This window comes from Microbacterium sp. ZW T6_19 (genome assembly GCF_044987465.1).
In the GTDB taxonomy this organism is placed as follows: domain Bacteria; phylum Actinomycetota; class Actinomycetes; order Actinomycetales; family Microbacteriaceae; genus Microbacterium; species Microbacterium natoriense_A.
On record NZ_JBJDRH010000004.1, the window covers coordinates 115,344 to 340,476 of the forward strand.

A 225,133-nucleotide genomic window follows, 5' to 3' on the forward strand; every position below is an offset into this window, starting at 1 on the left:
CCAGTACACCTGGGTCATCACCGCGAGCCTGCTGGCGACCGCCGTCTCCACCCCGATCTGGGGCAAGCTCGCCGACCTCGTCGACCGCAAGATCCTCGTGCAGCTCTCGCTCGTCATCTTCACCGTCGGCACGGTGATAGCCGGCTTCTCGACCGACACCAACATGCTGATCGCCGTCCGTGTGATCCAGGGCATCGGCGTCGGTGGACTCATGTCGCTCGTCATGATCGCGGTCGCCCTCATCATCTCGCCCCGCGAGCGCGGCAAGTACATGGGCGTCGTCGGCGGCATCATGGCCCTCGGCACGATCGGCGGCCCGCTGCTCGGCGGACTCCTCACCGACGTCTGGGGCTGGCGCTCCAACTTCTTCGTCGGCGTGCCCTTCGCGATCCTCGCCCTCGTGCTGCTGCAGTTCACCCTGCACCTGCCCAAGCCACAGCGCGACACCAAGGTGTCGATCGACTACTTCGGCATCGTGCTGCTCGCGGTCGGCGTCTCGACCCTGCTCATCTGGGTGTCGATGGGCGGCAGCCAGTTCGACTGGGACTCCTCGACGAGCATCATGCTCGCCGTCACCGCGGGCGTCGCGATCGCCGCCTTCATCACCGTCGAGTTCTTCGTCAAGGAACCGATCGTGCCGATGTCGCTGTTCCGCAACCGCACCTTCACCCTGTCGGTCATCGCCTCGATCGCCATCGGCGTCTCGATGTTCGCGACCTCGGTGTTCCTCGCGCAGTACTTCCAGCTGGCCCGTGGCGCCACGCCCACCGAGTCCGGCCTCATGACCATTCCGATGATCATCGGGCAGATGGGTGCGTCGATCATCATCGGCCAGCTCGTCAGCCGCTTCGGCAAGTGGAAGGGATGGATGCTCACAGGCTCCGTGCTGACCACCGTCGGCGTCTCTCTGATGGCGACGCTGCGCTACGACACCCCGTTCCCGCTTGTCGCCACGTTCATGTTCATCCTCGGAGCCGGCCTCGGCATGGTGATGCAGAACCTCACGCTCATCGTGCAGAACGACACCGCTCCGCAGCAGCTGGGTGCCGCCTCGTCGAACGTCAACTTCTTCCGCACGATCGCCGGCACCATCGGCGTGACCGTCATGGGGGCGACCCTCTCGACGAGCGTGGCGAACTACATCACCGACGCGCTCGCCGGCTTCACGCCGACGACACCCGAAGAGATCGGCGCTCTGAAGCATCTCGCCTCGGGCGACGTGCCGAAGGTCGGCGAGCTGCCGCACACGATCCGCGCGATCGTCGAGGGGGCGTACGGCCACGGCATCGCCGACGCGTTCATCATCGCGATCCCGCTCGCGCTGATCGCGATCATCGCGATCGCGTTCATCAAGAACAAGCCGTTGTCGACCAAGAACGCCGCCGAGCAGCTGCTGGAGCAGGCGGAGGAGTCGGCGATCGAGGTCGCGGAGGCCGAGATGGGAGCCTCGACCGGCACCATCGGCGTCATCGGCGCCGGGTCCTCGCGGCGCTGACATGTCCACTTCGGAACTCGCGATGCCGTCGGACGTCGATGCGGCCCTGGCGGATTTCCAGGGCCAGCTGAACCTGATCTTCGCGAAGGCCCGGCTGCTGTGGAAGGACTCCGCCGCCCGAGTCGACCCCGAGCTGCAGGTGGCCGGCTACAAGCTGCTGACCTTCCTCGACGGTGCAGGGGCGTCGAGCGCGCACGAGCTGGCCGAGCGTTTCGAGATGGACAAGTCGGTCATCAGTCGTCAGGTGCGGATGCTGGAGTGCCACGGCCTTCTGGAGTCGCGCCCGGATGATCGCGACGGCCGCCTGCGGGTGCTCACGGTGACGCCGAAGGCGCGAGCCGTGCTCGCGCAGGTGCGGGGCGAATACGCCCTGCGCCTGCGCGCCGTGATCGGCGAGCTGACCGCCGACGAGATCAGGACGGCGTCGAAGGTGTTCCGCCTTCTGGCCGAGGCCTGAGGCGACGCGCTCTACACTGGCGAGCATGACCGAAGAACCGTCCGATCTCGATCTCGCCGTCGCCAGGGTCGAGCACGAGCTCGCCGGACTCTTCGCGCGTATCCGTGTGAGCTGGCGTGAAGCCGCAGTCACCGTGCATCCCGACCTGCAGCCGCTCGGCTACCAGGTTCTGACGTCGATCGCGACCGGCAAGGCCACCTCTGCGGGGGCGATCATCGAGCGCCTGCAGACCGACAAGTCGGCGGTGAGCCGCCAGGTGCGCCAGCTCGAGGAGCTGGGGCTGGTCGAGAGCGTCCGTGACCCCGACGACCGCCGTGCGCGGGTTCTCGTGGCGACCGACCTCGCTCAGGAGCGGGTCGCCGCCGCGCGGGCGCGCTACGAGGAGCGACTCGGCGAGCGTCTGCGCGTGTGGTCAGCCGACGACCTCGATCATTTCGCCGATCTCCTCGCCGCGTTGGGCGGCTGAGCGGCTACTTCTTCTTCTTCTTCTTCTTGGACTTCTTGGAAGGCTTGTCGGCCTTCGCTGACGCCTTCTCGGGATTCGGCAGTCGCGTCAGAAGACGACGGGCGTCGACGGCTTTGCGGCGGCCCGGGCGCTTGCCGGCGGGCTTGCCGCCGACGTACAGCCAGCCGAGCAGCTCCTCATCCTTGCCGAGGCCGTGCGCCTTGGCGACGGCTTTCGAGCGCGTGTAGTGCCCTGTGCGCCACAGCACGCCCCAGCCGGCCTCGTCGAGCAGCAGGCTCAGCGTGTGCGCGACACCGGAGGCCACGGCCTCCTGCTCCCACCGCGGAACCTTCTCGCTCTTGCGGTAGCTCGCGACCACGGCGATGAGGAGCGGGGCGCGCAGCGGCTTCGATGACGGAGACGAGTCGCCCTCGGCCTTCGCGATCGCAGCGCCCAGCACTTCGCGATCCGCACCGCGGAGCTCGATCAGGCGCCAGGGCCGCAACGAGGAGTGGTCAGCGACCCGGCCGGCGGCTGCAACGAGCTGCAGGAGCTCCTCTCGGCCCGGTGCGAGCTCGGTGACCTTCGACCAGGACTGGCGAGAGCGGACCGCCTCGAGCGCGCTCACTCGGCGTCCGGCGTGAAGTTCAGGGCGATCGAGTTCATGCAGTAGCGGTCGCCGGTGGGCGTGCCGAAGCCGTCGGGGAAGACGTGGCCCAGGTGCGAACCGCAGTTCCTGCAGCGCACCTCCGTGCGCGACATGCCCAGGCTCGTGTCCTCGATGAGCTCGACCGCCTCGGGGCGGATCGACTCGTAGAAGCTCGGCCAGCCGCACCCCGAGTCGAACTTCGTACCGCTCTTGAAGAGCTCGGCACCGCACGCGCCGCAGGTGTAGAGCCCGGCGCGCTTCTCGTCGAGCAGCTCACCGGTCCATGCACGCTCGGTCGCGGCCTGGCGCAGCACTGCGTACTGATCGGCGCCGAGTTCTTCGCGCCACTGTTCTTCGGTCTTGTCCACGCTGTACGACATGGACCCATTCTCTCGCGTCTGCCTGTGGCCGGGCGCAGTGCGACGAGAATGGAGGGATGACGGATGCCGTGCAGCGCCGATACGCGCGTTTCGCCGAGGAGGAGGCGCCAGGGCGCAGCGAACTGTACGCCGAGTGGGCGCGCGGCGTCGCCGCCGACGGTGCGGTCAGTCGGGTTATCGAACGGATACCCGAGAACAGGCGACAGCCGCCGCTGGTGTTCGCCGTGACCCGGATGCTCGGGGCAGGCCTGGACGGCTTCGGCGCGTGGCGCGACTTCGTGCTCGCACACGCGGACGACATCGTCGCCGAGTGCACGGCGAGGCGGCTGCAGACCAACGAGCCGCTGCGGCTCTCCCCGCTGCTCCCGGTCCTCAGCGAGATCGACGGGCCGATCGCGCTGCTGGAGATCGGGGCGTCGGCAGGGCTGTGCCTGTACCCCGACCGCTACTCGTACCGGTTCATCGATGCGGCCGGCGCTGTGCGGCGGACGCTCGATCCGGAATCGGGCCCGTCGCCGGTGGTGCTGGAGAGCGTCGTCACGGGAGCCCTGCCGCCCATGCGCCTGCCGCGAGTCGTGTGGCGCGCCGGCATCGACCTCACGCCTCTGGATGCGGCTGACGACCGCGACCGGCGCTGGCTGCAGGGACTCGTGTGGCCGGGGGAGGAGGGGCGCGAGCAGCGCGTCACCGCGGCACTCGACATCGCGGCATCCGATCCGCCCCTGCTGATCGCGGGCGACGCGCTCGCCGAAGTCGACGCGCTCGCGCGCTCGGCACCCGCCGAGGCGACTCTCGTGATCACGACGCCGGGTGTGCTCGTGCACATCCCGCGCGAGCCGAGGACGGCGCTCGTCGAGCGCATCCGCGGGCTGCCCGCGCGATGGATCACGATCGATCCACCAGGGCTCCTGGATGTATGGGACCCCGCAGTCGACGCCGAGACCTGGCCGGGATTCGTCGTCGCCCTCGACGGTGCGGTGCGCGCGGCATCCGACCCGCTCGGGCGCCGATGGGAGTGGCGCGCAGGCATCCACGCCGCGGCGATCTAGTCTGTTCCCATGCTGGGTGAGATGACGGAGCGCGACCGCGCCATCCTCGCGCTCGAGACCCTGTGGCCTCGGCACAGCGGCGCGAAGGAGGAGGCGATCCGCGCCCAGCTCGGAATGAGCGCGGCACGCTACTACCAGCTGCTGGGCCGCCTCATCGACTCGGAAGAGGCGCTGAGATACGACCCGATGCTGGTCGCCCGACTCCGTCGCATCCGCGACGCCCGGGCGTTCCAGCGCTCCACACGGTCTCCAGGATTCGTCGGCTAGCATCGAGGGGTGTCCAAGCCCACTCGAGACCGATTCGATGACGTCCCCCGTTCGACTGGACGAGTAGGGGCGCACCGTGCCGAGGCTCCGGGCATGAACGGCTGGGTCGTTCTGCTGTGGTCGTTCGTGGCCGCTCTCGTGCTCATCATCGGCGGCATCTTCGGCTCTCTCGTGGTCATGGGGCGCATCAGCCTGTTCCCCGAGGCGGTGCCGAGCTCCACTCCCACGCCGATCGAGACCGGCGTGGTCGACACGAGCTATTCGGTCGTGATCCTGAACGCGACGACCGACGAGGGGCTCGACACGCAGATGCGCGACACCTTGATCAACAGCGGCTGGCCGGCGGGCATCGTGTTCGCCAGCGACAGCACGAGCCAGGATTTCTCCACGACGACGGTGTACTACGTCGACGCTGCTGACGAGCTGGCCGCGATCGGACTCGCCAACCTCCTCGGCGGGGCAGAGGTCGAGCAGAGCGACTTCTACGCCGATCAGAACACCACCGACCAGAAGCAGATGACCGTCGTCATCGGCCTCGACCGCGTAAGTTCTGCTCCGGCCGCCCCTGAGGACACGCCGGCGCCCTGAGGCGGTGCCCGTCTCCCTCTCCGGCGGCTTGCACTCGAAGGTGTCGAGTGCCAGAATGGCGTTAGCACTCTCTCACTCTGAGTGCTAAACCCAACGTCTACGTCCAGGAGGGACGACAAAACTCATGGCAAAGATCATCGCTTTCGATGAGGAGGCCCGCCGCGGCCTCGAGCGCGGCCTCAACATCCTCGCCGACGCCGTCAAGGTGACGCTCGGCCCGCGCGGTCGCAACGTCGTGCTCGAGAAGAAGTGGGGCGCTCCCACGATCACGAACGACGGTGTGTCCATCGCCAAGGAGATCGAGCTGGACGACCCGTACGAGAAGATCGGCGCGGAGCTCGTCAAGGAGGTCGCCAAGAAGACCGACGACGTCGCAGGTGACGGAACCACCACCGCCACCGTCCTCGCTCAGGCACTCGTCCGCGAGGGCCTGCGAAACGTCGCGGCCGGCGCCGACCCCATCTCGCTCAAGCGCGGCATCGAGAAGGCCGTCGCCGCGATCACCGAGGAGCTGCTGTCCAGCGCCAAGGAAATCGACTCGAAGGAGCAGATCGCCGCGACCGCATCGATCTCGGCTGCTGACCCCGCCATCGGCGAGCTCATCGCCGAGGCGATCGACAAGGTCGGCAAGGAAGGCGTGGTCACCGTCGAGGAGTCCCAGACCTTCGGCACCGAGCTCGAGCTCACCGAGGGCATGCGCTTCGACAAGGGCTACCTGAACCCGTACTTCGTGACGGACCCCGAGCGTCAGGAGGCGGTCTTCGAGGACGCCTACATCCTGATCGCGAACCAGAAGATCTCGAACATCAAGGACCTTCTGCCCATCGTCGACAAGGTGATCCAGGACGGCAAGGAGCTCGTCATCATCGCCGAGGACGTCGAGGGCGAGGCTCTCGCGACCCTCGTGCTGAACAAGCTCAAGGGCATCTTCAAGTCGGTCGCCGTCAAGGCTCCCGGCTTCGGCGACCGCCGCAAGGCGCAGCTGCAGGACATCGCGATCCTCACCGGTGGTCAGGTCATCACCGAAGAGGTCGGCCTCAAGCTCGAGAACGCCACGCTCGACCTCCTGGGTCGTGCACGCAAGGTCATCGTCACCAAGGACGAGACCACGATCGTCGAGGGCGCCGGTGAGGCAGACCAGATCGAGGGTCGTGTCACGCAGATCCGTCGTGAGATCGAGAACACCGACAGCGACTACGACCGCGAGAAGCTGCAGGAGCGTCTCGCCAAGCTCGCCGGCGGCGTCGCCGTCATCAAGGCGGGTGCGGCGACCGAGGTCGAGCTCAAGGAGCGCAAGCACCGCATCGAGGACGCCGTCCGCAACGCGAAGGCAGCCGTCGAGGAGGGCATCGTCCCCGGTGGTGGCGTCGCGCTGATCCAGTCGGGCACCAAGGCCCTCGACGCTCTCTCGCTCACGGGCGACGAGGCGACCGGCGCGAACATCGTCCGCGTCGCGATCGAGGCTCCGCTGAAGCAGATCGCTCTCAACGCCGGTCTCGAGCCGGGTGTCGTCGCGAACAAGGTCGCCGGCCTGGAGTCGGGACACGGCCTGAACGCCGCGACCGGCGAGTACGTCGACATGTTCGCCGCGGGCATCATCGACCCGGCCAAGGTGACGCGTTCGGCTCTGCAGAACGCCGCTTCGATCGCCGGCCTCTTCCTCACCACCGAGGTCGTCGTCGCCGACAAGCCCGAGAAGGCTTCGGCTCCGATGGGTGACCCGTCGGGCGGCATGGACTTCTGATCCTTCGATCCCCACGCCCCACTCCAGACAGCGCCAGCGCGCTGCCCGGAGCCTCCGGGCGCGGGGCCCCGGCTCAGGAACCCAGAGTTCACTAGACAGAAACGCCCCGGCTCAGGCCGGGGCGTTTCTGCTTTTCGGGGGTCAGCGGAACAGGCTCGCAGAGTACTGATCGGCGTCGGCGTACTGCGTCGCCGCTCCGCCGAGGGCGGTGCCGATCGACTCGAGGACCTGCTCGACGTGCAGCTGCGCACCGCGCCACTGCTGCGCGCAGTTCTGGAACGCGACCGACGCGGCACCCGACCACGACGACTCGAGCTGCGTGAGCTGAGCCATCAGGGTCGCGGACTCGCTCTGCAGCCGCTCCATGGTGGCGCGGGTCGAGCCCTGCGCGGTGGCGACGGCTTCTGTGTCGACGGTGAAGACGGACATGGGAACTCCTTTGATCTGCGGGGTTTTCGATCTGTGGGTTCCGACGCTAGAGAAGGGCGGAGGCCGGCATCGGCTCTCTCCGCTCCGATCGCCACGAGGTGTGCACAATCGGCGAAGTGCCGCCGATGTGCAGGGGAGGTCTCAGAGCTCGAGCGGTTCGAGGGGCTGGGTGTCTTCGAGAAGGTGCTCGGGAGTCGCGCGCGAGGGGGCGAGCGGGAACGTCACCGTGAACGTCGCACCTCCGCCGGGGCTCTCGTTCACCGTGACGTTGCCGTGCAGGGCCTTCACGATCGAGGCGACGATCGCGAGTCCGAGGCCCGATCCGCCGGTCTCGCGTGCTCGCGAGGTGTCCGCTCGCCAGAAGCGCTCGAAGATCTGATCGCGGATCTGCGGTGGTATTCCCTCGCCGTGGTCGACGATCGCGATGCTCCCGGTGCCGCGGACGCGGTCGGCGTCGACGACGATCTCGATCGGGCTCTCGTCTGGTGAGAATCGGCGTGCGTTGCCGAGCAGGTTCGCGACGACCTGTCGCACCTTGTTCTCCTCGCCCAGCACGATCGGCGGTGTGCGCACCGGCACGTCCTCGACCTCGCTGAAGTCGATCGCCGGCATCTCAGGAGCGCTGTTGCGCGCACGGCGGCGCAGCCGCGCCAGTGATGCCCGGGAGAGGCCGCGCGCAGTGGACGAGGGTGCGGCGGGCGACGGCAGCACGGGGCGTGTGATGGGAGCGGTGAGAGGCGCTTCGAGCGTCTTGTCGACGACGGTCACGGTGCGCCCCGGAGCAGCCGCCTGCACATCGAGGGCAGCGTCGCGGGCGACAGGGCGCAGGTCGATCGACGTGATCTCGGGTTCGCGCTCCTCGTCGAGTCGGGCGAGGGCGAGGAGGTCCTCGACGAGCACGCCCATCCGGATCGCCTCCTTCTCGATGCGCTCCATGGCGCGCGCCGTGTCTTCTTCGCCCTTGATCGCCCCCATGCGATACAGCTCGGCGTAGCCCCGGACGCTGACGAGAGGCGTGCGCAGCTCGTGGCTGGCGTCGCCGATGAAACGGCGCATGTGGCGCACGGTGCGGTCGCGCTGGGCGAGCGAATGGTCGGCGCGGTCGAGCATCGCGTTGATCGCCGCATTGAGCCGGCCGACCTCCGTCGTGGGCTCGAGGTCGGTCAGCCGCTGGCTGAAGTTGCCCGCCGCGATCGACATGGCGGTGGACTCGACCTGGCCGAGCCGACGGAAGGTCAGGGTGACGAGCCCGCGGATGAGGAGGGCCGCGATCACGATCGTGACGAGCGCCACCGTGACGTAGATGCCGAAGTACTGACTGATGATGCGGTCCGCTGCGGAGAGCGGCATGGCGACCAGCTGGATGCGCACCGCTCCGCCGCCGGAGCCCTGCGCGTTCGCGACGGCCGCGTGGAAGCTCGTGCCCTTCGTCCCCTCGAGCGGGATGATCACGTCTTGATTCGCCACGGCCTCCTGAAGCGAATAGCTGGCGGGGAAGAGCGGGGTGTCGCCGCCGTTCGCGCTCCCGGCGGTGGCCTGGAGGACCCCGGTGACAGGGTCGTATATCGCGAACGAGAAGTCCCGAGGCGTGTCGGTCTGCGTGTAGACGGTCTCGTCGCCCGAGGCGGTCACGTCGAAGTAGCGCGAGACGAGGTCCGTCGAAGCCAGCGATGTCAACTGCGCGTTGATGTTGTCGATCAGCGAGTTGCGCAGGAAGGGCGCGGTCCCGAGGCCTGCCACCAGCAGGCCCAGGGCGAGCACGCCGACGGTGACGCCCGTGACCTTGGCGCGCAGGCTGATGCCCCGCCACCAGCGGGTGACCGCGTCAGGCTTGTGCGCCATGCGGTCCTCCCATGGTCGACGTCTGTGAGGGGCGGTGGCTACTTGCCGACCTTGAGCATGTATCCGAAGCCGCGCTTGGTCTGGATGACCGATTCCTCGGTGTGCGGGTCGATCTTGCGACGGAGGTACGAGATGTAGCTCTCCACGATGCCGGCGTCGCCGTTGAAGTCGTACTCCCAGACGTGGTCGAGGATCTGCGCCTTCGACAGCACCCGGTTCGGGTTCAGCATGAGGTAGCGCAGCAGCTTGAACTCGGTCGGGCTGAGCTCGATCGACTCCTTGCCGACCTGGACGTCGTGCGTGTCCTGGTCCATCGACAGCTCGCCTGCCCGGATGATCGATTCCTCGTCGGCCTGCATCGTGCGGCGCAGGATCGCCTGAGCGCGGGCGACGATCTCGTCGAGGCTGAACGGTTTGGTGACATAGTCGTCACCGCCGGCGTTGAGCCCCTCGATCTTGTCCTCCGTGCCGTCCTTGGCCGTCAGGAAGAGGATCGGGGCCGTGAAGCCGGCGCCGCGCAGGCGCTTGGTGACGCTGAAGCCGTTCATGTCCGGCAGCATCACGTCGAGGATGATGAGGTCGGGCTCCTCTTCGAGGACGGCGGAGATGGTGGCGGCGCCGTTGGCCACCGTCTTCACCTGGAATCCGGCGAAGCTGAGACCCGTGGAGAGCAGGTCGCGGATGTTCGGTTCGTCATCGACGACCAGGATGCGGGCAGCTGTCATGTCCCCATTATGGTGACTTCGCACATGCAGATGCTGATTATCTGCCGGAGCGGCGAGGTCGGGGGTGTCAGGCGGCGATCGCGTCGGCGTCCATGATCGTGTAGCTGTACCCCTGTTCGGCGAGGAATCGCTGTCGATTCTGTGCGTAGTCCTGGTCGATCGTGTCGCGCGCCACGAGCGTGTAGAAGCTGGCGGTGTGACCCGACTGCTTGGGCCGCAGCAGCCGCCCGAGCCGCTGGGCTTCCTCCTGCCGCGAGCCGAACGAACCCGACACCTGGATCGCGACCGAGGCCTCAGGGAGGTCGATCGAGAAGTTCGCGACTTTCGAGACGACGAGAAGCTGGATTTCGCCGACGCGGAACTGCCGGTAGAGCTCCTCGCGCTCGTCGACCGGCGTCGCACCCGTGATCTGCGGCGCGTCCAGCGCCTCCGAGAGGGTGTCGAGCTGGTCGAGGTACTGGCCGATCACGAGGATCCGCTCGTCCGGATGCTTCGCGATGAGCTCCTTGACCGCGTCGATCTTCGCTGGGGCCGATGCCGCCAGGCGGTACCGCTCGTCGTCGGTCGCCGCCGCGTACTCGAGCCGATCGCTCGGCGGTAGGTCGACGCGCACCTCGTAGCAGGCGGCGGGGGAGATGAAGCCCTGCGCCTCGATCTGCTTCCATGGGGCGTCGAAGCGCTTGGGCCCGATGAGGCTGAAGACGTCGCCCTCGCGCCCGTCCTCGCGCACCAGCGTGGCTGTCAGGCCGATGCGTCGACGGGCCTGCAGGTCGGCCGTGAGCTTGAACACGGGGGCGGGGAGCAGATGCACCTCGTCGTAGACGATGAGTCCCCAGTCGAGGGCGTCGAGCAGTGCGAGGTGCGCGTACTCGCCCTTCCGCTTCGCGGTGAGGATCTGATAGGTGGCGATCGTGACCGGCCGGACCTCCTTGGCCTGGCCCGAGTACTCGCCGATCTCCTCCGGAGTGAGCGAGGTGCGTTTGAGCAGCTCGTCTCGCCACTGCCTCGCCGACACGGTGTTGGTCACGAGGATCAGGGTGGTGGTCTTTGTCGCCGCCATCGCACCTGCTCCGACGATCGTCTTTCCCGCGCCGCAGGGAAGCACCACGACGCCGGAGCCGTCCTTCGAGAACGCGTCGACGGCATCCTGCTGGTACGGCCGGATCTGCCAGCCGTCCTCGTCGAGGTCGATCTCGTGCGGGGTGCCCGGGGTGTACCCGGCGAGGTCTTCGGCGGGCCAGCCGATCTTCAGCAGCTCCTGCTTGATCTGGCCGCGCGCCCAGGCGTCGACCGCGTAGACGTCGGGGGCCGGGTGTCCGATCAGCAGCGGCTGGATGCGCTTGTTGTTCGCGACCTGCGTGAGCACGGCCGGGTCGCTGGAGCGCAGGATCAGGGTGCCCTCGTCGTCGCGCTCGATCACGAGGCGCCCGTAGCGGTTCACCGTCTCGCGCAGGTCGACGGACACCGAGGGCGGCACCGGGAACCTCGACCAGCGCTCGAGGGTATCCAGCATGTCCTCAGCGGTGTGTCCCGCGGCTCGGGCGTTCCACAGGCCGAGGCGGGTGATCCGATAGGTGTGGATGTGCTCGGGGGCGCGTTCGAGTTCGGCGAAGATCGCGAGCTCGTGGCGGGCGCTCTCGGCATCCGCGTGGGCGACCTCGAGCAGGACTGTGCGATCGCTCTGGACGATCAGAGGGCCATCAGACATAGCTGTCCAGTTTACTGCGCGACGATGGTGGCGGATCGGATGCTGGACACGGGAAGCGTCCGCTCCACGTCGGCGGCCCGGTCCCTGCCGCGCAGACGTCCTCCGCCGAGTCCTGTGGCCTCCATGATCAGCTCTCTGGTCGATCCGTCCGGCATCCCGACGACGACCTTGAGTACGGCGTGCGCTCGTACGGCCGCATCGAGTTCTCTGTCGAGCCATGCGGCATCCGCGTCTGGGCCCTGATGCGCTCGTAGGGCCCCGATCAGCGCCGAGTAGTCGGGGAACGGTGTGGCCGAGGGGGCCAGCGGATGCCGGTCGCTTGCGATGGCTTGTCCGTTCTCGTCGACCAGCGTCGCCGGGTAGCGTGCATCGGTGAGCGCCCAGTAGACCGTGTCGCGCCCCACGCGCGAGGTGATCGACCCGACGTGCTTCGTGAGCCCCAGGGGCCGTAGCGCCTGATCGACGGCGATCGCCTCGATGAGGTTTTGATCGACGCTGTCGATGCGCGTCCGGCCCGTCTCCAGATCCGTCGACACCCGTACCAGTCCGTGACGTTGCGCGGTCTGGGCGACCAGATAGTGCAACGGCTGAGGGATGCCTGTCAGAGTGATCCCGCTGAGGAAGTCGAGGATCGATTTCTCCGTCTCGCCGGCGACGACGCCGCGGGCGATCGACTCGCCGGTGAACCGGTAGGACGAAGCCTGAGCTGCGGATTCGCGATCGGCGATCGTGCGCAGTCGCACGTCGAGAGCGGGGGCGAGGGGCCCGGGGGAGATCGCCGTGAGGTCGTTCTGGAGGAAGATCCGGTCGACCTCCGCAGGCAGAAGCGCGGTGAGTTCGCGGGCGTCGGGCTCGGCCCCCGCTCGCATCGGCGCCGACCAGGCGGGCTCTGATCCGTCGTCCGCGATGACGGCGAGCAGCCGGGCGCGTTCGCGCAACGCGGCGCTGCGCTCGGGCCAGGCCGGGTCCCAGGGATAGGCCGAGGGCCACGCGGATGGTGCGGTCCAGCCGCCGGAGGGCGAGCGGATGCCGCGCGGCATCGAGTCGTGGAAGCCTCCGACGAGCGCGCTCCAGCGTTCCGCCACCGAGAAACGCAGCCACTGCTCTGCGGCGGCGGTCGTGCCCATGCGCTTTCCGTCGGCGGCGGCGAGGCCTGCGTCGACCGCCAGTTGGACGAGGGAGTCGACGGACTCCGCCGGGATGCCGTTCTCGGCCAGCTGCTTCTTCTCTCCGGCGCTCACGGTGCCCCCGGAGAGAAGTGTCAACGGCTTGTCGCGCGCGTGCAGCAGCAGGTCGGCGACGGCAGCCACCGTGGTGAGGGCGCGCTCGGCGGCGTGCGCCGCGGCGTCCTCCGTCGAGGCGCGGGGGATGCTGTCCTGCGGTGGTTGCGGAACCGGGCGGTCGCGCACTGCGGCCGTCACGGGCGGAAAGGGCGCTCCGTCGGTCTGCAGCAGACCGAGCGCGATGAGCGCGGTTCGCTGCCGTCCGGCATCCGCTCCGGAGGCGGCCGCGAAGAGCGCCGAGGCCTCTGCGGATGTGAGCGTCGGCAGTACGCGGTTCAGGGCCGAGGGCTCCAGAAGCGCTTCTGCAGCGTCGAAGAAGTCCTGCCAGCCGACGTCCGGGCGAATCCCGCGGGCTCGGAGGAGGGCGATCAGCTCGTCATCGCTCGCCGCGGCCAGCCATTCGGCCAGCGGTCGGGCGTGCGTGCTCATGTGTGATTCCTCAGGATCGCGATGCCGCGCGACCCTTCCGTACGAAGCTCATGATGAGCAGCGTGACGATCAGCACGAAGGCGAGCGGAGGACCCCAGTACAGGATGCTCGCGATGAACGGCCAGGCGCCTTCCGCGAAGGCGGCTTCGTCCATGCCGTTCGCGGTGCCGATCATGATCGAGACGAATCCGAGGATCGAGGCGGCGATGAGGCCGAGCGCAGTGAACGCGAGGATGCGGTCCACCCTGCGGATCTCGGGCTCTGAAGTCGGCGTGCTCATCCTTCTCAGCCTAGTGCGTCGGCGACCGCTAGGCTTGAGGAGGGCGCTCCGTTCGAGCGCGCCATATCTCCACACCGACTCAGCGAGGTTTCTCCCATGCCCACCGGCAAGGTCAGGTTCTACGACGAAGACAAGGGTTTCGGCTTCATCGCCACCGATGACGGTCAGGACGTCTTCCTGCACGCATCAGCCATGCCTGCGGGTACGGCGGTGAAGGCGGGCGCTCGCGTGGAGTTCGGTGTGGCAGACGGCAAGCGGGGCCTGCAGGCGCTGTCGGTGCGGGTCCTCGAGGCCCCGCCGAGTCTCGCCAAGGCGAAGCGCAAGCCGGCCGACGACATGGCGATCATCGTCGAGGATCTCGTGAAGCTGCTAGACGGAATGGGCGCAGATCTGCGCCGCGGCCGGTACCCCTCCTCCAGCCACAGCCGCAAGATCGCGGCCGTCCTGCGCAAGGTCGCCGATGACCTCGACGCCTGACGCCGACCAGCGTCTCCTCGATGCTCATGATCTCGCGCTGAATGCGCTGCGTGAGATCACGCCGGCCTCGTCCATCGGCCCTGCCGCGGGCTACCTGCTCGAAGACGACGGCTCGGTGTCGCTGCGCTTCGCGAACCGCCTGCCCGGGTACCCGGGGTGGTACTGGACCGTCACGGTCGCCCGCGTCGACGACGAGGAGCCGACCGTGCTCGAGGTCGAACTGCTCCCGGGTGACGGGGCGCTGCTGGCGCCCGAGTGGGTGCCATGGGCCGAGCGGCTCGCCGAGTACCGCGCCCATCAGGTGGAGCTTGCCGAGCAGGCCGCAGCTGCCGCCGCCGACGAGCTCGACGATCTCGTCGCGGCTGAGGCGGAGGGTCTCGACGACGATGACCTCGACGACGACGACGATGATGATGACATCGACGACGACCTGCTCGACGGTGACGAGCCGCGCGCTCTGCACGCGGGTGATCTCGACGGCGTGGACATCGATGAGCTCGACGATTCGGCCGTAATGGACGATGACGAGTCGGATGACGATGAAGGCTTCGACGACGACGAGTCTGATGATGACGAGTCTGATGACGACGATGACGATTCCGACGATGACGACGAGTCGGACGATGACGAGTCGGACGCTGCCGCGAGGGACTCCGACGACGAGGAGTGACCTCCCGTCAGCCACCTGACAGCAGGCAGCCGCGCCCGCGGGTGCGGGAGGGGCGCGCCTCGGAGCACCCGCTCTCCGGATGCGGGCTCCGGTGCGTGAATCAGCCGCGCTGATCGTTCGGCACGCGAAGAAGCGCTGACAGCGTGCCGTGGGGAACTCCACGGCACGCTCGCGTGTCAGGCGCCGGTGTTCTCCAGGACGTAGTCGAGAGAGCGGGTGAGCTGACGCACGTCGTCAGGTTCGATGGAGACGAACGTCGCCACCCGCAGCTGGTTGCGGCCGAGCTTTCGGTACGGTTCGGTGTCGACGATGCCGTTGGCGCGCAGAGTCTTCGCGACAGCAGCGGCATCCACGGTCTCATCGAAGTCGATCGTGACTACCACGGGGGAGCGGTGCGCGGCATCCGCCACGAACGGCGTCGCGACCGGGTTGGCCTCCGCCCAGTCGTACAGCACGCCGGAGGATTCCGCTGTGCGGGCCGCAGCCCACCCCAGCCCGCCGCCTGCGAGGATCCAGCGGAGCTGGCTGTCGAGCAGGTGCAGCGTCGTGAGGGCCGGGGTGTTCAGCGTCTGGTTCAGGCGGGAGTTGTCGACCGCGTTCTTCAGACTGAGGAACTCGGGGATGTAGCGGTCGGATGCCGCGATCCGCTCGATCCGCTCGATCGCCGCGGGGGACACAGCGGCGAACCACAGGCCGCCGTCGGATCCGAGGTTCTTCTGCGGTGCGAAGTAGTAGACGTCCGCCTGCGCGGCATCGAAGTCGATGCCGCCCGCCGCGCTCGTCGCGTCGATGACGGTGAGCGCACCTGCCGCCGCGATGCGCTCGATCGGGGCGGACACGCCGGTTGAGGTCTCGTTGTGCGGCCATGCGTACACGTCGACGCCGTCGACGATCTCGGCCGCGACGCGCGATCCGGGCTCGGCCTTGCGGACGTCGGGGGCCTGCAGCCAGGGCGCCGCGGCAGCCGACGCGAACTTGCCGCCGAACTCGCCGAAGACGAGGTTCTGGCTGCGCTTCTCGATGAGGCCGAAGGCCGCAGCATCCCAGAACGCCGTGGAGCCGCCATTGCCCGTGATGATCTCGTAGCCGTCGGGAAGGCGGAAGAGGGTCGCGAGCTGCTCGCGAACGCTCCCGACCAGGTTCTTCACCGGCGCCTGGCGATGCGAGGTGCCGAGCACGCTCGCGCCCGCGGCGAGGAGCGCATCGAGCTGCTCCGGCCGCACCTTCGAGGGGCCGCATCCGAAGCGGCCGTCTGCGGGCAGGAGGTCACGGGGAATCTCGATCGCCATGGGTCGATTCTAGGGTGCGCGGCCGGCGGGGTTTCGCCGCGTGACGCGCCGATGTCCCTGCAGGAATGTAGGCTTGCCTAAGAAGACCCGGAGGGCCAGATGACCGACTTGATCGACACCACGGAGATGTACCTCCGCACCATCCTCGAACTCGAGGAGGAGAACATCGTGCCGCTGCGGGCGCGCATCTCCGAGCGTCTCGGGCACTCGGGTCCGACGGTGTCCCAGACCGTGGGCCGCATGGAGCGCGACGGACTCGTCGTCGTGTCCGAAGACCGCACGCTGGAGCTCACCGACGCAGGGCGGCGCAAGGCCGTCGACGTCATGCGCAAGCATCGTCTCGCCGAGCGCCTGCTCTCCGACGTGATCGGGCTCGACTGGGCATACGTCCACGAAGAGGCCTGCCGCTGGGAGCACGTGATGAGCGAGCAGGTCGAGCGGCGGCTGGTGGAACTCCTCGGTCATCCGACCGAGTCGCCCTATGGCAACCCCATCCCCGGTCTCGACCAGCTCGGGGACCTGCCCGCACGCACGTTCGACGAGGGCGTCATCGGTCTCGTGCAGAAGCTGACTGCGGCGGGCGAACCCATCGAGGGCACAGTGCGCCGTCTCGCCGAGCCTGCGCAGGTCGATCCGGAACTGCTCGAGCAGCTGCGCGATGCGGGCGTCATGCCCGGAGCGAAGGGCGACTACCGCTTCAACGAGGGGTACGTCCTCATCCAGATGGAAGGCAAGGAAGAAGGGCTCGAGCTTCCCGTCGAACTGGCCTCGCACATCTTCCTCGTCGGAGAACCCGCCTGACCTTCGACCCCTCCGCGAACCTGCTCCCCGGCGATTAACAGCTTTGCAGGGTGACACGATCGTTATCTTCCGGTAACCTCGGACAGGTCGCCAGCGAAGAAGCCCGCTGGCGGTTACCCGCGATGGTCGCCTTTCAGGCTCGTCGTCTTCGCGGTGAAAACGCACAAAGTACCCCGAGCTACATTCGTGCCACGAGAAGCAGAGTGCCGACGAGCCAGCGCTACCCGAGCGTGCAGGCCCTGGAGGACATGATTTTGGCCGCAGACATCGAATCGCCCGCGAACACAACCGAAGACCGCTCAGTCGCCCGTCGTACGGGCGCTCGCACACCGGCCCGCAGCGTCATGAAGCCGCTCCGTTCCGTCGCGATCTTCGGCGCAGTGGGCGCTCTCGTCGCCGCCATCGCCCTTCCCGCGTACGCCCAGTCGAAGCCGGCCGAAGAGGCGACGACCCTTCAGCAACTCGCCGCCGTCGACGCCCAGTCCCTCATCGTGGCGTCCGAGGCGACGGCCGCCCCCCTCGTGCACGGGGCCTTCACGGCCACGACGCCTGAAGAGATCGAGAAGAAGAAGGCGGAAGAGGCCGCCGCAGCGCGCGCGGCTGCCGCGGCGTCCACCGCGTCCGCGTCCACTGGTTTCGACGTCAGCAAATACGCCCTGGTGTCGCCCGGCTCCGGCGAGGTGCGCTACCCGCTGCCGCAGGGATCGTACAACGTGAGCCGCACCCTCGGCAGCGGTCACAACGGCGCCGACATGGTGTGCCCCGCTCTCACCCCGATCTACGCCGCCGCCGCCGGTGTGGTCCGCGTCTCCTCCGAGAGCTATTACGGATACGGTGTGGGCGTCGTGATCGACAGCGTGGTGGGTGGACAGCGCGTCTCGACCACCTACGGCCACATGACCTATGGCACGCGTCAGGTCGAGGTCGGCCAGACCGTCGAGGCGGGCCAGCTCATCGGGCTCGTCGGCAGCACGGGCCACTCGACCGCTAACCACCTCCACTTCGAGGTCAAGATCAACGGCACGCTGGTCGAGCCGATCGGCTGGCTCGCCGCCAACGCCGGCTGATCCCCGGCATCCGTCGCGGACACGCCTCAGAGCGTTCACCCGGAGTTTCGCCCAGTCCACAGGGGAATGGGTTAGCCTGTTCCCGTTGTCGCACTGACGGGAGAGGCTGATGGAACAGATACCGAGCATCCGCACCATGGATGCCCTCGGTCGTCACGTCCTTCAGCATCGGCCGCAGGGACGCCACGGTGCTGCCGTGCGCGCAAGGCGCTGTCTCTAAGACGGCGCCTTTTTTCGTCCCTGCGATCGCTCTGCCGATTGCGCGGCCTCGTGTGAGTCGAGAGTGCCGGGAAGCCGTCCCGGCGGATCGAGAGGATGACGAATGCGCACACTGGTCCTGAACGCCGGATACGAACCGCTTGCGATCGTGTCTTTCAAGAGAGCCTTGGTCCTGGTCATGAACGACAAGGCCACGGTGATCGAGCGGGTCGATGACGATCCTGTCTGGGGGAGTCACGGCGTCTATGACAGGCCGGCGGTGATCATCCTCTCGCGGTACGTCCGGGTGCCGCTCAGCAGGCGGGTGCCGGTCACTCGACGCGGGGTGCTGCGTCGCGACAACCACCGGTGCGGCTACTGCGGCAAGGCGGCGTCGACGATCGATCACGTTCTGCCGCGGTCGCGCGGAGGGGCAGACTCCTGGGAGAACCTCGTCGCCTGCTGCCTGCGCTGCAACAACGTCAAGAGCAACCGCACTCCCCAGGAGATGCACTGGGAGCTGCGGTTCACGCCGCGTCCCCCGCACGGGACGTCGTGGACGGTGCGGGGGAGCGAGCGCAGCGATCCCCGGTGGGAGCCGTATCTCGCTCTCGCGGCGTGATCCAGTCGCTCAGCGCAGCGCGATGTCGAGGACCAGCTTCAGGACGATGCCGAGTGCACCGAGGACGATGCCGCCGATGGCCATGCCCGTGTAAGCGCCGTTGAACCCGCTGCCCGAGTTCTTCGCCGCAGCGTTCATGCGGATCGCCGTCACGCCCGTGCCGATGCCGACGATGCCGGCGATGTACGGCAGCAGGAAGATCGAGACGGCCCCGGCCACGAGCGAGATGATGCTCGAGGCCTTGGCCGAGTTCTTGGCTGCGGGCGGCGAGGACTGCGGGCCGGCGCCAGGGGCGCCGGGGTAGGCCGCTCCGGGATGCTGCGGTGGCTGGGCGGCGGGATACGAAGGCGTTTGCGCTGCCGGGTACTGCGGCGGCTGAGCCGCCGGCGGCTGGTACGCGGGCGGGGGCCCTTCCTGAGGCGCCGCTGCCGGTGGCACGACGGGCTCGCCGGCGGGCGGCGGAGCGTAGGGGTTGTGGTCTTCTGGCCTCGACGGATCTGTCATCGTCGTCCTCCTGGTCGTCGTCGAACGGCGGATGCCGCCGACGAACCCGAAGATACCGGATGCCGCCGCAGCAGCGGCCGCCGCCGCGGAACGTCGCCGGGATTCCTCTAAGCTTGTTGCAGGCCCTCGTAGCTCAGCAGGATAGAGCAGCCCTCTCCTAAAGGGCAGGTCGCAGGTTCGAATCCTGTCGAGGGCACGACGTCCGAAAGGGGTCGCCGGAGGCGGCCCCTTTCGGATGTCTAGTCTCCCTCGACAGAGGGGCCCCGTCGGCCGGAGGCTCGACGCGCCGCCCTCCCTCTCCACGTTCCCCGCCTACAGAACCCGCGGCGCGTCGAGTGGCCGATGGGGACGCGAGGGCACGACGTCCGTGCCCTCCACCGGACCCAGCCCCCAGCGGGGCACGACGTCCCATACGCCGCCGTGCGACCCCGGCTCCCCTCACGCCACCCCGACTCCCGCGACATGAGCCCCCGCCCGCATCACGGCCGCGAAGCTCGCCTCTAGCACCGATCGCGCACGGCCCGCGGCCCACCCGACCGCCGCCGCGCTGCGGTACTCCACCAGAGTGAGCGCGTCGCTTCCGGCACCGGAGCCGACGCTCGTCTGATGCAGGGAGAGCACCTCGAGGGCGATTCCGGCGGCTGCGAGAGCGGACACGAGGCTCTCGACGGGGCCGAGGTCGTCGGTCCGATGCGAGTGCTCGGCGTCGTCCACGCGCACGGTGACCTCCGTCTGCTCGTCGTCGATGCGGTAGTGCACGAGCTCCGGCCCTCGTGCCCCGAGCAGGTAGCTGCTCTCGAACAGCGCCCACAGCTCTGCGGCCGACAGCTCATCGCCGACGGCATCCGCGTGTTCCTGCACCCGGCGCGCGAAGTCGATCTGCAACCGCCGGGGCAACTCGACCCCGTACTCCGTCTCAAGCAGATAGGCGATGCCGCCCTTGCCCGATTGCGAGTTCACGCGGATGACCGCCTCGTAGCCGCGGCCGAGGTCTGCGGGATCGATCGGCAGGTACGGCACCCGCCAGGCCAGGTCGCGATCATCTGCGCCCTCGGCGGTCGCACGCGCCCGGTGCTCCGCGAACCCCTTGCGGATCGCGTCCTGGTGGGTGCCGCTGAAGGCCGTGTGCACGAGATCGCCGACGTACGGATGCCGCGGATGCACTTCGATGCCGTTGCAGTACTCGACGGTCCGCCGGATCTCGTCGATGTCGGAGAAGTCGATCTTGGGATCGACGCCCTGGGCGTGCAGGTTGAGCGCGAGAGTCGCGATGTCGACGTTGCCTGTGCGCTCGCCGTTGCCGAAGATGCAGCCCTCGACGCGCTGCGCTCCTGCCAGCACGGCCAACTCGGCGCACGCGATGCCGGTGCCGCGGTCGTTGTGCGGATGCACCGAGAGGATCACGCCGTCGCGTCGGGCGAGGTTGCGGTGCATGTACTCGATCTGGTCGGCGTAGACGTTGGGCGTGGCGATCTCGACGGTGGCGGGGAGGTTCAGGATGACGGGTCGTTCGGGTGTCGCATCCCACAGCGCGGTCATGGCGTCGCACAGGCCGAGGACGTAGTCGGGCTCCGTGAGGTTGAACACCTCGGGCGAGAACTCGAAGCGCACGTTCGGCCGGTCTCCGGCGAGCGCGAGCACGTCTTCTCCCGCCGCGAGGATCAGCTGCCTCAGCTCGTCTCTCGAGCGGCCGAGCACGACATCGCGCCACGTCGGCGCTGTCGCGGTGTAAACGTGGATGACCACGGGATTGCGGATGCCGTCGATCGAGGCGACCGTGCGTTCGATCAGATCGCGCCGCGCCGCGGTGAACACGACGATCGTGACGTCGTCGGGAGCGATGTCGCTCTCGGCGAGGAGCCGGACGAAGTCGAAGTCGGTCTGCGATGCGGAGGGATATCCGACCTCGATCTCCTTGTACCCCATGGCGACCATGAGTTCGAAGAAGCGCCTCTTCCTGGCGGGATCCATGGGCTCGGCGAGAGCCTGGTTGCCGTCGCGGAGATCCACGGGCACCCACAGCGGCGCCTGGGTGAGCCGGCGTGTCGGCCAGATCCGGTCTGTCAGCGGAAGCGGGACCCGGTCGTGGGCGGAGAGGTAGCGGTGCGAGGGCATCTGGGAGCCGCGCTGGCGGTTCCAGCTCGGGGCGTCGGAGGGCACGGGGCCGCTTGGCGTCGACAGGGTAGGGAAGGGGCGGGAGCTCATGGGTGAAGACGGTATCAACTCCTCAGACAAGTTGACAAGTTATACTCGAGGACATGCCACAGATCCACCGCACTCCGCTCGCCGATCAGGCCGCCGATCTGCTTCTCGGTCGCATTCGCGCCGGCGAATGGCAGCTCGGCCAGAAGCTGCCGGGAGAGACGACCCTCGCTCCGCAGCTCGGAGTCGGCCGGTCGACGGTGCGCGAGGCGATCCGGCAGCTCGCCGGCCGTGGGGTGCTCGCCAGTCGCCAGGGCGCCGGTGTCTTCGTGACTGCTCTCGATGCGCCCGAGGACTGGGACGCGGTGCTCCGCCGCGCCGACATCGTCAGCGTGATCGAGGCCCGGATCGCGATCGAGTCCGAGGCGGCCGCTCTCGCCGCGACCCGCCGTACCGCCGCCGACGTCCGAGCGATCCGTCGTGCGCTGGAGCACCGCGCCGCCGCCGTCGCCTCGATCGAGGAGCACGTCGACGCCGACACCGCGTTCCATCGGGCGATCATCGCGGCAGCGCACAATCCGATCCTGCTCGACCTCTTCGATGGCCTGACACCTCGGTTGAGGCAGACCATGATCGAGATGCTCCGGATCCGCGTGGACTTCGGGGGCGCGGAGGACCATCACCGGCACGTGCGGCTCGCCGACACGGTGATCGCGCGCGACGCGGATGCTGCGCGAGCGGAGAGCCGTGACCATCTGCTCGAGCTCAAGGACGCACTGGCATGAGCGACGACGTGCTGCGGCTCGACGGTGTCTCGTTCCGTCGAAACGGCAGAGAGATCCTCCACGGCATCGATCTGCAGGTCGGGGCGGGAGAGCACTGGGCGCTTCTCGGCCCGAACGGCGCAGGCAAGAGCACCATCCTGGGCTTCTGCGGCGCGCAGAGTCATCCCACCTCCGGCACGGTCGACGTGCTGGGCAGGAGACTGGGGCGCGTCGACCTCCAGGAGCTGCGCCGGCACATCGGGCATGTGAACCCCAGGCATCCGATCCGCTCCGATCTCACGGCCTTCGACGTCGTCCTCACCGGGTTCACCGGCACGATCGAGCGGATGATGCGCTGGGAGCCTACGGATCCCCAGCGCCGTCGTGCCGCGGAACTCGTGGCTCTGGTCGGCCTCGGCGACCGCGGCGATGCGCACTGGCCCACCATGTCGCAGGGCGAGCGCGGTCGCTCGCTCATCGCGCGTGCGCTCGCCGCCTCTCCGGCCCTCCTCCTGCTCGACGAGCCCACGACCGGCCTGGACGTCGCCGCGCGCGAGCAGCTGCTCGAGACGATCGACGACCTCTCCCGGAGCGAACCAGAGGTCGCCTCGGTGCTCGTGACGCATCACCTCGAAGAACTCCCCGAGAGCACGACCCACGCGATGGTGATCTCAGACGGACGCGTGCTCGCTGCGGGCGCCGTCGCGGACGTCGTGACCTCGGAGACCATCAGCGCGGCGTTCCGGCATCCGATCGACGTCGCGCACGACGGCGGACGCTGGAGCGCGCGAGCACGACGGAGGCTCGCCGTCTGAGTTCACTCGTCGCCTGAGCGCCACAGCCTCGACGGCCACCAGATGCGCCGGCCGATGTCGTGGGCGAGTGCCGGCACGAGGAGCGAGCGGACGACGAAGGTGTCGAGCAGCACGCCGAATGCCACGATGAACGCGAGCTGCACCAGGAACAGGATCGGGATCACCGACAACGCCGCGAAGGTCGCCGCCAGGACGAGACCGGCCGAGGTGATCACGCCGCCCGTGATCGAGAGGCCGCGCAGGATGCCGTCGCGGGTGCCGTGCCGCTGCGACTCCTCGCGGACTCTCGTCATCAGGAAGATGTTGTAGTCGATCCCGAGCGCCACGAGGAACACGAATCCATAGAGCGGTACCGCGGGGTCCGCGCCGGGGAAGCGGAAGACGCCGTCGAAGACGAGCGCCGAGACCCCGAGCGCGGTGCCGAACGACAGCACCGTGGTGAGGATGAGCAGGACCGGCGCGAGCAGTGAGCGCAGCAGCAGCATCAGGATCACCATGATCACGCCCAGGATCACCGGGATGATCAGGTTGCGGTCGTGGATCGAGGCGTCGTTCGTGTCGATCGACGTCGCCGTCACGCCGCCGACGAGGGCGCCGAGCGGGCCGAGTTCGGATCGGAGCTCGCGGACGGCGGATGCCGCGGCATCCGAATCGGCGGCGTCCGTCAGCGTCGCCTGCAGCAGGACGTCTCCGCGGACGACAGTGGGCTCCGGCGAGGGCGCGCCCGGTGCGCCTGCGGCGCCGATGCCGTCCGCGCTGACGGGCGCCGAGCCGCTCGGCGAATCGGCCGCCGCGACAGTCACTCCGTCCACATGGTCGGAGGCGAGCAGGACTTCGGCGGCATCCTGAAGACGGGCCTCGTCGATGACGACGTACACCGGGCTGCCCGAGCCGCCCGGAAAATGCTCCCCGAGGGCGGATTGGCCGTCGCGCGCCTCGGATGAACCGAGGACGAGGTCCGATTGGGGCACACCCGTGGCGCTCAGCTGGGTGAGGCCCGCGGCGCCGATCAGGAGCAGTGCGGTCGTGCCTATCCAGATCGCGCGAGGACGCCGAGCGATCAGGCCGGAGAGCCGGGCCCAGATCCCCGTGGCGGGCCTGCCGTCCTCCGCCGCGACGGCATCGGGGTCGAAAGCAGGTCGACGTGGCCAGAACACGGCACGGCCGAACAGCATCAGCAGTGCGGGGAGCAGCGTGAGGGCAGCGAGCATGGCGAACAGGATGCCGATCGCGGCGACGGGGCCGAGGGTGCTGTTCGACTTGAGGTCGCTCAGCAGCAGGCAGAGAAGGCCGGCGATCACGGTGCCGCCGGACGCGACGATGGGCTCGAATGCGCCCTTCCAAGCGGCAGCGAGGGCCGCGCCCTTGTCCTGTGTCGAGCGCAGCTCTTCGCGGAAGCGCGAGACGAGCAGCAGCGCGTAGTCGGTCGCAGCCCCGATCACGAGGATGAACAGGATGCCCTGAGTCTGGCCGCTGAGCAGCAGTATCCCGGCCTTCGCGAGCCACCAGACGGCGAGGAGAGCGACGCAGAGCGCGAACAGGCTCGTCGAGAGCACGACCACCGGCAGCAGCAGCGAGCGATAGACGAGTACCAGGATCACGAGCACCGCGAGCAGCGCGACGCCGAGCAGGAGACCGTCGATGCCGGCGAAGCCGGCGACGAGATCTGCGGAGAACCCCGCGGGGCCTGTGATGTACACGGCGACGCCGTCGGGAGCGGCGGAGCGGAGGTGGGCGGCCAGCGCCTCCACGGTGCCTGCGAGATCCGCATCGCTGCGAATCGGGATGAACGCCTGGGCCGCCTGGGAGTCGTCGCTCACGATCGCGGGAGAGACGTCGTCGTCGACCCCCTCGACGTTCGTGGCACTCGCCACCGCTTCGCTCAGCGCCTTCGTGTCGGCCTCGGACAGCTTCTCGTCGGTGACGAAGACGGCGACCGCCGGTATCGAGTCGCTGTCTGTGAACTCACCCAGGAGCTTCTGCACCTGCGTCGCATCTGCTGACTCGGGCAGATAGGCGGTGCGGTCGTTCGACGAGACCTCGTCGACCTTTCCGAACAGCGGTCCGCCGAGGCCGGCTCCTGCCAACCAGGCCAGGATCAGCGCAGCCGGAAGGAGAGCCCGCGTCCACGAGCGCCGTCGCGACGTGCGGTCTCGCCTGGTTCCGGTGGACTGGATCATACGAATCTCCCGCCGTATCAATTAGCTAGCCTGGCAAGTAAAGAACCTAGCATGAAACCAATCGAGGTCTATCATCGATTCATGCACTCCGATGAACCTCGCGACCGAGTCGCCTCGATGGGGGCGGCGGTCTACGACGTCGACGCGAGCGACCCGCGCGGCGAGCTGGTCGACCGGTCGGACATGCGTCCGGACGATGTCGCGCAGGTGAGTGCGCTCATGCGCGCGCTCGGCAGGCTGCGAGACGCCGAGGACAAGCTCTCGGAGGCGTCTCTGCGCTACATGCAGCTGAACAGGACGGACATGCGCGCCCTGCATTTCCTGATCGTGTGCGAGAACCAGGGAACCGTCGCAACCCCGGGCGCGATCGCCGCGCATCTGGGCATCTCGACGGCGTCCACCACGAAGCTCCTCGATCGGCTGGCTCGCGGCGCCCATATCGTCCGGTCAGCGCATCCCTCGGATCGACGGGCGCTCGCGATCACGATCACGCCCGAGTCGCGCCGCGCGGCCATGGAGACGGTGGGGCGCCAGCATGCCAAGCGGTTCCATGCAGCGGCGCGCCTCTCTCCGGAGGAGCGCGACGTCGTCATCCGCTTCCTCGATGACATGGCGGGCGAGATCGCGCTCACCGACGAACCCTGGGCGGGGGCCGGCGAGCGCGACCGTTGAGTCAGTGCGCCGCGTTGTAGGCGTCGACGACGGGAGCGGGGATGCGCCCGCGCTCCGAGAGCGTGTATCCGTTGTCGTTCGCCCAGGCGCGGATCGCCGCCACCTCGGGATTGCGCGCCGCCCGCTTGCGCGGTGCCGCAGTGCGGGCGACGGAAGGGGTAGACCCCGCGCGTCGTCCGGCGGAGATGTAGGGCTCGAATGCGGCACGCAATTCTGCAGCGTGCTCGTCATTCAGATCGATCTCGTATGAAGCGCCGTTCAGCGAGAATCGAACGGTCTCGCCTTCACCTGCTTCGAGAACGCTGCCATCGATGTCGTCGACCAACTGGTGCACAATTCTTCTTGCCATGAATCCGACATTAGTCGGAATTCACTATTGCGCCAAGAATTCTATTTGTGTCCGGGGTCGATCAGCTTGAGCCCGACGATGCAGCCGACCAATCCCATCAGCAGAAGAATGCGCAGCCAGGAGATCTCACTGTCGCCCGTGATCATCGCCCAGACGATAGTGAGGGCTGCGCCGATTCCGACCCAGACGGCGTACGCGGTGCCGGTTGCGATATCGCGCATGGCGAATGCGAGGCCGAACATCGACGCGGCGAGGCCGACGAAGAAGATAACGCTCGGCCAGAGCTTGGTCAGGCCGTCGGATTTTCCGAGAGCCGTCGCCCAGACGGCCTCGAGGATTCCGGAGACGACGAGAACGATCCACGACATGATGGTCCTTTCGGACCAGTCTTTGCGCTCACCGGGTACTGGTCTGCCTCGTCCGGGGCCGGGGTTCGCCGACCGATGCCCATGGTAGCAATCGGCGCTGGGCAGGGACTGGGCGGATCAGGGCAGCAGACCGGCGCGCCGAGCCTTCGCCACGGCTGAATGGCGGGTCGACGCGTCGAGCTTCGACATCGCGGTACCGAGGTACGCCTTCACCGTTCCCTCTCGGAGCCCGAGCTGAGCCGCGATCTCGGCATTGGTCGCTCCGAGCGCCGCGCACGCGAGAACGTCGGTCTCGCGGGGAGAGAGATGAACGGTCGGGATGGGGCCTGTCGCGGTCGGATGCGCGTCACCGGCGAGCGCGACCAGACGCGCCTCCACTCCGGCGATGCGCGCACGCAGATCGGTGTCGTCGACCGCCGCCGCGATGCTGCGCAGTTCTGCGAAACTCTCCCGCAGCTCCTCGCGTTGCGGTGGGGCCACGGCATCAGCGGGTGGAGTGGTGGTGCGCAGTCGACGATCGACCTCGTCGCGGATACGGAGTTCGTCGGCCACGGCCTGAGCGATCTGCATCGCGGGAGCCGTCGTCACCCCGCCGACCGGGGTCTGTTCCCACGCGCCTGCGTACAGAACTCCGCGGGGTCGCCCTCCTACGACGATCGGCAGCGCCAGCAGCGTCCGCAGGCCTTCACCGAGCACGAAGCCGTCGTAGTCGTGCGTGATCTGCCGGGAGGAGCCGTAGTCGCTCGTCATCCGCGGGCGCTGCTCCATCATCGCCCGCCCACCGAGACCGCGCTCGGGCCGGACCCTGAGCCCGTCGAGGGCGCGCGTGCGGTTGCCGAAGATGCTCGTGACGCTCACGACACCGTCGTCGACAAGACCGCCGAAGGCCACCGGGAAGCGGGTGCGCTGAGCGAGCTCGCGCACCGCGCGGGCGACGAGTTCCGCCTCGGATTCCATCCCCTGCGGGCTGCTCACGACTACCTACTTCCGGGGGTGACGACATCGTGCCCCCATTTCGTAGCGTCGACCCTACCACTCGCGAGGTCGCTCGCGAGAGACGGAAGCACATGTGGCAAGGAGGCCCCATGAACGAACAGAATCCCTCAACGGACGCGGGATCGATCGACTACATCGCGGTCGAGGAATCCCCGCGTTTCCGCACTCTCAAACGCACACAACGATCATTCATCTTCCCGCTCGCGGCGTTCTTCCTCGTCTGGTATTTCGTATATGTGCTGCTCGCAGCATTCGCGCGCGACTTCATGGCGCAACGAGTGTGGGGAGATATCACCGTCGGGCTGCTCTTCGGACTGGGACAGTTCGTCACGACATTCGCCATCACCATGTGGTACGTGTCATTCGCGAACAGAAGACTGGATCCGATCGCCACCGAGATCCGTGAAGAACTCGAGAAGGCGCAGGCGCAATCATGATCGTCGTGCATGCCGCCGCACCGGTCGACCTCGAGATCAACCCGATCCTCAACATCTCGATCTTCGTCGCCTTCGTCGCGGTGACGCTGTTCATCGTGATCAGAGCCAGCCGCAACAACAAGACGGCCGCCGACTACTACGCCGCAGGCCGCTCTTTCACAGGTCCCCAGAACGGCTTCGCAATCGCGGGCGACTATCTGTCGGCCGCGTCCTTCCTCGGCATCTGCGGAGCCATCGCGATCAACGGGTACGACGGCTTCCTGTACTCGATCGGATTCCTCGTGGCCTGGCTGGTCGCGCTGCTGCTCGTGGCCGAATTGATGCGCAACACGGGCAAGTTCACCATGGCCGATGTGCTGTCGTTCCGGCTCAAGCAGCGCCCCGTGCGCATGGCGGCGGCGATCACGACTCTCGCGGTGTGCTTCTTCTATCTGCTGGCGCAGATGGCAGGAGCCGGCGGCCTCGTCTCGCTGCTGCTCGGCATCGACTGGCGGGTGGGGCAGTCGATCGTGATCGCGGTGGTCGGCATCCTCATGATCGTGTACGTGTTGATCGGCGGGATGAAGGGCACCACGTGGGTGCAGATCGTGAAAGCGATCCTGTTGATCGCGGGCGCCCTCGCGATGACGCTGTGGGTGCTGGCGATCAACGGCTTCAGCCTGAACGGCCTGCTCGAGTCCGCCGTCGCGAACTCCCCGAAGGGCGATGCGATCCTCGGACCGGGTCTGCAGTACGGCGCGAACCCGCTCGACTTCCTGTCACTGGGCATGGCGCTCGTCCTCGGCACGGCGGGCCTGCCGCACGTGCTGATGCGCTTCTACACGGTGCCGACTGCGAAGGAGGCGCGTCGATCGGTGGTCTGGGCGATCTGGCTCATCGGCGGCTTCTACCTGCTCACGCTCGTGCTCGGGTACGGGGCCGGTGCTCTGGTCGGAGCAGACGTCATCGCCGCCGCACCGGGCGGGCCGAACTCTGCCGCTCCGCTGCTGGCCCTGAAGCTCGGCGGGCCGATCCTGCTGGGCTTCATCTCGGCCGTCGCGTTCGCGACGATCCTCGCGGTGGTCGCAGGGCTGACGATCACGGCCGCCGCCTCGTTCGCGCACGACATCTACGCGAACGTGATCCAGAAGGGCCGCAGAGACGTGGAGGGCAACCCGGTGGCGGCTGATCCGAACGGCGAGGTGCGCGTCGCACGACGCACGGTGATCGTGATCGGCATCCTGGCGATCTTCGGCGGAATCGGGGCGCAAGGGCAGAACATCGCCTTCCTGGTGGCGCTGGCTTTCGCGGTCGCAGCCTCCGCCAACCTTCCCACGATCCTGTACTCGCTGTTCTGGCGCCGTTTCAACACCCGCGGTGCGGTATGGAGCATGTACGGCGGTCTCGGAGCCGCGATCATCCTCATCGTGCTGTCTCCGGTCTTCTCCGGATCGCCGACGGCGATGATCCCGGGCATCGACATCGCGGTCTGGCCGCTGAACAACCCGGGCATCGTGTCGATCCCTCTGGGCTTCCTGCTCGGCTGGCTGGGCACCATCACGAGTTCGGTTCAGGAATCCAGGCAGCTCGCGGCGGAGATGGAGGTTCGCTCGCTGACCGGATTCGGCGCCGAGAAGGCGGTGGAGCACTAAGGCGGACACGCGGAGCACGCGGACCCCGGCGGCCTACACGCCGGGGTCCGCGTCGTCTATCGGCGCTGCGCTTCGAGATCGAGCAGATACCTCTTGCGCTCCGGATGCGCGCCGTAGTGCCCCGGTGTGCCATCGGAGCGGATGACGCGGTGCACAGGAACGATGATCGAGAAGGGCGTGAGCCGGCAGGCCGTGCCCACCGCGCGCGCGGCTCCGGGGTGTCCGGTGAGCACGGCGACCTCGCCGTAGCTGAGGGTCTCGCCCCATTCGATCGTGCAGATCGATTGCAGCGCGGCCAACGCGAACCCGTCTGCCAGGCGCCAGTCGAGCCGGAGGTGCTCGTCGAACCGCACGCGCTCGCCATCGAAGTACGCGTCGAGCAGGTGGGCGAGTTCGTCTGCGGCGCCGGGGTCGGGCTCGGGCATCGCGCGCAGGCGCGAGGAGATGCCCTCGAGCAGCCATGGCACCGACGGGTCGGCGGTCTCTGACAGGTCGAAGCTCACGATCCCCTCGTCGGAGAAGACCGCGAGGGCGTCGCCGAACGGTGTCGGCGCGAAGTCGTAGCGGTAGGTCATGCCCCTATCCTGACGCGCGCCTCCTGCCCCTGGGGGCCGGCGCCCGAGATCGGGGGAAGACTCTTCCGGACAAGACATCCGTGCAGGACGAGTCGTTCGGACCGGCAGATGTCCCGCTCAGCACGGGGATTCCCGTGAAACCCGCCGGGGATACCGTCGCCCGCGGCGTGTCGCGCGTAGGGTGAGAGGGTGTGGCGACGTGATGGCAAGGCTGCGGAAGAAGCGGCGACGGACGCCTCAGTGACCCTCGGCGAGCTGAACGGGTCCGCTACCGGGATCGATGTCGCGCATGCGGCGGAGGCCGAGCGCACGCGGTTGAGAGCGGAGGCCGCGGATCTCGGCGGACCCTCGCCGCTCGTCGCCTTCCGCGACACCGCCTCCTCGGGGATCGACATCTCGAAGGCGCACCCCGGAAGCCTCCCGCAGTTCATCACCGGCAAGTCCACGCTGTTGTCGAACCTGTTCCGCGACGAAGTGGGGCTGCGCACCGCGCGTCTCGCAGCCGAGCGCATCACGGCGAAGAACACCGAGCTGCGCACCGTGCGGGGGATCGAAGCCGTGCACCTCGCCGTCGGCGTGGCCGGCTGGAAGATCGGCGGGGCGGACTTCGCCGCTCCTGTGCTGCTGCGACCGCTCGCGATCCGACGGCACCACTCGGACTTCGAGCTCAAACTCCAGGGTGCCTTCGAGGTGAACCCGGAGCTCGTGCGCATCGCGCGCGAGCATTTCGGAATCACGATCGATGCGGCAGCGCTCGCGGCTCTCGCTTATGACGGGGGCATCTTCAAGCCTCAGCCTGTGATCGACAGCCTGCGCGCGACCGCGCGCTCGATCGAGACCTTCTCCGTGCAGCCGCGACTGGTCGTATCGGTGTTCGCCGATGTCGGGGGAGCGATGTCGCGAGACACCCGCAACCTCGACAACGTCATGCTCAATGCGCTCGCGGGCCACGTCGGCGACCGCGAGCAGGTCACGGCTGCTCGCCCTGCGCCCCGCTACACCGGCCCGGACGATCGAGCCCCGGCATCCGACAACCTGCTGCTCGATGCGGATGCCGAACAGGAGGCCGTGCTGGCCCGGATCGCCGCCGGCCACTCGCTGACGGTGGCGACGCTTCCGGGCACAGGCGGCACGCAGACCGTCATCAACGCGCTCGGCGAGCTGGTGCGCGCCGGCCGGCGCGTGCTCGTGGTCTCGGCCAGGAGATCGACCCTCGACGGCGTCCGCCATCGTCTCTCCGGCATCGGCCTCGACAGCCTCGCCGTCTCGACCGCCGGCGTCCGCCGTGACCTGGTCCGCGCGATCGGACGCAACGAGAAGGCCACGGCTCCCAAGGTCAGCGACGTCGATGATGCGCTGGTGAGACTGCGCACCGTGCTCCGCGACTACCGCAAGGCGCTCACGAGCGACGTGCAGGGAACCGGTGCATCCGTGCTCGACGCGACGCGTCACCTCACCCGGCTGGCTTCGCTGCCGCAGCCCCCGTCGACCACCGCCCGGCTCAGCACCGACACGCTGCGCCGGCTCTCCGGCGACCGCTCAGCGGCATCCGAAGCCCTCGCGCACGCCGCACGGCTCGGCGAGTTCCGCTTCGGACCCGACGACTCCCCGTGGTACGGCGTCACCTTCAGCAGCACGGAGGCCGCCCGTTCGGCGCACGAGCTGGCGGGCCGCCTGCACTCCACGAGCGTTCCCGCCCTGCTCGAGCGGGGATATGCGCTGATCGCGCAGACGCATATGCGTCCGTTCGCGACGATCGATGAACTGGGCGAGTATCTGCGACTGCTGCAGGGCATCCGCGACTCGCTCGACCGGTTCAGCCCCACCGTGTTCGAGCGACCGCTCGGCGAGCTCATCCAGGCCCACGGCTCGCGCCGCGACGCACCGGGCATGTCGGGCGCGAACCGTCGCCGTCTGCGCAAGCTCGCGAAGGAGTACGTGCGCCCCGGCGTGCACGTGACCGAGATGCATGAGGCACTGCTGCGCATCCAGACCCAGCGCACCCAGTGGCAGCGCTGCGTCGACGCGGGTGTCGCGCCGGAGGTTCCGCTCGGGCTCGCCGAGGTGTACGCCTCATGGCAGCGCGTGCATGCGGAACTCGCCGAGCTCGATGCGGCGCTCGGCCGCCGCGAACCTCTCTCCTCCCTTCCCGTCGCGCGGCTCGTGCGCACGCTCGCCGGGCTCGCGGCGAAGTCAGACGTGTTCGACAATCTGGTCGAGCGCGCGCAGTTGCGCGACCGGCTCGAGGAACTCGGAATCGGCCCGCTTCTCGCCGAGCTCTCGGTGCGTCACGTGTCCGAGGCCCGCGTGGGCGACGAGCTCGAATTCGCGTGGTGGCAGTCGCTGCTCGAGCGCGCGCTGCAGGACGACCGCGCGCTGCTGGGCGCGAACACCGCGGTCGTCGACCGCCTGGAGCGCGACTTCCGCCTCGTCGATGAGGCGCACGCCGCGGCGGCGGGGCCCCTGCTGGCATGGCAGCTGGCGAACCAGTGGAAGATCGCGATCGTCGACGAGCCCCACGAGTCTCAGAACCTGCGCCGCGCCCTGAAGCAGGCGGGCACCACCACGGCGGAGATCGTCAGCGCGGCCCCCACTCTCGTGAATGCGCTCGCACCCGTGTGGATATCCTCGCCGTACCTGGTCCCCGAGATCCCCGATTCGGTCGAGTTCGATACCGTGCTGCTGGTCGATGCCGCGGCCATCAACCTTGCGGAGGCGACGCCGGCGATCCGTCGTGCTCGCCAGGTCGTCGCGTTCGGCGATCCGGTCACGCAGAAGCCCAAACCCTTCCACGTCGCCGTCGACCCCGGTCCGTCCTGGGAGGCCGAGGTGCCGTTCGACGAGGTATCCGTGTTCGAGCGCCTCTCCGAGCTCCTGCCTGTCATGACCCTCACGCGCAGCTATCGCGCCGGGGGAGAGGACCTCGTCGAGCTCATCAACGACGCCTTCTACGGCGGCGAGATCGTCTCGCTGCCCTGGGCGGGCTCCTATCTCGGACGCGGCAGCCTCACGGTGGACTACGTCGAGGGCGGCACGGGCGCACCCGACCCCGTCTCGGGCGCGGTGGAGAGCCCGGATGCCGAGGTCGCACGGGTGGTGACGCTGGTCGTCGAGCACGCCGTTCATCGACCGGACGAGTCGCTCATGGTCGTCACCGCGAGCGCCCGCCACGCCGAGCGCGTGCGCGCCGCCGTGACCTCCGCGTTCGCCGGGCGGTCCGACGTCGCCGACTTCGTGGGGCGCGACACCGCCGAGCCTTTCGCGGTGCTCACGCTCGAGGAGTCCGTGGCGGAGAGCCGTGATCGCGTCATCTTCTCGCTGGGCTTCGGCCTGACCAAGCACGGCCGCGTGCTCAGCGACTTCGGCGATCTGTCCACGCCGGACGGCGAGCGGCTGCTCACTGTAGGGATGACCCGGGCCCGCCGCTCGATGGTGATCGTCTCGTCGATCCGCCCGTCTGCGTTCGACGACGGGCGTCTGGAGTTCGGTGCGGCCACGCTGATGTCGATCCTCGGCGGCCTCGCGACACGCAGCCGGGAGGCGCGTCTCGAGGATCTCGCCGATCCGCTCACCCTGGCCCTCGCCCGGGAGCTGCGGCGACTGGGCGCCTCGGTCGACGTCGACTACCGCGGACTCCTGCCGCTCGTGGCTCAGCACAGGGGCAAGGCGGTGGTGATCGAGTCCGATCCCGAGTCCCGTGGCGAGTCGCTCCGCGAGACGCTGCGGCTCCGTCCGCACGTGTTGCGCCGGCTCGGCTGGCACTACGTGCGCGTGCACGCCTTCGATCTGTACAGCGATCCTGCGACTGCGGCCACCCGGATCGCCGAGGTGCTGGGGATCTCGGCGTCCGCCCCTCGTGCCGAGAACGACACCCAGCCGATCGACCCCATCGACGGCTGAGATGACCGAGAACGGCGAGCAGCGCATCGTGCGCGTCGCGGGCTCGCGCAGAGCCCGTCTGACGCCCGTGCCCGGTACCGACCCGGAACCTGAAACGGGTGAGAAGCCGGAGCGTCCCGCTCCGGCATCCGGAGGAAAAGGCCCCAACGACGACCGCTTGCGCCAGGACGTCCCGCCCCATTACTGACGCAGAACGCCCGCCGTCTCGATGAGAGGGCGGGCGTCCGGGAGTGCGGATCAGGCGCTGCGCTGCTGCTTCAGCAGATCGCGGATCTCGGCGAGGAGCTCGCCCTCGGTGGCCTCTGCGGCTTCCTCGGCGATCGGGTTCTTGGCGGCCTTGCGCGCCTTGTAGGCGTTCATGGGCATCACGAAGGCGAGGTAGACGACGACCGCGACGGCGAGGAAGCTGATGATCGCCGTGATGAGGTCGCCGAGCGGGAACGTCACCTTCTGGCCGTAGATGCCGGTGATGGTCGGGCCGAACTTGCCCGCGGCGTCGGCCTCGAAGAACAGGGCGACCAGCGGGTTGATGATGCTGGCGACCACCGCGTTGACGATCGCGGTGAACGCACCGCCGATGACCACGGCGACGGCGAGGTCGATGACGTTGCCTTTGAGAATGAACTCTTTGAATCCCTGGATCACAGAAACTCCCCCAAACAGATCGAGGACCTCAGGACGAGGCCGGAGCCGAGGCGGGCGCCTTTTTGGCTCCTGTCGACGATTCCGTCTTCGATGATGCCGAAGCATCCGTCGATCCGCCAGTCTTCGCCCGCGAGTCGGTCCGATAGAAGCCGGAGCCGTTGAAGGTCACACCGATCGATCCGTACTGCTTCCGCAGCGCTCCTCCGCACTCGGGGCAGACGGTGAGGGCGTCGTCGGCGAAGCTCTGGACAGCGTCGAACTGGTGGCCGCACGACGTGCAGGCATAGGCGTAGGTGGGCATAGGAGTCCTCGGGGGGTCAGTGTCGCGCAGGCGACAGGATCAGGGTCTGCGTCGGGGTCACGACGCCGGTCACCGGCTGGTCGTGCACCTCGCTGGGCAGAGAGTCGAGTACCTCGGAATCATAGATCACCGCGTAGACGGGAGGGCACTTCTCCATGGATCCGATGGTCTTGTCGAAGTAGCCGCGGCCCCACCCCATGCGCATTCCCGTGCGATCGACGGCCGCAGCGGGGATGATCATGAGGTCGACGTCGTTCACGGCCATCGGGCTGAGCACATCACCCGTAGGCTCGGGCAGTCCGTGCAAGCCCTCGGCGATCTCGCCGTCGTCGGTCGCGACGGCCCAGTCGAGGAGGCCGTCCGCCCGGGTGACGGGAAGCAGGACGCGGATGCCGCGTCGCACCGCACGGGTCACGAAGTCGCGTGTGCCCGGTTCGGTCGTCGTCGACAGGAAGCACGAGATCGATCGGGCGCCGAGAGAATCGACCAGGTCGTCCAGACGTGCGCCGATGGCGGCCGCGGCGGTCTCGCGTTGAGCGTCGCTCAGCAGCTGCCGGCGTTCGCGCAGCTCGGCGCGCAGCGCCCGTTTCGCGTGCTCGACGTCGTTCGACATGGTTCCGAGTCTACGGGGGAGCCGCGCACTAGGCTGAGTTCATGGGTGTGCACCGTATCAAGGCCGTGATTCCCGCCGCAGGTCTCGGCACGAGGTTTCTTCCTGCCACGAAGGCGATGCCCAAGGAGATGCTCCCTGTCGTCGACAAGCCCGCCATCCAGTACGTGGTCGAAGAGGCGGTGGATGCCGGCATCCACGACATCCTGGTGATCCTCGGCCGCAACAAGAACGCGATCTCGAACCACTTCGACGCGGTGCCCGAGCTCGAGGTGAAGCTCATGGAGAAGGGCGACACCGGTCGGCTCGAGCGGGTCGTCAAATCAAGTGATCTCGCCGACATCCACTTCGTCCGCCAGGGCGAGCCCAAGGGACTCGGCCACGCCGTGCTGCGGGCGAAGGCGCACGTCGGCGACGGCTCCTTCGCGGTGCTGCTCGGCGACGACCTGATCGACGAGCGCGATCCGCTGCTCACCGAGATGATCGAGGTGCACGAGCAGACCGGCGCTGCGGTGATCGCCCTCATGGAGGTCGATCCCTCCAGCATCCAGATGTACGGCGCCGCGGCCGTGCAGCCGATCGACGGATCGGACGCCGTGCGCGTGACCGGTCTTGTCGAAAAGCCCGCACCCGAAGACGCGCCATCCAACCTCGCCATCATCGGCCGATACCTGCTGCCGTCGGCGATCTTCGACGTGCTCGAGCAGACCGGCCCCGGCAAGGGCGGCGAGATCCAGTTGACCGACGCCCTGCAGGTGCTGGCCGCAGACGAGAACGGCCCCGGCGTGGTCGGCGTGATCTTCCGCGGGCGCCGCTACGACACCGGCGACCGCGTCGACTACATCAAGGCGATCGTGCAGCTGGCGGCCGACCGCGACGATCTCGGCCCTGAGCTGCGCCCCTGGCTGAAGGAGTTCGCGGAACGCCTCTAGGCGGACGCGGGCGTCGGAGTCGCGGCGATGGATCAGACGGGAATGAGACACGGGCCGATCGAGCTGCGGCTCGTGCGCACACGCGATGCGCGCGCCCTCCAGCACGAGCTTCTCGCGAATCGCTCCTGGTTGCAGCCGTGGGAGGCCACGGTTCCGTACGGCACGGTCTCGTTCGACATGAGGCTCAGCATCCGTCGCCTCCTGCAGCAGTACCGTGACGGCGTCGGCTACCCCTTCGTGATGGAGTACGACGGCGAGGTGGCCGGTCAGCTCAATGTGTGGGGCGTGGCGCGCGGATCCCTGTGCTCGGCGACGATCGGGTACTGGGTCAGTGAACGTTTCGCCGGCAAGGGGATCACCCCGACCGCCGTAGCCCTCGCGACCGACGCCTGCTTCGTGGAGTACGGCCTGCACCGCATGGAGATCTGCATCCGGCCCGAGAACGCGGCGAGTCTGCGCATCGTGCAGAAGCTCGGGTTCCGATACGAGGGTCTGCGGCGACGGTACATCCACATCGACGGCGACTGGCGCGATCACTACGCCTTCGCGCTGACCAAGGAGGAAGTCCCTCAGGGCGTGCTGGCGCGTTGGCTCGCGGGGCAGGTTCCGCCTGATGCGGCGACCGTGCCTCCGGCGGACCGGCTCGCGATCTAGACGCCGGGGATCAGGGCGTGGGCGATCGAGAAGATCGTCAGACCTGCCAGAGCTCCCACGATCGTGCCGTTCAGGCGGATGTACTGCAGGTCGCGTCCGACCATGAGCTCGATCTTCTCAGTGGTCTCGGCCGGGTCCCAGCGCTCCACCGTGTCGGTGATGATCGACGCGATGTCGTGGCGGTAGCGGTCGACCACGAAGACCGCGGCATCAGACACCCACGTGTCGACGCGATGCTGCAGTGCGGAATCCGTCGTGAGCCGCTCGCCGACCTCCTGCAGAGCCTGGGCGATGCGCCTGCGCAGACCGCTGTCGCGGTCGGCGAGAGCGGCGAGCAGTCCGTTCTTCGCCGTGTTCCACGCTTCGGCGGCGAGGGCGCCGACACGAGGGCTGTCGAACAGCGTGGACTTGGCATTCTCGAGCTTCGCCCGTGTGGCTGGGTCGTGCTGCAGATTGTCGGCCAGGCGTGCGAGGTAGCCGTCGATCGCAAGGCGTGCAGGGTGCTGCGGGTCGCCCTGCACAGCGTGGATGAAGCGCACGGCCTCGTTGTAGGCGGTGTCGTCGACGAATCGGTGGGCGAGCTTGGGCACCCATGACGGCAGGCGACGGGAGATGAGGCCGTTGAACGCCACGGCGTTGGCATCCAACCAGGTCGCGATGCTGTCGACGGCGAGATCGACGGCGCCGTGGTGGGCGTCGGCCTGCACGATCCGCTCGAGCCAGACACCCGCAGGAGTGCCCCACTCGGGGTCGACGAGGTGCTCGCGTGCGAGGTCGGTGATGAGGTCGCGCACATCGTCGTCGCTCAGAGCGTTGAGAATCGCGGTCGCGATCGCGGCTCCTTCGTTTCCGACTCGCTCGGCATGAACGGGCTGCGCCAGCCACTCGCCGGCACGCTGGGCGATCGGCGTGCTCGAGAGCTTCGTGCGCACGACCGACGCCTCGAGGAAGTTGGTCTCCACGAACTCGCCGAGCGTGCGGCCGATCTCGTCCTTGCGCGTCGGAATGATCGCGGTGTGCGGGATCGGGATGCCGAGCGGATGCCGGAACAGCGCCGTGACCGCGAACCAGTCGGCCAGAGCGCCGACCATGCCGCCCTCGGCCGCAGCGCGGACGTAGGCCAGCCATTCGACGCGCTGCTGCAGGGCGAACGCGATCACGAAGGCGAGGGCCATGAAGATCAGTGCGCCGAGGGCCACGGCCTTCATGCGCTGCAGGGCGCGTCGGCGCTCCTGATCGGCGGGGGAGAGCAGCGTCGTCGGCGTTCGCGGCATGGGGACATCCTTTCATGCGCAGGACTACGCTCGATCTCGTGATCGAAGACATCAAGAAGCGCGCCCTGCACCGCACCAGCATCCTCGAAGGTCAGATGCGCGGTGTCGCGCGGATGATCGAGAACGAGGAGTACTGCATGGACATCATCACGCAGTCCCGCGCGATCCAGCGTTCGCTGGAGTCACTGAACCGCCTGCTGCTCGAGAATCACCTGCGCACGCATGTCACGCACATGTTCGAAGAGGGCGGCGACGAGCGCGACAAGGCCGTCGTCGAACTGCTCAAGGCATTCGACTTCGACTCGAAGTAGCCGCGCTCCCCGCCCCGCCTACTTCGTGCCGTCGAAGACCTCGTCCTCCATCGCGTCGTAGCCCTCGACCTGCGGATCTCCGTGCGTGCCACCGGAGAGCGCGTACTCCTCTTCCGGAGAGAGCACCAGACGGTGCCGGAAGAACAGCCCGAACCCGACCAGGATCACCGCGTAGACGATCGCGATCGCGATGATCGCCGGGCCGAACGTCGGATTCAGCAGGAAGCCGAGGAAGATGAGGGCGGCGATCACCAGCGCGACGGCCGCGCCGGGGATGCCCCACGGGCTGCGGTAGGGACGGTCGGCGTTCGGGTACTTCCGGCGCAGGATCATGAACGAGACCAGCTGGAGGGCGTACGCGACCACGGCGCCCCACACCGCGATGTTCAGCACGATCGCTCCGGCGACGGATCCCGCGCCCTCAGCGTCGAGCGCTGCCAGCACGTCGAGCACGATCAGGGCGATGAACCCGATCGCAGCCCCGACCACGAGCGCGACCCACGGGGTCTGCCTCTTGCCGGTCAGCGAGAGGAAGCGCGGGTAGTACCCGGCGCGGGAGAGCGAGTACATGTTGCGGCCGTAGGCGAACATGATGCCCTGCAGGGAGGCGAGCAGGCCGATCAGTGCGAACAGTGCGAGCACGGCGGCGAGCTGGTCGCCGACGATCGCGCGGAATCCGTCGAGCAGGGGCTCGCCCGCGACGCCCGTGGCCTCCGCGCCCAGGATGCCGGTGTTGAGGAACAGCACGAGCAGTCCGGTGACGATCAGCGTGGCGCGAGCCCAGAGCCCGGCGCGCGGGATGTCGCGGACAGGATCGTGCGACTCCTCGGCGGCCAGCGGCAGCTCTTCGATGCCGAGGAAGAACCACATCGCGAACGGCAGTGCGAACAGGATCGGCAGCACACCGTGCGGCAGGAAGGCGGACTGACCCTCATCGGGGACGATGTCCCACAGCGCGTCCCAGCTGAAGGCGCCGGAGAAGGCCGCCATGGCGGAGAACACCAGGATGATGGCGATCGAGATCACCGAGACGATGATCGCGAAGCGGAAGGAGATCGCGGCGCCCGCCGAGTTCAGGGCGATGAAGACGATGTAGAGGATGAGGTACCACACCCACCCCGGCAACTCGATTCCGAGCAGCTCGCTCGTGATCCCGTTGGCGTAGGACGCGGAGAAGTACACGATCACCGCCGTGGTCGCGACGTACTCGATCGTCTCGGCGGCTCCCGTGACGAGACCGCCCCAGGGACCCATCGCCGAGCGGGCGAAGGAATAGGCGCCGCCGGTGTGCGGCATCGCCGAGGCCATCTCCCCGATCGAGAAGATCATGCCGTAGTACATGATCACGAGGATCGCGAACGCGATCAGCATCCCGCCGAATCCGGCGAAGTCGATACCGAAGTTCCATCCCGAGAAGTCGCCGGAGATGACGGCGGCCACGGCGAGGCCCCACAAACCCCAGACACCCGCCGACCGTTTCAGCGTTCGTTTCTCGAAGTACCCACTACCCGCACGTGTATAGGTCGCTCCGGCAACCTTGCGCGACTCGCCATTCTGCTCAGACATCCGCTCTCCGTTCGCATGCTTGCAGGCGCCGGGTGCACCTTGGGCATGATTGTGACAGTCAATGGTGGTTTCGTCTACCTTTAAACCTCAAGGTGTTCTACTCTGAGGGCGAAGCCGGTCAGCCGATCGCTTCACCGCATGAGAACGGGAGCGAGAGATGTCGGGAAACCTGAGCGTCGAACAGCTGGATGCCGGCATCGCCGCCGGCGAGATCGATACCGTGATCGTGGCGTTCGCCGACGCGCAGGGGCGACTGGTCGGCAAGCGCGTGTCGGCGCGGCTGTTCCAGGAGGACATCCTGCACCACGGTGCGGAGGCTTGCGACTACCTGCTGTCGGTCGACGTGGACATGAACACCGTCGACGGCTATGCGATGTCGGGCTGGGATCGCGGGTACGGCGACATGGTGCTGCGCCCGGATGCCGCGACGCTGCGCCGGATGCCGTGGCTGCCTGGCACCGCGCTCGTCATGGCCGATCTCGTCTGGCAGAACGGCGAACCCGTCGGTCCCTCTCCGCGCGCGATTCTCGATCGGCAGCGCGATCGGCTCGCCGAGCGCGGGTGGACCGCGTTCTCCGGCACCGAGCTCGAGTTCATCGTGTTCGAGAACACCTATCGCGACGCGTGGGCACGACGATACGAGGGCTTGACCCCCGCGACCGACTACAACGTCGACTACAACCTGCAGGCCTCCACACGCATGGAGCCGCTGCTGCGCGACATTCGCAACGGCATGGACGGTGCAGGCATGTACTGCGAGGGCGTCAAGGGCGAGTGCAACCTCGGTCAGCAGGAGATCGCGTTCCGCTACGCAGAGGTGCGCGAGACCGCCGATCAACACGCGATCTACAAGAACGGCGCGAAGGAGATCGCGGAGCAGCACGGCAAGGCGCTGACGTTCATGGCGAAGTTCAACGAGCGAGAGGGCAACAGCTGCCACATCCATCTCTCCCTGCGCGCCGATGACGGCACACCGGTCATGTCGGGAGACGGCGAGCACGGCTTCAGCCCGATGATGCGGCACTGGATCGCCGGCATCCTCGCGACGCTGCGCGAATTCACCCTCCTCTATGCACCGAACATCAACTCCTACAAGCGGTTCGCGAAAGGCAGCTTCGCCCCGACCGGTGTGGCCTGGGGCATCGACAACCGCACCTGCGCGCTGCGCGTGATCGGCCAGGGATCGGCGCTTCGTGTCGAGAACCGGGTGCCGGGCGGCGACGTCAACCCGTACCTCGGCATCTCGGCGATCATCGCCGGCGGTCTGCACGGCATCGAGAACGAGCTGCCCCTGCCGGAGCGGTTCACCGGCAACGCCTACGAGGCCGGAGTCGATCACCTGCCGACGACGCTGCGAGAAGCCGCGCGCTTGTTCAGCGAGTCGACGATCGCACGGGCGGCGTTCGGCGACGACGTCGTGGACCACTACCTCAACCAGGCGCGTATCGAACTCGAGGCTTATGACGCCGCCGTCACCGACTGGGAGCGCATCCGTGGTTTCGAACGACTCTGAGCGTGCGCCGCTCATCGGCGTCACCACGTACCTGGAGCGCGCGCAGCAGGGCGTCTGGGATGTGCGGGCCGCGTTCCTCCCTGAGCAGTACCTCACATCGGTGACCTCCTGCGGAGGAGTCGCGTTGCTGCTTCCGCCGCAGGATCCGGATGCCGCGGACGCGGCGATCGCGGGGATGGACGGTCTGATCCTCACCGGCGGCGCCGATGTCGCGCCCGAGCTGTACGGCGAGCAGCGGCATCCGCTGACCGACCCCGCACGCACCGACCGCGACGCGTGGGAGCTCGCCCTGTTCCGCGCGGCTGAGCGGCGGCGCATGCCTGTGCTGGCGATCTGCCGGGGACTGCAGCTCGTCAACGTCGCCCGCGGGGGAAGCCTGCAGCAGCACCTGCCGGACTCGCTCGGCACAGAGAGGTACCGCGTCGGCGGAGGCGTCTTCGCCGAGAACGAGGTGGCGGTCGCCCGCGACACCGCGCTCGCCGGCATGCTCGGTGAAGGCGATGTGCGCGTGCACAGCTACCACCACCAGGGCATCGATCGCCTCGGCGACGGCCTCGTCGCGGCCGCGCACTCCGACGACGGGCTGGTGCAGGCCATCGTCGACACCGCCGACGGCCACGTCGTCGGCGTCCAGTGGCACCCAGAGGAGAACGCTCAGGACCGGCGGCTCTTCGAGGATCTCGTCTCCCAGGCCCGCGTGTTCGCCGGTCGGGCATCGACCCCGCAGCAGAAGGAGGACGCCCGATGAGCGCGTTCACAGTCATCAACCCGTCGACCGGGTCGGCGATCCGCGAGATCGCCCGTGCCGACATCGGTGAGACGGATGCCGCGATCGCCCGCGCCGTCTCGGCGCAGCGCCGCTGGGCGGCGCTCGCACCCGTCGCGAGGGCCGATGCCCTCCGCGCCTTCGCACGCGTCGTCGAAGCAGCGGCGGAGGAGCTGGCGCAACTCGAGGTTCTGAACTCCGGGCATCCGATCGGCTCCGCCCGCTGGGAGGCGGCGCACGTCGCACAGGTGCTCAACTACTACTCCGCCGACCCCGAGCGTCTCTCCGGGCGGCAGATCCCGGTGGCCGGCGGCCTCGACGTCACCTTCCACGATCCGTACGGGGTCGTCGGCGTGATCGTCCCATGGAACTTCCCGATGACGATCGCGGCGTGGGCGTTCGCGCCGGCGCTCGCCGCGGGCAACGCCGTGGTGCTCAAGCCCGCCGAGCTGACTCCGCTGACCGCGATGCGCCTGGGAGAGCTGGCTCGTGAAGCGGGGCTCCCCGAAGGGCTCTTCGAGGTCGTGACCGGTTCGGGCTCGGTCGTCGGTCAGCGCCTCGTCGATCATCCCGACGTGCGCAAGGTCGTCTTCACGGGATCGACGGAGGTCGGCGTCGAGGTCGCGGCCGGATGCGCCCGCGCGCTCAAGCCGGTCACGCTCGAGCTCGGCGGCAAGAGCGCGAACGTGGTGTTCGCTGATGCTGATCTCGAGCGCGCGGCTGCGGCGGTCCCCGGCTCCGTGTTCGACAACGCCGGCCAGGACTGCTGCGCGCGCAGCCGCCTGCTGGTGGAGAGGTCGGTGTACGACCGCTTCCTCGAACTGCTCGAGCCCGCCGTGGCGGCGTGGCGGGTCGGCGACCCGTCCAGCGCCGACACCGACATGGGCCCGCTCATCTCGGCAGGGCACCGCGACACGGTGTCGTCGTTCCTCGACGGGGCAGACGTCGCGTTCCGCGGCTCCGCGCCCGTCGGTGACGGCTTCTGGTTCGCACCGGCCGTCGTGCTCGCCGACCCCGCCGACAGGATCGCCCAGCAGGAGGTCTTCGGACCGGTGGTCGCGGTCATGCCGTTCGAAGACGAGGCCGACGCGATCCGCCTGGCGAACGACACGATCTACGGTCTCGCCGGATCCGTCTGGACGGAGAATCTCGGCCGCGCTGTGCGCGTCGCCCGCGGCGTGCACAGCGGCGTGCTGTCGGTGAACTCGCACTCCTCAGTGCGCTACGCGACCCCGTTCGGCGGCATGAAGGCCTCCGGTCTCGGCCGCGAGCTCGGACCGGATGCCGCCGAGCACTTCACCGAGACCAAGAACGTCTTCTTCGCGACAGACGCGCTCTGACCACTACGCCTCTGACCACCATGCCTCCCACACCCGAGAAGAGAGAATGAGACCATGACGATCGACCTGACCCAGCGACTCAAGGACCGCGTCGCGATCATCACCGGCGGCGCCAGTGGCATCGGCTTCGCCACGGCGAAGCGATTCGCCGCGGAAGGGGCGTTCGTCGTCATCGCCGATGTGGACCCCCTCACCGGGGAGGCAGCGGCGGCTGAGGTCGGTGGAGCCTTCCGCTCCGTCGACGTCGCCGACGAAGCGAAGGTCGACACCCTGTTCGACGGTGTCGCGGCCGAGTTCGGCCGCATCGACATCGCGTTCAACAACGCGGGAATCTCGCCCGCCGACGACGATTCGATCGAGACGACCGAGCTGCCGGCCTGGGACCGTGTGCAGGACGTGAATCTCAAGAGCGTGTACCTGTGCAGCCGGGCGGCACTGCGCCACATGGTGCCTGCGGGGCGCGGCTCGATCATCAACACGGCCTCCTTCGTGGCGCTTCTGGGCTCGGCGACGTCGCAGATCAGCTACACCGCATCGAAAGGCGGCGTGCTCGCGATGTCGCGCGAACTCGGCGTCCAGTTCGCTCGTCAGGGTGTGCGCGTCAACGCGCTGTGTCCTGGTCCTGTGAACACTCCCTTGTTGCAGGAGCTGTTCGCCAAGGATCCGGAGCGCGCTCAGCGGCGCCTCGTGCACGTACCGATGGGGCGCTTCGCGGAGCCGGAGGAGCTCGCCGCGGCCGTGGCGTTCCTGGCCTCCGACGACTCGTCGTTCATCACCGCCAGCGCCTTCGTGGTCGACGGCGGCATCACGAACGCTTACGTCACTCCGCTGTGAGCGACACTCCTCCGGCGGCGGATCCGGGCGATCTCGTGGAGGTGCGCCGGGCGGTCTACCGACCGCTCAGACGCGGCAACGCCCTCGAAGATGCGGTCGCCCGGCTCGTGCAGACGATCCGACTCGGCGTCGTCGCGCCGGGGGAGTCGCTGCCGCCGGAGCGCGAACTGGCGGCATCCTTCGGCGTGAGCCGCGACACCGTGCGCGAGGCGATCCGAGAACTCGCCGACACGGGGTATCTGCTGCCGCGACGAGGCCGATACGGCGGCACATTCGTCGCCGATCCGCTCCCGCAGCCCGAGGCCGCACCTGACGTGTCTCCCGAAGAGCTCGACGACGTGCTCGGGCTGCGAAGGGTGCTCGAGTGCGGCGCCGTGCGCGCGGCCGCCGGAAGATCGCTCGATGCCGCGACCCGTGCCGACCTCTGGGCGAGGCACGAAGCGGCCCTCCCGGCCGGGCCCGAGGCGTATCGGCGGCTGGACACTCTGCTGCATCTCGCCATCGCGGAGGCAGCAGGCATCCCGTCGCTCGTCGCGCTGGTGGCCGAGAATCGCGCAGAGGTCAACACCTGGCTGGACACGTTCCCGCTGATGCCGCGCAACATCCAGCACTCCGGAGAACAGCACGAGCGCATCATCACCGCGATCCTCGCGGGCCGCGTCGACGTCGCCGAGGCCGCGATGCGCGATCATCTCGCGGGTTCCGAGGCGCTGCTGCGCGGCTTCCTGGTGTGACCCGATGAGCGGAGGCAGGCCCAGGAATCCGAAGCCGGATTCCTGGGCCTGCCCGATCGCCTGACGCGTTCGATCAGCGCGCGGTAGCCTCGTCCGCGACGCTGAGCGCCTCGTCGATCGCGGAAAGACCGCGTACCAGCTCATCCTCGGCGATCACGAGCGGGGGAGCGACGTGCACACGGTTGAAGTGCGTGAACGGCCAGACCCCCGCCTTCTTCGCCGCGGCGGCGAAGGCGCCCATCGGTGCGGCCTCCGCTCCCGAAGCGTTGAAGGGCACGAGCGGCTCTCGGGTCTCCTTGTCGCGCACCAGCTCGATCGCCCAGAACAGGCCGCGTCCGCGGACCTCGCCGACCGAAGGGTGCTTCTCGGCCCAGGAACGGAGAGTCGGCTCCACCACGCGGGAGCCGAGGTCGCGCACGCGCTCCAGGATGCCGTCGCGGCGGAACACCTCGAAGGTGGCGACGCCGGCCGCGCAGGCGAGAGGGTGGCCGGAGTACGTGAGCCCGCCCGCGAACGGCACGGTGTCGAACGCGCTCGCGATGCGGTCGCTGATCACGACTCCGCCAAGCGGGACATAGCCGGAGTTCACACCCTTCGCGAACGTGATGAGGTCGGGCTTCGCATCGAAGGCGCCGATGCCGAACCATTCGCCCAGACGACCGAAGCCGACCATGACCTCGTCGGCGATGTACACGATGCCGTAGCGGTCGCACAGCTCGCGCACGCCCTGAAGATAGCCGGGCGGCGGGATCAGCACGCCGTTGGTGCCGACGACGGTCTCGATGATGATCGCGGCGATCGTCTGCGGCCCCTCGAGCTGGATGGTCTGCTCGAGATGGGCGAGCGCGCGCTCGGATTCCTGCTCGAGCGTCTCGGAGTGGAACGGCGAGCGGTACAGATACGGTCCGAAGAAGCGCACGGCGCCGGTGTCGACGGTGTCGTTCGCCCAGCGGCGTGGGTCGCCGGTCAGCGAGATCGCAGTCGCGGTGGAGCCGTGGTAGCTGCGGTACATCGAGAGCACCTTGCGACGGCCCGTGGACTGCCGTGCCATGCGCACCGCGTACTCGTTCGCCTCGGCGCCGCCGTTGGTGAAGAACACCTTCTCCATGCCGTCGGGAGCGACCTCGGCGATCAGCCGGGCCAGCTCGCCGCGGACGTCGTTCGCGACCGACGGCTGGATGGTCGCGAGGCGACCGGCCTGCTGCTGGATCGCCGCGACCAGGTCGGGATGCTGGTGCCCGAGGTTCAGGTTCACCAGCTGGCTGGAGAAGTCGAGGTAGGCGTTGCCGGCATAGTCCCAGAACGTGGAGCCTTCACCCGCGGCGACGGGCATCGGGTCGATCAGGCCCTGCGCACTCCAGGAGTGGAAGACGTGCCCTCGGTCGTCGGCGCGGACCTGTGCCTCGGCCTCGGCGGCCGGGAGGGCATGCTCGACGCCCTGCCTGTCGGTGTAGTTGGTCATGAGTGCATCCGCTCAGTGGTTGCTGGGAAAGCCCAGATCGATCTGCGAAGGGGTGTGGTCGGGCCAGCGTGTGGTGACGACCTTGGAGCGGGTGTAGAAGTGGACGGATTCGGGGCCGTAGATGTGCGAGTCTCCGAACAGCGAGTCCTTCCATCCGCCGAAGGAGTAGGAACCGATCGGCACCGGGATCGGCACGTTGACCCCGACCATGCCGACCTCGATGTCGAACTCGTACTGCCGGGCCGTCCCGCCGTCCCGCGTGAAGATCGCGGTGCCGTTGCCGAAGGCGTTCGAGTTCACCAGCTCGACGGCGTCGGTGTAGCTCTCGACGCGGACGACCGAGAGCACCGGACCGAAGATCTCGTCCTCGTACACTTTCATGCCGGGGCGGACGTCGTCGATCAGGCTGACACCGATGAAGAAGCCGTCGCTGTCGAACTGCTGCTCCGTGCCGTCGACGACGACCGTCGCGCCCTCGGCGGCCGCTCCGGTGACGTAGGAGGCGACGCGGTCGCGATGCTCGCGTGTGATGAGCGGACCCATCTCGCTCGCGGCATCCGTCCCCGCGCCGATCGTGAGGCCCTCGATGCGCGAGGAGATCGCCGCGATCAGGTCGTCGGCGATGTCGCCGACCGCGACGAGCACCGAGACGGCCATGCAGCGCTCTCCCGCGGAGCCGTAGGCGGCCGAGATCGCGGCGTCCGCGGCGGCGTCGATGTCGGCATCCGGCATCACGACCATGTGGTTCTTGGCGCCGCCGAGCGCCTGGACACGCTTGCCGTTCGTGGAGGCGCGCTGGTAGATGGAGCGGGCGATCGGCGTCGAGCCGACGAAGCTGATCGCGTTCACACGCGGCGAGTCGAGCAGGGCGTCGACGGCCTCCTTGTCGCCCTGGACGACGTTGAGCACACCCGCGGGAAGACCTGCCTCCAGGAACAGCTTGGCCAGCCAGACCGCGGCGGACGGGTCCTTCTCACTGGGCTTGAGGACGACGGTGTTGCCGCAGGCGATCGCGGAGGCGACCATCCACAGCGGCACCATCACCGGGAAGTTGAAGGGGGTGATCGCGGCGACGACGCCCACCGGCTGCTTGACCGAGTGCACATCGACGCCGCGCGAGACCTGCTCGCTGCGCTCGCCCTTGAGCAAGTGCACGAGCCCCGCCGCGAACTCGACGTTCTCGATGCCGCGGGAGACCTCGCCGGCGGCATCCGACAGGACCTTGCCGTGCTCGCTGGTCACGATCGCCGCGAGTTCGGGCGTGCGCTCCTTGAGCAGCTGGCGCAGGCGGAAGAACACGTCGGCCCGCTTGATGAGGCTCGTCTCACGCCACGCGGGAAGCGCCGCGGCCGCGGCGGCGATCGCCTGCTCGACCTCGGCGGTGGATGCGAGGGCGACTTCACGGGCGACCATGCCGGTCGCGGGATCGAACACCTGCCCGGTGCGACCGGACTGGGCGGTCTCGACTCCGTTGATGACGTGACGGACGATGTCCACGATGCTCCTTCAAAATTCGATCCGAACACTCTGACCGAGGTTCGATACTCTGATTGTTCTCAATGATCACAGACTGAAGTGAGGCTGACGGGTGTCAGAACGTCGGGAGTTCGGGCAGAATCGGACAGATCGTATGGCCGGGGCGGACGCACTGCTCACGGTCGCCGACGCGCTCGCCGAGCCGGCGCTCGCAGCCGGTGTCCCCGAGGTGATCGTGGGCGGCGACGCGCTCGACGCGGAAGTGCGCTGGGTGCACGCCTCCGACAGTGCCGGAGTGGCCCGCCTCCTCGACGGCGGCGAACTGCTGCTGAGCACGGGCGCAGGATGGCCGGTCGACCCTGTCGCTCTGCGCGACTTCGCCCAACGTCTGCACGGTGCCGGGGTGGCCGGGGTCGTGATCGAGCTCGGCACGGCGCTCGAGGCGCTCCCGGATGCGTTCGCCCAGACCTGTGCTGATCTCGGTGTCGCCCTGATCGCCCTGAACAGGGAGGTGAAGTTCGTCGCCGTGACCGAGGCCGTGCACAGAGCGCTGCTCACCGCCCACACCCGCGCCCTGCGCGAGCGGCAGCATCTGCATGAACTCTTCACCGCCCTGAGCCTGCAGGGAGCGCCGGCGGATGTCGTCGTCGCCGAGACCGCTCGTGCGATCGGTGCGCCGGTGGTCCTGCAGAACCTGGCGCATGAGGTGATCGCGATCGAGAATCTGCGTGTTCCGGTCGCCGAGGCTCTCGGGCGCCTGGGCGAGGCCGACCGGGTGCCGGTGCAGGCCCGCGGGGTGCGGTGGGGGACGCTGTCTGCCCTTGCGGGACCTGCTCATCCCGCGGGCAGGATCACGGTCCTCGAGCAGGGGGCGACGGCTCTGGCCTTCGGCTGCCTTGCCGACGGAGGAGACGGGGAGTGGTCTCTGCTCGCGCAGGGCGGCATGATCCGTGATCTGCTCGGGGCGCGTTTCGCGAGCCCTGATGATGTTCTGGGGCGGCTGGCGGCGGGCGGCTTCGCCCTCGCCGGCCGCAGCTGCCACGGTCTCGTGATCCGCGGGGAGATCTCGCCGGGTGAGCTCGCGGAGCGCTCCGCCACCCACGGATGCGCGGTGGTCGCGGCGACCGTGGACGGCGACGGTGTCGTGCTGCTGTCGGCGCCCGCATCGGGCGTGCTCAGCGATGCCCAGGTCGCGAGCATCGTGGGCCCGGGTCGCACGGTCTTCCTGGGCCCGGCGGCCGACGACGTGCTCGGTCTGCTCGCTTCGCTCCGCGCCGCGCGCGAGCTGGCGGCGGGTGACCCCTCCGACGTGGGGCCGCGGATCAGGCGCGTCGAGGATCGTCCGCTCGAGCGGCTGGTCGCCTCACTGCGCGACGACCATCGCCTGCACGAGCACAGCGAGCGGATGCTGACGCCCCTGATCTCGTACGACCGGGAGCGCCGCGGAGACCTGATCGACGTGCTCGGCGCGCTCGTCGCGCATCCGGGAAACCGCTCGGCGGCGGCGTCCGCGAGCCATCTGTCGCGCTCCGTGTTCTATCAGCGCCTGGCGTTGATCGGCGATCTTCTGGACGTCGACCTCGACGACGGCGAGGCTCTCGCCGCGCTCCACCTGGCGCTCCTGGTCAGGCGGAGCGCCACGAACGGCTAGCGCTGCACGCGGACGTCAGGAATTGAGTGGACCGAGCCAGGCGCTCGCCGCCGTCGCATGCGCCGACTCCGGGTCGGACGGGTGGAAGGCGCCGGCGAGCACGTCGCGGTACAGACGCGACAGCTCGTTCGCCGAGAAATACGATCCGCCCCCGGCGGAGAGCATCGCCTGGTCCACGACGTGCTTCGCCATCGTGATGGCGCGGTGCTTGACGCCCGAGAGCAGGGTGAACCAGCGCGCGCCGTTGTCTGACATCTCGTCGACGTCGCGTGCGAGCGCGGTGATCTGGGCGGGCAACGCGTCGTAGGCGAGCGCCATGTCGGCGATCCGCCAGCGGATGTCGGGATCCTGGCTGTACGGGAGTCCGGTCTTCTTCGAGGTGCGCTTCTGCACCGTGAGGACTGCGAGGTCGAGCGCGCGACGGGCGATGCCGGTGTAGACCGAGGCGAGCAGGATCTCGAACACGCTGAAGATGCCGAACACGATCGGATCGGGGTTGGGCCCCGGATCGATGCGACGAACGATATGTGCGGCATCCGCCACGGCGCCGTCGAGCCGCGTCGTGCGAGACTGCGTCGCCCGCATGCCGAGAGTGTCCCAGTCGTCGCCGGTCTCGACGGCATCCGTCCGCTCCACGAAGGCGAAGACGAGCTTCGGGGCGTCGGGGCTGGTCGTGTCGAGTCCGTGCAGGCCGAGTTTCGTCCAGACGGGGGCGAGCGAGGTGAAGATCTTGGTGCCGGTGAACGCGTAGCCGCCGTCGCCGGTCGGCACGGCCGCGGTGTCGCTGCCGAACAGCACCAGGTCGTTTCCGCCCTCGCTGATGCCGAAGGCGAACACCTCGCCTGCTACTGCGCCGTCCTGCACGAACTCGAGGCCCGAAACACCGCGGTCGGAGAAGACCTTGGCGACTCCGGTCCAGACGAGGTGCATGTTGATCGCCAGCGCGGTCGCCGGCGCGGCCGTGGCGAGGCGCTGCTGCAGGATCGCAGCCTCCTCGAGCCCGAGCCCTGCCCCGCCGCGCTCCGTCGGAACCAGGATCGACAGATACCCGGCGTCGCGGAGCTCATCCAGATCCTGCTGGGGGAAGGTGTTCTCGCGGTCGTGGATCGGGGCGCGATCGCGGATGCGCTCGAGCAGATCGTCGGGCAGGAACGAGGTGGGATCGAAATCGCTCATGACAGGGCCTCCAGCAGGTGACGGATGAACTCATCAGGCCGGTCCCGATGCACGGAATGACCCGCTCCCTCGACCACACTCATCGTGAGGCGCGGGTTCGTGTCGAGCACCTCGGCCGCAGACTCTCCCGTGAACAGGCTGAAGATCGCAGGATCGGCCCCGATCACATGAGTGGGGACGGTGAGCCGCGCGGCCTCGGCCCGTACGTCCCACTGCTGATTCTGCGCGCTCGTCTGCTCGACAGCCCAGCGGCTCGCTCGATGCACGGCATCCACTTTGAGCTCGATGTCCTGCGGATGCCAGTGCGGGTGCTCTTCGCGCACGACCTCGACGCGGTTGTCGTCGAAGGCCCGCTGCTGGCTCTTGCGGATCGCCTTCGCATCGCGCCCTTCGAGCACGATCGCGGGATCGATGAGCACGAGCCTCCTGGTCCAGTCGGGGACGGATACCGCGGCGACCGTGCTGGACGCCCCTCCCAGCGAGTGTCCGATCACGGCGTCCCAGCGGCCGTCGCTCTCGGGCAGGGTTGCCGCGAGATCAGCTCCGTAGGCCGCGACCGTGTAGTCGAGCGCGCGCGGGGCGTCGCCGTGACCGCGCAGATCGACGGCCGTCGCATGCCATCCGGCGTTCGCGAGCGCGTCTCCGAGACGCCACATCAGTGCGGCGGAGGAGCCGAGGCCGTGCACGAGGAGCGCTCGTCGGGCGGATGCGGGGTCGCCCCAGGAGAGGCGGGGGAGCGTCAGCGGCGCAGGCATGTGCCCAGCCTATGACGGGGTCACCGCGAGCGGCTCGGTGTCGGGCGCGGGGCTGGCGTCGCGACCTCGGAGATCGGGGAATGCGCGCACGAACACGATCGAGACGATCAGGCCGACGGCCGCGAACAGGGTCGCTGCGAGGTAGGCTCCCCGCCAGTCTCCGACCTCGACGAGGAATCCGGCCACAGCCGATCCGGCCGCGGCGCCGATGAGCTGCCCGGTGCCCGCCCAGCCGAACGCCTCGGCGGTCTCGCTGAACTTCACGCTCGCCGAGGTGATCGCGAAGAGCACGGCGAGTGCAGGGGCGATCCCGATGCCCGCGAGCACGAGCGTGCCGCCCAGCCAGTACGCGTTCAGCATCACCATGGTCAGGGCGAGTCCGATCGTCACGATCGTCAGCCGCCGTGCCATCGCCCACGGCCCGATCGGGATGTGCCCGAAAGCGAGGCCGCCCGCCAGGCTGCCAACGGAGAAGACCGCGAGCACGAGGCCGGCTGCGAGGCTGCCGTGCTCGAACGAGGCGACGACGCCGACCTCGACGGCCGCGCAGGCGCCGATGAGGAGGAATCCGATCACCGTCGCGAGCATCACCGGAGGCTTGAGGACGACCTTGCCGAGAGCGTTGCGGCTGCGCGGGATGCGCACCCTGCCCACCTCGGGGGAGAGGATGAACCACGCCCCGCCCGCGGCGAGGATGATGGCGACCAGCAGGAGGCCCTCCACCGTACCGATCTGCGTGGAGACGAGCGTGATCAGCACGGGCGCGAGGATCCAGATGATCTCCTGCAGCGAGGCGTCGAGTGAGAAGAGAGGGGTGAGCTGCGAGGAGGTCACGAGCTTGGGGTAGATGGTGCGCACTGCGGCCTGGATCGGCGGGGTCGACAGACCCGCGACGCAGCCCAGGATCATGTAGCCGGGCACCGTGAGGGGCAGCAGGGCGAGGCCGAGCACGGCGACCATGCAGACGCTGAGGGTGAGCGTCAGCACGCGACGCATGCCCCAGACGCCCATCCAGCGGCTCGTGAGCGGGCCGGCTACAGCCTGCCCCACGCTGGTCGCGGCGAGCACGAGACCCGCTGCCGCATACGATCCGGTCTGCTGCTCGACGTGCAGCAGGATGGCGAGCGAGCTCATCCCGTTGGGGAACCGCGCGGTCAGCTGTGCGGCGATCATGCGCCCCACACCGGGCGTGCGAAGAAGCTCTCTGTATCCCGCCACCACACCACGCTACCGGGGGTCGGGGACGCGGGTCGAGACGGGGCGCGGGCGACACGCCGCGACACGCCGAGGTGTTCTTTCCACAGAAAATCCGATGTCGGATGCCCGGCGTAACGTGCCGCCTGTGGATGGTTCTCACGGGGGTGGTTTCGAGCCGCGTGATTCCGCGTTTCGACGGTCTGTTCGACCCCCGTCGACCTGTGGAAGAAACGGTGGAGAACCTGTGTTGTATCAGTGGAGAACGGTGGAAAACTACACGGATGTAACTACTACCCCTTGTGGTCGCTTCCAATGTCCGCACCTATATGTAGTATTGAAGTCCCGGCGGGGGTCTGCCGGAGAAAGTCGCTCGATCAAGGGATCGAGCCAGAGATTTGAGGGGAAATCACGATGTCGATCACGGTCTACACGAAGCCTTCCTGCGTTCAGTGCAACGCCACCTATCGCGCGCTGGATGCCCAGGGCATCGAGTACGAGATCCACGACCTGTCGGAGGACCCGACGGCCCTCGAGCAGGTCAAGGCGCTCGGTTACATGCAGGCACCGGTCGTCGTCACCGACGAGGACCACTGGTCGGGCTTCCGTCCCGACAAGATCGCCGAACTGGCGTCCCGTCTGGCGTAGTTCGACACGCTCACCAACCCAAGCCCTTCGACAGGCTCAGGAACCCAAGGAGAGAGCTATGAGCGCCGTCGCGACCGCAGCGCCGCTCCTGGTCTACTTCTCGAGCGTGTCGGGCAACACCGCGCGCTTCGTCGAGAAACTCGGGCTTCCGGCCCATCGCATCCCGCTCCGCTCTCAGGAAGGGCCCCTCGTCATCGACGAGCCCTTCGTGCTCGTCACCCCTACCTACGGCGGGGGTGAAGGTCGTGGCGTCGAACGAGGCGCCGTGCCCAAGCAGGTGATCCGGTTCCTCAACGACGAGAACAACCGGCGCAACCTCCGCGGGGTCATCTCCGCGGGCAACACCAACTTCGGCGAGTCGTTCTGTCTCGCCGGTGACATCATCAGCCGCAAGTGCCACGTGCCTCACTTGTATCGGCTCGAGATCTTCGGCACACAAGACGATGTCGATCGCGTGACCGACGGATTGGAAAGACGGTGGCAGCTTCAGTGACCGAGACGGTGGCGTTCAAGGCGAACCCCGCATACGAGGGCATGGATTATCACGCCCTCAACGCGATGCTCAACCTGTACGACGCGAACGGCAAGATCCAGTTCGACGCCGACAAGCGGGCCGCGCGGGAGTACTTCCTGCAGCACGTGAACCAGAACACGGTGTTCTTCCACTCGCTCAAGGAGCGTCTGGACTATCTCGTCGAGAAGGAGTACTACGAGGGCGCCGTCCTCGAGAAGTACCCCTTCGAGTTCATCCAGAAGCTCAACGACCTCGCGTACTCGAAGAAGTTCCGGTTCGAGACCTTCCTCGGCGCGTTCAAGTACTACACCAGCTACACGCTGAAGACCTTCGACGGCAAGCGCTACCTCGAGCGCTTCGAGGACCGCGTCGTGATGACCGCTCTGGCCCTGGCCGACGGTGACGAGCAGGTCGCGGTCAACCTCGTCGAGGAGATCATCTCCGGGCGCTTCCAGCCGGCCACCCCGACCTTCCTCAACGCGGGCAAGGCCCAGCGCGGTGAGCTGGTCAGCTGCTTCCTGCTGCGCATCGAAGACAACATGGAGTCGATCGCCCGCGGCATCAACTCCGCCCTGCAGCTCTCCAAGCGCGGCGGCGGCGTGGCGCTTCTGCTGTCGAACATCCGCGAGTCGGGCGCTCCGATCAAGCAGATCGAGAACCAGTCCAGCGGCATCATCCCGGTGATGAAGCTCCTCGAAGACAGCTTCAGCTACGCCAATCAGCTGGGCGCACGTCAGGGCGCCGGTGCGGTGTACCTCAACGCGCACCACCCCGACATCATGCGCTTCCTCGACACCAAGCGCGAGAACGCCGACGAGAAGATCCGCATCAAGACCCTCTCGCTGGGCGTCGTCGTGCCGGACATCACGTTCGAGCTCGCGAAGAACGACGAGGACATGTACCTGTTCTCGCCGTACGACGTCGAGAAGGTCTACGGCGTGCCGTTCGGCGACGTCTCGGTCACCGAGAAGTACCGCGAGATGGTCGACGACCCGCGCATCAAGAAGACCAAGATCAATGCGCGCGAGTTCTTCCAGACCATCGCCGAGATCCAGTTCGAGTCGGGTTACCCGTACATCATGTTCGAGGACACGGTGAACAAGGCGAACCCGATCAAGGGCCGCATCAACATGTCCAACCTCTGCAGCGAGATCCTGCAGGTCAACACGCCGACCACGTACAACGAAGACCTCTCGTACGACCAGATCGGCAAGGACATCTCCTGCAACCTCGGCTCGATGAACATCGCTCTGGCGATGGATGGCGGCGACCTGGGCGCGACCGTCGAGACCGCGATCCGCGGACTGACCGCGGTGAGCAACCAGAGCCACATCGCCTCGGTCCGCTCGATCGAGGACGGCAACGACCGCTCCCACGCGATCGGCCTCGGCCAGATGAACCTGCACGGCTACCTCGCTCGTGAGCACGTGTACTACGGCTCCGAAGAGGGCATCGACTTCACGAACATCTACTTCTACACGGTGCTCTTCCACGCGCTGCGTGCATCGAACAAGCTCGCGATCGAGCGCGGTGTCGCCTTCGACGGCTTCGAGGACTCCACGTACGCGTCGGGCGCCTTCTTCGACAAGTACATCGACCAGAAGTGGGTCCCCGCGACCGACAAGGTCAAGGAGATGTTCGCCGGACAGTTCATCCCGACGCAGGCCGACTGGGCCGAGCTGAAGGAGTCCGTCCAGAAGCACGGCATCTACAACCAGAACCTGCAGGCCGTCCCGCCGACCGGCTCGATCTCGTACATCAACAACTCGACGAGCTCGATCCACCCGATCGCGTCGAAGATCGAGATCCGCAAGGAAGGCAAGCTCGGCCGCGTCTACTACCCGGCCGCGTTCATGACGAACGACAACCTGGAGTACTACCAGGACGCATACGAGATCGGCTACGAGAAGGTCATCGACACCTACGCGGCCGCCACGCAGCACGTCGACCAGGGCCTGTCGCTGACGCTGTTCTTCAAGGACACCGCCACCACGCGCGACATCAACCGGGCGCAGATCTACGCATGGCGCAAGGGCATCAAGACGATCTACTACATCCGTCTGCGTCAGATGGCACTGGAGGGCACCGACATGGCCGAGTGCGTCTCCTGCATGCTCTGACACTTCGACAGGCTCAGTGACCCAGTTTCAAAGAAACGACGAATCATCATGACTCCTCACCCCCCGCTCAAGCTGGTCGACAGCGTTCAGGCGATCAACTGGAACCGCATCCAGGACGACAAGGACCTCGAGGTCTGGAACCGTCTGGTGAACAACTTCTGGCTGCCCGAGAAGGTGCCGCTGTCGAACGACGTCCAGTCGTGGAACACGTTGACGCCCGAGGAGCAGTTGCTCACGATGCGCGTCTTCACCGGACTCACGCTGCTCGACACGATCCAGGGAACCGTGGGCGCCGTCTCGCTGATCCCGGACGCGATCACCCCGCACGAGGAGGCGGTGTACACCAACATCGCCTTCATGGAGTCGGTGCACGCGAAGAGCTACTCGTCCATCTTCTCGACGCTCGCGTCGACCAAGGAGATCGACGAGGCGTTCCGCTGGTCGACCGAGAATCCGAACCTTCAGAAGAAGGCTCAGATCATCATGGACTACTACCAGGGAGACGACCCGCTCAAGCGCAAGGTCGCCTCGACCCTGCTCGAGTCGTTCCTTTTCTACTCGGGCTTCTACCTGCCGATCTACTGGTCGTCCAAGGCGAAGCTGACGAACACGGCCGACCTCATCCGCCTCATCATCCGCGATGAGGCCGTGCACGGGTACTACATCGGCTACAAGTTCCAGAAGGGTCTCGAGAACGAGACCGAAGAGCGTCGTCAGGAACTGAAGGACTACACCTTCAACCTGATGTTCGAGCTCTACGACAACGAGGTGCAGTACACGCAGGACCTCTACGACGGCGTCGGCCTGACCGAGGACGTCAAGAAGTTCCTGCACTACAACGCCAACAAGGCTCTGATGAACCTCGGCTACGAGGCGATGTTCCCGTCGACCGTGACCAACGTGAACCCGGCGATCCTGTCGGCGCTCTCACCGAACGCCGACGAAAACCACGACTTCTTCTCGGGGTCGGGCTCGTCGTACGTGATCGGCAAGGCCGAGGCGACGGAAGACGACGACTGGGACTTCTGAACAAGCTGACAAAGACGGAGGGGCGGATGCTGACAGCATCCGCCCCTCCGTCTTTCTGCGATGGTCAGAGGACGTCGTCCTCGACCACCGTCGTCCCGCGCGGGCGATCGCGGCGGACGAGCAGGAGGATGAGACCGATGAGGAAGGCGACGGCGCCTGCTGCCATCAGGATGTAGCCGATCATGTCGAGGTTCACGCCCTCGAGCTGGATGTCGAGTGCGAACGTGAGGATGGCGCCGATCACGAACAGCACGATTCCGGTTCCGATGGTCATCGGGTACTCCTTTCGGAAGGGCGGCGCTGTGCCGCATCACGACGATGCCCGAGTTGTCGCGGCGCGGACAGGGCCTTGACAGGCGCCAGATCACGCGGAATACGGCTGTTCCTTCAGCATCCGCGCGAGAGGGAACGCAATGACCGGTGGCCCTGCGGATGAGGTCGCGAGCTCGCCGGTCAAGCCCACTGCTCTCATAGGGGCGGGGGCGGATACTGGGGCGATGCCTGCTCAGCTCCCCGCTCGTTCCGGAGCCGTCGACCTCGTCCGCCTCATCGCGGTGGGGGCGATCGTCGCCGGGCACGCCTTCACGAAAGAAGTCACTCAGGACTGGCTGTACACCTGGCATGTCGCGGTGTTCTTCATCCTGACCGGATATCTCTGGAAGCCGGGACGGATGCTGAGCGCCGAGGTCTCACGACGAGCGCTGAGCCTCGGTCGACCGTACGTCGCCGCGTTCGCCGTGCTCTCGGTGGCGCTCGTCGTGGTGCGACCGGGCGACGCGATCACGACGATCGTCGGCGCCGCGGAGGGCGGACGCCACGCGCAGATGCCGTTCGTCACGTTGTGGTTCGTCTCGGCGCTGTTCTTCACGGCGGTGCTGTTCCGCCTGCTTGAGCGGCTGCCCTATGCGCTGCAGTGGGCGATCGGCCTCGTCTGCGCCGTCATCGCATGGACCTGGCCGGAACCGCTCTCGCGCACGCCGCTCGGCATCGGCTACGTCGCGACCTGCCTCATCTACCTGCTGATCGGAGACGCGCTGCGCCGCGCGCGCGACCGGATCTCCCGTCCCCTTATCGCTGGCGCGATCTCGCTCGCGGTGGGCGTGGTTCTCGTCTCCGTCGGCTGGGCAGCACCTCTGGACATCAAGCTCGGTGACAACGGCACGCCGGTGGTCTCGACCCTCGCGTCGAGCGCCATCTCGATCGGTCTGATCCTCCTCGCCGAGGGGATCGTGTGGCCCGGCCGATTCTCGAGAGCGTGCACGCTCCTGGCGCTGCCGCTGCTCACGGTGGTGCTGTTGCATCCGCTCGTGCTCTGGCTCGACGTCTCGCCCTGGGCGCAGTTCGGGATCGGGCTCGTCGTGCCCCTCGTGCTCGGTCTCGCGGCGCTGCGCACGCCCCTGTCCCCGTGGATCACGGGGCAGGAGCGCGTCGCGTGACTACCGGCTACTGCTTGCGGTTCGCCGCGTAGTACGCCAGCAGAGCCTTCGTCGACGGGTCCTGGGCGGCGACGGCATCCGCGTCGCCCTCGATCGCCGGGGCGATCTGCATGGCGAGCTGCTTGCCGAGCTCGACGCCCCACTGGTCGAAGGAGTTGATGCCCCAGATCGTGCCCTGCGTGAACGTGATGTGCTCGTATAGAGCGATCAGCTGACCGAGCACCTGCGGGGTGAGAGCCGGGGCGAAGATCGAGGTCGTCGGACGGTTGCCCGCGAACGTGCGGGCGGCGACGAGGGCGCCGGTGGTGCCCTCGGACTCCACCTCGTGGGCCGTCTTGCCGAAAGCGAGTGCCTTGGTCTGCGCGAGGAAGTTCGCCAGGAACAGCGCGTGCACATCCTGCCCGCCATCGGTCAGCGGGTACGCCGGGTTCACGAATGCGATGAAGTCGGCGGGGATGAGGCGTGTGCCCTGGTGGATGAGCTGGTAGAACGCGTGCTGACCGTTGGTGCCCGGTTCACCCCAGAACACCTCTCCGGTGTCGGTCGTGACGGGCGAGCCATCCCAGCGTACGGACTTGCCGTTCGACTCCATGGTCAGCTGCTGCAGGTACGCGGGGAAGCGGCTGAGCTGCTGGGCGTAGGGGAGCACTGCGTGCGACTGGGCGCCGAAGAAGTTCACGTACCAGACGTTCAGGAGCCCCATCAGCACGGGGACGTTCTTCTCGAGCGGCGTGGTGTGCACGTGCTCGTCGACGGCGTGGAAGCCGGCGAGAAGGTCGCGGAACACGGCAGGGCCGAGCGCGATCGCGAGCGACAGGCCGATCGCGGAGTCGACCGAGTAGCGGCCGCCCACCCAGTCCCAGAACCCGAAGGCGTTGACGGGGTCGATGCCGAAGGCGGCGACCTTGTCGAGAGCGGTCGAGACGGCGACGAAGTGGTGCGAGACGGCGTCGGTGCGGGCGTCGTCGGTGTCGTCGATCGCGCCGGCCGCGGTCAACCCGGCCCACAGCCAGTCGCGCGCGAGGCGCGCGTTGGTGAGCGTCTCGAGAGTCGTGAACGTCTTCGACGCCACGATGAACAGCGTGGTCTCGGGGTCGAGATCAGCGGTCTTCTGCGCGAGGTCTGTCGGGTCGATGTTCGAGACGAACCGGGCCTGGATGCCGGCATCCGCGTACGGCTTGAGCGCTTCGTAGACCATGACCGGTCCGAGATCGGAGCCGCCGATGCCGATGTTGACGACGTGCGTGACCTTCTTGCCGGTGACGCCGCGCCACTTGCCGGTGCGCACCCGATCGGCGAAAGCGGCGAGCGAGTCGAGGACGCCCTGCACATCGGCGTCCACGTCCTGGCCGTCGACGATGAGGGCGGGGGAGCTGCCGGCCGGACGTCGAAGTGCCGTGTGCAGCACCGCGCGATCCTCGGTCGTGTTGAGGTGGGCACCCGAGAGCATCGCCTGGTAGCGCTCGGCGACGCCGGTCTCCTCGGCGAGGCGCAGGAGAGCGGCGAGGACGTCGTCGGTCACCAGGTTCTTCGACAGGTCCACATGCAGGTCGGCCAGGGGAAGCGAGAGGCGCTCTGCGCGGTCGGGATCGGCGGCGAACCAGCCGCGCAGGTCGGGGGAGAACGAGTCGCGCAGGGTGGTGAGCTCGGACCAGGCGGCAGTGCGGGTCGGATCGACGGGAGCGTTCATGGCTCCACGCTACCGCGCACGGTGGGAGCCTCAGCCATGGATGACGACATAGACCTCACACAAAGGCCGCTGTCGCTGAGAGGGCGTCTGCGTGCGTGAAGGGCGAGGAATCGCGGCTCTAGGATTGCCGTGATGGAAGCGACAGCGTGAAGGCCACGATCTGCGGGCTGGTGCTGCTCGCCGCGGCGTTCGTCGCCATGCTCGTCACGAATGACCTCGGCATCGTCCCTTTGCTGCTGATGCTCGTCGGCGGCTGGTGTCTCGGCTTCGCCTTCGTGAACCTCACGTTCCGGATGCGCCGGAACGGGCTCTTCCTGCACATCGCCGGTGCCGTCGTGATCTCCGCCGAGGGGTTCGCGATGATCGAGTTCGGGGGTCCGCTCCTCGCCGCGCTTCCCGAGCACGTCGGTGCGGCCCTGATCGTGGTGCAGATGGCCGGGATCACGGCGGTGGCCTGGATCTGGCTGGGGCTGCTCAGCAGGGTGACGGATGCTCTCACCCGCCGCGAACGCAGGAACGCACCCACCCGGACGACCTCGCAGTGGGAACGCGACGAGGGCGGTGACGGCTCGTTCGTGAGCGTCAGGGCGATCCGGCTCCGTATGCGTCAGGTGACGGTCGCGATCGTCGGTGTCGTGCTCGCCGTCTCGGGCTTCGGGATCGCGCTGCTGATCGCGTTCGACGATGCCGTCTCGCACCTCGGTGCGCGGCTGTCGATCGTCCTCATCGGCATCGTGCTCGGCCTCCCCGCCTACGCCGCGCTCAGCACCGTGCTGCGCCGACGCACCGAGGAGTGCATGATCGCTTTCGGGAACGACGAGGTCCGCCTCACGGTGGGGGAGTCGGCATCCGTCATCCGCTTCTCGGATCTCGAGCACCTGCGCTGGCGAGGGGGCAGCGACTACGCACGCGTCGAACTGCGGGGGAGAGGCGTCGACCTCTCGCTGTTCATCGGCCTCGCGAAGCCTGCGCCCGGACGCACCGCAGAGCTCCCGCCGTTGCCCCGCCGGGTCTTCACCCGACTGGAGCGGGTCGGTCTCGTCGTCACGCGCTCGCGCCGCGGCGATGTCGTGACCTTCAGCCGCACGGTATCCTGATAGCTGCCCGCAACGACAGGAGCCCCCGTGATCCTCAGCCTCATCTTCTTCCTGATCCTCTTCCTCGGAGGAATCTGGCTCATGGGCTTCGCGCAGTCGATCGCCGACTTCCAGGGGCTCGTGTTCGTGGCGGGTCTGCTCATCGTGTCGCTGTCGATCGCGTTCCTGATGCGCGCCGGCAAGAACGACGCCACCCGCCGCAGCGACAACTGGTCGGGCAACCCCACCGAGTGACGCTCAGCGCCTCTTCGCGAGGCGCGCTTCGAGGTTCGCCTTCACGGCGGGCCACTCCGGCTCGATGATCGAGAACTCGACGCTGTCGCGCAGTGCGCCGTTGCGGTAGCGGCTCATGGCCCGCATCACGCCGTCCTGCTTGGCCCCCAGGCGCTCGATCGCGGCGCGCGACTGGAAGTTCACCCACTGCGTCGTGAGACCCACGCGGAACACGCCGAGCGTCTCGAAGGCGTGCTGCATGAGCAGCAGCTTCGACTCCGCGTTCGTGCCGGTGCCGTGAGCGGAGGGGCGATTCCAGGTGTACCCGATGTGCAGCCGCGGAACGTCAGCCTCCAGGTCGTAGAACGACGTCATCCCCAGCACTCGTCCGGTCGCGTCGAAGGCCGTGAACGGCACCATCTCGCCGGTCTCGATGAGAGAGATCCGGCGATCGATCTCCGCGACCACGCCGTCAGGCGACGGCACCGAGGTGTACCAGGCGTTCTTCCAGAGGTCTCCCTCGGTCACGGCGTCGATCAGTCCGTCGGCATGCGAGGGGTCGAGCGGGCGCAGTTCGACGAGGGAGCCGGTGAGCGTGACGGGAGCGGGGGAGACGAGGAATGCCATGATGCCATTATCGTGGCGGTATGAAGACAGTACCGTTCGGCACCGCCACCGCCCCGGCCGTCATCTCCGGAATGATGCGCATCGACAGCAAGACGGATGCCGAGATCCGCGCACTGTATGACGCGGCTCGCGGAGCGGGGATCGACTTCTTCGACCACGCGGACATCTACGGCGGGCGCATGCACTATTGCGAGGAGCGGTTCGCCGAGGCCCTGGCGCTGAGCGGCGACGAGCGCGAGGAGATCGTGCTGCAGACCAAATGCGGCATCGTGCCCGCCCAGGGCACGTTCGACTTCTCGTACGAGCACATCATGACTCAGGTCGACGGCTCGCTGAAAGCGCTGCGCACCGACTACATCGACGTGCTGCTGCTGCACCGACCTGACGCACTCGTCGAACCGGAGGAGGTCGCTCGGGCCTTCGACGAGTTGGAGACGTCGGGCAAGGTCCGCGCCTTCGGCGTCTCGAACCACACGCCGCGGCAGATCGACCTGCTGCAGACCGCGGTGCGGCAGCCGATCGTCGCCAACCAGCTGCAGCTGTCGATCACGCACGCGCCGATCATCGCCCAGCCGGTCGCCGCGAACATGGCGAGCGAGGATCAGAGCGTGGTGCGCGACGGCGGCGGCATCGTCGAGTACTGCCGCATCAAGGGCATCACGGTGCAGGCATGGTCGCCCTTCCAAGGCGGATTCTTCACCGGCGTGTTCCTCGGCAACCCCGAGTACGCCGAACTCAACACCGTCATCGACCGGCTCGCGGCATCTCACGGCGTCACGCCGATCGCGATCGCGACCGCGTGGATCACGCGTCATCCGGCGAAGATGCAGGTCGTGCTCGGCACCACGACGCCCGAACGGGTGCAGGATGCCGCAGCCGGCGCCGACATCGAGCTGACCAGAGCCGAGTGGTACGAGCTGTTCCGGGCCGCAGGACACCTCCTCCCCTGAACCGGCAGCCGTCGTCTAGCCTGAAGCCATGCAGCTCGTGTTCTACCTTCTCGTCATCGCCTTGATGATCGGCGCCCTGATCGACATCATCACGCGTGACGATTCGCAGGTGCGCTTCCTGCCCAAGATGGCGTGGCTGATCATCGTGATCCTGTTGCCGCTCATCGGCGGCCTCCTGTGGTTCGCGATCGGCCGGGAGTACGCGGAGGCGGGGATCCGGCTCCCGCGCATGGCCCGACGCGAGCAGCATCCGCCTCGCACCGCGGCGCCTGCGGCGCCTGCCGTCCCCGTCGACACGCGCACCACCGAGCAGCAGATCGCCGACCTCGACCGCGAGATCGAGGAATGGCGGCTGCGCGAGGAGATCGAGAAGCGCAAACGCGACTCGACCGACAGCTAGCGGTCGAATGACTCCCTGACTGCGGCTTCCAGCGTCGGATAGCGGAATTCGAAGCCGGCTGCGCTGAGCTTCTCGGGCAGCACCCATCGGCTCTTGAGGATCAGCTCGGTCTCGGTGCGGATGCCGATCGCCCCGATCTCGAGCATCCATCGGGGCATCGGCGGCCCGATGCGGGCCCCCAGCACCGCGCGCACCGTGGCCATGAAGGTCGTGTTGTCGACCGGGTTCGGGGATGCCGCGTTCACGGGGCCGTCGAGCTCCGGATGCTCCTCCAGAAAGTCGATGATGCGCGCGACGTCGTCGACGTGCACCCAGCTGAACCGCTGTCGACCGCGTCTGGCGCCGGGCAGATGCGCGGTGCCGGCCGCTCGCCGGGCCCTGCTCACCGGCCACCATCCGTCGTGCTGGGCTCCGCCGAGGCCGAGTCGCGCGAGATTCTTCAGCGGACCGAGGACGCCGCCGTGGCCGAGCACGATCGTGCTGCGCAGTGCCACGCGGCGGGTCGTGGGCAGGTCGTCGGCGAACAGCGCCTTCTCCCAGGCCTTCGCGACCTCGACGGAGAACCCGGTGCCGATCTCGCCGGTCGACTCCGTCATCGGACGGTCCTCGGCGTGGCGGTAGATCGTCGCGGTGGAGGAGTTCACCCACAGCGCGGGCGGGTTCTCGGCTCTCGCGATCGCCCCGCTCAAGGCCTTCGTCGTGTCGAGACGCGAGCGGAAGATCTCGGCGCGGTTCTCCGCCGTGTATCGGCAGTTCACGCTCTTGCCGGCCAGACCGATCACGAGCGAGGAGCCGTCGACGGCTCGATCGATCGCGTCCTGATCATCCCAGGCGATGTCGGCGTTCGATCGCGAGATCGTCACGACCTCGCGTCCTGCTTCGCGCAATCGGGGCAGCAGGTACTGCCCCATGAATCCGCTGGAGCCGCCGATCACGACGCGTCCTGTGTTCACGGCGATGCCTCCTCGAGGCGATAGGAGAAGGAGCCGCGATACTCGTACACCCGGCCGATCAAGGGAATGTCGACGGTGAGCGCCACGCGCTGCCGGTCGATCTCGTCGTCGAAGCGCTCGCTGAGGCGGACGACCGGCGAGAGCAAGCGCGGAGCCCGCAGTCGAAGCCGGCCGAGACGGATGCCGACGGCCCTGCTCGTGAGGGCGAGCGTGCCGCCCTGCACATCGACGTCGAAGCATGCGGCGACCAGCGCGGGTTCTCCGAGCTCGTCGACGACGCGGCCGTGGCGGGTCACCGCGACGGCGTCGTGCATCGTCCAGGAGCCGCGGGCGAAGCGGAACTCACGTGTGCCGATCGCGCGAGAGGCCACCGAGCGGTTCACCACACGGAACGGCACGTCGTGCTCACCGCAGGCCGCGACCACACCGCGCCGCTCGAGCAGGCGAAGGAACGGCCACAACCAGCGCCGAGTCGTTCCCACGTACGAGAAGACGCCCTCGCCGACGCCGACCTTCCCCTCCGGGATCGGCTGGAAGTAGGCGCGCAGACGCGGGTGCAGCTCATCGATCCGGTCGCCCAGCGCCCTGGCATACGGAGACTGTGGAACGTTCCTCACGGTCAGGCGGCGGACTCGCGCAACTTGACCAGGCGCTCGTGTCCTGTCTCCTCGAGCTCGGCGATGTCGCCTCGCGATTTCAGGAAGTCCGAGAACGAACGGTAGCCGAGGGCCTTCTCGCTGAACGAGGGGTCCATTCGGCGCATGTGCGTCTTGACGGCCGAGCTGTGCAGCCACTCGTCGGCATCGGTCTTGTCGTGGCCCAGGCGCAGAGCGCGCTGCAGAAGTGCCGTGGCTTCGCCCTGCTCATCGAGGGCAGGCGGCACGGCGGAGGCTGCGGCCGTTGCGGCCTTCGTCCGCGACCTGCTCTTCGGGGCGGTCTTCGTCTTGGCGGCGGGTTCGGGCTCCGGCTCGGGGACGATCGCCGGCTCGACGACCGCCACCGGCGGTGCAGCCTTCGTGGGCCGCACCACGCCGGGCAGGGAGTCGTACGACTCGAACTCGTCGCAGGCCGCAGCCAGGGACTTCGCCGTGGAACCGGCGACGCCGACACCGATCACGTAGCGGCCGAGTCGCTTGCAGCGCTGTGCGAGCGGCACGTAATCGCTGTCGCCGGCGACGATCACGACGTGGGTCAGGTCGGGCAGCCGGAACATGTCCTCGACGGCATCGACCGCCAGACGGATGTCGGCGCCGTTCTTCGCGTACGCGGCAGCGGGGAACAGCTGCACCAGGTCGACGGCGCGGGCCACGAGCTGCGAGCGGTACTCGGCGTTCACGGGTGAGGACCAGTCGGCGTAGGCGCGAGTGAGCACGAGTGTGCCGAAGGAGGCCGCGTAGTCGATGATGGCGCCGACTTCGATCATCGCGCCCTTCAGGCGCTCGACGACCTCGGGATCGTTCGGATGCTCCGTGATGCGCTGACGGTCCTTGCCGTAGGAATTGCGGCCGTGGACGCGGTCGTACCAGGAGATGACGATGTTGTCGAAGTCCAGGTAGACGGCGACGCGGGCGTCTGTGGTCTCAGCCATTGTCGGCCTCCTCGCTCGGGTACCGCACGCCGATCTGCGCTCGGATCTCGTCGAGCGTGCCCATGATCGCCATGCTCTCGGCGACCGGCAGCACGTCGGAGTCGAGCGAGCCGTCGGCGACGTAGCGCTCGGCGGCCAGCGCCTGATACTCCATGCCCCGCCCGGCCACCTCGTCGGAGGCGAACTCCTCGACGACCGTGCCGTCCGGCAGGGTCACGCGGAAGGTCGTAGGGGAGTACCACACGCGATCTATGTCGATCCGGGCCTCTGTCCCCACGATGCTCGCGGCGTTCGGGCCCGCTCCTCGAGACGAGGAGAGCGTGGTCGACACTGCGCCTGTGCCATGCGTCATGACCGTGGCCACTTCGGCATCCGCTCCCGTCTCGATCAGACGGCCCACCGCCTTCACTGTTGTGGGGGCGCCGAGGATGTCCCACACGAAAGAGATGGGGTAGATGCCCAGATCGAGCAGGGCGCCGCCGCCGAGTTCGAGCGCGTTCAGACGATGCTCCGGATCGGAGGGGAGGAGCTGGGTGTGGTCGGCGCTCACCGCGCGGATCTCACCGAGGGTTCCTGCAGCGATGATCTCGCGGATGCGGATCATGTGCGGAAGGTAGCGCGACCACATGGCCTCCATCACCAGCAGACCGCGCTCGGCGCCGAGCCGCTGCAGGTTCTCGGCCTCTGAGCGGTTCAGCGTGAACGCCTTCTCGACGAGCACGTGCTTGCCGGCCTCGAGCGCTAGACGCGCGTTCTCGTGATGCATCGGGTGCGGCGTCGACACGTAGACGATGTCGACGTCCGGGTCGGCGACCAGCGCCTCGTAGGAGGCATGAGCGCGGGGGATCTCGAAGCGCGCCGCGAAGGCATCCGCCGATTCCTGTGAGCGCGAGCCGACCGCGACCAGATCACGCCCCGCGGTGCGGAGGTCGGATGCGAACGCGCCGGCGATGCCGCCGGTCGCGAGGATTCCCCAACGAAGACCAGTCATGGTCTCAGCGTAGTTGTTCAGCCGACGGCGAGTGCCTGATCGAGATCGGCGATGATGTCGCGCGGATCTTCCAGACCGGCCGACAGCCGGATCGTGTTCAGGGAGATGCCGGCAGCGGCTCGCTGCTCGGCGTTCAGGTGCGAGTGCGTCATCGAAGCGGGGTGGGCGACGAGGCTGCGCGCGTCGCCGATGTTCGCGACCAGGCGCACGACCTTCAGACTGTCGATGACGCGCGCGACGCGCTGCTGCGTGCCCTCGTCCTCCGCGCCCGCCAGATCGAAGGAGAACACCGAAGGGACGCCGCTCGGGAGGTACCGGGTCGCGAGGTCGTGCCAGCGGTTGCCCGCGAGGCCGGGGTGGTTCACATGGGAGACCGACGGATGCTGCGCCAGGAACTGCGCGACGGCGAACGCGGTCGACGACTGGCGCGCCACCCGCAGGTCGAGCGTCTCGATCCCCTGAAGGATCTGCCAGGCGTTGAAGGGCGACAGCGAGGGGCCGAGGTCGTGCACGTACTTGGACTTCACGAGCGCCGCGAACGCTTGCCCGATGCCGAAACGTTCCCACAGCACGAGACCGGGAACCCTCTTGTACTCGGCGGTGAACTGGGGCCAGCGCTCAGGCTGCGCGCCGAAGTCGAAGGTGCCCTGATCGACGACGACTCCGCCCAGGGAGGTGCCGTGGCCGGAGAGGAACTTGGTCGCCGAGTGCACGACGAAGTCGGCGCCGTGCTCGCCCGGGCGGACGAGATAGGGAGTGCCGACGGTGTTGTCGATCACGAGGGGGACGCCGGCATCGTGCGCGATGTCGGCGACCAGACGGATGTCGAGCACCTGCGCGACCGGGTTCGCGACCGATTCCGCGAACAGGGCGCGCGTCTCAGGACGGATCGCGGCGCGCCAGGCGTCTGCGTCGTCCTGGTCGACGAAGGTGACGTCGATGCCGAAGTCGTCGAAGGTGTCCTGGAACAGGTCGACCGTGCCGCCGTAGAGCTGGTTCGCCGCGACGATGTGTCCGCGGACACCGACGATCGCGAGCAGGGAGACCGCGACGGCGGCCTGGCCGGAGGCCACGGCGACGGCGGAGACACCCCCCTCGAGCGCGGCGACACGCTCCTCGAGCACCTGCTGGGTCGGGCTGGCGTTGCGGCTGTACAGATTGCCGCTCTTGCGCAGAGCGAACAGATCGGCGGCGTCGGCGAGCGAGGCGAACTGGAACGCGGCGGTCTGGTAGATCGGCGGGACGGCGCTGTTCTGCGGCGTCCCGGGGACGTAGCCGGCCTGGATCTGCTGGGTCGCGAACTCGCTCATCAGACCATTGTCGTGACCCCGGCCGGTCCGGCTCGGCGTATGTCGAACTGTTGCGCCCGGGGGAATAGGCGCCGCTACCGGCCGAGGAACTCCGCGACGGTGTCGAGGGCGGCGGCGTGCGCCTCGAGATGCGGGAGGTGCGCGACATCCCCCAACTCCACGAGCTCGGCGCCGGGAACGGCCGCCGCCACCTGCTGGGAGTTGCGGCGGACGTGCGCGAGGTCGAGGTCGCCGACGAGCACGAGCGTCGGCACGGCGATCTCGTCCAGGCGCTTCCAGGCGTCATCCGGCACCAGCTGTTCGCCGGGGTCGGGGGCGTGGAGGGCTATCCCGTTCATCGCCAGGAAGAGCTCTCTGGCGCGAGGCGCTGCGCGCCCAGGGCGATCAGGTCCGTCGAGCCAGACGATCGACTCCAGACGGTTCACCTCTTCGAGATCGCCCGCGGCATCCGCTTCGTCCATCTGCCGGTCGAGCTCGGCCACGATCGGATCGAGCACCGGTGCCGGTGCTCCACCGACTGCCGGTGCGATCAGCACCAGAGCCGCCACCCGATCCGGGTGCGCGAGTGCCAGGTCGATGGCGGTGCGGCCGCCCATCGAGCATCCGATGACGATGGCCCTGTCGATGCCGAGACCGTCCAGCACCGCAGCAGCGTCCGTGACCGGCGACCATCCGTCCTCGGTCTCGTATGCGGTCTCTCCATAGCCGCGAGCGTCGTATCGGATAGCGCGCATGCCGTCGCCGATGCGGGCGATCAGCGGCTCCCAGGAACTCCGGTCGGTGACGCCGGCGTGGATCATCAGCAGTGCGTCGCCGTCACCGGTCGCGTCGACCACCAGCCGGGCTCGTCCGGAGGGGATGCTGTGGCGGGTCACGGGACGAGGATGATCTTCCCGTCGGCGGCGTGCGACTCCACGAGCTCGTGCGCGCGCCCGGCCTCGGCGAGCGGCAGCTCGGGCCCCAGCTCGATCGTGAAATCCCCCGAGGCGATGAGGGCGATGGTCGCTGGGAGCGCCTCCGCACGCCAGGCGAGCTCCTGCTCGCTGAGGGGCACCGGCGAGCCGCCGGAGAAGGCTCGGATGCCGAAGGATGCCGCATCCGGACCTCGGACGATCGTGGCGATGCGCTCGCGATCAGCGACCAGGGCGAGCGACGTCTCGATCGCCTCGTCGGTACCCGCGCCGTCGAGGGCAACGGTGACGCCGCCGGGGGCGGCTTCGCGCACCCGCTCGAGCAGCCCCTCGCCGTAGGCGATGGGGATCGCGCCGAGTTCGCGGAGCTGCTCGTGCCGGGCGGGGCTCGCGGTGGCGATGACCGTGGCACCCCAGGCGACGGCGAACTGCACGGCGGCCTGGCCGACCGAGCCGGAGCCCGCATGCACGAGCAGGACGTCGCCGGCCTTGACGCCCAGCGACTTCAGGCACTGGTACGCCGTGCCGGCGGGGATGCCGATGCCGGCGCCCTCGGACGCCGTCACGGAGTCGGGAAGAGCCGCGAGGTTCGTGGCCGGTACGGCGAGGTGAGACGCATAGGTGCCCACCGTGTCGCGGATCGCGACCCGATCACCGACGCTGTACGAGTCCACGCCTTCACCGAGCGCCTCGATCACACCGGCGCCGTCGAACCCGATGCGCCGCGGCTCGACGATCGGCGGGGATGGGCGTTTTCCGGCGCGGATCTTCGCGTCGATCGGATTGACTCCGGCCGCCTCGATGCGCACCACGACCTCGCCGGGAGCGGCGAGGGGATCGGGGATCTCGGTCAGGTGCAGGACGTCGGGAGAGCCGATTTCGGTGTACACGATCGCGCGGGCCATGATGACAAGGCTAATCGCGTTTCGTCTCTGCGTTTCGTCTCGCTTCGCTCGCTCAACGACCGGGTTCGTGCTGAACTACCGGTTCGCGCTCAACGACCGGCGGGGGCGAGGGCCTTCGTGATCCGCTGAGGTGACACCGGCTGCGCCGTGCCCAGACGCTGGGCGAACACGCTCACCCGGTACTCTTCGAGCAGCCATCGCGTCTCGACGATCGCCGGAGATGCGCCGGCGACGAGCGGGATCGTGCCTCCGGCCTCTTCGTATGCCCTCGCCATCCGCTCGAACTCGCTCATGCGCGTGCGGTCCTTGCCCGGCTCGTTCGCGAGTGTCTTCAGACGATCGATCATGCCGTCGAGGTAGCGGGGGAAGTGCGCCAGTCGGTCGACACCGGCTGCCGAGATGAACCCCGGGTGCAGAAGCCCTGCGAGCTGCGTGCGGATGTCGTTCAGCGGCCCGAGCAGGGCGAGCGAGTTCTGCGACTTGATGCCGCGCTCGACCTCGCGCGATTTCGTGAGGATGCGGGCGACCAGGGAGACGCAGGCGAAGAGCTCGTCGACCAGCGTGGCCGAGACGGCATCCCGCGCCTGCTCGAAAGCGGCCTGGGTCCGGATAATGGAGCTGGGTCCCTGAGCCTGTCGAAGGGCGAGAGACCGCTGGACGACTGCCCGACGGCAGTCCTCGAGAAGCGCGGCCGCATTCTGATAGGGAGAAGCCGCGAGCGCGAGCTTCTCCTGGCTGGTCAAGTGCTCCTGCACATACGAGGTGGGCGACGGCACGTTCAGCAGCACGAGCCGCAGAACGCCGTCACGGCTCGCCGCCGCCGCAGCATCCGCCGTCGCCTCGACGCGCACCGAGACGCTCTTGACGTCGTCGACGATCGCCGGATAGCCGCGCACCACGCCGCCGGCGACCCGGGTGTCGAGCACCTCGGGGAGATCATCGAACGTCCAGGCGGTGAGGCCGGAGCGTTCGATGGACGCGGTGGACGCCACCGCTGCGGGACTGGGGCGCCTCGTCTCATCCCGCTCGCGCGAGGGCCGATCGGTGCTGAGAGATCGCGCCACGCTCGACCGAGCCCGGTCGGAGAGCCGTGCCTGGAGCTCGCCGAGGTCTCGACCGGCGCCGGCCACGCGCCCGCGCTCGTCGACGGCGCGGAAGTTCATGCGCAGGTGGGCGGGCACCCGTTCGTCGTCGAAAGCGCTCGCGGCGACGAGCTGATTCGCGAGCGGCTGGATGAGCTTCGCCAGCGCCTCCTTGAGCGTGCGCGGTGGTGTGCCGCCGTGCGACTCCGGGCCCTCGCCGGCAAGCGCCTCGCCGAACTTCTCGGCCCAGTCGGCCGCCGGCACGACATGGCGCCGGATCGCCTTCGGCAGGGCGCGGAGGAGGCCTGTGATGAGCTCGGCCCGGAGCCCCGGCACCTGCCAATCGAATCCTCGGTCCTCGATCTGGGCGAGCAGGGCCAACGGCACGACGACGCTGACTCCGTCATCCGCCGCACCCGGCTCGAAGCGGTAGGCGAGTCCGAGCACCTGGTCGCCCTGCGTCCACCTGGTGGGGAATTCGCTCTGATCGGCGCGCTCGTCATCGTCGACGAGGTCGCTCTCGCGCATCACGAGCAGCTTCGGCGTGGCCGTCAGCGCCTCGCGCCACCATTTCTCGAAGGAGCGGACGTCGAACACCTCGGCCGGGATGCGCTCATCGTAGAAGCGGAAGACCGCTTCGTCGCCGGCGAGGATGTCGCGACGGCGCTCGCGCTCCTCGAGCTTCTCGAGTCTCTTGCGCAGCTCGGCGTTGCTGCGCCAGAACGCGCTGACCCTCTTGTCGATGCGGGACGGATCCCATTCGCCTTCGACCAGTGCGTGCCGCAGGAACAGCTCGCGGGAAGCCGCCCGATCGATGCGCGCGAACTGCACGCGGCGGCGGGGGATGATCTCCACTCCGAACAGGGTCACCTTCTCATAGGCGACCGCGGCTCCTGCGTCCTTCGACCAGTGCGGCTCGGTGACCTGCCGCTTGGCGAGGTCGCCCGCGAGAGACTCCGCCCATGCAGGGTCGATCGCGGCGACCGTCCGCGCGAAAGTGCGCGAGGTCTCGACGATCTCGGCTGCCATCACCGCCTGCGGGCTCTTCTTGCGGAGTCCTGAACCGGGGAAGATCGAGAAGCGGATGCCGCGGGCTCCCCGGTACTCGGCGATCCTGCGCTTCGCGTCCTTGGGCGGCGTCTTGCTCTGCCCTCTGGCGGGCGCGCTGCGCTCGTCGAGGATGCCGATCTGCGACAGCAGTCCCGACAGGAGCGCCCTGTGGATCGCGTCAGGATCCACCGCACCGGTCGTTCTGGGATTCTTCACGAGGCTCTGCAGCTGGCGGTGCACGTCGAACCACTCCCGCACGCGGACGTAGTTCAGGTGCTCGCTGCGGCACATGCGCCGGAAGGCGCTGGAGCCGAGCTCCTTCTGCTGTTCGCGCAGGTGGTTCCACAGGTTGAGCAGCGTGAGGAAGTCGCTCGTCGGATCGACGAAACGGGCGTGCATCCGGTCGGCCTCGTCGCGCACGCCCTGCGGGGCCTCGGCGGAGGGGCGCTCGCGGACGTCCTGGATCGAGAGTCCGGCGACGATGGGCAGCACGTCTCTGAGAACAGGGGCCGCTGAGCCTGTCGACGAGCGAGACGCCTCGACGATCATCCGTGCGAATCGCGGGTCCATCGGCATTCGCGCGATGTCGCGCCCGATGCGGGTGAGCCGATGCGACGGCGTGCCTGATACCGCCGAAGCGTCGCTCGTCACCGCGCCGAGCTCGCCGAGCAGGTCGAGGGCGGCCTTCACGCCGCGCGAGTCGGGGGGAGTGAGGAACGGGAACTCCGTGATGTCACCGAAGCCGAGCGACAGCATCTGCAGCACGACCGAGGCGAGCGAGGTACGCAGGATCTCGGGCTCGGTGAACTCGGGGCGCCCTGCGAAATCGTCTTCGCCGTACAGACGGATCGCGATTCCGTCGCTGGTTCGACCCGCTCGACCGGAACGCTGATTCGCCGAGGCCTGCGACACGGGCTCGATCGGCAGGCGCTGCACTTTGGAGCGGTTGCTGTAGCGCGAGATGCGGGCGGTGCCGGTGTCGATCACGTACTTGATGCCCGGCACCGTGAGGCTCGTCTCGGCGACGTTCGTGGCGAGGACGACCCGACGGCGGAGGCCGGCGACCGCAGAGCGCTCGAACACCCTGTGCTGTTCGGCGGCGGAGAGCCGGCCGTACAGCGGCAGCACCTCGACGGGCGCGGTGTGCGAACGATACGCGCCACGCACGGCGTCCGCTGCGTCGCGGATCTCGGCCTCACCAGGGAGGAAGACCAGTACGTCACCAGCCGCTTCGCGATCGAGCTCCTGCAGGGCCTTCACGATCGCGGTCACCTCGTCGCCCGGTTCCTGATCGCCGCCCCGCGACGGGCTCAGGGATGCTGTCGACTCGTCATCGACCAGCGGGCGGTATCTGATCTCGACGGGGTACGTGCGCCCGGAGACTTCGATGACGGGGGCGGGCCGTCCCGTCGAGTCCGCGAAGTGCTTCGCGAAGCTCTCCGGGTCGATCGTGGCCGACGTGATGATGAGCTTGAGGTCCGGCCGCTCCGGCAGGATGCGAACGAGGTAGCCGAGCAGGAAGTCGACGTTCAGCGAGCGCTCGTGCGCCTCGTCGATGATGATCGTGTCGTAGCGGCGGAGCAGTCTGTCGCGGTGGATCTCGTTCAACAGGATGCCGTCGGTCATCAGCGCCACACGGGTCTCGTCGGAGACCTGGTCGGTGAAGCGCACCTTGTAGCCGACGAGACCGCCCAGATCGACCTGCAGCTCCTCGGCCACGCGCTCGGCGATCGTGCGGGCGGCGAGCCGGCGGGGCTGGGTGTGCGCGATCCGCTCGCGTCCGAGGTCGAGGCAGATCTTCGGCAGCTGCGTCGTCTTGCCCGAGCCGGTCGCGCCGGCGACGATCACGACCTGGTTGTCGCGGATCGCGTCGGCGATCTCTTCCCTGGCTGCGCTGACGGGCAGCTCAGGGGGATAGGTGATCACGGGAGAAGACATAGCCCTCCATCGTATGCCGGGATCGAGCACATACGATCGTCGGATGACGAGAGCGCTGCACTGGTTCCGCGAGTTCGGACGTCCCCCGCGGATCCTGGGGCTGGATGTCGCCCGTGGCCTCGCGATCCTCGGCATGGCGGGAGCTCACATCGGGGAGACGGGGTCGTTCGACCCGTTCGACCCGTCGACGTGGTCGTCGCTCGTGCACGGGCGCTCGTCGATCCTGTTCGCGGTGCTCGCAGGCGTCTCGATCGCGCTGATGACCGGACGCAGCGACCTGCCGGACCCTGCGCGAATCCCGAGCCTGCGGCTGAACCTCGTCGGACGCGGAGCCGTGATCTTCGTGATCGGACTCGTCCTGGAGATGTTCGGCACGCCGATCGCGGTGATCCTCACGCTGTACGGTCTGCTCTACGTCGCGGTGATCCCGTTCCTCCGCTGGCGTCCGTCGTCTCTGCTTCTCGCGGCGGCCGTGCTGGCGGTCGCAGGACCGCCGCTGCTCGCGCTCGTGACGGCGCTGACGCTGCACCCTTACGGAGCCGGGATCGGTTTCGTGCTCTACGGCTCGTATCCCATCACCGTGTGGATGGCGTTCGTGCTGGGTGGCATGGCACTCGGGCGCCTGCGCGTCGAACAGGCCGAGACCGCGGCGATCGCACTCGGTGCGGGCGTCGGACTCACGGTCATCGGATACGGCCTGGGAGCGGTGGGGATGGTCGCCGGGATCGGCACGCCCCAGGGCGCCGGCGGGTCGGGAGAGGGCGGCTGGGGTGCGTATCCGCAGGCGCTGGCAGATGCCGATCCGCTCGGGGCCGTGCTCGCCTCGGTCTTCGCGGTCGACCCGCATACAGGCGGCGTCGCCGAGATCCTCGGCTCCGGGGGCTTCGCGCTCGTGGTGATCTCGCTGTGCCTGCTGCTCGCCCGACCTCTGCGCTGGATGCTGCTTCCGCTCGGCGCCCTGGGCTCCATGCCTCTGTCGGCATACAGTCTGCACGTCGTCTCCGCCGCGCTCATCAGCGGCCCCGGCGGCTTCGTCCAGAGCAACGCCTTCTGGGCGCTGACGGCGCTCGCACTCATCGTCATCGCGACCGCGTGGTCGGTGTTCGTGGGCCGCGGCCCTCTGGAGAGGCTGGTCGGCGCAGCGGCCCGCGCTATGGCGAGCCCACCCCGGACGACCGGTCATAGGCTGGACTCATGACGATTCCTGCACTCGAACTGAACGACGGCCATTCCATCCCACAGCTCGGCTACGGCGTCTTCAAGGTGCCGGCCGACGAGACCGAGCAGGCCGTGAGCCAGGCTCTCGAGATCGGCTACCGCCACATCGACACCGCTGCCATCTACGGCAACGAGGAGGGTGTGGGTGCGGCGATCGCGGCATCCGGCATCCCTCGCGACGAGCTGTTCATCACCACGAAGCTGTGGAACGATCGGCACCACGGCGACGAGTCGAACGCTGCGATCGCCGAGAGCCTCGAGAAGCTCGGCCTCGAGCAGGTCGACCTCTACCTCGTGCACTGGCCGACCCCGGCGAAGGACGACTACGTGCACGCGTTCTCGAAGCTCATCGAGATCCGCGATGCGGGCCTCACCCGCAGCATCGGCGTCTCGAACTTCCTCGTCCCGCATCTCGAGCGCATCGTCGCCGAGACGGGTGTCACTCCCGCGGTCGATCAGATCGAGCTGCACCCGGCGTACCAGCAGCGCGATGTCGTGGACTGGGCATCCGATCACGGGGTCCGCATCGAGTCCTGGGGTCCGCTCGGGCAGGGCAAGTACGACCTGTTCGGCACCCCCGCGGTGGCTGATGCCGCAGCAGCTCACGAGGTCACGCCTGCCCAGGCGGTGCTTCGCTGGCATCTGCAGAAGGGGAACATCGTCTTCCCCAAGTCGGTGCGTCCCGAGCGCCTGCGCGAGAACCTCGACGTGTTCGGTTTCGAGCTGACCGACGCGGAGATCGCGGCGATCGACGCCCTCGATCCTCTCGACGGAACCGGCCGCGTCGGTTCGCACCCGGACGACGTGAACTGACGTAATGATTCCTCCGATGACGCCCCGTGTCGCTCCCCGCGACGCGGGGCGTCGCCGGGAGTAGCTTCATCGACATGACAGCTGCCTACCGTGTCGTCGCCGTGTCCGGTTCGCTTCACGAGCCGAGCAAGACCACCGCGCTCATCCGCGCCATCGGCGCGGCGATCGCCGAGCGCGCCGAGATCGAGTTCGAACTGATCGAGCTCACCGACATCGGGCCGGCGCTGGCCGGAGCCCTCCGCCGCGACCAGCTTCCGCTTCAGGTCGAGGAGAAGATCGTCGCGATCGAGCAGGCGGATCTGCTGATCGTGGGCAGCCCGGTCTACCGGGCATCGTTCACCGGGCTGTTCAAGCACCTCTTCGACTTCGTCGGGCAGTACGAGCTCGTCGGCAAGCCCGTGCTGCTGGCGGCGACGGGCGGTGGCGAACGTCACGCGCTCATCATCGAGCACCAGTTGCGGCCGCTGTTCGCCTTCTTCCAGGCGCTCACCCTCCCGCTGGGCGTGTACGCGAGCGACACCGACTTCGCCGGCTACGTGATCGAGTCGGAGGTGCTGCGATCGCGCATCGCCTTGGCTGCCGAACGAGCGCTGCCGCTCGTCGGGTACGCGGCGACCAGACCGGTGGAGCTCCTCGCCGGCTGAGATGCACGGAGCCGGCTGAGCCTCGCACAGGCGTAGCGTTACAGAGGTGACGAACCGACTGGCAGACACGCTCAGCCCGTACCTGCGGGCGCACGCCGAGAATCCCGTCGACTGGTATCCGTGGGGGCCCGAAGCCTTCGCCGAGGCGCAGCGGCGCGACGTTCCGCTGTTGATCTCGATCGGCTACTCGACCTGCCACTGGTGCCACGTGATGGCGAGGGAGTCCTTCTCGGACCCTGCGATCGCGGCCCTGATCGACGAGGGCTTCGTCGCGATCAAGGTCGATCGGGAGGAGCATCCCGACGTCGACGGCGCCTACATGGCCGCGGCATCCGCCTTCACCCAGAACCTGGGCTGGCCGTTGACCGTGTTCGCGACTCTGCGAGGACGCACCTTCTACGCCGGCACCTACTGGCCGCCCGAGGCTCGCCCGCCGATGCCGGCGTTCCGCGACGTGCTCGCGGCGGTGCGTGAAGCCTGGACGCTGCGGCGGGCGCAGGCGGAGGAGTCTGCGGATGCCGTCGCCGACGCTCTCGCCCGCGCGGCGCAGTCCGTACCAGCCGACCTGCCCGACACCGCCGATCTCGCGACCGCGGCCACCGCGATCGCCGGTCGGGAGGACCGCATCCACGGCGGCTTCGGCGGCGCCCCGAAGTTCCCGGTGGCGACGGTGCTCGGCTTCCTCCTGAGCCCGCTGGTGCGACGTGACGTCCCGGACGCATCGGCGGCGGGCGTCCGTGCGTTCGACGCGATGGCCGCGTCCGCATTGCGTGACGAAGACGGCGGCTTCTTCCGGTACGCGACGCAGAGCGACTGGACGGTGCCGCACTACGAGCGGATGCTGACCGACAACGCCCAGCTGCTCGACATCGCACTCGAGGTGGGGGACGACGCGGTGGCGCGAGGCGTCGCCGACTTCCTCATCGCCACCCTTCGTCGTCCCGGTGGCGGCTTCGGAGCCGCACAGGATTCGGAGTCCTGGATCGACGGGCGCCGCGACGAGGGCGGCTACTACCTGCGCGCCGTCACGGCGCGAGCAGGTCTCCAGCCGCCCGAGGTCGACGGAAAGATCATCACGGGTTGGAACGGGCTCGCGATCGGCGCTCTCTCCCGCGCCGGCGCGCGACTCGGCGATCCGTCGCTCGTGTCGGCCGCTGCGGAGGCCGCGGAGGCCGTGCTCCGGCAGAATCGCGATCAGGACGGCAGGCTCGTGCGTGCGTCGCTCGACGGGGTCGCATCGACGGCATCGGCGACCGCATCCGATCTCGCTCTTCTCGCAGACGGGCTGTTCGCGCTCGCCGCAGCCAGCGGCGACGCGTCGTGGGCCGTGACCGGGCGCGCTGTGCTCGACGAATCGCTTTCCGGGGTGGGCGGCGATCCGTTGCTGTCGGAACAGGGCATCGCGACGGCCCCCGACCAGACCGACGGCGATCTGCCCTCTGACGCCGCCTCCGTCGCCATGGCCGCACTGTCTGCCTGGCGACTCGGGGCGGGGGAGCACTACCGGGATTCGGCCGTCGTGATCGTGCGCTCGCTCTCGAAGAGCGCGCGGGAGCAGCCGTTCGCGCACGGCAGCCTGCTGCGGGTGGCCGCCGCTCTCAACGAGGCTCCACGGCAGGTGGTCGCGGTCACCGCTGCACGTGACGGCGATCTCGCGGCGGCGGCGCGGGCAGCTGATGCGGACGTGATCGCCGTGGTGACGCCGACGCAGGCTGCGGAGTTCGCAGACGCCGGATTCGAGCTGTTCGACGCACGGGCCGACGTGGCGGAGAGGGTGTACGACTGCCGCGGTTTCGTGTGCCGCCTGCCGGTGAGCGAGCCCGCCGAGGTGATCGCGGCGCGCTGACTCAGCCGGCGTTGCGAGGATGCCGCTTCGCGGCGCGCTCGTTGCCACGACGGTAGTTCCCCGTGACTCTCGCCATGAGCAGTTGAGGGTCGCCCTGCTCGACCTCGATCAGGAACTGGGCGGCGCGGGCTCCGCGCAGCACAGTCGCGGCCTTCCCGTGGTGGCGGATGACGACGTCGCCGGCGCGCAGCACGTAGTCGAATCCGGCCGGGCTTCCCATGACGTGATCGTATCCTCTCGCGAGGGTGTGCAGTCTGCTCAGCGGATTGCACGCAAGCGCCGTGCGGATGCGCGCCATGCGCAGTGATGAGTGAACCGTTTGCCCAGTCGCCCGCATCCGTTCTAGTGTTGCGCGACAGCGGTCGACGACGACCGACCGATCGGATCTCAGCAAGGACGCTCTGACGAATGACTCTTCCCTCCCGCGCCGGACTCGATGCGGTACCCGCATACCGTCAGGGTCGCTCGGCTCCGGCCGGCGCCTCCAAGCTCTCGTCGAACGAATCCCCGCATCCGCCGCTGGCCTCCGTGCGGGAAGCGGTGCAAGACGCCCTGGGCAGCATCAACCGCTACCCGGACATGAGTGCTGCAGCGCTGCGCACGCGGCTCGCCGACCGCTACGGGATCGACCCTCGACTGGTGACCGTCGGCGCCGGCTCGGTGGAACTCGCGGCGCAGCTCATCCACGCCGTGGCCGGTGAGGGCGATGAGGTCATGTTCGCGTGGCGGTCGTTCGAGGCCTACCCGTCGCTCGTGCGCATCGCAGGCGCGACCCCGATCGCCGTGCCGCTGAATGCCGAGCATGCCCACGACCTCGACGCGATGCTCGCCGCGATCACGCCGCGCACCCGTGCGATCTTCGTGTGCAATCCGAACAACCCCACCGGCACAGTCGTGAGCGCAGCAGAGCTCGAGCGCTTCGTCTCAGCCGTGCCGCACGACATCCTCGTCGTGATCGACGAGGCATACGTGCATTTCGACCGGACCGACAGCTACGGAGCGGGCATCGAGCTCTTCCGACAGCATCCGCACGTCGCGGTGCTGCACACCTTCTCGAAGGCCTACGGGCTCGCCGGCCTTCGCATCGGCTACGCGATCTCGCCTCTCGAGGTCGCCGAGAACCAGCGCAAGGTCGCTGTGCCGTTCGGTGTGAGCGACCTCGCGCAGGCAGCGGCCCGCGCGTCGCTGGATGCCGAGGATGAACTCGCCGCGCGGATCCATGAGGTCGTGACCCAGCGCGACCGACTGCGCGCTCTGCTCGCCGACGCCGGCTGGCCCGCGATCGCTTCGCAGGCGAACTTCGTGTGGGTGCCCGCGGGGGAGCGCACCGAGGAACTCGAGGCGCTGCTCCGCGAGGGCGGGGTGATCACGCGCGTCTTCCCGGGCGAAGGCGTGCGCATTTCTTCCGGCAGCATCGAAGACATCGACCGCGTGGCAGCCACGCTCGTTCGCACGGAGGCGATCGCATGACCGAGGTTCCCACCACGACGACCACGACCAAGGGCCTGCACCCGGGTCTCACTCGCCGGCAGATATCCATGATGGGCCTCGGCGGAGCGATCGGCGCCGGTCTCTTCGTCGGCTCCGGACAGGCGATCAGCATCGCCGGGCCCGCCGTGCTGGTCTCCTATCTCGTCGCCGGCGGCATCGTCGTGCTGGTGATGGCCATGCTCGCCGAGATGGTCGCCGCCCGTCCCAGCTCGGGAGCCTTCAGCTCTTATGCGCAGAAGGCCATGGGGCGCAGCGCGGGCAGCGCGGTCGGCTGGCTGTACTGGATACAGCTCGTGGTCGTGATCGCGGCCGAGGCTACCGGCGCAGGAGGCATCGTCGCAGGATGGGTTCCCGCGATCCCGGCCTGGGTCTGGGTGCTGGTCTTCGTGGCCGCGCTCACCGCCGTGAACCTGTTCGGCGTACGCAACTACGGACGCTTCGAGTTCTGGTTCGCGGCGATCAAGGTGGCTGCCATCATCGCCTTCCTGATCGTCGGCGTGTGCGCGATCCTCGGCCTCGTCCCCGGCGTCCCCGCCACCGGCGTCGGCAACGTGGTCGCACACGACGGTTTCGCACCGAACGGGATGACCGGCGTCGCCGCGGCACTGCTGATCGTCGTGTTCGCCTTCGGAGGCACCGAGGTCGTCGCGATCGCGGCCGCCGAATCCGACGACCCCTCGCGAAACATCCGCAGGATCGTCCGCGAGGTGCTCGTGCGCATCCTCATCTTCTACGTCGGCTCGATCTTCGTGATCGTCGCCGTGCTTCCCTGGAACGATCCCGCCGTCAAGGCTGGACCGTTCTCGGCCGTGCTCGACACTCTGAACGTCCCCGGCGTCGGGCTCGTGATGGATCTCATCGTCGTGATCGCCCTGCTCTCGGCGATGAACGCGAACATCTACGGCGCCTCTCGGATGGCCTACTCGCTCGGCGAGCGCGGCCTCGCGCCGCTCGCCGCGACCCGCACCACCGTCAACGGCGTGCCGTTCGTCGCGGTGCTGGCCTCGGTGGTCTTCGGGTTCGTGACCGTCGCGCTGAACTGGGCGTTCCCGGACACCGTGCTGCCGGCGCTCCTCAACGTCGTCGGCTCGACGCTGCTCGTGATCTGGACGTCGACCGCGGTTTCGCAGATCATCCTCCGTCGTCGTGCCGACCGGTCGGGCGAGGTGATGCCGATGCGCATGTGGGGATTCCCGTGGCTGTCGTGGCTGTGCCTGGTGCTGCTGGCGGGCGTCATCGCCCTCACCATGATCGACCCGGCGGCCCGCATCCAGCTGCTCCTGACGATCGGACTGACGGCCCTGCTCCTGATCGTCGCCCGTCTCACACGCGCGGTGGCGCGGCCCGGAGTCGTCAGGGAGCCGTGACGTGCAGATCGATCGACTCGACGCCGCACTGATCCGTTTACTCACCGAGGAACCTCAGCTGCCGATCCTGGAGTGCGCCCGCCGGCTCGGCATCGCTCGCGGCGCCGCGACCAGCCGGCTCGCGCGTCTGCACGAGGGCGGCGTGATCGATGCGATCGTTCCCCGCATCGAGCCCGGCGGGTTCGGGTACGGGCTCGTGGCGTTCTGCCTGGTCGAGATCGATCAGAAGGTGGGACACGACGAGGTCGCGGCGGCGCTCGCGGACGCGGTGCCCGAGATCGTCGACATGCACACCGTCACCGGGGCGAGCGACATGCAGCTGCGGCTCGTGGCGCGAGACGCCGTGCAGCTGCAGGACGTGCTCGACCGGGTGGCCGTCGTGCCCGGCGTCGCGCGCACGGCGTCATCCATCGCGATGCGCACGCATCTCTCGGGGCGTGTGCTGCCCTTGGTCGCGCACGTCGCCGAGGCCGAGGCCGAGAAGAGCTAGCTCAGACCCAGCCCGGCAGCCAGTTGTGCAGCAGCCAGAAGTCGTATGGCACGCTCATGCCGGTCCACACCGGATAGAAGAACGCAGACACGAGCACGGCGAACACGAGGAAGACCGTGACCGTGCGCTCGCCGGCATGGCGCCGGTACAGGGGATCGTCCCGTCGTCCGGCGATAACTCGCATCGTCATCGCGAGGCCGAGCACGAGGAACGGCATCATCGCCACGGTGTAGAACTGGAAGATCGTGCGCTCGGGGAACATCAGCCACGGCACGTAGGTCGCCGCCAGTCCGATGAGCGGGAAGGTGAGGGCGGGCTCGATCGGGCGCTTCTGGATCCAGGCCCGCACCAGGCGGTAGAGGAGATACACGGATGCCGCGACGGCCGCGTACCAGATCAGGGGATTCGGGATGCTGCTGATCACGGCGATGCAGTGATCCGTGCCGCAGCCCGCCGGATCGCTGCCGACCCACACAGCCGTCGGGCGCAGCAGGAACGGCCACTCCCAGGCGGGGCTCGCGTAAGGGTGGCCGCTGCTGAGGCCGACGTGGAAGTTCAGGATGGCCTGGTGATACCGGAACAGCGAGATGAAGGGGTTCGGGTCGAGGTCGCGGTTGTAGCCGCCTGCGGTGACGAGCCAGCCCGTCCAGCTCGCGAGGTAGACGGCGAACGCGGGGACGACCAGCAGCACGAACGACACCGGTCCCTGACGGAATGCCGCCGCTGTCGGCCACAGGACGACCCCCGCACGGCGGCGGGCGAGAGCATCCGTCACCACGACGTACAGTCCGAAGGCCGCCAGCACGTACAGGCCGGACCACTTCACGGCGCACGCCGCGCCGAGAGCGAGGCCGGCCGCGACGAGCCATGGGCGGCGCCAGAGCACGCGCCCCCACATCGGCTCGGGCTCGTCCTCATCGGGTCTCTCCAGCAGCGGGATCGTGCGCGCTCTGTCGTGCAGGATGAACAGCACGCCGAGCATGATGAAGAAGGTGAGGATGCCGTCGAGCAGGGCGATGCGGCTCAGCACGATGCTGAGGCCGTCGATCGCGAGGAGACCGCCGGCGACGGTCGCGACGACGACGGAGCCGGTGAGCTTGCGAGCGATGAGATACGTGAGCAGCACCGTGCCGGTGCCGAGAAGGGCGGTCGCGAGGCGCCAGCCGACGCTGTTGTCGGGTCCACCGAGAGCCATTCCCAGAGCGATCAGCCACTTGCCCAGCGGCGGGTGCACGATGAACGAGCCCTTGGGGTCGAGGGGGAGCTGCTGCAGGGTGATGAACGCCTCGTTCGCGTTCTCGCCCCAGGTGCCCTCGTAGCCGAGCGTCCACAGCGACCAGGCGTCCTTCACGTAATACGTCTCGTCGAAGGCGAGTTGGTGAGGATGGCCGAGATTGACCAGGCGCAGCACCGCCGCCACCAGGGTGACGACGAGGGGCGCGAACCATGCGATCATCCGTCCCCAGTCGGGGGTGCGCAGGATGCTGTCGCGCAGCTGCCCGTAGCGTGTGAGGCGCTCGTCGGGGGGTGGCAGCAGCGGGGCAGGTTCAGTCACCGCTACAGCCTAGACAACGCGCATAGGCTGAGCGTGTGATCATTCTCGCCGCCACGCCCATCGGAAATCTCGGCGACGCCTCTCGGCGGCTGATCGAGGTGCTCGAGAACGCCGAGGTCGTCGTCGCGGAGGACACGCGAACGACCGGGCGGCTCCTGCAGGCCCTGAAGATCGAGAACCGACCGCGGTTGATCGCCTTGCACGACCACAACGAGAAGCAGAAGTCGGGAGAGCTCGCGGCTCTGGCTCTGGAGTCGGACGTGGTCGTCGTCAGCGACGCGGGGATGCCCGCGATCAGCGACCCCGGGTACGGGCTGGTCGCCGAAGCCGTCGCCCAGGGCGTCACGGTCACAGCGATCCCGGGCCCGAGCGCGGTGCTGATGGCCCTCGCGATCTCGGGGCTGCCCACCGACCGTTTTACCTTCGAGGGATTCCTGCCGCGCAAGCCGGGGGAGCGGCGCTCGACGCTGCGTGCCCTCGCGGCCGAGCCGCGCACGATGGTGTTCTTCGAGTCGCCGTCGCGGCTCGCGTCCTCGCTCGTCGACATGGGCGCGGCCTTCGGCGACGAACGCCGGATCGCGGTGTGCCGGGAGCTGACGAAATTCTACGAAGAGGTGCGCCGGGGGACCGCCGCAGAGCTCGCGGCGTGGGCCGCCGATGGAGTGAAGGGCGAGATCGTCGTCGTCGTTGAGGGGGCGGCCGCCCGAGTCGCCTCGGCGGACGACGCGCTCACCCAGGTGCAGGCTCTCGTGGCCTCCGGCATCCGCTTGAAGGACGCCGCCGCCGAAGTCGCCGGGCTCACCGGGCTGTCCTCCCGCGACCTGTACCAGTCCGCGCTCGCCGCCCGGAAGTCATGATCTCTTCAGACTCGAGCATCGCAGCGGCGTATGGCAGCAGAGCGGCCGAGTACATCGAGATCGCCGGCGTTCTGGAGCAGATGGACGAAAGGGACGTCGCCGCGGTCGTGCGCTGGCGGGACGAGACGACTGGTCCTCTGCTGGATGTCGGATGCGGGCCCGGGCAGTGGACGGCGCTCCTCGCAGAGGACGGGCGGGACGCGCGCGGGATCGACCTGACGGAGAGCTTCGTGGCCTTCGCGCGCTCGACGTACCCCGGGCTCCCGTTCGAGGTGGGATCCTTCCGCCGTATCCCTGTGCCGACAGCATCTCTCGGCGGCATCCTCTCGTGGTACTCGCTGATCCACACTCCGCCCGCCGAGGTGCACGACGTCCTCTCCGAGTTCGCACGCGCTCTCGCACCGGGCGGCGGTCTTCTGATCGGATTCTTCGAGGGGGAGCCGCGCGAGCCCTTCGCGCATGCCGTGGCCCCGGCGTACTACTGGAACCAGGAGACGCTCGGGGAGCTGCTGGTGGATGCCGGCTTCGTGGTCACGGGCGGCGAACGCCGTGCCCGTGAGCCCGGGGAGATCAGCGCGCGACCGCACGCCTCCGTGACCGCCGTCATCCCTCGATCGGCAGGCTGAGCGCGTACCCTCGGACCATGGTGCGGGAGCGAGTGCGTACAGGACCGAGGCCGGGCGTCCTCGGCATCGTGTCGGTGCTGCTCGGCACGGGGCTCGGTGAGGTCGTCGCGGCTTTCCTGCTGCCGTCCGCCAGTCCCTTCGCGGCCGTCGGCGGAGCGCTGATCGACATCGCCCCCAGCTGGGCGAAGGACACCGCGATCGCGTGGTTCGGCACCGGCGACAAGGCGGCGCTGCTCGTGGGAATCGCCGTGGTCCTCCTGGCAGTGGCGTTCGCAGCCGGGATGCTGGAGCGACGCCGGCCGCCGCTGGGCGCAGTGGCCTTCGCCGCGCTCGGCGTCGTCGGCGCGGTGATCGCCGTCGTCCGCTCGGACGGAGCGCTGCTCGCCGCGATCCCAGCGCTCCTCGCGGGCGGCGTGGCGGCGCTGACGGTTCGCGGGCTCATCTCGCTCAGCGAGCGCGAGGAGGAGCCGGAGCGGCGGAAGTTCCTGGTCTGGACGGCCGTGGCGACGGCATCCGGCCTGCTCGCGCTCGCCGTATCGAACGTCGCCCGCACCGCCTCGCAGAGCGTGGAGACGATTCGCAGCGCGCTCCGCCTGCCGAAGCCGGCGGCGGCCGCGCCGCAGGTGCCGCAGGCCGCCGAGCTGGGCATCCCGGGGCTCGCGCCCGTGGTCACGCCCAACGCCGACTTCTACCGCATCGACACCGCGCTGATCGTCCCGCAGGTGGATCCGGCCGACTGGAGTCTGCGCGTGCACGGCATGGTCGACCGCGAGGTCGTGCTCACCTGGGACGATCTGCTCGCATCGCCCCTGCAGGAGGCTGACGTGACGCTCGCATGCGTGTCGAACACCGTCGGCGGCGATCTGATCGGCAACGCCCGCTGGCTCGGGCTGCCGGTGCGGGACGTGCTCACTCGCGCCGGTGTGCATGCGGATGCCGACATGGTGCTCTCGACATCGATCGACGGGTTCACGGCATCCACTCCGCTCGAGGCTCTCACCGACGAGCGCGACTCGCTGCTTGCGGTCGGCATGAACGGCGAGCCGCTCCCCGTCGAGCACGGCTTCCCGGTGCGGCTCGTGGTGCCAGGACTCTACGGCTACGTGTCGGCCACGAAGTGGGTGACCGAACTCGAGGTCACCCGGTTCGATCGCGCCACCGCGTACTGGACCACTCGCGGCTGGTCGGAGCGGGGGCCGATCAAACTGCAGTCGCGTATCGACGTGCCGCGCGGTTCCGTCGACGCCGGCGAGGTGGTGATCGCCGGGATGGCCTGGCAGCAGCACGTCGGCGTCGACGGCGTCGAGGTGCGCATCGACGGCGGCGAGTGGCAGCGGGCGACCCTGGCTGCGGCGATCTCCGACGACACCTGGGTGCAGTGGCACCTCGCCTGGACGGCCGAGAGCGGTTCGCATGAGATCGAATGCCGCGCGATCGGCGCCGACGCGGTCACCCAGACAGATGCTGCAGCGCCGCCTGCTCCGGACGGCGCGACGGGGTGGCACCGCATCACCATCGCAGTGCGCTGACCCGGCGTAACCCGCTTCGGCATCCCACCTAGAATTGACCCCATGCCCGCAGGCGAATCCTTCTACATCACCACGCCCATCTACTACCCCTCCGATGTGCCTCACATCGGCCACGGGTACACCTCGGTGGCGGTCGACGCGCTCGCGCGCTGGCATCGTCAGAGCGGCGACGACACCTGGATGCTGACGGGCACCGACGAGCACGGCCAGAAGATGCTCCGCGCCGCAGCGGCGAACAACGTCACGCCGCAGGAGTGGGTCGACAAGCTCGTCACCGAGGCGTGGTTCCCGCTGCTGAAGACCCTCGATGTCGCGAACGACGACTTCATCCGCACCACGCAGGAGCGGCATGAGGAGCGCGTGAAGAAATTCGTCCAGGCCATCTACGACCGCGGCTACATCTACGCGGGCGAGTACGAGGCGCTCTACTGCGTCGGCTGCGAGGAGTTCAAGCCCGAGTCGGAGATCCTCGACGGAACGGGGCCCTTCGAGGGCCTGAAGGTCTGCGCGATCCACTCCAAGCCGCTCGAGCTGCTGCAGGAGAAGAACTACTTCTTCAAGCTCAGCGAATTCCAGGACCGCCTGCTCGAGCTCTACAAGACCGAGCCCGACTTCGTGCGCCCGGAGTCCGCGCGCAACGAGGTCGTCTCGTTCGTGCGGCAGGGGCTGAAGGACCTGTCGATCTCGCGCTCCGCATTCGACTGGGGCATCGAGGTGCCGTGGGACAGCTCGCACGTCATCTACGTGTGGGTCGATGCGCTGCTCAACTACGCCACGGCAGTCGGCTACGGCGAGGACGAGGAGACCTTCGCCCGCCGATGGCCCGCATATCACGTGGTCGGCAAGGACATCCTGCGCTTCCACGCCGTCATCTGGCCGGCGATGCTGATGGCCGCAGGTCTCGACGTGCCCAAGGGCGTGTTCGCGCACGGCTGGCTGCTCGTCGGCGGCGAGAAGATGTCGAAGTCGAAGCTCACCGGCATCGCGCCGACCGAGATCACCGATGTCTTCGGCTCCGACGCCTACCGCTTCTACTTCCTCTCGGCGATCGCGTTCGGACAGGACGGCTCGTTCTCGTGGGAGGATCTGTCGGCCCGCTACCAGGCCGAGCTCGCCAACGGGTTCGGCAACCTCGCATCGCGCACGACCGCGATGATCGAGAAGTACTTCGAGGGCATCGTGCCGCCCGCAGCCGAGTACACCGAGAAGGACCTCGAGATCCAGCGGATCGTGGCGGACGCGGCGAAGAACGCGGATGCCGCGATCGAGCAGTTCCGCATCGACGAGGCCATCAAGGAGATCTGGACGATCGTCGACGCCCTGAACGGATACATCACCGAAAACGAGCCGTGGGCGCTCGCCCGCGACGAGGAGCAGCGGGGGCGACTCGGCACCGTGCTGTACACGTGCGCCGAGGGCCTGCGGGCACTCGCCGTGCTGCTGTCGCCGGTGATGCCGCAGTCGACCGAGAAGCTCTGGGTCGCGCTGGGCGCCGCCGAATCGATCGGTCGTCTGCAGGACCAGCCGCTCCGCGAGGCTGGCGCGTGGGGCGTGCTGCGCTCCGGCACCAGCGTCAACGGCCTCGCGCCGCTGTTCCCGCGGGTCGAGCAGGGGGTCTGAGCATGAGTTCCGAAGCCCGCCAGTCCGCAGAGGTCCCCGGTTCGCCGCAGGACGTCGCCGCCAGAGTCGAGCAGGCGCTGCTCGCCGAGAAGTGCACGATCACCCAGCGGTTCCCCGAGGCGCTCGCGGTGAACTTCACGACGCGCAAGACGATGCTCTCCTGGGAGCTCGAGGGGCAGATCGTGGTCTCTCCGGGCGCCGCAGGCAGCCGCATCGACCTGGTTCTCAACACGCACCACAACCGTCCGGTCGCACTCATGGACGGCGCGAAGAACGCGAAGAGCGCCAAGAAGCTCATGGAGAAGATCACGGCGTCGCTCTGATGGTCGAGACCTACGTGCGGGAGCGCTCGGGCGACGGGCGCAAGGACTTGAAGTATCCGCCGGCGCCCGAGCCGCTCGCCGTCGCGGTCTATGACAACCACGCGCACCTGGAGATCCTCGACGGCGATGAGCCGCTGTCGCTGAGCGAGCAGCTCGATCGCGCCGCCGCCGCCGGCATCGCCGGTGTCGTGCAGGCCTCTGGCGACATCGAGTCGTCGCGCTGGGCCGTCGAGGCCGCGGCATCCGATCCCCGGGTGCTCGCCGCCGTGGCGATCCATCCGAACGACGCGCCGACGTATGCCGAGCAGGGAATGCTCGACGAGGCGATCAGGGTGATCGACGAACTCGCTGCTCACCCGCGCACACGGGCGATCGGGGAGACCGGCCTGGACTTCTTCCGCACCGAACCGGAGCGCCGCGCGCCGCAGTTCGAGTCCTTCGAGGCGCACATCGCGCTGGCGAAGAAGCACGGCATCGCGATGCAGATCCACGATCGCGACGCGCATGTGGCGGTCCTCGAGACCCTGACCCGCGTCGGAGCCCCCGAGAAGACGGTGTTCCACTGCTATTCGGGCGACGACGCGATGGCGAGGATCTGCGCGGATGCCGGCTACCACCTGTCGTTCGCGGGCAACGTCACCTTCAAGAACGCGCAGAACCTGCGCGATGCGCTCGCGGTGACGCCGCTCGATCGCGTCCTCGTCGAGACCGACGCTCCGTTCCTCACCCCGACGCCGCTGCGCGGTCGCCCGAATGCGCCCTACCTCGTGCCGATCACGGTGCGGTTCATGGCCGCAGAACTGAATCTCGACGTCGACGAGCTGTGCGCACAGCTCGCCGAGAACACTCTGCGGGTCTACGGCTCCTTCACCGACTGATCCGGATCTTCGACCGGCCGGGCGCTCACGATCTGTGAGATCGGGCGCCACACGAGCACGAGCGTGAGCGCCGCTCCGACGAAGGCGAACCACCACGGCGCGGTGAGACCCCAGATCTCGGCGATCACGCCGCCGAGAGCCTGGCCGATCACCATGCCGCCGAACACCCCCACCATGTTCACGGACGACACGCGACCTTGCAGCTCGTGCGGCACCAGCCTTTGCCGAACGGTCGTCGAGATCGTGCCCCAGACGAAGGCGTAGGCGCCGAACACGAACATGATCACGAGCGCGACCCAGCCGACCGTCGTGAGGGCGAACGCGAGGTGCATGAGCACCTCGAGAGACAGGACGACGCGCATGAGGGTCGCGAACGACACGTGGCGTTCGAGCCAGCCGAAGCTCACGGTCGCCAGCAGACCTCCGGCCGCGGACGCCGTGGTGAGGGCGCCGTAGCCGATGGCCCCCATGTGCAGGTGCTCTGTCGCGTAGAGCACGAGCACGCCCCACGGCGCTGCCCAGGTCACGTTGAAGACGAGGATGATGAGCACCAGCATCCGTACCGGCGGATTGCGCCAGAGCCAGCGCAGACCCTCGGCGATGTCGGTGTGCACGTGCGACTTCTCGGTCGCTGAGTCCGTCGAAGCGCGCGGTGGCACGGGCGTGCGCGCCATGCGCGAGATCAGCACCACGGCCAGCGCGACGCAGACGACTTCGAGCAGGAATGGCCACGCGGTGCCTGCGGCGAACAGGAACGCCCCGAGCGGGGGACCGGCGAACTGGTTCGCGACGAGATAGCCCGCCTGAAGCCGCGCGTTGCCGATGCCGAGATCCGCGGGCTTCACGATCATCGGCAGCAGCGTGCTGCCCGCCGTGTCGACGAACACCTCGGCCGTGCCGTACAGGAACGCGGTGGCCAGCACGATCCCGATGTTCGCGGTGCCGGTGAACAGGAACACGCACAGCGCCAGCAGCACGACGGCACGCGCTCCGTTCGCGAGCATCACGAGCCGTCGGCGGTCGAAGCGATCGGCGATGGCGCCCGCGTGCAACCCGAAGACCAGCCAGGGCAGGAACTGCAGGATGGCGCCCGCGGCCACGAGGATCGGCGACGACGTCATGGAGGCGATCAACAACGGCGCCGCGGCCAGAGCGACCCCGTCGCCGACGTTGCTGGTCCACGAAGACGCGAGCAGCCACCGGAAATCGGCGCCCATGCGTCGAGGCGCGATCACGTCACCGAGGGAGGGCATCCCAGAAGACTACTGAGGGTAGGGGACAATGGAGCAATGACCGTCACCCTCCTCGGCGCAACCGAGATCCGCAGTCTTGCCGCCGAGCTCGACGTCACTCCCACCAAGAAGCTGGGCCAGAACTTCGTGGTCGATGCGAACACCGTGCGCAAGATCGTGCATGCGGCGCGCGTGCAGCCCGGCGAGCACGTGGTCGAGGTCGGTCCGGGTCTCGGTTCGCTGACTCTCGCGATCCTCGAAGCGGGAGCATCGGTCACCGCGGTCGAGATCGATCACCGCCTCGCCGCCCGCCTTCCGCGGACAGCGGCCGACCACGGCGTCGAGCCGGGCATGCTGACGGTGGTCGACGCCGACGCGCTGCGCGTGACCGAGCTTCCGGGAGAGCCGACAGTGCTGGTGGCGAACCTGCCCTACAACATCTCCGTGCCCGTGCTGCTGCACTTCCTCGAGACCTTCGATCACCTGCAGCGCGGCGTGGTGATGGTGCAGGCCGAGGTCGCCGAGCGCCTCGCCGCGAAGCCCGGCTCGAAGATCTACGGCACCCCGAGCGTGAAGGCCGCATGGTACGGCGAGTGGAAACTGGCGGGCACAGTGTCTCGCCAGGTGTTCTGGCCGGTGCCGAACGTCGACAGCCTGCTGGTCGGATTCGACCGGGCCGCAGGCGAGCGCGGGTCCATCGACGAACGTCGGCGCACCTTCCAGATCGTGGATGCCGCCTTCAACCAGCGTCGCAAGATGCTGCGGCAGGCGCTCTCGGGCATCTTCGGCAGCTCGGCGGCGGCCTCCGAGATCCTCGAGGCGGCAGGCGTCGCGCCGACCGCCCGCGGCGAAGACCTGACGGTCGACGACTATCAGCGCATCGCAGGGGCTAATCTGGCACGGTGAGACCCTCGCCGCGCTTCAGCCCTGACGTCCCTGAGATCCACCGGCCCTACGCCGCCGCGGAGAGTCGCTACGAGCAGTTCGACTACCGCCAGGTCGGCACGTCTGGCCTCTACCTTCCGCCGATCTCGCTCGGCCTGTGGTGGAACTTCGGCGACAACATCCCGCTCGACAACCAGCGCGCCCTGCTGCGGCACGCCTTCGACCGCGGCATCACGCACTTCGACCTCGCGAACAACTACGGACCCCCTTACGGATCTGCGGAGAAGAACTTCGGACGCATCTTCGCCGAGGACTTCCGCCCGTACCGCGATGAGCTGATCATCTCGTCGAAGGCCGGCTGGGACATGTGGCCGGGACCCTACGGCGACTACGCGAGCCGCAAGTACATCCTCGCGAGCGCCGAGCAGTCGCTCACGAGCATGCGCCTCGACTACGTCGACATCTTCTACTCGCACCGGGTCGATCCCGTCACGCCCATCGCTGAGACCGTCGGCGCCCTCGACACTCTGGTGCGGCAGGGCAAGGCGCTCTACGTGGGCATCTCGTCGTACAGTGCCGAGCGGACGGCCGAGGCCGTCGCGGTGGCTCAGGAGCTCGGCACCCCGCTCGTGATCCATCAGCCCGCGTACTCGATACTCAACCGCTGGATCGAAGGCGGGCTGACCGAGACCCTCGAGCAGTCAGGCCTCGGTGCGATCGCATTCACGCCGCTGGCGCAGGGGCTGCTCACCGACAAGTACCTGGGAGACGGCACGGCCGAGCGCGCGCAGAAGCGCCGCTCGCTGTCGGACGAGCCGTTGCCCGAATCCGCAGTGCACGCCCTGCGCGCGTTGAACGACATCGCGCGGGAACGCGGGCAATCCCTCGCTCAGCTCGCGCTGCAGTGGACGCTTCGCAATCCCGTCGTCGCTTCGGCCCTTGTCGGCGCTTCGCGACCTGAGCAGCTCGATGAGAACATCGCGGCCGTGAACGGTGCGGCTTTCACCGCCGACGAGCTCGGGCGCATCGACGAACTCGCAGGTTCCATCGACGTCAATCTGTGGGCGAAGTCCTCGGATCTGTGAGCCGGGAATGAGCGTCTTGTCGTCGATCGGAGCCGTGCATGTGCGCGCGCCGGGGAAGATCAACGTGTATCTCGGCGTCGGGGGGCGCCACGACGACGGCTATCACGCGCTCGCGACCGTGTTCCAAGCCGTCTCGCTCTATGAAGACGTGATCGCCAGACCGGCATCCGACTTCTCCATCACCGTGTCGGGGCTCGACGACCCCGACTCCGTGCCGCTCGACGATCGCAATCTGGCGATGCGCGCCGCGAAGCTGCTGGCCGCAGCAGCCGACTACGACGGCGGCGTCGCACTGGAGATCCGCAAGAGCGTCCCGGTGGCCGGCGGCATGGGCGGTGGATCGGCGGATGCTGCGGCGGCGCTGGTCGCGTGCGACGCGCTCTGGGGAACCGGATTCTCGCAGACCCGGTTGCACGAACTGGCCGCACGCCTCGGAGCGGACGTGCCGTTCGCGCTGCATGGAGGCACCGCCGTCGGCACCGGCCGCGGCGATCAACTGAATCCCGCGCTGGCGCGCGGACGCTTCGACTGGGTGCTGGTGACCAGCGAAGAAGGACTCTCGACGCCGCTCGTCTACGAGCGTCTGGATGTGCTGCGCGAGCAGGAGGGAGCGTTCGCCGACGATCCGCCGCTGTCTCTCGACGTTCCGGTCCCGGTGCTGCAGGCGCTGCGTTCAGGAGACGCGGAAGAGCTCGCCGGGAGTCTGTTCAACGACCTGCAGGCCGCCGCCGTGGACGTGCGTCCGGATCTCGACGAGACCATCCGGCTCGGCGTGAGCTCGGGGGCGCTGCAGGGGATCGTCTCCGGTTCGGGCCCCACCGTCGCTCTGCTGTGCGCCGACCCCGAGGGTGCTCAACAGGTGCAGGCGGCGCTGCGCGATCGCGGCCTCGAATCGCTGCATGTGCATGGGCCGGTGCCTGGAGCCCGAATCATCTCCTGAGATCCGTGATCGGTAGACGTCGGCCGTTCCATAGCGTGGCGGTACGTCAACCACCACAGGGAGCGATCATGGGACTGTTCAACCGCAAGTCGGCGCAGGAGCGTCAGGAAGAGGCCATGCAGATGGCCGATGACATCGCCGCAGGCCGCGGGTTCATGGGAAAGATGACCAAGGCGTTCATGGGTCTCGAGTTCACCGAGGCCATGCAGCAGGCGACATCGTCGATCCATCAGGCCGAGCACGTTGCGGCGCTGCGCGCGGCCGGGGTGCCGACGCAGCCCGCGACGGTGCTCGGGATGCAGGACACCGGGCAGACGATCAATGACAACCCCAGCATCGTGCTCACCCTGCAGGTGGGAGACCAGGCGGTGGCCATCCACGCCTTGGTGTCGCGGCTGGAGATCCCGCGGGTGGGGGAGCAGGTTCAGGTGCTGGCCGACCCGCAGACGGGGAGCCTCCTCTATGCGGGGATGGCGGCGCGCGGCTGACGCCGAGACGCACCGCGCCCTCTCAGGATTCGGGTTCCCGGGAGGGCGCGAGTCTCCGTGAAGGAGGCGATACATCTGCTGTCGGTTCCCCAAAAATCCGGCAGACAGCCCCAGCTGCATATCGAGGGTAACCCCGATCAACCTTGTCCCCCAAATGGGGGACAAGGTTTTTTGCTGAGAGGTTGCTGGGAGGAGGCGCAAGAGCCCTGCTCGGCGAGACGCGAATGCGCACGAAGCGTTCTGTGTACATAATGGGGGTGTTCTATGTGACCGTGCACATGCGAGGAGGCTGTGATGTCGACGGCTTCAGAGCGCGGGAGGATGCCGAGCATCCGCGACGTGGCGCGGCTGGCGGGGGTGTCGCATCAGACGGTGTCGCGCGTCTTGAACGATCATCCGAGCATCCGTCCGGAGACCAAGGCGAAGGTGCTCGACGCGATCTCGGTGCTCGACTACCGGCCGAACCTCGCGGCCCGCGCGTTGGTGACCAGCAAGTCGAACATGCTCGGCATCCTGTCGGCGACCGTGGGGGAGTTCGGCCCCACGTCGTCCATCGTGGGGATCGAGGATGCAGCGCGCGAAGCGGGCTACTCGGTCTCGACGCTGAACCTCTCGGCGACCACTCCCGAGGCGATCGGCCAGGCGCTGCGCCAGCTCTCTCGTGAGCAGGTCGACGGCATCGTCGTGCTCGCCCCGCAGGTGCGGGTGTTCCATGTGCTGCGCGGCATGGCGGTCGACATCCCGTTCGTCACGCTGCAGACCGCATCCGGGTCCGACGGCGTCAGCCACTCCGCCGACCAGGTCGCCGGTGCGCGGGCGGCCACAGAACACCTGATCTCCCTGGGCCACACCGACATCCTCCATCTCGCGGGGCCGCAGGACTGGATCGAGGCGGAGTCGCGGATGCGGGGATACCTCGAAGCGCTGCGTGACGCCGACCTGCCCACATTCCCGCCGATCCGCGGCGACTGGACGGCGGACTTCGGGTTCTTCGCAGGTGAGGAGTTGTCGCGCAGGCGTGACTTCACCGGCATCTTCGTCGCCAACGATCAGATGGCGATCGGACTCATGCACGGGTTCCGCGTGTCGGGCGTGCGGGTGCCCGCGGATGTGAGCGTGGTCGGGTTCGACGACATCCCGGTGGCCGCTCACGTCGCCCCGTCGTTGACGACCGTGCATCAGGACTTCACCGAGCTCGGTCGACGGGCGGTGCGCATCCTGCTCGCACAGATCCGCGGCGAGGCCGTGCCGGAGTTCGGGCCGCTGCAGACGACGCTGCGTCTGCGCGAGTCTTCGGCGATGCGATAAAGAGCACGATTCGATCACGGGCTTGACACTGCCCCGTGGAACGTAGACCATATAAACCAATGTGAACGGTCACATGGAAGATGACCGCGAAGGCGCGAGGAAGATCCGTGAGCACCACAGCAACGTTGCCGGTCGTATCAGGCCCCATCTTGGAGATGCGCAGCATCACCAAGGAGTTTCCCGGGGTCAAGGCACTGTCCGATGTCTCGATCACCGTTCGCTCCGGTGAGATCCACGCGATCTGCGGCGAGAACGGTGCGGGCAAGTCCACCCTCATGAAGGTGCTGTCGGGTGTGTACCCGTTCGGCACCTACGACGGCGAGATCCTGCTCTACGGGCAGGAGCAGCGCTTCAAGGACATCGCGGCCAGCGAAGCCGCGGGCATCGTGATCATCCACCAGGAGCTCGCGCTGATCCCGGAGCTGTCGGTCACCGAGAACATCTTCCTCGGCAACGAGATCCGCCGGGGCGCCCGCATCGACTGGCAGGCGCAGAAGCAGCGCGCCGTCGAACTGCTCGCACGCGTGGGCCTCAACGAAGATCCCGACGTGGCCATCAAGACCCTCGGCGTCGGCAAGCAGCAGCTGATCGAGATCGCGAAGGCGCTCAACAAGGACGTCAAGCTGCTCATCCTCGACGAGCCGACTGCGGCGTTGAACGAGAACGACTCGCAGCACCTGCTCGACCTGATCCTCGGCCTCAAGGCCAAGGGGATCGCGTCGATCATCATCAGCCACAAGCTCAACGAGATCGAGCAGATCGCCGACGAGATCACGATCATCCGAGACGGACGCACGGTCGAGACGCTCGACATCTCCCGGGGCGAGATCAACGAGGACCGCATCATCCGCGGCATGGTGGGGCGCTCGCTCGAGAGCCGGTACCCCGACCGCACGCCGAACATCGGCGAGGTGTTCTTCGAGGTCAGGGACTGGTGGGTGCAGCATCCGAGCGTCTCCGAGCGCATGGTCGTGAAGGGCTCGAGCATCAACGTCCGTCGCGGCGAGGTCGTCGGCATCGCCGGCCTGATGGGCGCCGGGCGCACCGAGTTCGCGATGAGCATCTTCGGCCGCTCCTACGGCAACTTCCTCTCCGGCTCCCTGATCAAGGACGGACGAGAGATCGTGCTGCCCGACGTCGCGTCGGCCATCAAGCACGGGCTCGCGTACGTGAGCGAGGACCGCAAGGTGCTCGGACTCAACCTGCTCGACACCATCAAGAGGTCGACCGTGGCGGCGAAGCTGTCGAAGATCTCCAAGCACGGCGTGGTCGACTCGCGCGCCGAGTACGCGGTCGCGGAGGAATACCGCAAGGCCATGCGCATCAAGACCCCGTCCGTGGAGGAGGGCGTCGGGAAGCTGTCCGGAGGGAACCAGCAGAAGGTCGTGCTGGCGAAGTGGATGTTCACCGATCCCGACCTGCTGATCCTCGACGAGCCGACCCGTGGCATCGACGTCGGCGCCAAGTACGAGATCTACGCGATCATCAACCAGCTCGCAGCTCAGGGCAAGGGTGTCATCGTCATCTCCAGCGAGCTCCCTGAACTGCTGGGAATCTCCGACCGCATCTACACCGTTTTCGAAGGCCGGGTCACCGACTGCATCCCGGCCGATCAGGCAACTCCGGAGGCCCTCATGCGCAGCATGACCTCCTCGAACCAGAAGGCTTCCGCATGAGCACCGACACTTCGCAGACGTCGTCGTCATTCCACTTCCGCGACATCACCAAGATGTTCGGCGGCGGTCAGTCCAAGCTGCGCCAGTTCGGCATCCTCGGCAGCCTGATCGTGATCCTGGCGCTGTTCCAGCTGCTCACCTTCGTCGTCAAGGGCACGGGACTCACGCTGTCGCCCGAAAACCTGATCAACGTCGTCAACCAGTACTCGTACATCCTGATCCTCGCGATCGGCATGGTGATGGTGATCATCATGGGCCACATCGACCTGTCGGTCGGCTCGGTGGCGGCGTTCACCGGCATCATCGTCGCGAAGTCGATGGCGGAGTGGAACCTCCCCTGGCCTCTCGCGATCGTGCTGGGCATCGGCGTCGGCATCCTCGTCGGTGCTTGGCAGGGCTTCTGGGTCGCCTACGTCGGCGTCCCCGCGTTCATCGTGACGCTGGCCGGAATGCTGTTCTTCCGCGGTGCGAACCAGTTCATCGGACAGTCCACCACCATCCCTGTCCCGCCGGGATTCCGGGTGATCGGTTCCGGATACCTGCCCGAGCTCGCACTGCCGCTGAACTTCAACGTGCTCACGATGGTCCTCGCCCTGCTCGGCGTCGCGTGGATCGTGTTCTGGGAGATCCGCACCCGCGGAGTGCAGAAGAGGATGGGCTCCGTCAGCGCGCCGCTCTGGGTGAGCGTCATCAAGGTCGTGCTGATCTCGGCCGTGATCCTGGTCGCGGGCTGGCTGTTCGCCACCGGCCGCCCGGGCACCAGCTTCCCGGTCTCGGGCATCATCCTGCTCGTGCTCGTCATCCTCTACTCGTTCGTCACCAACAACACGGTGTTCGGCCGCCACATCTACGCGGTCGGCGGCAACCGCCAGGCATCCCGTCTGTCCGGCGTGAAGGACCGCTGGGTCGACTTCTTCGTGATGATGAACATGTCGGTCCTCGCGGCTCTCGCGGGCATGATCTACGTGGCCCGCGCGGCGGCATCCGGTCCACAGGACGGCAACGGCTGGGAGCTCGACGCGATCGCGTCGGTGTTCATCGGCGGCGCTGCGGTCTCGGGCGGTATCGGCACGGTCATCGGGTCGATCATCGGTGGTCTCGTGATGGCGTTCCTCAACAACGGCCTCGCCCTCATGGGCGCCGGCGCAGACGTCGTCTCGATGATCAAGGGCCTCGTGCTGCTGTTCGCCGTCGCGGTCGACGTATGGAACAAGCAGCAGGGTCGACCCTCGCTGACCGGTTTCATCATGCGCCGGTTCGCGTCGAAGGAGACTCCGGCCGTTCCGCCGCTCACTCCCAACCAGACCTACGAAACCCCCGCTGTCGACAAGACGAGCGGCAAGTAGGCGGATTCCCCGCGCATGGCTCGCGCAGAGAATCTGTCCCTCACCAGAGAAAGAGATCGCATGAAGAAGATCATCGTCACAGCGACAGCGCTTGTCGCAGCGGCAGCCTTCACCCTCACCGGTTGCTCTTCGGAGCGCGGCGGCGGCACCGACGGCGGCACCGAAACGGCGGCCACGAAGGGCTTCGCTGCGGATGCCACGATCGGCGTCGCGCTTCCCGACAAGACCAGTGAGAACTGGGTCCTGGCCGGTCAGCTGTTCACCGACGGTCTGGAGAAGGCTGGCTTCAAGGCTGACGTCCAGTACGCTCCCGCGTCGAACACGGTCGCCGAGCAGCAGAACCAGATCCAGGCCATGGTGACGGGTGGCGCGAAGGTCATCATCATCGGCGCGAAGGACGGCAAGCAGCTCGCGACCCAGGTCGAGGCCGCTCGCGACGCCGGCGTCACGGTCATCGCGTACGACCGTCTGATCGAGAACACGGAGGCCGTCGACTACTACGTCGCGTTCGACAACTTCAAGGTCGGTGAACTGCAGGGCAACGCTCTGCTCGACGGCCTCGAGGCGCGCGCCGGCCACGCGGCTCCCTACAACATCGAGCTGTTCTCCGGTTCGCCCGATGACGCCAACTCGAAGGTCTTCTTCGACGGTGCCATGAGCGTGCTGCAGCCGAAGATCGACGACGGCACGCTGAAGGTCGTCTCCGGCCAGACTGAGATCGCGCAGACCGCGACCGAGGGCTGGAAGGCTGAGAACGCTCAGCGTCGTATGGACTCGCTGCTGACCGCGTCGTACGGTTCCGAGACGCTCGACGGCGTCCTGTCGCCGAACGACACGCTGGCTCGCGCCATCATCACCTCGGTCACGGGTGCCGGCAAGCCGGCTCCGGTCGTCACCGGTCAGGACTCCGAGGTCGAGTCGGTCAAGTCGATCATGGAGGGCGTGCAGTACTCCACGATCAACAAGGACACCACGCTGCTCGTCGAGCAGTCGATCAAGATGGTCCAGCAGCTGCAGAAGGGCGACAAGGTCGACGTCAACGACACCGAGTCGTACGACAACGGCGTGAAGGTCGTTCCGGCCTACCTGCTCGACCCGGTCATCGTGACCAAGGAGAACGCCGCTGAGGCGTACGCGAACGTTCCGAGCCTGCTCGAGATCGTGAAGTCGTACCAGTAAGCGGTTCTGACATCGCGGGCGGGCCGTCCGGACCTTCGGGTTCGGGCGGCCCGCCCTTTTGCGTGCGAGGCGGGCAGACCGCTCAGTAATCAGCAGCCGGGGGCGGTGGGCTTCTCGGTGCAGGCGTGGGCGACGAGGGCCGTGTGAGCCTCGAAGATCTGGATCTGCTGGGGTGCGGTCGGAATCGTCAGCTGTCCGGCGATCGGGTACCAACCGCGGCCGAGGTCGACCTCGGCCGAGTAGCGGATGCTGAGACCGGCGTTGTACGTGCCGCGCTCGGTGTAGGTGTGACTGGTCGGGGTGGGGGTGAACTGCGCCTGACCGAGGTCGCCCCACGAGCGCCCCGCTGTCGTGACCGTAGCGTTCGTGCCGTCGCCGTAGGTGTAGTCGTAGCCGACCGGGGTGAAGCGGACGGTGACCGGGAAGCCGAACAGACTCCCGGTCTGCGTGTGCACGGATGCCGCGCCGAGGAAGTTCGTGGGCATGTCGGCGATTCCGGCGTTGGAGGGTTCCGCGGAAAGGGTCGCGGGAGCCGGGGCGAACTGCGCGAGGTCTGTGAGCGTGACTTCGGGGATCTCTCCGACGCCGTTGACCGTCGGCGACACTGGACAGAACTCGATGGTCGTGGTCGTGATGTTGCACTTCTCGACGGGCGTGAAGGTCTTGGTGTCCGGATCGGATGTGCCGTCTGTGGAGTCGGTGCCGGGATCGGTTCTCGTGCCCGTCAGATCCACCGAGCTGCCGGTGTTATCAACGGTGGGGCAGTATCCGAGAGCCTGGACGATGGCGATATCGCAGGTGGCGCTGCTGGCGGCGGCCTGGCTGAGCGCAGTGTTCGGAAGCGCTGGCGCCAAGATCAGGCTCACGAGAATCGTTGCTGTCAGCATTCATCCCCCTGCTGCGAAGAAGATGATGCAACGAACAGTTCTGCTGAAGAGCCTGTGAACGTAACCGTGATCAAGCTGCGGTCGGGGCGGTCAGCTGGCGTCACGTCAGTTCCCGAGGTGTCTACGACTCGTGAAGCACTGATGTCAACACAGACGTCCGCGACGACCTTTGCGACTCGCCCCGAGGTGTCGGCGGATACGGGGCTGAACTGGTGAATCGTGCTAGAGCCAGATATCGAGATTCCTTGCTCCTTTAATGTGCGCTGCGCATCGACGTCGGCTTGCAGGGCATCGCCGGTCAGGAAGGACTCGGGAGCAGATGATGCATCCCCGGCCGCTCTCTTGGCCGAGGCGGCGAGGTACTCCTCGTAGACCTCTTCCGCCGCCGCGAAGGCTTCCTCCTCGCTGGCGAAGGCCGCAGTGGGTGTCGGAGTGGGTTCTGGCTCTGGCGTGCACCCTGACAGGACCGCGACCATCAGCAGTGCAGCGCCGATTCCGGCGAGGGCGTGGGATGCGGTCCTGTGCGATGTCACCCCGAAACGGTAACCCGGATCGGGGTGACAGCGGGAAAGTTATCCACAGGTCGTCTCAGAACGGCGCTCGCACACGGTCGACGAAGATCTCGACGGAATCGCACGGCTCGGACGTCTCCGTAGTGAACACGACGGTGTTCGGTGGCGGGGGAGTGTCGAGGTACGTTCGGCCAGTCGGACTCGTCCATTCGAGCAGCCCGCGCGCCTGGTGTTTCACATGCCAAGGAGAGGCGTGTTTCAAGGTGTGATGTCGCCGGCAGAACGCGCTCAGATTTCCTTCGCTGGTGGATCCGCCCGTGGAAGCGGCGTCATTGTGGTCGAGATCGCATTTGCGGGCGGCGAGCCCGCACGTGGGGAACCGGCATCGTTGGTCGCGGGCTCGAAGGTGACGCTTGAGCTGTTCCGGCGGCCGGTATCGGTCGGCGGCGAGTACCGCACCGGTGACAGGGTGCGTGAGAACCCGGTCCCAGCCAGGAGTGGTCCCGGCGAGGAGGCGTGCCGTGCGGGTGTCGATCGGAACCGCGCCGTCGAGGATCGCGGGCGGAAAACCGTCGATCGTGGGGCGTTTCGTCTCGTCGGCGCTATTCCCGCTCGGCGAACGGCCGTCGGCATCGGTGTCGTCAGTGACGGGGCGTTTCGTCTCGCTGCGCTCGCTCAACGAACGGGGATCTGGATTCGTTCCTGCGGACTCGGCGGGAGACTCTGCGGTGCTCGCGATCGGCCAGCCGTGCTCATCGCCGCGGGCGGGCGCCGGACCGGCATCCGCTCCGAGATCCTGACCCATCAGAGTCATCACGGGCACGGTGATCTCGATCCGTCCACGGATCTCGCCGAGCAACCCGTCTGCGATGTCGTGACCCGCAGGCGAGCCGGTGAGCACGAGATCAGCGAGCAGGTCGGCGCGGATCTCGTCGACCGAGCGAGCATCGGGTGTGAAATCGCCGCCGATCCCCCGCGCCTCTTTCGCCGCACGCAGGTTCTCAGAGCGGATCTCGTGGGCCATCTGCGACAGCCGGTCCATCATCGCGTGCACGAGCACGGCAGGTCCGTGCAGGGTGAGGTCTGCCATCGCGTCGTCCTGATCGCGGGCCCACACTCGCCGCTGCGATCGCGCTTGGCGGTGGCGATCATCGACCGGGAGCTCCTGGAACCGCTCGACGATACGTCGGGCGAGCGGGCGCAGCCTGTTCGGAGACTCGACCTCGGCCAGCGGCAGCACGGCGGCCGCGTAGGCGTCGCGCTGAACGGCATCGATCAGCTGCGTACCCGTCTCGATGATCACATGCGCGTGCGCCGCGGCGATGCGACCGGCGCCCTGCGCCGCCCACACGGTAGGAAAGCCGTCGACCAGGCAGGAGGCCTCGGCGATCCGCCGCTCCACCGTGCGGTCGCTGACCCGCAGCCGCTGCCCGATCTCGGCAGCCACCGTGCGCATCGTCATGTCGCCGCCGTCGGTGTGGTCGCCCTGCTTCGCGATGTCGACGGCCATCCGCCCCGCCAGGGCGAGCAGGCCGTCACGCGCCGCCATCATGGCGTTCACGGTCGCGTCGGCCGCGGCGAGCGACTCGAGCAGATCGGCGAGAGTCGCCATCTGGGAGTCGGTTGCGTCGATCATCGCGTCCATGAGTCCAGTACACCAGGGGCCACGGACATTCGAACGAAGATTCGAGGCGATCGCAGGCCCCGATGATCACAGAACGATAACGACCTTCGCGTAGGGTGGCTCCATGTCGCCGTCCCCGCCTTCCGGTCGTGCCCTCGCCGATTTCGGCGCATCCGAGAACGACCTCGAGAACCTTCCCGGTGGGAGAGGGCTGACCTGGCGCTCTGGCCCTCTCATCCTTCGACCCTCGGGCGGCGATGCTGAGACCGTCTGGAAGGCCGAGGTCTTGGCCGAACTCCGTCACAGTGCCGAATTCCGCATCTCCAGACCGATTCCCGCGCTATCAGGCGGATGGACCAGTGACGGCTGGGAAGCCTGGCAATGGCTGCCCGGCCAGGCCGACGAACGCCGTGTCGCAGACGTACTCCGCGCCGGAGCAGCCTTCCACGCCGCACTCGTCCCGCTCCCACGACCCTCGTTCCTCGACTTCGCCGACGACCCCTGGGCGAGGGCGGACCGGATCGCCTGGGAAGAAGAGCCCCTGCCTGACGACGGCGTGGTGCGCCGTCTTGCGGCGGCGTTCCGCCCGGTCTCGGACGCATCGCAGATGATCCACGGCGATCTGCTCGGCAACGTGATGTTCGCGCAGGGGCACCCGCCGGCGATCATCGACTGGGCGCCGTACTGGCGGCCGACCGGATACGCCGATGCGATCGTCGTGGCCGACGCGGCGTGCTGGCACGGATTGGCCCCCGAGCGCATGCACGAGATGCTCGGCGGCGACGGCCGATACCTCATCAGGGCGCTCGCGTTCCGCATCACGACGTTCCAGCTCCTCGGGGTGTGGGACGCGCAGCTCGAGGAGCGGCATCGGCGGGTCGTCGATGTGGCGCTGCGGGAGGAGTGATCGGATGCTGCTGCGCACCGTCGACGTCGGACACGGCGACAAGACCGCGCTCCTGCTGCACGGGCTGATGGGATCCGCCGAGAGCTGGTGGCGCGTCATCCCTCTGCTGGTCGAGCACGGCTACCGCGTGCTCGCCATGGACCTCCCGGGGCACGGCCTCTCGCCCCGCGACCCCGATCTCACGGTGGCGAAGGCCGCGGCATCCGTCACCGCGACCCTCGAGGCACGAGCACCGCAGCGTCCGCTCCACGCGATCGGCCACTCCTATGGCGCCACGGTGCTCGCCGCCGCCGGACTCGACGCCGAGGTGACCGTATACGTCGACTCCGCCCTGTCGTTCACGGGCGGCGACGACCGTACGCGGCTCATCGAGCGGTACGAGAGCGACCGCCGTAATCGGCAGGATCCGGCGTGGCTTCGCTCTTCCCGCCCGTTCTACACCGCGAAGGATGCCGAGGTCGAAGCCCGTGCCGCGGCCTGCTTCGACCCGGCGACCAGCGCGTCGATCTCGTGCGGAGACGATGTCGTGCTGATGCCCCGGGAAGGGGCGATCCTCGTGCACGCCGAGCCGAGCAACTGGGTCACCGACGATGACAGGCACCGCTTCTCCGAGCAGGGCGTGAGCGTGCGCGGGATCCGCTCCGCCGCCCACACCGTCTGGTACAGCCATTTCGACGAGTTCACGGCATCCGTGCCCGAGGTGTTCGGCGAGTACCCTTGATATGACATGGCACATCTTCTGGGAGCCGAAGCGCTTCACCTCGAATACCCGACCAGAGTCGTCTTCGACTCCGTCACCCTCGGCATCGAGGAAGGGGATCGCATCGGCATCGTCGGCCGCAACGGCGACGGCAAGTCCAGCCTGCTCGGCATGCTCGCCGGCTTCAAGGAGCCGAACTCGGGCCGAGTGACGGTGCGCGGTGGCACCACGATCGGAGTGCTGAGCCAGGCCGACACGCTTGCGGATGACGTGACGATCAGTCAGGCCGTCGTGGGCGACATGCCTGAGCACGAGTGGGCGGGCGTCGCACGCATCCGCGACGTCATCGAAGGGCTGCTGAAGGATCTGCCCTGGGATGCCGAGATCGGCTCGCTCTCCGGCGGCCAGCGCCGTCGGGTCTCGCTCGCGAAGCTGCTAGCAGGGGACTGGGACGTCATCGCCCTCGACGAGCCCACCAACCACCTCGACGTCGAAGCCATCACCTGGCTCGCCGGACACCTCAAGAAGCGGTGGTCGGCGAACTCCGGAGCGCTCATGGTCGTGACCCACGACCGCTGGTTCCTCGACGAGATCTGCACCGAGACGTGGGAGGTGCACGACCGCATCGTCGAGCCCTTCGAAGGCGGCTATGCCGCGTACATCCTGCAGCGCGTCGAGCGCGACCGGATGTCGGCGGCCACGGAGGCGAAGCGGCAGAACCTCGCCCGCAAGGAGCTCGCCTGGCTGCGCCGAGGCGCGCCCGCTCGCACGAGCAAGCCGAAGTTCCGCATCGATGCGGCCAATGAGCTCATCGCCGACGTCCCGGAGATCCGCGACAAGGTCTCGCTGCAGTCGCTCGCCGTGTCGCGCCTCGGGAAAGACGTCGTGGATCTCCTCGACGTCGGCGTCACCTACCCCTCGACAGGCTCGGGGACCCAGGAGAAGGTCGTCCTGCGTGACATCGAATGGCGCATCGCGCCGGGCGAGCGCACCGGCATCCTCGGTGTCAACGGCGCCGGCAAGTCCACTCTTCTCGGCCTGATCGCAGGCAGCGTCGAGCCTACGGTCGGGCGCGTGAAGCGCGGCAAGACCGTCAAGGTGCAGACGCTCACGCAGCGCCTCGACGAGCTCGACCAGCACTGGAACGACCCGGTCCGCGTGATCATCTCGGGCCTGCGCACCTCGTACACGATGGGGGCCGGATCCAAGGCGCAGGATCTTACGCCGGGGCAGCTTCTCGAACGGCTCGGGTTCGACTCGGCCCAGCTCTCGACCCCGGTCAAGGACCTCTCCGGCGGCCAGCAGCGGCGACTTCAGCTGCTGCTCGTGCTGCTCGATCAGCCCAACGTGCTGATCCTCGACGAGCCCACCAACGATCTCGACACCGACATGCTCGCGGCGATCGAGGACCTGCTGGATTCGTGGTCGGGCACGCTCCTCGTGGTCAGCCACGACCGGTACTTCCTCGAGCGCGTCACGGACCAGCAGTACGCGATCCTCGATGGACGTCTGCGCCACCTCCCCGGCGGCGTCGACGAGTACCTCCGCCTCCGGCATCTGCAGGACGCCGAGCCTGCGAAGGCGGCCTCCGCGAAGACCGCGCCCCAGGGACTCGACGGAGCCGCGCTGCGCACGGCCCAGAAGGAGGTCGCCGCCCTCGAGCGGCGCATCCAGAAGCTGACCGAGAAGGTGGATGCCGCCAAGCGCGCGCTCGCCGACCACGATCAGGCCGACTACGCGGGTCTCGGCGAGAAGATGAAGGCGATCGGCGACACCGAGGCCGAGATCGAGGAGCTGGAACTCCGCTGGTTCGAGCTCACCGAGGAGATCGGCTGACCGGCTCCGCCCGCGGGGGAACGCTGCGGGGGAATATCCTTCAGACACCACTGTTGAGAGGTTGACATGGAAGGCCTCGAAGTCACCGTCCTGCTCGGGCTCACGATCCTCGCAGGCACGCTGCTCGCGCCACGCATCCGGCTCGCTCTGCCGCTGGTTCTCGTGGTGTTCGGCCTGCTCCTCGGATTCGTCCCCGCGCTGCGCGAAGTGCAGCTGCCTCCGGAAACGGTGCTGCTGCTCTTCCTGCCGGTGATGCTGTTCTGGGAGAGCCTGACGACCTCGCTGCGTTCGATCAGGCGAGACTTCCGCTACATCCTCCCGATGAGCACGCTGCTGGTGGTCGCATCAGCCTTCGCTGTCGCGGGCGTCGGCGTGCTTCTCGGGATGCCGTGGGAGATCGCCCTCATCCTCGGGGCTGCGGTCGCGCCCCCGGATGCGACGGCGGTGGCGGCACTCGGCCGTCTGTTGCCGCGCCGCACGTTCATGAAGCTCAAGGCCGAGAGCCTCACCAACGACGGAACAGCGCTCGTGCTCTACGCGATCGCGATCTCGCTCGCGGTCGGTGGGAACGTCACCCCGTGGAGCATCACCTGGACCGTGCTCGTGTCGTACGTCGGCGGCGTCCTGGCCGGCGCCGTGATCGCCGCGCTGGCGTACCTGCTCCTTCGTCAGGCGACGCGCACGGCCGTCATCAACGTCACCCTGCTGCTCGTGCCCTTCACCGCGTTCCTGCTGGCCGAGATCATGCACGCCTCGGGAGTGCTCGCCGTGGTCGTCGCGGGCCTCGTGATCGCCTACGTGTCGCCGCGCATCACCACCGCGTCGTCTCGGCGGCAGTCGGAGGCGGCCTTCCCGTTCGGCGTCTTCCTCCTCAACGGGGCGCTCTTCGTGCTGATCGGCCTCGAAGTGCAGTACGTCGTGCACGAGATCTCGGCGGCCGCGGTCGGCCGACTGGTGCTGACCACCCTCGCCGTGTGGGTCGTGCTTCTCCTGGTGCGCTACTTCTTCCAGCTGTTGAACGTCCTCTTCCAGAGAGCTCCCGGGCCTCGGCCTCCGCGAGGACTCCGCTCGCGGATGCGCCTCGTCTCGACCGTCGCGGGCATGCGCGGCGCCGTGTCGCTCGCGATCGCCCTGTCGGTGCCTGTCGAAATCGGGGGAGCGGGGCGCGACGAGATCGTGGTCGTCACCGCAGGAGTCATCCTGCTCAGCCTTCTCGTGCAGGGGCCGCTGCTGCCTGCGGTCGTGCGCTGGGCGAGTCCGCCGTCCGACACGGCGGAGATCGAGGAGTACGAGCTCGCAGAACGCACGATCTCAGGTGCCGCCCTCTCCGCGCTCGACGATCTCGCGACCGAGCACGGCGTCGGCCAGGAGGTGCTCGACCGCGTGCGCAGCGAGGGCTACATGATGCTGGAGTACGCGAACGCGCGAGCCCTGGCCCGGGAGCAGGCCGTCGTCGACGCCGAGGCGAACGTCCTCGACGCGATGCTCGACGAACCCGACCCCTACGACGGAGGGGGCCTCGAGATGGTCGACTCGGATGCCGCGGGCAGCGGCTCCCTGCAGATCATCGCGACCTCGACGGCCGTCGACCTCGCACAGCGTTCGCCGCTCATCCGCCATGAGGAGCACACCCGCCTCAAGCTCGCCCTGCTCGATCGCAAGCGCGAGGTGCTGCTGGGCCTTCGTCGCTCGGGCGCGGTCGACGACATGGTGGTCCGTCGCATCTCTGCGCGCCTCGATCTCGAGCAGGTGCGGCTGCAGGGCATCGAGGAATTCGACTGACCCTTCGACAGGCTCAGGGACCCAGGGTGGGTCGAGCGCTGTGACGTCATGTGACACTCGATTCCATCGGATGCCTGACGCCTGCCTACCGTTGAAGAGTCCCCCAAGAGAGGAACCCTTCACATGACCCGTCGCACAACGTCCATCATCGCCGCGCTCGCCGCGGTCCCGCTCTTCGTCGCCCTCGCGGGCTGCGCGACGGCATCCGAATCCACCGGCTCCGGCTCGGGCGAGTCGACCGAGAACGAGACCGTCAAGATCGGCGTCGTCGGCAAGGGCGACGCGCAGTGGGCGCCGTTCGTCGAGGCCGCCGCAGACGAGGGCATCACAGTCGAACTCGTCGACTTCGGCTCCTACGAGCAGCCGAACCCGGCGCTCACCGAGGGCGAGATCGACCTCAACCAGTTCCAGCACATCGTCTACCTCGCCGAGTACAACGACGCCTCCGGTGAGGACCTGGTTCCGATCGGCTCCACCGCGATCTATCCGCTCGGCCTCTACTCGACGAAGTACGACGATGTGAAGGACATCCCCGAGGGCGAAACGGTCGCCGTGCCCGACGATGCCTCGAACCAGGCGCGGGCCCTGCTCGTGCTGCAGTCGGCAGGTCTCGTCGAGCTCAAGAGCGGCGGCACGATCTTCTCCGACCTCGCTGACGTCGACACCGACAAGTCGAAGGTCAAGATCACCGCTCTCGAGGGGGCGCTCATCCCGACCTCGCTGCCCGACGTGGCCGCTGCGATCATCAACAACGACTTCGTCGAGGACGCCGGGCTCAAGTTCGAAGACGCGATCGCGCAGGACGACCCTGAAGACCCGAACGCGCTGCCGTACGTGAACATCTTCGCGGCGCGGGCCGAGGACGCCGACAACAAGACCTACCAGAAGCTCGTCGAGATCTTCCAGACCAACGAGGACGTGCAGGCAGGCCTGCTCGAGTCGTCCGGGAACACTGCCGTCGCGCTGCAGATCCCCGTCGAAGACCTCGTGGCGTCGCTGAAGAAGGTCGAAGCAGACACGAAGGACAAGAAGTAGCAGCACGACTGAGAGAATCGGGTGGCGCACCGCGCCACCCGATTCTCCGTTGACAGCAGTAGACCGGAGCCGCACATGCCGATCGTCACCCTCTCGAATGTCTCGAAGGCGTATCCGTCCCGTTCGCCCGGTTCCGGCGACGTGGTCGCCGTCGACGATGTCACGCTGTCGATCGAGAAGGGCGATGTCTTCGGCATCATCGGCTATTCCGGGGCGGGCAAGTCCACCCTCGTCCGTCTGATCAACGCCCTCGAACCGGCGACCGCCGGCACCATCACCGTCGACGACGTCGACATCACGGCCCTCACCGAGCGCGAGCTGCGCAAGGTGCGCGGCGGCATCGGCATGATCTTCCAGCAGTTCAATCTGTTCGCCTCGAAGACGGTCAAGGCGAATGTCGCCTATCCGCTCGCTCTCGCTGGCTGGTCGAAGGCCGACATCGAGGCCCGGGTCACCGAGATGCTCGGCTTCGTCGGGCTCGCGGACAAGGCCAGGGCGTACCCCGAGCAGCTCTCGGGCGGACAGAAGCAGCGTGTCGGCATCGCACGAGCTCTCGCGACCGGGCCCGCGATCCTGCTCGCCGACGAGGCCACAAGCGCCCTCGATCCGCAGACCACGCACGAGGTGCTCGACCTCTTGAAACGCGTGAACGAGGAGCAGGGCGTCACCATCATCGTGATCACGCACGAGATGGATGTCATTCAGACGATCGCGACCAAGGTCGCTGTGATGGAGCGCGGGCGCGTGATCGAGCAGGGCGACGTGTTCGATGTGTTCTCCGCACCGCAGAACCCGGCATCCCAGCGCTTCGTGGGCACGGTCGTCAAGGGCGTGCCGTCGCCCGCCGAGCTCGCGGTGCTGCGCGAGCGTCACGGCGGGAGGATCGTGACGTTCTCGTTCCGCGACGGCGACTCCTCGCAGGCGCAGGTCTTCCTCGACCTCGCGGGAGCAGGACTCGACTTCGAGCTCATCTACGGCGGCATCAACGACATCCGCGGACGCGCGTTCGGTCACCTGACCCTCGCGATCCGCGGCGGCGCGTCCGCGATCGACCGGGCGCTCGCGAGCATCGCCGAACGCGTCGAAGTGACCGTCATCGCGGAAGAGGAGGTCCGCTGATGGATCGTCTGAACGAACTGTGGCCCGAGCTGTGGAAGTCCGCGCTCGAGACCCTGTACATGACGTCCTTCGCCCTCGTGCTCGGCGGCGTCCTCGGCCTCGCGATCGGCGTCATCCTCTACGTCACCCGCCCCGGTGGTCTCGCGGAGAACCGGGCCGTCGCCGTCGTCGCGAATCTCGCTGTGAACTTCTTTCGGCCGATTCCGTTCGTGTTGTTCGTGGCGGTCGCCCAGCCGTTCGCCCGCTTCGTGGTCGGCACCGGCATCGGCACCACAGCCGGCGCCTTCATGATCGGCCTCGCAGCGGCCTTCGCGATCGGCCGGATCGTCGAGCAGCACCTGGTGTCGGTCTCGCCCGGAGTGATCGAGGCGGCTCGCTCGATGGGAGCAGGCCCGTGGCGCATTCTGTTCACCGTCGCGATACCCGAGTCACTCGGGCCGCTCATCCTCGGCTACACGTTCATCGTCGTCGCTCTGATCGACATGACCGCGATGGCAGGCCTCATCGGCGGCGGCGGTCTCGGCGCCTTCGCGCAGATCTACGGTTTCCGGCAGTTCGAACCGGTCGTGATGTGGACGGCGATCGTCTTGATCGTGGTGTTCGTGCACCTCGTGCAGCTGCTGGGCACACGCCTCGCACGCAAGGTCATGCGGCGCTGAGCGTCCTGCGGGTGATGAACTCGCGCGGGGTCCCGCTCAGCGGGTCGACGAAGTGCAGCTCGCGCGCGAGCAGCTGGAGCGGGCGCTCGAAGTCGTCGGGCGCCTCCGGCAGCAGTACGGGATAGAAACCGTCGCCCCGGATGCCGAGCCCGAGAGCTGCGAGATGGACCCGCAGTTGGTGCATCTTGCCGCTGTGCGGGCGCAGCAGCGTGTGCACCGAAAGCTCGTCGGCGGAGAGCAGCTCGATGAGCGTCTCGGAGTTCGGCTCGCGCGCGGTGTCCACCCGCACGCACACCTCGCTGCGGTTCTTCACGATGTGGTTGCGGTAGACGAGAGGGAATGCCGACGGGTCCCAGTCGGAGGGCCGGTCGGAGACCGCCTCGTACACCTTCTGCACCCGACGGTTCTCGAACATCAGCTGATACGCGCCGCGCGTCTCGCGACGAGTCGAGAACATCAGCAAGCCGGCCGTCGCACGGTCGAGGCGGTGGATCGGTGTGAGCTCGGGGATGTCGAGCAGGTTGCGCAGCCGCACCAACGCGGAATTCTGCACGAACTTCCCGCCGGGGGTCGTCGGCAGGAAGTGTGGTTTGTCGACGACGACGAGATCGCGGTCCTGATGCAGCACGTCGACATCGAAGGGGATGGCCTTCTCGACCGGAGGCTCGCGGTAGTACCAGACGAACTCCTCGGCGCCGAGGGGCGTGTCGCGGCTCAGTGCGCTGCCGTCGCGCGCGACGATCTCACCGCGGTCGAAGCGCGTCAGCAGTCGCTCGGGGTCGAGGTGGAAGAAGCGCTCGATCATGTACGCCGAGACGGTGGGCCAGTCGCCGCTCAACGGCACGTGCAGGCGGGTCGCGCCGACGCCGTCGCGCACGGGGAGGGGGGAGGGCATGCCCATTCGATCAAGCCTACGCGGCTCTATGCCGCGCGGGTGAAGCGCGACCGGTACTGCTGAGGCGCCAGCCCGATCCGCTCGCGGAAGTGCTTGCGCAGTGCCGCCGCCGTCGCGAAGCCCGAGCTCGCCGCCACGGCATCGACGGGCAGATCCGTGGTCTCGAGCAGCTCGCGCGCTCGGTCGACTCTGGCGTCGGCGAACCAGTCGCCGACCGTGCGCCCCGTCTCGGCACGGAATCGCCTCGTCAGGGTGCGCACGCTCATCCCGAAGCGGTCGGCGACCTCGGTCAGCGACAACGGCTCGTCGATCCGGGAGATCAGCCAGTTCTGGATGTCGCTCGCGGAGCCGACGTCGGCAGGGAGGGTGATCGTCGGACGCGCGACGAACTGTCGCTGTCCTCCGCCCCGGTGCGGAGCCGCAAGGGTCGCCCGCGAGACCGCGGCGGCGACGGCCGAGCCGTGGTCGCTCGCGATGAGATGCATGGTCGCGTCGACCGCGGCGGAGGCGCCGGCAGCGGTCAGGATCGACCCGGAGTCGACGAACAGCTCATCGGCACGCAGGCGGACGCGAGGGAAGCGCCGGACGAAGTCGTCGGCGGAGCACCAGTGGGTGGTGGCCTCCTTGCCGTCGAGGAGGCCGGATGCCGCGACCGTGAACGCTCCGGTGCAGTAGCTGACGATGCGCCGATCGGCGAAGTCGCTGAGCCCGATGGGGTCTCCGGAGATCTCGGCGGCACTCCATGGCGGAACGATGATCGTGTCGGCCGACTCCAGTGCGGTGCGATCGGCGGTCGGCGTGATCGAGAAATCGGCGTTCGTCGGCACCGGTCGGCCGTCCAGCGTGCACGTGGTCACCGAGTACAGCGGTTCGCCCTCGCGCAGCGCGGCACGGAAGAAGCGGGCGGGAATGCCGAGTTCGTAGGGGAACACCCCGGGGAGCGCGACGACGACGATCTTGTGCATGGCTATATCGTGACACACATTGACCTTCTGGCCACTGTTGCGCCGAGATCGGATCGACCAGGCTGGAGGCTCACAGGCCGGAACGGCCAGCAGCGAAAGGTGGATCACGTGCGTTCAGCGAAGTACTCCGGGGCCGGAGCAGCATCCGAGGTCATCTCGATCATCGACATCGAGGTTCCCGTCCCGGGACATGGAGAGGTCCTCGTGAAGGTCGGCGCCGCCGGTCTCAACCCCGTCGATGTGAAGATCCGTGCGGCCGCGACCGACTTCGGACAGATCATCTACACCGACCTCCCCGGGTGGGACGTCGCGGGCGTCGTCGCGGCGGTCGGCTCCGGTGTCGACGCCTGGGCTGTGGGCGACCGGGTGTTCGCGCTCGCGGCGTTCCCCGATGCCGCGCACACCCTCGCCGAGTACGCGGTGGTCGCCGCAGAGGATCTCGCGGCGGCTCCCTCGACCTGGAGCACAGCGCAGGCCGGGGCCGCACCTCTCACCACCCTGACCGCCTGGCAGGCGCTCGAGGCGGCAGGTGTGGTCGCCGGCCAGCGCGTGCTGGTGCTGGGCGGCGCGGGCGGCGTGGGGCATCTCGCGATCCAGCTGGCGGCGGCGCGCGGTGCGGAGGTGGTAGCCACCGGCAGCCCCGCGAAGAACGAGCTGCTGCGCTCCTGGGGCGCGGGACAGACCGTGGACTATCGGGATGACCAGGCGCTCGCCGCGATCGCCCCGGTGGATGCCGTGGTCATCACGGTCGACGACACGCTGCCTCCGCGCGGCTCGGTCAAGGCGGGCACCGCCGTGGTCACGATCACCGGGCTCTCCGACGATCACGCCGCTCAGCTCGCGTCGTGGGGCGCCGGGCCGATCCGACGGATCCTCGTCGCCGCGTCCGGCGGTCAGCTCGCCGAGATCGCGGCCCTGGCCGAGGCCGGCCGGGTGAGCGTGCACCTCGACTCGGAGTTCCCGCTCGACGACCTCGCCGCGGCGCAGGAACGGGTGGAATCCGGCCGGGTCACGGGCAAGGTCGCCGTCATCGTCGACCCGACCGTGTAGGACTCAGGCGTCGAAGCTCAGACTGAGCTTGCGGAGGAGGCCGGCCAGCCGTTCGCGGTCGCTGCGGGACAGCCCCTGCAGCAGGTCGGCCTCCACGTCGACGAGGCGGGTGATCGCAGCATCCACCCGGATCCGTCCGTCGTCCGTCAGGGTCACGAGCACGCTGCGACCGTCGGCGGGGTCGGACTCCCGGCGCACGAAGCGGCGCCCTACCAGCCGATCGATGCGGTTTGTCATGGTTCCGCTGGAGACCAAGGTCTGCTGCAGCAGCTGCTTGGGGGAGAGCTGGAACGGGGCGCCGGCCCGCCGCAGAGCGGACAGCACGTCCCACTCCCACGGCTCCAGGTCGCTGCGGCGGAACACGTCACGGCGCGCGCGGTCGAGCAGCCGCGTCAAGCGGTCCACGCGCGAGAGCACCTCGAGCGGGGAGAAGTCGAGGTCCGGTCGCTGCGTGTTCCACGCGCCGACGATCCGGTCGACCTCATCCACCTCGCTCATCCGTTCATTATCGCGGGTGCAACGCCGAGTCGGGGGACCTTGGCGGTACCGGCGTCAGCGTCATGAACGCGCTGTTCTCGTCGGGAAGGTAGCGGCCGAAGGCCGCGCACTCGACGAATCCGGCCTTCGCGTACATCGCACGGGCCGGCGCGAAGAAGTCGTGCCTTCCGGTCTCCAGAGACAGACGACGGATGCCGCGCCCTGCGGCGTCGTCGATCAGGAAGGCGAGCATCGCCCGTCCGAGCCCGCGGCCGCGCACGGACGGATCTGTGCGCATCGACTTGAGCTCCTCGTGGTCCTCATCCACCGGCGCCAGGGCGCCCGATGCGACGATCCGGCCCTCGAGCGTCGCCGCGAACAAGCGGATGCCGGGGGCGAGAAGCCGTTCGATCGCCAACGCATGCTGGCTCTCGGGCGGAGCGGTTCCCTGCATGTCCGCGTGATGGGCCGCGATGAAGTCGGACAGTGCGGACGTCGACGTCTCGACCCGTTCGATGACGATGCTCATCTCATCAGCATGCCAAGGCCGTATTTCCGACGTATGACGACCGGCTCCAGCGCGACCGCCCGTCGCACCCAGGAGGACATGGCAGACTTGAGGGGCAGACTCTTCGACGGGCTCACCAAGCCATTCGGGGTGTCCGGTCCGCCGTGGTGTAATGGCAGCACGACAGCCTTTGGAGCTGTTAGGTCTAGGTTCGAGTCCTGGCGGCGGAGCATGACTGGGAACAAGCTCGCGATCATCATCCTCGCCGCAGGCCAAGGCACGCGCATGAAGTCGCGCCTGCCGAAGGTCCTGCATCCGATCGGCGGGCGTCCCCTCGTCGGTCACGTTCTCACCACCGCCGTGCGGCTCGCCGCCGACCACATCGAGGTCGTCGTCCGGCACGAGCGCGACCAGGTCGTCGCCGCGCTCGCCGAGGACTACCCGGATGCCGTGTTCGTCGATCAGGACGAGATCCCCGGCACCGGACGCGCCGTCCAGGTCGCGATCGACGCGCTGCCCGACGACTTCGACGGCGACGTGCTCGTGCTCTCGGGAGACTGCCCGCTGGCGGACGCCGACACCCTCGCAGCGTTCCTCGACGAACACCGAGCCGCAGGAGCGCCAGCGACCCTGATGACGGCCGTGGTGGACGACCCCACGGGCTACGGCCGGGTCATCCGCGACGCCGACGGCGGCGTGGACCGCATCGTCGAGCAGAAGGATGCGAGCGCCGACGAGGCTGCCGTCCGCGAGATCAACGCCGGGATGTACGTGTTCCGCTCGGAGACCCTGCGCCGCTACCTCCCCGAGATCGGCGTCGACAACGCGCAGGGCGAGATGTATCTCACCGATGTTCCCGGTCTGCTGCGTCGCGACGGCGACCGGGTCGCGGCATCCGTCGTCTCCGACGTCACGGTCACCTACGGCGTCAACGACCGCGCTCAGCTGGCCCTCGTCGGCCGGCTGCTGAATTCCCGGATCGTGCGCCGCTGGCAGCTCGAGGGCGTCACGATCGTCGACCCCGACACCACCTGGATCGACGACGATGCCACGCTCGCATCCGACGTGACGATCCTCCCCAACACGCAGATCCTGCGCGCCACCACGATCGCCGCGGGCGCGATCATCGGGCCGGACACCACCCTCGTGGACTGCGAAGTGGGGGAGGACGCGACCGTCCGCCGCACCGACGCGACGCTCGCCGTGATCGGTGCGCAGGCGACGGTGGGCCCCTTCTCGTTCCTGCGCCCAGGCACGATCCTCGGCGCCAAGGGCAAGATCGGCGCCTACGTCGAGACGAAGAACGCCGAGATCGGCGAGGGAAGCAAGGTCCCGCACCTGTCCTACGTGGGAGATGCGACGATCGGTCGCGGCGTGAACCTCGGGGCGAGCACGATCACCGCCAACTACGACGATGTGAACAAGCACCGCACCGTCATCGAGGACGAGGTGCACACCGGATCGCACACGACCCTGGTCGCTCCCGTTAGGCTGGGTGCTGGCGCGAAGACAGGCGCCGGTGCCGCCGTCCGAAAAGACGTCCCGGCCGGTGCGCTTGCCATGAGCGTCGCGCCTCAGCGCAACATCGAGGGCTGGGTCGAGAAGAACAGGGCAGGCACGGGTGCGGCGGATGCTGCAGCCCGAGAGCGATCGGCGGAATAGGCGGAAATGGCGCGCAAGAAGAAGACTGTCGATCTGGACCGCGATAACGACATCGCCCCAGGGCTCGTCGCCAAGACGAAGAAGCGACTCGTCATCGCCGGCGGACGTTCGCACCCCGGGCTGACCGCCGCCGTCGCAGCGGATCTCGGCACCGAGATCGCCCCCGTCGAGCACCGCACCTTCGCGTCAGGCGAGATCTACGCCCGTTTCGAGGTCTCGATCCGCGGCTGCGACCTCTTCCTCATCCAGACGTTCGGCGAGCCCGTGAACGAGTGGCTCATGGAGACGCTCATCATGATCGATGCGGCCAAGCGCGCCTCGGCCAAGCGCATCACCGTCGTCGCACCGTATTACCCCTACTCGCGCCAGGACAAGAAGGGCCGTGGCCGCGAGCCCATCAGCGCGCGCCTGGTCGCCGACCTGCTCAAGACCGCAGGCGCCGACCGCGTCATGAGCGTCGACCTGCATGCTGCGCAGATCCAGGGCTTCTTCGACGGGCCCGTCGACCACCTGTTCGCCAAGCCCGTGCTGCTCGACTACTTCCAGCGCACGCTGTCGAAGGAGGACCGCGAGATCCTCACGGTCGTCTCGCCCGACATGGGCCGAGTGCGTGTGGCCGACACCTGGTCGGACAGCCTCGGCGCTCCGCTCGCGATCATCCACAAGCGCCGCGACCCGAAGGTCGCCAACCAGGTCTCGGTGCACGAGATCGTCGGAACCGTCGAGGGCCGCACCTGCCTCCTGGTCGACGACATGATCGACACCGGCGGCACGATCGTGAAGGCCGCACAGGCCCTCAAGTCGGCCGGTGCGCATCGCGTCATCGTCGCGGCGACCCACGCGATCTTCAGCGACCCGGCGTCCGACCGCCTGCAGGACGCTTCGATCGACGAGGTCGTCATCACCGACACCATCCCGCTCACCGAGTCGCGTCGCTGGGACAAGCTCACGATCCTCCCCATCGCGCCCCTGCTGGCACGCGCGATCCACGAGGTGTTCGAAGACGGCTCGGTGACCAGCATGTTCGGCGGAGACGCCTAGGCGTCTCATCGCCGCGGCACAGCCCGCGCATAGGACCGATGCATACCGTTGAATGCATCGACAGCTCGTCGACGCACCCAACCGGGAGGGCCAGCATGATCCGCACGAACGTTCCCCAGTCCGTACGCAAGGTCTCAGCGCTCGTGGGCGTGGCCGGACTCTTCGTCCTCGCCGGCTGCTCGTCCGCCGCCGATGCGGAGACCGACAAGGGCACCGGCACCGACTCCCCGTCGACCAGCACGGACTCCAACGCGGGCGCGGCGACCTACGCAGACGGCACATACACCGCAGACGGCTCGTACCAGACGCCCGAGACCGTCGAGTCGGTCACGGTGACGCTCACGATCGCCGACGGCGTCGTGAAAGAGGTCGAGGTCACCGGGGACCCGCAGGCTCCCGAGACCGAGCAGTACCAGTCGAAGTTCATCGGCGGCATCGCGGATGAGGTCGTCGGCGTCGCTCTCGACGACCTGAAGGTGAGCCGTGTCTCTGGCTCGTCGCTGACCAGCGGCGGTTTCAACGCCGCAGTCGAATCGATCAAGGAGCAGGCCGCCTCCTAGGCGCCTGACCTGCCATGACGATCTGGCGTTTCGACGCGATCGGCACCCGGTGGGAGATCGAGGGCGACCTCGACAGCGGCGATCGCGCTGCCGTCAGCGATCTGATCGAGCGCTTCGACCGCGACTGGTCGCGGTTCCGTGCCGACTCGGCCGTGTCACGGCTGGCGACGGCAGGCGGAGTGCTGGAGTCGGCGGATGCCGCCCCCATGCTCGACGCCTACCGGGCCCTCTCCGGCGCCACCGGGGGTGCGGTGAACCCGCTCGTGGGCGCGAGCCTCGAGGCACTGGGATACGACGCGGCGTACACGCTGACCTCGGGCGCGGCCGTGGCGGCACGGGATGACTGGTCCGAGGTGATCTCGTGGAGCGCACAAAGGGCGACGGCATCCGCTCCGGCTCTGATCGACGTGGGCGCCCTCGGCAAGGGACGACTGGTCGATCTCGTCTTCGCCGCTCTCGACGGCGTCTCGGGTGATCTCGTGGTCGACGCGGGCGGCGACATGCGCGTGCGCGGTGCGGCCGTGCGCACGGCCCTCGAGCACCCCTTCGACGCCACCAAGGCGATCGGCGTCGTGGAGTTGCAGAACGGCGCACTGTGCGGCTCGGCGACCAACCGCCGAGCGTGGGGCGACGGGCTGCACCACGTGCTCGATGCCCGCACGGGGCAGCCGGTGCGCACCTGGGCGGCGACCTGGGCTCTCGATGCCGAGGCGATGAGGGCGGATGCCGTCGCCACCGCGCTGTTCTTCGAGGGCGGACCGGAGCTTGCCGCCGACTGGGGCGTCGACTGGGTGCGGATGAGCACGGACGGCAAGGTCGAACGCTCGGAAGGCTGGCCAGGGGAACTGTTCCTCGCCCGCCCCCGAGTGTCGTGAGATAAGGAAGAGTGGACGTCGTGATCACCGCATTCACCGCTGTCAGGCAGCGGGTCCTCGCGCTCCTGGGCGCGCTGTCGATGTACCGCCTGGTGCTGTTCTCGCTCCTCGCGCTGGCTCTGTTCGCCGAGCTGCTCTCGTTCGCGGGGCTGGTCGCGCCGCAGCCGTTCGAGATCCTCGTCTCCTTCGTCGTCCTCGCCGTGGTGATCTCCGCAGTCGACGCCGCCGTGCAGCGGCTGCTTCATCTGCCATGGCGCATCGAGTCGTCACTGGTCACCGCGCTGATCCTGCTGTTCGTCCTCGCGCCGGCATCCGACCTCGCTCCCGAGGCCCTCGGCGGGCTCGCCCTGGCCGGAGCCCTGGCCAGCGTCTCGAAGTACGTGATCGCGTGGCGCGGACGGCACATCCTGAACCCCGCGGCGTTCGGCGCCGCCGTCGTCACGATCACAGGTCTCGGCACGACCTCGTCGTGGTGGGTCGGCACCCCCGCGCTGTTCGTACCGGTCGTGATCCTCGGACTGCTCGTGCTGTGGCGCACCGAGAAGGTGCGGCTCGTGCTGGTGTTCCTCGTCATCGCGATCGCGGTCTCCCTGCTGCGCCAGTACGTGCAGCTCACCCAGGGCGGTCTGCCCTTCGACGCCGGCCAGGCGTTGTCGTTCGCAGTGCTGCAGTCGCCGTACTTCTTCCTCGGCGCGTTCATGCTCTCGGAGCCGCTGACGCTGCCCCCACGGCGCTGGCAGCAGTTCTCGGTGGCTGCCCTGGTCGGCGTGCTCGCCGGATGGCCGATCTTCGTCGCAGGTTTCACGCTCGGGCAGGAGCGCGCGCTGCTGATCGGCAACCTGCTGGCCTTCGCGTTCGCGGTGCGCGGATCGGTGCGCCTCACGCTCGAGAAGCGCGCGTTCATCACGCCCACCGTGCAGGAACTCACGTTCCGCACCAAGAGCCGACTGCGGTTCCTTCCTGGCCAGTATCTCGAGCTCGACGTCCCGCACCGTCGCCCGGACGCCCGCGGAACGCGCCGCGAGTTCAGCATCGTCTCGGCGCCCGGTGACCTTCCGACGCTGCGGATCGCATACAAGGACGGCGACCAGAGGCATCCGTCGAGCTACAAGCGCGCACTCGCCGCAGCCCAGCCGGGCGCCACGCTCGCGGTGACCGGCACCTGGGGCGACTTCCTGCTGCCGAAGGGCGATGTTCCCGCCCTGATGGTGGCGGCCGGCATCGGGGTGACGCCGTTCGTGTCCCAGCTCCGGCAGCTGCAGGTGACGGGGGAGAAGCGCGACGTCGTGCTCGTGTACGTGGCGTCCGACCCCGCCGAGCTCGCGTTCCGCGATGAGCTCGCCGCGACCGGCGCCCGCGTCGTGGTCTTCACCCGCGAAGAGCCCGCGGACCTGCCCGCACACTGGACCTGGGCGCAGGGCGCGCGGCTGGACGCCGTGGCTCTGGAGAAGCACGTGGCAGACCTCGCATCCCGCCACGCGTTCATCTCCGGCCCGCCGCGGCTGATCGCCGATCTCGCCCCGGCCCTGCAGAAGGCGCACAACCTCACGACCGACGCGTTCGCCGGGTACTGAGCCGCGCGCGGGCCTTCCGCGTTCGGTTCGTCGGGAGGCGTGGGTACGTCTGCAGGACCTGGGCACGCGTGCAGGAGAGAAGACGTCGTCTGATCCTGCGTGCGTGCGCCGGTCCTGCAAACGTTCCTCGACTCCTTCTGCACATCGCCGGGCGTCGCGGAAGTTGTCCACATCGACGGTTTTCGCGACCGGGGCGCGGCTGCGATGGAGCACGATCGACGGATGTCGAAGACCCAGATCCTGCTCACTCAGCTCGGCGGCGTGGCGCGAGGAAGGCTGTTGCACGAGTTCGGTCTGAGCCGGCGGATGCTGGCGGATGCCGTCATCGCCGGCGAGATCCGTCGCATCAGGAACGGGGTGTTCGCCTCGCCTTCCGCGGACCCGTGGATCGTCACAGCGGCGGGACATGGCGGAGCCCTCACATGTTCGGCTGCGCTGCGGCGGCATGGCATCTGGGTGCTGCAGAGCGATCGCTCGCCGCACGTGTGGCTGGGCACCCACGGAAGGGTGCACCATGACCGCTGTTCCTGCGTCGGGCACTTCTTCAGCGGTCGCACCACGCTGGGTCTCGCAGATGTGGAAGATGCTCTGGTCCATCTGCACATGTGCCAGGGGGAGGAAGCGTTCTTCACCTCACTGGAGTCGGCACTCGCATCTCGGCAGCTGAACGCGTCCGGCAGAGCACGCGTACGCTCGCGGATGCCGGTCAGCGCGCGCTGGCTCGTGGATCTGGCTCGGACGGATGCGGGAAGCGGGGCTGAATCCCTGCTGCGGCTGCGACTGCATCCATTCGGCATCCGCCTGGAGAGCCAAGTCGAGATCCCCGGGGTCGGACGCGTGGACTTCGTGATCGGCGGACGACTCATCCTCGAGATCGACGGTGCGGAGTCGCACAGCGGCCGGGAAGCCTGGCATCGCGATCTGAGACGGGATGCTCTGGCATCCGGTCTCGGTTACGAGACGCTGCGAATCTCCTACAGGATGCTCGTCGAGGAGTGGTCAGTCGTCGAGTCCGCGGTCATCGGAGCGGTAGTCAGGGCCCAGGCGTGACAGGTGCAGACGCGGCACGTTCGCAGGACCCGGGCACGTTTGCAGAACGACAGCGCGGTCGATGCTCCTGCGCGCGTGTCTGGATCCTGCAGACGTGCCCGGATACGCGAAGCCCCGAACGCTCAGGCGCCCAGGACCGGGCTCAGGGGCAGGTGCACCGAGAACGTGGTGTCGCCAGGGACGCTGGAGACCTCGATGCGGCCGTGGTGACCTTCCACGATCGCCTTGGCGATCGCGAGGCCCAGACCGGTTCCGCCGGTCTGCCGGGCGCGCGAGCTGTCGCCGCGGGCGAACCGCGCGAAGAGCTCCTCACGCACCGCCGGATCGATGCCGGGCCCGTCGTCATGCACTCGAAGAACCGCCTCGTCGCCCTCGCGCGTCACGCTCAGCGTGATCTCCGTGCCCGCAGGGGTATGCGTCCGCGCGTTCGCGAGCAGATTTGTGACGACCTGATGCAGACGGCCGGTGTCGCCGACCACGACGACCGGCTCGTCGGGCACGTCGATGTTCCACCGGTGCTCAGGGGCCGTCGGCCGAGCATCCGACAATCCCTCGAGGGCGAGCTGAGCGAGATCCACCGTGCCGTAGACGAGTTCGCGTCCCTCATCGAGTCGGGCCAGCAGGAGCAGATCCTCGACGAGCCTGGTCATCCGCAGGGATTGCGCCTGGATGCGCTCGAGCGAAGTGGTCGTCCCCTCGATCGCCGCGGGACCCTGCTGCTGGCTGAGCGCACGCAGCGACAGCTCGGAGTATCCGCGGATCGACGCGAGCGGAGTCCGCAGCTCGTGGCTCGCGTCGGCGACGAACTGGCGCATGCGCTCTTCGTTGCGCTGACGAGCGGACAGCGATGTGTTCACGTGATCGAGGAGCTTGTTCAGCGCCGCGCCGACCAGGCCGGTCTCGGTGCGAGGGTCGGCTTCGGATGCCGGGACGCGTTCGGTGATCTCGACCTCGCCCCGGTCCAGGGGCTGGTTGGCGACGCGAGTCGCCGTCGCCGCGACGGCGCGCAGCGGGCGCAGACCGACGCGGATAGTGATCGCGGTGGTGAGGGCGAGCAGGATGAGGCCGCCGAGCGTCGCGAGCACGATGACGGTGAGCAGAGTGGCGAGCTGGTTCTGGATGTCGCCGCGGGGGAGACCCGTCACCACGACGACGCCTGTAGGCGTACTGGTCGCCACGACACGATAAGAACCAAGATCATCGATCGTCACCGTCGCATACGCCTCACCATGAAGCGCTTCGTCGATCTGCGTGAGCTGTGCAGAGGTCAGCGTCTCGGAGGCGCCGTTCAGCTCGTTCTGCGATCGATCGAAGACGACACCGCTCGTTCCCGCTTCCGCGCTGGACACCGCGAGCAGAAGGCCGGGCACTCCCGGGTTCTTGCCGTTGAGCACGTAGTCGATGGTGGCGAGTTCGGGAGCGGTGCGGCCGACCCACTGCAGCGTGATGCTCGCCGCATATCCCTTGAGCTTCTGCTCGAGCTGCTGCTCCAGGGTGTTTCCGAGGGTCGCCGAGGTGATGACGGCGACGATCACGAGGATGAGCGACACGAAGCCGATGACCGCGGTCATCAGCCTTGCCTGGAGTGTCAGCGGCCGGCGCGTCATCCTCGTGGAGCTCACTGTGGAGCCTTGATCATGTAGCCCACGCCGCGCACGGTGTGAAGCAGGGGCGTGCGCCCCGCGTCGATCTTCTTGCGCAGGTAGGAGATGTAGAGCTCGACGACCGACGACTTGCCGCCGAAGTCGTAGCTCCACACCCGGTCGAGGATCTGCGCCTTGGAGAGCACACGGCGCTCGTTGCGCATCAGGTAGCGCAGCAGCTCGAACTCGGTGGCTGTGAGCTCGATCTCGGTGCCGTCGCGGACCACTTCGTGGCTGTCTTCGTTGAGGGAGAGATCGGCGACGCGCAGGATCGACTGGCCGTCGTCGGCGGTGGCGTGCCCGGTGCGGCGGATGATCGCGCGCAAGCGTGCGATGACCTCCTCCAGACTGAAGGGCTTGGTGACGTAGTCGTCGCCGCCCGCGGTGAGGCCGGCGACTCGGTCGCCCACTGCGTCCTTCGCGGTCAGGAAGAGCACGGGCACGAGGCTCCCCGACTCGCGCAGGCGCTTCAGCACCGACAAGCCGTCGAGGTCGGGCATCATGATGTCGAGCACCAGTGCGTCGGGCTCGAACTCGCGCGCGACCTGAAGGGCTTCCAGGCCCGAGGATGCGGTGCGCACCTCCCAGCCCTCCATCCGCAGCGCCATGGCGAGCAGGTCGGTCAGCATCTGCTCGTCGTCGACGGCGAGGATGCGCAGCGGGGAGCCGTCGGGGCGGCGCAGTTCGGGGTGCACGGTGCTCATAGAGTTATTCTGCGGAATCTCCTATGGGATTCCTATGGAGAGCCCTATGCGTTGTCTGGGAGCTTCGGTTCCACCCGGTCCGCGGGCAGAGCGAGGAAGTCGATCGCAGCCTGCAGCGCGAGGCGATCGGACAGCTCGCCGATCGGACCCTCGAGGTGCCCGTTCGCCCGCACATGAAGCCGCCGCGGGCCGGCAAGAGCGTGGTAGACCGCGAACTGTCCGCGGGGGTCGACCGCGGGATCGAGCACCGCCGCCCCGACGAGCACCGGCAGGCGAAGACGTCGTGCTGCCGTCGCCGCATCGAAGCTGTCGAGCACGGGACGTGCGTCGGGGTGGCGCAGAAGGTGCTGCCGGACTGCCTCGCCGCTGCCCGTGCACCGCCTGCTCAGGCGGACCGCGTGATGACCGAAGCTCGGTACGTCCAGGCACGCGCGACGGAATCTTGAGTCCCACGGGAGCGCCATCGCTCCGATCCCGCCTCCGAAGCTGCTGCCGTGGAAGTCGAGAGCTGCCGCAGCTGCGGGGGCCATGTCGAGCAGAACCGTCGCTGCACGCCAGATGTCCGCGACCGCGAAGCGGTGCGAGTAGGTGTCGCGATGTGCGATGCCTGCGAGCACGTGCTCTGACGGTGCGGAGGGGAAGCGGCTGGGCGTGCGGGCATGGGTGCCCGGTGCGCACGGGAAGATCGCGGCGGTGTCGGAGGGGACCAGTTCGAGGTCGGGTCCGCTGCGGCCTCCGTATCCGTGACCGACGACGAGTCCGCGACGAACGGCGCCTGAGGTGTGCGGAATCATGACGTAGGCCACGGCATCCTCGTCGGCCGACGAAGAGAACCGGATCTCTGTCACGCGATGCGACGGCGTCGGCGCTAGTTCGCCGAGAGTTCTCCATGCGATGGGTCCGGTGCCGAGCTCCTCGAAGCTCGACTGCCAGAACTCGTCGAAGTCCGAAGGCTCCTCAGGACCGTCCGTCGGCGCGAGCAGGGCCGACAGGGAGTACTCGGTCATCTCCTCGGGGTGGTCCTGGATCACCGTGCGGCTCCTCACCGGATCTGTGGCGTGATGGTCGTCGGCATCCATGATCGTGCATGAGGGCCCATTGACATGATCGCATACTCATTGCAATATGTGCATCATGGATTCAACGCCGAACTCCGAAGAAGAGGACCGCCCGCTGCAATGGAGCCGCCGGTCAGTGCTGCGCATGCTCGTGATCGCGGGGGTGCTCCCACCCGTGCTGGGCGGGTACGACTCTGCGGCCTCGGCATCGATCATGCCGATGGAGCCGACGACCTCGTCCGGCGCCTACCCCGATGCGCTGCGCCGATTGAGCATGCCGAATCTGTCGGTGTCGCAGATCGCGCAGCTCACCGGGTCGGGTCATCGGATGACGTTCTTCCGAGCGACGTGGGATGGCGGCGAGACGATCGTGCGCGACCTCGAAGTCGCACACGGCGGAGGCTGGCTGCCGGTGACCGACACGGCGCACCGATTCGACGAGCAGTGGGTGGTGCTGGCGGGTACGCTGCCGTCCGGGAGCGCGCCGGAGCTCTACGGTCCGTTGACGCCGAGCTGGCTGGGCTTCACCTCCTACCAGGTGCTGGGCCCTCAGGCGATCGAGCTGCGCACGAGCACCGACGACGTGGAACTGGTCGTGCGCTGGCGTCTGGAGGGGGCGCACCCCGAGGCTCACTACGTGCTCACGGCGAAGAACGCCGGCGACTACATCGTCGGATACCAGAGCCAGGACACCAGGTCGCTCGACGATGTCGACGAGGTGCTCTGCGGCTCGTACCAGCACGCGCTGTCCGTGCTCGACGGCTCCGCGCCGCTCGGCGCGTGGGAGCTGTTCGCGCCGATGGCGCTGACCCAGTACGCCGTCGGCGGCATCCCGGTCACGTCGGGCGTCTACCTGCCCTCGGAAGTGGCGGAGTTCGTGCACGAGCGGCAGCTCATGGCGGACCGGCAGCCGTACGGCATGAGCCTGCGCAACGACAGCCTCGACGTGGTGCCGTGCATGTACTCCCCGCAGCCGGGATTGCGCACGGCGATGGCTGCAGGGGCGCAGCGCGGCTTCGCCTTCGGCATCGCCGTGCGCGCCGACACGCTGTACGCGACCTACGCAGACCTGTGCCGGACGGAGTACGGTCTGGTGGCGTATCGGAGCAACGTCTACGAGCGATCGCTGACGGATGCCGTCCACGCCATGGCGGCGCTCATCGCCGTCGAGCCCGACGGCGACGACGCGATCGACTACATCCCGTCGTACTCCGGCTGGTGGAACCGCGCCAAGGGGTTCGTCGACGTGGAGAACGAGGATGCCGTCAGAGCGGCGGCGAGCGGCGTCGTGCTCTCCGCTCACTACCTCACAGGAACCCCCGACAGCACGCTGTACGCTCGCCGAGCCCGTCCGCTCATCGAGTACCAGGTGTCGCGGAAGGGGATCGGGCATTCGCCGATCATCGGCAGCCCTGTCTACAACGACACGACCCAGTACCGGATCGGAAGGATCCCCACGGATGCCGTGAACCTGACGGCGCTCTATCAGCTCACGCACGGCCGCAACGCCGGCATCCAGCGCCTGGCGGTGCAGGCCACCAAGTCCGGTGTCGTCGGACAGAGCCGCGCGCCGTTCTCGACCGCACTCGCCACCTACCGCGCGACCGGGGATCCGGCGTTCCTGGCGGAGGCGACGCTCATCGGCAAGCGGTACGTGCAGGAGCAGATCCTCACCCCCTACCGCAGCAACGGCCAGCCGCCCGGCGGCTTCGCCTACAGCTTCTCGAAGTACTGGGTCGATCTCCTCGAGCTGTTCGAGGTCACGGGAGATCCCGAGTTCCTGGACGGTGCGTACCGCGAGGCCCAGCGCTTCATCACCCAGACGGCAGTGCGGCCGGTGCCGGATCAGACCGTGACGGTGCCGGTGGGACATGTCATAGAACAGCAGTACGACTGGGAGTCGCGCTCGTCGCTGCCCGCCTATCCCACGACCTCGGTCCCCACCGAGACCGTCCCCGCGTGGTACGTCTCGCCATCCGGGCTCACCTTCGAGGCGCTGTCGTCGTTCAAGCTCGGGGTCAGCTCATTGACCGATCCCGGTGGTGGATACGTGTTCAACCCGTGCTGGGCGGGTGCCCTGCTCAGGCTGGCGCACCACACGGGGGACACGCTGCTGGCAGACGTCGCGCACAACATGGTGATCGGGCGGTTCACGACCTATCCCGGCTACTACGGCCGGCAGTTCCAGGTGGCCCACATGAAACCCGACTTCGCGACGAGCGGCCCCGTCGGCATCACCGGCTACTACTTCCACCATGCTCCGGCGCAGCTCGGTCTGGCGATGGACTACCTGATCAGCGAGAGCTATTACCGCAGCGGGGGGCGCATCGACTTCCCGCACGTCTTCGAGGCGGACTTCGCCTACTTCAAGTTCTTCGCCTACGGGCACGCACCCGGCACATTCTTCGGAGAGGCGGGCGTGTGGCCCTATTTCCCCGACGGACTCATCTCGCTCGACAACCCGTTGATCAACTGGATCGCGGGGGCGAGCGACGACGCGCTCTACGTCAGCCTCACCAACTCCTCGGCGGGCGTGCAGCAGGTCGTCGTCGATCTCGTCGGCGACCTCACGGGAGTGGCCCGCTCCGCTTCTCCGGTGGTCGAGGTGGTGACGGCCGACGGCATCCGCTCTTCTGCGACGGCGTCGCACGGCAGGGTCTCCGTCAGCGTGCCCGGGCACGGACTGCTCGCCCTGGTGGTGCGGAACGTGACTGTGGAGCGCCCCAGCCTGCCTTTCGATGACGTCGTGGACCACGGCGTCGACAGCTTCCACGAATTCGACTCGGCGCCGGGAACCGACTACGGGCTCGTCCGCGGAATGCTGCTCGTGCGCCCGGGCGGCGAGGGCTACGACGCCTATGTCCAGATCGATACCGAGCAGGCGGCGACGCTCACGTACAGGATCGGCGGACAGGCCGCGCAGCAGGCCCCGCTCAAGGAGTATCCCTACGAGTGGACGATCGGGGTCGACGATCCACGCAAGACCTTCCGCTACACGGTCACCTCGGGAGGCGCCACCACGGACGAGGTCACCCTGCAGCTGCCGGGGCGCATCGCCGGCGTCGGCGCCGAGGTGTCTGGAGACGTGGTGGCCCAGGCCACAGGAACGGCGGGGGACAGGGTTCCCCTGATCATCGAGGTGCGCAACGGCACCGGTCACCCGGTCTCGGGCACCGTGGCGCTGACGCCGCCCGGCGGCTGGCAGCTCGAGGGCACAGTGCCGCCGGTGACGGTTCCTGCACACGGGACCACACGTGTGGAGTCGGCGGTGGTCATCGGATCGGCGGCGGCTCCCGGCGAGGTCGCGGTGTCGGCGACGCTGTCACGACCGGGGGCTGCCGCGCTCGCCCTGCGTCCGGCCACCGTCGAGGTGATCGACAGCCGCCGACTCGTCTCGCTGACCAGCGACACCGAGATCGCGAGTGGCCCTGGAGCGGTCGTGAAGCTGACCGCATTGGTGATCAACACCGGTGTGACACCGCTGCAGGGGACGCTGGGTCTCTACGGCGCCACGGGATGGACGATCGGTCAGCGGGATGCGGTGGTCGTCGTGCCTCCGCGTTCCGACGTCACCCACACGTGGACGGTGACGGCGGGATCGACGATCGCGCCGGGGTCGACGACGAGATTCGAGGCCCGGCTCGACCAGACGCTGCGCAAGGGTGTGCTGGTCCGGGTCGCCGACGAGGGCATCATCGCGCACACGCAGTCGCCGTGGCCGGGATACCTCGAGACAGGCCATTGGTACCCGAGCGGTCTGTCCGGGTGGAACGGGACCCGCACGCGCTACAGCGACACCGATTCGGTCGGCAGCACTGTGACGTGGAACGTCGAGCTGCCGCAGGCCGGGCTCTACCGTGTCTCGGTCTGGTATCCGACCAACCCGACGACGACCACGTCGGCGGCCTACGTCGTCGAGCATCAGAGCGGCAGCAGCGAGGTCATCGTGGACCAGACCCAAGGCGCGGGTGCCTGGCGTGCGCTCGGCACGTTCCGATACGACGCCGGCGCGGTCGGGGTGGTGCGGCTGGAAGTCCGCAACACGAGCATCCACAGGGTCAGCGCCGCCCAGTTCGTCCGCACCGGGGACTGACAGAGGGGGCGGACCGGCGTGAACCGGTCCGCCCCCTCTCGGCGGTTCCTGCAGGCGTTCAGCGCCGCACGTACTGCTGGACGGCGTCCTCGTCGACGGTCACGCCGAGTCCGGGTCCTGTGGGGACGACGAACCCGCCGTCGGGCTGGACTTCGAGCGGAGTGGTGAGGATGAGGTTCGCCACCGGCAGCGTGAACGGCTGGTATTCGAAGGCGAGCAGAGAGGTCGCGCTCGCCGCCACATGCACTCCCGCGGCCATCGCGATGCCGAAGGCCGCCGAGTGGTGCGGTGCGACCTGAGCGTGGAACGCATCGGCGACGGCGGCGATCGCGAGACCCTCGGTGATACCGGTGCGTCCGATGTCGGGCTGCGTGAGCCCCACGGCGCGCCGAGTGAGCCAGTCGGTGAACTCGAACCGGCTGCGCATCGCCTCGCCGATCGCGATGGGAGTGGCGAGCGAGGCGGCGAGGTCGCGGTGGCCCTCGACGTCCTCGGGCGCCAGCGGCGCCTCGAAGAACCACGCCCGACGGTCGTCGAGTTCGCGTCCGAGCGCTTTCGCCTCGCCGAGGCGGTAGGTCCAGTGAGCGTCCAATGCGACATCGAGGTCGGGATGCACGGCGCGGATGGCGTCGTAGGTGGCGAGATCCGTGCGGATGTCGGTTCCGAGGTGCAGTTTGATCCGCCGCACGCCGGCTTCGACCATCTCGGCGGCCTTGTCGGCCTTGTCCGCGTCGTCGGACCCGCGGATGCCGGAGATGTACGTGGGCAGCACCTCGGCGAAGCGCCCGCCGGCGAGCTCCGAGACGGAGAGACCGGTCGCGTGCCCCCAGAGATCCCACAGGGCGATGTCGACCGCTGCCATGGCATCGGCCTGATGACCGGTGAGGTGGCCGCGCTCGCGCATCGACTCCGTCATCCGATGCCACAGCGTCCGGACCGAGCGGGGATCCTCGCCGATGATGAGCGGCGTGAGAAGGCGGTCAACGATCGCGGCGGCGACCTCCGGTGCGACCGGGGCCAGTGCTTCTCCCCAGCCGATGAGGCCGTCGTCGGTCTCGATCTTCACCAGGAGGGTCTCGTAGCCGGGGGAGTACAGGCTCCGCCACGGTCGTCGGACGACGTAGCCGCGATGCGCCACGCCCGTGTCACCCGCGTAGGAGTCATCGGCAACCTCCCTCGACAGGAAGAGCGGGAAGGTCTGCACGCGCGCGATTTTCACAGGGGTCTCCGAAGACAGTCGTGAGGGAAGAAGCCGACGGCGGGGTGCCTCGGCGAGGGGTCAGGGCGCCGCAGTCGATGCGGTGTCGCAGGTCAGAGGGCGGCGAACGCCGTCGCCGAGCGGGAGGGGCTGTAGCCGAGGGCGACGGAGATCTCGTCGGCCGCCTCGATGAGCTGCAGGGCGAGCTCCTGATGAGGGGCGTGCAGGTCGAGAACCGACAGGGGACCGCTCGCGGAGAGCGCGGCGACGATGTCTCCGGCCCGGTCGTGGATCGGCGCGGCGATGCAGGCCCGGCCGAACGCGAGTTCTTCGATCTCGGTCGCGTAGCCGCGACTGCGCGTCTCGTCGAGCGCGACACGCATGCTCTCGCGGTCGACGATCGTGTGCGGGGTGAATCGCTGAGGGGAGTGCTCGAAGTACGCGTCGACCTTGTCATCCGGCATCCCCGACAGGAGCGCCTTGCCGAGGCCGGTGGCGTGAAGCGGGCCGGTGCGGCCGGCCATCGCGAACGACTTCGGCGCCAGCGCGCCTTCGAAGTTGCAGAGATAGGTGAAGGTGAACCCGCTGAGCTCGGCGACGTTCACGCCGATCTCGATGCGTCGGGCGAGATTCTGCGCGATCTGCCTCGACGCGCGGAAGACGGGAGAGCCGTTGAGGGCGATCGTGCCGAGCGAGACGGCTGCGGGGCCGAGCCGGTAGAGACCCGTCCGTCCGTCCTGCACGACGAACCGCATCCGGTCGAGAGCAGACATCATGCGCGACACCGTCGACTGTCCGAGACCGGTCAGAGTGCAGAGTTCGGAGACCCTGAGCTCACCGGACTCCTCGGTGAAGCATGCGAGCAGCGACATCGCCCGTTCGACCGTCTGTGTGCCGCCCACCGATTCCGATGCCATCGTGAGTCCTCCTCCATGCCGGCGCCGCATCTGCAACGCCGTTGCCAGTCATCCTAATGAGAGTCGTTGCACCAGGCAAGACAAATGTGGGTGCGTTATGCATTTTATGGATTTCGAATCCGCATTGTGGTTAACTGGCCCCACGTCATCGTCGACGACTGCGACGACGATGTGCAGGGCCCCGAACGGGGTCGCCCCTACTCGGAAAGTGAATCCAATGCCACAAGCCACCCTCGAGCGGCCCGCGAGTCGCGAGCAGGTCGAGCCGCGCTCCGGGCGACGCTCAACGCTGGGCGCCAAGGACCGCACCTTCGGCTTCATGATCGCACTTCCCGCGGTCCTGTTGTTCCTCGTGATCGCGATCTTCCCGCTCGTGTCGAGCATCGGCACGAGTCTGTACGACCAGTCGCTGCTGCGACCAGAGCGCACTTTCGTCGGCTTCGACAACTATGCGGCCATCTGGGACGAGTTCGTGGCGAGACTGGGGACCACCCTCGTGTTCGCCTCGCTCTCCACGGTCTTCCCCCTCGTGCTCGGCGTGGCCCTCGCGATGCTGCTCAACTCGCGCATGCGCGGGCGCAATATCCTGCGGGGAGCGTTAATGCTGCCGTGGCTGCTCCCCGGCGTGGTCGTCTCCTTCCTCTGGGCGTGGATCTTCAACGACAGCTACGGCGTCGTGAACCACGTGTTCGCGGTCTTCGGGCTTCCTGAGATCAGCATGCTGGGAAATCCGACCGGGGCGATGGCCGCCGTCATCATCGCGAAGACCTGGCACTCCTTCCCCTGGATCATGGTCGTCGCACTCGCCGTGCTCCAGACCCTGCCCGGTGAGCAGATCGAGGCGGCCACGATCGACGGCGCGACGAGAGCACAGCGTTTCCGCTACATCTCGCTGCCGCACATCGCCGGCCCGGTCGCACTCGTCGCGGTGCTCGAGTTCATCTACAACTTCGGCAACTTCGACACGATCTTCGTCATGACCGGCGGCGGCCCCGGCGACTCGACCACGACGCTCGCGGTCAGCCTCTACCACCTGGCCTTCGGCAGCTACGAGCTCGGCAAGGCCTCCGCGATGGGCGCGCTCTGGCTCGTCCTGCTCGCGATCATCTCGAGCGGTTACCTGCTCCTCAACCGACGACTGGAGAAGTGATGCTGCGCAGCCGCGACATCGGCGAGTCGATCATCCGCCCTCGCCTGTCCATCCCGGGGCGCATCGCCCTCCTCCTGCTCGCCCTCTTCGGCCTGCTCCCCGTGTACTGGCTCACCGCCACGGCGTTCACGAGGAAGGAGGACGTCTTCTCGCAGGACCGGCCGTTCTTCCCCGTGAACCCCACGATCGAGAACTTCGTCGGCTTCTTCCAGAACGACGCGCTCCTGAAGAACCTCGGCAACAGCATCATCGTCTCGAGCGGCACGGCACTCCTCGCGGTCCTCGTCGGCGGGCTCATGGCCTACTCGCTGTCGAAGTTCCGCTACCGCGGCCGCAACGCGATCATGTTCATGTTCCTGATCGGACAGCTCATCCCCGGTGCGCTGCTGCTGATCTCGCTGTACCTGATGCTGAGTTCCGCCGGCCTGCTCTACACGTACACCGCGCTGATCATCTCGTTCACGACCTTCACGCTGCCGCTCACGGTGTTCCTCCTCAAGGGGATCATGGACGGCCTCCCCGACGACATCCTCGAGGCGGCGAAGGTCGACGGGCTCTCCCGGACGGCCACCATGTTCCGCATCGTGTTCCCCCTCGTGGTGCCCGGGCTCATCACGGCCGCGATGTTCGCGTTCATGCGCGGCTGGAGCGACCTCCTCTTCGCGCTCACGCTCGCCGGACCCGACAAGCAGACGCTGCCGGCAGGCCTCACCCAGGCGTTCATCCGCGAGGGCACGGCCGACTGGCCGGCTCTCATGGCGGCATCCCTCATCACATCGCTGCCGCTCGTCATCATCTTCGTCCTCCTCCAGCGCTATTTCGTCTCCGGCCTCGCAGCCGGCGCCGTCAAGGGGTAGCGGAATGTCCTCGAATAACCCGATCCCATCCACGAAGGAGCAGTGCCCATGAACATCTCCCACACGCAGCTGAGTCGTCGCGCCTTTCTCGGCGGCAGCACTGCGCTGGTCGCGCTCGGCGCCCTCACCCTCGCGGGCTGCGCCACGCCGGTCGCGACTCCGCCCGGTACGGCGGAGAACGCCGCGACCAAGGCCAAGACCATCAACTTCTACGGCAACTCGCTCGGCGAGGAGGCGCTGAAGCCCGCTTGGCAGGGCATCCTCGACGGCTTCTCGAAGAAGGCCGGCGTGACCGTGGCGCCGGTGATCTACCCCTACGATCAGGCCGCGACGCAGCTGGCCCTGACCGGCCGCTCCGGCAAGCTCCTCGGTGTCGGGCAGTCCGGTGGCTGGCAGGTGCTCACCCCGATGAACGTGCTCGCCGACCTCTCGGAGTTGGCGGAGGGGCTCGGCATCCCGCAGGGCGTGCTCGATTCCTACACGATGGACGGCAAGCTCCTCGTGCTGCCGCTCACCGCCGCCGGCATCGGCCTCATCACGAACGGCGAGATCGCCAAGAGCGTGGGAATCAAGTCGGGCATGTCGGTCGAGCAGTTCGCGACCGCGCTGGAGAAGATCAAGTCCCAGGATTCCTCGCTCATCCCGTATGCGGCGGTCACGAAGAACCCCGACCTCAAGGACGCCGTGCACTGGATGTGGGGGTTCGGCAGCGAGGTCGTCACAGATGACTTCACCTGCACGATCGGCGACGCCGAGAGCGTCGAGGCGATCACCTGGTACAAGTCCCTGCAGGACGACGGGCTGACGCAGACGAACGTCGCCCGCAGCGACGCCCGCATCCTGTTCGCCAGCGGACGGGCGGCCCTCTACGACGACGCACCGCTCGCCTCGACCTTCGTGAAGACCAACGGGGCGGCCCAGAACATCGTCGACAACATCGGCGCGATCTCGAGGCCCACCTCCGGCAAGAAGAAGTCGTTCAACCGGGCATGGGGAGGCGGTTTGTTCGCCAGTGCCGGTGAGGGCGAGCTCACGAGCCGTGAGTTCATCACCTACGCGGCGACCAACGTCGAGGCGGCGACCGCACTGTACGAGCGCTCCGCGGTGGCGCCCGCAGCCAAGAGCGTTGCCGACAAGATCCCGGCTCTCGCCGCCGACAAGTTCCAGGTCGCCTTCCGCACCGAGGTCTCGGAGCACGCGCGGGGCGCGGCGTGGGACCGTGTCGCGGTGACCGCCCAGATCGACACCGCGATCGGCGGCGGGGTCGCGACCATCCTCGCCGGCCAGGTGGACGTGCAGACCGGTCTCAACGCTCTCAAGAAGGAGGTGCAGGGGCTGCTCGACTCGAACACCTGAGCATCTCCGCACACGAATGCCGCGCCGGATATCACCGGCGCGGCATTCGTTCGTCAGGCGGGTGCCGGGGTCAGAGCCAGCGCTCGCGCAGTGCAGGTTTCAGCCAGGCGGCGGGGGAGGACATCGACAGGCCGCCGTCGACGGGGATCGTGGCGCCGGTCACGAAGGACGCGGCGTCGGATGCGAGGAACGCGACGACGGAGGCGACTTCCTCCGGCCGCCCGATCCGGCCAAGGGGATATCCCTCGGTCTCGCCCGTGTCGACCGAGGAGATGCTCCCCGGCTGCACGGAGTTGACGCGGATCCCATGCGGGCCGAAGTCGAGGGCGAGCTGCCTCATGAGGGCCTCCACGCCCGCCTTCGCTGCGGTATATGCCGGAAGAGCGGGGGCGGCGAGTGTCGCGTTGACGGAGGTCACCGCGACGATCGAAGAGCCTCGCGCGAGACGGGGCAGCGCCGCCCTGGCGACGAAGAAGGCGGAGTCGAGCGTGGCGCCCAGAGCGCCGCGCCAATCCGCGTCGCTCGTCGCATCCGCGCGTCCGATGGGCATGCGCGCGGCGGCGAGCACCACGACGTCGATGCCGTCGAGGGCCGCTGCGGCATCCGCGACGGCACCCTCGGCGGCATCTGCTCGGCTGCAGTCGGCGACGAGGTAGTCCTCGAACACCTGGTCGGCCGAGGACTCGAGGCCGACGCCGACGACCCGGTCGCCCTGCGCTGCGAAGGCGCGCGCGATCGCGAGCCCGATGTCCGAGCCTCCGCCGATGAGAAGCACACCGCGGCCGGTCACACGCGCACCGCCGTCGGCAGCTGCGGAAGGTCGAGCTCCTCGATCACGAGGTCCACCGCCGCGCGGCTCCCCGCATCGAGGCGAGCCGCCGGGTAGCGCACGGTCGCGTGCTCGATGATGCCGCGCGCCACGAGGATCTCCTTGTGCACCGCCCACGCGATGCCGCCCTGCAGTCCGATCAGCACGAGAGGGAGCATACGACGGAAGCCTGCCCGTGCCTCGTCGACGCGCCCCGCGACGAAGTCGGCGAGCACCGGGCCGAGCAGATCAGGGAACTCGCAGGCGGGCATGGTGCCGACGGCGCCCCGCGCATACTCCTCCAGGCAGAACTGCGCGTTCTGGCCGCCGAGCACGGCGAAATCCGCGTCGTCGATCGCGTCGACGACCGCGCCGACCTTGGGGGCCGTGGGTGGGGCCTCGACCTTCACGGAGTCGACGTTGTCGAGGCGTGCGAGCTCGGCGATGAGGCTCGCGGGCATGGCGACGCCGGTGACCCCTGGGGCGTCCTGCACCATGACCGACAGGGAGGTGGCCGCGGCCACATCCCCGTAGAAGTCGACGAGGGTCGAGGCAGGAGGCTTGACCATGAACGGCGGCAGGACCATGAGCGCGTCGGCGCCCCCTTCCTCCGCGAGAAGCGCCTGCTCGATCGAGGTGGCGGTCGACGTGCCGTTCACCCCCGCGATGACGGGGACCCGCCGGTCGACGATCCGGACGACGTCGTCGAGGATCGTCCTTCGTTCATCGGCGGTGAGGGCGAAACCCTCGCTGGCCATGCCGAACACCGCGACGCCGTCGACGCCAGAGGCGAGCTGGAACTCGACCAGCCGGCGCAGTCCGACCCGATCGAGCGCGCCCGTGTCATCGAAAGGCGTCGCCAGGATGGGCATCAGCCCGTGGAGTGTCAGAGTCATCGACCGGTTCCCCGCTTCGTCTGCGCAAGAATCAAATTCTCGCAAGTGGTATGCATATTGTGAGATAGTCTGCCACATAACGGTTAGCCCTTACCAGCGAAAGATGGTCAGCATGTCGCCCTCCTCCCGCTCACGAACCGTCGAGATCCTCTCCGAGGCGCGATACGTGCAGGCCGAATCGCCGCGGTGGGACGGTCGCGACGGCCGGCTCGCGTGGATCGACATGTCGACAGGGCGGTTGCACCGGGGCCGGCTCGACGCGGGGAAGATCGTGCCGGAGTCGTCGGTGTTCATCGGGGCGCAGATCGGGGCTCCTGCGCCGCTCGCGCAACCGGGTGCCGGGTGGGTCGTCGCGGTCGACCGCGGGATGGTGCACGTCGGCGACGACCATGTCGTGTCGGCGGTCGTCACCGATCTCGCCGCGCCGGGCGACTACATGAACGACGGCGGCTGCGACCCGGCCGGGCGCTTCTGGGTGGGAAGCCAAGCCATGCCGAGGGACCCGCACTGCTCCCTGTGGAGCATCGACGCCGATGGAGTGCCCACTGAGCGGCTCGGCGGGGTGACGGTGTCCAACGGCCTCTCCTTCGATTCCTCCGGGTCGACGCTGTACTACATCGACACGCTGCCGAATCGGAGCATCGAGGCGTTCGACGTGGCCCCGGATGGTGAACTCTCGAGGCGTCGCACGGTGTGCCGGGTCGAGGGGGGCAACCCCGACGGCATGGTCATCGACCAGGAGGGGATGCTGTGGGTCGCGGTATGGGATGCCGCCGAGGTGCGGCGCTATTCGCCGGAGGGGGCGCTCGTCGAGACCATCCGCCTTCCCGCGACGAGGCCCACGGCTGTCACGCTCGTCGACCGGCTCCTCGTGATCACGACGGCGAGTGTCGGTCTGACCGACCCCGCGCCGGCCGACGGCGCTCTGCTCGGCGTGCAGGTCGACGTCGGAGGCACTCCGGCGCTGCCCTGGAAGGGGACGCCTGAGACCGTCGGTTGATCCCGGGAGATGCGAAGAGGGCCCCGGCGCATGCCGGGGCCCTCTTCGTATGCGGACGCGATCAGTGCGTGTCTTCGGCCTCGATCTCGGTGCGGTCGCCCGACCACAGCGTGTGGAAGGTGCCGGGCTTGTCGATGCGCTTGTAGGTGTGCGCTCCGAAGAAGTCGCGCTGACCCTGCACCAGCGCCGCGGGCAGACGGTCGGCGCGGATGCCGTCGTAGTACGACAGCGACGACGAGAACGCGGGGGCGGGGATGCCGGCTTCGGCCGCCGAGACGACGACGCGGCGCCACGACGCCTGAGCGCGCGTGAGGGCCTCGGCGAAGTAGGGAGCCGTCATCAGCACGGGAAGGCCCGGCTCGGCGTCGTAGGCGTCGGCGATGCGGTTGAGGAACTGGGCGCGGATGATGCATCCGCCGCGCCAGATCTTCGAGATCGCCCCGAGGTCGATCTTCCAGTCGTACTCGGCGGCGCCGGCGCGGATCTCGTCGAAGCCCTGCGAGTAGGCGACGATCTTCGAGGCGTACAGCGCGAGGCGCACGTCTTCGATGAACGCGTCCTGGTCGGCGACCGTGAACTCCTCGTCGGGACCGGGAAGAGCCGATGCCACGGCGCGCTGCTCGGGGTGCGACGACAGCGAGCGGGCGAAGGTCGCCTCCGCGATGCCCGACACCGGCACGCCAAGGGACAGCGCGGTCTGCACGGTCCAGGCACCGGTGCCCTTCGCGCCGGCCTGGTCGACGATGACGTCGACCAGCGGCTGGCCGGTGGCGGCATCGTTCTGGCGCAGCACCTCGGCGGTGATCTCGATCAGGTAGCTCTCCAGTTCGCCCTTGTTCCACTCGGCGAAGATCTCGGCGATCTCGGCCGGCGACTTGCCCGTGCCGCGGCGGATCAGGTCGTACGCCTCGGCGATCAGCTGCATGTCGGCGTACTCGATGCCGTTGTGCACCATCTTGACGAAGTGGCCTGCGCCGTCGTGCCCGACGTGCGTGACGCAGGGCTCGCCCTCGGCGACCGCGGCGATCGACTTCAGGATCGGCCCGAGGGTCACCCACGACTCGTCGGAACCGCCGGGCATGATCGACGGACCGAGGAGCGCGCCCTCCTCGCCGCCGGAGATGCCAGCGCCGACGAAGTTGATGCCCGTCTCGCGGACGGCCTTCTCGCGGCGGATGGTGTCGGGGAAGAACGCGTTGCCGCCGTCGACGATGATGTCGCCGGGCTCGAAGACCTCGACGAGGGAGTCGATCACGGCGTCCGTCGGGGCGCCGGCCTTGACCATGATGATCGCGGTGCGCGGCTTCTGCAGCGAGTCGGCGAACTCCTTGTAGGTCGCAGCCGGAATGAAGCCCGCTTCGGGGTGCGCGTCGAGGACCGACTGGGTCTTCTCGTAGCTGCGGTTGAAGATCGCCACGGTGTTGCCCTCGCGGCTCGCGAGGTTGCGGGCGAGATTCGAACCCATGACGGCGAGTCCGACGACTCCGATGTTCGCTGATGCTTCGGGCACAGAGGGCTCCTCGATCGTGAAGTTAGGGGATGGTCTCAGATTATCGTGGCGGCCGGTGTCAGGACGCCTGTGTGTCACGGGACTGCACGAACCTGCGTGCCACCGAGATGTCCCGATCGCCGAGACCGGCGTCCACGATGCCGTCGAAGGCCGCGCGGAGAGCGGGCAGCAGCACGGGGGCGATGCCGGTCGCTTCGGCGATGTCGGCCGCGAACCGCAGATCCTTCACCATGTACTTCGCCATGCCGCTGGGGGAGTCGTCACCGGAGACGAGCTTGTGCCGGCGGCTCTCCAGCAGGTTGGAGCCGGCATAGCCGCCGCCGAGCAGCGTCCACAGCGCGTCGAGGTCGAGGCCGGAGCGGTCGGCGAGGACGGTCGCCTCGCCGAGGGCCAGGATGGTCGCCGACACGACCAGCTGGTTGCAGGCCTTGGCCACCTCGCCCGCCCCGAGCGGACCGAGCAGCACAGGCGTACCGCACGGAGCCAGGACGGATGCCGCGAGGGCCGCGTCGTCCGGCGAGCCGCCGAGCATGATGGAGAGGGTTCCGGAGGTCGCGCCGTCGACGCCGCCGGACACGGGGCAGTCGACCATGCGCACGCGTCCGCCCGACTGCGTGTGCAGACGCTCGGCGAGCTCTCGGACGGCGGGGGCGGATGACGTCGAGCCGACGAGGATGAGCAGGTCGCCCGCATCCGCCATCAGGCCGTCGTCGCCGTAGAGCAGTTCCTCGAGCTCGGGGAGGTCGGGAAGGAAGGAGACGAGAACGTCGACCGCCGCCGCGAGTTCACGCGGACTGTAGGCCCAGGTGGCTCCTGCGGCGACCAGTTCGGGCTGCGGGCGGCGCGCGTGGATGTGCAGGGTGCCGTGCGCGGCGAGCAGGCGATCGGCCACGGGGCGACCCATCGCGCCGAGTCCGATGATGCCGACGCTGGCGGAAGAGGTGCTCATGCTGCCACGGTAGCAAAGATCCAATGGATTGAATAGTGTTCAGCAGGGTGGATCTGAGCTAGGCTGATCTCATCGAGAGACTTCCCGAGGAAGGGATGAGCATGGCCGACATCGAGAACAAGCTGCGCGCTGTCGCCGCAGTGCCCCTGACCGAAGAGCTCTGCCGGCTCATCGAAGAGATCGAGCCGCGCGTCGAGATGATCCGCGATCACTCGCTGATGCACCCCATGCGCGGCCCGGCTGACTGGTCCGGTGATCCGGAGCATACCCGCACCGCCGAGCAGCAGGCGGCGTTCGAGGCCATGATCGACTCGGCCGATGCGCTGTTCGGCATCCCTGACGTCGACCCGGCGGCGCTGGCGCGCACCGTCGCCGCGAACCCGCGTCTGCGCTGGGTGATGACGACGGCGGCGGGCGGCGGTGCGCAGGTGAAGTCCGCAGGTCTCGGGCGAGCCGACCTCGATCGCATCACGTTCACGACCAGCGCGGGCGTGCACGGCGGGCCGCTCGCCGAGTTCGCCGTGTTCGGCGTGCTCGCGGGCGCCAAGGGGCTCGCGCGCCTGGCGCGCGACCAGCAGGACCGCGTGTGGCCGGAGCGGTGGGAGATGCGTCAGCTCGACGAGATGACGGTCCTCGTCGTCGGTCTCGGCGGGATCGGCGCAGAATGCGCGCGGCGCTTTCACGCGCTCGGCGCCCAGGTCTGGGGCACGACGCGTTCGGGAGAATCCGTCGAGGGCGTGGATCGCCTCGTGCCGCTCGACGGCCTCGTCGACGCGGCTCGTCACGTCGACGCGATCGTCGTCACGCTCCCCGGCACCGAGCAGACCCACCACCTGATCGGAGCCGATGTCTTCGAGGCGGTGCGCTCGGGGACGATCCTCGCGAGCGTGGGTCGGGGAACCGTGATCGACGAGCAGGCCCTTCTTCCCGCCCTCGATGACGGGCGGATCGCCTTCGCCGCCCTCGACGTGTTCGAGAACGAGCCCCTCGCCGTCGAGTCGCCGCTGTGGTCGCACCCGAACGTCCTGGTCAGTCCGCACACGGCCGCTCTGAGTTCGAAGGAGGAGGAGCGCATCGCCCGTCGCTTCGCCGAGAACGCGGCGCGCCTGCTCGATGGTCACCCGCTGCGTGCGGTGGTCGATACGGTCGAGTTCTACTGAACTCGCTCTGAAGGGGTGCGCATGGACGAGGACGTCAAGGAAGGGCGCGATCCTGCGCCCGCGGTCACGCGCAGCATCCGACTTCTCGGTCTGCTGGCTGACGCTCGCGCACCGCTCACCCTCACCGAGCTCGCGGGCGCGCTGGGGCTGGCCAAGTCGTCGACGGCGAATCTGTGCCTCGCCCTGGAGGCGGCCGGGATGATCGACCGCACCGCGCAGGGGTATCGACTCGGGCTGCGCACCGCCGAACTGGGCGGCGCGTTCGCCGCCCAGTTCAACCAGGTGCGCGAGTTCTACACCGTGTGCGACTCGTCAGCAGTGCTGCGCACGGAGCTCGTGCAGGTGGCGATGCTCGACGGCGCAGACGCGCTCTACCTGGCCCGCCACGAGGGCTCGTCCTCGTTGCGCCTCGGCACGCCGCTCGGCTCCCGGCTTCCGGCCCCGCTGTCGGCCACCGGTCGAGCCCTGCTGTCGCGCATGACGGACGAGGAGGTCACCGCGCTGTTCGGCGCGGACGCCGTCTTCCCCGCACTCACGGAACGCAGCACCACCACCATGTCGGGACTCCTCGAGGTTCTCGCCTCCGCGCGCAAGCGCGGGTGGGCGCTGGACGCAGAGGAGTCGTTCCGCGGCGTCGTCGGGGTGGCCGTGCCTCTGGACGGCTGGGCTCCGTCCGACCCGCCGCTGGCGCTCGGCGTCGCGATCCGCGCCGCCGAGGCCGACTACGAACGAATCGAGCGCGTCGGCGACGCGCTGCAGGCTGCCGCCGCGGCCTTGACGAACCCCTTCAGCGCCGCGGCTCGACGGCGCTGACGGCTGGGCTCCGCCCTGGTGGGTTGGCCTGCATCCAAAGAAAGTCCAAAGGGTTGTACCGAATTCAACAGGCTGGTACATTCGAGGTGACGCCGAAGGGCGAAGCCGATCGAAGGAGATGGCAGTGACCGATTCCCCCCTCACCACCAGCCCGGTGCACGACGACCCCGAGTACGCGGCGAATCTGCGTCGAGCGACGCTCGCCTCGAGTCTCGGCAGCGCGCTCGAGTACTTCGACTTCGCCCTCTACGGCCTGTCGACCGCGTTGATCTTCAACGTCCTGTTCTTCCCGCAGGGTGATCCGGGCATGGCGACCGTGCTCGCCTTCGCCACGTTCGGTGTCGGGTTCCTGGCCCGTCCGTTCGGCGGCCTGTTCTTCGGCGTGCTGGGCGACAGGCTCGGACGCAAGTGGGTCCTCGTGGTCACGATCCTGCTGATGGGCGGGGCGTCGACGGCGATCGGCTTGCTGCCCACCTATGAGGCCATCGGGTTCTGGGCGCCTGTGATCCTCGTCGTGCTCCGGCTGCTGCAGGGGTTCGGCGCCGGCGCCGAGCAGGCGGGGGCCACGGTCCTGATGGCCGAGTACGCGCCCGTCAAGCGACGCGGGTTCTTCTCGGCGCTGCCGTTCATCGGCATCCAGGCGGGCACGCTGCTCGCCGCGCTCGTGTTCAGCGTCATCGCGCTCCTCCCCGAGGACCAGCTGCTCTCGTGGGGCTGGCGCGTGCCCTTCCTCGCCTCGTTCGCGCTGATCCTGCTCGCCCTGTTCATCCGCATGCGCCTGCGTGAGACCCCGACGTTCGTCGAACTCGAGAAGCACGATCAGATCGCCGACCGCCCGATTCGCGACATCTTCACCCACGGCCTTCCCGGGGTCATCGTCGGCATCGGGCTCCGCATGGCGGAGAACGGCGGCTCGTACATGTTCCAGACCCTCGGGCTCGCCTTCTTCGTCTCGGTCCTCGGCCCCTCGGCCGACAAGAGCCTGCTGACGTGGGGCGTCACGATCGGGTCCCTGATCGGCGTGTTCTCGGTGCCGTTCGCGGGTCATCTCTCCGACCGCTTCGGCCGCCGAACGATCTACCGCGCCGGTGCCGTGTTCATGCTCGTCTACACGTTCCCGGCATGGTGGCTGCTGTCGCTGGGCAACCACGCGATCGCCATCGCCGTCATCGCGATCGGAATCGGCTTCGCGGTGGCCACGATGCTCGGCCCGCAGTGCGCGATGCTGCCCGAGATGTTCGGCAACCGGCACCGCTACCTCGGCGTCGCGATGGCGCGAGAGATCTCTGCCGTCCTGGCCGGCGGTCTCGCAGGAGTTCTCGGCTCGTACATCATCAGCGTCTCGGGTGGCGACTGGGTGCTGCTCGCGACGTACATGGCGACGCTCGCGCTGATCACGACCGCATCGACGTTCCTCGTGCCGGAGACGCTGCGCCGGGACCTCACCAGGACCGACGACGCGATCAAGGTCTCTCGCAACGAGGGCGGAGACGACGTCTACGCCACGACGGTCTCGATCAAGGCCGTCGGGCTGTGACCGGCCTCGCAGCCTTCGACCTCACCGGCAGGACGGCTCTGGTGACCGGATCGAGCCAGGGCATCGGCCGCACCCTCGTCGAAGGCCTCGCCGTCGCCGGAGCCACGGTGGTCGTGCACGGTCGCGATGCGGTGAAGGCCGCCGGTGCGGCATCCGAGATCTCGGCGGCGACCGGCCGCGTCGCGCACAGCGTGGTCTTCGACGTGACGGATGCCGCAGCCGTCGACGAGGGCCTCAGCGAGGTCGAGCGGCTGATCGGCACCCCCGACATCCTGGTGAACAACGCCGGCGTGCAGCGCCGTGCGCCGATCGCCGAGTTCTCCGATGCCGATTGGGACGTGCTCGTCCAGACCAACCTCTCCAGCGTGTTCCACCTGTCGCGACGGGTCTCTGCGGGAATGATCGCGCGGGGGAGCGGCAAGATCATCCAGATCGGCAGCGTGCAGTCGCAGCTCGCGCGTCCGTCGATCGCCGCGTACTCGGCGACGAAGGGAGCGATCGTGATGTTCACGAAGGGGTTGTGCGCCGATCTTGCGCCGCACGGCATCCAGGCCAACGCGATCGCCCCCGGCTATTTCGCGACCGAGCTCACGCGAGCGCTGGTCGAGGACGAGACGTTCTCAGCCTGGGTGCGAGGCCGGACGCCCGCCGGGCGATGGGGCGACACGAAGGACCTCGTGGGCGCCCTCGTGTTCCTCGCGAGCGCGGCCAGCGACTTCGTCAACGGACAGACGCTGTTCGTCGACGGCGGCATGACGGCGGTGGTCTGATGCTGATCGGGAGGATCCGCAACGCCGACGGGGTGCACTGGGTCGACGGCGATCGATCGCTCGTCGAGGACCCGTTCGCCGCTCTCGCCGCCGGGCGTGCTCCCGCCGTGCTCGGCCCCCGCGTCGATGGGGAGCAGCTCCCCGCCGCCGATCCGGCGGTGATAGTCGGCATCGCGCAGAACGGTCCCGCCCATGCCTCGCCGGTGCAGGCGTGGCTCAAGAGCCCCCGCACCGTGATCGCGAGCGGTTCGGAGGTGGTGCTGCGCCGCGACGCCGGAACAGCGGTCGCCGAAGGCGAGATCTGCGTCGTGATGGGTGCTGCGACCTCGGGCCTCACCGTCGAGAACGCGCACGAGTACGTGCTGGGGGTCACTGCGGTGAACGACCTCTCCAGCCCTGATCGCGGGGTGGCCGATCCTCGCAACTTCGAGTCCAAGTCCGGCGTCGGATACACGCCGCTCGCTGCATGGATCGACACGGATGCCGGCATCGACGACGTCGCGCTCGCCGTCGAGGTCGACGGTGTCCGCGTCGCGAAGACCGGCAGTCGTGAGCTGCCCATGGCGATCAGGGAATGCCTCGCGTATGTCGCGCTCTGGACGCCACTGGGACCCGGCGACCTCGTGATGACCGGCGCCCCGCATTCCCAGTCTCCGGTGAGCCCCGGACAGACCGTGACGATCCGCGTGGCGGGAGTCGAACTGGTCACGCCCCTGGTGTGACGTGAGAGGAACAGAGATGCCGAACCTCGCCGTCGTCGCCCATGCGGCCGATGACCTTCGTGTCGAGGACGCGGGGGCTCCGATGCCCGCCGCCGACGAGGCCGTCGTCCAGATCGCCTACGGCGGGATCTGCGGGTCCGATCTGCACTATTGGCGCCACGGTGCGGCCGGCGCATCGATCCTTCGTGAGCCGATGATTCTCGGCCACGAGGTGTCCGGGGTGGTCGCTGTCGCGGCCGCCGACGGCTCGGGACCGGCGGTGGGCACCCCGGTCGCGGTGCACCCGCTGACCCCGCACGGAGACGGCGTCACCCCGTGGCCGGCGGATCGGCCGAACCTCGCGCCCGCATCGAGCTATCTCGGTTCGGCTCTCCATCTGCCGCACACGCAGGGCGCATTCGCCCGGCATGTCGCCGTTCCCGCTCGCATGCTGCACGAGGTTCCGGCATCGCTCGGCCTGCGTGTCGCCGCCCTCGCCGAGCCTGCGGCTGTCGCCTGGCATGGGCTGGCTCGCGCGGGGGATGTGGAAGGCAGGAGCGTGGCGGTGATCGGCGCGGGACCCATCGGCCAGCTCGTGGCATCGGTCGCTCGGCGCGCCGGCGCATCGGTCGTGACCGTCACCGACCTGCACGAGAAGCCGCGCCGTATCGCGGAGGCGCGTGGCATCCGCTCGCTCGACGCCCGCGATGCCGATGCGATCGCCTCCCTGAATGCCGACGTCGTCGTGGAGTCCAGCGGCACGGAGCCGGGCCTGTCCGCAGCCATCTCGGCCGCTGTGCGGGGTGGGACCGTGGTGATGCTCGGACTTCAGCGCGCCGGAGCCGTCGCGGTCCCGCTGTCGACGGCCATCACGCGTGAGCTGACCCTGACGGGATCGTTCCGGTTCGCCGCGGAGTTCGACGACGTGATCGCCGCGCTGGCCGACGGATCGCTCGACGTCACCGGTATCGTGAGCGAGGTGCGGCCGGCTGCCGACGCTCTCGCGGCGTTCGCTCTCGCCGCCGATCCCTCGAGCTCCTGCAAGGTGCTCCTCGATTTCGGCTTGAAGGACTGAATGTGCGCATCGTCGTGATGGGACCCAGCGGCTCCGGCAAATCCACCGTGGGGCTCGCGCTCGCCGAGCGGATCGGGGCGCTATTCGTCGACGGCGATGACCTGCACCCCGAAGCCAACGTGGCCAAGATGGCGGCCGGCGTCCCCCTGGACGATGTGGATCGGATGCCCTGGCTGCAGCTGGTCGGTGCGACATTGCAGGAGTCGCCGAACATCGTGATCGCGTGCAGCGCCCTCAAGCGCCGCTATCGCGACGCGATCCGGGCCGAGGCGCCCGACGCCTTCTTCGGGGAACTCTCCATCGCGAGGCGGACCCTGGCGGAGCGGATGCTGTCGCGGGGAGAACATTTCATGCCGGCGTCTCTGCTCGACTCTCAGCTGCAGACCCTCGAGCCTCTGCGCGAGGACGAGCGCGGCATCCGGATCGACGAATCGGCGGACGTGGCGACGGCGGCGGCGAGGATCGCCGAGGCCGCCGCGGCGTAGCTCAGTCCTTGCGGTAGCCCGAGCGGCCCATGGCGAACAGGGCTCCGAACGTGACGACGGCGGCGCACACGGTCATCGCACCGATCAGCCAGCCGATTGCGTGAGAGAGGAAAGCGCCGTCGAGCATGGGATTCTCCGTGATCTGCGAGGAAGGGACCGGTGTTCTCAGCCTACCGGGTCATCGGGTACCATTGAGGAGTACCTCGGCGAGGGACGCTTCTGCGCGTGCGCGGACGTCCGTTATCGACGCGGCGAGAGCCATGCGGCTTCTTCACGTGTCTGCGTTCGAGATCACGATTTCCCAGACCACCGCACAGCTCCCGTTGTGTGCCCCGAAGGAGAACCACATGTCTGAAGACACCAAGGTCGCAGCAGAGCGTCGCACCGAGTTCGGCAAGGGCTTCGCCCGTCGCCTGCGAGCCGCCGGCAAGATCCCCGCCGTCATCTACGGCCACGGCACCGACCCCGTGCACGTCGCGCTGCCGGGTCACCAGGTCTCGCTGATCATCCGTCGCGCCAACGCCCTGCTCGAGCTCGACATCGAGGGCACGCAGGAGCTCGCCCTCGTCAAGGACGTGCAGCGTGACCCGGTGCTGCAGATCATCGAGCACATCGACCTCCTCGTCGTGAAGAAGGGCGAGAAGGTCACGATCGACATCCCCGTGCTCGTCACGGGCGAGGCCGCTCCCGGCACGATCGTCAACCTCGACGCCACCACGATCTCGATCGAGGCCGAGGCGACCCACATCCCCCAGAACGTCGAGGTCTCCGTCGAGGGACTCGAAGAGGGCACCCACATCACCGCTGCCGATGTCGTCCTGCCGAAGGGCTCGACGCTCATCACCGACGGCGACGTGCTGATCGTGGCCGTCTCGGCTGAGGCTGCTGAAGAGGCTCCGGCCGACGCCGCCGAAGAGGCCGCTGCGGAGTAATCTCCGACCGATCCACCGCAGAGGGGGCGCGAGCAGATCGCGTCCCCTCTGTCGTATCCTGACCGAGGCCGCGCGGCTCGCAGAGAGGACATTCACATGGCATCGACCTGGCTCGTGGTCGGTCTCGGAAACCCCGGCCCCCAGTACGCGGCGACCAGGCACAACGTCGGCCAGATGGTCGTCGACGAACTCGCCTCGCGGCGGGGTGAGAGCTTTCGGGAGCACAAGGGCGGCGCACGGGTCGTCGAGACCTGGCTTCGCCCAGGCGCCGACAAGCTGGTGCTCGCCAAGCCGAACACCTTCATGAACGTCTCGGGGACACCGGTGGCCGCGTTGGCCAGGTTCTATTCCGTGCCGGCCGAGCGCCTCATCGTGGTCCACGACGAACTCGACATCCCGTTCGACACCGTCAAGCTCAAGATCGGAGGCGGACACGGCGGCCACAACGGCGTGCGCGACATCGCCAAGGCGATCACGACACCCGAGTTCCCCCGCGTGCGCGTCGGCATCGGGCGTCCGTCAGGGCGGCAGGATCCGGCCGACTGGGTGCTCTCGCCGTTCGGAAAAGACGAGCGTGCGAACCTGCCGGTCCTCGTGTCCGATGCCGCCGATGCGGTCGAGATGCTCGTGGCCGAAGGGTTGCTGGCAGCGCAGCAGAAGCACCACGCCCCGCGCTGATCAGTAGTTGACGAAGCCCGTCGCCATACCGGCCGACAACGTCGCCACCAGCACGATCCAGAAGATGGCCGCGCCGAGCACGGCGAGCACCATGCCGACGATGCCGAGGGCGCGGCGCTGCTTCTTGCGGATCGCGATGATCCCGACGACGATCGCGGCGATGCCGAGCGCCGTGCCCACCCAGAAGGCGATCTCGGCCCACAGCACCTGCGTGCGTGCGGGGGAGAGGGCGCTCAGGAAGTCGGGGTCGGTCGTGTCGATGCCCGAGGGTATGCGCACGCCGATCTCGAAGCCGGCAACGCCGGCGATGATCGGGATGATGATCGCAGCGATGCCGGCGAGGATCAGCGAGAGGATGCCGAGGAAGCCGCCGGACTGCGTCGGCGCGACCTGCGGTGCGACATACCCGCCCTGCGGCGCGGCGTAGCCGCCGACGGGGACGTGGTACGCCCCGGGAGGAGCCTGCGGAGCGGGAGCCTGCGCAACGGCGGGAGCCTGCGGCACGGCGGGATAGGCCGGTGCAGCGGGGTAGGACGGGGCTGCGGCCGGATAAGCCGGGGGAGCGGCCGGTGTCACGGGTGCTGACGGGGCTGCAGCCGGAGGCGGGAAAGCTGCGGGCGGCTGCGGCGCGGGTGCTGCCGCCGGGGCCGCCGGGCGTTCGGGCTGCGCCCCTGGAGCCGCGCTCTGCGGAGCGGGGAACGCGGGAGGCGCAGGGGGAACAGCACCGGACGGCGGGGGCAGCTGCGGATCAGTCACGCCCCCATCCTAAGGCGGTGATGCTCAGACGCGCCGCAACAGTCCGACGCGGTCGTAGACGGCGCCCAGCGTCGTGTCGGCGACGGCATCCGCTCGCTCCGCATTGGCAGCGAGGATGCGATCGAGTTCCGCCGGATCGTCGAGCAGTTCGAGGGCGCGTGCGCGCACGGGCTCGAACTCGTTCACGACCGCCTCGGCGAGACCCTTCTTGAAATCGCCGTAGCCGCGGCCGGCATACTCATCCTCGATCGAGCCGATCTGCCGCCCCGTGAGAGCGGCGTAGATGGTCAGCAGGTTCGACACTCCGGGCTTGTTCTCGCGATCGAAGCGCACCGTGCCCTCGTTGTCGGTCACAGCCCGCATGATCTTCTTCGCCGATTTCGCCGGGTCGTCCAGCATCCACAGCACGCCCGCGTCGCTCTCGGCGGACTTCGACATCTTCGACGTCGGGTTCTGCAGGTCGTAGATGCGAGCGGTGTCCTTCTGGATGACCGGACGCGGCACCACGAACGTCTCGCCGAATCGTGAGTTGAAGCGCTCGGCGAGATCGCGGGTGAGCTCGACGTGCTGCTTCTGATCGTCGCCGACAGGGACGACGTCGGTCTGGTACAGCAAAATGTCGGCCGCCATGAGGACCGGGTACGTGAACAGGCCTACGCTCGTCGCGTCCGCACCGTAGCGGGACGACTTGTCCTTGAACTGCGTCATGCGTCCGGCCTCGCCGAAGCCTGTGATCGTCGACAGTATCCAGGCGAGTTCGGCGTGCGCGCGCACGTGCGACTGCACGTACAACGTCGACTGCGAGGGCTCGATCCCCGCGGCAATGTACTGCGCGGCGGTGCGTCGGGTCTTCTCGCGCAGCTCGGCAGGGTTCTGCGCGACGGTGAGGGCGTGCAGGTCGACCACGGAGAAGTACGCGTCGTAGGAATTCTGCAGATCCCGCCACTGCAGGAGTGCGCCGATGTAGTTGCCGATCTGGAGGGAGTCGGCGGAGGGCTGCATTCCTGAGTAAAGGCGAGGTTTCGTCACGATATCAATCCTAGGCGGATGCTGGCGCGCCTCTGCGCGGCGGAGCAGACTCGCAGCATGACCCAGCCGCCTACGCAGGCCCGGGCGTCGACGAGTGATCTGGTCGTCAGAATCGTCGGCGCCGTGCTCACGCTGTTCTTCGCCGTGCCCTTCCTACTGTTCGCCTGGGTCGCGCTGAGCAGCAGGTTCTCGTGGACGAGCGGTGACGTGCACGGCTACGGCATGATCTTCGGCACGCTGATCGCCCTCGTCGCCGGACTCTTGGTGATGCTGGTCGCCCCGCTGGTGCTGCCGAGCCGCCTGCGGGCGAAGGGCTATCTGATCAGCGCCCTCGGCTATGTCGTGGTGGGTGTCGGGCTCGTCGCCGCGTGGTTCACCGCCTGATCAGTACGTGTAGTCGACGACGACAGGGGCGTGATCGCTCCAGCGCTGGTCGTAGGCGGCCGCACGAGCCACGTGGTACGTCTGCACGCGCTCGGCGAGAGCGGGAGTGGCCAGGTGATAGTCGATGCGCCAGCCCGAGTCGTTGTCGAAGGCCTGACCTCGCATCGACCACCAGGTGTAGGGGCCGTCGACCTCGCCGTGGAAACGACGGCCTACGTCTACCCACCCGAGTCCGGTGCCCACCGACCCGTCCACGCCCTCGATCTGCGCTCCGGCCTCGCCGAGGAACCGGTCGAAGTAGGCGCGCTCGCGCGGGAGGAAACCGGCCTTCTTGCGGTTGCCTCGCCAGTTCTTGATGTCGAGTTCGCGATGGCCGACGTTGAGGTCGCCCGTGACGAGGGCGAGGGCTCCCTCCTGCCCGAGCTCGCCGAGGCGCACCCCGAAGGCGTCGAGGAACTTCCACTTCTCGTCCTGCTTGGGGGTGTCGGCCTCGCCCGAGTGCACATAGGCGCTCACGACGGTGAGAGGACGGTCGCCGATCAGGAAGTCCGCCTCGATCCAGCGGCCCTTGGAGTCGAAATCGTCGGGACCGAAGGTCGTGCGTGAGGCGAGGGAGGGCATGCGGCTCGCGATCGCGACGCCCGCTCTGCCCTTGGCGGTGGCTTCGTCGTGGACGAAGGTCCATCCGGGAAGCGCCGCCTCGAGATGCTCGTCCTGGCCGCGGACCTCCTGCAGCGTGAGGATGTCGACGTCGGCGGCGTCGAGCCAGGAGCTCATGCCGTTGCGGGCGGCGGCTCGGATTCCGTTCACATTGACCGTGGCGATACGCAGATGAGGCATGGCTCAAGCCTAGGCGCGGGGTACGACATCGGCCGATTCGGACGAGTCGTATTCCGCCTCGGCCGCCCCTAGGGCCTCCTGCGCGCGGCGCACCGCACGCCGGGCGGCTGCGCGGCGGTACCAGGGGGCGAGCTCAGCCGCCTCCTGCGTCCTGCGGAGCCTGACGCGTGCGGCGAGCACCATCGCCTGCTCCTCGGCTCGGCGGGCGGCGCCCTCGTCCTCGCGCTCGAGCGGCTGATCGTGATCCATCGCCGTCACGGCGATGAACGAGGCGGCCATCAGCACGACGATCGCCAGCCACCGGCACCACAGCAGCAGGCCCACGATGACCGCGAAAGACGCGAGGAGGGGGTTGCCGGGGACGCGCGAGAGGAGGAGTCCCGCTCCGAGCTGGAGCACGACCATCGCGCCTCCACCGAGCAGGGCGCCCGGCCAGATGTACCGCCAGCGCAGGTTCGTGCCGGTGAGGAAGCGGACCAGCAGGGCGAGCGCCCCGGCATCCAGCCCGAACGCCACGCCGATCGAGAGCAGGCGCACCGTCAGGTTGAAGGACCACGACCCGGTGCTCCAGCCGACGAGGTGGTAGAACTGCTCGAGTGCCCAGACGCCGGCCCAGCTGAGCACCGCGCCGATCAGCATCGCGCCTCCGAACACGATCGCCGAGAAGAAGTCGCGCGCCTTCAGCAGCCAGTAGCTGCGAGTGTCGTAGGCGAGACCGAACAGATCGCGCACGGCCCGACGGGCGAAGGTCACCGCCCCCACGGCGGTCCACATCGCCACTCCCAGCGCGATCACGCCAGTCGCGCCCAGCAGGCTTCCCGAGCTCTTCGCGATCTCCGTGACGTCGTCGACCGACACCAGGCCGTAGTCGCCGGTGCCGATCAGCCCGGGGATGTAGGTGTTCATCAGACGTACGAGAGCGTCGATCGCGGCCGGGCTCGCGCCCAGCCACAGCCCGGCGCCGGCGAAGGCGACGTACAGCAGGGCGAAGAGCGCGAAGAGGACGTAGTAGCTCATCCCGGCCGACAGCAGGAAGCCGTTGTTGTACGAGAAGTTGCGCCACACGCGGACGGGGAAGACGGCGAGCGTCCGGTCCTTCAGCTGGGCGATCTGCTCCAGGCGCACGTCGAGCCGGGTGCGGAGAGGGGCGCGGTCGGACACGTCCTCACGATATCGGCAACCCGGTACGACGAAGGGCGGGCTCCCGGAGGAGTCCGCCCTTCGTCACTGCGGTCGGCCGGCCGTCAGGGGCGTCCGCGCAGCACAGCCTGCTTGACTTCGGCGATGGCCTTCGTGACCTCGATGCCTCGCGGGCACGCCTCGGAGCAGTTGAAGGTCGTGCGGCAGCGCCAGACGCCTTCCTTGTCGTTGAGGATGTCGAGGCGCACAGCGGCGTTGTCGTCGCGGGAGTCGAAGATGAAACGGTGGGCGTTCACGATCGCGGCGGGGCCGAAGTACTGGCCGTCGGTCCAGAACACGGGGCACGACGAGGTGCACGCCGCGCACAGGATGCACTTGGTCGTGTCGTCGAAGATCTCACGATCGGCGATCGTCTGCACGCGCTCCTTGCCCTTCTCGGGCACGGAGTTCGCGACCAGGAACGGCTGCACCTCGCGGTAGGAGGCGAAGAACGGCTCCATGTCGACGATGAGGTCCTTCTCGAGCGGCAGGCCCTTGATGGCCTCGACGTAGATCGGCTTCGAGATGTCGAGGTCCTTGATCAGCGTCTTGCATGCGAGCCGGTTGCGGCCGTTGATGCGCATGGCGTCCGAGCCGCAGATGCCGTGCGCGCACGAGCGGCGGAACGACAGCGAGCCGTCGACCTCCCACTTGATCTTGTGCAGGGCGTCGAGCACGCGGTCCGTCGAGTAGAGCTCCACGTCGTAGTCGACCCAGTGCGGCTCCGCGTCTACTTCGGGATCGAAGCGACGGATGTTGAAGGTGACGATGAAGGACTGCACACCGGAGTCGCTCGCGGGTGCCTCTGCAACAGCGTTCGACATGGTCAGTACTTCCTCTCCAGCGGCGGGTAGTTGAGCTCGCCTTGCTCGTTCTTCGTGAACACGACCGGCTTCCAGTCGAGCTTGATGTGATCGCTCGGCGTCGACGAGTGCGGGTCACCGGTCAGATACGCCATGGTGTGCTTCATGTAGTTCTCGTCGTCGCGCTTCGGGAAGTCGTCGCGCATGTGCCCGCCGCGGCTCTCCTGTCGGTTCTGCGCCGCGTAGACGACGACCTCGGCGATGTCGAGGAGGAAGCCCAGTTCGACGGCTTCGAGCAGATCGGTGTTGAACCGGTGGCCCTTGTCGTCGACGTGCACGTTGTTGTAGCGGTCGCGCAGGTCCTTGATGACGCCGAGCACGTGCTCGAGCGACTCGTGGGTGCGGAACACCTGTGCGCCCTTGTCCATCTCGTCCTGCAGCGTCTTGCGCAGCACAGCGATGCGCTCGGTGCCCTGGTTGTTGCGCAGGCCCTCGAGCATCCCCTTCACGAACCCGGCCGGGTCCTCGGGGAGCGGCACGAATTCGGCGGTCTTGACGTACTCGACGGCCTGGCGGCCTGCACGCTTGCCGAACACGTTGATGTCGAGGAGCGAGTTCGTGCCGAGGCGGTTGGCTCCGTGCACCGAGACGCACGCGCACTCGCCGGCCGCATACAGGCCGGGCACGACGGTGGTGTTGTCGGCGAGGACCTCGGCGTTGTTGTTGGTCGGGATGCCGCCCATCGCGTAGTGCGCCGTCGGCATCACCGGGACGGGCTCGACCACGGGGTCGACGCCAAGGTAGGTGCGCGCGAACTCGGTGATGTCCGGGAGCTTGGTCTCGAGGACCTCGGCCCCCAGATGGGTGCAGTCCAGCAGCACGTAGTCCTTGTGCGGGCCCGCACCTCGGCCCTCTGCCACCTCCTGCACCATGCAGCGGGCGACGATGTCGCGCGGCGCCAGGTCCTTGATGGTGGGGGCGTAGCGCTCCATGAATCGCTCGCCCGAGGCGTTGCGCAGGATCGCTCCCTCGCCGCGGGCTCCCTCGGTGAGGAGGATGCCGAGGCCGGCGAGGCCGGTCGGGTGGAACTGGAAGAACTCGAGGTCTTCCAGAGGGAGTCCCTTGCGCCACACGATGCCGACGCCGTCGCCGGTCAGGGTGTGCGCGTTCGAGGTGGTCTTGAAGATCTTGCCGAAGCCGCCGGTCGCGAAGATCACGGCCTTGGACTGGAAGACGTGCAGTTCTCCGGTCGAGAGGTCGTAGGCGACGACGCCCGAGACCTGCGTCTTGCCTTCCGCATCCTTCACGGTCATCAGGTCGAGAACGTAGAACTCGTTGAAGAAGTTGATGCCCAGCTTGACGCAGTTCTGGAACAGCGTCTGCAGGATCATGTGGCCTGTGCGGTCGGCCGCGTAGCAGGCGCGTCGCACCGGCGTCTTGCCGTGCTCGGCGGTGTGACCGCCGAAGCGGCGCTGGTCGATCTTTCCCTCAGGCGTGCGGTTGAAGGGGAGGCCCATGTTCTCGAGGTCGATGACCGCGTCGATGGCCTCCTTCGCGAGGATCTCCGCAGCATCCTGGTCGACGAGGTAGTCGCCTCCCTTGACGGTGTCGAAGGTGTGCCACTCCCAGCTGTCCTCCTCGACGTTGGCGAGCGCCGCCGCCATGCCTCCCTGTGCGGCGCCCGTGTGGGACCGCGTCGGGTAGAGCTTCGAGATGACGGCGGTTCGAGCGCCGGGACCGGCCTCGATGGCCGCGCGCATGCCGGCGCCTCCGGCGCCCACGATCACGATGTCGAACTGGTGGTAGTGCACGCCGTCGCGGACGACGGACTCCTGCGCCTCAGTAGTCACTTTTCGTATGCCTTCTTCTATCAGTTAGCCACGGCCTGGCAGGTGTCCCACAGCGTGCTCGACTCGGTCACTCCGAGGCACGGGTCGAACGTGAAGACCACCAGGGTGCCGAGGAGGATGAGGAGTCCGGCCGCGAGGCCCAGAGCCCAGATGAGCACCTTGCGTGCGGTGCCGTTCGTGACGTAGTCGTTCACGATGGTGCGCATGCCGTTGGCGCCGTGGATCAGGGCGAGCCACAGCATGATGACGTCCCACCACTGCCAGAACGGCGTGGCGAACTTGCCGGCGATGAACGCGAAGTCCAGCGCGTGGATGCCTTCGCCGACCATCAGGTTGATGAACAGGTGGCCGAAGATGAGGATCACCAGGGCGACGCCGGACAGGCGCATGAAGGCCCAGCCCCACATCTCCAGGTTGAATCGACGCTGTCGGCGGACGGGCGCGGCGACGGTCTGCGCGGTCATCAGTGACCCCCTCCGAATCCGGCGAACGCGAGCATCAGATGACGCGGCACGAAGCCGGCCATGATGATGCCCCAGACGAGGAGCACGCCCCAGAACAGCTGACGCTGATACTTGGCGCCCTTAGACCAGAAGTCGACCGCGATGATGCGCAGACCGTTCATCGCGTGGAACACGATGCCCGCGACGAGAACGACTTCGCCCAGCGCCATGATCGGGTTCTTATAGGTGCCGATCACGGCGTTGTACGCCTCCGGCGACACCCTGATCAGCGCCGTGTCGAGCACGTGCACCAATAGGAAGAAGAAGATGGCGACTCCGGTGATGCGGTGAAGCACCCACGACCACATGCCTTCGCGACCCCGGTAGAGGGTGCCGCGTGGAGACTTGGACGTGGTTTCCGAAATCGACGGTGTCAAGCGAGCGCTTGTGGACACGGTCGTCCTCCCTGGATCGAAGTGACTCGGTCGCGTGCACTGCGTGGTCCAAGTGTGAGCCTGAGAAGACAACAGGCACGGCCGATCGGTGTCCATCCTATTCCTGCCAGATCGCTGTGAGCGACGAAGGACACCCTAACTGTCTCGATGTCGAGAGGTTTTCTGCATGGTGTCGAGAGCCTGTCGACATGGTGGCGCCGAGTACTCTGGCCAGGTGACTCAACCGATCAAGGACTTCTACGCAGTGATCCCCGCCGGAGGCATCGGCAGCAGGCTCTGGCCGCTGTCGCGCGCCGATGCTCCGAAGTTCCTGCATGATCTCACCGGCTCCGGTCACTCGCTGCTGCGTGATACGTGGGATCGGCTCGAGCCGCTCGCGGGGCACGATCGGATCGCCGTCGTCACGGGCCGGGCGCATCGCGCCGCCGTCGAGGAGCAGCTTCCCGGCATCCCCGACCTCAATGTCTTCCTCGAATCCGAGCCGCGCGAGTCGGCGGCCGCGATCGGACTCGCCGCCGCGATCCTGCATCGCCGCGACCCGGACGTCATCATCGGATCGTTCAGCGCGGACCATGTGATCCGCGGAACCCGGGTGTTCGAGTTCGCCGTGCGGGACGCCGTCGAGGTCGCGCGTCAGGGCTACATCTGCACGATCGGCATCATGCCGACCGAGCCCGCCGTCGGATTCGGCTATATCAAGCAGGGGGAGGAGCTCGTCGTCGACGGCGCCAGGGAGGCGTCGCTGGTCGAGAGCTTCGTGGAGAAGCCCGATCTCGAGACCGCCAAGGCGTACGTGGCGGATCGCAGCTATCTCTGGAACGCGGGCATGTTCATCGCCAAGGCGAGCGTGCTTCTCGAAGAACTGGCTGAGAACGAGCCCGAGCTGTACGCCGGGCTCGTGGAACTCGCCGAGGCGTGGGACGACCGCGAGCAGCGCGGGCCCGCCGTGGACCGGATCTGGCCCCGCCTGAAGAAGATCGCCATCGATTACGCGGTCGCGGAGCCGGCGGCGAAGCGCGGACGCCTCGCCGTCGTCCCCGGCCACTTCGACTGGGACGACGTGGGGGACTTCGCCTCCCTCACCAAGCTCATCAACAACGGCCGAAAGAACGACCTCGCCGTGCTCGGCCCGAAGGCGAGGGTGCTGTCCGACGCCGCGAGCGGCATCCTGGTGAGCCAGACGAGCCGCGTGATCAGCCTGATCGGCGTGCAGGACATCGTGGTGGTCGACACCCCGGACGCCCTGCTGGTGACCACTGTCGAACACGCACAGCGGGTCAAGGGCGTGGTCGAGTCGCTCAAACTCACCGGACGCGGCGACGTGCTCTGATGAGCACGCTTGCATGCTCATCTGTTGGATTGATCTCGGCTTTGTAACCATTCGTCTGCGCGCGCGAACTGGGTGTGCCCAAACGTCGAAACACTAGGTAACTTTGAGCGATCCGCGAGGGCCGCGGGATCGTTGAGGGAGGCATGAGTTGACCATCTCCACCACCAAGAAGCTTCTCGGCGCGGCAGTCGCTGCCAGCGTCGTCTTCGCACTCGCCGGCTGCGGCCAGGCACCCACCGACAAGCCGGGCGGTTCGGGCGATCCCGCCGCCTCCGACTTCACCCCCTGCATCGTCTCCGACGCGGGCGGCTTCGATGACAAGTCGTTCAACCAGCTCTCCTACGAAGGTGCGCAGAAGGCCGCGGACGAGCTCGGCGCCACGCTGAAGAAGGCCGAGTCGAACGCCGAGACCGAGTACGGTCCCAACATCGACAACATGGTGTCCGAGGGCTGCAACGCCATCGTGTCCGTCGGCTTCGCGCTGTCGCAGGCGACGGTCGACGCCGCGACGGCGAACCCCGACACCGACTTCATCCTCGTCGACGACGCGGGCGGCGACAGCAAGCCCGACAACGTCAAGCCGCTGCTCTACGACACGGCGCAGGCCGCGTTCCTCGCGGGCTACCTGTCGGCCGGCTACACCAAGACCGCGAAGGTCGGCACGTACGGCGGCATGGAGTTCCCGACCGTCACGATCTTCATGGACGGCTTCAAGCAGGGCGTCGACTACTACAACACCGAGAACGGCACCGCCGTCGAGGTCGTCGGCTGGGACGGCACGACCGGTTCCTTCACCGGTGGCTTCGAGGCCAACCAGGACGCCAAGACCACGGCGCAGAACATCATCGACCAGGGTGTCGACGTGCTCTTCCCGGTCGGCGGCCCGATCTACCAGTCCGGCCTGCAGGCCATCAAGGACTCCGGCAAGGACATCGCCCTGATCGGCGCCGACGCCGACCTGTTCAACACCGACCCGACCACGGCCGACTTCGTGCTCACCTCGGTGCTGAAGGCCATGGACCTGTCGACCTACGAGGCCGTCATGGCCAGCGCCGACGACAGCTTCAGCGGTGACGCCTACATCGGCACGCTCGACAACGAGGGCGTGGGCATCGCTCCGCTGCACAACTTCGAGAGCAAGGTCGACGCGGAACTGGTCAAGAAGGTCGACGCGATCAAGCAGGAGATCATCGACGGCAAGATCACCGTCACGTCTTACCTGAGCGAGTAACAGCAAGCAACAACGGGGAGGCCGGCCCAGTCGGCCTCCCCGCTGTCGTCTGCGCGGGCGATCTCCGCGCAGACGACGACGGCATGAATAGGATCGGACACATGAAGCTCGAGCTGCGCGGAATAACGAAGAGGTTTGGCGCGCTGACGGCCAACGACCACATCGATCTGGTCGTCCAACCCGGAGAGATCCATTGCCTTCTCGGTGAGAACGGCGCCGGGAAGTCGACCCTGATGAACGTGCTCTACGGGCTGTATCAGGCCGATGAGGGACAGATCCTCATCGACGACGTCGTCCAGCACTTCGCGGGTCCCGGCGACGCGATGAAGGCCGGCATCGGCATGGTGCATCAGCACTTCATGCTCGTGCCGGTGTTCACCGTCGCCGAGAACGTAATGCTGGGCCACGAGAAGACGACAGCCGGAGGCCGCCTCGACCTCGCCGCCGCGCGCCGTCAGGTGAAGGAGATCTCCGACCGCTTCGGCTTCGACGTCGATCCGGATGCCGTCGTCGAGAATCTCCCCGTCGGCGTCCAGCAGCGCGTCGAGATCATCAAGGCGCTGGCGCGGGACGCCAGCATCCTCGTCTTCGACGAGCCCACCGCCGTGCTCACCCCGCAGGAGACCGACGAGCTCATGGCGACGATGCGCCAGCTGCGCGAACGCGGCACGGCGATCGTGTTCATCACGCACAAGCTCCGCGAGGTCCGCGAGGTCGCAGACCGCATCACGGTGATCCGTCTCGGCAAGGTCGTCGGCGAGGCGTCTCCGACCGCGTCGAACACGGAGCTCGCCTCGCTCATGGTCGGTCGGGCGGTCGAGCTCACCGTGCACAAAGATGCGCCGAAGCTGCGCAGCAACTCTCTCGTGGTCGAGAACCTGACGGTGACCGACGCCGCCGGCGCCGTGCTCGTCGACGAGGCGTCGTTCGAGGTTCGCGGCGGTGAGGTGCTCGCGATCGCCGGCGTTCAGGGAAACGGCCAGACCGAACTCACCGAAGCTCTGATGGGTCTTCAGGACAGGGTTCGAGGCAGCATCCGCCTGAACGGCGAAGAGCTCGTCGGGCGCAACGTGCGGCAGATCCTCGACGCCGGTGTCGGATTCGTCCCGGAAGATCGCGGTGTCGACGGACTCGTCAAGGAGTTCTCGATCGCCGAGAACCTCATGCTGGATCGCTCGAACGGCGCGCCGTTCGTCAAGAACGGCGCATTGCAGCTGAAGGCCCGTGACGAGTTCGCGAAGGCGAAGATCGCGGAGTTCGACATCCGCACGCAGGGACCGACTCAAGCGGCTGGCCGCCTCTCCGGAGGCAACCAGCAGAAGATCGTGCTGGCACGCGAGCTGAGCCGCGATCTCTCGCTGTTTGTCGCCGCCCAGCCCACTCGAGGCGTAGACGTCGGATCGATCGAGTTCATCCACAAGCGCGTGATCGAGACGCGCGATGCCGGCGTTCCCGTGATCGTGGTCTCCACAGAGCTCGACGAGGTGTCCGCCCTCGCCGATCGCATCCTGGTCATGTATCGCGGCCGGATCGTGGGCATCGTCCCCGGTGACACACCGCGCGACACCCTCGGCCTGATGATGGCGGGCGCCGCCGTGAACGAAGGAGCACAGGCATGACCGCCGCTCAGACCCAGCCGGCGCCGCCGATCGCGCCGCAGGCGCCGGCGCCCTCGAAGTGGCGCAAGGCCCTCACCGAGATCGTCAACGGAAACGCGCTCGTGTCGGTGCTCGCCGTGCTCGTCGCCGTCATCGTCGGGTCCCTGATGATCGCTCTGACCGACCCCGCCGTCCAGGCTGCGGCGGGCTACTTCTTCGCCGCACCCATGGACACCTTCAGTGCGATCGGCAGCGCCGTCGGAGGAGCGTACTCGGCCCTGTTCCGCGGGTCGATCTACAACTTCAACGCAGACTCGTTCGCGATCGGCATCCGTCCGCTGACCGAGACGCTCAAGTTCGCCACGCCGCTGATCGCGGCCGGACTGGGCGTGGGGCTGGCCTTCCGCGCCGGCCTGTTCAACATCGGCGGCCAGGGGCAGATGCTGATGGCCGCTGCTGCCGCCGGTTACGTCGCGACCGCCTGGGACCTGCCCTTCCCCCTGCACCTGATCGCCGCACTCGTGGCGGGCGTGGTCGCGGGCGCGATCTGGGCGGGCATCGCAGGGTTGCTCAAGGCGCGCACCGGTGCGCACGAGGTGATCGTCACGATCATGCTCAACCACATCGCGTTCTACCTCCTGGCCTGGATGCTGGCGACCCAGGGGCTGCTGCAGGCGCCGGGCTCGAACAACCCGAAGACCGCGCCGATGGCGGAGTCCGCCGTGCTGCCTCTGATCCTCGGCCCCATGTACAAGCTGCACCTCGGCTTCCTGCTGGCGTTGATCGCGGTCGCGATCACCTGGTGGCTGCTCGAGCGCTCGAGCCTGGGCTTCCGATTCCGCGCGGTGGGCGAGAACCCTGCCGCCGCTCGCACGGCAGGCATCTCGGTCGGTCGCATGTACTTCACCGTGATGCTCATCGCCGGTGCGCTGGTGGGCCTCGCGGGCGTCAGCCAGGTGCTCGGCACGGAGCCGAAGGGCTTCAGCGGCGGCATCGACGCCGGTATCGGCTTCGACGCCATCACCGTCGCCCTGCTGGGCCGTTCGCGGCCGCTCGGCATCCTCTGGGCGGGCCTGCTCTTCGGCGCTTTCAAGACCGGAGGGTTCACGATGCAGGCGTCCCAGGGCGTTCCGATCGAGATCGTGCTCGTCGTGCAGTCGCTGATCGTGCTGTTCATCGCCGCTCCGCCGCTCGTGCGGGCGATGTTCGGACTGCCGCAGCCCGGTCGGACGACCCGCCGACAGCGCCGCGCCGCGAAGAAGGAGGTGGCCGCATGACCGCTGTGACTCTCGATGCAGAGCCCCGTACCGTCGCCGTCGTCTCCTGGAAGACGCCGGTCATCTTCACGGTCATCACCGTACTGTTCGCGCTTCTGCCGCTCTTCGTCCCGCGTTCAGGGGACTCGACGTTCCGCCTGACGGCCGGTGGCGAGCTTCTCGCACTGCCGAACGTCGTGGTGCCGGGCACTGCGACCGCGTGGGTCGCCGTGCTCGTCGCCGCGGTCGTCGCGGGAGCGGCCTGGGCGCTGGCGGCGAACCGCCGCTCCGTGCCGCTGTGGCTCACCGCGGTCTTCGCGGTCGCGCTGATCATCGGGTTCCTCGCCTGGGCGGCCGCCGGAAGCAAGGGCACGCTCCCGATGATCGGACTCCTCAGCGGTGCGCTCGCGCTCGCGACCCCGCTGATCTTCGGCGCCCTGGGCGGTGTGATCGGCGAGCGAGCCGGCGTCGTCAACATCGCGATCGAGGCCCAGCTGCTCGCGGGGGCGTTCACCGCCGCGATCGTCGGCTCCGCGACGGGCACGCCGTGGGCTGGGCTCATCGCCGCGATGGTCGCCGGCGTCCTGGTCGCGCTGATCCTCGGCGTCTTCGCGATCACCTATCACGTGGATCAGGTCATCGTCGGCGTCGTGCTCAACGTGCTCGTGATCGGCGTGACGACCTTCCTGTTCCGTCAGGTCCTCGCGCCCAACCAGGCGACGCTGAACACGGTGACGCCGTTCCCGGTCCTGCCGATCCCGCTGCTCAGCGAGATCCCGATCCTCGGTCCGATCCTGTTCAAGCAGACCATCGTCGTGTATCTGATGTACGCCGTCGTGTTCGTGGTCTGGTACGGCATGTATCGCACTCGTTGGGGACTGAGGATGCGGGCCGTGGGTGAGCACCCGCAGGCCGCTGACACGGTGGGCATCAACGTGGCGCGCACCCGCTACATGAACGTTCTGATCGCGGGTGCGATCGCGGGCATGGGCGGCGCGTTCTACACGCTGGTCTCCGTGCCCCGGTTCAACCCGGAGATGACGGCGGGCGCCGGCTTCATCGCCCTCGCCGCCGTGATCTTCGGCAAGTGGGACCCGATCAAGGCGACATTGGCGGCTCTCCTGTTCGGCTTCGCGACCAACCTGCAGGGCGTGCTCAGCGTGATCGGCTCTCCGGTGCCGAGCCAGTTCATGCTGATGCTTCCGTACGTCGTGACGATCTTCGCTGTCGCCGGTCTCGTCGGGCGTTCGCGCCCGCCGGCCGCCGACGGCGAGCCGTACATCAAGTCCTAGGAGAGACATGACCGACATCGATTGGGATGAGCTGCGTCAGGTGGCGACCGACGCGATGACCAAGGCCTACGCGCCCTATTCGCGCTATCGCGTCGGCGCCGCCGCGCTGGTCGGCGACGGACGCATCGTCGCCGGATGCAACGTCGAGAACGCCTCATACGGGGTGACTCTGTGCGCCGAGTGCGCGCTGGTCGGCGACCTGCACATGTCCGGCGGCGGCAAGCTCGTCGCGTTCGTGTGCGTCAACAACGACGGAGAGACGATCATGCCGTGCGGTCGTTGCCGCCAGCTGCTCTTCGAGCACGCCATGCCCGGGATGCTGCTGGAGACCGTCTCCGGCATCCGCACCATCGACGAAGTACTGCCGGACGCGTTCGGCCCCCGAGACCTGGAGGACGCCCGATGAGCGTTGAACCCTTCGACGCCGTAGACGTCATCCGTGCCAAGCGCGATGGAGGCGTCGTCCCCGAGCCCGCGCTGCGGTGGATGGTCGATGCCTACACGCGCGGCTACGTGTCGGACGCCCAGATGGCCTCGTTCGCGATGGCCGTGTTCCAGCGCGGCATGGAGCGCGACGAGATCCGAGTGCTCACCGACGCGATGATCGCGTCGGGGGAGCGGATGAGCTTCGCGAGTCTCGGCAAGAAGACGGTCGACAAGCACTCCACGGGCGGAGTGGGCGACAAGATCACCCTCCCGCTCGCCCCGCTGGTCGCCGTCTTCGGTGTCGCGGTGCCGCAGCTGTCGGGCCGAGGTCTCGGGCACACCGGGGGCACGCTCGACAAGCTCGAGTCCATCCCCGGCTGGCGCGCAGCGCTCAGCAACGACGAGATGTTCGCCCAGATGCAGAGCGACGTCGGCGCGGTGATCTGCGCCGCGGGCTCCGGCCTCGCCCCCGCCGACAAGAAGCTCTATGCGCTGCGCGACGTCACCGGCACGGTCGAGGCGATCCCGCTGATCGCTTCGAGCATCATGTCGAAGAAGATCGCCGAGGGGACCGACGCCCTCGTGCTCGACGTGAAGTTCGGCTCGGGCGCCTTCATGCAGGACATCGACCGCGCCCGCGAGCTCGCCCGCACGATGGTGGCGCTCGGCACCGACTCTGGCGTCGCGACGTCCGCGCTGCTCACAGACATGAACGTGCCGCTCGGCTTTGCGATCGGCAACGCCAACGAGGTCCGTGAATCGGTGGAGATCCTGGCCGGTGGCGGCCCCGATGATGTGCGAGAGCTCACGATCGCGCTCGCCCGCGAGATGCTGGCGCTCGCAGGCCAGCCCGATGCCGATGTCGAGAAGGCGCTCGACGACGGCCGTGCGATGGACAGCTGGAAGGCCATGATCCGCGCGCAGGACGGCGATCCGGATGCCGCGCTGCCCACGGCGCGCGAGACGCACGTCGTGACGGCCGCGGCTGACGGCGTCGTGTCGCGCATGGACGCCCTGCCGTTCGGCATCGCCGCCTGGCGCCTCGGCGCCGGACGCGCTCGCGCCGAGGACCCGGTGATCTTCGAAGCCGGCATCGACCTGCACGCCAAGCCGGGCGACCGCGTGGTCGCGGGCCAGCCGCTGTTCACGCTGTCGGCGGCCGACGAGGCGCGTTTCCCGCGCGCGCTCGACGCGCTCGATGGCGCGTGGGAAGTCGGAGACGCCGCTCCGGCGGCGGGGCCGATCGTGCGTGAGCGCATCACGGCGTGACCCGCTGACCGCTAGCCTGAACTGAGCGAATCCGCGACCGAGAGGAATTCCATGTCGATCGACGCGAACGGCGACGTCACCATTCAGGGCGCGTCCCTGCGCAGCCTCCCGAAGGTGTCTCTGCACGACCACCTCGATGGCGCCCTCCGCCCGTCCACGATCATCGAACTGGCAGATGCCATCGGCCTCGAGGTACCGGAGACCGACCCGGCCGCGCTCGGCAAGTGGTTCGCGTCGCAGAGCGATTCGGGCTCACTCGTGGAGTACCTGAAGACCTTCGACCTCACGACGGCCGTCATGCAGACGCAGGAGGGGCTCACGCGGGTCGCTCGCGAGTTCGTCGAGGACCTCGCTGCCGACGGCGTCATCTACGGCGAGGTGCGGTGGGCGCCCGAACAGCACCTGAGCCGTGGTCTGACATTGGAGCAGACGGTCGAGGCCGTGCAGCAGGGTATCGAAGAGGGCGAGGACGCCGCGGATCGCGCCGGCAGCAGCATCCGCGTGGGGCAGCTCATCACGGCGATGCGCCATGCCGACCGGTCGCGCGAGATCGCCGAACTCGCCGTCTCGTTCCGCGGCCGTGGCGCCGTCGGCTTCGACATCGCAGGTGCCGAAGACGGATTCCCTGCTTCCAACCATCGCGCCGCCTTCGACTACCTCGCCGAGAACTTCTTCCCGGTGACCGTGCATGCTGGTGAAGCCGCCGGCCTCGCCTCGATCCGCTCCGCGCTGCTCGACGGCCGCGCGCTGCGGCTCGGACACGGCGTTCGCATCGCCGAGGACCTCGAGGTGATCACAGAGGAGGGCGACGAGGTGCAGGTGCAGTTCGGCGACCTCGCCCGCTGGGTGCGCGATCGCGAGATCCCGCTCGAGCTGTCGCCGTCGTCGAATCTTCAGACCGGAGCGATCGAGAAGTGGGGCAGGACGCTCGCCGACCACCCCTTCGATCTGCTGTACCAACTGGGCTTCGCCGTCACCGTGAACGTCGACAACCGCACCATGAGCGCGACCTCGCTCACACGCGAGCTCGCACTTCTCGTCGAGGCGTTCGAGTACGATCTCGACGACCTCGAGACCTTCCAGTTCAATGCGGCCGCGGCCGCATTCCTGCCGGTCGAGGAACGCGAAGAGCTGGTCGAGATGATCGCAGAAGGCTTCGACGTCTAGATCGTGGCCACCGGGGGGAGGCGACGGCTCAAGGTCGTCGCGATCATCGTCAGTGCCGTCGTGCTCTTGGGAGGGGGCGCGGCCGCAGTGTTCGCGTGGACGGCGGCGAGCGAGCCTGTCGTGCCGCGTTCGGAGGCCGGTGCGATCGAGCACCCACCACTGAGTCCCGTGGAGCAGCTGCTGCACGACGCGGACGATCCGCTCGCGTGCGCCCTGAGCTTCGCGGGAGAGGGCGCACCGGCGGATCCCATGCTGCAGCGGCAGAGCGCCCTGTTCCAGGGGCTGCCGATACCCGCTCGTGAAGGGTTCGTCTTCGGCGGCTGGTACCCGACCGAGGCTGCCGCGACCGTCTTCGACCAGGCTGCGCGCGTCAACGGCGCCGACGCGGTGGTGTGCGTCGATCAGCAGGTGCAGCTGTTCGCAGGCTGGATGACGCCCGAGCAGAACGTCGCCGAGAACGCGCAGATCCCGATCCTGATGTACCACCAGTTCACGACGAAGGCCGAGGGCGAGTCGGGCTGGTTGCGGGGCAACTACGCGTACCTCGGCGACTTCGAGGCGCAGATGAGCCACATCGCCTCGAGCGGCTTTTACATGCCCACGTGGGACGAGCTGAGCGCGTTCATCGACGGTCGGCTGTTCCTGCCCGCCCACTCGGTGATCATCACCGACGACGATGCCGATCAGAGCTGGTTCGACCTCGCCGTCCCGGTGATCGACAAGTACAAGCTGCTGTCCACCTCGTTCATGATCACCGCCTACCGGCAGGACCCGGCTCCCTCGATCTACGTGCAGCGTCGTTCGCACACCAACGACATGCATCAGGCGGGCGACAACGGCAAGGGGCGGATGGTCAACTGGACCGCCGACCAGATCGCCGCCGACCTGAACGCCTCCGGTGACATCCTCGGCGTCCGTGAGGTGATGGCGTATCCCTTCGGGCACTACAACGACACCGCCAAGCTCGGCGTCGCGCAAGCCGGGTACGAGATGGCCCGCACGATCGAACCGGGGCTGGTGACGATCGGCACCGACAAGCTCGCTCTGCCCGTCGTGCGCATCGACTACGGAATGACCGTCGACGCGCTGATCAAGCGAATCGGCTGACCCTTCGACACGCTCAGCGACCCAGCTCGAGCTGTCAGGATGGGGGCATGTCTGCCGTCTCCGTGTTCATCGCCGGCCCCGCATCGTGGAACTCGATCGTCGTGCTCGACCGGCTGCCCGAGCCCGTGCCGCACATGCAATTCGCGGAGGAGACCTGGGACACGGTGGGCGGCACCAGCGCCGGCAAGGCGCTGAGTCTGACTTCTCTGGGACGCTCGGTGCTCCTGTACGCGCTCGCCGGCTCGGACGAGCACGGCGGCCGGGTTCGGGCTGCGCTGGCGGATGCTGGTGTGCCGACCCGCTGGGGAGGTGCGGAGGCGACCGAGCGGCATCTGAACCTGATGACGCGTCAGGGCGGACGCGTCTCGCTGTATCTGGCGTCTCCTTCGACGACCGATGGCGCTGATGACGACGAGCTACGATCGGCGATGGCGGCAGCCGATGCGATCGTCCTCGACCTCGCCGCGGAGCCGCTGCGACTGCTGCCGATGGCAATCGAGACCGGGCGGCCGATCTGGGTCGACGTGCACGACTACGACGGTGAGGCGGAGTTCCACCGGCCGTTCCTCGAGGCAGCCGATGCGGTGTTCTGCAACACAGACAGGCTCGACGACCCAGTGGCATTCCTGCGTTCCTGCATCACGGCGGGGGCGACGCTCGCGGTGTGCACCCTGGGGGCCGACGGCGCTGTCGCGGTGGATGCCGAGGGTGCGGAACATCGCATCGGAGCGGTGCCCGTCGAGGTCGTCGACACGAACGGCGCTGGGGACGCGTTCCTCGCTGGTGTGCTCGATGCGAGCCTGTCCGGGGCATCGGTCTCCGACGCCTTGGCTGCCGGCGCCCGCTCGGCGTCCAGCGTGCTCGGCACCCGGCACCTGCATCCGCTGCTCGACAGCGTCCTCGCCTGAGGAGGTTGGTTCTGTGGCGCTGAGCTTGTCGAAGGGCCCCATCGCGCTGCGGAGCGCTTCGACAGGCTCAGCGACCCAGAAGTGAGTCTCCGCGACCAGTTTCTGAGGTGCTATCTGGGTCCCTGAGCTTGTCGAAGGGCACGCGAGTTATCCACAGGCACGTTTCGGCATCCCGTCTGTCGTCAGGATGTGGTCATGGCATGGACGTACATCCTCGAGTGCGAAGACGGCAGCTTCTATACCGGAAGCACCAACCGAGACCTTGAAGCCAGGGTGTGGGAGCACAACAACGATCCTTTCTTCGCGGCAGCCTTCACCTGGAAGCGTCGCCCAGTCTCATTGGTCTACGCGGAGCAGTTCGACACCGTAGACCAGGCGTTCTTCCGCGAGAAGCAAATACAGGGGTGGAGCCGCGCGAAGAAGACCGCGCTGATCGAGCTGCGCGGTGCCGATCTCCCCGCGCTGTCGAAGTCGCGCGGCGGAGACGCTTCGACAGGCTCAGCGACCCAGTGATGGGATCCGCGGTCCGCTTACATTCACCCGTCGAGCGCCGCCTTCTCGCGTCTGACGGCCGCGCGGTAGGCGTCCTTGTTGACGTAGTAGGCCATCCGGTCGAGACCGAGGTAGTGATAGCCGCCGGTGACGTCAGGCCAGGGTTCACCGGTGACGCGATCACGGAAGGCGGCGGCGTTCTCGGGAGCCGCGTCGAGATATGCCGCCAGCAGTTCGGCCTGCTCGTAGCGTCCCTGCCAGCCGATGCCAGAGGCCTCGATCATGCCCATCACGAACAGGCCGTTGAACGACACCGGGAACATGTTCAGGAACAGCCGGGGGGATGCGCCCTGCCAGTGCAGATGGGCGCGGTCGACGAAGGGGTAGTCGAGCGTGTACCCCGTGGCCAGGAGCACGAGGTCGTACTCGCCGGAGGTGGCGTCGCGGAAGCGCACGGCGGCGCCGTCGAACCGCTCCACGTCGGGGCGGACCCGCAGGTCTCCCTGACCCAGGTGGTGCAGGATGAGCGTGTTCACGATCGGATGCGACTCGTAGATGCGGTAGTCGGGCTTCGGGAATCCGAATCGCACGGGGTCGCCGGTGAACGCCTTCAGCACCCGGCTGTCGACCGCCTGTTTGATGCGCGGCGGCAGCGGCCGTCTCTGGTTGAGGGTGTCGCTGGGCCGGCCGAAGAGGTACCGCGGCACGAAGTAGTAGCCGCGCCGCACGCTCATGTCGACGGAGGCGGCCCGGTGCACGGCATCCACCGCGATATCGCAACCGGAGTTGCCCGCGCCGATCAGCAGCACCCTCTTGCCGGCCAACTGTCCGGCGCTCTTGTAGTCGGAGGTGTGCAGGATCTCGCCCGAGAACTCTCCGGCGAAAGTCGGGAGGTTCGGGTGCGCGAGAGTGCCGTTGGCCAGCACCACACCGTCGTATCGGCGGGTGCGCCGGCCGTCTGGGCCCGTGCTCGTGAGATCCCAGCCGCCGTCGCGAGGCTCGAGCCGGGTGACCGTGGTGCCGAAGCGGAACAGAGATGTCAGGCCGAAGTGCTCGGCGTAGTCGCGGAAGTACTCGAGCAGCACACGATGACCGGGATAGTCGACGGTCGTGCGCATGGGGAACTCGGCGAACTCGGTGGTCGTGCGAGACGAGATCAGATGAGCGGACTCGTACACGGTGCTCCGCGGATTCGTGATGTCCCAGAGTCCGCCGACCCCGTGCGAGGCCTCGTAACCCTCGACGCGGATGCCTCGTCTGCTCAGTGCACGCGCAGAGGCGAGCCCCGAAGGACCCGCCCCGACGATCGCGTAGGTGCTCATCACACCATGATGGCCTCCTGGCGGGCGATCACGGCATCGCGGATCGCCGCGAACAGCGGATGCTCGGGGTCGAGGCCCGTAGCGGATGCCGTGAACGTCACGGCATCCTCGATGCGCAGCCGCTCCTGGAGCTCGACCGACTGCTCGTCGGCCGGGTCGTCGAACTCGAGGGCGGCGGCGACCGCCGCCGTGAGCGCTGCCGACGACAGCCCGCGTTCGGCCGCCATCGCGCCGGGGCCGATGAACCGCTCGTGCCGCGAGATCTTGCGCAGCGGCTGACGGCCGACGCGCTGCACAGTGTCGACGAGCTCGGGGTTGCGGAAGCGGTCGAGGATCTTCGCCCGGTACTCGGCGAGTTCAGCCGGATCCAGGCCGTGCTCGGCCACCAGCACGGCGGAGGTCTCCTCCAGGCAGGCGGAGACCTGCGCGGCGATCCGCGGATCGGCGAGCGCGTCCGAGATGCGCTCGAGGCCGGCTCGCGCCCCGAAGTACGCCGTGGCTGCGTGCCCGGTGTTCACCGTGAAGAGCTTGCGCTCGATGTAGGGAGCGAGGTCGTCGACGAAGTGCGCACCGGGGATCGACGGCAGATCTCCCTCGAAGGGGCCTGACTCGATCGCCCACTCGAAGTAGGGCTCGACCGTCACATCGACACCGGCTCCAGCGGGCTGTGCGGGAACGATGCGATCGACCGCGGTGTTGGCGAAGACCGCGCGCGCGACGAGTGCAGCGGCATCCGCTCCTGCTGCCCCCACGACCTCGTCGCGCAGCTGATCGGTCGCGCCGATCGCGTTCTCGCAGGCCATCACCTGGAGGGGCGCGGCATCCGGGCTCCGCCGGCGAAGCCCCTCGACGATCGCCGGAGCGACGAAGCGCAGCACGGTGGGGCCGACCGCGGTCGTGACCACGTCCGCGGAGGCGATCTCGTCGGCGATGCCGTCGGGGTCCAGGCGGCTGTTGACCGCCCGGAACCCGGTGACGACCCGGTTCACGCCGCCGGGGCCCGCCTCGCGAACCGTGTACTGCGAAGCACCATTGATGGCGTCGACGAGCGCGTCCGCGACGTCTGAGAAGACGACCTCGTAGCCGCCCTCGTGCAGGAGCAGCCCGACGAACCCGCGGCCGATGTTCCCTGCGCCGAAGTGGACGGCCTTCATCCCTCGTTCACCGCCGACAGCAGCGCGTACAGTTCGTCGGGAGTGGCGGCGGCGTTGAGCTTCGCGACATCGTCATCGTCGGAGAACAGGATCGCGATCTGCGACAGGATCTCGAGGTGCTCGTCTCCGCGTCCGGCGATGCCGATCACGAAGTTCGCCTGCTCGCCGGCCCAGTCCACGCCGCCGTCGTAGCGGACGACGGAGAGAGCAGAGGCGAGGATCGTGTCCTTCATCTCGTTCGTGCCGTGCGGGATCGCGAGGCCGTTGCCCATGTAGGTCGACACGGTAACCTCGCGCTGACGCATGGCGTCGATGTAGGCGGGGGTCACCGCACCGGCCGTCACGAGGATGTCGGTCGCCTCCTGCAGCGCCGCGTCCTGCGAGACGGAGCCCGGGTGGATGCGGATCTGGCCGAGGGTGAGAACACTCATCATGCTTCCTTTCGCTGGTCCTGGACCATCTGGACGACTTCCTCGTACTTCGGGGAATTCATGAAGTTGTCGACCGAGATGTGGAGCGAGTTCGGCGACTGGGCCTTTGCGCGGTCGGTCAGCTGCTGCTGGGTGATCACCACGTCGGCCGTGCCGTCGAGGTTCGCGATGGCCTGGTTGACGATCTTCAGATCCTCGATGCCGGCCTTCTTGAACTTGTTGCGCAGCACGCTCGCCCCCATCGCGGAGGAGCCCATCCCGGCGTCGCACGCGAACACGATGCTCGTGATCGGCGCGGTGGCGACCGCGGTGGTGGTCGTCTCGGTCGCGGGAGCGGCGTCAGCGGATGCCGTCGACGAGCGCAGCGCGTCCATCGCGGCCGAGGACTTGCCTTTGTTGGCTTCGGTCTGCGCGATTGCTGCACCGAAGGTGTCGCTGTCGGCAGCGAGATCGCGCTTGCGGGATGCGCGCAGGATGACCGCCGTGATCAGGAAGGTGACCGTGGCCGCGATGACGACCGACAAGTACACGACCAGCAGGTTCGCGACGCCCGGTCCGACAGCGGCAGCCGTAACGGCGATGATGCTGCCCGGCGCCGCGGGGAACGCGAGACCTCCGCCGAGGAGCATATTTGTCGTGACGCCTGCTGCGCCGCCGGCGATCAGCGCGAGGATCGTGGTCGGCTTGCTGAGCGCATAGGGGAAGTAGATCTCGTGGATCCCGCCGAAGAACTGGATGATAGCTGCCCCGGGTGCGGATGCCTTCGCGGCCCCGACTCCGAAGAATGTGAAGGCCAGCAGTAGACCGAGGCCGGGACCAGGGTTGGCTTCGATGAGGAACAGGATCGACTTACCGGTCTCGCTGGCCTGCTCGATACCGAGAGGCGTGAAGACGCCGTGGTTAATGGCGTTATTGAGGAACAGCACCTTGGCGGGCTCGACAATCACAGAGACGATCGGCAGCAACTGGATCGAGACCAGCCAGTCGACGGCCGTGCCGAGCACGGAGCTGATCCCGAGCATGACGGGACCGAACGCGAAGAAGCCGACGATCGCAAGGATCATGCCGAGGATTCCGGCGGAGAAGTTGTTCACCAGCATTTCGAAACCGGGGCGGATCTTGCCGTCCCAGAGCTTGTCCATCTGCTTGGTGATCCATGCCGCGGCGGGGCCCATGATCATTGCCCCAAGGAACATCGGAATGTTCGTGCCGACGATGACGCCCATCGTGGCGATGGTCGCGACCACGCCGCCGCGCTCGCCGTAGATCATGCGACCGCCGGTATTCGCAATCAGCAGCGGCAGCAGGTATGTGACCATCGGGCCGACGAGACCGACGTAGGCGAAGAAGTTGCCTCCGTCGCCTTCAGCGATCGCGGTCATCGCGCCGTTCCATCCGATCGCGGCGGAGTCTCCGCCGCCGCCGATGATCTCGGCCACGGGGGCCCAGTGCCAGCCGAAAGGGCTGTCCGCGCCGAAGAATCCGGCGGGGATGAAGAGCATGGTGATGAAGCCCCAGGCGATGAATGCCGCGATGTTCGGCATGATCATGCCCGAGAGGAACGTGCCGAAACGCTGCACGCCCACGCGGAGGCCGCCGGGCTTGGCGGCTGATGACGTCGTCGTCATGATGTCGTCTCTTTTCTGGTGAGGGGATTCAGTGCTGAGGAAGGGACGCCGTGAGCTGTGCCACGGCGCGTCGAGCGGATGCTGCGTCGTCTGCGTCGAGTGCGGCGTCGGCGAGCTGCCTGGCCTCGTCGAGAGTGCGGCCGAGAAGCATCTGGCGCACGTCGGCGAGGGCCGCGGGCGCCATCGAGAGGCTGGTCGCGCCGAGGCCGACCAGCACCACGGCCAGCAGCGGGTCGGCCGCAGCCTCTCCGCAGATGCCGACGGGCTTGCCGAGCCGGGCGCCTGCGGCGCCCACCTCTCGCACCAGGCGCAGCACCGCGGGGTGCCACGGATCCTGGAAGTCGGCGACAGAGCCGAGCATGCGGTCCGCCGCCATCGTGTACTGCGTGAGGTCGTTCGTGCCGATCGAGGCGAAGTCCGCGTGCGCGAGCACGCGGTCGGCCAGGAGCGCCGCGGCGGGGACCTCGACCATGACGCCGGGGGTCTTCAGGCCGTACTCACGGGCGAGGGACGTGAAGTACTTCGTCTCCTCGACCGTGGCCACCATCGGCGCCATGACCCACAGATCGGCTTCGGTCGCGGCATCCGCTTCGGCGAGAGCCGTGAGCTGCTCGCGCAGGATGTCCTCGCTGGCGCGGAGCGCGCGGAGTCCGCGAAGGCCGAGCGCCGGGTTCTCCTCGTGCGCGTCGTTGAGGAAGGCCAGAGGCTTGTCTGCGCCGGCGTCGAGCATGCGCACGACCACCTTCTTGCCGGGGAAGGCTGCGAGCAGCTCGCGGTACGACTCGCGCTGCTGCTCGACCGTCGGCGCCTGCGCGGATGACAGGAACAGGAACTCGGTGCGGAACAGACCGACGCCCTCCGCGCCTCGGGCGACGGCATCCGTCGCGTCGGCCGGCTTGCCCAGGTTGGCCAGAAGCGGCACAGCGGTGCCGTCGGCCAGAGCTCCGGGGGTGAGCGGAGCCGCCACGGCGGAGAGCCGGTCTGCGGCGCGCTGCGCCGCGCGCTCGAGCTCCTCGGCCGACGGATCGGTGACCACCACGCCGGTGGACGCGTCGACGATGACCGTCTCGCCGTCGCGGAGGCCCGCCGCGTCTGCGGCGCCGACGATCGCGACGATGCCCTTCTCACGCGCGAGGATCGCGGTGTGCGAGGTCGGACCGCCATCGGTGGTCACGAGCGCGAGCACCTGATCGAGCTTCAGCAGAGCGGTGTCGGCGGGGGCGAGATCCCGGGCGACCAGCACGAAAGGGTGGCCGGGGTCGGGGACGCCGGGCGCCGCCACGCCGCGCAGGTGCGCGAGCACGCGCTGAGCGATGTCGTCGAGGTCGGCCGCGCGCTCGCCGAGGTATCCGCCGACAGCCTCGAGCGTGGCGCGGAAACCGGCGAACGCGTCGTGCACGGCCCACTCAGCGGTGCTTCCGGCGTCGACGCGGCTGTCGACCTCGTCCTGCAGGGTCGGGTCCTCGGCGATCATCGCCTGGGCCTCGAGCACCTCCTGGGCGGCTCCGCCTGCGAGCTCTCCGCGGGCGGTCAGTTCAGCGGCGACGGCGGCGATCGATGCGCGCGCACGCGCGCGCTCGGCATCCGCCCCGATCGTGCTCGACGTCTGCTCGGGCGCGGCCAGCGCCTCCGTCATCCGGATCACCGGCCCCTGGGCGATGCCGAGGCCGATTCCCACTCCACGCAGCTCGCTCATCAGGCGCTCTCCGCATCGTGGTCGGTGGTGAGCAGCTCGGTGAGGGTGTCGAGCACCGCGTCTGCGCCCTCGCCGTCGGCCGTGATCGTCACGTAGTCGCCGAACTCGATCGCGAGGCCGATGACGCCGAGGATGCTCGCCGCGTTGACGGGCGAACCCGCATCCTTCGCGATGGTCACGGGAATGCCGGAGTCCTTCGCGGCCTGGGCGAACAGCTTCGCAGGGCGGGCGTGGAGCCCGTGCGACGAACCGATACGGACGGTGCGTGTGACGGTCATGATCTTCCTTCCGATGTGGTGCGGGGGTCGGCGAGGACGGCACGGGAGAGCGCGAGCGTGCGCCGTCCGTCGCGGTCGTCGAAGATGTCGTCGGGGAGCACGACGATCGGCATGGGAAGGACCTCGCGCAGATCCACGGCGCGCTCCTTCAGATGGGGGCCGACGAGGATGAGGTCGGCGGTGGATTCGGTGACCGATTGGACGGTGCCGGCGGCCGTGTCCCAGTCGAGTCCTGCGGCCTCAGCCGCACGGCGCAGCCGCTGGGCGACGAACGTGCTCGACGCGCCCGCGCCGCAGATAACCAGGATCTTCATCGATTCCGCCTTCCTGAGAACAGTCTGGGAGCCAGGGAGCCGGATCGCCAACAGGAACATTTCCGCCCCTGCGGAATCTCGCCTTCCGCCCCCGCCGCCGCGGATCCTGACATCATGGAGACGCGGGACACAGGCGTCGCCCGCGCGGAGAGTGGGAGGCACATGTCGCGTCAGCGCCAGGATCAGCTCCTCGCCGCTCTGCTGCGTGAGGATGCGTGGGTGACGGCGTCGAGCCTGGCCGATCTGCTCGGGGTGACGCCGCGCAGCATCCGCTCGTACGTGGTGTCGCTGAACGCCCGCGTTCCCGCAGGCGACGCAGTGGAGTCCGGTCCGGCCGGCTATCGGACGGGCCCGTCGGCCCGCGATGCGCTGCGGACGCGATCGGGCGAGAGCACGCCGCGCCACCGCCTGCACGCTGTCGTGCGGATGCTGCTCGACGACGCCGTGGGCATCGACGTGTACGACGCCGCCGCGCGCCTGCACGTGAGCGAGGCCACGCTGGAGGCCGATCTCACGCGCGTTCGCGCCGTGCTCGAGGGCACCGGTCTCGTACTGGGGCGGGATCGCGAGCAGGTGCGTCTGAGCGGTTCGGAGGAAGCCCGCCGCCGTCTGATCAGCCGCCTGGCGCACGACGAGTCGGTGACGGCGTCGTTCCATCCTGAGACGTTCCGCACCGCGTTGGTCGGCGACGCGGTGGATACCACGGCGGTGGCGCCGTTCAAGAAGGCACTCGTCGAGGAGCTGAGCGGACTCGGCTACTACGTCAACGAGCTGGCGATCTCCGACGTACTGCTGCACATCGCGATCGCGGCCGATCGGGTCGCCGCGGGGCACGCGCTGTCGGAGGCCGACGCTCCCGCTCGGGAGGAGATCCCGCAGGTGGGCGCCGTGATCTCCCGTCTCGCCGGCGATCATTTCGGCGTGCGGCTGGGCGACGGGGACGTCGCCCACCTCGCCTCGCTGGTGCTCACCCGCGTGGTCGCCCCCGGCGACTCCACCACGAGAGACGCGGCACGCAGCGGGGTGGAGCCGCGCGTGGAAGCGGCGGTGCGGGCCGAACTCGAACGGGCGGCCGCGGAGTACCGGCTCGATCTGGTCGACGACTCCTTCGTGCTGCGGTTGTCGCTGCACATCCAGAACCTGCTGCGCCGTGCAGAGAGCCGGGCACTGTCGCGGAACCCGCTGACGCGGTCGCTCAAGTCGACCTACCCGATGATCTTCGAGGTCGCGGTGTCGATCGCCAGCGGACTGCACGACAGGCTCGGCTCGCCGATCCACGATGACGAGATCGCCTACATCGCTATGCACGTGGGCGGCCGTATCGAGCGCAGCCGCGCTGCCGCGTCGATCCTCACCGCGACGATCGTCTGCCCGGGGTACTACGAACTGCACGAACTGCTTCGTTCGAGCGTCGACCGTTCACTCGGATCGGCCATCGAGGTCACGAGCGTCGTGACGAGCGTCGACCCCGACTGGTCATCTTTCGACACCGATCTCGTGCTCTCCACGATCGAGCCTGCGGATGACTCCGACCGCGTCGTGCGGATCCATCCGTTCTTCTCCGAGACCGACGCGGAGCGGGTGCAGCAGGCGGCCGCGCGACTGCGCAGGGCCCGCCGCCTGAATCGCCTCCGCGCCGAGCTGTCGCGGTATTTCGACGCCGAGGCCTTCCTTCATCCGCTGCCTGACGAGGGCGAAGAGAGCATCATCCGCCGCCTCGGCGACCTGCTCGTGCGGCGCGGACTGATCGGCGAGGACTACGTCGAGAACACGACCGTGCGCGAGCGGATGTCGTCCACCGCCTTCACCGACGCCCTCGCCGTGCCGCACGCCCTCCAGATGACCGCCACTCGCACCGCGATTGCGATCGGCGTGGCCGAGGGATCGGTCGGGTGGGGCGATGGACGCGTGCAGGTGGTCGCTCTCGCCGCGTTCAGCGAGAGCGACCGGGCCGCGTTCCAGACGGTGTTCGAGCAGCTCGTCGAGGTGTTCAGCGAACGCGACAGCGTGCAGCGCATCGTGCGCCGTGGAACGACCTTCGAGGCGTTCCTCGACGAACTCGTCGCCGTGATCGACGGCTGATCAGCCCTTCGGGTCGAGCACGGCCGCGAGCTCATCGAGCAGTGAGGCGGATGCCGGAGCATCCACCGTCTCCAGCGTCACCACGTCGCCCTCGGCGAGGTCGAGCATCATCACGGCGAGCACACTGCGGAGATCAGCCTCCGCACCAGTCTCCTTGCGTACGACGACCGGTCCGTCGTGGCACATCGCGAGGCGGACGAGTTCCGCGACGGGTCGCGCGTGACCTCCGTTGAGAGCGGTGATCCGGACCCGCCGCGTCGCCATGCCCGCCTCGCTCAGGAGCGCTCCTCGAGCAGCGCGCGCACGCCTGCTTCGAGGTCGGCGACGGTCTGCGTCGCGCCTTGGGCGGAGTCGGCCTTCGCGTCGATGTAGACCTTCAGCTTGGGTTCGGTGCCGCTCGGCCGCACGATCACCCGGGATCCGTCCGCCAAGCGGTAGCGCAGCACGTCACCGGACGGCACGCTCGCGGGGGCGTGGAGGAGGTCTTCCGCCGAGACGACCGCGTGCGTGCCGATGTGCGCGGGGGGCAGCGTGCGCAACGACAGCATGACCCGGCCGATGATCGACAGATCATCGACGCGGATCGAGACCTGACCGCTCGCGAAATGGCCGTAGACCTCGCCGAGTTCGGCGAGCAGGTCGGTGAGTCCGACACCCCGCTCGCGGGCCTCGGCAGCAAGGCCGAGGATCGCGACGGCGGCGGAGATGCCGTCCTTGTCTCGTACGGTGCCGGGGTTCACGAGGTACCCGAGAGCCTCTTCGAAGCCGAACACCATGCCCGGTGCGCGTGAGATCCATTTGAAGCCGGTCAGGGTCTCGTGGAAGTCGAGACCGTGGTGTGCGGCGATCGCGCCGAGGCCGGGGGAGGACACGAGCGAGCATGCCAGGGACGCGCCGGGCGTTCCCTCGGCGGCGCGTGCGGCTCGCGCGCCCAGCAGCAGGCCCACCTCGTTGCCGGTCAGTCGTCGCCAGCCGCCCTCGACGCTCTTGTCGGGGACGGCGACGGCGAGCCGATCGGCGTCGGGATCGTTGGCGAGGATGAAATCGGCCTGCACTCGGCGGGCTCTCGCGAACGCGAGGTCCATGGCGCCGGGTTCTTCGGGGTTCGGGAACGACACGGTGCGGAACGTCGCGTCGGGGTTGAGCTGTTCGTCCACCACGAGAGGCTGGGGATAGCCCGCGGCGCTCACGATCCGAGAGAACGTCTCCCATCCGACCCCGTGCATCGCGGTGTAGACCCAGCGGAGTCCGCCCGCAGCTTCCGGGGCAGGAGCGACGGCTGCGGTGGCCGAGACATAGGCCTCGACGACGTCGTCACCCGCCGTCTCGTACGCCGTCGAACGCGGCAGAACCGTGATGTCGCCGGCATCTGCCACCCGCTGGATGTGCGCGGCGATCTCAGCATCCGCCGGAGCGACGATCTGCGAACCGTCGTCGGCGCCGCCCAGATAGACCTTGTAGCCGTTGTCGTTCGGCGGGTTGTGGCTGGCCGTGACCATGACTCCGGCGTCGGCGCCCAGATGGCGCACCGCGAAGGCGAGCACCGGCGTCGGCAGCAGACGGGGGAGGAGGATGGCCCGCAGGCCCGCACCCGCGAACAGCTCAGCAGAGTCGATCGCGAACACGCGGGAGTTGCGTCGGCCGTCGTAGCCGATGACGACGGTGGGGGTGCGGCCGTCGGCCTTCTCACGCAAGTAGGCGGCGAAGCCGGCAGCGGCCTGCGACACCAGCACCCGGTTCATCCGGTTGCTCCCCGCTCCGAGTTCTCCGCGCAGGCCCGCTGTGCCGAAGGCGAGACGCGCGCCGAAACGGTCGGAGAGGTCGGCCGTCGCCGCGTCGTCGCCCGCGGCGACCCTCGTGATGAGTCCGGCCAGCTCGTCGCGGGTCTGGTGATCGGGATCCTGTCGCAGCCAGGCGCGGGCGGTGGCGAGAAGCGCGTCGCTCACAGCGCCTCGATGACGCGGGCGAGCAGCTTCGTGATCACCGGTTCGGCGAGCTGTCCGGCTTCGATGACCTCGGCGTGGCTGAGCGGGGTCTGCTGGATGCCGGCCGCGAGGTTGGTGATGAGAGAGAAGCCGAGGATCTCCATACCGGCCTCTCGTGCCGCGATCGCTTCCAGCGCGGTCGACATGCCGACGATGTGGCCGCCGATGGCCTTCGCCATCTGCACTTCTGCGGGTGTCTCGTAGTGCGGACCGCGGAACTGCGTGTAGACGCCTTCGTCGAGCGTGGGATCGATCGTGCGCGCGACGTCGCGCAGGCGCTTCGAGTACAGATCCGTCAGGTCGATGAACGTCGCGCCCTCGAGCGGAGAGTCGGCGGTGAGGTTGATGTGGTCGCTGATCAGCACCGGCTGGCCGGGCTTCCAGGTCTCGCGGATGCCGCCGGCCCCGTTGGTGAGGACCATGATCGAGGCGCCGGTGGCGGCCGCGGTGCGGACCGAGTGCACGACGCGGCGGACGCCGTGATCTTCGTAGTAGTGGGTGCGGGCGCCGATCACGAGCACGTGCTTGCCGTCAGGGGTGCGGATGCTGCGGAGCGTGCCGACGTGTCCTTCGAGGGCCGGTTTGGAGAAACCGGTGACGTCGGTGGCCGGGATGGTCGCGACGGTCTCGCCGATGATGTCTGCCGCCTTGCCCCAGCCGCTGCCGAGGGTGAGGGCGATGTCGTGCTTCTCGACGCCGGAGAGCCGTGCGATATCGGCCGCTGCGGCGGCGGCGACCTCGAACGGGTTCGCGGACGGGTCATCGAGAGGGTTGCTGTGCGTTTCGGGCATGGGTCCACTCTATGAACGTGACGGCTCACCCGCCAGGATTGCGGAAGAATGGAAGGCATGTCTTTCACCCCTTTTGAGCGCACACAGCGCGTCGCCGTCCTCGGCGGCGGTCCCGGCGGTTACGAAGCGGCCCTCGCGGCCGCGCAGCTCGGGGCAGAGGTGACGCTGGTCGAGCGCGTCGGCATCGGCGGTTCTGCGGTTCTCACCGATGTGGTGCCTTCGAAGAGCCTGATCGCCACGGCCGACGCGGCTGTCGCGATCGCCGAGGCCAGCGACCTGGGAGTGCAGTTCTATGCCAAGGGGGAGAACGGCAAGCCGCTCAAGCCCGAGATCGCGATCAACCTCGCAGCGGTGAACAAGCGGCTGATCGCTCTGGCCGGTCAGCAGTCCGAAGACATGCGCGCCGCCCTGCTCGAAGCCGGAGTGCGAGTTCTGCCCGGACACGGGCGCCTCGAGGGGACCAACGCGATCGTCGTGTCGACCGGCGTCGACGGCACCGACTTCGACCGCATCGAGGCCGACACCATCGTCGTCGCCGTCGGAGCGTCGCCGCGCGAACTCGATTCTGCCAAGCCCGACGGCAAGCGCATCCTGACCTGGACCCAGCTGTACGACATGAAGGCGCTGCCCGAGCACCTGATCGTCGTCGGCTCCGGCGTCACCGGCGCCGAGTTCGCCTCCGCCTACATGAACCTCGGCGCCAAGGTCACGCTGATCTCCAGCCGCGAGCAGGTGCTGCCGGGCTCCGACCAGGATGCTGCCCGGGTGCTGGAGAAGGTATTCAAGCGCGGCGGCATGCAGGTGCTCTCGAAGTCGCGCGCCGACAAGGTCGAGGTCACGAAGGACGGCGTCACCGCGACCCTGTCCGACGGCACGACCGTCGACGGCTCGCACTGTCTGATGGCAGTCGGATCGATCCCGAACACGGCGGACATCGGTCTTCAGGATGCAGGCGTCGAACTCACCGAGTCGGGGCACATCCGCGTCAACAAGGTCGCCAGGACCTCGGTGCCGAACATCTATGCGGTCGGCGACTGCACGAACTTCTTCCCGCTGGCGTCCGTCGCGTCCATGCAGGGGCGCACGGCCGTCTTCCACGCGCTGGGCGACATCGTGATCCCGCTCGAGCTGCGCAAGATCACCTCGAACATCTTCACGGCTCCCGAGATCGCGACGGTCGGCTTCAGCGAGCAGGACGTGGAAGACGGCATCGCCGACGGTCTCGTCTACAAGCTCCCGCTGGCGGCGAACCCCCGCGCGAAGATGATGGGCATCAAGGACGGGTTCGTGAAGCTGATCGCCCGCAAGGGCTCCGGCACGGTGATCGGCGGCGTGATCGTGGCGCCGAAGGCTTCCGAGCTGATCTACCCGATCGCGGTCGCCGTCGAGCGTCGGCTGACCGTCGATCAGGTGTCTCGTGTGTTCGCCGCATACCCGTCGCTGTCGTCGAGCATCACCGACGCCTCCCGAGCGATGCACAAGGTGAACATCGTCAGCTGAGATGAGGCCGTATCTTCCCGCGCTGCCGGTTCTCGCGCCCCTCGCCGTCATCGCGATCGTCGTGCTGCTCGTGCGACTGCATCGCCGGACCGAGCTGACGCTGCCGCGCGCCATCGTGGTGATCGTCGGGTGCGTGTACACGGCAGGCCTTGTCGGACATACCCTGTTCCCCATCCCGCTGGCGCCCGAGAGCGACCCGCCCGAGTGGTCGGTCTGGATCAACCTCGTGCCGTTCGCCGATCTCCTCGACGACCCCTCGGGCCTGCTCCTCAACGCGCTGCTCTTCGCTCCGCTCGGGTTTCTGATGCCGCTGGTGCGGAAGATCACCTCGGTCTGGCAGGTGCTGCTGCGTGGACTGCTCGCGAGCCTCGTCATCGAGATCGGGCAGTTCGTCGCCGATCTCGCCGTCGGGCTTCGACGCGTGGCCGACATCGACGACCTGATCGCGAACACCGTGGGCGCACTGATCGGCTACGGGCTGTTCCTGCTGCTCACCTGCCACCGGGGTCTGCGCCGTATCGCCGAGCGCAGTTCGCTAGTTCCTTCGGCACGCGCGTCAGGTCGTGCAGGAGCCGTGCAATGACCGCCCCTGACGTCGTACCGCCGATGCAGGCGTGGCCAGCGAACTGGGGTGAGCGGCGACCAGGGCGAAACGTGGGAATGCTCTGGGTCGGCATCGCATTGTTCGCGATCGCGGCTGCGATGGTCAGCTTCTCCGGAGGCGACGCAGGACCGTTGTGGTCCGGTGCGGTCCTCGCACTTTTCGGTCTCACGGCGTTGGTCGTCGCGGCTCGCAGACCCTTCGGCCGGGGGCGCATGCAGCTGGTCGACACGGCGAGGTTGGCCGGGGGAAGAACGTCGACGACCGATGTCCGGGTGCATTTCGTCCCCGAACGGCTTGCCGGCGCTGCCGCCCTCCTGCTGTCGGCCGTGTGGGCGATGGTGCTGACCGCGGCGACGGCCGTGGCCGTGCAGATGGGGGCGGCCGGGCGGCCTCAGGCCTTCCTCGGTGCGGCGGTGCTCGGATTGCTCGCCGCGCTGTTCGCCTATGCGGCGACGCGAGGGACCGTTGCCCGGTATCGGTTCAATGCGTTCGGTCGACGCCCGGTCGGGTTGGCCATCGGCTCTGACGGGGTCTTTCTAGTCCGTGTGGGGGAGACCCTGCATGTGCCGTGGGCGGTGATCCGCCGTGTTGAGGCCGAGGTGACCGAACCCCGACGCGGCGTGGACCGGGCTCCGCTGATCCGGCTCCGCCTCGACCCGGAACGCGCGATCGGGACGGGCAGCGCGCAGGCCCCCGCCACTGTCACGGTTGCAGCGGCGATGCTTCAGATGCACCCGCAGGTGGCGTGGTCCGCGCTGCACGGCTTCCACCGTTCGCCGAGCTCACGGGCGATTCTCGGCACGCCGTCGGGGCAGCTGCTGTTGGACGAATGGTGTGCTTCCGCCCCGACCGCGTGAGGCCCGAGCGTCAGCTGATGGTGAGCAGCTGATGTCCCGCTGACACGGTGGTTCCCGCATCCGCGCTGATGTTGCCGACGACGCCGTCCTTGTGCGCCTGCAGCGGCTGCTCCATCTTCATGGCCTCGAGCACGACGACGAGATCTCCCTTGACGACCTGCTGGCCGTCTTCGACCGCGATCTTCACGACGGTGGCCTGCATGGGCGACTTCACCGCATCACCGGATGCGCCGGCGCCCACTGTGGTGGCGTGGCTGCGGCGCGACGGCGGCACGGCGGCCGGGCGGCCCGCGGCGCTGACCGATGCGGCCACGCGGTCGGGCAGGCTGACCTCGAGCCGCTTGCCGCCGACCTCGACGACCACCGTGTGGCGCCCCGCGGCCTCAGCAGGTGATTCCAGCTCGCCGTCCCACGCGGGGATGTCGTTCACGAACTCGGTCTCGATCCAGCGCGTGAAGATGCCGAACTCGCCGTTCTCTGCCGTGAATGCCGGGTCTCGCACGACCTTGCGGTGGAACGGCAGCACGGTCGGCATGCCCGACACCTCGAACTCGTCGAGCGCCCGGCGGGAGCGCTCCAGCGCCTCGGCACGGTCCTTGCCGGTCACGATGATCTTCGCGAGCAACGAGTCGAACGCGCCCGAGACCGAGTCGCCGGCCGTGACGCCGGAGTCGAGACGGATGCCGGGGCCCCCGAAGGTCTTGAAGACGTGGATAGGACCCGGCTGGGGGAGGAATCCGCGACCCGGGTCTTCGCCGTTGATGCGGAACTCGATCGAGTGCCCCTGGGGCTCCGGGTCGGCGTAGTCGATGACTCCGCCGGCGGCGATGCGGAACTGCTCGCGCACGAGGTCGATGCCGGTGACCTCTTCCGACACCGGATGCTCGACCTGCAGACGGGTGTTCACCTCGAGGAACGACACGGTGCCATCCGCGCCGATGAGGAACTCGCACGTGCCGGCGCCGACGTAGCCGACCTCTTTCAGGATGGCCTTCGACGCCTCGTACAGCTGGCGGTTCTGCTCCTCGGTGAGGAAGGGCGCAGGGGCCTCTTCGACGAGCTTCTGGTGGCGCCGCTGCAGGGAGCAGTCGCGCGTGGAGATGACGACGACGTTGCCCTCGGCGTCGGCGAGGCACTGGGTCTCGACGTGGCGCGGCTTGTCGAGGTACTTCTCCACGAAGCATTCGCCGCGCCCGAAGGCGGTCACCGCTTCGCGCGTCGCCGATTCGAAGAGCTCGGCGACCTCGTCGAGCTCGCGGGCGACCTTGAGGCCGCGTCCGCCGCCGCCGTATGCCGCCTTGATCGCGATGGGCAGGCCGTGCTCCTTCGCGAAGGCGATGACCTCGTCCGCCCCGTTCACGGGCCCGGGCGTGCCGGGGGCGAGAGGAGCCCCCACCTTCTCGGCGACGTGACGCGCGGTCACCTTGTCGCCCAGCGCCTCGATGGCCTCGGGCGATGGGCCGATCCACGTCATGCCGGCGCCGATCACGGCGCGGGCGAATTCGGCGTTCTCCGCGAGGAAGCCGTAACCGGGGTGCACGGCATCCGCCCCGGCGCGACGTGCCACCGACAGGATCTTCTCGATCTGCAGGTAGGTCTCGGCGCTGGTCGTACCGCCCAGGGCGTAGGCCTCGTCGGCGAGGCGGGCGTGCATCGCATCCCTGTCCTGGTCGGCGTAGACGGCGACCGAGGCGATGCCCGAATCACGGGCGGCGCGGATGATGCGGACGGCGATCTCGCCCCGGTTGGCGATAAGAACCTTCTCGATGGGCATGAGTGTCAGCCTATCGAGAACGCTCCCGATCTATTTGACGACTCTCCACAAGAAACATCGGGAAACGTGTCGGGAGCCTACGACCACAGGTCGGTCCAGGTCACGTCCAGCTCGGCGGCGAGTCGGCGGACGGTCGACAACGACATGCCGACGACGGTGGAGGGGTCGCCGTCGACACGGGTGATGAAGGCACCGCCCAGGCTGTCTACCGTGAAGGCGCCGGCGACGTGCAGCGGTTCACCGGATGCGACGTACGCCGAGATCTCGGCGTCGGTGATGTCGTCGGCGAAGGTGACGGATGCCGCAGCCACGGCTGTCCGCTCGATGGGCGCTTCACCAGGTGAGACCCGGTGGACGGAATGACCGGAGTGCAGGATGCCGGTGGCTCCGCGCATCTCCCGCCAGCGCCGGGTCGCCTCTTCCGCCGTGTAGGGCTTGCCGTAGACGCGCCCGCCGATCTCGAACATCGAGTCGCCGCCGATCACGATGCCGTCGAAGTCGCCCGACGCCGCGAGGCGCTCGGCGACGTCTCGCGCCTTCGAGCGGGCGAGCAGCAGGACGAGTTCGTCCGGAGCCAGCTCCGCCCCTCGCTGCGCCGCCGCAGCGGCGGCAACCGCGTCCTCATCGACCTCGGGCGAGAGCGTCAGCGGTTCTATGCCGGCTTGACGCAGCAGCATCAGACGAGCGGGGGAGGTGGAGGCGAGGCACACGCGCATGCTCACCACCGTAGCGGCCCGCCGTATCCTGGAGGGATGACCTCCTCCTCATCCCGGACGCTCGATCTGGACATAACCGGCATCGCGCACGGCGGCACCTTCATCGCCCGCCACGAGGGACGAGTGGTGTTCGTCTCCGATGCGATTCCCGGAGAGCGCGTTCGTGCTCGTCTGGATGCGTCCTCGACCGACGATTCGAAGAGCTTCTGGCGCGCGGAGACCGTCGAGGTGCTGGAAGCGTCCGAGCACCGCCGGCCTCACGTCTGGGCGGAGGCCGATATCGCGCGCGCGCCCGCCGATCGTCCTGGTGGCGCCGACCTCGGCCACATCGACCTCGCCCACCAGCGCATTCTCAAGCGACAGGTGCTCTCGGAAGCGCTCGACCGGTTCGCCGGCGAAGGGGTGGAGGCTCCGGAGATCGAGCCGGTGGACTCGACGGATGGCACGGGCTGGCGCACCCGGGTCACGCTGCACGTCGACGACGAGGGGCGAGTGGGCCCGTTCGCCGCCCGCAGCCACCGGGTGATCGAGGTCGGCGCGCACCCTCTGGCTCGCCCTGCGATCGCCGAAGCCGCCGCCGGATTGACCGGCGGCAAGCCGGGGCGCATCGAACTCGTCGAGCCGGCCGATGGCCGCGTACGCGTCATCCGCCGGGAAGATGCCGTCCGTCGGAAGGACGTCGAACGCCGTCACGGGCGCGGGCACCCGCCGCGCCGCGCGCACGAGACGGTTCATGAGCAGGTCGGGGACCGGCGGTTCCAGGTCGACGCCGACGGCTTCTGGCAGGTGCATCCGCGCGCGGCATCCGTCCTCGACGCCGCCGTGTACGGGCTGCTCGAAGATCACGTCGATGAGTCGGCGACCCACTACGACCTGTATGGCGGCGTGGGACTGTTCGCTGCGACTCTCGCCGACCTCGGAGCCAAGGACATCGTGACCGTCGAGTCGAGCGCGAGGGCGACCGAGCACGCGAGGGCGAACCTCGCGCCGCTCGCGGTGACTGCGGCGACAGCCCGTGTGGACAGGTTCCTCGCGGGCGCGCCGCGCACCGGCGCCGGTGCCATCGTGCTCGACCCGCCGCGTTCGGGTGCGGGGCGAGCGGTCGTCGAGGCACTGCACGCGATGTCGCCCGAGGCCATCGCGTACGTGGCCTGCGATCCCGTGGCGCTGGCGCGGGACCTCGGAACCTTCCGCGCGCTCGGCTGGCAGGTGCCGCGCATGCGCGCCTTCGACCTCTTCCCGCACTCGCACCACTTCGAGGTCGTCGCGCTGCTGACCCGATGACCGAAGATCAAGCATCTGGACGAACTCACTAGGCTGTGGGGATGAGCAGGGTCGCCCTCATCGATGATCACGAGTCCGTCCGCCTCGGGCTTGAGGCCGCGTGCGCGCGCGACGGCGAGCAGACGGTGGTGTTCTCCGGCAGCACCGTCGCGTCGTATCTCCTCTGGCGCAAGGCATCCGGTCAGGCGCCTGCCGACGTCGTCGTGCTCGATCTCACACTCGGAGACGGCACCACGGTCACCGAGAACGTCGCGTCGATCGTCGCCGATGGGGCGAGCGTCGTCATCCACAGCGTCGCCGACCGCCCCGCAGCCGTCCGCGAGGCCCTGGTCGCGGGAGCCGCCGGGGTCGTCAGCAAGTCCTCGGCCCTCGACGATGTGCTCGATGCGATCCGCACCGTCGCCCAGGGGGAGGCGCTCAACAACGTCGAATGGGCCAGCGCTGTCGACGGTGATCGGGACTTCGCCGACGCCCAGCTCTCCACCCGCGAAAGGGAGGTGCTGCGCCTGTACGCCACCGGTCTTCCGCTCAAGGCCGTCGCGGAACGACTCGGCGTCGCCTACTCCACAGCCAAGGAGAACATCTCCCGCATCCGGGTGAAGTACGTCGGCGTCGGCCGGCCGGCGTCGACCAAGGTCGATCTGATGCGCCGGGCCATGGAAGACGGCATCTACGCGCCCGACGGAGCCTAGCGTGACCGCCGAGCCGGTCAGCATCCGTGACGCGTGGAGCAAGATCCCGTCGCCCGGGAGCGTCGAGACCGGTTTCGAGCGGTTCACCGGCAAGCGCATGGAGCGGATCCTCGCGACCGTCGTCGCGATCGGCTCAGCGGTGCTGGGCGCGCAAGCGCTGATCTCGGCGCTCACGACGTTGTCGCGGGCCGACTCGGTACACATCGGCATGCTGCTCGTCGTCTTCGTCCCGCTGGTGTCGATGCTGCTCGCGTGCGTGATCGGGCGGGGCGTCCGCGTGACGGCCGGCCTCTTCGCGATCGCCTACGCCGTCGCGCTCGCTGCATGGCCGAGCGTCGTGGATCCGCTGCACAACGACGCGACGCAGCAGCCGTGGATCTTCTTCCTCGTCAACGTCGGAGTCGTCGCGGCGATGCTCGCCTTCCCGCTCTGGCTGCAGTTCGTCTGGGCCGCCGGGATGCCCTTCGTCTACGGTTACGTGCGTCTGGTGCAGGGCGAATTCTCGAGCGCATTCTGGATCACGACGGCGTTCGACGTCTCGTTCACGCTGATCCTCGGCCTCGTGATCATCTCGCTGGGATGGATGTTCCGGTCGGTGGCTGCCGGCGTCGACGACGTGCGCGGGCGCGCCGTCTCGTCGTATGCCGCGGCCGCCGCGGCGGCAGCGGCGGAGGAGGAGCGCATCACCATGTCGGCCCTGATGCACGACAGCGTGCTGGCCGCCCTCATCGCGGGCGAACGCGCCGAGAGCGAGCGTGCTCGTGATCTCGCGGTGGCGATGGCGCGCGAGGCTCTCACGCGCCTCGCCAACACCGAGGCCGCCGTGGCGGAGGAGGGCAGCGACGAGCCGGTTGCGGCCGTGCAGATCGTCGTGGAGCTGAGACGGGCGCTGTCGGAGCTCGGCGCCGATGCCATCGTCGAAGAACGAGGCGTCATGGGAATGATGCCGGGCCGAGTCGCCCGCGCTCTCGTGCTCGCGGCGAGGCAGGGGCTGGGGAACTCGGTCGCCCACGCCGGCGGCCGCGGCCTGCACATCGTCGTCGAAGGACACGGCGACGACGGCATCTCCGTCGTGATCAGTGACCGCGGTCCCGGGTTCGTCCTCGAGGAGATCGGCGCGGATCGCCTCGGCATCCGCGCATCTATCTTCGCTCGCATGGCAGGCGTCGCCGGCACCGCGCGGATCGACTCGGACGAGTCGGGAACCGTCGTGACCCTCGGCTGGGAGCTCTCGTGAACCGCACGGTGCGCAGCGTCGCGACCCTGCTCAGCATCGGATTCGCGATGTACTTCGCGGCCCGCGGAGTGTGGTGGATCGAGCAGCCCGACGCGCCGCTGCTGATGCTGCTCGCAGTGGTGCTCTATCTGGTGACGGTCAACATGGCGATCCTGTGGGATTCCGCCGTGTCCGTTCGGATGCCTTTGTGGGTCGCGATCCTCGCAGGAGTCTCCAGCGTCGTCATCCCGAGCCTCGCGACGCACTCTCTCGCAGTCGCGCATCGCACGGCGCCGTTCGCGACCTGGTACATCGGCGCGATCGGGCTGCTGGGCGTGGTCCTCGTCGTGCGTCGGCGCCTTCTGATCGCGACGTTGAGCCTGACCGCTCTGATCGCCACATGCTGGATCCATCTCGGGATCCTCAGCGCGCTGTCGCTGGGCCTCGTCGGCTCGATCATGTGGGTGGCGGTCGCATGGCTTCTCGTGATGTTCTGGGATCGGGCCATCCGTGACACCGAGCGGCTCGCCGACATCCAGCAGGCAGTGTCCGCCTGGCATGCGACCCAACAGGTGCGACAGCGCGAGCGTCGCCTGCGCACGCAGTTCGCGCTGGCCGTCGCTGGCCCCGTGCTCAGCCGCGTCGTCGCCTCGCACGGAGCCCTCGACGAGGATGAGCGGCTCGAGGCGCGCCTGGCGGAAGGACGGCTGCGAGATGAGCTGCGGGGGGCGAGTCTTCTGAACGACGCCGTGCGCGATGCGATCGCCGATGCGCGCCGACGCGGCGTCGCCGTCACGGTGTTCGACGAGGGCGGCCTCGACGAGATCGAGGAGGGCCGGCGAGCCGAGATCCGCGATGAACTCGCCGGTGTCCTGGCGGACGCTCACGCTGACCGCGTCATCATCCGCGCCGCGCGAGACGACCGCGTCGCGGTGACAGTGGTGGGTCGCGCGAGCGCCGGATCATCGAGCGACGACGATGCGGTGGATCTCTGGCACGAGATTCTGAGGGACGCGAACTCCTGATCCCTCGCCCGCCTCGGTTCTGATCGGGGGAGGAAGTCAGAACCGAGGTCAGTAGGAGTGGGCGAGGGGCGGCGAAGCCGCCCGCCCCTCGCCGTTGCGGCCCAGTTACCCGAAAACTGTCCGCTGGTGGCCGATCACCGTCTGTCTACCCTGGGACAGAGAGACCAGCCGAACGCGAAGCGTCTTACTAAGTCTCACTCTTCTGACAAGGCTTGTCTGTAGGTATTTTGGGGGACAAATTCTGGCCAATAGTCTGAGGGGGAATGGGGGAGGATAGGACGATGGGCATGCGTCGCGGCACCAATCTTCCCCGCATGGGCGACTTCAACCAGGCGGTGATCCTCGAGGCGATCCGCAGATCGGTCGAGGGCGTGAGCCGGATCGAGCTGGCGGCGGCCACCGGGCTCTCCGCTCAGACCGTCACGAACATCACGCGGCGCCTCCTGGACGACGGACTGATCGCCGAGGCGGGCAGGGCCATCAACGGCCCCGGCAAGCCGCGTGTGATTCTTCGACTGGTGGCGGACAGCCGGTTCTCGATCGGTGTTCACCTCGATCCGGCGGTGATCACGCTCGTCCTGCTCGACCTTTCGGGTGCCGTAGTCCGGCGCCGCGTCGTGCGCACGCCGGCGAAGGACCCCCGCCGCATCGTCGACGTCATGGCGCAGGCGATCGAGGCGATGATCGCTGACGCCGGCATCGATCGAGAGGCGGTCGCGGGCGTCGGCGTCGCCGCACCCGGCCCGCTCGATGCCGCGCGAGGCACCGTGATCGACCCGCCCAAGCTGCACGGATGGCATCGCGTCCCGCTCCGCGCCGTCCTCGCCGAGGCGACCGGGTTCGCCGTCGCACTGGAGAAGGACACGACCGCCGCGGCCGTCGGCGAGTTGTGGACCGGCAACGGTCCTGCCGACGATTCCTTCCTCTTCGTCTACCTGGGAACCGGCATCGGGGCCTCCTTGGTGCGCGGTGGTGAGGCCGAGCGGGGCAGCTCCCGGAACTTCGGGGAGATCGGGCACATCGTCGTCGATCCGGACGGGCCGCTGTGCGCGTGCGGGCTGCGCGGGTGCGTCGACGTGGTGTGCACTCCCCAGGCGATCGTCGAGCAGGCGGAGAGCGCAGGCGTCTTCCCCGACGACCGCGAAGGCAATGATGTCGAGGCGGTGGAGGTGCGGTTCACGCAGTTGTGCGCCCGAGCGTCTGCCGGAGATCTGCAGGCTCTCCAGGTGCTGCGCCGGGCGGCGGCGCACCTGTCCGTGCTCATCTCGGTGCTCACGAACGCGTTCGATGTCGACCGCGTCGTGCTCGGAGGGCCGTTCTGGTCTCGTCTGGCATCCGTCTACCTCGAAGAGATCCCGCCCGCTCTCGACCGCCGCAGCGCGACCCGTGCAGTACGACAACTGCCGGTAGAGGGAACCGTGGTCGGCGACGATGTCGGCGCAGTCGGCGCGGCGTGCGTGGTGCTCGACGCCGTGCTGACCCCTCGGGCGTCCGACCTGTATCTCGAGGACTGAGCCCGGCGAAGAGAGCGAAGAGAGCGCGCTTGAAACAATATCTCTAATCGATGTAGTATTGGTCGTACGCCGATCTGGGGCGATGCGCGGCATCTGAATCCCGCATCGGATTTCGGCACAGTCCGTCTGCGTGATCCGTGAGCTGGGGGGCTCACGGATCCGCAGGCTCTCGTGATCGGCAGACTCTCGTCTCGGGTCAGCCCGCGAAACGGCCCCACGGGATGTCACGGCGGAGGGGCCTGCGCAGAGGCCGCTGCGTGCGCTGCCAGGCAGAGGTCTGCCGCTCGACGGCGACGGCGCCCGCTTCCTCCTGCGCATAAGCGTTGCTGACCACGGCGATGAGGGCCGCCAGCTCTTCTTCTGTGGCCGTGCCGCGCAGGATCTCGATCGTCGGCGGCTGGTGTTCCGGACGCTCGGTGATCACAGCGGAATGTTCCCGTGCTTCTTGGGGGGCAGCTCTGCCCGCTTTCCGCGCAGTGCCCGCAGAGCCTTCGCGATCGAGACCCGCGTGTTGGCAGGTTCGATGATGCCGTCGATCTCGCCGCGTTCAGCCGCGAGGAACGGGCTAGTGACGCTGTAGGTGTACTCGTTCGCAAGTCGCGTGCGCACCGCGGCGACGTCTTCACCCGCCTCTTCGGCCTTCTTGATCTCACCGCGGTACAGGATGTTCACGGCGCCCTGGCCGCCCATGACAGCGATCTCGGCCGTCGGCCACGCGAGGTTCACATCGGCACCGAGTTGCTTCGAGCCCATAACGATGTAGGCGCCGCCGTAAGCCTTCCGGAGGATCACGGTGACCAGCGGCACGGTGGCCTCGGCGTACGCGTAGATGAGCTTGGCGCCGCGGCGGATCACGCCGGTCCACTCCTGATCGGTGCCAGGAAGGTATCCCGGCACGTCGACCAGGGTCACGATCGGGACGGAGAACGCATCGCAGAACCGCACGAAACGGCTCGCCTTCTCGCCGGCTTCGATGTTCAGCGTGCCCGCCATCTGCGACGGCTGGTTGGCGATGATTCCCACAGAGCGGCCCTCGACACGACCGAAGCCGATCACGATGTTCGGCGCGAACAGCGGCTGCACCTCGATGAAATCACCGGCGTCGACGACGTGCTCGATGACGGTGTGGATGTCGTAGGGCTGGTTGGCGGAATCGGGGATGATCGTGTTCAGAGTGCGATCGGCATCCGTCGTCTCCCACTCGAAGCCGCTCTCGTAGCTCGGGATCTCGGCCATGTTGTTGTCGGGCAGGAAGCTGAGCAGCGTGCGCGCGTAGTCGATCGCGTCGTCCTCGTCTTCGGCGAGGTAGTGCGCGACACCGGAGCGGGTGTTGTGCGTGAGCGCACCGCCCAGCTCCTCCATGCCCACGTCTTCGCCTGTGACGGTCTTGATCACGTCCGGGCCGGTCACGAACATCTGGCTGGTCTTGTCGACCATGATCACGAAGTCGGTCAGGGCAGGTCCGTAGACCGCACCGCCGGCTGCAGGGCCCATGATGATGGAGATCTGCGGGATGACGCCCGAGGAGCGGGTGTTGAGGCGGAAGATCTCGCCGTATTTGCTGAGCGCGAGGACGCCCTCCTGGATCCGGGCGCCGCCCGAGTCGAGGATGCCGATGATCGGCACGCCGCTGGTGAGCGCGAACTCCATGATCTTGATGATCTTGTCGCCGGAGACCTCGCCGAGCGATCCGCCGAAGGTGGTGAAGTCCTGAGAGTAGACGGCGACGGTGCGGCCGTGGATCGTGCCGATGCCCGTGACCACTGAGTCGCCGTAAGGACGGTTGCGGTCCATTCCGAACGCGGTCGTGCGGTGACGAACGTACTCGTCGAACTCGACGAAGCTCCCGGGGTCGACGAGGAGCTCGATGCGCTCTCGGGCAGTCATCTTGCCCTTCGCGTGCTGCTTCTCCTTCGCGATCTTCTCTGCGTCGACGACGGCTTCGTCGTAGCGGGCACGAAGATCTGCGATGCGGCCGGCGGTGGTCAAGAGTTCGGGCTGTTCCGTCACGGATTCCACCCTAGCGCGGGGGTCGCGCGGACCGTTGGATGCTCGCCACAACGCGACCCGTGATCCTTTGGCGCTCGGCCACGCATCGTCTGTCGTGCGTCAAGAGAAGCCTGTCGGCTCACACGACGAATCGCCACACGTACTCCAGCCCGTCGCTCTGCCGGAACCAGGCGAGGGTCACGACCACCTCGTCGAGGTCGGCGGAGCACAGGCAGAGTTCCATGCGCTCCGCAGGCAGCACCTGGCCCCATAGCTGGGTCGTCTCGTTCCCGCCGCGGTCGCCGCGGAAGACGCGCACGAAGTCCGCGGCCTCGGAGCTCTGGTTGATCACGACCGGATGCGCCGAGTCTTCGCGCGACACGTGCCAGGGCACCCGGTAGGCGACGGGCGGCGGGACGTCTGAGGGATCGACTGGTCTCAACATGGGCGCCACGCTAAGAGCGGCATCCGACGGGAGAAGGCGGGAGCGAGTGCCCGTCACGCCTTCTGTGGGGAACTCGCTATTCCTGCGGGGAGGTGGAGGACGAGTCCACGTTCGTGCGACGTCCCACGGACAGAGCCTTCCGCCCGGCCCAGGTCACCCCGCGCGCCGCCGTGCCCGCGGCCCCTGCGACCGCGTTCCCGACGTACTGGGCGCCGTGCAGCATCCGGAGTTCGAGCTTCTCGGCGCCGTCGACGGGCTCGAGCTCTGCAGGCAGGGTCGTTGGAGGGGTTCCGAATGCACGGTGGGAGGTCGTGAGCACCCGCCGCCCGAGAATGTGATTGCCGGTTCCGCCGATCACGGCTCCGACCCCGAAAGGCATGGCCTTGCCGATGAACGACGCTCCGCCCCTGGTGGCGAACTGCTTCAGGAACATGCTCTTGAGCCGATCGACCATCGGCCCGACAGCGGCGCGGGGGAGCGACTTCGTCACCAGTTCGCCCCAGTACGACGAGCGCGTTCCACCGCGACCGGTCGCCTGACCTGCCAGCTGGCCCACGAGCGCCACACCCTCCTTGCCGAGCATGAGCGTCATCACCAGGGCCCTCGCGCGATCCGGGTTGGCGACGGCGATGCCGTGCACCTCCGCGATGGACTGCGCGAACAGCGCGGTCGATTCGACGAAGCCGACGGTCTCGACACCCGACAGCGCCAGCGTCACGCCCGTGCCGATTCCGGGGATCACGGCGGTGGCGCCGACGGCGGCGCCGCCCGTGGTCACGGCCGTGAGGTATCGCTTCTCGAGAATGCGGATGATCTCCTCGGGTGTGGCCCGTGGATGCCGAAGGCGGATGCTGCGGATGTGCGCGAGCACGATCGGACGCTGGATCGACAGCACGCGGTCGAGTCCGCGGACCATGAGCGGATGCTCGGTCGATCCCACGGGCGGCACTCCCTTGTCCCACGGCGATCCGTCGGGCAGGGAGTGGATCTTGTGCACCTTGTTCCCCATGCGTTCGATCCTAGAGACGCACGCCGCGAAAACGCCGAATGCCCGACCCCCTTGCGGAGACCGGGCATTCTTCGACAGACTCAGGGGCCCGTCGTGAGAAGTCAGACGAAGAGGTTCGCCCGCTCGAGGTCCTCGGCGAAGTCGACCTCGACGGCGTACAGGTCGGACACGTCCATCGGCTCGAGCAGGATGCCGTCCTCGGCGATCGCGAGCTCGAGGCCTCGCTCGAAGTAGTCCTGGTCCTCGACGCGCTGCAGCTGGCGCATGAAGGCCTTCTTGTGCGCCGACGAGATGTAGTTGATGCCCACGGCCTCGCCGAGGCCGCCCTTGACGGTCTTGGACAGCTCATTGATGAAGCCCTCGGCGGTGACCGTGTACTTCACCTCTTCGTCGCTGACCTTCGAGGTGTTGACGGTGACGAACGACTGGTCGCGCTCGATGTAGGCGGCCGCGCGGCCGAGGATCATCGGGTCGAAGACCACGTCGCCGTTCATCCACAGCACGCCGGACTTGCCGGTCGCGCCGAGGGCGCGCAGCAGGCTCTTCGAGGTGTTGGTCTCGTCGTAGCGCTCGTTGTGCACGTAGTTGACGTGAGGGAAGGCCTCGATGATGGTCTCCGCGCGGTAGCCCACGACCGTGGTGATGCGCGCATCGGTGCCGAATGCGGCGCGGATGTTGTCGTGCTGCTGGCGCATGATCGTGCGTCCGTCGCTGAGCTCGGTGAGCGGCTTCGGCAGTGCACGGCCCAGGCGCGAGCCCATTCCGGCTGCGAGGATGACGGTCTGAAGAGTCACGAGAGCTCCTAAAGGAAGAGTGTGTTCACGGTCGGTTCACCGACCAGACACTTCGTCGTGCCGATTTCATGGTAGCCATCGACCCTGGGAACCCCAGGGGCTGGAAGGCCCTGTTGCCATTTCGTGACCGAGTACACACGGAACACTCAGATTCGGAGCGTGCCCGCCGATCCTCAGGTTACACGCGGACATCAGCAGGGGAAAAGCTGAGTCGAGCCGAGCATCGTCGGGCTCGGTTGATACCCTCGGACGGTGACTGCTTCCCCCGACGACCGCACCCCCGAGGTGGCTGACGCCGCGAGCACGCCTGCGAAGAAGACGCCGGCCAGGAAGACGCCGGCCCGCAAACCGCCGGCGAAGCGCGCGCCGGCTCGAACGGCTGCGCAGAACGCGACGGCGTCCCTCGAAGAGGTGTCGGAGCGGGCGGCGAAGGCTGATGCCGGCGCGAACGACGGCGCCCGGAAGAACGGCGCCGAGAAGAAGCCGACCGCGGCCGCTGCTCGTGCGGCCGCGGCGAAGAACTCCACCGCGCGGACCTCCGCGAAGCCGGCGCGCACGAGCGCAGGCACGGCGGCGGCGAAGGCGGGTTCAGAGCCCACGAAGTCCGCTGCGAGGCGTCCCGCGACCTCCGCCGCGACGAAGACCGCTGCGGCCAAGACCGCAGCCGAGCGCGCGGCCGCCGCGAAGTCCACGGCGCGCACCGCCGCTGCAAAGCGCAACACGGCGAAGACGGCGGCTGCGGTCACGGCGGCCAAGACCGCGGCGGCGAAGAAGGCCGCGGCCGCGAAGGCGGCGGAAGAAGCCGCGGTCGTGAATGACGCGGAGGCGGTCGAGCTCTCGGCCGAGGCGAAGCCGTCCGACGCAGGGGAGATCTCTCAAGCCGCGGATGTTCCGCACCGCGACCACCCCGTGGAAGAATCCGTCGAGGAGGGGTCCCAAGCGGAGGAGGCCGTCGTGGAAGAGCCTGTCGTCGAGGAGACCGCCGTCGAAGAAACAGGTCTCGTCGAGCACGCGCCCGCCGAAGAAGCGCTCGTCGAGGCGCCGGGGCCGGCGCCCGAGGCTCCCGTCGAGGAAGCGCCTCTCGAAGAGCCCGGCATCGACCGGGCCTCTGCTGAGGCGTCCGTCCCGTCGGCGCCCGAAGCTCCCGTCGAGGCGCCTGAGGCGTCTGACGCAGACCTGTCCGCGGCATCCGAATCGGAGACGGCCACCACCGCAGGCGTGATCGAGGATTCCGCGGAGCCGTTCGTCGACGCATCCGCTCCTTCGGTTCCTCCGGCGGATGCGGGGTCGGAGGCCATCCGGATCCGCCGCCTGGTCAAGACCTTCGGCGACCACGTCGCCGTGAACGGCATCGACCTCACGGTCCCCGCCGGCTCGTTCTACGGGATCGTGGGTCCGAACGGTGCGGGCAAGACGACGACGCTGTCGATCGTCGCCGGGCTGCTGCGCGCGGACTCCGGCGAGATCGTGATCTGCGGCATCGATCAGTCGACGCAGCCCCTCGCCGCCAAACGCGTGATGGGCGTGCTGCCCGACCGGCTGCGCACCTTCGACCGCCTCACCGGGCGCCAGCTCCTCTACTACTACGGTCTGCTGCGCGGACTGGCCGCGAACGTGATCGAGAAGCGCGTCGCCGACCTGGCGCGCGCCTTCGACCTCGGCGACGCGCTCAGCCGCGTCGTGTCCGACTACTCGGCGGGCATGACGAAGAAGATCATGCTCGCCGGAGCGATGATCCACTCGCCGAGGGTGCTCGTGCTCGATGAGCCGTTCGAAGCCGTCGACCCGGTGTCGTCCGCCGTGATCCTGGACATCCTGCGGGCGTACGTCGCTCATGGCGGAACCGTGATCCTCTCGAGCCACGGCATGGACCTGGTCGAAAGGGTGTGCTCTCGCGTCGCGATCATCGTCGGAGGCGATGTTCTCGCCGAAGGCACGATCGATGAGGTCAGAGCCGGACAGACTCTCGAATCGCGGTTCGTGGAGCTCGCAGGATCCAGCGGTGAGGTGGAGGGGCTCGAGTGGCTGCACACGTTCTCCGACTGAGAGCGGCGCTGCTGATCGGCGCTCTGCGCGGCGAACGCCGCCTTCGCACGATCGGCGCGCTCGCGATCGTCGTGATCCTGACAGTCGTCGTCTGCGCCGCCGTGCTCAGCCTCGACCAGGCTCCTGTGGCCGTGGCACGCACGGTGGTCGTGCTCGGGGGAGCGGCGATCCTGCTCGGCTTCCTCATCGGGCCGATCCTCGTCGGGGCGGCCGATCAGCTCGACCCGCGCAGATTCGCCGTATTCGGCGTCGATGAGCGACGCATGCCGTGGATTCTGGCTCTGGCCGCCTTCGTCAGCGTGCCGAGTCTCGCCGTCGTCGCAGTGAACGTGTGCGTGTGCGTGGTGGCCATCCGGCTCGGCACTCCATGGTTCGCGGCGGTGCCGATGACGTTCATCGGGGTCGTGACCACGCTGCTCGCAGCGAGGATCGGCATGGCGATCAACGCCCTGCTGCTGCCGGAGCGCCGATCGCGCGAACTCACCTCGCTCTTCGCCCTCGCCGTCATCGTGATCGCCTTCCCCGTGGCAGTCTTCTTCGCCTCGCTGCGGTGGGACGGCCACGTCCCTGCGACGGTGGCGTCCGTGACCGGCACGGTCGGGCTCACACCCTTCGCCGCGCCGTCCGGCTTCCTGTTCGCGGTTGCCCTCGATGACACGGCAGGCGCCTGGGCGAGCGGAATCATCGCGGTGGCGACCGCAGTCTTCTGCTGGGGCGCCTGGACGTGGCTCGTGCGCCGCCTGCTCACGACGACCGCGCGACCCTTCGCGTCACGTGAACGCACGGGACTCGGCTGGTTCGGCCTTCTTCCCTCCAACGCCTTCGGCGCGATCGCCGCGCGCAGCCTCGTGTACTGGTTCCGCGACCGCCGCTACATCGTGAACATCGTCGTGGTTCCTGTGGCCGGTGTCCTCAGCGTGTTCCCGCTCCTCGTCGCAGGGGTTCCCCTCGAGATCGCCGCGCTGGTGCCCGTTCCCGTGATGGCGCTGTTCTTCGGCTGGCTCCCGCACAACGACGTCGCCTACGACTCGACCGCACTGTGGACGCACATCGCCAGCGGCGTGCGCGGCATCCCCGACCGCTTGGGACGGCTGGTGCCTGTGATGCTGGTCGCGATCCCGGTGCTCGCGATCGCCGTGCCCCTGACGTTGCTGTGGATCGCCGACTGGCGACTGCTCTTCCCACTGACCGGACTGGCGGCGAGTCTGCTGCTTTCCGCTCTCGGCATCTCCAGCGTCGTCTCGGTGATGGCCCCTTATGCGGTCTCGCGTCCGGGGGACAGCCCGTTCCAGCAGCCGCAGCGGCCGACGTCCCGTGGTGCGTTCGGCCCGGCATCCGCCTTCCTCGGCGCGATCGTGTTGAGCATCCCGACCATCTGGCTCTTCGTGCTCACGATCGTCGAGGGCTCGCAGTACGCACCCGCGACGCTGTGGGCGGGGGTCGGCACGGGCATCGGCGCGCTTCTCATCGGGACGGCTCTGGGTGGAAAGGTGTTCGAGCGCGACGGAGAGCGGCTGATGGAGTTCGTCGAGACGGCCTGAGACGCCGCCCGCGCACGCGCTGACGCGACTAGACTCGCGGGATGAGTACTCCGTTGGACAGCCCCGATCAGGGCGGCGTGACAACGCTTGATCGCGAACTGGAAGAGCTTCTCCGTGAAGAGAATCTCGAGCCGGGCGACCACGAGCGTTTCTCGCATTACGTGAAGAAGGACAAGATCCTCGAGTCCGCGATCACCGGCAAGCCGGTGCGCGCGCTGTGCGGCAAGAAGTGGACCCCGGGTCGCGACCCGGAGAAGTTCCCGATCTGCCCCACGTGCAAGGAGATCTACGAGTCGATGGTCGGCTGACCTTCGACTCGCTGGGGACCCGAGGGGGTCTACTGCGCGTCGACGCTCTTCGACTCGTCGCTGCGCTCCTCGCTCAGTGACCAGTCGGCCTCAGATGTTGTCGATGAAGACCGTCGGGATCGCGGGATCGGACTTGCTGAGCGCGAGGGCGCGCACCGGCAGTTCTTCGCGCACCTTGAGGTGGTGCGCCCGAGCGGATGCGGTCCCCTCGACGCCTTCGTAGGACTGGTCGATCGCACCGGACTCGACGAAGCTCACCTGCAGGGCCCGGCCCTCAGGATGCTCGGCCGCCGAGTCGAGTTCCTCGAAGCCGTCCGAGACGACCACTGTCTCTGCGACCGCGACGCCGTCGGCGAGGGTGCGGAAGGCGGCCTTGCGACCGCCGTGCGAGGCCTTGTCGGCGGATGCCTTCGCCACGCCGATCCACGCGCCTCCGGCATCCTGCCGGGCGACGAGCTTGTAGACCATACTCGCGGTCGGATAGCCCGAGCCGGTGACGACCGAGGTTCCGACGCCGTACGCGTCCACAGGCGACGCCGCGAGGGCCGCGATCGCGTACTCGTCGAGGTCGCTCGTCACCGTGATCCTGGTGCCGGTCGCACCGAGCTCGTCGAGCTGGGTGCGGACCTCGGCCGCGACGATCGGCAGGTCGCCGGAGTCGATGCGCACGCCGCCGAGCGAGGTGCCGGCGACGCGGATCGCGGTCTCCACGCCGGTGCGGATGTCGTAGGTGTCGACGAGCAGCGTCGTGTCGGTGCCGAGGCTGTCGATCTGCGCGCGGAAGGCGTCTTCTTCGCTGTCGTGCAGGAGCGTCCACGAGTGCGCCGCCGTCCCCATCGTGGGTATGCCCCAGCGGCGCCCGGCTTCGAGGTTGCTCGTCGCGCTGAAACCTGCGATGTACGCCGCTCGTGCCGCGGCGACCGCGGAGTATTCAGCTGCTCGGCGCGAGCCCATCTCGGCCAGGGGTCGCTCGCCGGCCGCGATGCTCATCCGAGCTGCAGCCGTGGCGACGGCGGAGTCGTGATTCAGGATGCTCAGCGCGAGCGTCTCGAGTACGACGGCGTCGGCGAACGTGCCTTCGACGGTGAGGATGGGGGAGCCGGGGAAGTAGAGCTCACCTTCCCGATAGCCGCGGATCGAACCGGTGAAGCGATAGCTCTCGAGGTAGGCGAGGGAATCCGCATCCACCATGTTCTCGTCGCGCAGGTATCGCAACTCGTCCTCGCCGAAGTGGAAGTCGCGCAGCAGCGAAAGCAGACGACCGGTACCCGCGACGACGCCGAAACGTCGACCACCGGAGAGCCGGCGGGAGAACAGCTCGAACACGCTGGGCCGCGATGCGGTGCCGTCGCGGAGAGCCGCGGCCAGCATGGTGAGTTCGTAGCGGTCGGTGAGAAGCGCCGTCGACGTCGTCATGAGCACAGCCTACTGAGTCGGCCCGCTCGCCTTGCTGAGCCGGCCGACGGGCCGTCGCGGGTAGGGTGGGTAGTCATGAACGACGCCCCGATCGGAATCTTCGACTCCGGTGTCGGCGGGCTGACGGTGGCGAGGGCCATCCGCGCCCAGCTGCCCCGTGAGTCGTTCGTCTACATCGGCGACACGGCGCATTCGCCTTATGGCCCGAAGCCGATCGCCGACGTCCGTAGGTACTCGCTCGAGGTTCTCGACACGCTCGTCGATCAGGGTGTGAAGATGCTCGTGATCGCGTGCAACACGGCATCCGCCGCGATGCTCCGCGACGCGCGCGAGCGCTACGACGTGCCCGTCGTCGAGGTGATCGGCCCCGCGGTGCGCCGGGCCGTGTCGACCACGCGAAACGGACGCGTCGGCGTGATCGGCACGGTCGGCACGATCGGCTCCCGCGCCTATCAGGACATGCTCGAGGTGAACGAGCGGCTCGAAGTCTTCACGGCCGCATGCCCGCGCTTCGTCGAGTTCGTCGAGGCGGGGATCACGGGCACGCCGGAGGTCCTCGCAGTGGCCGAGGAGTATCTGTCGCCACTGAGGGACGCGGGCGTCGACACGCTCGTGCTCGGATGCACGCACTACCCGTTCCTGCGCGGTGCCATCAGCTACGTGATGGGAGAGGGCGTGACCCTCGTCTCCAGCGACGACGAGACGGCGGGCGACGTGTACCGCCAGCTCGTCCGCGCCGACCAGCTCGCCTCTCCCGATGCGACAGCGTCATACGTGTACGAGGCGACGGGTGATTCGACGATCGAGTTCACCGCCCTCGCCAATCGCCTGATGGGGCACGAGGTGCGCGATGTGCAACTCGTGCAGACCGGGGTCATCGACCTGCCGGCATCCGTCATCGACTCGCTCTGATCCACCCAACAGAAGGAAATCCATGTCTTCCATCGTCCGCGCCGACGGCCGCGCCACCGACCAGCTCCGCGAGATCACGATCGAGCGCGGCTGGAGCGCGCAGGCCGAAGGCTCCGCCCTGATCAGCTTCGGCGGCACGAAGGTGCTGTGCACGGCATCGTTCACCAACGGCGTGCCTCGGTGGCTGACCGGCAAGGGCAAGGGCTGGGTCACGGCCGAGTACGCGATGCTGCCCCGTGCCACGAACAGCCGCAACGACCGCGAGAGCGTGAAGGGGCGCATCGGCGGTCGCACGCACGAGATCTCCCGTCTGATCGGCCGCGCACTGCGCGCCGTCGTCGACACCAAGGCCCTCGGCGAGAACACGATCGTCATCGACTGCGACGTGCTGCAGGCCGATGGCGGAACCCGCACTGCAGCGATCACCGGCGCCTACGTCGCCCTGGCCGACGCGATCGAGTGGGGGCGCACGAAGAAGTTCATCGGCAAGAACTCCACGCCGCTGCTCGACTCGGTCGCCGCGGTGTCGGTCGGCATCATCGACGGCGAGCCGATGCTCGATCTGGCATACGTCGAGGATGTGCGCGCAGAGACCGACATGAACATCGTCGTCACGGGACGCGGGCTGTTCGTCGAGGTGCAGGGCACCGCCGAGGGCGCACCTTTCGACAAGCGGGAGTTGGATGCGCTTCTCGACCTGGGTGTGGCCGGCTGCGCCGACCTGAAGAACCTGCAGCTGAACGCTCTCGCCCCCTCGACAGGCTCAGGGACCCAGGCGTGAAGGTCGTCCTTGCCACGCACAATCCGCACAAGGTCGCGGAGTTCCAGCAGATCGTCGCGAAGACCCGTCCCGACCTCGAAGTCGTCGGCTACGACGGTCCCGAGCCCGTCGAGGACGGCGTGACCTTCGCCGAGAACGCGCTCATCAAGGCGCGTGCGGCGGCGGCGCACACGGGGCTCGCGGCGCTGGCCGACGACTCGGGCATCTGCGTCGACGTGCTCGGCGGATCGCCCGGCGTGTTCTCTGCGTACTGGGCGGGGCAGAAGAAGGATGCGGCGGCGAACCTCGAGCTGCTGCTCGACCAGCTGCGCGACATCGCCGACCCGCACCGCACGGCGCACTTCAACTCGACGATCGCGCTGGTGACCCCCGACGGCGACGAGCACGTCGTCGTCGGGAACTGGCCCGGCCGTCTCGCGCACGCGGCGTCGGGCGGCGGCGGATTCGGCTACGACCCCGTCTTCATCCCCGACGGACAGCCCGCGGGCGAGGAGCGTACGGTGGGCGACTTCACGGCGGAGGAGAAGCAGTCTCAGTCGCACCGTGCACGCGCGTTCGCCGAGCTCGTTCCGCTGCTGACGAGGCTCTAGCGGTAGTGAGAATCGTTACCCTTCCCGACTAGGGGAAACGGCGCTCGCCCGGCCTCATCCCGGGTTAGCGTGGGGGTATGCACGATCACGCACCCGCAGCAGGCGGCATCCGCTCGGCTGGCCATCGACGCCTGCTGACGATCTCCCTGTGCCTCACGGCGACCATCATGGTCGTGCAGGTGGTGGGTGCCGTCCTCACCGGGTCGCTGGCGCTGCTGGCCGACGCCGCGCACATGTTCACCGACGCCTCCGCTCTCGTGATCGCCCTGATCGCGGCAGCCGTGGCCGCACGTCCTGCCGACGATCGGCGCACCTTCGGCTACCAGCGTGCCGAGGTGTTCGGAGCGCTCATCAACGCCGTCATCCTCATCGCCCTCGCCGGCTGGGTCGGCGTCGAGGCGGTGCTGCGACTCATCAACCCGGGCGAGACCGAGGTCGCGGGCGGGCTCATGCTCGTCGTCGCGGTGGTCGGGCTCGTCGCCAACGGCATCTCGATGTGGCTGCTCAGCCGCGCGCAGCGCACGAGCATCAACGTGCGAGGCGCGTACCTCGAGGTGATGGGCGACCTGATCGGCTCCGCGACGGTGATCATCGCGGCGATCGTGATCGTGACGACCGGATGGATGCCGGCGGACGCCATCGCCTCGATGCTCATCGCCGTGATGATCATCCCGCGGGCGATCTCACTGCTGCGCGAGGTGTTCTCGGTGCTCGCCGAGTCCGCCCCCAAAGGCACGGCCGTGAGCGAGATCCGCCAGCATCTGCTCGGATACGACGGCGTGGTCGGCGTGCACGATGTGCACGTGTGGCAGCTCACACGGGGAGCACCGGTGTTCACGGCGCACGTCCGCGTCGCCCCGGAGCTGTTCGAGGGCGGGCGCTCCGCGAAACTGCTGAGCGACATGCAGTCGTGCCTCGCCGAGCATTTCGACGTCGAGCATTCGACGTTCCAGATCGAGCCTGCCGAGCAGTCCGACTGCGAGCCGCACCACGCCTAGGAGTCGATCGCGACGTCTTCCGGCGTCTTGTCGGGCCGCAGCCCCCGCCAGCGGGAGTGACGGAGGATGCCGTCGGGGGTCCAGTTCGCGAACTCGACCTCGCCGACCAGTTCGGGTCGGATCCACAGTGCGTCCGAGGCGTCGAGCGCCGGCACGCCCTGCAGCGGCGGCTCGCCCACTCGCAGCGGCGAGAGCTGCGCGAGCAGATCGCGCAGCATCCGATCGGTGAAACCCGTGCCCACCCTGCCGACGTAGCGCAGGCCGTCAGGGGAGGGGACGGCAAGGAGCAGGGAGCCGATCGTGCCCTCCCGATCGCCCTTCCCCGGCCGGATGCCGACGATCACCGCCTCCTGCATGCGGGTGTGCTTGAGCTTGAGCCACGCGGGCGAGCGCTGCCCGGGCCGATAACGGGAGGAGCGGTCTTTCACGACGACGCCTTCGAGGCCGAACTGCCCGCTGGCTGCGAGGGCCGCATCGACGTCGTCGAACACCGGCGGGGCCTGGATCGGGGCGTCGAGGTCGGCGGTCAGCTCGTCGAGGAGCGAGCGGCGCTGCTCGAGGGGTAGATCGGTGAGGTCGTGCCCGTTCAGCCGGAGCAGGTCGAACACGACGTACGCGATGGGCGTGCGCACGACCTCCCGCTCGATCTCGCGAGGCCGCGTCAGATGCATGCGGTTCTGCAGTCGCGAGAAGCTGGGCCGCCCGCTGTCGTCGAAGGCGACGATCTCGCCGTCGATGACCGCGTCGGATGCCGGCAGATGCGGTGCACCGTCGGCCGTGAGCTCCGGATAGCGGGCGGTGACATCCGTGCCGCTGCGTGCGTGCAGGAGCATCCGTCCGTCGGTCCAGGTGCCGATCGCGCGGATGCCGTCCCATTTCACCTCGACCCAGGGCTTCGGGTTGAGGGACTTCGCGAGGGCGGCAGTGCCGTTCTCGGCGAGCATGGGGCGCAACGTCGGCTCGGTCGCGGGCGAAGCCGGTGCGGAGGCCCGTGCGTGCGGCCGGCCGTGCGGACGAGAATCGCTCTGCTTCATGCGATGAAGCAGCCACGACGACTTCTCGCCGGCGCCTTCGGTGCGGATCAGGGCGAGGCGGACACTGCCGAGGGGGCCGCCCTCGCCTCCGGTGAACGTGCCGATCACCTCGTCGTCGCGCCATTTCTCCAGCTCGACAGTGCCGGTGTCCCACACGGTCATCTCGCCGGCGCCGTACTCGCCCGCGGGGATCGTGCCCGCGAAGGTCAGGTACTCCATCGGGTGCGGTTCGGTCATCACGGCGAGATGATTGCGTCCGCTGGTCTCGGGCACGCCCTTGGGAACCGCCCAGCTCACGAGGACGCCGCGGTCCTCGATGCGCAGGTCGTAGTGCAGGCGACGGGCGTGATGCTCCTGGATGACGAAGCGCCGGGTCTCGCCGCCGGCTGCCGGGGCGGCTCGCGCAGGCATCGGCTCGGGCGTGCGGTCGGCGTCTCTCTTGCTGCGATAGGAGTCCAGCAGCTCGTCGTCGCGCGGATGCAGGGCGGAGATCGGATCGATGCCGGCTGCCATCCGCTCGAGCACCTCGTCCATCGAGAGTTGGCGGAGCTCCGGATCGTCGAGTTCGTCCCAGGTGCGGGGGGCCGCGACCCAGGGATGCGCACGGCCCCGCAGCGAGTAGGGGGAGATCGTCGTCTTCTTCCCGTTGTTCTGGCTCCAGTCGAGGAACACCTTGCCGCCGCGCTGCACCTTCGCCATGACGCTGGTGGCGAGATCGGGATGGTCGGCTTCGATCATCCGGGCGAGCTCTTTCACGACGGAGGAGATCTGTTCGCTCGTCTGAGCGCCAGGAAGAGCCGCGTACAGGTGAATGCCCTTGCTGCCGCTCGTCACCGGAACCGGATCGAGCCCCATGCCGGTCAGGATGCCGCGGGCGATCCTCGCGACCTCGGCGCACTGCACGAGACCCACGCCGGGACCCGGGTCGAGGTCGAGCACGAGCCGGTCGGGATTTCCCGGCAGGCCGTCAGGGCCGAAGCGCCACTGCGGAACGTGCAGTTCGATCGCGGCGATCTGCGCGAGCCACACGAGCGTGGGCACGTCGTCGACGAGCGGGTACTCCTTGGGGCCGTCGGAGTGCATGATCTGCTGACGAGGCACCCAGGTCGGCGCACCTCGCTCGAGCTGTTTGGTGAAGAACGCCTCGGCCGGTGCATCCGCTGTGCCCACGCCGTCGACCCAGCGCTTGCGGGTCACCGGCCGCCCGGCGAGCAGGGGGAGCAGAAGCGGTGCGATCTGCGAGTAGTACCCGATGATCTCGCCCTTGGTGGTGCCCGTCTCGGGGTAGACGACCTTCTCGAGATTGGTCACGCGCAGGCGTCGTCCTGCCACCTGCACCACCTGACCGTCTGCGACCATGACCACAGCGTAGTCAAGGGGCTGGTCGTGACGGGTGTGACTGGTGTCTACTGGTGTGATGAGAACGATCTGGAAGGGCGCGCTGACCTTCGGTCTCGTGAACGTGCCGGTGAAGGTGTACTCCGCCACCGAGGATCACGACGTGCCGCTGCATCAGGTGCACGAGAAAGACGGCGGCCGCATCCGCTATCAGCGCACCTGCGAAGTGTGCGGCGAGACGGTGGCCTACGCCGACATCGACCGCGCCTACGTCGACGAGGAGCAGACCGTCGTCCTCACGAAAGACGACCTCGCCTCGCTCCCCGCCGAGAAGAGCCGAGAGATCGACGTCGTCGAGTTCGTCCCCAGCGACCAGGTCGACCTGCTGACCCTCGACAAGCCGTACTACCTCGAGCCTGATTCGAAGTCGCCCAAGGCGTACGTGCTGCTTCGCAAGACGCTCGAGCAGACCGACCGCACCGCGATCGTGCGGTTCACCCTGCGGCAGAAGACCCGATTGGCCGCGCTCCGCGTTCGCGGCAAGGTGCTCGTGCTGCAGACCCTGCTGTGGGCTGACGAGGTGCGCGAGGCCGAGTTCCCCGTGCTCGACGAAGACGTCAAGATCTCGAAGAAGGAGCTCGAGCTGTCGTCGTCTCTCGTCGACAGCTATTCGAGCGACTTCGACCCGGAGGAGTTCGTCGACGAGTATCAGAAGGAGCTGCGCACCCTCATCGACGCCAAGATCGAGGCGGGCGACACCTTCGACGCGTCCGAGACGTTCGCCGAGGCGGATGCCGGTGCCGAGGGCGGAGAGGTCATCGACCTCATGGAGGCCCTGCGTGCCAGCGTCGCGCGTTCGAAGGAAGCGCGTTCGGCCGGCGGAGCATCGGACGAGGAGCCCAAGAAGCGCGCGGGCAAGAAGAAGGCGGGCTGATCGGCGGCTCGCGCTGCCGATCCGACGTCAGCGGGTGACGTCAGTTCTTGTCGTCGCCGTCGAGGTCGAGAGCGAGAGCCTCGGCTTCAGCGGCGTCGGTGACGACGTCTTCGCCGGCGGCCAGCGCCTTCTTCGCCTTGTAGCGCTCGGAGAGGTAGTGCCAGAGGGTGACCAGAGCCGTGCCGCCGACGGCGGCGAGCAGGATCAGGTCGATGTACTCCTTGACGAACCACGCGACCGGCGGGATGAAGCCGATGACGTAGCCGAACATGGTCAGCCCGAAGCCCCAGAGGATGGCGCCGATCAGGTTGTACAGCGTGTACTTGCGCCAGGGCATGTGGCCCACGCCTGCGGCGACCGGGGCGAAGGTGCGCACGATCGGCACGAAGCGCGCGAGGATCACGGTGATGCCGCCGAAGCGCTCGAAGAACGCGTTCGTGCGTTCGACGTTCTTCCTGCTGAACAGCCCTGATTCCTTGCGCTCGAACACGGCGGGGCCGCCCTTGTGGCCGATCAGGTAGCCGACCTCTCCGCCGACGAAGGCGGAGAGTCCGATCAGCAGCGCCACGAGCCAGACGTTGATGCCGAAGACGCCGTGCTCCGAGTTTCCGATCGGATGCGAGAGCAGGCCCGAGATCACGAGCAGCGTGTCGCCCGGGAGCAGGAAGCCGATGAGCAGGCCGGTCTCGGCGAAGACGATGAAGCACACCACCAGAAGAGCCCACGGGCCGGCCCCCGCGATGATCGTCTCCGGGTCGAGCCAGGGGATGAGGGCGGTCGGTGCGTGCAACATGGATTCGAGCACTGGAGGATTCCCGTCGGTCGTACGTGGTCGGCGGTGTGCGAGAGGGATGCAGACGCATCGCTCGTGCGGAAGGTGGGACTTGAACCCACACGCCCTAGGGCACAGGAACCTAAATCCTGCGTGTCTGCCAATTTCACCACTCCCGCGCGGTGGATTCAGTCTACTGATCGGCGGATCGCGGATTCCTGGGGATCAGCCTGCAGTCGGCAGCATGAGATCGATGATCTCCCTGATCGAGCGGCCGACGGCGATGCGGAAGCAGTCGAGACCGTCGTCACCCGTCACCTGTGCGGTGAGGGGACCGGTGACCGCCCAGCGGACGGGGCCCGTCCGAGAGCCGGACATGGCATGGAGTTCGGGAGCCGGGTGAGCCGCGAACTCGGGGAAGCGGGGCAGGCCGAGGGATGCTCGTACTTCGGCGGCGAGGGCCGCGATGATCCAGCACTGGCCGAAAGCCGTCGGACGCAGTGAGGCCACCGGGGCTCCGCCGCCCCGGAAGACCAGAGTCATGGTGTCGGAACGCTGCACTGACCAGAGCTCGTCACGGAACTCGAAGCGGCACACCGTGTCGGCGTGCAGATCGACGACCGCGCCGAGACCGGTCGCGGCCCGCACGAACTCGGGAGACAGGTACCGCTCGTCGCTCTCGCGTTCCCGCCGCCGCAGCTCCTGCTCGCGCCGCTCTCGGGCGAGGGGTGCGTACTCGCGTTCGAGGTCGTATCTGTGCGGCGGGTCGCCGGCCCGCAGTCGTGCGTACAGCCACTCCGGGTCGATCTGCACGAAGTAGCGGAAGAACACGTCGATCTCGGTGGTCACAGGGATGTCGTCGACGAGCATGCGCACTCCGTGGTCGACCGACCACACGGCGGCGGTCTGGTCGCTGACGACGGCCACCCACGACCATCCGGATGCGCGGATCTCGGGGGCGGCCCGATCGAGCACGGCGCTCAGCGGGGTTCCTTCGACGACGAAGATCTCGTGGGCGTGCGACTGCACGTCGTCGCCCATCGCGACGCTGTCTCGGTCGACGTGGATGCGGATCGGGCTGGTCATCGCCTCGATGGTATCCGGGCTGTGGATAACTTCTGAGGCCGGTTCGCGATTCTTGCGAAGATGCTCGGGTGAGTCATCCGTCTATCGTGGTCGCCGAGCGCGTGCGGCTGCGGTTGCGTGCCGAGGGCACCGATCCCTCCGTGGATGCCGACGCAGCACGGCACGTCGCGCTCGCCGAGGTGCGCCGATTCAACGACGCTGCGCTCTCACGGGGCGAGTCGACGATCGACGACGAGATCGGCTGCGTGCGAGATGTGCTCGCCGCGGTGAGCGGCTTCGGGGTGCTGCAGCCGCTGCTCGATGACCCGACCATCGAAGAGGTGTGGCTGAACGGTCCCGATCGGATTCACATCGCGCGCGGCGGCGTAGCCCAGCGCATCGATCTGCGGATGACGGACGCGATGCTGCGCGACCTCGTCGAACGGATGCTGCAGAGGACCGGTCGCCGGGTCGACATCAGCCAGCCGTTCGTCGACGCCTCGCTGCCCGACGTTATCCGGGGCGGGTGAGTCACGGTCAGGCTCAGTCAGCGATGGATGGTGGGTAACGTTCCCTGACAGGTGTGCACACTTGTGTCAGGGATAGCGTGGGATCGACACAGCAAGGTCTGGCCTCAGCAATGTCTTCGCTGCCAACGTCATCCGCACTCAAAAATCGAACTGTAGACGGGAGCGAACCTCTAGCAGGAGAGGGAGACACGGGGGTGAGCGATCCGTAACGACACCACGCGCGATCTTGGTGGCATTGAGTGTCCATCCACCTTGGAACCCTCGCATCGATCAAGATCGACGCGCATTTTCCCCGAGCCCGGAATGCAGTCTCCCTTGGCGATGCACCAGATAACCGCCCCGAGGGGCCCCTCGCATTGAGCGTCAGAATGCCCAGCGTGTGGTCCAGGGAAGAAGCATTGAGCTGTCGCGACGGATAGCAATAGTCTCGGGACATGTTCAAAACGGCCTCTGCTCGCGGGGGTATCCCTCATGCCCTCCCCGCTACCCTTAACTGCGCGCGCGTGAAGGACTAATCATGCCCGGAGCGATCTCTCCGCTCGTGTCTCTGGCGACCTCGATGCACGCGCAGCCGGGCGTGTACGCGTTGCTGCTCGGGTCCGGAATATCTACTAGCGCCGGTATCCCCACAGGATGGGGGGTTGTCACAGAGCTCGTTGCCCGTATTGCGGCCCTCCAGGGCGGCGTGGAAACGGTGGAGCAGGCTCGCAAGGATCCCGAGAGCTGGTGGAACGAGAACGGAGCTGGAAACCTCGGTTACTCCGCGCTGCTGGAACAGCTTGCCAGCACACCCGCTGCCCGTCAGGGTTTGCTTTCGAGCTTCTTTGAGGGGGACACGCCTGACGGGGAGGTGATCGCTCCCAGCCGGGCTCATCACGCAATCGCAGCGCTCGTGAAACGGGGAGCGGTCCGGGTCATCGTAACGACGAACTTCGACCGACTACTTGAGCAAGCGCTGGAGGCCGCAGGAGTCTCCCCGCAGGTTATTTCACGTCCGGAGGCCGTTAACGGAATGATGCCGCTTGCGCACGCACCGGCCACGGTCGTTAAGCTGCATGGCGACTACAAGGATCTGGGCACGCGTAACACACCCTCGGAGCTTTCGGCGTACCCGAGCGAGTGGACGGAGTTGCTCACCCAGGTGTTCGAAGAGTACGGCCTGGTCATCTCAGGGTGGTCAGCAGAGTGGGATAACGCGCTTGTCCACGCGCTGGAATCTGCGCGCCACCGATACCCGCTCTACTGGGACGCGCGAAGCGCCCGCAAGGAGAACGCGCGGCGGCTGCTGTCGGCGCGCGCAGGCGTCATTGTTCCCGCAGCCGATGCCGACGAGCTCTTTGTCGAGCTCGCCGAGAACCTAGACGCATTGGATCGCATGTCTGCGGCACCATTGACGACAGCGCTTGCCGTTGCACGGCTGAAGAAGTACTTGCCAGACCCCGTGCGTCGAATCGACGTTCACGACCTAATTATGGGTGTCGTCGATGAGGTGACTGCCGGCATCGCCGCCCAGCCCAAGGATGGGGAAGCCACTGGCGAGGAGCTACAGGTCGTGTGGGAAGACCGGTTCCGGTCGATGGAGCGCGTAGTTCCCCTACTCATCGAAGGTGTATGGCATGACCAAGAGGGGCAGCACGACCGACTTTGGGGCGACGTTGTACAACGCCTCGTAGACGCCGCAGCCGTGTTTGAGTCGAGCTTCAACGATGCGTACCTGGGAGCACGGCGGATCCCCGCACTCGTTGCCGTAGAGGTGATCGCCATCACAGCGACCAAGCGTGGCCGCGAAGATTTGCTTCCGCGCCTGATCTCAGGCGTGGAAGTCGTTGACACGCAGCGGCATACCGAGCCGCAGAGCGTTGCGCAATTCCTCCATTACGCACGTATCGCCGACAACGCATGGATACACATGATGCCGCGTACTGAGGGTACGCAGTACTACTACCCTGTCAGCCATATCTTCAAGGAAGACACCCGCCGCTTCTTCAGTGAGCTGATCCCACAAGACTCGGATTTTGACAACGCCTTCCACGGGTTCGAGTACCGGATCGGACTTCTCCAGCAGTATTCACGGGGTTACAAAGCGATCTCCGGTGAGTATGTCGGTTCTTGGGCGTGGGCGGCGGACATTCCACGCGCGGAGGCACTGTTCCGCCGGGATCTGGAACGCCACGGAGATGACGCCTGGGCGGATATCTTGGCTGTCGACGGAGACACGGTTGACTCGGCGCTCACTTCCCACCGTGAGACGCTGTCGCGGCTCCGCCAGTTTCGATAAGGAATTCCCACAATCTCCGCATCTCTCGAACGGCGATCCCGAGGTCCTGTCGCAGGGACGTCTGCGGACTCCCGTCTCGCCGCTTCTTGCTCATCAGCAACCGCTTGTTGTCTGTGACGGCGGATAGCCTTAGCTCGTCGGTCGGGAGAACGGGTTCGAAGCATGAGAAAACGACGATTGCGATTTTACGGTTCCGGCGACTATGCAACCTACTGGCAGGTCGAGGATGCCGCGGCGGTCCTGAGCGCCTTCCGTGGTGACGAGCCGGCCGACGCGGCAACAGCAATCGAGCTGCATAACGCTCACCTGTTCCTCCAGGCGGGCTTCGTGCCGGCATCGATCTCGGAGTCGGAACAGACCGAACTCGCGGAGAAAAGTGTGCGAGCGAGAGGCGCCGTCGCTCGGTACTTCACGCAGGTTGACGCGTCGAACGTACTTGACAGAATCCTCGACGTCCCACGCGAATATCATTCCGATCTGCTCACGTTGCTCGCGAACAATCGCGCCTACGAGCGATGCGACGCAGACGCCATGCTGAAAGCGCTCTTCGGAACAGGGGTCCGCTTAGGCGAGATGCTTGCCAACAAAAAGCTGGTGCGGCAGTACGACGCCCAACTGCGCGTGCTCCTCCTAGTGCAGTCGAAGAACGCCGAGCTGCTCATCCGACAGCTCTTCTCGAAAGATCGGCGAAAGTCTCACTACCTGCCCTCGTCACTCACCGCGTCGGACCTTCGAGACTTGATGGCTCGTTACATTCGAAGTGACGACGCTAACTCGAACTACCTCCGCCTCATCGAAACCGCTCCGATCAGTGAGAAGACCACCGGGGTCGACGCTCGGCTGAAGCTCGAGGCGAAGCGCCGCCGGGATCTTGAGACGGAGGCGATTTTCAGGGAGAACCCCGGCATCAAATCAGGAGCCGAGATACGAATTGCGGACGAACAAGACGAGCCGGTTGTATCGGATCTCGAGGGAATGGTCGTTCGCTTCTCGTACAGTCGGCAGTGGTTGGAGGAGTCGACGGACTACCCGAGCATCCTGAACAACTTCCAGCACCTCTTCGAGTTCACCGACGAGAGCGCGTTACTTTCGCTACCTGCCTACCACTCGGAGCTAGGTGTGTTCGAGCGCTTCATGATGACATCAGGGCAGACCGACTATCACATCGGCGCTGCATACAGGGTTCGAGATATGACGTCGACGTTGCAAACTCAACTGATGCTGAGCTTCCTAGTGAGTCAGGGCATCGAACTCGAATCCGTCGTGTCCTGGTTCTTCCACAGCTACCTTCCGGCTGAGTTCAACGCGAGGGGATTCTCCTTTCGCCAATCGGCCACCGGCTCCTCCTTCCTTGAAAGAACCCGACATCTACTTGTCGAGATGGAGAGCGTCGCGCGTCAGTTCAGCTTGTACGTCGAGGATGGAGAGATAGACCGCGAACTCCTCGCCATGAGCTCAGACAACATTCGCTACCGCGAGATCCCTAGCCTTTTGGAACACAAGTACCTCTATTCAAGCGATGCGCCCGAGGTCCAGGGCATCCTTCACGCACTGTTTTCCGACCAGTCCACAATGAACTACATCGACGACGAGCTTCAGGCTGACGACCTGGCAACCTTGCTCCTCCGAAACGTCGTGCCGTACTCTCGCTTCGAAGAACACCAAACCTCGATGCTGGACCAGCTCATCGCGCTAGAGATCCTTTGGAACGATGCGGGGCGCGTGCGAATCGGGGACGCAGCCCAGTTCTTGCTCCTGCGATCTCTTCACATGAACGAGGCAGCAAACTATGCCCACCTAGCACCTCGAGGCCGCGCGGCGGCCGACAAGATGTTGGACCGAGGTTGGCTAAACCAGGCCGCAAGCCTGCTTACAACCGCAGAGTCGAGCTACTTCAACTATCAGCTCAACAAGGCCGAGTTCCACGACGGCCCCGAAATTCGCAATAAGTACCTCCATGGATCGCAGGTAGATGCCGACGGCCCCAGCGCGCACTTTGAGGCCTACGTCACGACCCTGAAGCTGATGATCTCTCTCGTCATCAAGATCAACGATGACTTTCTTTGCGCGCGGATCGAAGATGGCCGAGACGAGAACCGGCATGACTGACCAACCGATTCCAGTGACATGGAGTAACAGGTCACCAGTCGTCTTGTTCATCCTGGACCCGGAAGTCGGTCACCATCGCTTCGAGCTCCGCCACCGCTAGCTCGAGCAGTTCGCGTAGCTGGGCGTTCGATTCGAGCTGCGCGGCCGCGCCTGCCGCATGCGCCGCGGAGCTCAACTGCTCGGACTGCCCACCGCTTCCTGACCAGTGACCAGGTGTGAGTTGTGCGCGCAACGAAAGGTGAACCAGTTCGCGCTGACTCGCGCTGAGCGGTTCGTGCATCAGCAGGGTCCTCGCGAGCGCCGGGGCAAATGGAACCCACCCGTTGAGCCCCGTTAGGGCTAAGGCGAGACCAACAGCTGTTTCCGCAGTTGCCTCTGTGGCTTTGCGTGCGAGGACGTCCGCGAGTTCAGGAGTGAGCACTGGCGGCAGTGGTGGTTGAAGCCGTCGGATCACGCGGTGCGGACCCGGTTCGGTTGAGGTGCGGAGAATCCAGTCGGCGACCTCGAGCGGAGACTGGTCGAGCGCTTGTTGCACTCGACTGCCCCTGATTCGAGAGGCTCCCCTTTCCAGAGGATCTTGAGCGGCTAAGTGCGTCAAGATCGTTGAGGGCCGGTCAGTCGCGATCTTTGCTATGAGGGCGGTGGCGGCGTTCGAGCCGCCCACCGCACTCAATAACGTGAGTATCGCCTGTACCTCCGCATCGTCTAGACGAGCGGACCACTGAGGTTCGGCCTGTCTCATAGTGGACCAGATGACGCGTTCGATAGTTGCGCTGTCCGCCTGGCCCTGAAGGAGCGTGTTGCACGAACCTTCAGGGTTCTCGTCGAGCCGGACTGTGGAGAGAAACCAATTTCGAACCGCGAGATCGGCGTCAACGCGTCCCCGCTCGATGAGATCAGCATAGGCAGAGCCGTGTCCGAGCCAGCCGTAGCTCGCGGCTGCACGGCCGAGCGCCTCCCGCATACGGGTGTCCGCACTTTCGTAGTCGTTGATCACGGCGCGCAATGCAGATTCGTCCACGATTCGCAGTCCCTCCGACAACTGCGGTAGCGCGTCGTCGAGGGGGCCGGGGCCTAAGACCCGCACCGTATCGAAGATGGTGGGAATGAGTTCAGGACGGATCGAGACGACCTCGGAGAACAGGGTGTGGATCTGCTCTGCGACGATCACCTCGACCGATTGCAAATCTCGAGCTACGGCATCCAACCGGTGGATGCCCGCGGCGCTGTCGTCATCAGGCCAGAGGTCCTCGACTGCTGCCGCCCGAGCGGCTTGTTGTGCAGCGACGGCTGCCGCGTATCTCTCGTCGAAGTCGTCGCTACGTTCAGCGTCTGCTTCAGATTGCGTGGCGATGGTGATGTCGTCCAGCGTGGGCAGCGTTATACCGCGGCGAGTGGGAAGACCAACGTCAACTCCCGGGTACCTCAAGAACTCGGTCAGATCGTCTTCGGAGCGATTGTCGAGGTCGGTGATGAGTATGAGCGCTGCATGTCGAACGCGCGCGCTAGTCGAGTACTGAGCAGTCCACTCGGCCTCCTGCCGAACCAGCCTACGGATCGAAGACCGAGCGGTTCCGCTCGCGATGTCAGCGAGTACGCCCAAGGTGGCCAGGTCATCGTCATCCCACCCGCGGATGGTCTGCTCGGAAGCTACAGCACCGAATAGTCCGGCGGGGGGCATCAGAGCTGATCCGAGCAACTTGAGCGACTCCGCAGCGAATGGAGAGGCGTCGGCTGCCGTTGCTCGGAGAATTGTGCGGGCGACGTCGCGAACGGGACGCGCCCACTCGGGTGTGACGAAGAACGGCTTGAACTGTACGGTTCTTCGCTCCCCGCGCTCCGTCGTCATCCCGGACTTCTCTAGGAGCGCCTCCAATATCCCCAGCGGAGAGGAAGGCTGTTCTTGGGCAGCTGCTTCTCGAACGAAGACCTGCACTCTCCGAGCAACTCGTTCTGGGTAACTTGGATCAGTAACCGACCCGATATTCGCGAGGCGATCCTTGACAAGCCGAGTCGGGTGATCCGGGGTCTGAGGGAGCGGACGGTCATCGCGCTGGCTGAGCGTCCACAACAGGTCGAGCGCGTCCTCGAGAGTGCTTTCATCGTGCGACGCGGCGTCGGCAAGAACCGGCGCGAGTGCTCGTTCGACATCGGCAGGGGTGCTTGGCCGCAGCCAATAGAAAGAACGTTCAAGCTCCTCCTCACTGCCTCTGGGAGCTTCGGATTGAAGCGCCCAGAGGCGCCCGAGGATGGACTGGCTAAGGCGAACCACTTCGGCAGATTGGGTGTGTGTCACTTCCCGTAGGGATCCGATGAGTGTCCGAAGGCCGTCGACATCCATCTGCGTGGTCTCAACTTCGAGTTCCGCCCAGATGTTATTGACAATCGACGGTCCGACCTCGCCAAGCCGCCACGCGAGGCTCCCGATTCCGGCGAGCACAGTGTTCCGATGGGAGTGCTTGAACGTGTCCCACAGCGAGTGAACGAAGCCGGAATCGACGCCTGAGATCACGGCCTCGGCCTCAAGTATCTGATCACCGAGCATCTCGACGGCGAACTGGGTGGCGTTGGTGGGACCCATCAGCACGTCGTGGTCATGCAACTGTTGAACGACGCGGAGAAGCGCCGTTCGTGACATTCCGCTGATCTCTTCAAGGTGAGACCGAAACGCATCGTCGGTGATATCCACGACTCCGAGCGCGGCTACGACCGCGAGCATTCTGCGCACCTCGGGCTGTGACTCGGCCGCGATACCATCGGTAACCACATCTCGGTACCGCATCATTACTTGCTTCCGCAAGCTCGCGTCAAGCGCCAAAGGTCCGGTGAGCTTTCCAGCGCGCAAGAGGCTGACGGTCAGCACTGCAAGGAAGGGTGAGCGGCGCGCCTGGTCTGCGAGAAAGACTCGAAACTCAGTCGAGGGGTTGAGGCCATCGAGAAGCGAGTCCACAAGAGCCCGGCCCTCCGCGGAACTGAGGTCCTTTACAGCCACCTCTTCGACTTGATGCTCCGTCAAGTCTGCTTCTAGGAGCTCGGACCGGATCGAGGTGATGCCTGGTCCTCTCGTGGCGAGTATCAGCTGCACTTCGGGCTGGTGCTTCGCGTACTCGAGCATCGGTCGCAGCTGTCTTGCAACACGGTGGGCGTCATCCACCACAACGATGGCCGGCCCCCCGGGTAGTTCCTCCAAAACTCGAGAGTCGAGGGGGCGTCCAGGTGCGAGCCACCGCACGGCGTGACCGGGGTTGGCGTCGCAGTACCTCGACAGAATCTCGACGAGAAGACGACTCTTGCCCATTCCGCCACGTCCGCTCACGAGAACGACCAGTGGCCAGTCACTGGATCTAGCTAGCGCAGCCTCAATGGCAGTTGCTTCAACTGCGCGCCCAGCGTTCTGCCCGAGGTCGTTGAGGAGCGCATTGGCGTCCCTGCGGCGAGCCCGTACGGTGTCCACGCTGAGCAGAGCGGGCTCGCGCGATACGGACCGCGTCGCGAGCGTTCGCTGGTGTTCGAGGATCTCGTTGAGTTGCGGTAGCAGAGCCTCATCTACGTACTGCTGCACCTCTTGGCTGACCTTCGCCGGCAGATCGCGGACTCCTCTCGCCGCTTCCCCGAGTGTCCTCGTCGTCGCGATCCGGTTCGATTCTGTGTCCGTCTCGTACCAGTTCCGAACCAACAACGCGACCGTCGTGGACAGTTGATAGAGGTAACTGCGGACGTCGTCGTTTGCTTGTTCAACGGCTCTGGCGTCACCTGCAGGCATGTTTTTCAGCGCCAACCGCGAAACTTCCTCGGCGCCCCCGACGACAGTCTCGGTGACTAGCGACTGCCGCGGATCGCGTGCAAGCTGCTGATAGCTCCGTAGGACAACGCCTTCGGCCCACTGGCGGTCGGTATCGGAAACCTCTCGAAACTCCACAGCGGCATGGGGTTGCAGTGCAGCGGCAGCGCGTTCGGCGAGCGTCTCAATGCGTACTCGCCGGAGGCCCGTTAAATCGGCGACAGCATCGGCGAGGTCCGACCCGCCGAGGAGCCGCACGGCGGCCTTCGCGATGCCCACGCTTATTGGGGTGGGCATCTTTCCGGGAAGCGGAGTCGACACTTTCGGACCCTCTCTCGTTTCGATCAACCTACTGGAGTACCGCATGAGTCGAGCGTCCCAGGCATCTGATTCGCCGCTCAAGCCATATTCGGTGGGCACAGTCGATCTGAAATGGTGCCGTTCGAGCCGGGGTTGGAATTCGGCAGGCGGCCGATTGCGTACGGCTATTCTCTCGGTTTTGGTTTAGGTAGCGCTGTGCTTGATGCCGCAGAGTTGACAGCGGCCTCCGTCACCCGGACCTTCGGCTCGAATGGGGGTGGCAACTATGACAGGGCTAAATGGGTCGGCAAGCAAAACATTGTCACCGCCAGCCGCTCTGAGCACGCGTTTCGCGGGGTTTGACGGCGCCGCCCAGATTCCAGTTGGCGAGCCAACCGCGGATATGTCACTACTCTCGATCCGAGACGTTCTACCACGAAGGTGAGTATCCATGTATCTCGAACGGCTTGCGCTGCAAGGGTTCCAGAGCTTCGGTCCGGTCCGCACCGAGATCCGCTTCGATCCGAGGCTGACAGCCTTCGTGGGGACGAACGGCGTCGGGAAGACATCCGCTAACCAGGCGCTGCTGCGCATGTTCAGCGTCGTCACAGATCAACGCCACGTGCGAGTGTCAGATTTCCATGTGCCCCACGACGAGGACGAGACGCCGTCGTCGCGGCAGCTGCGCCTGGAAGCTATCTTCGGGTTCCCAGAGCTCGATTCCGGCGACCCGTCCGCGCAACTAAGCGTCCCCGAGTTCTTCCGACACATGACCGCGGACGACGACGGTTATTTGCGCGTGCGGATCGTCCTCGAAGCGGAGTGGACTGACGACGGCACGCTGAGCGGCTCGGTCACCTCCCGGATGCTGGTCGTCTACACATTCGATGAGGACTACGGGGACCTTTACACAGAACTGCGGGACCGCGCGCGCATACAAGCGGTTTACGTACCCGCCACCCGCGATGGTGCCAAAGAGGTCGCGGCGTTCCTCCGCGGACGGATCTGGCGTGCAGGTCAATGGTCTTCGGAGTTCGGCAGCCACCTCGCCGACGCTGCAGACGAGCTCGCCACGCGGTTCCAGAACGAGAGGGTCGTGACACACGTCACGGAGGTCATCACAGACCGGTGGCAGGAACTGCACCACCTCACCTCGGAGACGAACCCAAAATTTCAGCCCATCAGTCGAGAACTGCATGCGCTCGTCACGAACGCGGAGATGCTCTTCGAACCTTCCCCCGGTGGGCGACGAAAGGGCGCTGCGGAACTCAGTGACGGCCAACGCTCGCTCCTGCATATCGCGCTCACCGCAGCCACCTTGGACCTCGAGGACCAGCTCGCCCAAGGAGATCACGCGGATGTCTTTGACATGTCTCCAGCGTCATTGCCCGCCCTGACTCTCCTGATCCTCGAAGAGCCGGAGAACAACCTCGCCCCGTTCTTCCTCTCTCGCGTCGTGCAGCAGCTCGATTCCGTCGCCGCGTCGGGAAGAGCACAAGCTTTGATATCAAGCCACTCTTCGAGCGTGGTCACCCGCCTCGATCCCGAACGGATCCGGCACTTCCGCCTCCGACACCACGACAAGACCACCTGCGTCCGAGAGATTCTCCTCCCCGAGGACGAACCGGAAGCGGAGAAGTATGTGCGGCAGGCAGTTCGCGCTTACCCCGAGCTCTACTTCGCCAGGTTCGTCGTCCTCGGCGAAGGCGAGTCCGAATCCGTTGTCATCCCGAGGCTCGCCGAAGCCCGAGGCATCCACATCGACCAGTCGTTCGTCGCCGTCGTCCCCCTCGGCGGCCGCCACACCCATCACTTCTGGAAGCTGCTCACAGACTTGGACGTTCCCCACGCCACCCTTCTTGATCTCGATTGGGGACGCGCGGGGGGCGGCAAAGGTCGCCTCCGCTACGCCTGCCAACGGCTGCAGGACGTCGGGGTCGACGTGTTCGCCGATGCCCCCCACGGAGCAACAACGGTGGCAGACCTGGACGCGCTCGACGACGACCCCTCCCTGATCAGCGCATGGCTCGAACACCTCGAGACGTTCAAAGTGTTCTACTCGTCACCTCTTGATCTGGACATGAGCCTGCTCAGGACCTTCTTCGGGTCTTATTCGATGCACCTTGCGCCCGGCGAGCGTGGGCCGTCTGCGTCGGGAGACCCACGTGAGGCAGTGCTCGGAGAGACGGGCGTCCGACCAGAGGTGCCGTACTGGGACAACGAGGAGCTGACCACGTATCTCCGCTGGTACCGGTATCTTTTCCTGACAAAGTCGAAGCCGAGCCGTCATCTGATGGTGTTATCCCACGTCCCACAGCCCGAGCTTGCCGTGGTCGATGGCGGGATCGGCAATCTCATCACAGAGATCGGGACGGCGGTGGGAGACGCATGAGCATTCCGCCAGATGAGTGGATCCCTCGCGGCATCGCGGGGTTGGAGGATGCGGCGTGGGCTGCCCTAAGAGCGGGCACCGCATGGGTGGCTGCTGGGCCGGGGGCCGGCAAGTCGGAATTCCTCGCTCAACGGGCAAGCTACCTCCTTGAGACCGGCATCTGCCGGTATCCGCAGCAGATCCTCGCGATCTCGTTCAAACGCTCCGCTGCTGCGAATCTTCACGAACGAGTGTGGGAGCGAAGCCCCGATCACGCGACACGCTTCATCTCGATGACGTTCGACGCGTTCACAAAAAACATCGTCGACAGGTTCAGCGGTCTCCTCCCAGCCGGGTGGGCACTCGGCGGTCCGTACCGGATAAATTTCGCAAGCCGTGCCGAGGTGGCGAGCTTCCTCGACGACGTCGCGCCCACCGCACCCATCCCCTTCCGCCGAGGTCTTCGAAATATCGACCCCGCCACGTTCATCCAACTCACTGTGAGCAGCTTCCCGCTCGCCGCTGAGCTTCCGGAACCGACCACCGCGGAGGAATGGGCGGTTTACGAATGGTGGCGTACCCAGTACATCGGTGTCGAACAGCCGGTTCTCGATTTCACGATGATCAACAGGCTCGCTGACCTGATCATCCGTACGAGCGGTCAACTGCGCGCGGTCCTGTCTGCGACGTACCCATTCGTCTTCGTCGATGAGTTTCAAGACACGACACTCGCGCAGTACACGTTCCTGCGCGATGTGTTCGGCGACGGAAGATCCCAGGTCACCGTGGTCGGCGACCGTAAGCAACGCATCATGGGGTGGGCGGGTGCTCTTCCTGACGCGTTCGCTGAGTTTGAGAATGACTTCGCGGGCGAAGGTTTCGAGCTCGAGTCGAATCATCGATCTACGCCTGAGCTCGTCTCCCTCCAACACCGGTTCGCGCAGATACTTGCCCCAGACGCCGCCGAACAAGTCTCCGCTGTGCTTGCAGACGCCGGCGATGCCGCCGCACAAGTGTGGTCGTTCTCCACGACAGAAGTTCAAGCCGACAAGATCGCTGCATGGATTGCCGCCGACGTCGATGCTTCCGGACGCCTGCCCAGCGACTACGCGCTTCTGGTCCGCCAGAAGGTAGGCGATTTTCATGGCGAGCTGAGAGACGCGTTCGAACGACACGGTCTTCGTGTCCGAAACGACGATGCCGAAGTCGGTGACTCGAAGGTCCGCCTGCAGGAGCTCCTCGCCGATCAGGTCGCACGCCTGCTGATCTCGCTCGTCCGACTGGCCGGCGCAGTGGGTGGTGAACCGGCCGCATGGCATTACGCGCGGCGGGAAGTCGAGCACCTCACCGTTGCCGAGGGCGACTCCCGACTCAGTTCGGCTGCCGATGACACCCTCGCCTCATACGTAGGAGAGCTCCGCGAGTGGCTCACCGAGCATGCGAGCGAGTTCCCCGCCGTCGCAGATCCGGCGGATCTCGCCGCCCGCCTCACAGGCGAGCTCACCCGCCTGATCTCTGTGGAACGGATGTCAGAGAGCCGTCTCGTCCCTGAGTCGATGGATGAAATTCGGCGGAAGGTGAACGCGACACAGGTGCGCCTGGAAGATGCGCTCACCCGCGCATCCTCTTGGGGTGAGGTCGCGGATGCCTTCATGGAGGATGACGCCGTGCCGCTAATGACCATCCACCGCAGCAAGGGGCTGGAGTACAACACGGTGTTTCTACTCGGGCTCGATGACGACCAATGGTGGGCGCACACACGCAACGCCAGCGAGTCCACGATGACGTTCTTCGTCGGGATATCCCGAGCGGCTGAGCGCCTAATCTTCACTCACGTCCGGGACATCGGGCTCCGGAAGGTGCATGGTTTGTACTCAGAGCTCGCTGCTGCCGGAGTGCCTACCTTGGATCTCGGGTGACGCGTACGAACAAACACCTCGTCCTCACAGCTATTGCTAATAGCAGCCGGATGCGCTCCGAGCTCCGGCCTCGAGTGCCATCCTGAACGGAACCATGGCGGTAGACCGGACATAGGTCAGAAGCAGGCGCCGGTGAGTTGTCTTCTTTTACTCAACCCCGCCACGCCCACGCCACATGTCGGGCATCGCGAAACACGACGTCGAGGTGGCCCGTGCGTAGTTGTTCGATTGTACTGGGCCCTTCCTCGCATGAGCCATCGTCGATCTCCGCGTTCAGCCACTGAGCCAAGGTCCACCTCGAATGAGTGCCCGAACTGAGGACCTGCATGACCTCAGTCAGCCCCGCAATCACTCGACCGTCTTGCACTTGGAACGCCGGGTAGAGCAAGACGTCGTCCTCGGTCAACAGCTCAAGCACTTGAAGTGATGCTGCAGCTTCGGTGACTCTACACTGGGTCCAGCGAAGGGCACGTGCCAGGGAGGCGCGCGTGTAGCAGGGCCCGATGATTTCGGCCCACGGGTTCTTTTCGATCATCGACCTGCCGCCTCCCGGATCCGACGCAGCGATGGCGTCTCGATGCGCAGAGTTTGCATGTCGAGGAACCCGAGGTCGCCCTTTTGCCAGTCCTGGCCGAGGCTCGCCACACGAAGGTCGTCCTCGGTCTCACCGCCTCCGGGAGCATGCATGTGGCCGTGGATCAGGAGCTCCGGATACACGATGTTCCAGACCTTCGCGACCCGAGCGCGCGAAGTGCCCGAGTCCCGAAGGGCGTCATCAGGGAAGCACATCGGGTTGGTTCGCAGGATCTCCCGCACCGTCGCGCGCGGTCGACCAGGTCATCGCGGCGCTCGAGCACGGAGCGCCGCTGGCAGGCGTGCTGCACGCCCAGGCGGGAGATGCGCGAGAGGACGCCAAGCGCACGCTGATCGAGCAGGCCGGACGCAAGGAGATCCTCATGCTCCTTCCTCTCGTGTTCCTCATCCTGCCGCTCTCGGTCCTGCTCGCGATCTGGCCAGGGCTCTTCATCCTGCGACTCGGCATCGGCTGAGCGCACCAAGAAAGGACGAGCATGACGACACTCGGACGCTGGTGGAACCGCACCGCCGATTGGATGGGGGACCTCGCCGAGGACGACACGGGCGACGTGCCGGGCTGGGTTCTCGTGACGTTGATGAAAGGCGGCGCCCCCTGTTTACGTCACTCTCTGCCTCACGACTGAAGCTTGGGTAGGGTGACGGAAACACGAGAATCGGAGCAAAGATGCGACTGGTTGAAGTTACCGTCCAGAACTATCGATCGATCACTTCCCAAACCAAGTTCGCGGTAGACGACCTCACGACGCTCGTTGGCCCAAATAACGAAGGCAAATCCAACCTGTTGCGCGCAGTTGCTGTAGGGATGGAGCTGATTCGACGGTGGCCCCTGATGGCGCGGCACCTCGACAAAGACGGGGCGCTCTCCGGAGCGCCCGCGATGAGCATTCTGCGGCCGAGACGATCGGTGCGGGGTCAACTTCTCTATGGGTACCGCTGGGGCGACGACTACCCGCTAGGGAAACAAGCCCAGAAGGGTGCGAAGCCCACCGTGATCCGGCTCAGGTTCCGCCTAGACCCGGACGAAGTTCGCGACTTCACGGACCAGACTGGCATCGCGAACAACGGCGACCTCCCAATCGAGATCTCCCTCGGGCGGCTCTCGGTCTCGTTCGGTGTGCTCAAGCCCGGGCGCGGGGCCGCTACGCACAAGGCGAAGGCGCGCGAGATTGCAGAGTTCATTTCTGCTCGCGTTTCGCTAGTTTCAGTGCCGGCCATCCGTACGAGCGATCAGGCCCTAGGGCTTGTCAATGAGCTGTCCCGACTGCGCATGCGGTCCCTCCTGCATTCTGAGGAGTATGTCGAACTTACCTCCCGCCTCAATATGCTGCGCAAGGAGGCAGTGGAGAAGATTGGCATCGACCTGACCTCGTCCGTCCAGCGGTACATTCCGTCTGTTCGATCGATCGAACTGCAGACCGCAGATGTAGAGCGGACGGACTCAGTCGACGAGCTATCCGTGAACGACGGAGCGGTTACGTCGATCGAGAGCAAGGGTGACGGTATCAAAAGTCTTGTCACAATGGCTCTGATCCAGGAGCTTGCACAAGAACAAGCCAACGGGCACAGCGTGATTCTCGCCGTCGACGAGCCCGAAGCACACCTCCACCCTGCGTCGGTGCATGAGCTTCAGCAGCTCTTCCAGGAGCTGTCGACGACCCAGCAAGTCCTCCTTGCCACGCACAATCCCATTTTTGTGAACCGCGAACGGGTTAGCTCCAACATCCTCGTACTGGGGAACGCAGCTCAGCCCGCGCGGAAAGTAAGTGTCATCCGAGAGGCTCTCGGCATAGAGCTCCACGACAATCTCGCCTCCGCCGAGATCGTAGTGCTCGTTGAGGGGCTGACTGACGAGACGGTCATCCCGGCACTGCTCGGGGCGATCGATGTACGGGTAAGCTCGGCTGTCGCCACCGGCAGAGTCGTGTTCCGGGCGTCCAAGGGTGCTGGCAAGATGCGAGCGCAGATTCAGCGCGAGAAGGCCACCGTGTGTCGCATCATCGCTGTTCTCGACGATGACGCCGAGGGACGCGAGGAAGCTCGCAGAATACGCGATGCGTCGATACTCCCTTCGACCAACGTGTTCGTCGTTGGCGGACGCAATACGCAAGCGGAACTGGAGGACCTTATTCAGCCGAGCGTGTATCTCGGTGGGTTGTCAACACACTTCGGGCGGACTTTTAGCCCGAGTCATTTCGCACGACGCTCGCGGAAGTGGTCCCAGAACTTCGCGGCCGCCGCCCTTACTCTCGGCATTCCCGCGCAGCCGGATCTCTTGGATCAAGCGAAGATGGTTGTGGCCGAGGCTGTGAAAGCGAACGGCC

210 protein-coding genes, 3 tRNA genes, 1 pseudogene and 1 riboswitch (2 of these 215 only partly in view) are annotated in these 225,133 nt (G+C 67.7%); of the genes and pseudogenes, 125 read left to right on the top strand and 89 right to left on the bottom strand.

Translation table 11 applies throughout. The features are described 5' to 3' along the window. The 3 genes in view from ACI3KT_RS07575 to ACI3KT_RS07585 are tightly spaced (at most 25 nt apart) and all read left to right on the top strand, a layout consistent with a single transcriptional unit that may run on beyond the window. On the top strand, window positions 1–1,495 hold the 3' portion of the coding sequence (locus tag ACI3KT_RS07575; RefSeq protein ID WP_292906421.1) for a DHA2 family efflux MFS transporter permease subunit. Its footprint begins 164 nt before the window's first position; the window shows 1,495 of its 1,659 coding nt (coding positions 165–1,659); the start codon falls outside the window, past its left edge; its stop codon occupies window positions 1,493–1,495. A gap of 1 nt (window position 1,496) precedes the next feature. After that, window positions 1,497–1,952, top strand: a complete 456-nt coding sequence (locus ACI3KT_RS07580) for a MarR family winged helix-turn-helix transcriptional regulator (protein WP_292906419.1) — start codon at window positions 1,497–1,499, stop codon at window positions 1,950–1,952. Window positions 1,953–1,977: 25 nt separating this feature from the next. After that, complete coding sequence (locus ACI3KT_RS07585) at window positions 1,978–2,418, top strand: MarR family winged helix-turn-helix transcriptional regulator (protein WP_307298323.1); 441 nt, start codon at window positions 1,978–1,980, stop codon at window positions 2,416–2,418. A gap of 4 nt (window positions 2,419–2,422) precedes the next feature. Here ACI3KT_RS07585 and ACI3KT_RS07590 read toward each other — a convergent pair whose 3' ends face one another. Together ACI3KT_RS07590 and msrB are read right to left on the bottom strand one after the other, a co-directional pair. Next, window positions 2,423–3,025 (bottom strand): nitroreductase family protein, encoded by a 603-nt coding sequence (locus tag ACI3KT_RS07590; protein ID WP_404903430.1) that lies wholly within the window; start codon window positions 3,023–3,025, stop codon window positions 2,423–2,425. Beyond that, window positions 3,022–3,426 (bottom strand): peptide-methionine (R)-S-oxide reductase MsrB, encoded by a 405-nt coding sequence (gene msrB / locus ACI3KT_RS07595; RefSeq protein WP_292906414.1) that lies wholly within the window; start codon window positions 3,424–3,426, stop codon window positions 3,022–3,024. The genes ACI3KT_RS07590 and msrB overlap by 4 nt, the downstream gene beginning before the upstream one ends. A 56-nt stretch (window positions 3,427–3,482) precedes the next feature. Between msrB and ACI3KT_RS07600 the strand changes: the two genes are divergently transcribed. The 4 genes from ACI3KT_RS07600 (at window position 3,483) to groL (ending at window position 7,074) form a co-directional block, all read left to right on the top strand. Further along, complete coding sequence (locus ACI3KT_RS07600; RefSeq protein WP_404903432.1) at window positions 3,483–4,475, top strand: DUF2332 family protein; 993 nt, start codon at window positions 3,483–3,485, stop codon at window positions 4,473–4,475. A gap of 9 nt (window positions 4,476–4,484) precedes the next feature. After that, window positions 4,485–4,742, top strand: coding sequence for a DUF3263 domain-containing protein (locus ACI3KT_RS07605; RefSeq protein ID WP_307298317.1), 258 nt, complete (start codon window positions 4,485–4,487; stop codon window positions 4,740–4,742). Window positions 4,743–4,751: 9 nt separating this feature from the next. Continuing rightward, complete coding sequence (locus ACI3KT_RS07610) at window positions 4,752–5,330, top strand: LytR C-terminal domain-containing protein (protein WP_404903433.1); 579 nt, start codon at window positions 4,752–4,754, stop codon at window positions 5,328–5,330. A gap of 124 nt (window positions 5,331–5,454) precedes the next feature. Next, a complete protein-coding gene (gene groL, locus ACI3KT_RS07615; protein ID WP_292906411.1) occupies window positions 5,455–7,074 on the top strand; it encodes a chaperonin GroEL in 1,620 nt (539 codons plus the stop codon). A gap of 141 nt (window positions 7,075–7,215) precedes the next feature. On the opposite strand, the gene ACI3KT_RS07620 is transcribed toward groL, so the two are convergent. The 6 genes from ACI3KT_RS07620 to ACI3KT_RS07645 form a co-directional block, all read right to left on the bottom strand. Continuing rightward, window positions 7,216–7,503, bottom strand: coding sequence for a WXG100 family type VII secretion target (locus ACI3KT_RS07620; protein ID WP_292906409.1), 288 nt, complete (start codon window positions 7,501–7,503; stop codon window positions 7,216–7,218). A gap of 141 nt (window positions 7,504–7,644) precedes the next feature. Continuing rightward, on the bottom strand, window positions 7,645–9,345 hold the full coding sequence (locus ACI3KT_RS07625; protein WP_404903435.1) for a sensor histidine kinase: 1,701 nt from the start codon (window positions 9,343–9,345) through the stop codon (window positions 7,645–7,647). A 38-nt stretch (window positions 9,346–9,383) separates the two neighbouring features. Continuing rightward, window positions 9,384–10,070, bottom strand: coding sequence for a response regulator transcription factor (locus tag ACI3KT_RS07630; protein ID WP_292906405.1), 687 nt, complete (start codon window positions 10,068–10,070; stop codon window positions 9,384–9,386). Window positions 10,071–10,137: 67 nt separating this feature from the next. Next, on the bottom strand, window positions 10,138–11,778 hold the full coding sequence (locus tag ACI3KT_RS07635; RefSeq protein ID WP_307298309.1) for a DNA repair helicase XPB: 1,641 nt from the start codon (window positions 11,776–11,778) through the stop codon (window positions 10,138–10,140). A gap of 11 nt (window positions 11,779–11,789) precedes the next feature. Continuing rightward, window positions 11,790–13,490 (bottom strand): helicase-associated domain-containing protein, encoded by a 1,701-nt coding sequence (locus ACI3KT_RS07640; RefSeq protein WP_404903437.1) that lies wholly within the window; start codon window positions 13,488–13,490, stop codon window positions 11,790–11,792. 10 nt (window positions 13,491–13,500) lie between these two features. Further along, window positions 13,501–13,770, bottom strand: coding sequence for a multidrug ABC transporter ATPase (locus ACI3KT_RS07645; protein ID WP_292906399.1), 270 nt, complete (start codon window positions 13,768–13,770; stop codon window positions 13,501–13,503). Between the two features lie 96 nt (window positions 13,771–13,866). Here ACI3KT_RS07645 and ACI3KT_RS07650 point away from each other — a divergent pair, with 96 nt between their 5' ends. Both ACI3KT_RS07650 and ACI3KT_RS07655 read left to right on the top strand, forming a co-directional pair. Beyond that, a complete protein-coding gene (locus tag ACI3KT_RS07650; protein WP_292906397.1) occupies window positions 13,867–14,247 on the top strand; it encodes a cold-shock protein in 381 nt (126 codons plus the stop codon). After that, window positions 14,231–14,917: a DUF3027 domain-containing protein gene (locus ACI3KT_RS07655; protein WP_404903439.1), complete on the top strand. Its 687-nt coding sequence runs from the start codon at window positions 14,231–14,233 to the stop codon at window positions 14,915–14,917. Before ACI3KT_RS07650 ends, ACI3KT_RS07655 begins: the two co-directional genes overlap by 17 nt. 176 nt (window positions 14,918–15,093) lie before the next feature. Here the strand turns inward: ACI3KT_RS07655 and serC are convergent, their stop codons facing one another. Then, window positions 15,094–16,206 carry a phosphoserine transaminase gene (serC, locus tag ACI3KT_RS07660; RefSeq protein ID WP_404903441.1) on the bottom strand — a complete coding sequence of 371 codons (1,113 nt, stop codon included), beginning with the start codon at window positions 16,204–16,206 and terminating at the stop codon, window positions 15,094–15,096. A gap of 99 nt (window positions 16,207–16,305) precedes the next feature. Here serC and ACI3KT_RS07665 point away from each other — a divergent pair, with 99 nt between their 5' ends. From ACI3KT_RS07665 to ACI3KT_RS07675, 3 genes are all read left to right on the top strand, one after another. Then, window positions 16,306–17,007 carry a metal-dependent transcriptional regulator gene (locus ACI3KT_RS07665; protein WP_292906391.1) on the top strand — a complete coding sequence of 234 codons (702 nt, stop codon included), beginning with the start codon at window positions 16,306–16,308 and terminating at the stop codon, window positions 17,005–17,007. A gap of 203 nt (window positions 17,008–17,210) precedes the next feature. After that, on the top strand, window positions 17,211–18,074 hold the full coding sequence (locus tag ACI3KT_RS07670) for a M23 family metallopeptidase (protein ID WP_404903443.1): 864 nt from the start codon (window positions 17,211–17,213) through the stop codon (window positions 18,072–18,074). A 322-nt stretch (window positions 18,075–18,396) separates the two neighbouring features. Next, a complete protein-coding gene (locus ACI3KT_RS07675) occupies window positions 18,397–18,894 on the top strand; it encodes an HNH endonuclease (protein WP_307298300.1) in 498 nt (165 codons plus the stop codon). Between the two features lie 9 nt (window positions 18,895–18,903). Here ACI3KT_RS07675 and ACI3KT_RS07680 read toward each other — a convergent pair whose 3' ends face one another. After that, complete coding sequence (locus ACI3KT_RS07680) at window positions 18,904–19,398, bottom strand: hypothetical protein (protein ID WP_404903445.1); 495 nt, start codon at window positions 19,396–19,398, stop codon at window positions 18,904–18,906. A gap of 122 nt (window positions 19,399–19,520) precedes the next feature. Between ACI3KT_RS07680 and ACI3KT_RS07685 the strand changes: the two genes are divergently transcribed. Beyond that, window positions 19,521–19,594: transfer RNA gene (locus ACI3KT_RS07685), tRNA-Arg, on the top strand. 242 nt (window positions 19,595–19,836) lie between these two features. Here the strand turns inward: ACI3KT_RS07685 and ACI3KT_RS07690 are convergent. Beyond that, window positions 19,837–21,603: a 2-isopropylmalate synthase gene (locus tag ACI3KT_RS07690; protein ID WP_404903447.1), complete on the bottom strand. Its 1,767-nt coding sequence runs from the start codon at window positions 21,601–21,603 to the stop codon at window positions 19,837–19,839. 53 nt (window positions 21,604–21,656) lie between these two features. On the opposite strand from ACI3KT_RS07690, the gene ACI3KT_RS07695 reads away from it, so the two are divergent. Both ACI3KT_RS07695 and ACI3KT_RS07700 read left to right on the top strand, forming a co-directional pair. Continuing rightward, window positions 21,657–22,325 carry a FadR/GntR family transcriptional regulator gene (locus tag ACI3KT_RS07695; protein ID WP_404903449.1) on the top strand — a complete coding sequence of 223 codons (669 nt, stop codon included), beginning with the start codon at window positions 21,657–21,659 and terminating at the stop codon, window positions 22,323–22,325. After that, window positions 22,322–23,119, top strand: coding sequence for an ABC transporter ATP-binding protein (locus tag ACI3KT_RS07700; RefSeq protein ID WP_307298292.1), 798 nt, complete (start codon window positions 22,322–22,324; stop codon window positions 23,117–23,119). The genes ACI3KT_RS07695 and ACI3KT_RS07700 overlap by 4 nt, the downstream gene beginning before the upstream one ends. A 2-nt stretch (window positions 23,120–23,121) precedes the next feature. On the opposite strand, the gene ACI3KT_RS07705 is transcribed toward ACI3KT_RS07700, so the two are convergent. Next, window positions 23,122–25,299, bottom strand: coding sequence for an MMPL family transporter (locus tag ACI3KT_RS07705; RefSeq protein ID WP_404903450.1), 2,178 nt, complete (start codon window positions 25,297–25,299; stop codon window positions 23,122–23,124). An 81-nt stretch (window positions 25,300–25,380) separates the two neighbouring features. Between ACI3KT_RS07705 and ACI3KT_RS07710 the strand changes: the two genes are divergently transcribed. Next, window positions 25,381–25,971, top strand: a complete 591-nt coding sequence (locus ACI3KT_RS07710) for a MarR family winged helix-turn-helix transcriptional regulator (protein WP_307298288.1) — start codon at window positions 25,381–25,383, stop codon at window positions 25,969–25,971. 1 nt (window position 25,972) lies between these two features. Here the strand turns inward: ACI3KT_RS07710 and ACI3KT_RS07715 are convergent, their stop codons facing one another. The 3 genes from ACI3KT_RS07715 to ACI3KT_RS07725 form a co-directional block, all read right to left on the bottom strand. After that, a complete protein-coding gene (locus ACI3KT_RS07715) occupies window positions 25,973–26,320 on the bottom strand; it encodes an Lsr2 family protein (RefSeq protein ID WP_292906375.1) in 348 nt (115 codons plus the stop codon). A 41-nt stretch (window positions 26,321–26,361) separates the two neighbouring features. Next, entirely contained in the window at window positions 26,362–26,688 is a 327-nt protein-coding gene (locus tag ACI3KT_RS07720) for a multidrug efflux SMR transporter (RefSeq protein WP_292906373.1), read from the bottom strand. 10 nt (window positions 26,689–26,698) lie between these two features. Then, window positions 26,699–26,765, bottom strand: a riboswitch (guanidine-III (ykkC-III) riboswitch). 40 nt (window positions 26,766–26,805) lie between these two features. Continuing rightward, window positions 26,806–27,663 (bottom strand): LuxR C-terminal-related transcriptional regulator, encoded by an 858-nt coding sequence (locus tag ACI3KT_RS07725; RefSeq protein ID WP_404903451.1) that lies wholly within the window; start codon window positions 27,661–27,663, stop codon window positions 26,806–26,808. Window positions 27,664–27,773: 110 nt separating this feature from the next. Here ACI3KT_RS07725 and ACI3KT_RS07730 point away from each other — a divergent pair, with 110 nt between their 5' ends. Together ACI3KT_RS07730 and ACI3KT_RS07735 are read left to right on the top strand one after the other, a co-directional pair. Beyond that, window positions 27,774–28,121 (top strand): DUF485 domain-containing protein, encoded by a 348-nt coding sequence (locus ACI3KT_RS07730; protein ID WP_292906369.1) that lies wholly within the window; start codon window positions 27,774–27,776, stop codon window positions 28,119–28,121. Then, entirely contained in the window at window positions 28,118–29,752 is a 1,635-nt protein-coding gene (locus ACI3KT_RS07735) for a cation acetate symporter (RefSeq protein ID WP_404903453.1), read from the top strand. The genes ACI3KT_RS07730 and ACI3KT_RS07735 overlap by 4 nt, the downstream gene beginning before the upstream one ends. Window positions 29,753–29,808: 56 nt before the next feature. On the opposite strand, the gene ACI3KT_RS07740 is transcribed toward ACI3KT_RS07735, so the two are convergent. Beyond that, window positions 29,809–30,327, bottom strand: a complete 519-nt coding sequence (locus ACI3KT_RS07740; protein WP_292906365.1) for a methylated-DNA--[protein]-cysteine S-methyltransferase — start codon at window positions 30,325–30,327, stop codon at window positions 29,809–29,811. Between the two features lie 189 nt (window positions 30,328–30,516). Between ACI3KT_RS07740 and ACI3KT_RS07745 the strand changes: the two genes are divergently transcribed. Together ACI3KT_RS07745 and ACI3KT_RS07750 are read left to right on the top strand one after the other, a co-directional pair. Continuing rightward, on the top strand, window positions 30,517–34,227 hold the full coding sequence (locus ACI3KT_RS07745; protein WP_404903454.1) for an AAA family ATPase: 3,711 nt from the start codon (window positions 30,517–30,519) through the stop codon (window positions 34,225–34,227). A gap of 1 nt (window position 34,228) precedes the next feature. Then, window positions 34,229–34,414, top strand: coding sequence for a hypothetical protein (locus ACI3KT_RS07750; protein ID WP_404903456.1), 186 nt, complete (start codon window positions 34,229–34,231; stop codon window positions 34,412–34,414). 50 nt (window positions 34,415–34,464) lie between these two features. On the opposite strand, the gene mscL is transcribed toward ACI3KT_RS07750, so the two are convergent. Genes mscL through ACI3KT_RS07765 form a run of 3 tightly spaced genes read right to left on the bottom strand, consistent with a single transcriptional unit; the run spans window position 34,465 to window position 35,786 of the window. Continuing rightward, window positions 34,465–34,872: a large conductance mechanosensitive channel protein MscL gene (gene mscL / locus ACI3KT_RS07755; protein WP_292906359.1), complete on the bottom strand. Its 408-nt coding sequence runs from the start codon at window positions 34,870–34,872 to the stop codon at window positions 34,465–34,467. Between the two features lie 28 nt (window positions 34,873–34,900). Beyond that, window positions 34,901–35,173, bottom strand: coding sequence for an FmdB family zinc ribbon protein (locus tag ACI3KT_RS07760; RefSeq protein WP_292906357.1), 273 nt, complete (start codon window positions 35,171–35,173; stop codon window positions 34,901–34,903). A gap of 16 nt (window positions 35,174–35,189) precedes the next feature. Next, the gene (locus ACI3KT_RS07765) at window positions 35,190–35,786 is read right to left on the bottom strand and encodes a 5-formyltetrahydrofolate cyclo-ligase (protein WP_292906355.1); all 597 of its coding nucleotides are present in this window, start codon (window positions 35,784–35,786) and stop codon (window positions 35,190–35,192) included. Between the two features lie 41 nt (window positions 35,787–35,827). Here ACI3KT_RS07765 and galU point away from each other — a divergent pair, with 41 nt between their 5' ends. After that, a complete protein-coding gene (galU, locus tag ACI3KT_RS07770) occupies window positions 35,828–36,715 on the top strand; it encodes a UTP--glucose-1-phosphate uridylyltransferase GalU (protein ID WP_292906353.1) in 888 nt (295 codons plus the stop codon). A 42-nt stretch (window positions 36,716–36,757) separates the two neighbouring features. After that, window positions 36,758–37,369, top strand: a complete 612-nt coding sequence (locus tag ACI3KT_RS07775; RefSeq protein ID WP_292906351.1) for a GNAT family N-acetyltransferase — start codon at window positions 36,758–36,760, stop codon at window positions 37,367–37,369. Here the strand turns inward: ACI3KT_RS07775 and ACI3KT_RS07780 are convergent. Next, window positions 37,366–38,643, bottom strand: coding sequence for a DUF445 domain-containing protein (locus tag ACI3KT_RS07780; protein WP_404903458.1), 1,278 nt, complete (start codon window positions 38,641–38,643; stop codon window positions 37,366–37,368). The genes ACI3KT_RS07775 and ACI3KT_RS07780 overlap by 4 nt on opposite strands. 38 nt (window positions 38,644–38,681) lie before the next feature. Between ACI3KT_RS07780 and ACI3KT_RS07785 the strand changes: the two genes are divergently transcribed. Next, complete coding sequence (locus ACI3KT_RS07785; RefSeq protein WP_067201624.1) at window positions 38,682–38,954, top strand: metal-sensitive transcriptional regulator; 273 nt, start codon at window positions 38,682–38,684, stop codon at window positions 38,952–38,954. Between the two features lie 18 nt (window positions 38,955–38,972). Here ACI3KT_RS07785 and ACI3KT_RS07790 read toward each other — a convergent pair whose 3' ends face one another. Next, window positions 38,973–40,520, bottom strand: a complete 1,548-nt coding sequence (locus ACI3KT_RS07790; RefSeq protein WP_292906345.1) for an amino acid permease — start codon at window positions 40,518–40,520, stop codon at window positions 38,973–38,975. Between the two features lie 157 nt (window positions 40,521–40,677). Between ACI3KT_RS07790 and ACI3KT_RS07795 the strand changes: the two genes are divergently transcribed. Genes ACI3KT_RS07795 through ACI3KT_RS07815 form a run of 5 tightly spaced genes read left to right on the top strand, consistent with a single transcriptional unit; the run spans window position 40,678 to window position 45,707 of the window. After that, on the top strand, window positions 40,678–42,033 hold the full coding sequence (locus tag ACI3KT_RS07795; protein ID WP_404903460.1) for a glutamine synthetase family protein: 1,356 nt from the start codon (window positions 40,678–40,680) through the stop codon (window positions 42,031–42,033). Beyond that, the gene (locus tag ACI3KT_RS07800) at window positions 42,014–42,781 is read left to right on the top strand and encodes a gamma-glutamyl-gamma-aminobutyrate hydrolase family protein (protein ID WP_404903462.1); all 768 of its coding nucleotides are present in this window, start codon (window positions 42,014–42,016) and stop codon (window positions 42,779–42,781) included. The genes ACI3KT_RS07795 and ACI3KT_RS07800 overlap by 20 nt, the downstream gene beginning before the upstream one ends. Beyond that, a complete protein-coding gene (locus ACI3KT_RS07805) occupies window positions 42,778–44,139 on the top strand; it encodes an aldehyde dehydrogenase (RefSeq protein WP_307298273.1) in 1,362 nt (453 codons plus the stop codon). Before ACI3KT_RS07800 ends, ACI3KT_RS07805 begins: the two co-directional genes overlap by 4 nt. Window positions 44,140–44,193: 54 nt before the next feature. Further along, complete coding sequence (locus ACI3KT_RS07810) at window positions 44,194–44,973, top strand: 3-oxoacyl-ACP reductase (protein WP_307298271.1); 780 nt, start codon at window positions 44,194–44,196, stop codon at window positions 44,971–44,973. Continuing rightward, on the top strand, window positions 44,970–45,707 hold the full coding sequence (locus ACI3KT_RS07815; RefSeq protein ID WP_292906335.1) for a FadR/GntR family transcriptional regulator: 738 nt from the start codon (window positions 44,970–44,972) through the stop codon (window positions 45,705–45,707). The genes ACI3KT_RS07810 and ACI3KT_RS07815 overlap by 4 nt, the downstream gene beginning before the upstream one ends. A 73-nt stretch (window positions 45,708–45,780) precedes the next feature. Here the strand turns inward: ACI3KT_RS07815 and ACI3KT_RS07820 are convergent, their stop codons facing one another. Together ACI3KT_RS07820 and ACI3KT_RS07825 are read right to left on the bottom strand one after the other, a co-directional pair. After that, window positions 45,781–47,169 (bottom strand): aspartate aminotransferase family protein, encoded by a 1,389-nt coding sequence (locus ACI3KT_RS07820; RefSeq protein WP_404903464.1) that lies wholly within the window; start codon window positions 47,167–47,169, stop codon window positions 45,781–45,783. Window positions 47,170–47,181: 12 nt separating this feature from the next. Next, window positions 47,182–48,666: a CoA-acylating methylmalonate-semialdehyde dehydrogenase gene (locus ACI3KT_RS07825; RefSeq protein ID WP_404903466.1), complete on the bottom strand. Its 1,485-nt coding sequence runs from the start codon at window positions 48,664–48,666 to the stop codon at window positions 47,182–47,184. Between the two features lie 133 nt (window positions 48,667–48,799). On the opposite strand from ACI3KT_RS07825, the gene ACI3KT_RS07830 reads away from it, so the two are divergent. Next, entirely contained in the window at window positions 48,800–50,296 is a 1,497-nt protein-coding gene (locus ACI3KT_RS07830; protein WP_404903467.1) for a PucR family transcriptional regulator ligand-binding domain-containing protein, read from the top strand. A 15-nt stretch (window positions 50,297–50,311) separates the two neighbouring features. Here ACI3KT_RS07830 and ACI3KT_RS07835 read toward each other — a convergent pair whose 3' ends face one another. The 3 genes from ACI3KT_RS07835 to ACI3KT_RS07845 are packed head-to-tail and all read right to left on the bottom strand — an operon-like array spanning window position 50,312 to window position 53,445. After that, window positions 50,312–51,472 carry an acyl-CoA dehydrogenase family protein gene (locus tag ACI3KT_RS07835; RefSeq protein ID WP_404903468.1) on the bottom strand — a complete coding sequence of 387 codons (1,161 nt, stop codon included), beginning with the start codon at window positions 51,470–51,472 and terminating at the stop codon, window positions 50,312–50,314. Then, window positions 51,469–52,227 (bottom strand): alpha/beta fold hydrolase, encoded by a 759-nt coding sequence (locus ACI3KT_RS07840; RefSeq protein WP_404903469.1) that lies wholly within the window; start codon window positions 52,225–52,227, stop codon window positions 51,469–51,471. The genes ACI3KT_RS07835 and ACI3KT_RS07840 overlap by 4 nt, the downstream gene beginning before the upstream one ends. 9 nt (window positions 52,228–52,236) lie before the next feature. After that, complete coding sequence (locus ACI3KT_RS07845; protein WP_404903471.1) at window positions 52,237–53,445, bottom strand: MFS transporter; 1,209 nt, start codon at window positions 53,443–53,445, stop codon at window positions 52,237–52,239. A gap of 390 nt (window positions 53,446–53,835) precedes the next feature. On the opposite strand from ACI3KT_RS07845, the gene nrdH reads away from it, so the two are divergent. The 4 genes from nrdH to nrdF are packed head-to-tail and all read left to right on the top strand — an operon-like array spanning window position 53,836 to window position 57,732. Further along, window positions 53,836–54,069, top strand: coding sequence for a glutaredoxin-like protein NrdH (gene nrdH / locus ACI3KT_RS07850; RefSeq protein WP_292906321.1), 234 nt, complete (start codon window positions 53,836–53,838; stop codon window positions 54,067–54,069). Between the two features lie 58 nt (window positions 54,070–54,127). After that, window positions 54,128–54,562: a class Ib ribonucleoside-diphosphate reductase assembly flavoprotein NrdI gene (gene nrdI, locus ACI3KT_RS07855; protein ID WP_307298257.1), complete on the top strand. Its 435-nt coding sequence runs from the start codon at window positions 54,128–54,130 to the stop codon at window positions 54,560–54,562. A 41-nt stretch (window positions 54,563–54,603) separates the two neighbouring features. Further along, window positions 54,604–56,703 carry a class 1b ribonucleoside-diphosphate reductase subunit alpha gene (gene nrdE, locus ACI3KT_RS07860; RefSeq protein WP_404903698.1) on the top strand — a complete coding sequence of 700 codons (2,100 nt, stop codon included), beginning with the start codon at window positions 54,604–54,606 and terminating at the stop codon, window positions 56,701–56,703. Between the two features lie 48 nt (window positions 56,704–56,751). Then, window positions 56,752–57,732 (top strand): class 1b ribonucleoside-diphosphate reductase subunit beta, encoded by a 981-nt coding sequence (gene nrdF / locus ACI3KT_RS07865; RefSeq protein ID WP_307298255.1) that lies wholly within the window; start codon window positions 56,752–56,754, stop codon window positions 57,730–57,732. Between the two features lie 64 nt (window positions 57,733–57,796). Here nrdF and ACI3KT_RS07870 read toward each other — a convergent pair whose 3' ends face one another. Beyond that, window positions 57,797–58,006, bottom strand: a complete 210-nt coding sequence (locus ACI3KT_RS07870) for a DUF6458 family protein (protein ID WP_307298253.1) — start codon at window positions 58,004–58,006, stop codon at window positions 57,797–57,799. 223 nt (window positions 58,007–58,229) lie between these two features. Between ACI3KT_RS07870 and ACI3KT_RS07875 the strand changes: the two genes are divergently transcribed. Further along, entirely contained in the window at window positions 58,230–59,168 is a 939-nt protein-coding gene (locus ACI3KT_RS07875) for an acyltransferase family protein (protein WP_404903473.1), read from the top strand. Window positions 59,169–59,175: 7 nt separating this feature from the next. On the opposite strand, the gene pgi is transcribed toward ACI3KT_RS07875, so the two are convergent. Then, complete coding sequence (pgi, locus tag ACI3KT_RS07880; protein WP_404903475.1) at window positions 59,176–60,858, bottom strand: glucose-6-phosphate isomerase; 1,683 nt, start codon at window positions 60,856–60,858, stop codon at window positions 59,176–59,178. Window positions 60,859–61,004: 146 nt separating this feature from the next. On the opposite strand from pgi, the gene ACI3KT_RS07885 reads away from it, so the two are divergent. Together ACI3KT_RS07885 and ACI3KT_RS07890 are read left to right on the top strand one after the other, a co-directional pair. Further along, window positions 61,005–61,955 (top strand): hypothetical protein, encoded by a 951-nt coding sequence (locus tag ACI3KT_RS07885; protein WP_404903477.1) that lies wholly within the window; start codon window positions 61,005–61,007, stop codon window positions 61,953–61,955. Between the two features lie 27 nt (window positions 61,956–61,982). Continuing rightward, window positions 61,983–62,189, top strand: coding sequence for a hypothetical protein (locus ACI3KT_RS07890; RefSeq protein WP_307298248.1), 207 nt, complete (start codon window positions 61,983–61,985; stop codon window positions 62,187–62,189). A gap of 3 nt (window positions 62,190–62,192) precedes the next feature. Here ACI3KT_RS07890 and ACI3KT_RS07895 read toward each other — a convergent pair whose 3' ends face one another. Next, the gene (locus ACI3KT_RS07895; RefSeq protein WP_307298246.1) at window positions 62,193–62,795 is read right to left on the bottom strand and encodes a GNAT family N-acetyltransferase; all 603 of its coding nucleotides are present in this window, start codon (window positions 62,793–62,795) and stop codon (window positions 62,193–62,195) included. 20 nt (window positions 62,796–62,815) lie between these two features. Here ACI3KT_RS07895 and ACI3KT_RS07900 point away from each other — a divergent pair, with 20 nt between their 5' ends. Both ACI3KT_RS07900 and ACI3KT_RS07905 read left to right on the top strand, forming a co-directional pair. Continuing rightward, on the top strand, window positions 62,816–63,745 hold the full coding sequence (locus tag ACI3KT_RS07900; protein ID WP_404903479.1) for an aldo/keto reductase family oxidoreductase: 930 nt from the start codon (window positions 62,816–62,818) through the stop codon (window positions 63,743–63,745). Window positions 63,746–63,773: 28 nt separating this feature from the next. Then, window positions 63,774–64,145: a PLDc N-terminal domain-containing protein gene (locus ACI3KT_RS07905; protein WP_307298243.1), complete on the top strand. Its 372-nt coding sequence runs from the start codon at window positions 63,774–63,776 to the stop codon at window positions 64,143–64,145. On the opposite strand, the gene ACI3KT_RS07910 is transcribed toward ACI3KT_RS07905, so the two are convergent. From ACI3KT_RS07910 to hrpA, 8 genes are all read right to left on the bottom strand, one after another. Then, entirely contained in the window at window positions 64,142–65,098 is a 957-nt protein-coding gene (locus ACI3KT_RS07910; protein WP_404903481.1) for an epimerase, read from the bottom strand. The genes ACI3KT_RS07905 and ACI3KT_RS07910 overlap by 4 nt on opposite strands. After that, entirely contained in the window at window positions 65,095–65,715 is a 621-nt protein-coding gene (locus ACI3KT_RS07915) for a DUF4166 domain-containing protein (RefSeq protein WP_404903483.1), read from the bottom strand. Before ACI3KT_RS07915 ends, ACI3KT_RS07910 begins: the two co-directional genes overlap by 4 nt. 2 nt (window positions 65,716–65,717) lie before the next feature. After that, window positions 65,718–66,686, bottom strand: a complete 969-nt coding sequence (locus ACI3KT_RS07920; protein ID WP_292907881.1) for an NYN domain-containing protein — start codon at window positions 66,684–66,686, stop codon at window positions 65,718–65,720. Then, the gene (locus ACI3KT_RS07925) at window positions 66,679–67,677 is read right to left on the bottom strand and encodes a Gfo/Idh/MocA family protein (RefSeq protein ID WP_404903485.1); all 999 of its coding nucleotides are present in this window, start codon (window positions 67,675–67,677) and stop codon (window positions 66,679–66,681) included. Before ACI3KT_RS07925 ends, ACI3KT_RS07920 begins: the two co-directional genes overlap by 8 nt. Before the next feature lie 17 nt (window positions 67,678–67,694). Further along, window positions 67,695–68,987, bottom strand: a complete 1,293-nt coding sequence (locus ACI3KT_RS07930; protein WP_292907877.1) for an O-acetylhomoserine aminocarboxypropyltransferase/cysteine synthase family protein — start codon at window positions 68,985–68,987, stop codon at window positions 67,695–67,697. 74 nt (window positions 68,988–69,061) lie between these two features. Next, entirely contained in the window at window positions 69,062–69,862 is an 801-nt protein-coding gene (locus ACI3KT_RS07935; protein ID WP_292907875.1) for an alpha/beta fold hydrolase, read from the bottom strand. Then, the gene (locus tag ACI3KT_RS07940; RefSeq protein ID WP_404903487.1) at window positions 69,859–70,803 is read right to left on the bottom strand and encodes a zinc-binding alcohol dehydrogenase family protein; all 945 of its coding nucleotides are present in this window, start codon (window positions 70,801–70,803) and stop codon (window positions 69,859–69,861) included. The genes ACI3KT_RS07935 and ACI3KT_RS07940 overlap by 4 nt, the downstream gene beginning before the upstream one ends. Before the next feature lie 89 nt (window positions 70,804–70,892). After that, on the bottom strand, window positions 70,893–74,873 hold the full coding sequence (gene hrpA, locus ACI3KT_RS07945; RefSeq protein WP_404903488.1) for an ATP-dependent RNA helicase HrpA: 3,981 nt from the start codon (window positions 74,871–74,873) through the stop codon (window positions 70,893–70,895). 43 nt (window positions 74,874–74,916) lie between these two features. Between hrpA and ACI3KT_RS07950 the strand changes: the two genes are divergently transcribed. The 4 genes from ACI3KT_RS07950 (at window position 74,917) to ACI3KT_RS07965 (ending at window position 79,394) form a co-directional block, all read left to right on the top strand. Beyond that, on the top strand, window positions 74,917–76,071 hold the full coding sequence (locus tag ACI3KT_RS07950) for a heparan-alpha-glucosaminide N-acetyltransferase domain-containing protein (protein WP_404903490.1): 1,155 nt from the start codon (window positions 74,917–74,919) through the stop codon (window positions 76,069–76,071). Then, a complete protein-coding gene (locus tag ACI3KT_RS07955) occupies window positions 76,068–76,904 on the top strand; it encodes an aldo/keto reductase (RefSeq protein ID WP_404903492.1) in 837 nt (278 codons plus the stop codon). The genes ACI3KT_RS07950 and ACI3KT_RS07955 overlap by 4 nt, the downstream gene beginning before the upstream one ends. Window positions 76,905–76,978: 74 nt before the next feature. Next, window positions 76,979–77,548, top strand: a complete 570-nt coding sequence (gene msuE / locus ACI3KT_RS07960; protein ID WP_292907869.1) for an FMN reductase — start codon at window positions 76,979–76,981, stop codon at window positions 77,546–77,548. Between the two features lie 46 nt (window positions 77,549–77,594). Next, a complete protein-coding gene (locus ACI3KT_RS07965) occupies window positions 77,595–79,394 on the top strand; it encodes a thioredoxin domain-containing protein (RefSeq protein WP_404903494.1) in 1,800 nt (599 codons plus the stop codon). 1 nt (window position 79,395) lies between these two features. Here the strand turns inward: ACI3KT_RS07965 and ACI3KT_RS07970 are convergent, their stop codons facing one another. Next, the gene (locus ACI3KT_RS07970) at window positions 79,396–79,614 is read right to left on the bottom strand and encodes a hypothetical protein (protein WP_292907867.1); all 219 of its coding nucleotides are present in this window, start codon (window positions 79,612–79,614) and stop codon (window positions 79,396–79,398) included. Window positions 79,615–79,802: 188 nt separating this feature from the next. On the opposite strand from ACI3KT_RS07970, the gene ACI3KT_RS07975 reads away from it, so the two are divergent. The 3 genes from ACI3KT_RS07975 to ACI3KT_RS07985 are packed head-to-tail and all read left to right on the top strand — an operon-like array spanning window position 79,803 to window position 82,742. Beyond that, window positions 79,803–80,864 (top strand): histidinol-phosphate transaminase, encoded by a 1,062-nt coding sequence (locus ACI3KT_RS07975; protein ID WP_404903496.1) that lies wholly within the window; start codon window positions 79,803–79,805, stop codon window positions 80,862–80,864. Next, complete coding sequence (locus tag ACI3KT_RS07980; RefSeq protein WP_307298219.1) at window positions 80,861–82,252, top strand: amino acid permease; 1,392 nt, start codon at window positions 80,861–80,863, stop codon at window positions 82,250–82,252. The genes ACI3KT_RS07975 and ACI3KT_RS07980 overlap by 4 nt, the downstream gene beginning before the upstream one ends. Before the next feature lies 1 nt (window position 82,253). Continuing rightward, window positions 82,254–82,742 (top strand): Lrp/AsnC family transcriptional regulator, encoded by a 489-nt coding sequence (locus tag ACI3KT_RS07985; RefSeq protein ID WP_404903497.1) that lies wholly within the window; start codon window positions 82,254–82,256, stop codon window positions 82,740–82,742. 1 nt (window position 82,743) lies between these two features. Here ACI3KT_RS07985 and ACI3KT_RS07990 read toward each other — a convergent pair whose 3' ends face one another. Then, window positions 82,744–84,297, bottom strand: coding sequence for a dolichyl-phosphate-mannose--protein mannosyltransferase (locus ACI3KT_RS07990; RefSeq protein WP_404903498.1), 1,554 nt, complete (start codon window positions 84,295–84,297; stop codon window positions 82,744–82,746). Between the two features lie 35 nt (window positions 84,298–84,332). Between ACI3KT_RS07990 and rsmI the strand changes: the two genes are divergently transcribed. The 6 genes from rsmI to ACI3KT_RS08020 are packed head-to-tail and all read left to right on the top strand — an operon-like array spanning window position 84,333 to window position 90,130. Further along, window positions 84,333–85,154, top strand: a complete 822-nt coding sequence (rsmI, locus tag ACI3KT_RS07995; RefSeq protein WP_292907859.1) for a 16S rRNA (cytidine(1402)-2'-O)-methyltransferase — start codon at window positions 84,333–84,335, stop codon at window positions 85,152–85,154. Then, a complete protein-coding gene (locus ACI3KT_RS08000; protein ID WP_404903500.1) occupies window positions 85,151–85,780 on the top strand; it encodes a class I SAM-dependent methyltransferase in 630 nt (209 codons plus the stop codon). Before rsmI ends, ACI3KT_RS08000 begins: the two co-directional genes overlap by 4 nt. A gap of 17 nt (window positions 85,781–85,797) precedes the next feature. Next, window positions 85,798–87,309, top strand: coding sequence for a molybdopterin-dependent oxidoreductase (locus tag ACI3KT_RS08005; protein ID WP_404903502.1), 1,512 nt, complete (start codon window positions 85,798–85,800; stop codon window positions 87,307–87,309). 42 nt (window positions 87,310–87,351) lie between these two features. Beyond that, a complete protein-coding gene (gene metG, locus ACI3KT_RS08010) occupies window positions 87,352–88,929 on the top strand; it encodes a methionine--tRNA ligase (RefSeq protein WP_404903503.1) in 1,578 nt (525 codons plus the stop codon). A gap of 2 nt (window positions 88,930–88,931) precedes the next feature. After that, the gene (locus ACI3KT_RS08015) at window positions 88,932–89,252 is read left to right on the top strand and encodes a hypothetical protein (RefSeq protein ID WP_404903505.1); all 321 of its coding nucleotides are present in this window, start codon (window positions 88,932–88,934) and stop codon (window positions 89,250–89,252) included. Next, on the top strand, window positions 89,252–90,130 hold the full coding sequence (locus ACI3KT_RS08020; RefSeq protein WP_404903507.1) for a TatD family hydrolase: 879 nt from the start codon (window positions 89,252–89,254) through the stop codon (window positions 90,128–90,130). The genes ACI3KT_RS08015 and ACI3KT_RS08020 overlap by 1 nt, the downstream gene beginning before the upstream one ends. Here ACI3KT_RS08020 and ACI3KT_RS08025 read toward each other — a convergent pair. Continuing rightward, the gene (locus ACI3KT_RS08025) at window positions 90,109–91,383 is read right to left on the bottom strand and encodes an MFS transporter (RefSeq protein ID WP_404903509.1); all 1,275 of its coding nucleotides are present in this window, start codon (window positions 91,381–91,383) and stop codon (window positions 90,109–90,111) included. The genes ACI3KT_RS08020 and ACI3KT_RS08025 overlap by 22 nt on opposite strands. A gap of 36 nt (window positions 91,384–91,419) precedes the next feature. On the opposite strand from ACI3KT_RS08025, the gene rsmA reads away from it, so the two are divergent. From rsmA to ACI3KT_RS08065, 8 genes are all read left to right on the top strand, one after another. Next, window positions 91,420–92,268, top strand: a complete 849-nt coding sequence (gene rsmA / locus ACI3KT_RS08030) for a 16S rRNA (adenine(1518)-N(6)/adenine(1519)-N(6))-dimethyltransferase RsmA (protein ID WP_404903511.1) — start codon at window positions 91,420–91,422, stop codon at window positions 92,266–92,268. Continuing rightward, the gene (gene mgrA / locus ACI3KT_RS08035) at window positions 92,265–93,332 is read left to right on the top strand and encodes an L-glyceraldehyde 3-phosphate reductase (RefSeq protein ID WP_404903513.1); all 1,068 of its coding nucleotides are present in this window, start codon (window positions 92,265–92,267) and stop codon (window positions 93,330–93,332) included. Before rsmA ends, mgrA begins: the two co-directional genes overlap by 4 nt. 7 nt (window positions 93,333–93,339) lie before the next feature. Beyond that, a complete protein-coding gene (locus tag ACI3KT_RS08040; RefSeq protein ID WP_292907841.1) occupies window positions 93,340–94,272 on the top strand; it encodes a 4-(cytidine 5'-diphospho)-2-C-methyl-D-erythritol kinase in 933 nt (310 codons plus the stop codon). A gap of 68 nt (window positions 94,273–94,340) precedes the next feature. Beyond that, a complete protein-coding gene (locus ACI3KT_RS08045) occupies window positions 94,341–94,760 on the top strand; it encodes a hypothetical protein (protein WP_292907839.1) in 420 nt (139 codons plus the stop codon). 294 nt (window positions 94,761–95,054) lie between these two features. Further along, a complete protein-coding gene (locus ACI3KT_RS08050; protein ID WP_292907837.1) occupies window positions 95,055–96,068 on the top strand; it encodes a LacI family DNA-binding transcriptional regulator in 1,014 nt (337 codons plus the stop codon). A 155-nt stretch (window positions 96,069–96,223) separates the two neighbouring features. Next, on the top strand, window positions 96,224–97,744 hold the full coding sequence (gene mmsA, locus ACI3KT_RS08055; RefSeq protein ID WP_404903700.1) for a multiple monosaccharide ABC transporter ATP-binding protein: 1,521 nt from the start codon (window positions 96,224–96,226) through the stop codon (window positions 97,742–97,744). Then, a complete protein-coding gene (mmsB, locus tag ACI3KT_RS08060) occupies window positions 97,741–99,090 on the top strand; it encodes a multiple monosaccharide ABC transporter permease (protein ID WP_292907835.1) in 1,350 nt (449 codons plus the stop codon). The genes mmsA and mmsB overlap by 4 nt, the downstream gene beginning before the upstream one ends. 60 nt (window positions 99,091–99,150) lie before the next feature. Beyond that, window positions 99,151–100,269, top strand: a complete 1,119-nt coding sequence (locus tag ACI3KT_RS08065; protein ID WP_404903514.1) for a substrate-binding domain-containing protein — start codon at window positions 99,151–99,153, stop codon at window positions 100,267–100,269. Window positions 100,270–100,358: 89 nt separating this feature from the next. On the opposite strand, the gene ACI3KT_RS08070 is transcribed toward ACI3KT_RS08065, so the two are convergent. Genes ACI3KT_RS08070 through ACI3KT_RS08080 form a run of 3 tightly spaced genes read right to left on the bottom strand, consistent with a single transcriptional unit; the run spans window position 100,359 to window position 103,304 of the window. Continuing rightward, complete coding sequence (locus ACI3KT_RS08070) at window positions 100,359–101,156, bottom strand: hypothetical protein (protein WP_404903516.1); 798 nt, start codon at window positions 101,154–101,156, stop codon at window positions 100,359–100,361. Further along, window positions 101,150–101,689: a hypothetical protein gene (locus ACI3KT_RS08075; RefSeq protein ID WP_404903518.1), complete on the bottom strand. Its 540-nt coding sequence runs from the start codon at window positions 101,687–101,689 to the stop codon at window positions 101,150–101,152. The genes ACI3KT_RS08070 and ACI3KT_RS08075 overlap by 7 nt, the downstream gene beginning before the upstream one ends. A 55-nt stretch (window positions 101,690–101,744) precedes the next feature. Then, window positions 101,745–103,304 (bottom strand): DUF222 domain-containing protein, encoded by a 1,560-nt coding sequence (locus tag ACI3KT_RS08080; protein WP_404903520.1) that lies wholly within the window; start codon window positions 103,302–103,304, stop codon window positions 101,745–101,747. A gap of 112 nt (window positions 103,305–103,416) precedes the next feature. Between ACI3KT_RS08080 and ACI3KT_RS08085 the strand changes: the two genes are divergently transcribed. The 7 genes from ACI3KT_RS08085 (at window position 103,417) to ACI3KT_RS08115 (ending at window position 111,330) form a co-directional block, all read left to right on the top strand. Continuing rightward, window positions 103,417–104,199 (top strand): hypothetical protein, encoded by a 783-nt coding sequence (locus ACI3KT_RS08085; RefSeq protein WP_404903522.1) that lies wholly within the window; start codon window positions 103,417–103,419, stop codon window positions 104,197–104,199. Window positions 104,200–104,203: 4 nt separating this feature from the next. Continuing rightward, on the top strand, window positions 104,204–104,920 hold the full coding sequence (locus ACI3KT_RS08090) for an alpha/beta fold hydrolase (protein WP_404903524.1): 717 nt from the start codon (window positions 104,204–104,206) through the stop codon (window positions 104,918–104,920). Between the two features lie 6 nt (window positions 104,921–104,926). Next, a complete protein-coding gene (locus ACI3KT_RS08095; protein WP_404903526.1) occupies window positions 104,927–106,735 on the top strand; it encodes an ABC-F family ATP-binding cassette domain-containing protein in 1,809 nt (602 codons plus the stop codon). Window positions 106,736–106,801: 66 nt separating this feature from the next. Next, window positions 106,802–108,517 carry a Na+/H+ antiporter gene (locus tag ACI3KT_RS08100; RefSeq protein WP_404903528.1) on the top strand — a complete coding sequence of 572 codons (1,716 nt, stop codon included), beginning with the start codon at window positions 106,802–106,804 and terminating at the stop codon, window positions 108,515–108,517. Between the two features lie 123 nt (window positions 108,518–108,640). Next, the gene (locus tag ACI3KT_RS08105) at window positions 108,641–109,552 is read left to right on the top strand and encodes a MetQ/NlpA family ABC transporter substrate-binding protein (protein WP_292907817.1); all 912 of its coding nucleotides are present in this window, start codon (window positions 108,641–108,643) and stop codon (window positions 109,550–109,552) included. A gap of 75 nt (window positions 109,553–109,627) precedes the next feature. Then, window positions 109,628–110,671 carry a methionine ABC transporter ATP-binding protein gene (locus tag ACI3KT_RS08110; protein ID WP_404903530.1) on the top strand — a complete coding sequence of 348 codons (1,044 nt, stop codon included), beginning with the start codon at window positions 109,628–109,630 and terminating at the stop codon, window positions 110,669–110,671. Next, a complete protein-coding gene (locus ACI3KT_RS08115) occupies window positions 110,671–111,330 on the top strand; it encodes a methionine ABC transporter permease (RefSeq protein ID WP_404903532.1) in 660 nt (219 codons plus the stop codon). Before ACI3KT_RS08110 ends, ACI3KT_RS08115 begins: the two co-directional genes overlap by 1 nt. Here the strand turns inward: ACI3KT_RS08115 and ACI3KT_RS08120 are convergent. Beyond that, window positions 111,317–112,225, bottom strand: a complete 909-nt coding sequence (locus ACI3KT_RS08120) for a pseudouridine synthase (RefSeq protein ID WP_404903534.1) — start codon at window positions 112,223–112,225, stop codon at window positions 111,317–111,319. The genes ACI3KT_RS08115 and ACI3KT_RS08120 overlap by 14 nt on opposite strands. A gap of 26 nt (window positions 112,226–112,251) precedes the next feature. Beyond that, on the bottom strand, window positions 112,252–113,190 hold the full coding sequence (locus tag ACI3KT_RS08125) for a GlxA family transcriptional regulator (RefSeq protein ID WP_292907809.1): 939 nt from the start codon (window positions 113,188–113,190) through the stop codon (window positions 112,252–112,254). A 108-nt stretch (window positions 113,191–113,298) separates the two neighbouring features. On the opposite strand from ACI3KT_RS08125, the gene ACI3KT_RS08130 reads away from it, so the two are divergent. Beyond that, on the top strand, window positions 113,299–114,240 hold the full coding sequence (locus ACI3KT_RS08130; protein ID WP_404903536.1) for an NADP-dependent oxidoreductase: 942 nt from the start codon (window positions 113,299–113,301) through the stop codon (window positions 114,238–114,240). 3 nt (window positions 114,241–114,243) lie between these two features. Here the strand turns inward: ACI3KT_RS08130 and ACI3KT_RS08135 are convergent, their stop codons facing one another. Together ACI3KT_RS08135 and ACI3KT_RS08140 are read right to left on the bottom strand one after the other, a co-directional pair. Further along, window positions 114,244–114,738, bottom strand: coding sequence for a MarR family transcriptional regulator (locus ACI3KT_RS08135; protein ID WP_130498376.1), 495 nt, complete (start codon window positions 114,736–114,738; stop codon window positions 114,244–114,246). 7 nt (window positions 114,739–114,745) lie between these two features. Beyond that, window positions 114,746–115,246 carry a GNAT family N-acetyltransferase gene (locus ACI3KT_RS08140; protein ID WP_404903538.1) on the bottom strand — a complete coding sequence of 167 codons (501 nt, stop codon included), beginning with the start codon at window positions 115,244–115,246 and terminating at the stop codon, window positions 114,746–114,748. Window positions 115,247–115,383: 137 nt separating this feature from the next. Between ACI3KT_RS08140 and ACI3KT_RS08145 the strand changes: the two genes are divergently transcribed. From ACI3KT_RS08145 to ACI3KT_RS08175, 7 genes are all read left to right on the top strand, one after another. Beyond that, window positions 115,384–115,455 (top strand) — tRNA-Gln (locus tag ACI3KT_RS08145). A gap of 1 nt (window position 115,456) precedes the next feature. After that, window positions 115,457–116,887 (top strand): bifunctional UDP-N-acetylglucosamine diphosphorylase/glucosamine-1-phosphate N-acetyltransferase GlmU, encoded by a 1,431-nt coding sequence (gene glmU / locus ACI3KT_RS08150; protein WP_404903540.1) that lies wholly within the window; start codon window positions 115,457–115,459, stop codon window positions 116,885–116,887. Between the two features lie 6 nt (window positions 116,888–116,893). After that, window positions 116,894–117,928 carry a ribose-phosphate diphosphokinase gene (locus tag ACI3KT_RS08155; protein WP_307298151.1) on the top strand — a complete coding sequence of 345 codons (1,035 nt, stop codon included), beginning with the start codon at window positions 116,894–116,896 and terminating at the stop codon, window positions 117,926–117,928. 95 nt (window positions 117,929–118,023) lie between these two features. Continuing rightward, the gene (locus ACI3KT_RS08160; RefSeq protein WP_307298149.1) at window positions 118,024–118,488 is read left to right on the top strand and encodes an FMN-binding protein; all 465 of its coding nucleotides are present in this window, start codon (window positions 118,024–118,026) and stop codon (window positions 118,486–118,488) included. A 14-nt stretch (window positions 118,489–118,502) separates the two neighbouring features. Beyond that, window positions 118,503–119,363 carry an FAD:protein FMN transferase gene (locus tag ACI3KT_RS08165; RefSeq protein WP_307298147.1) on the top strand — a complete coding sequence of 287 codons (861 nt, stop codon included), beginning with the start codon at window positions 118,503–118,505 and terminating at the stop codon, window positions 119,361–119,363. Between the two features lie 20 nt (window positions 119,364–119,383). Continuing rightward, window positions 119,384–120,937 (top strand): FAD-dependent oxidoreductase, encoded by a 1,554-nt coding sequence (locus ACI3KT_RS08170; protein ID WP_404903542.1) that lies wholly within the window; start codon window positions 119,384–119,386, stop codon window positions 120,935–120,937. A gap of 222 nt (window positions 120,938–121,159) precedes the next feature. Continuing rightward, on the top strand, window positions 121,160–121,987 hold the full coding sequence (locus tag ACI3KT_RS08175) for a hypothetical protein (protein ID WP_404903544.1): 828 nt from the start codon (window positions 121,160–121,162) through the stop codon (window positions 121,985–121,987). A 122-nt stretch (window positions 121,988–122,109) separates the two neighbouring features. On the opposite strand, the gene ACI3KT_RS08180 is transcribed toward ACI3KT_RS08175, so the two are convergent. The 3 genes from ACI3KT_RS08180 to ACI3KT_RS08190 are packed head-to-tail and all read right to left on the bottom strand — an operon-like array spanning window position 122,110 to window position 125,365. Beyond that, window positions 122,110–123,558 (bottom strand): sensor histidine kinase, encoded by a 1,449-nt coding sequence (locus ACI3KT_RS08180; protein WP_404903546.1) that lies wholly within the window; start codon window positions 123,556–123,558, stop codon window positions 122,110–122,112. A 47-nt stretch (window positions 123,559–123,605) separates the two neighbouring features. Beyond that, window positions 123,606–124,334 carry a response regulator transcription factor gene (locus ACI3KT_RS08185; protein ID WP_292910173.1) on the bottom strand — a complete coding sequence of 243 codons (729 nt, stop codon included), beginning with the start codon at window positions 124,332–124,334 and terminating at the stop codon, window positions 123,606–123,608. 44 nt (window positions 124,335–124,378) lie between these two features. After that, window positions 124,379–125,365, bottom strand: coding sequence for an acetylxylan esterase (locus tag ACI3KT_RS08190; RefSeq protein WP_404903548.1), 987 nt, complete (start codon window positions 125,363–125,365; stop codon window positions 124,379–124,381). Between the two features lie 103 nt (window positions 125,366–125,468). Here ACI3KT_RS08190 and ACI3KT_RS08195 point away from each other — a divergent pair, with 103 nt between their 5' ends. Further along, window positions 125,469–129,485, top strand: a complete 4,017-nt coding sequence (locus tag ACI3KT_RS08195) for a hypothetical protein (protein ID WP_404903550.1) — start codon at window positions 125,469–125,471, stop codon at window positions 129,483–129,485. Between the two features lie 58 nt (window positions 129,486–129,543). Here the strand turns inward: ACI3KT_RS08195 and ACI3KT_RS08200 are convergent, their stop codons facing one another. Further along, window positions 129,544–130,704 (bottom strand): mandelate racemase/muconate lactonizing enzyme family protein, encoded by a 1,161-nt coding sequence (locus ACI3KT_RS08200; RefSeq protein WP_292910167.1) that lies wholly within the window; start codon window positions 130,702–130,704, stop codon window positions 129,544–129,546. Window positions 130,705–130,796: 92 nt separating this feature from the next. Then, window positions 130,797–131,600: an IclR family transcriptional regulator gene (locus ACI3KT_RS08205; RefSeq protein WP_292910166.1), complete on the bottom strand. Its 804-nt coding sequence runs from the start codon at window positions 131,598–131,600 to the stop codon at window positions 130,797–130,799. A gap of 217 nt (window positions 131,601–131,817) precedes the next feature. Between ACI3KT_RS08205 and ACI3KT_RS08210 the strand changes: the two genes are divergently transcribed. The 3 genes from ACI3KT_RS08210 to ACI3KT_RS08220 are packed head-to-tail and all read left to right on the top strand — an operon-like array spanning window position 131,818 to window position 134,963. Next, entirely contained in the window at window positions 131,818–132,750 is a 933-nt protein-coding gene (locus ACI3KT_RS08210) for a carbohydrate ABC transporter permease (protein WP_292910164.1), read from the top strand. Continuing rightward, a complete protein-coding gene (locus ACI3KT_RS08215) occupies window positions 132,750–133,607 on the top strand; it encodes a carbohydrate ABC transporter permease (protein ID WP_292910162.1) in 858 nt (285 codons plus the stop codon). The genes ACI3KT_RS08210 and ACI3KT_RS08215 overlap by 1 nt, the downstream gene beginning before the upstream one ends. Window positions 133,608–133,655: 48 nt before the next feature. Further along, window positions 133,656–134,963 (top strand): ABC transporter substrate-binding protein, encoded by a 1,308-nt coding sequence (locus tag ACI3KT_RS08220; protein WP_292910160.1) that lies wholly within the window; start codon window positions 133,656–133,658, stop codon window positions 134,961–134,963. A gap of 70 nt (window positions 134,964–135,033) precedes the next feature. On the opposite strand, the gene ACI3KT_RS08225 is transcribed toward ACI3KT_RS08220, so the two are convergent. After that, window positions 135,034–135,753: an SDR family NAD(P)-dependent oxidoreductase gene (locus ACI3KT_RS08225; RefSeq protein WP_404903552.1), complete on the bottom strand. Its 720-nt coding sequence runs from the start codon at window positions 135,751–135,753 to the stop codon at window positions 135,034–135,036. Beyond that, complete coding sequence (locus tag ACI3KT_RS08230) at window positions 135,750–136,667, bottom strand: dihydrodipicolinate synthase family protein (RefSeq protein WP_292910156.1); 918 nt, start codon at window positions 136,665–136,667, stop codon at window positions 135,750–135,752. Before ACI3KT_RS08230 ends, ACI3KT_RS08225 begins: the two co-directional genes overlap by 4 nt. A 112-nt stretch (window positions 136,668–136,779) precedes the next feature. Between ACI3KT_RS08230 and ACI3KT_RS08235 the strand changes: the two genes are divergently transcribed. After that, complete coding sequence (locus tag ACI3KT_RS08235; RefSeq protein WP_404903554.1) at window positions 136,780–137,667, top strand: SMP-30/gluconolactonase/LRE family protein; 888 nt, start codon at window positions 136,780–136,782, stop codon at window positions 137,665–137,667. Window positions 137,668–137,728: 61 nt separating this feature from the next. On the opposite strand, the gene gndA is transcribed toward ACI3KT_RS08235, so the two are convergent. Both gndA and ACI3KT_RS08245 read right to left on the bottom strand, forming a co-directional pair. Continuing rightward, the gene (gndA, locus tag ACI3KT_RS08240; protein WP_292910152.1) at window positions 137,729–139,177 is read right to left on the bottom strand and encodes an NADP-dependent phosphogluconate dehydrogenase; all 1,449 of its coding nucleotides are present in this window, start codon (window positions 139,175–139,177) and stop codon (window positions 137,729–137,731) included. Between the two features lie 58 nt (window positions 139,178–139,235). Beyond that, the gene (locus tag ACI3KT_RS08245; RefSeq protein ID WP_404903556.1) at window positions 139,236–140,126 is read right to left on the bottom strand and encodes an NAD(P)-dependent oxidoreductase; all 891 of its coding nucleotides are present in this window, start codon (window positions 140,124–140,126) and stop codon (window positions 139,236–139,238) included. A gap of 101 nt (window positions 140,127–140,227) precedes the next feature. Here ACI3KT_RS08245 and ACI3KT_RS08250 point away from each other — a divergent pair, with 101 nt between their 5' ends. From ACI3KT_RS08250 to ACI3KT_RS08280, 7 genes are all read left to right on the top strand, one after another. Next, window positions 140,228–141,286, top strand: coding sequence for a D-2-hydroxyacid dehydrogenase (locus tag ACI3KT_RS08250; protein WP_404903558.1), 1,059 nt, complete (start codon window positions 140,228–140,230; stop codon window positions 141,284–141,286). Between the two features lie 21 nt (window positions 141,287–141,307). Then, entirely contained in the window at window positions 141,308–142,099 is a 792-nt protein-coding gene (locus tag ACI3KT_RS08255) for an IclR family transcriptional regulator (RefSeq protein WP_292910146.1), read from the top strand. 118 nt (window positions 142,100–142,217) lie between these two features. Beyond that, on the top strand, window positions 142,218–143,636 hold the full coding sequence (locus ACI3KT_RS08260; RefSeq protein WP_404903560.1) for an MFS transporter: 1,419 nt from the start codon (window positions 142,218–142,220) through the stop codon (window positions 143,634–143,636). Further along, window positions 143,633–144,406 carry an SDR family NAD(P)-dependent oxidoreductase gene (locus ACI3KT_RS08265; RefSeq protein WP_292910142.1) on the top strand — a complete coding sequence of 258 codons (774 nt, stop codon included), beginning with the start codon at window positions 143,633–143,635 and terminating at the stop codon, window positions 144,404–144,406. Before ACI3KT_RS08260 ends, ACI3KT_RS08265 begins: the two co-directional genes overlap by 4 nt. After that, complete coding sequence (locus ACI3KT_RS08270) at window positions 144,406–145,128, top strand: fumarylacetoacetate hydrolase family protein (RefSeq protein WP_404903562.1); 723 nt, start codon at window positions 144,406–144,408, stop codon at window positions 145,126–145,128. Before ACI3KT_RS08265 ends, ACI3KT_RS08270 begins: the two co-directional genes overlap by 1 nt. 16 nt (window positions 145,129–145,144) lie before the next feature. Further along, window positions 145,145–146,182 carry an alcohol dehydrogenase catalytic domain-containing protein gene (locus tag ACI3KT_RS08275; RefSeq protein ID WP_404903564.1) on the top strand — a complete coding sequence of 346 codons (1,038 nt, stop codon included), beginning with the start codon at window positions 145,145–145,147 and terminating at the stop codon, window positions 146,180–146,182. A 17-nt stretch (window positions 146,183–146,199) separates the two neighbouring features. Further along, complete coding sequence (locus ACI3KT_RS08280) at window positions 146,200–146,667, top strand: gluconokinase (RefSeq protein WP_404903701.1); 468 nt, start codon at window positions 146,200–146,202, stop codon at window positions 146,665–146,667. A gap of 1 nt (window position 146,668) precedes the next feature. Here the strand turns inward: ACI3KT_RS08280 and ACI3KT_RS08285 are convergent, their stop codons facing one another. Further along, the gene (locus ACI3KT_RS08285; protein ID WP_292910136.1) at window positions 146,669–146,794 is read right to left on the bottom strand and encodes a hypothetical protein; all 126 of its coding nucleotides are present in this window, start codon (window positions 146,792–146,794) and stop codon (window positions 146,669–146,671) included. Window positions 146,795–147,014: 220 nt separating this feature from the next. Here ACI3KT_RS08285 and ACI3KT_RS08290 point away from each other — a divergent pair, with 220 nt between their 5' ends. Both ACI3KT_RS08290 and pth read left to right on the top strand, forming a co-directional pair. Then, a complete protein-coding gene (locus tag ACI3KT_RS08290; RefSeq protein WP_292910134.1) occupies window positions 147,015–147,599 on the top strand; it encodes a 50S ribosomal protein L25/general stress protein Ctc in 585 nt (194 codons plus the stop codon). A 96-nt stretch (window positions 147,600–147,695) separates the two neighbouring features. Beyond that, complete coding sequence (gene pth / locus ACI3KT_RS08295) at window positions 147,696–148,277, top strand: aminoacyl-tRNA hydrolase (RefSeq protein WP_292910132.1); 582 nt, start codon at window positions 147,696–147,698, stop codon at window positions 148,275–148,277. Here the strand turns inward: pth and ACI3KT_RS08300 are convergent, their stop codons facing one another. Next, complete coding sequence (locus ACI3KT_RS08300) at window positions 148,278–149,033, bottom strand: hypothetical protein (RefSeq protein WP_292910130.1); 756 nt, start codon at window positions 149,031–149,033, stop codon at window positions 148,278–148,280. A 24-nt stretch (window positions 149,034–149,057) separates the two neighbouring features. After that, complete coding sequence (trpS, locus tag ACI3KT_RS08305) at window positions 149,058–150,062, bottom strand: tryptophan--tRNA ligase (RefSeq protein ID WP_404903566.1); 1,005 nt, start codon at window positions 150,060–150,062, stop codon at window positions 149,058–149,060. A 57-nt stretch (window positions 150,063–150,119) separates the two neighbouring features. Here trpS and ACI3KT_RS08310 point away from each other — a divergent pair, with 57 nt between their 5' ends. Next, on the top strand, window positions 150,120–150,446 hold the full coding sequence (locus ACI3KT_RS08310) for a hypothetical protein (RefSeq protein ID WP_292911096.1): 327 nt from the start codon (window positions 150,120–150,122) through the stop codon (window positions 150,444–150,446). Here the strand turns inward: ACI3KT_RS08310 and ACI3KT_RS08315 are convergent, their stop codons facing one another. From ACI3KT_RS08315 to sdhC, 6 genes are all read right to left on the bottom strand, one after another. Further along, on the bottom strand, window positions 150,447–151,286 hold the full coding sequence (locus tag ACI3KT_RS08315; protein ID WP_292911094.1) for an exodeoxyribonuclease III: 840 nt from the start codon (window positions 151,284–151,286) through the stop codon (window positions 150,447–150,449). A 9-nt stretch (window positions 151,287–151,295) separates the two neighbouring features. Next, window positions 151,296–152,447, bottom strand: a complete 1,152-nt coding sequence (locus ACI3KT_RS08320; RefSeq protein WP_292911092.1) for a YihY/virulence factor BrkB family protein — start codon at window positions 152,445–152,447, stop codon at window positions 151,296–151,298. Between the two features lie 83 nt (window positions 152,448–152,530). Continuing rightward, window positions 152,531–153,289: a succinate dehydrogenase iron-sulfur subunit gene (locus ACI3KT_RS08325; RefSeq protein WP_307298115.1), complete on the bottom strand. Its 759-nt coding sequence runs from the start codon at window positions 153,287–153,289 to the stop codon at window positions 152,531–152,533. Window positions 153,290–153,291: 2 nt separating this feature from the next. Then, complete coding sequence (sdhA, locus tag ACI3KT_RS08330) at window positions 153,292–155,118, bottom strand: succinate dehydrogenase flavoprotein subunit (RefSeq protein WP_307298113.1); 1,827 nt, start codon at window positions 155,116–155,118, stop codon at window positions 153,292–153,294. A 20-nt stretch (window positions 155,119–155,138) separates the two neighbouring features. Next, the gene (locus ACI3KT_RS08335) at window positions 155,139–155,582 is read right to left on the bottom strand and encodes a succinate dehydrogenase hydrophobic membrane anchor subunit (RefSeq protein ID WP_307298111.1); all 444 of its coding nucleotides are present in this window, start codon (window positions 155,580–155,582) and stop codon (window positions 155,139–155,141) included. Then, on the bottom strand, window positions 155,582–156,016 hold the full coding sequence (sdhC, locus tag ACI3KT_RS08340) for a succinate dehydrogenase, cytochrome b556 subunit (protein ID WP_192628033.1): 435 nt from the start codon (window positions 156,014–156,016) through the stop codon (window positions 155,582–155,584). Before sdhC ends, ACI3KT_RS08335 begins: the two co-directional genes overlap by 1 nt. Window positions 156,017–156,230: 214 nt before the next feature. Here sdhC and ACI3KT_RS08345 point away from each other — a divergent pair, with 214 nt between their 5' ends. From ACI3KT_RS08345 to ACI3KT_RS08395, 11 genes are all read left to right on the top strand, one after another. Then, on the top strand, window positions 156,231–157,346 hold the full coding sequence (locus ACI3KT_RS08345) for a mannose-1-phosphate guanylyltransferase (RefSeq protein WP_292909164.1): 1,116 nt from the start codon (window positions 156,231–156,233) through the stop codon (window positions 157,344–157,346). Window positions 157,347–157,494: 148 nt separating this feature from the next. Continuing rightward, a complete protein-coding gene (locus ACI3KT_RS08350) occupies window positions 157,495–158,577 on the top strand; it encodes a BMP family protein (RefSeq protein ID WP_292909166.1) in 1,083 nt (360 codons plus the stop codon). A gap of 101 nt (window positions 158,578–158,678) precedes the next feature. Beyond that, window positions 158,679–160,196 (top strand): ABC transporter ATP-binding protein, encoded by a 1,518-nt coding sequence (locus ACI3KT_RS08355; RefSeq protein WP_292909168.1) that lies wholly within the window; start codon window positions 158,679–158,681, stop codon window positions 160,194–160,196. Continuing rightward, the gene (locus ACI3KT_RS08360; RefSeq protein WP_404903568.1) at window positions 160,193–161,452 is read left to right on the top strand and encodes an ABC transporter permease; all 1,260 of its coding nucleotides are present in this window, start codon (window positions 160,193–160,195) and stop codon (window positions 161,450–161,452) included. The genes ACI3KT_RS08355 and ACI3KT_RS08360 overlap by 4 nt, the downstream gene beginning before the upstream one ends. Next, entirely contained in the window at window positions 161,449–162,723 is a 1,275-nt protein-coding gene (locus ACI3KT_RS08365) for an ABC transporter permease (protein ID WP_404903570.1), read from the top strand. The genes ACI3KT_RS08360 and ACI3KT_RS08365 overlap by 4 nt, the downstream gene beginning before the upstream one ends. Window positions 162,724–162,730: 7 nt before the next feature. After that, complete coding sequence (locus tag ACI3KT_RS08370; RefSeq protein WP_292909174.1) at window positions 162,731–163,129, top strand: cytidine deaminase; 399 nt, start codon at window positions 162,731–162,733, stop codon at window positions 163,127–163,129. After that, a complete protein-coding gene (locus tag ACI3KT_RS08375; protein WP_404903572.1) occupies window positions 163,126–164,418 on the top strand; it encodes a thymidine phosphorylase in 1,293 nt (430 codons plus the stop codon). Before ACI3KT_RS08370 ends, ACI3KT_RS08375 begins: the two co-directional genes overlap by 4 nt. 51 nt (window positions 164,419–164,469) lie before the next feature. Beyond that, window positions 164,470–165,585, top strand: coding sequence for an adenosine deaminase (locus ACI3KT_RS08380; RefSeq protein ID WP_292909178.1), 1,116 nt, complete (start codon window positions 164,470–164,472; stop codon window positions 165,583–165,585). A gap of 3 nt (window positions 165,586–165,588) precedes the next feature. Then, window positions 165,589–166,692 carry a polysaccharide deacetylase family protein gene (locus ACI3KT_RS08385; protein ID WP_404903574.1) on the top strand — a complete coding sequence of 368 codons (1,104 nt, stop codon included), beginning with the start codon at window positions 165,589–165,591 and terminating at the stop codon, window positions 166,690–166,692. Window positions 166,693–166,739: 47 nt separating this feature from the next. Next, complete coding sequence (locus ACI3KT_RS08390) at window positions 166,740–167,600, top strand: carbohydrate kinase family protein (protein WP_404903576.1); 861 nt, start codon at window positions 166,740–166,742, stop codon at window positions 167,598–167,600. Window positions 167,601–167,795: 195 nt separating this feature from the next. After that, a complete protein-coding gene (locus ACI3KT_RS08395; protein ID WP_404903578.1) occupies window positions 167,796–168,113 on the top strand; it encodes a GIY-YIG nuclease family protein in 318 nt (105 codons plus the stop codon). 23 nt (window positions 168,114–168,136) lie between these two features. Here the strand turns inward: ACI3KT_RS08395 and ACI3KT_RS08400 are convergent, their stop codons facing one another. The 7 genes from ACI3KT_RS08400 to ACI3KT_RS08430 are packed head-to-tail and all read right to left on the bottom strand — an operon-like array spanning window position 168,137 to window position 174,915. Continuing rightward, window positions 168,137–169,414: a flavin-containing monooxygenase gene (locus ACI3KT_RS08400; RefSeq protein ID WP_404903580.1), complete on the bottom strand. Its 1,278-nt coding sequence runs from the start codon at window positions 169,412–169,414 to the stop codon at window positions 168,137–168,139. Further along, window positions 169,414–170,568, bottom strand: a complete 1,155-nt coding sequence (locus ACI3KT_RS08405) for a mannitol-1-phosphate 5-dehydrogenase (RefSeq protein WP_404903582.1) — start codon at window positions 170,566–170,568, stop codon at window positions 169,414–169,416. Before ACI3KT_RS08405 ends, ACI3KT_RS08400 begins: the two co-directional genes overlap by 1 nt. Beyond that, window positions 170,565–170,999, bottom strand: coding sequence for a PTS sugar transporter subunit IIA (locus ACI3KT_RS08410; protein ID WP_292909188.1), 435 nt, complete (start codon window positions 170,997–170,999; stop codon window positions 170,565–170,567). The genes ACI3KT_RS08405 and ACI3KT_RS08410 overlap by 4 nt, the downstream gene beginning before the upstream one ends. Next, entirely contained in the window at window positions 170,999–172,627 is a 1,629-nt protein-coding gene (locus tag ACI3KT_RS08415) for a PTS mannitol transporter subunit IICB (RefSeq protein ID WP_404903584.1), read from the bottom strand. The genes ACI3KT_RS08410 and ACI3KT_RS08415 overlap by 1 nt, the downstream gene beginning before the upstream one ends. Before the next feature lie 28 nt (window positions 172,628–172,655). Further along, the gene (gene ptsP, locus ACI3KT_RS08420) at window positions 172,656–174,323 is read right to left on the bottom strand and encodes a phosphoenolpyruvate--protein phosphotransferase (RefSeq protein WP_404903585.1); all 1,668 of its coding nucleotides are present in this window, start codon (window positions 174,321–174,323) and stop codon (window positions 172,656–172,658) included. Further along, the gene (locus tag ACI3KT_RS08425; protein WP_292909196.1) at window positions 174,323–174,601 is read right to left on the bottom strand and encodes an HPr family phosphocarrier protein; all 279 of its coding nucleotides are present in this window, start codon (window positions 174,599–174,601) and stop codon (window positions 174,323–174,325) included. Before ACI3KT_RS08425 ends, ptsP begins: the two co-directional genes overlap by 1 nt. Further along, the gene (locus tag ACI3KT_RS08430; RefSeq protein ID WP_404903587.1) at window positions 174,598–174,915 is read right to left on the bottom strand and encodes a PTS sugar transporter subunit IIB; all 318 of its coding nucleotides are present in this window, start codon (window positions 174,913–174,915) and stop codon (window positions 174,598–174,600) included. Before ACI3KT_RS08430 ends, ACI3KT_RS08425 begins: the two co-directional genes overlap by 4 nt. Window positions 174,916–175,077: 162 nt before the next feature. Here ACI3KT_RS08430 and ACI3KT_RS08435 point away from each other — a divergent pair, with 162 nt between their 5' ends. Beyond that, entirely contained in the window at window positions 175,078–176,997 is a 1,920-nt protein-coding gene (locus tag ACI3KT_RS08435) for a BglG family transcription antiterminator (protein WP_404903589.1), read from the top strand. Here ACI3KT_RS08435 and ACI3KT_RS08440 read toward each other — a convergent pair whose 3' ends face one another. The 3 genes from ACI3KT_RS08440 to ACI3KT_RS08450 are packed head-to-tail and all read right to left on the bottom strand — an operon-like array spanning window position 176,998 to window position 179,773. Continuing rightward, complete coding sequence (locus tag ACI3KT_RS08440) at window positions 176,998–177,261, bottom strand: HPr family phosphocarrier protein (RefSeq protein WP_404903591.1); 264 nt, start codon at window positions 177,259–177,261, stop codon at window positions 176,998–177,000. 11 nt (window positions 177,262–177,272) lie between these two features. Next, window positions 177,273–178,943: a phospho-sugar mutase gene (locus ACI3KT_RS08445; RefSeq protein WP_404903592.1), complete on the bottom strand. Its 1,671-nt coding sequence runs from the start codon at window positions 178,941–178,943 to the stop codon at window positions 177,273–177,275. After that, complete coding sequence (locus tag ACI3KT_RS08450; protein ID WP_292909204.1) at window positions 178,940–179,773, bottom strand: purine-nucleoside phosphorylase; 834 nt, start codon at window positions 179,771–179,773, stop codon at window positions 178,940–178,942. The genes ACI3KT_RS08445 and ACI3KT_RS08450 overlap by 4 nt, the downstream gene beginning before the upstream one ends. Before the next feature lie 48 nt (window positions 179,774–179,821). Between ACI3KT_RS08450 and ACI3KT_RS08455 the strand changes: the two genes are divergently transcribed. From ACI3KT_RS08455 to ACI3KT_RS08465, 3 genes are read left to right on the top strand one after another with little or no spacing between them, the layout of a single operon-like run. Next, complete coding sequence (locus tag ACI3KT_RS08455) at window positions 179,822–181,273, top strand: NAD(P)H-quinone dehydrogenase (protein ID WP_404903594.1); 1,452 nt, start codon at window positions 179,822–179,824, stop codon at window positions 181,271–181,273. 1 nt (window position 181,274) lies between these two features. Further along, the gene (locus ACI3KT_RS08460; protein ID WP_404903596.1) at window positions 181,275–181,856 is read left to right on the top strand and encodes a VanZ family protein; all 582 of its coding nucleotides are present in this window, start codon (window positions 181,275–181,277) and stop codon (window positions 181,854–181,856) included. After that, the gene (locus ACI3KT_RS08465; protein WP_404903597.1) at window positions 181,853–182,734 is read left to right on the top strand and encodes a hypothetical protein; all 882 of its coding nucleotides are present in this window, start codon (window positions 181,853–181,855) and stop codon (window positions 182,732–182,734) included. Before ACI3KT_RS08460 ends, ACI3KT_RS08465 begins: the two co-directional genes overlap by 4 nt. 10 nt (window positions 182,735–182,744) lie before the next feature. On the opposite strand, the gene ACI3KT_RS08470 is transcribed toward ACI3KT_RS08465, so the two are convergent. Together ACI3KT_RS08470 and ACI3KT_RS08475 are read right to left on the bottom strand one after the other, a co-directional pair. After that, window positions 182,745–184,508, bottom strand: coding sequence for a biotin carboxylase N-terminal domain-containing protein (locus ACI3KT_RS08470; protein ID WP_292909210.1), 1,764 nt, complete (start codon window positions 184,506–184,508; stop codon window positions 182,745–182,747). A 77-nt stretch (window positions 184,509–184,585) separates the two neighbouring features. Next, complete coding sequence (locus ACI3KT_RS08475) at window positions 184,586–185,224, bottom strand: nucleoside triphosphate pyrophosphatase (RefSeq protein WP_307298080.1); 639 nt, start codon at window positions 185,222–185,224, stop codon at window positions 184,586–184,588. Window positions 185,225–185,260: 36 nt separating this feature from the next. Here ACI3KT_RS08475 and ACI3KT_RS08480 point away from each other — a divergent pair, with 36 nt between their 5' ends. The 5 genes from ACI3KT_RS08480 to ACI3KT_RS08500 all read left to right on the top strand — a co-directional run bounded on the left by ACI3KT_RS08480 (window position 185,261) and on the right by ACI3KT_RS08500 (window position 190,955). Beyond that, entirely contained in the window at window positions 185,261–186,508 is a 1,248-nt protein-coding gene (locus ACI3KT_RS08480; RefSeq protein ID WP_404903599.1) for a class I SAM-dependent RNA methyltransferase, read from the top strand. A gap of 41 nt (window positions 186,509–186,549) precedes the next feature. Next, window positions 186,550–187,200 (top strand): response regulator transcription factor, encoded by a 651-nt coding sequence (locus ACI3KT_RS08485; protein WP_307298077.1) that lies wholly within the window; start codon window positions 186,550–186,552, stop codon window positions 187,198–187,200. Between the two features lies 1 nt (window position 187,201). Further along, entirely contained in the window at window positions 187,202–188,437 is a 1,236-nt protein-coding gene (locus ACI3KT_RS08490) for an ATP-binding protein (protein ID WP_404903601.1), read from the top strand. Continuing rightward, entirely contained in the window at window positions 188,434–189,441 is a 1,008-nt protein-coding gene (locus ACI3KT_RS08495) for a hypothetical protein (RefSeq protein WP_307298072.1), read from the top strand. The genes ACI3KT_RS08490 and ACI3KT_RS08495 overlap by 4 nt, the downstream gene beginning before the upstream one ends. 314 nt (window positions 189,442–189,755) lie before the next feature. Beyond that, complete coding sequence (locus tag ACI3KT_RS08500) at window positions 189,756–190,955, top strand: ROK family transcriptional regulator (protein ID WP_404903703.1); 1,200 nt, start codon at window positions 189,756–189,758, stop codon at window positions 190,953–190,955. A gap of 196 nt (window positions 190,956–191,151) precedes the next feature. On the opposite strand, the gene ACI3KT_RS08505 is transcribed toward ACI3KT_RS08500, so the two are convergent. From ACI3KT_RS08505 to ACI3KT_RS08525, 5 genes are all read right to left on the bottom strand, one after another. Continuing rightward, on the bottom strand, window positions 191,152–191,379 hold the full coding sequence (locus ACI3KT_RS08505) for an acyl-CoA carboxylase subunit epsilon (protein ID WP_292909219.1): 228 nt from the start codon (window positions 191,377–191,379) through the stop codon (window positions 191,152–191,154). Continuing rightward, the gene (locus ACI3KT_RS08510; protein ID WP_373426296.1) at window positions 191,376–192,965 is read right to left on the bottom strand and encodes an acyl-CoA carboxylase subunit beta; all 1,590 of its coding nucleotides are present in this window, start codon (window positions 192,963–192,965) and stop codon (window positions 191,376–191,378) included. Before ACI3KT_RS08510 ends, ACI3KT_RS08505 begins: the two co-directional genes overlap by 4 nt. A gap of 118 nt (window positions 192,966–193,083) precedes the next feature. Further along, window positions 193,084–193,389, bottom strand: coding sequence for a hypothetical protein (locus tag ACI3KT_RS08515; RefSeq protein ID WP_404903602.1), 306 nt, complete (start codon window positions 193,387–193,389; stop codon window positions 193,084–193,086). 76 nt (window positions 193,390–193,465) lie between these two features. Continuing rightward, the gene (locus ACI3KT_RS08520) at window positions 193,466–194,398 is read right to left on the bottom strand and encodes a hypothetical protein (protein ID WP_404903603.1); all 933 of its coding nucleotides are present in this window, start codon (window positions 194,396–194,398) and stop codon (window positions 193,466–193,468) included. Window positions 194,399–194,499: 101 nt separating this feature from the next. Next, window positions 194,500–195,192, bottom strand: a complete 693-nt coding sequence (locus tag ACI3KT_RS08525) for a phosphocholine cytidylyltransferase family protein (protein ID WP_307298070.1) — start codon at window positions 195,190–195,192, stop codon at window positions 194,500–194,502. Between the two features lie 252 nt (window positions 195,193–195,444). Between ACI3KT_RS08525 and ACI3KT_RS08530 the strand changes: the two genes are divergently transcribed. From ACI3KT_RS08530 to ACI3KT_RS08540, 3 genes are read left to right on the top strand one after another with little or no spacing between them, the layout of a single operon-like run. Then, on the top strand, window positions 195,445–197,238 hold the full coding sequence (locus ACI3KT_RS08530) for an ATP-binding cassette domain-containing protein (RefSeq protein WP_404903605.1): 1,794 nt from the start codon (window positions 195,445–195,447) through the stop codon (window positions 197,236–197,238). Then, a complete protein-coding gene (locus ACI3KT_RS08535; RefSeq protein ID WP_307298068.1) occupies window positions 197,214–198,779 on the top strand; it encodes a hypothetical protein in 1,566 nt (521 codons plus the stop codon). The genes ACI3KT_RS08530 and ACI3KT_RS08535 overlap by 25 nt, the downstream gene beginning before the upstream one ends. Before the next feature lie 41 nt (window positions 198,780–198,820). Continuing rightward, window positions 198,821–199,087 carry a DUF3039 domain-containing protein gene (locus ACI3KT_RS08540; protein WP_045256059.1) on the top strand — a complete coding sequence of 89 codons (267 nt, stop codon included), beginning with the start codon at window positions 198,821–198,823 and terminating at the stop codon, window positions 199,085–199,087. Between the two features lie 90 nt (window positions 199,088–199,177). On the opposite strand, the gene ACI3KT_RS08545 is transcribed toward ACI3KT_RS08540, so the two are convergent. Continuing rightward, window positions 199,178–200,503 (bottom strand): nicotinate phosphoribosyltransferase, encoded by a 1,326-nt coding sequence (locus tag ACI3KT_RS08545; RefSeq protein ID WP_404903607.1) that lies wholly within the window; start codon window positions 200,501–200,503, stop codon window positions 199,178–199,180. Between the two features lie 75 nt (window positions 200,504–200,578). On the opposite strand from ACI3KT_RS08545, the gene murI reads away from it, so the two are divergent. The 4 genes from murI to ACI3KT_RS08565 all read left to right on the top strand — a co-directional run bounded on the left by murI (window position 200,579) and on the right by ACI3KT_RS08565 (window position 203,784). Then, window positions 200,579–201,415, top strand: coding sequence for a glutamate racemase (murI, locus tag ACI3KT_RS08550; RefSeq protein WP_292909235.1), 837 nt, complete (start codon window positions 200,579–200,581; stop codon window positions 201,413–201,415). 22 nt (window positions 201,416–201,437) lie between these two features. Next, window positions 201,438–202,196: a ribonuclease PH gene (gene rph / locus ACI3KT_RS08555; protein ID WP_404903608.1), complete on the top strand. Its 759-nt coding sequence runs from the start codon at window positions 201,438–201,440 to the stop codon at window positions 202,194–202,196. After that, window positions 202,193–202,786, top strand: coding sequence for an RdgB/HAM1 family non-canonical purine NTP pyrophosphatase (gene rdgB, locus ACI3KT_RS08560; RefSeq protein WP_307298063.1), 594 nt, complete (start codon window positions 202,193–202,195; stop codon window positions 202,784–202,786). The genes rph and rdgB overlap by 4 nt, the downstream gene beginning before the upstream one ends. Before the next feature lie 77 nt (window positions 202,787–202,863). Next, window positions 202,864–203,784, top strand: coding sequence for a cation diffusion facilitator family transporter (locus ACI3KT_RS08565; RefSeq protein WP_292909241.1), 921 nt, complete (start codon window positions 202,864–202,866; stop codon window positions 203,782–203,784). Here ACI3KT_RS08565 and ACI3KT_RS08570 read toward each other — a convergent pair. Next, window positions 203,781–206,177, bottom strand: coding sequence for an ATP-dependent DNA ligase (locus ACI3KT_RS08570; protein WP_404903610.1), 2,397 nt, complete (start codon window positions 206,175–206,177; stop codon window positions 203,781–203,783). The two genes, ACI3KT_RS08565 and ACI3KT_RS08570, sit on opposite strands and share 4 nt — an antisense overlap. Window positions 206,178–206,235: 58 nt before the next feature. Here ACI3KT_RS08570 and ACI3KT_RS08575 point away from each other — a divergent pair, with 58 nt between their 5' ends. Beyond that, a complete protein-coding gene (locus ACI3KT_RS08575; protein WP_292909245.1) occupies window positions 206,236–207,090 on the top strand; it encodes a Ku protein in 855 nt (284 codons plus the stop codon). A 40-nt stretch (window positions 207,091–207,130) separates the two neighbouring features. On the opposite strand, the gene ACI3KT_RS08580 is transcribed toward ACI3KT_RS08575, so the two are convergent. The 3 genes from ACI3KT_RS08580 to ACI3KT_RS08590 all read right to left on the bottom strand — a co-directional run bounded on the left by ACI3KT_RS08580 (window position 207,131) and on the right by ACI3KT_RS08590 (window position 208,948). Next, entirely contained in the window at window positions 207,131–207,883 is a 753-nt protein-coding gene (locus ACI3KT_RS08580; protein ID WP_292909247.1) for a DedA family protein, read from the bottom strand. A gap of 76 nt (window positions 207,884–207,959) precedes the next feature. Continuing rightward, window positions 207,960–208,041, bottom strand: a tRNA-Leu gene (locus tag ACI3KT_RS08585). A gap of 46 nt (window positions 208,042–208,087) precedes the next feature. Continuing rightward, entirely contained in the window at window positions 208,088–208,948 is an 861-nt protein-coding gene (locus ACI3KT_RS08590; RefSeq protein WP_404903612.1) for a hypothetical protein, read from the bottom strand. Window positions 208,949–209,016: 68 nt separating this feature from the next. On the opposite strand from ACI3KT_RS08590, the gene ACI3KT_RS08595 reads away from it, so the two are divergent. From ACI3KT_RS08595 to ACI3KT_RS08605, 3 genes are all read left to right on the top strand, one after another. After that, window positions 209,017–209,457: a hypothetical protein gene (locus ACI3KT_RS08595; protein WP_404903613.1), complete on the top strand. Its 441-nt coding sequence runs from the start codon at window positions 209,017–209,019 to the stop codon at window positions 209,455–209,457. Between the two features lie 517 nt (window positions 209,458–209,974). Further along, window positions 209,975–211,735, top strand: a complete 1,761-nt coding sequence (locus tag ACI3KT_RS08600) for an SIR2 family protein (RefSeq protein WP_404903615.1) — start codon at window positions 209,975–209,977, stop codon at window positions 211,733–211,735. A 162-nt stretch (window positions 211,736–211,897) separates the two neighbouring features. Further along, window positions 211,898–213,844 (top strand): hypothetical protein, encoded by a 1,947-nt coding sequence (locus ACI3KT_RS08605; RefSeq protein ID WP_404903617.1) that lies wholly within the window; start codon window positions 211,898–211,900, stop codon window positions 213,842–213,844. 31 nt (window positions 213,845–213,875) lie between these two features. Here the strand turns inward: ACI3KT_RS08605 and ACI3KT_RS08610 are convergent, their stop codons facing one another. Continuing rightward, complete coding sequence (locus ACI3KT_RS08610; protein ID WP_404903618.1) at window positions 213,876–217,946, bottom strand: hypothetical protein; 4,071 nt, start codon at window positions 217,944–217,946, stop codon at window positions 213,876–213,878. 430 nt (window positions 217,947–218,376) lie between these two features. Between ACI3KT_RS08610 and ACI3KT_RS08615 the strand changes: the two genes are divergently transcribed. Both ACI3KT_RS08615 and ACI3KT_RS08620 read left to right on the top strand, forming a co-directional pair. After that, window positions 218,377–220,317, top strand: a complete 1,941-nt coding sequence (locus ACI3KT_RS08615; protein WP_404903620.1) for an ATP-dependent nuclease — start codon at window positions 218,377–218,379, stop codon at window positions 220,315–220,317. After that, window positions 220,314–222,215: a UvrD-helicase domain-containing protein gene (locus ACI3KT_RS08620; RefSeq protein WP_404903622.1), complete on the top strand. Its 1,902-nt coding sequence runs from the start codon at window positions 220,314–220,316 to the stop codon at window positions 222,213–222,215. The genes ACI3KT_RS08615 and ACI3KT_RS08620 overlap by 4 nt, the downstream gene beginning before the upstream one ends. A 531-nt stretch (window positions 222,216–222,746) precedes the next feature. Here the strand turns inward: ACI3KT_RS08620 and ACI3KT_RS08625 are convergent. Then, window positions 222,747–223,004, bottom strand: coding sequence for a hypothetical protein (locus tag ACI3KT_RS08625; RefSeq protein WP_404903705.1), 258 nt, complete (start codon window positions 223,002–223,004; stop codon window positions 222,747–222,749). A gap of 20 nt (window positions 223,005–223,024) precedes the next feature. On the opposite strand from ACI3KT_RS08625, the pseudogene ACI3KT_RS08630 reads away from it, so the two are divergent. The 3 genes and pseudogenes from ACI3KT_RS08630 to ACI3KT_RS08640 all read left to right on the top strand — a co-directional run. Next, window positions 223,025–223,264, top strand: a pseudogene (locus ACI3KT_RS08630) (type II secretion system F family protein); the annotation flags it as partial. 21 nt (window positions 223,265–223,285) lie between these two features. Then, window positions 223,286–223,435: a hypothetical protein gene (locus tag ACI3KT_RS08635; RefSeq protein WP_404903624.1), complete on the top strand. Its 150-nt coding sequence runs from the start codon at window positions 223,286–223,288 to the stop codon at window positions 223,433–223,435. A 41-nt stretch (window positions 223,436–223,476) separates the two neighbouring features. Continuing rightward, window positions 223,477–225,133: the 5' portion of an ATP-dependent nuclease gene (locus ACI3KT_RS08640; protein ID WP_404903626.1), read on the top strand. The gene runs 74 nt beyond the window's last position; 1,657 of the gene's 1,731 nt are visible here — the first part of the coding sequence; the start codon lies at window positions 223,477–223,479; its stop codon lies beyond the right edge, outside the window.

Excerpts from the sequence above, each read along its gene's own strand:
- ACI3KT_RS07580 (WP_292906419.1), top strand. The coding sequence starts at position 1,497 with ATGTCCACTTCGGAACTCGCGATGCCGTCGGACGTCGATGCGGCCCTG.
- ACI3KT_RS07585 (WP_307298323.1), top strand. The coding sequence starts at position 1,978 with ATGACCGAAGAACCGTCCGATCTCGATCTCGCCGTCGCCAGGGTCGAG.
- msrB (WP_292906414.1), bottom strand. The coding sequence starts at position 3,426 with ATGTCGTACAGCGTGGACAAGACCGAAGAACAGTGGCGCGAAGAACTC.
- ACI3KT_RS07600 (WP_404903432.1), top strand. The coding sequence starts at position 3,483 with ATGACGGATGCCGTGCAGCGCCGATACGCGCGTTTCGCCGAGGAGGAG.
- ACI3KT_RS07605 (WP_307298317.1), top strand. The coding sequence starts at position 4,485 with ATGCTGGGTGAGATGACGGAGCGCGACCGCGCCATCCTCGCGCTCGAG.
- groL (WP_292906411.1), top strand. The coding sequence starts at position 5,455 with ATGGCAAAGATCATCGCTTTCGATGAGGAGGCCCGCCGCGGCCTCGAG.
- ACI3KT_RS07620 (WP_292906409.1), bottom strand. The coding sequence starts at position 7,503 with ATGTCCGTCTTCACCGTCGACACAGAAGCCGTCGCCACCGCGCAGGGC.
- ACI3KT_RS07625 (WP_404903435.1), bottom strand. The coding sequence starts at position 9,345 with ATGGCGCACAAGCCTGACGCGGTCACCCGCTGGTGGCGGGGCATCAGC.
- ACI3KT_RS07630 (WP_292906405.1), bottom strand. The coding sequence starts at position 10,070 with ATGACAGCTGCCCGCATCCTGGTCGTCGATGACGAACCGAACATCCGC.
- ACI3KT_RS07635 (WP_307298309.1), bottom strand. The coding sequence starts at position 11,778 with ATGTCTGATGGCCCTCTGATCGTCCAGAGCGATCGCACAGTCCTGCTC.
- ACI3KT_RS07640 (WP_404903437.1), bottom strand. The coding sequence starts at position 13,490 with ATGAGCACGCACGCCCGACCGCTGGCCGAATGGCTGGCCGCGGCGAGC.
- ACI3KT_RS07645 (WP_292906399.1), bottom strand. The coding sequence starts at position 13,770 with ATGAGCACGCCGACTTCAGAGCCCGAGATCCGCAGGGTGGACCGCATC.
- ACI3KT_RS07650 (WP_292906397.1), top strand. The coding sequence starts at position 13,867 with ATGCCCACCGGCAAGGTCAGGTTCTACGACGAAGACAAGGGTTTCGGC.
- ACI3KT_RS07655 (WP_404903439.1), top strand. The coding sequence starts at position 14,231 with ATGACCTCGACGCCTGACGCCGACCAGCGTCTCCTCGATGCTCATGAT.
- serC (WP_404903441.1), bottom strand. The coding sequence starts at position 16,206 with ATGGCGATCGAGATTCCCCGTGACCTCCTGCCCGCAGACGGCCGCTTC.
- ACI3KT_RS07665 (WP_292906391.1), top strand. The coding sequence starts at position 16,306 with ATGACCGACTTGATCGACACCACGGAGATGTACCTCCGCACCATCCTC.
- ACI3KT_RS07675 (WP_307298300.1), top strand. The coding sequence starts at position 18,397 with ATGCGCACACTGGTCCTGAACGCCGGATACGAACCGCTTGCGATCGTG.
- ACI3KT_RS07680 (WP_404903445.1), bottom strand. The coding sequence starts at position 19,398 with ATGACAGATCCGTCGAGGCCAGAAGACCACAACCCCTACGCTCCGCCG.
- ACI3KT_RS07690 (WP_404903447.1), bottom strand. The coding sequence starts at position 21,603 with ATGAGCTCCCGCCCCTTCCCTACCCTGTCGACGCCAAGCGGCCCCGTG.
- ACI3KT_RS07695 (WP_404903449.1), top strand. The coding sequence starts at position 21,657 with ATGCCACAGATCCACCGCACTCCGCTCGCCGATCAGGCCGCCGATCTG.
- ACI3KT_RS07700 (WP_307298292.1), top strand. The coding sequence starts at position 22,322 with ATGAGCGACGACGTGCTGCGGCTCGACGGTGTCTCGTTCCGTCGAAAC.
- ACI3KT_RS07705 (WP_404903450.1), bottom strand. The coding sequence starts at position 25,299 with ATGATCCAGTCCACCGGAACCAGGCGAGACCGCACGTCGCGACGGCGC.
- ACI3KT_RS07710 (WP_307298288.1), top strand. The coding sequence starts at position 25,381 with ATGCACTCCGATGAACCTCGCGACCGAGTCGCCTCGATGGGGGCGGCG.
- ACI3KT_RS07715 (WP_292906375.1), bottom strand. The coding sequence starts at position 26,320 with ATGGCAAGAAGAATTGTGCACCAGTTGGTCGACGACATCGATGGCAGC.
- ACI3KT_RS07720 (WP_292906373.1), bottom strand. The coding sequence starts at position 26,688 with ATGTCGTGGATCGTTCTCGTCGTCTCCGGAATCCTCGAGGCCGTCTGG.
- ACI3KT_RS07730 (WP_292906369.1), top strand. The coding sequence starts at position 27,774 with ATGAACGAACAGAATCCCTCAACGGACGCGGGATCGATCGACTACATC.
- ACI3KT_RS07735 (WP_404903453.1), top strand. The coding sequence starts at position 28,118 with ATGATCGTCGTGCATGCCGCCGCACCGGTCGACCTCGAGATCAACCCG.
- ACI3KT_RS07740 (WP_292906365.1), bottom strand. The coding sequence starts at position 30,327 with ATGACCTACCGCTACGACTTCGCGCCGACACCGTTCGGCGACGCCCTC.
- ACI3KT_RS07750 (WP_404903456.1), top strand. The coding sequence starts at position 34,229 with ATGACCGAGAACGGCGAGCAGCGCATCGTGCGCGTCGCGGGCTCGCGC.
- ACI3KT_RS07760 (WP_292906357.1), bottom strand. The coding sequence starts at position 35,173 with ATGCCCACCTACGCCTATGCCTGCACGTCGTGCGGCCACCAGTTCGAC.
- ACI3KT_RS07765 (WP_292906355.1), bottom strand. The coding sequence starts at position 35,786 with ATGTCGAACGACGTCGAGCACGCGAAACGGGCGCTGCGCGCCGAGCTG.
- galU (WP_292906353.1), top strand. The coding sequence starts at position 35,828 with ATGGGTGTGCACCGTATCAAGGCCGTGATTCCCGCCGCAGGTCTCGGC.
- ACI3KT_RS07775 (WP_292906351.1), top strand. The coding sequence starts at position 36,758 with ATGAGACACGGGCCGATCGAGCTGCGGCTCGTGCGCACACGCGATGCG.
- ACI3KT_RS07780 (WP_404903458.1), bottom strand. The coding sequence starts at position 38,643 with ATGCCGCGAACGCCGACGACGCTGCTCTCCCCCGCCGATCAGGAGCGC.
- ACI3KT_RS07790 (WP_292906345.1), bottom strand. The coding sequence starts at position 40,520 with ATGTCTGAGCAGAATGGCGAGTCGCGCAAGGTTGCCGGAGCGACCTAT.
- ACI3KT_RS07795 (WP_404903460.1), top strand. The coding sequence starts at position 40,678 with ATGTCGGGAAACCTGAGCGTCGAACAGCTGGATGCCGGCATCGCCGCC.
- ACI3KT_RS07805 (WP_307298273.1), top strand. The coding sequence starts at position 42,778 with ATGAGCGCGTTCACAGTCATCAACCCGTCGACCGGGTCGGCGATCCGC.
- ACI3KT_RS07810 (WP_307298271.1), top strand. The coding sequence starts at position 44,194 with ATGACGATCGACCTGACCCAGCGACTCAAGGACCGCGTCGCGATCATC.
- ACI3KT_RS07820 (WP_404903464.1), bottom strand. The coding sequence starts at position 47,169 with ATGACCAACTACACCGACAGGCAGGGCGTCGAGCATGCCCTCCCGGCC.
- ACI3KT_RS07830 (WP_404903467.1), top strand. The coding sequence starts at position 48,800 with ATGGCCGGGGCGGACGCACTGCTCACGGTCGCCGACGCGCTCGCCGAG.
- ACI3KT_RS07835 (WP_404903468.1), bottom strand. The coding sequence starts at position 51,472 with ATGAGCGATTTCGATCCCACCTCGTTCCTGCCCGACGATCTGCTCGAG.
- ACI3KT_RS07840 (WP_404903469.1), bottom strand. The coding sequence starts at position 52,227 with ATGCCTGCGCCGCTGACGCTCCCCCGCCTCTCCTGGGGCGACCCCGCA.
- nrdH (WP_292906321.1), top strand. The coding sequence starts at position 53,836 with ATGTCGATCACGGTCTACACGAAGCCTTCCTGCGTTCAGTGCAACGCC.
- nrdI (WP_307298257.1), top strand. The coding sequence starts at position 54,128 with ATGAGCGCCGTCGCGACCGCAGCGCCGCTCCTGGTCTACTTCTCGAGC.
- nrdE (WP_404903698.1), top strand. The coding sequence starts at position 54,604 with ATGGATTATCACGCCCTCAACGCGATGCTCAACCTGTACGACGCGAAC.
- nrdF (WP_307298255.1), top strand. The coding sequence starts at position 56,752 with ATGACTCCTCACCCCCCGCTCAAGCTGGTCGACAGCGTTCAGGCGATC.
- ACI3KT_RS07870 (WP_307298253.1), bottom strand. The coding sequence starts at position 58,006 with ATGACCATCGGAACCGGAATCGTGCTGTTCGTGATCGGCGCCATCCTC.
- ACI3KT_RS07875 (WP_404903473.1), top strand. The coding sequence starts at position 58,230 with ATGCCTGCTCAGCTCCCCGCTCGTTCCGGAGCCGTCGACCTCGTCCGC.
- pgi (WP_404903475.1), bottom strand. The coding sequence starts at position 60,858 with ATGAACGCTCCCGTCGATCCGACCCGCACTGCCGCCTGGTCCGAGCTC.
- ACI3KT_RS07895 (WP_307298246.1), bottom strand. The coding sequence starts at position 62,795 with ATGGCATTCCTCGTCTCCCCCGCTCCCGTCACGCTCACCGGCTCCCTC.
- ACI3KT_RS07900 (WP_404903479.1), top strand. The coding sequence starts at position 62,816 with ATGAAGACAGTACCGTTCGGCACCGCCACCGCCCCGGCCGTCATCTCC.
- ACI3KT_RS07905 (WP_307298243.1), top strand. The coding sequence starts at position 63,774 with ATGCAGCTCGTGTTCTACCTTCTCGTCATCGCCTTGATGATCGGCGCC.
- ACI3KT_RS07920 (WP_292907881.1), bottom strand. The coding sequence starts at position 66,686 with ATGGCTGAGACCACAGACGCCCGCGTCGCCGTCTACCTGGACTTCGAC.
- ACI3KT_RS07925 (WP_404903485.1), bottom strand. The coding sequence starts at position 67,677 with ATGACTGGTCTTCGTTGGGGAATCCTCGCGACCGGCGGCATCGCCGGC.
- ACI3KT_RS07930 (WP_292907877.1), bottom strand. The coding sequence starts at position 68,987 with ATGAGCGAGTTCGCGACCCAGCAGATCCAGGCCGGCTACGTCCCCGGG.
- ACI3KT_RS07940 (WP_404903487.1), bottom strand. The coding sequence starts at position 70,803 with ATGGCCCGCGCGATCGTGTACACCGAAATCGGCTCTCCCGACGTCCTG.
- hrpA (WP_404903488.1), bottom strand. The coding sequence starts at position 74,873 with ATGTCTTCTCCCGTGATCACCTATCCCCCTGAGCTGCCCGTCAGCGCA.
- ACI3KT_RS07950 (WP_404903490.1), top strand. The coding sequence starts at position 74,917 with ATGACGAGAGCGCTGCACTGGTTCCGCGAGTTCGGACGTCCCCCGCGG.
- ACI3KT_RS07955 (WP_404903492.1), top strand. The coding sequence starts at position 76,068 with ATGACGATTCCTGCACTCGAACTGAACGACGGCCATTCCATCCCACAG.
- msuE (WP_292907869.1), top strand. The coding sequence starts at position 76,979 with ATGACAGCTGCCTACCGTGTCGTCGCCGTGTCCGGTTCGCTTCACGAG.
- ACI3KT_RS07970 (WP_292907867.1), bottom strand. The coding sequence starts at position 79,614 with ATGGGAAGCCCGGCCGGATTCGACTACGTGCTGCGCGCCGGCGACGTC.
- ACI3KT_RS07975 (WP_404903496.1), top strand. The coding sequence starts at position 79,803 with ATGACTCTTCCCTCCCGCGCCGGACTCGATGCGGTACCCGCATACCGT.
- ACI3KT_RS07980 (WP_307298219.1), top strand. The coding sequence starts at position 80,861 with ATGACCGAGGTTCCCACCACGACGACCACGACCAAGGGCCTGCACCCG.
- ACI3KT_RS08000 (WP_404903500.1), top strand. The coding sequence starts at position 85,151 with ATGATCTCTTCAGACTCGAGCATCGCAGCGGCGTATGGCAGCAGAGCG.
- ACI3KT_RS08005 (WP_404903502.1), top strand. The coding sequence starts at position 85,798 with ATGGTGCGGGAGCGAGTGCGTACAGGACCGAGGCCGGGCGTCCTCGGC.
- metG (WP_404903503.1), top strand. The coding sequence starts at position 87,352 with ATGCCCGCAGGCGAATCCTTCTACATCACCACGCCCATCTACTACCCC.
- ACI3KT_RS08015 (WP_404903505.1), top strand. The coding sequence starts at position 88,932 with ATGAGTTCCGAAGCCCGCCAGTCCGCAGAGGTCCCCGGTTCGCCGCAG.
- ACI3KT_RS08020 (WP_404903507.1), top strand. The coding sequence starts at position 89,252 with ATGGTCGAGACCTACGTGCGGGAGCGCTCGGGCGACGGGCGCAAGGAC.
- ACI3KT_RS08025 (WP_404903509.1), bottom strand. The coding sequence starts at position 91,383 with ATGCCCTCCCTCGGTGACGTGATCGCGCCTCGACGCATGGGCGCCGAT.
- rsmA (WP_404903511.1), top strand. The coding sequence starts at position 91,420 with ATGACCGTCACCCTCCTCGGCGCAACCGAGATCCGCAGTCTTGCCGCC.
- ACI3KT_RS08040 (WP_292907841.1), top strand. The coding sequence starts at position 93,340 with ATGAGCGTCTTGTCGTCGATCGGAGCCGTGCATGTGCGCGCGCCGGGG.
- ACI3KT_RS08045 (WP_292907839.1), top strand. The coding sequence starts at position 94,341 with ATGGGACTGTTCAACCGCAAGTCGGCGCAGGAGCGTCAGGAAGAGGCC.
- ACI3KT_RS08050 (WP_292907837.1), top strand. The coding sequence starts at position 95,055 with ATGTCGACGGCTTCAGAGCGCGGGAGGATGCCGAGCATCCGCGACGTG.
- mmsA (WP_404903700.1), top strand. The coding sequence starts at position 96,224 with ATGCGCAGCATCACCAAGGAGTTTCCCGGGGTCAAGGCACTGTCCGAT.
- mmsB (WP_292907835.1), top strand. The coding sequence starts at position 97,741 with ATGAGCACCGACACTTCGCAGACGTCGTCGTCATTCCACTTCCGCGAC.
- ACI3KT_RS08065 (WP_404903514.1), top strand. The coding sequence starts at position 99,151 with ATGAAGAAGATCATCGTCACAGCGACAGCGCTTGTCGCAGCGGCAGCC.
- ACI3KT_RS08070 (WP_404903516.1), bottom strand. The coding sequence starts at position 101,156 with ATGCTGACAGCAACGATTCTCGTGAGCCTGATCTTGGCGCCAGCGCTT.
- ACI3KT_RS08080 (WP_404903520.1), bottom strand. The coding sequence starts at position 103,304 with ATGATCGACGCAACCGACTCCCAGATGGCGACTCTCGCCGATCTGCTC.
- ACI3KT_RS08085 (WP_404903522.1), top strand. The coding sequence starts at position 103,417 with ATGTCGCCGTCCCCGCCTTCCGGTCGTGCCCTCGCCGATTTCGGCGCA.
- ACI3KT_RS08090 (WP_404903524.1), top strand. The coding sequence starts at position 104,204 with ATGCTGCTGCGCACCGTCGACGTCGGACACGGCGACAAGACCGCGCTC.
- ACI3KT_RS08095 (WP_404903526.1), top strand. The coding sequence starts at position 104,927 with ATGGCACATCTTCTGGGAGCCGAAGCGCTTCACCTCGAATACCCGACC.
- ACI3KT_RS08100 (WP_404903528.1), top strand. The coding sequence starts at position 106,802 with ATGGAAGGCCTCGAAGTCACCGTCCTGCTCGGGCTCACGATCCTCGCA.
- ACI3KT_RS08105 (WP_292907817.1), top strand. The coding sequence starts at position 108,641 with ATGACCCGTCGCACAACGTCCATCATCGCCGCGCTCGCCGCGGTCCCG.
- ACI3KT_RS08110 (WP_404903530.1), top strand. The coding sequence starts at position 109,628 with ATGCCGATCGTCACCCTCTCGAATGTCTCGAAGGCGTATCCGTCCCGT.
- ACI3KT_RS08115 (WP_404903532.1), top strand. The coding sequence starts at position 110,671 with ATGGATCGTCTGAACGAACTGTGGCCCGAGCTGTGGAAGTCCGCGCTC.
- ACI3KT_RS08120 (WP_404903534.1), bottom strand. The coding sequence starts at position 112,225 with ATGCCCTCCCCCCTCCCCGTGCGCGACGGCGTCGGCGCGACCCGCCTG.
- ACI3KT_RS08125 (WP_292907809.1), bottom strand. The coding sequence starts at position 113,190 with ATGCACAAGATCGTCGTCGTCGCGCTCCCCGGGGTGTTCCCCTACGAA.
- ACI3KT_RS08135 (WP_130498376.1), bottom strand. The coding sequence starts at position 114,738 with ATGAGCGAGGTGGATGAGGTCGACCGGATCGTCGGCGCGTGGAACACG.
- ACI3KT_RS08140 (WP_404903538.1), bottom strand. The coding sequence starts at position 115,246 with ATGAGCATCGTCATCGAACGGGTCGAGACGTCGACGTCCGCACTGTCC.
- glmU (WP_404903540.1), top strand. The coding sequence starts at position 115,457 with ATGACTGGGAACAAGCTCGCGATCATCATCCTCGCCGCAGGCCAAGGC.
- ACI3KT_RS08155 (WP_307298151.1), top strand. The coding sequence starts at position 116,894 with ATGGCGCGCAAGAAGAAGACTGTCGATCTGGACCGCGATAACGACATC.
- ACI3KT_RS08160 (WP_307298149.1), top strand. The coding sequence starts at position 118,024 with ATGATCCGCACGAACGTTCCCCAGTCCGTACGCAAGGTCTCAGCGCTC.
- ACI3KT_RS08165 (WP_307298147.1), top strand. The coding sequence starts at position 118,503 with ATGACGATCTGGCGTTTCGACGCGATCGGCACCCGGTGGGAGATCGAG.
- ACI3KT_RS08175 (WP_404903544.1), top strand. The coding sequence starts at position 121,160 with ATGTCGAAGACCCAGATCCTGCTCACTCAGCTCGGCGGCGTGGCGCGA.
- ACI3KT_RS08180 (WP_404903546.1), bottom strand. The coding sequence starts at position 123,558 with ATGACCGCGGTCATCGGCTTCGTGTCGCTCATCCTCGTGATCGTCGCC.
- ACI3KT_RS08185 (WP_292910173.1), bottom strand. The coding sequence starts at position 124,334 with ATGAGCACCGTGCACCCCGAACTGCGCCGCCCCGACGGCTCCCCGCTG.
- ACI3KT_RS08195 (WP_404903550.1), top strand. The coding sequence starts at position 125,469 with ATGGATTCAACGCCGAACTCCGAAGAAGAGGACCGCCCGCTGCAATGG.
- ACI3KT_RS08205 (WP_292910166.1), bottom strand. The coding sequence starts at position 131,600 with ATGGCATCGGAATCGGTGGGCGGCACACAGACGGTCGAACGGGCGATG.
- ACI3KT_RS08210 (WP_292910164.1), top strand. The coding sequence starts at position 131,818 with ATGCCACAAGCCACCCTCGAGCGGCCCGCGAGTCGCGAGCAGGTCGAG.
- ACI3KT_RS08215 (WP_292910162.1), top strand. The coding sequence starts at position 132,750 with ATGCTGCGCAGCCGCGACATCGGCGAGTCGATCATCCGCCCTCGCCTG.
- ACI3KT_RS08220 (WP_292910160.1), top strand. The coding sequence starts at position 133,656 with ATGAACATCTCCCACACGCAGCTGAGTCGTCGCGCCTTTCTCGGCGGC.
- ACI3KT_RS08230 (WP_292910156.1), bottom strand. The coding sequence starts at position 136,667 with ATGACTCTGACACTCCACGGGCTGATGCCCATCCTGGCGACGCCTTTC.
- ACI3KT_RS08235 (WP_404903554.1), top strand. The coding sequence starts at position 136,780 with ATGTCGCCCTCCTCCCGCTCACGAACCGTCGAGATCCTCTCCGAGGCG.
- ACI3KT_RS08245 (WP_404903556.1), bottom strand. The coding sequence starts at position 140,126 with ATGAGCACCTCTTCCGCCAGCGTCGGCATCATCGGACTCGGCGCGATG.
- ACI3KT_RS08250 (WP_404903558.1), top strand. The coding sequence starts at position 140,228 with ATGGCCGACATCGAGAACAAGCTGCGCGCTGTCGCCGCAGTGCCCCTG.
- ACI3KT_RS08255 (WP_292910146.1), top strand. The coding sequence starts at position 141,308 with ATGGACGAGGACGTCAAGGAAGGGCGCGATCCTGCGCCCGCGGTCACG.
- ACI3KT_RS08260 (WP_404903560.1), top strand. The coding sequence starts at position 142,218 with ATGGCAGTGACCGATTCCCCCCTCACCACCAGCCCGGTGCACGACGAC.
- ACI3KT_RS08270 (WP_404903562.1), top strand. The coding sequence starts at position 144,406 with ATGCTGATCGGGAGGATCCGCAACGCCGACGGGGTGCACTGGGTCGAC.
- ACI3KT_RS08275 (WP_404903564.1), top strand. The coding sequence starts at position 145,145 with ATGCCGAACCTCGCCGTCGTCGCCCATGCGGCCGATGACCTTCGTGTC.
- ACI3KT_RS08280 (WP_404903701.1), top strand. The coding sequence starts at position 146,200 with ATGGGACCCAGCGGCTCCGGCAAATCCACCGTGGGGCTCGCGCTCGCC.
- ACI3KT_RS08285 (WP_292910136.1), bottom strand. The coding sequence starts at position 146,794 with ATGCTCGACGGCGCTTTCCTCTCTCACGCAATCGGCTGGCTGATCGGT.
- ACI3KT_RS08290 (WP_292910134.1), top strand. The coding sequence starts at position 147,015 with ATGTCTGAAGACACCAAGGTCGCAGCAGAGCGTCGCACCGAGTTCGGC.
- pth (WP_292910132.1), top strand. The coding sequence starts at position 147,696 with ATGGCATCGACCTGGCTCGTGGTCGGTCTCGGAAACCCCGGCCCCCAG.
- ACI3KT_RS08310 (WP_292911096.1), top strand. The coding sequence starts at position 150,120 with ATGACCCAGCCGCCTACGCAGGCCCGGGCGTCGACGAGTGATCTGGTC.
- ACI3KT_RS08315 (WP_292911094.1), bottom strand. The coding sequence starts at position 151,286 with ATGCCTCATCTGCGTATCGCCACGGTCAATGTGAACGGAATCCGAGCC.
- ACI3KT_RS08325 (WP_307298115.1), bottom strand. The coding sequence starts at position 153,289 with ATGTCGAACGCTGTTGCAGAGGCACCCGCGAGCGACTCCGGTGTGCAG.
- ACI3KT_RS08335 (WP_307298111.1), bottom strand. The coding sequence starts at position 155,582 with ATGACCGCGCAGACCGTCGCCGCGCCCGTCCGCCGACAGCGTCGATTC.
- ACI3KT_RS08355 (WP_292909168.1), top strand. The coding sequence starts at position 158,679 with ATGAAGCTCGAGCTGCGCGGAATAACGAAGAGGTTTGGCGCGCTGACG.
- ACI3KT_RS08360 (WP_404903568.1), top strand. The coding sequence starts at position 160,193 with ATGACCGCCGCTCAGACCCAGCCGGCGCCGCCGATCGCGCCGCAGGCG.
- ACI3KT_RS08365 (WP_404903570.1), top strand. The coding sequence starts at position 161,449 with ATGACCGCTGTGACTCTCGATGCAGAGCCCCGTACCGTCGCCGTCGTC.
- ACI3KT_RS08370 (WP_292909174.1), top strand. The coding sequence starts at position 162,731 with ATGACCGACATCGATTGGGATGAGCTGCGTCAGGTGGCGACCGACGCG.
- ACI3KT_RS08375 (WP_404903572.1), top strand. The coding sequence starts at position 163,126 with ATGAGCGTTGAACCCTTCGACGCCGTAGACGTCATCCGTGCCAAGCGC.
- ACI3KT_RS08380 (WP_292909178.1), top strand. The coding sequence starts at position 164,470 with ATGTCGATCGACGCGAACGGCGACGTCACCATTCAGGGCGCGTCCCTG.
- ACI3KT_RS08390 (WP_404903576.1), top strand. The coding sequence starts at position 166,740 with ATGTCTGCCGTCTCCGTGTTCATCGCCGGCCCCGCATCGTGGAACTCG.
- ACI3KT_RS08395 (WP_404903578.1), top strand. The coding sequence starts at position 167,796 with ATGGCATGGACGTACATCCTCGAGTGCGAAGACGGCAGCTTCTATACC.
- ACI3KT_RS08400 (WP_404903580.1), bottom strand. The coding sequence starts at position 169,414 with ATGAGCACCTACGCGATCGTCGGGGCGGGTCCTTCGGGGCTCGCCTCT.
- ACI3KT_RS08405 (WP_404903582.1), bottom strand. The coding sequence starts at position 170,568 with ATGAAGGCCGTCCACTTCGGCGCAGGGAACATCGGCCGCGGGTTCGTC.
- ACI3KT_RS08410 (WP_292909188.1), bottom strand. The coding sequence starts at position 170,999 with ATGAGTGTTCTCACCCTCGGCCAGATCCGCATCCACCCGGGCTCCGTC.
- ACI3KT_RS08415 (WP_404903584.1), bottom strand. The coding sequence starts at position 172,627 with ATGACGACGACGTCATCAGCCGCCAAGCCCGGCGGCCTCCGCGTGGGC.
- ptsP (WP_404903585.1), bottom strand. The coding sequence starts at position 174,323 with ATGAGCGAGCTGCGTGGAGTGGGAATCGGCCTCGGCATCGCCCAGGGG.
- ACI3KT_RS08425 (WP_292909196.1), bottom strand. The coding sequence starts at position 174,601 with ATGACCGTCACACGCACCGTCCGTATCGGTTCGTCGCACGGGCTCCAC.
- ACI3KT_RS08430 (WP_404903587.1), bottom strand. The coding sequence starts at position 174,915 with ATGAAGATCCTGGTTATCTGCGGCGCGGGCGCGTCGAGCACGTTCGTC.
- ACI3KT_RS08435 (WP_404903589.1), top strand. The coding sequence starts at position 175,078 with ATGTCGCGTCAGCGCCAGGATCAGCTCCTCGCCGCTCTGCTGCGTGAG.
- ACI3KT_RS08440 (WP_404903591.1), bottom strand. The coding sequence starts at position 177,261 with ATGGCGACGCGGCGGGTCCGGATCACCGCTCTCAACGGAGGTCACGCG.
- ACI3KT_RS08450 (WP_292909204.1), bottom strand. The coding sequence starts at position 179,773 with ATGCCCGAAACGCACAGCAACCCTCTCGATGACCCGTCCGCGAACCCG.
- ACI3KT_RS08455 (WP_404903594.1), top strand. The coding sequence starts at position 179,822 with ATGGAAGGCATGTCTTTCACCCCTTTTGAGCGCACACAGCGCGTCGCC.
- ACI3KT_RS08460 (WP_404903596.1), top strand. The coding sequence starts at position 181,275 with ATGAGGCCGTATCTTCCCGCGCTGCCGGTTCTCGCGCCCCTCGCCGTC.
- ACI3KT_RS08465 (WP_404903597.1), top strand. The coding sequence starts at position 181,853 with ATGACCGCCCCTGACGTCGTACCGCCGATGCAGGCGTGGCCAGCGAAC.
- ACI3KT_RS08470 (WP_292909210.1), bottom strand. The coding sequence starts at position 184,508 with ATGCCCATCGAGAAGGTTCTTATCGCCAACCGGGGCGAGATCGCCGTC.
- ACI3KT_RS08475 (WP_307298080.1), bottom strand. The coding sequence starts at position 185,224 with ATGCGCGTGTGCCTCGCCTCCACCTCCCCCGCTCGTCTGATGCTGCTG.
- ACI3KT_RS08480 (WP_404903599.1), top strand. The coding sequence starts at position 185,261 with ATGACCTCCTCCTCATCCCGGACGCTCGATCTGGACATAACCGGCATC.
- ACI3KT_RS08485 (WP_307298077.1), top strand. The coding sequence starts at position 186,550 with ATGAGCAGGGTCGCCCTCATCGATGATCACGAGTCCGTCCGCCTCGGG.
- ACI3KT_RS08500 (WP_404903703.1), top strand. The coding sequence starts at position 189,756 with ATGGGCGACTTCAACCAGGCGGTGATCCTCGAGGCGATCCGCAGATCG.
- ACI3KT_RS08515 (WP_404903602.1), bottom strand. The coding sequence starts at position 193,389 with ATGTTGAGACCAGTCGATCCCTCAGACGTCCCGCCGCCCGTCGCCTAC.
- ACI3KT_RS08520 (WP_404903603.1), bottom strand. The coding sequence starts at position 194,398 with ATGGGGAACAAGGTGCACAAGATCCACTCCCTGCCCGACGGATCGCCG.
- ACI3KT_RS08540 (WP_045256059.1), top strand. The coding sequence starts at position 198,821 with ATGAGTACTCCGTTGGACAGCCCCGATCAGGGCGGCGTGACAACGCTT.
- ACI3KT_RS08545 (WP_404903607.1), bottom strand. The coding sequence starts at position 200,503 with ATGACGACGTCGACGGCGCTTCTCACCGACCGCTACGAACTCACCATG.
- murI (WP_292909235.1), top strand. The coding sequence starts at position 200,579 with ATGAACGACGCCCCGATCGGAATCTTCGACTCCGGTGTCGGCGGGCTG.
- rph (WP_404903608.1), top strand. The coding sequence starts at position 201,438 with ATGTCTTCCATCGTCCGCGCCGACGGCCGCGCCACCGACCAGCTCCGC.
- ACI3KT_RS08565 (WP_292909241.1), top strand. The coding sequence starts at position 202,864 with ATGCACGATCACGCACCCGCAGCAGGCGGCATCCGCTCGGCTGGCCAT.
- ACI3KT_RS08570 (WP_404903610.1), bottom strand. The coding sequence starts at position 206,177 with ATGGTCGCAGACGGTCAGGTGGTGCAGGTGGCAGGACGACGCCTGCGC.
- ACI3KT_RS08575 (WP_292909245.1), top strand. The coding sequence starts at position 206,236 with ATGAGAACGATCTGGAAGGGCGCGCTGACCTTCGGTCTCGTGAACGTG.
- ACI3KT_RS08580 (WP_292909247.1), bottom strand. The coding sequence starts at position 207,883 with ATGTTGCACGCACCGACCGCCCTCATCCCCTGGCTCGACCCGGAGACG.
- ACI3KT_RS08590 (WP_404903612.1), bottom strand. The coding sequence starts at position 208,948 with ATGACCAGCCCGATCCGCATCCACGTCGACCGAGACAGCGTCGCGATG.
- ACI3KT_RS08600 (WP_404903615.1), top strand. The coding sequence starts at position 209,975 with ATGCCCGGAGCGATCTCTCCGCTCGTGTCTCTGGCGACCTCGATGCAC.
- ACI3KT_RS08605 (WP_404903617.1), top strand. The coding sequence starts at position 211,898 with ATGAGAAAACGACGATTGCGATTTTACGGTTCCGGCGACTATGCAACC.
- ACI3KT_RS08615 (WP_404903620.1), top strand. The coding sequence starts at position 218,377 with ATGTATCTCGAACGGCTTGCGCTGCAAGGGTTCCAGAGCTTCGGTCCG.
- ACI3KT_RS08620 (WP_404903622.1), top strand. The coding sequence starts at position 220,314 with ATGAGCATTCCGCCAGATGAGTGGATCCCTCGCGGCATCGCGGGGTTG.
- ACI3KT_RS08625 (WP_404903705.1), bottom strand. The coding sequence starts at position 223,004 with ATGTGCTTCCCTGATGACGCCCTTCGGGACTCGGGCACTTCGCGCGCT.
- ACI3KT_RS08635 (WP_404903624.1), top strand. The coding sequence starts at position 223,286 with ATGACGACACTCGGACGCTGGTGGAACCGCACCGCCGATTGGATGGGG.